We start from the raw sequence: 230,686 nt of genomic DNA, 5'->3' as shown, positions 1-230,686 counted from the left end.
TGACGCCGAGCATGCCTTCGGGCGCTCCGGAACCGCGATGTGTGACGGCGACCTTGTGACCATCGGCCAGCAGACGCTGGGCGACCGCGAGTCCGATACCGCGATTTCCGCCGGTCACCAGGACCGACCGGGATGTGATGTTGGACATGAGCACAACCTATCTGTTCGGGTTCGCATGGCGACGCCCGGGCACCACACCCTGTGAGATGCCACTACGCGGCGGAGCCGGGGCAGTCGTCGAGCTAGGGCAGGCGTTGACGATAGAGCAATCCGGTCACCACACCGGCGGCGACGAGCAGCATGCCGAGCAGCAGCCACGGTCTGGAGGCGTCGCCCCTGGTCGTCTCGTAGCCGATCTGCTCTTCCAAGGTGTCGTAGACCGCGGTGAGTTCCTCGAGACTGGACGCGGTGTAGAACTCGCCGCCGGACAGTTTCGCGATCTCCTGGAGCGAATCGTTGTCGACGGGCACCTTCACCCGCTGCGCGCCCTGACCGTCCTGGTCGGGAATCTCGACCGAACCCCATTCGGTGCCGAAGGAGATCGTCGAGACCGGGATGCCCTTCTGCTTGGCCAGGCGCGCCGCGGTGAAACCGTGTCTCGGATTCTCGGTGTCCTTGTCGTCGGGCACGGTCTGCTTACCGTCCGACATCAGCACCACCCGGGCCGGCGGCGGTGTCTCCGCGCCGCCGAGCACGCTGGCCAGGGTATCGATCGAATTGAGCGCGGTCAGAATGCCTTCACCGGTCGCGGTGCGTTCGGCGAGTTTGATGTTGTCGATGGCGGCCTTGACGGCCTCGCGGTTGGTCGTCGGCGACACCATCACCGACGCCGTGCCCGCGAAGGTGACGAATCCGAGGTTGATGCCGGGGGTCAGACCGTCGACGAATTCCTTACCGGCTTCCTGGGCGACCTGCAGCCTGCTCGGTGGCACGTCGGTGGCCTCCATGGACAGCGAGACGTCCATGACGAGCACGACGGTCGCGCGGTTGCGCGGCACCTTCTGCACCGCGGTCGGGCCCGCCGCCGCGATGGTCAGGAACACCAGGCCGACCAGCATCAGCGCCACCGGCACGTGCCGCATCGGACTCGGCCGCGACGGGGCGACCTTCTCCAGCATCTCCATATTGCTGAACCGCAGCATGTGCTTGTGCCTGCTGCGCTGCACCAGCACGTAACCGAGCGCGATGAGTCCGACGACGATGAGGAAGGCGAGCCAGATCAGCGCGGTGAAATGCGAAATACTCACTGGCGCGGGGCCTGTCCGCTCGGGGCGCCGAAACTGTGACGCCGGGTGGAGACGAACCGGACCACGTCGGTGATCCAGTCCCGATCGGTCTGCAGGGTCATCACCGGGGCGCCGCAGCTGCGCAGCGCCTGCTCGACCTGCTGCCGATGACGTTGCGCGGCGGCGGCGAAATCCGCGCGCAGCGTCGGCGTCACGCTGAATTCGCGGGTCCGACCGGTCTCCGGGTCGTGCAGCACCACGTCACCCATATCGGGCAGTGCCAGATCGCGGGGGTCGAGCACCTCCACGGCCAGCAGGTCGTGACGTGCCGAGATCGCGCGCAGCGAACGCTGCCAATCGATATCGCCGAGGAAATCGCTGATGATCACCGCGAGACCGCGTTTGCGCTGCGGGCGGCGCAGCGATTCGATCCCGGTGCGCAGGTCGCCGCGCACCCCGTCGCGGGCGTGCGGGGTGGTCGCGATACTGCGCAGCAGTGATTGCGCGTGCACCCGGCCGCTGCGGGCCGGAATACGGACGAGTTGTTCGCCGGTGGCGACCACGGCGCCGATCCGGTTGCCGCCGCCGCTGGTCAGATGGGTGATCGCGGCCGCCGCCGCGATGGCGAGATCACGTTTCTGGCAGTTGGCGGTGCCGAAATCCAGACTGGCCGACAGGTCGACGACCATCCAGGTCTCGAGTTCGCGGTCGGCGATCATCTGCCGCACGTGCGGGTGGGTGGTGCGGGCGGTGACCGACCAGTCCATCTGCCGCACATCGTCGCCGGGCTGGTAGGCGCGCGCCTCACCCGGCTCCGAACCGGGGCCGGGGATCAGGCCGAGGTGGTCGCCGTGCAGGACGCCGTCGAGACGTCGGCGCACGGTCAGTTCGAGCGTCTTCAGCGCCGCGGTGAGCCGGGGATCGGTCAGTTCACCCGAACGGAACGAGGGCGGTACGTGTGCGGACATCGGCGCTCGGGCAGCGGGATCCGGTGCGGCCGTCACTTGGGCTGGTTGTTGCCGGCGGCCGGTGCCATCTGGCCGACGTGCGGCTGGGGTGTCGCCTGCGGCGGGGTGGGCGGCTGCGGGATCTGCGATTGCGGGGCGGCAGGCCCTGCGGGCACCGCGGGCGCGGCCGGGGCGGAATTCGGGGCGACGGCCTGCGGGGCGACCTGCGGCAGGCCGACGGTCTGGAGCACCCGCTTGATGACGTCCTCCGGGGACACCTCGTCGGCCAGCGCGTCGTAGGACAGCACCAGACGATGGCGGAGTACGTCCGGAATCACCTCGACGACGTCCTGCGGCACCACGTAGTCGCGGCCGCGGATCAGGGCGACGGCGCGGGCCGCGGCGATGATGCCGAGGCTGGCGCGCGGCGAAGCGCCGTAGGAGATCCAGTTCGCGACGTCGGGCATGCCGAAGTCGAGCGGCTTGCGCGTCGCCGCGATCACCCGGACCACGTAGTCGACCAGCGCGTGGTGCACGAAGGTGTTGGCGGCGACCTTCTGCAAGCGGATCAGTTCGGTCGGTTCGAGGATCGCCTTGGCCTCCGGCGGGGTGACACCCATCCGGTAGATGATCTCGCGCTCTTCCTCCACCGACGGGTAGTCGACGACGACCTTGAACAGGAAGCGGTCGCGCTGCGCCTCGGGCAGCGGGTACACGCCCTCGCTCTCGATCGGGTTCTGCGTCGCCATGACGAGGAACGGATCGGGCATCGGGTAGGTCTTGCCGCCGATCGACACGTGCCGCTCGGCCATCACCTCGAGCAACGCCGACTGCACCTTGGCGGGCGCGCGGTTGATCTCGTCGGCGAGGACGAAGTTCGCCACCACCGGTCCGAGTTCGGTATCGAACTGCTCGCGGCCCTGGCGGTAGATACGGGTACCGATGAGGTCGGTCGGCACCAGGTCGGGGGTGAACTGGACACGCGAGAAAGAACCGCCCACCACCTTCGCGAACGTCTCGACCGCAAGGGTTTTGGCGATACCCGGCACACCCTCGAGCAGGACGTGACCGCGGGCGAGGACACCGACGAGCAGCCGCTCGACCAGGCGATCCTGGCCGACGATGACGCGCTTGACCTCGTAGATCGCTTTCTCGAGAATCTGGACGTCTCGCTCCAGCGTGGACGCGGGCTCCGGCGCATCCTTCGCCAGGTTCGCCCCGCTCACACCATCCGTCGAAGTCACCAACATCCCCGCTTTCGCCTTGGTCCTGTGCGTGCTGACCCAACTATTCCAGGTAATTGCCGCACATGCCGCAACCGGCTCCGCTAACAGCCGAATTCATGGTCTGTTCGCAGGGTACGCACGGAGTTCTCCCAGGCTGTCGCGCGCGGGATTCGGCGCGGATCCACGAGGCAAACGTCAGCCGGGAATACGTACCGCGAAAGGCATGATGCCGCCTTCGCGGACCGGGGAAACCTTCACCACATCGCCGGATTCCGGCGCCTCGACCATGGTGCCGTCGCCCAGATACAGCGCGACGTGCTGACTGCCGTTCGGACCCCAGAACAGCATGTCGCCGCGTTCCCGGTCGGAGATCGGCACCCGGGTGCCCGCGTTGTACTGGTAGCCGCTGTAGTGCGGAAGCGAGACGCCGATCCCGGCGAAGGCGTAGATCATCAGACCCGAGCAGTCGAAGCCGACCTTCTGGAAATCGCCGTGACTGTCGGCGACACCGCCGTCGCGGATGCCCAGCGTCGGTCCGTCCTCGTCACCGCCGCCCCAGGCGTAGACGACGCCGAGCTGCGACATCGCCCGGTCCACCACGCTCTCGACCGCCGCGGTTCCGCCCAGCGATGGTCGTGACGGGCGCGGGGTGGTGGCCTTGCGCGGCGGGGTCGAACTCTCCAGGTCGGTGTGCGGGCGTCTGCCGGTGCCGAGTTCGGCGGCGCGATCGCGAGCGGCGCGATCGGCGGCGGCCCGGGCGGCGGCGGCACTCGCCGCGGCCAGGATGGCGGTCTGCTCGGCCTGGCGCCGCTGGTCCCAGGCCAGGTATGCCTCGCGCTGGTTCTGCAGGCCGTCGACGTTCGTGCGCGCGGCGTCCAGCCTGCTCTGCGCTGCCGCGCGCTGCTGTAGTAGTCCCTCGCGTTGCGCGTTCTGTTCGGCCAGCCGCGCCGTGGCCGCGGCGACCGCGTTCTCGGCGTCGATCTTGCGCTGTTCGGCTTCGGCCTCGGCGGCGTCGGCGGCCGCTTTCGCCTCGCGCGCATCGGAATTCCTGTTGCCCTGCTCGATCTGGGCCCGGCGCAGCCCGTCCAGCACCTGCCGCTGGTCCTTGGCGACGAGGCCGAGGATCTGCGATCGGTCGATGGCGCTGCCCGGACTGTGCGCGGACAGATAGGTGACCATCGAGCCGGAGGTCGGCCTGGTGTAGGCCTGGGTGGCGAATTCGTCGAATTCCCGTCTGGCCCGCTCGACCCTGGTACCCGCCTGGTCGAGTTCGCGGCCGGAGACGTCGACGGCCTCGACGGCGGCGTCGACAACGTCACGGGCGGTCTGTAGGTCGACGAGCATCTTGTTGACCTGTTCGCGTGCGGCCGCCACCGCGTCGTCGAGTTGCCGCAATTGCTGTTCGACGACCGCGACCTGGTTGATCAGCCCGCCGACCTCGCCGACCCTCGCGTCGACCTGAGCGTCGGCGGCGGAGATCTCGCTGTCGCTCGGATTCGGCGGGGCGGGAGGGACTCCGACCGCCGGGCTCGCCGTGACGAGGACGGTCATCGCTACCAGCAAACCCAGGGCGATCGAAGACGAGCGTTGATTGCCGTTGCCGAAACTGCGCATCGCACCTCCAAGGACCCGAATCCGGCATAGCCACACGAGCCCCTGTCGCCACATCCAACCCAGTGGTCAGCTAGAAGCCCTTGTCAACACATGTTCCCCATCGGCGATCATTCGAACCGTACGACACATTCATCACCAAAAGAACTCCAGCAACAAAATCACAGGCGCGTAATTTACGGATTGCCCGGAATTAGCCGGATGCGCTAGAGGAATTCACGGGTCGAAACGAACCGACCGTTATGTAAAGAGGGAGCGGCAGATACCGCTTACCTGTCGGCGTCCCCGGGACGCCCGGCGGCGACGGCGGGGGTGAGTTCTTCCCGAGCGCGCCGAGCCTTCACCCAGTAGAGCCCGCCGGTGGCGAGCACGGTGATCGCGAGCAGCACGAGCGTGATCGCGGTCCACGACACCGATTCCGGCTCCTCGAGGCGTCCGACGAAGATGCGCGCGGCCTCGACCGAATTACCCTGTTTGCTCTTGGCCGCGTCCTCGGCCCATTCCAGCGTCACCCGGCTGATCGAGTCGCTGTAGGTGCCCACCCAGTCGTCACTGAGGACGACGACGGTGCCGTGCTGCTGTTTTCCGACCTCGGTGGCCAGGTCCCGTAGATTGGAGTCGTGGCCTGGATTGCCGGGAATCACCACGATGCTCAGCGGGATCCCATGGGATTGCGCGTCGGCGACGACTGTCTCGAGCCCGGACTGCCCTTTACCGACCGGCGTGGCGACGCGATTGTCCTCGACATCGGCCAGAATCGCCGTCAGGCCGCTTTCGGTGATCTCGGGCGGCAGTTTCGCGGCCATGGGGGTGAAAACCGAGGTATGCGAGGGGGCCATCTTCCATCCGGTCTGTCGAGCCACATCGGCGTGCGATGCGATGGGCGTTTAACACTGCGGGCTGAGCACCGCTCCCGTCCGACGCGGGCGGCGTGCGACCGCCCCGGGAGCGCGCCGCCGGACCGGGGTCCGACCACGCTGGCTCTCGAGCACAGTACGCGACAGAGCCGAGCGGGCGTCGACCATGCCGCACAGAGCGGCCCCCGCGTGTTTCATAGGACAAGCGTACTGTTAGAGTTACGGCGCGAGGAACCGACGCCCGACGGGCGCAGGAGCCCCTCCAAGGACGCCCTCGAACAACCAGTCATCGGCACAGCCCCGCCGGTGGCCGACTCTCACAGACGAGTGGAGCTGACGTGACGACAAGTATCGATACTTTCGGCGCCAAGGGCACCCTCGAGGTCGGAAGCAACTCCTACGAGATCTTCCGCCTCTCGGCCGTGCCAGGCACCGAAAAACTCCCCTACGCGCTCAAGATCCTCGCGGAGAACCTCCTTCGCACCGAGGACGGCGCGAACATCACCGCAGACCACATCCGCGCGATCGCGAACTGGGATCCGAACGCCCAGCCCGACACCGAGATCCAGTTCACCCCGGCCCGAGTCATCATGCAGGACTTCACCGGCGTGCCCTGTGTCGTCGACCTCGCCACCATGCGTGAGGCCGTCACCACCCTCGGCGGCGACCCGAACAAGGTCAACCCGCTCTCCCCCGCCGACATGGTCATCGACCACTCGGTCATCCTCGACGTCTTCGGCCGCGCGGACGCGCTCGAGCAGAACGTCGACCTCGAGTACCAGCGCAACGGCGAGCGCTACCAGTTCCTGCGCTGGGGCCAGGGCGCCTTCGACGACTTCAAGGTCGTCCCGCCCGGCGTCGGCATCGTGCACCAGGTCAACATCGAATACCTGGCCCCCACGGTCATGGTCCGCAACGGACAGGCCTACCCCGATACCTGTGTCGGCACCGACTCGCACACCACCATGGTCAACGGCCTCGGCGTGCTGGGCTGGGGCGTCGGCGGCATCGAGGCCGAGGCCGCGATGCTCGGCCAGCCGGTCTCCATGCTGATCCCGCGCGTGGTCGGCTTCAAGCTGACCGGTGAGATCAAGCCGGGCGTCACCGCCACCGACGTGGTGCTCACCGTCACCGACATGCTGCGCAAGCACGGCGTGGTCGGCAAATTCGTCGAGTTCTACGGCAAGGGCGTCGCCGAGGTTCCGCTCGCGAACCGCGCCACCCTCGGCAATATGAGCCCCGAATTCGGCTCCACCGCGGCGATCTTCCCGATCGACGGCGAGACCATCAACTACCTGCGCCTCACCGGCCGCAGCGACGAGCAGCTCGCGCTCGTCGAGGCGTACGCCAAGGAGCAGGGCCTGTGGCACGACGCCGACAAGGAGCCCGCGTACTCGGAGTACCTGGAGCTGGACCTGAGCACCGTGGTGCCGTCCATCGCTGGCCCGAAGCGTCCGCAGGACCGGATCCTGCTGTCGGACAGCAAGACCGCGTTCCGCAAGGACATCCACAACTACACGAACGACGCGGAATCCGGCCCCGCCGCCAGCACCCCGCACACGCACCTCGACGAAGCCATCGAGGAGTCCTTCCCGGCTTCCGATCCCGCGGTGCTGTCCTTCGCCGACGACGACGCGGTACTCCCGTCCGCGGCCAACGGCAATGTGGGCCGCCCGTCCAAGCCGATCAAGGTGTCGGATCCGGAGCGCGGTGACTTCGTCCTCGATCACGGCGCCGTCGTGGTCGCGGGCATCACCTCCTGCACCAACACCTCCAACCCGTCGGTCATGATCGGCGCGGCCCTGCTGGCTCGCAACGCGGTCGAGAAGGGCCTGTCCTCCAAGCCGTGGGTCAAGACCAATATGGCGCCGGGCTCGCAGGTCGTCTCGGACTACTACGAGAAGGCGGGCCTGTGGCCCTACCTGGAGAAGCTGGGCTTCTTCGTCGGCGGTTACGGCTGCACCACCTGCATCGGTAACACCGGCCCGCTGCCGGAGGAGATCTCCAAGGCGATCAACGACAACGACCTCTCGGTCACCGCGGTGCTCTCGGGCAACCGCAACTTCGAAGGCCGTATCTCCCCCGACGTCAAGATGAACTACCTGGCCTCGCCGCCGCTGGTCATCGCGTACGCGCTCGCGGGCAGCATGGACTTCGACTTCGAGGCCGACGCCCTCGGCAAGGACACCGACGGCAACGACGTGTTCCTGAAGGACATCTGGCCGTCGTCGCAGGAGATCGACGACACCATCAAGTCGGCGATCAGCCGGGACATGTTCACCAAGTCCTACGCCACCGTCTTCGACGGCGACCAGCGCTGGCAGAACCTGGAAACCCCCGAGGGCGACACCTTCGCGTGGGATCCGAACTCCACTTACGTGCGCAAGCCCCCGTACTTCGACGGCATGCAGATGGATCCGGCCCCGGTCACCGATATCAAGGGCGCCCGCGTGCTCGCGCTGCTCGGCGACTCGGTCACCACCGACCACATCAGCCCGGCCGGTCCGATCAAGCCGGGTACCCCGGCCGCGCAGTACCTGGATTCGCACGGCGTGGAGCGCAAGGACTACAACTCCCTCGGCTCGCGTCGCGGTAATCACGAGGTGATGATCCGCGGCACCTTCGCCAACATCCGCCTGCGCAACCAGCTCCTCGACGACGTCTCGGGCGGTTACACCCGCGACTTCACCCAGGAGGGCGGCCCGCAGTCGTTCATCTACGACGCCTCGCAGAACTACCAGGCCGCGGGTATCCCGCTGGTCGTGCTCGGCGGCAAGGAATACGGCTCGGGTTCCTCGCGCGACTGGGCGGCCAAGGGCACCAGCCTGCTCGGTGTCAAGGCCGTCATCACCGAATCCTTCGAGCGCATCCACCGCTCGAACCTCATCGGCATGGGCGTTGTCCCGCTGCAGTTCCCGGCCGGTGAGTCGGCCGCGTCGCTGAAGCTGGACGGCACCGAGACCTTCGACATCGAGGGGATCACCGCGCTGAACGAGGGTGTCACCCCGAAGACCCTGAAGGTCACGGCAACCAAGGAGAACGGTGACAAGATCACCTTCGACGCCGTGGTCCGCATCGACACCCCCGGCGAGGCCGACTACTACCGCAACGGCGGCATCCTGCAGTTCGTGCTGCGCAACATGATTCGCGGCTAGCTCGCGGCGCTCGACTGCACGGTCGTTGTACGGAGGGTCCGCGCACCGCGGTTTCGCGGTGCGCGGACTCTCGCACATTGCCTCGAGGAGTCCGCATGCCCAAGGTCAGTGAAGATCATCTCGCCGCCCGGCGAAGCCAGATTCTCGACGGGGCGCGGGCCTGCTTCGCCGAATTCGGTTACGAAGGCGCCACCGTGCGCCGCCTGGAAGAAGCGATCGGCCTCTCTCGCGGCGCGATCTTCCACCATTTCCGCGACAAGGACGCCCTGTTCCTCGCCCTCGCCCAGGAGGACGCCGAACGGATGGCCGACGTCGCGGCCAATCAGGGCATCGTGCAGGTCATGCGCGATATGCTCACCCATCCCGAGCAGTTCAATTGGCTCGGAACACGTTTGGAGATCGCGCGGCGGCTGCGCACCGATCCCGAATTCCGCGCGGGCTGGACCCAGCGCTCCGCCGAACTCACCACGGCGACCCTGGCCCGTCTGGAACGCCGCAAGGCCGCGGGCGCGCTGCGTGACGACGTGCCCACCGACGTCCTGCTCGGCTATCTCGACCTCGTGCTCGACGGTCTGATCGCCCGCATCGCGTCGGGACACACCAACGAAAACCTTTCCGCGGTATTGGATCTCGTGGAAGCCTCGGTGCGCCGCCGGGAGTGACCCCGCACCGAGGTCCGGCTAATTCTGCTGCGGGAGATCGAGACTGGAGCCCTGATTCAGCGTCGAGGATTCGGCCAGGGCGTCCACGATCTCCTGACGGATCACCGTGGTGGCCACTTCGGTGGTGCGTCCGGCGATGCCCGGCTCCTCACCCCACGCGGCATCGGCCACCTTCTTGCCGATCATCTTGCTGATGAGCGCGGAAGGACCGACTTGGCCGCCGCCGATCATGCTGTCGCCCGGAAGCTGGACTCCGGCGTTCTTCAGAATTTGTTTCACCGGGTCCGCGACAGCGCCCTTGATCGCGCCGTGCGCCGCGACAGAACCGACCTGGGTCCAGTCGTAGCCCTCGCGTACACCGAGTTTTATCTCCAGCGACTGAAACCCCACTTCGATCGCGGAGGAGACACCGAGCCCCTTGACGGCGCCGAGCACGATCGTCTTGGTGGTGATGTCCTGGATCAGTTGGCGCAGCGCCGTCGTCACCGCCACGCGCGTACTCACCTGGGCCGCCGCACCGACCGCGGTGCTGGTTCCCAGCGACGGCACCGCCGCGGCGGCGGCCGCCGCCAACTGCACCGCCAGATACACCAGCATCGCGATGATGAACAGTTTCACCGCCAGGACCAACGCGGCCATGACGCGCAGCACGAAGGCCAACTCGCGACAGAACTCGGACAGTTCGCCCAGCATCCCGCTGTCGCCGCCCGCTTTGCTCCAGAAGTTCTCGATGGCGTCGTGCGTGTCGCCCTGGGTGTTGGCCAGGACCACCTTCACCACGTCGCTGCCCAGATCGTTCACCTGATCCAGCAGATCGGCCATCTGATCCCAGGTATCGGCGGCGCCGCGCAGCCCGGTCTCGTCGGTCTCGGGCCACTTGTAGACGACCAGCGCGGCAACGGGTTCGAGTTCGTCGGGAATCTCGAGACCCATCACGCCGTCCGGTCGAGCTGGGAGGTGATCGTGGTGAGGACACTCTTGAAATCGGCGTCGAGAGCGCCGAACGTATTCGCCGTGACCTCGGTGCCCTTCTCGAGGAATTGGAACATCTGCACCGCCGTGGCGATAGTCGTCAGGGCGTCGTTCGCCTTGTCGACACCGCCGTGGCGATAGTCGTCAGGGCGTCGTTCGCCTTGTCGACATAGTTCGCCGCGAACCGTGCGCCGAATTCGTCCTCGCCCCAGGCATCTCCGATCGCGGACAGCCCCGCGACCAGGTCGGTCAGCCCGGTGGTCAGTTCATCGGCGAGTTCGCCGAATTTCGCCGCCTGCGCGCCGACCTGATCGGTATCGATGCGGAAATCGTCACCAGCCATTGCGGTTCGCCCCCAGTCCCTTCCAGTGCGGACCTTCGTCCTCGCCGTCCAGCGGCCCCGGATCCTGCCATTGCGGCGCGGGTGCGGCCGGTTCCGGCGGTGGCGGGAGGATGTCGTCGAGCGCCCCGACGAACGGCAATCGCTCGTAGACCTGCTCCGGCGGACCGAATTCCGCCGCCGCCTCGCGCACGGGGGCCAGCAGGGTGTCGATATCGGCCTTGGCCGACCGTGCGGCCGACTGGGCAGCCTGCAGGAAAGAGACCGCCAGGCGCTCCGGGGTGGATCGTTTGAGCACCGCGGCGTCGACCCACACGTCGACCGGGATTCCGGCGCCGTTGACGGTGACTCGGACCAGACTGTCGTCGGACCAGCCCTGCGACGATGCCGTCGCCAAGGTCGACTTCGCGGCGGCGATATCGCGTAACTGCTGTTCGTAGGTCGACAGCATGCCGTCGACCTGTCTCTGTAACCCGGCGGTGCGAGCCCGCAGCTCGTCCGATTCGAATCGCGAACCCATAGTTCGTACCTTTCAGCTCTGTCCTCATCAGGTCTGACGCGGCAGAGCCGGTCACGGTTCCCTCGAGGTCGATATCGGCGCGGCGGTCAGACCGGTGAACCGGGGTCGAGGCGGTCCAGCAGTACTCGCACGATGCGGTCCAGTTCGCGGCGGTCGGGCTCTTCGAGCACGGACAGCATCGCGGTCTCGTTCGCGACGTGATCGGTGACCACGGTGTCGACGAGTGCGCGTCCCGCGTCGGTGAGGACGACGCGGATCGCGCGTCGGTCGGCGGCGTCCGCCACGCGTCGCACCAGTCCGGCGGATTCGAGTCGGTCCAGCCGTCCGGTCATCCCCGCTCGCGACAGCATCAGGGTGTCGGCGAGAACCGAGGGGTTCAGCTCGAACGGATCACCCGAACGGCGCAGGGCGGCAAGCACATCGAATTCGCCGCGCTGCAGGCCGTGCGCGCTGAACACCGATTCGATCCGGCGTTGCGCGACCAGCATCAACCTGCCGAGTCGACCGACGATCGCCATCGCCTCCAGATCGAGATCGGGCCGCTCGCGACGCCACTGCGCGGTGATGGCGTCGACCTGGTCGGACCGCGTCGCACCCGAATCCTTGGCAACCATGGACAGCATTCTATTTGCCGGGATATAGTTCGTCAGCGAATCATTCGGTAACGAACTATATGCCGAAGAACTATCGACCGAGAACCACAGGAGCGACCATGAGCACCGCCGCCGAACACCGCGACATCGCCGTCCGGCACCCCCACGAGGCCGAGATGCTCGGCACCGAGCAGGCACGGATTCGATTACTCATCGACGCGGACGCGACCGAGGGCTCGGTCAGCACCGTCGAGATCACCCTCGCGATCGGCGCGGACGGCGCGGCTCCGCACTATCACACGCGCTCCGACGAACTGTTCTACGTCGCCGACGGCGAACTGCAACTGCTCGCGGGCGACCGGATCGTCACCGTCGCGGCGGGCGGTTCCGTCGTGGTGCCGAAACGGATGCCGCACGCGTTCGGCGCGACGCCGGACAGCGGGGCCCGCGTCCTGATCGCCCTCATGCCGGGCGTGGAACGTTTCGACTACTTCCGCCTGCTCGATCGCATCGGCAGGGGCGAGGCGACCCTGACAGATCTGGCGGCGGCCCAGGACGAATTCGACAATCACTTCGTCGACGCGCCCGACTGGTGGGCGCGACGCTCCGCCCAGCGTCGCTGAACCGGATGTGACATACCTATCCCGGCGCACGGGAACATTCCCGCGTCCGGCCGGAGTTGCCTGGGCCATGAGCTTCTCTACCCAGGTGATGGTGCGCGGATACGAACTCGACACCCAGGGGCACCTGAATCAGGCCGTGTACCTGCAATACGGTGAGCACGCGCGCTGGGGACTCCTGCGCGCCGCCGGGGTGGCACAGGAGAAGTTGATCGCCGACGGCATCGGCCCCGTCGTGCTGGAGACGACCATCAAGTACAAGCGCGAACTGCGCGGCGGCGACGAAGTCACCATCGACTGCGCTTTCGAGTGGTCCGGCGGCAAGACCTTCCGCATCCGGCAGGAGATCCGCAAACTCGACGACACCGTCGCGGCGGAGATCTCGGTGATCGGCGGCATACTCGATCTCACCGCGCGCAAACTCGTGGCCGATCCGGGAGCGCGACTGCGCGTCCTCGCGGAGCGACCCGAACTCCTCGGACTCTGACCGAACGGACCCCGATCGTTCGGACCGCGCGGCACCGCCACCGCCCGGCAACACGGGAAGACAAATCCCACAATGAAATAGCTGCGTGTTAGCGAAAGACCGGGTGAACACCCACCGAAAATCTTTCGGTGCAAGCCTATCCGGCCCCCGTTAATCTGTTTGCCACCGGGGTTTAAATCTTCCGAACCGGGTCGGTCACGGGGCCTCGCACGATATGATCCTGTTCACGCTCGAGGGTCATGGCTAATCGCGAGCAGATCGGAGTTCACATCATGACCGACGCAATCCACCTCCCAGGAGGCGCGCCGGCGACGGGTGACCGCGTTCCCGCTCTACAAGGCCTGCTGGTGGCCGAGTCGGAACGTGAGATCTCCGTCCGCGTCGCCGAGGGGACGTGGACCTTCCGTCGCGACGATGTGCTCCGCGTGCTCGATTCCGCGGGCGTGGACGATCGCGCCGCCGACGAGCGGCCGGTCCTGGTGGACATCCGGCCCGGCGCCACCGCCGATTTCACCCGCAGGCTCCGCATCGACCTGGTCGAGCGGCCGCTGACCCTCGCGGGGGAACCGTCCCCCGCACTGGGAGACGAACTGCTGCAACAACTCACGGATTCCTGGGCGGAGCGGATGCGGATCACCGACGGGTCCTCCGGCAGCGGCGCGACCCACACCTACTGCCAGACGAAATCGCTCGACAGCAGCGACGACGGCATCAACTGCGACAGCCTCGACTGAGCGGCCCCGCGCATGGTGGCAAGCCCGCGAGGTTCGGTGCTCATTGTCTCGGAATCCGACGATCTACACGGCACCGCGATGGCAGCGACGCTGCGAGAGCACCACGGGCTCAGCCCGATTCATCTCGACCTGCGTGATTTCCCGCGCGAGTACGGGAGCTTCCGGCTGGACCGGCTCGGCACGACGCGCTCGATGTCGCACCTCATCGGACTCGACGACGTCCGTTCGGTCTGGTGGCGCCGGCCGCATCCATCCGCGGTCCCCACCGGTATCAGGGCCTCCGACGACGCCTTCCGCCAAGCCGAATGCGACGGTTTCAGCCAGGGCATGCTGTGGTCCATTCCCGCCGCCTGGATCAACGATCCCGGCGCCGACCGCACAGCGAGCCGCAAGATCGTTCAACTGGAGACGGCACTGCGCGCCGGTTTCACCGTTCCCGAGACATTGATCACCAATGATCCGGACGAGGCCCGCAGCTTCGCCGAATCCCGTCCCGGCCCAGTGGTTTACAAACGCACCGGGACCGGGCGAGCCGAATTCGCGGAGACCAGGATCATCGATCGCGCGGACTTCGGGAAGCTCACGAGTATCCGCACCTCGCCGACCACCTTCCAGGATTACATCGACGCCACCTGCGACCTGCGCGTGGTGTGGGTCGACGGCGTGGAGTGGACGGTGCGGATCGATTCGCAGGCCGGTGTCGGGCGCATCGATTCCCGCCTCGACACCTCCGTCGAATTCGCGCGCGAGCAACTACCCGCCTCGGTGAGCAAATCTCTCGCCACACTGATGGGCGCGCTCGGGCTGAGTTTCGGCGTGATCGACCTACGGCTCGGCCGCGACGGCGAGTACTACTTCCTCGAGGTCAACCCGCAGGGCCAGTTCGCCTACCTGGAGATCAAGACCGGATTACCGCTGTTCCGCAGCCTGAGCAATCTGCTCGTGCACGGTGACGGCGCGGTTCCCGGCTACTGATCCGCTCCACCCCTCCCCGGGCACGATGATCCCGGACTCGGGTCAAGCCCTCATGACACGACGTTATCCCGTTGTGCCCGTGGCGGATACGCCGACGCGCGCATGACCGTCCGTCCGTACCACCGATCCGAGGTTCGGACCGGCGGTACGGCAGAAGGTCACATTCGATCGTCGGCTATTGGCTCTTTCGCCGATTGGCACCACCGCGGCTGCGGAGTTGCACATGCGACTCCACCAGCACGTTGTGGATGAATCCGTAGGAGCGCCCCGTAGCGCGTGCCAGCGAGCGGATGCTTGCACCCGCCTCGTATTGCTTCTTCAACTGGTTCTGTAGACGGTCACGTGACTTCCCCGTGACGCGGGTGCCCTTTCCCAATGGGGCCTTGTTCTGTGTGGGCCTGTCGCTCATGGCTTCCTCCGAGTCGCCGAGCAGCGCGTCACTCCAGGCTAAGCACTCGACGGGCCCTGATCAACGGGTGCTTGTGATGAGAATCACGCGAGCTGAATCAATTCCAGATATTCAGCCGACCAATGATCTTCCGTGCCGTCGGGCAGTAGAATGACCCGCTCCGGCGACAAAGCCTCCGCCGCGCCCGGATCGTGGGTCACCAGCACCACCGCGCCGCCGTAGGTGCGCAGCGCGTCGAGCACCTGTTCGCGCGAGATCGGATCGAGGTTGTTGGTCGGCTCGTCGAGCAGCAGCACATTGGCCGCCGACGAGACCAGGCCCGCCAGCGCAAGACGCGTCTTCTCACCGCCGGACAGGGTTCCCGCGGGCTGTTCCAGTTGCGGACCGGAGAACATGAACGCGCCGAGCAGACCGCGCAATTCCTGCTCACCCGCGTCCGGCGCCGCATGGCGGATGTTCTCCCACACCGTCGCGGTGTCGTCGAGGGTGTCGTGCTCCTGCGCGAAATAGCCGACCTTCAAGCCGTGTCCGGCTACCAGACCGCCCGCGGTCGGCGTCTCGACGCCCGCGAGCAGTCGCAGCAGGGTCGTCTTACCCGCGCCGTTGAGGCCGAGGATGACCACCCGGCTGCCCCGGTCGATGGCGAGGTTCACGCCGGTGAAGATCTCGAGCGAACCGTAGAGTTTGGTCAGGTTCTCCGCCATCAGCGGTGTCTTGCCGCACGGGGCCGGTTCCGGGAACTTGATCCTGGCGACCCGGTCGGCGACCCTGACATCGTCGAGTTCGGCCAGCAGTCGGTCGGCGCGTTTGGCCATGTTCTGTGCCGCAGTGGCTTTCGTGGCCTTCGCGCCGAGTTTGGCGGCCTGCGACTTGAGCGCGCTCGCCTTCTTCTCGGCGTTGGCGCGTTCCCTGACCCGGCGCTGCTCGTCGGTGGCACGGGCGTCGAGATATTTCTTCCAGCCCATGTTGTAGACGTCCGCCTCGCCGCGCACCGCGTCGAGGAACCACACCTTGTTCACGACCGCCTCGAGCAGTTCCACATCGTGGCTGATGACGATCACGCCGCCGTCGTGGCTCTGCAGGAATCCGCGCAGCCAGGTGATGGAGTCGGCATCGAGGTGGTTGGTCGGCTCGTCCAGAAGCAGGATGCGATCGGAGCGGCCGCCACTGCCGTCGGAGGCGGAGAAGAGGATGCGCGCCAATTCGATTCGCCGACGCTGACCACCGGACAGCGTGCGCAGCGCCTGGCCGAGCACCCGGTCCGGCAGACCGAGGCTGTGGCAGATCCTGGCCGCCTCGCTCTCGGCGACATAGCCGCCGAGTGAGGAGAAACGCTCTTCGAGCCTGCCGTACTTACGGATCGCCTTCTCGCGTTCCGCCTCGTCGGCGACCTCGGCCATCAGCGCCTGCTGCTTCTCCATGTCCCGGATGAGACTGTCGAGGCCCCGCGCCGACAGCACCCTGTCACGGGCGAGCACGTCCAGGTTGCCCTCGCGAGGGTCCTGCGGCAGGTATCCGATTTCGGTGGAGCGCAGAATCTTCCCCGCGTAGGGTTCGCCCTCGCCCGCGAGGATCCGCAGGGTCGTCGTCTTGCCCGCGCCGTTACGTCCGACGAGGCCGATCCGGTCGCCCGCCTGCACCCGCAACGCCGGACCAGGTGCCGACAACAGGGTGCGGACTCCGGCCCGGACCTCCAGGTCGGTCGCGGTGATCACAGACGGGCTCCTCACGAATAGACAATGGTGCGAATAGGCGCTGCTGGGCGGTTGCTGCTCGATTGTGCGACGCGATACCCACAAGAACCACCGATTTTACCCGCCATATAACCCACACCATGCACCGCGCGATGCTCATGTGACGGCAATAACTCTTCGCGGGAGGTTCCCACGGGCCGAATCGAGGCCGCGAATTCCAGGAGATTGCCGGTCCGCATCCTCGACCGGAGGCCGAGATCGCTGCGGTAACGTGCCCTCACATGAGCACCGATCTGTTGGGTAGAAGCGCACTGGTCAGCGGCGCGAGCCGGGGTATCGGCAAGGCGGTCGCCGCCGAACTGGCACGACGCGGCGCGAACGTGCTGATCACCGCGCGCAAACCGGAACCGCTCGAGGCCGCGGCCGCCGAATTGCGCGCGCTGGGCCACAAGGGCGAGATCGTGGCGCTCGCGGGCAACTCCGGCGATGCCGACAGCAGGGCCGCCGCGGTGGCACGGGTGGTCGCCGAATTCGGTTCGATCGACATCCTGATCAACAACACCGGCATCAACCCGGTGTACGGGTCGCTGATGGAGGCCGATCTGGACGCGGTGCGCAAGATCTTCGACGTGAACGTCGTGGCCGCCCTGGGCTACATCCAGGAGGCGTACAAGGCGTGGATGCGCGACAACGGCGGCGCGGTCGTCAACGTCGCCAGCGTCGCCGGTATCCGTTCCACCGGCGTGATCGCCGCCTACGGCGCCTCCAAGGCCGCGCTCATCCGGCTCACCGACGAACTCGCCTGGCAGCTCGGACCGAAGATCCGGGTCAACGCCGTCGCTCCCGGCGTCGTCAAGACCAAATTCGCGGACGCGCTGTACTCCGCCGACGAGGAGAAGGCCGCCTCGGTGTATCCGATGAAACGTCTCGGCTCACCGGAGGACGTCGCCCGCCTGATCGCCTTCCTCGCCTCCGACGAGGCCGCGTGGATCACCGGTGAGACGGTGCGCGTGGACGGTGGGCTGCTCTCGACGGGCGGTCTGTGAGGACGGTCCCGTAGGCGTCCGTGCTCCGATCGGGGCCGGGCCGCGCGGAGATGGCATGGTCGGGCAGGCGGCCGTGTGGCCGCGGCGGGGCGCGCGGGGGTCTCGACGTACGGCGGCACCGATGCGAACGGAGCACCCGATGTGGATGTCACGCAGCAAGCGGCGGCGGTGAGCGAGCGGGTCGTCGTCTGCGGACTCGGCCCCGCGGGCCGGGCCGTCGCCTCGCGCTGCCTGGCGCGCGGGCTCACGGTGACCGTCGTCGATCCGGTTCCGGCACGGCACTGGACGGCGACGTACGCGGCGTGGGCCGACGAACTCCCCGATTGGCTCGATCCCGCTGTCGTCGCCGCGAGCATCGAGCGTCCGGTCGTCTGGGGACGTCGACGTCACGACGTGGACCGGCGCTACGTCGTCTTCGATTCGGAGCGGCTGCGCGCATCGCTCGACATCGACGCGGCGACGGTACTGACGGACCGGGCGATCGAACTCGGCCGCGATTCGGTGGTCTGCGCGTCGGGAACCGTGCTCACCGCGGACCGGGTGATCGATGCCCGCGGCGTCGCCCGCTCCCCCGCGCTCGCCGAACAGACCGCCTACGGCGTATTCCTCGGTCCCGAGCGGACAGAAGGCATCGAGCCGGTCTTCATGGACTGGCGACGCGACAACGGCACGAAAGACGATGCGCCACCGTCATTCCTGTACGCGGTACCGCTCGGTGGCGGCACCATGCTGCTCGAGGAGACCTGCCTGGCGGGACGACCGGCACTGTCCACCGGTGAACTCAGGGATCGCCTGATTCATCGATTACGTTCGCGGGGAATCGAACTCGACGGCGACGAGACCGTCGAGCGCGTCCGTTTCCCGGTCCAGGGCGGACACCACGGCCGTCACCGATTCGGCGCGGCGGGCGGATTCACGCACCCGGCAACGGGTTACAGCGTCGCCGCGGCCCTGGCCGCCGCCGACGCGGTGGCCGCCGACTCCCCGGTCCACCCGCTGCGCACCCGCGCGGTCGCCGAACTGCGCGCCGCCGGACTGCGCGCACTGCTGGCCATGCCGCCGCACGAGGTGCCGGAATTCTTCGACGCCTTCTTCACGCTGCCGACCGCACGCCAGCGCGCCTACCTGTCCGGCCGTTCCGACCTGTCCGGAACGCTGGCCGCGATGGGATCGCTGTTCACCGCGGTCCCCCCGCGTCTGCGCCGCCCGCTCGTGCTCCCCGCACGCGTCGACGAAGGCCGCTAGAACCGGTCGCCGACGCCACGTGCCCGGCGCCACGGATGACGAGCCCGCACCCGAAATTCCGAATACTTCCGGACCGCGCCTGCGGAGCCGTTCGATGTACACCCACCGCGTATCGATCCCCGCGCACTCGGTCGACCCGGATCGCGATGGCGGAAGCGCTGTCGTTTCCACCCGCCGTGGTCGGCGATATCCGCGATTCTCGTCCGATTTCACGCACGACAGTTATATTTGACGCGCGTCAGATTACGAGTCGGTGGCGAGTGCGCCGACCCGACCAGCACGAAGGATCACCATGAGCGAGACCGGCAGTCCACCGTCCACCGCGATCATCGGCGCGGGCATCGCCGGGCTCACGGCGGGGAAGATGCTCGGGGACTACGGGATTCCCTACACCTGTTTCGAAGCGTCGGATCGGATCGGCGGCAACTGGGCGTTCCGCAATCCGAACGGGCACTCGAGCGCGTACCGGTCGCTGCATATCGACACCTCGAAATACCGGCTGTCGTTCCAGGACTTCCCGATTCCGCAGGAGTATCCGGACTTCCCACACCACTCGCAGATCAAGGCCTATCTGGACGAGTACGCGGCGGCCTTCGGATTGCTCGACCGGATCGAATTCGGCAACGCCGTCGTGCGCGCGCAACATCACGCCGAGGGCGGGTGGACGCTGCACACCGCCGACGGGACGGCCCGTGATTTCGATTTCCTCGTGGTCGCCAATGGGCATCACTGGGATCCGCGCTACCCGGATTTTCCCGGCGCCTTCACCGGCGAGACGATCCATTCGCACCACTACATCGATCCGCGCGAACCGCTCGACCTGCACGGTCGGCGCATTCTCGTCGTCGGGATCGGCAACAGCTCGGCCGACATCACCGTCGAACTGTCCTCGCGCGCCACCGAGAACACGGTGTACCTGTCCACCCGTTCCGGGTCGTGGATCGTGCCGAAGTACATGGCGGGCAGGCCGGTCGACAAATACGGCGCCGCGCTGCCTTTCATGCCGCGCCGGATGTTCCGCTGGATGGTGAACGGCTTCGCCGAATTCATCTCGGGTAATCCGGAGCAGTGGGGTCTGCCGAAGCCGACGCACCGGTTCATGGACGCGCACGGCACCCAGTCGATCGAACTGCCGTTGCGCCTGGGCTGCGGCGATGTGACCCCCAAACCCGATGTGGCGCGGCTCGACGGCCGAACGGTCCATTTCGTCGACGGCACCAGCGCCGATATCGACGTGATCGTCTACGCCACCGGCTACAACATCACCTTCCCGTTCTTCGATCCGGATCTGATCAGCGCGCCGGACAATCGCATCCGCCTGTACAAACGCATCCTCGTGCCGGGCATGGACGATCTCGCGTTCACGGGTTTCGCCCAGTCGGTGCCGACGCTGTTCCCTTTCGTGGAATGCCAGGCGCGCATGATCGCCGCCTACGCGGCGGGCCAATACCGCCCGCCGACACCCGAGGTGATGGAACAGGTCATCACCGAGGACGAGCAGATGTACACCGGACACGTCCTCGACCGGCCGCGACACACCCAGCAGGTCGACTTCTTCACCTACGAGCGGCAGATGCGGGTCAGCGAACTGCCCGAAGGCCGACGCCGGGCGCTCGCGGGCGGCGCGGCGATCACCCAGCGGGCGCGCGCGTGAATCACCCGCGCCCCACCACGACGACCAGCCCCGCCGGGACCACCGGCGATCAGCCCGACGGAGACGGCCCCATGCCCCGATCGCTCACCTTCGACTCCCACGGCGTGGATTGCGACGCCTGGCATTTCCCCGCCGCGCACGACCACTTGGCCACCGACGCCGGACGGCCCGCCGTCGTCATGGCGCACGGTTTCGCCGGAACCAAGGACTGCGGACTGGATTCCTTCGGCGCGCGTCTGGCCGAAGCCGGACTCGACGTCCTCGCGTTCGACTACCGGGGTTTCGGCGCGAGCGCGGGCGAACCGCGCCAGGTCATCTCGCTACGGGGACAGATCGAGGACTACCGCGCGGCGTTGCGGACCGCCGCGCTCCTCCCGGGTGTGGATCCGCGACGGCTGGTGCTCTGGGGTGTCTCGCTGTCGGGCGGCACCGTCCTCGAGGTCGCGGCGGGACGCACCGATATCGCCGCGATCATCGCGCTGACACCGTTGGTGTCGGGTCTGGCCGCCGATCGCCCCGCCGTGTCGGCGCCGCCGACCGCGGAACCGGCCGCGTCACTGCCCACCCGCGCCGCGACGACCGCGCGCCTGCTGCTGCGCGCCGCCGAGGACAGACGCGCCGCCGCCGCCCGCCGACCCCGGGTCATGCTGCCCGCGGTCGGGCGCCCGGACGAGCTCGCGCTGCTGAATCTGCCCGGCACGTACGACGATTACCTCTCGATCGCCGGACCCACCTGGCGTAACGAGGTGAGTGCGTCGATCGCCTTCGAGGCCATGGGGCACCGCCCGCGACGCTTCGCCCCGGCCCTGCGGTGCCCGGCCCTTTTCCAGATCGCCGATTTCGACCGCTGCGTCCCGGTCGGGGCCGCCGTCAAGACCGCGGTCAAGGCGCGGGCGCAGATCCGGCACTACCCGGGTGACCATTTCGACGTGTATCCGGGCAAACGCCTGCACGAGGCGGTGCGCGAGCATCAGGCCGCGTTCCTGACCCGAGTATTGCGGAGACCGTAACGAAATCGGCGACAAATCAATGAGATTCGGACGAGAGCCGGATATGTCGGCCGTATCGGACGGGGTGCGTGGCGACGGCTCGCCGGGACCACGGCACACTCGACACATGCGTCACCTCCCGCACGAATCCGCACCGACACGGTCGGAGAGCTGAGATGGCCGCGACCGACGACGCGGGTGGACTGCTCGACCGGCGTACCCCCAAACGCGGCGATCAACGCCGTCTCGCCCTGCTGCGGGCCTTGGACGAGAAGTTGAAGGTGCAGGTTCTCGACGACATCAACGTCGCCGATCTGACCGCGGCGGCAGGCGTCACCCGGTCGGCGTTCTATTTCTACTTCGAGGACAAAGCGGCCTGTGTGGCCGCGCTCGGCGCGGAGATGTACCGCGAAGTGCTCGACGCGACCCACCTGCTGGTCGACGGCGCCGGTTCACCGCGCGACCGTCTCGAAGACGCGCTGCGCGGAGTCTTCGCGGCGTGGGAGGGCCACCGCCGCCTGTTCCAGGCCATGGTGACCGCCCGCCAGCGCAATCAGTCGGTGGCCGAACTCTGGAACACCACCCGCGCCTCCTTCGTCGAACCGATCGCCGCCGTGATCGAGGCCGAACGCGCGAACGGCCACGCGCCGGACGGCCCGGACAGCGTCGCCCTCGCCACCATCCTGGTCGAACTGAACGAACGCGCGTTCGAACAATTCAGCGCCGACGGCCCACCCACGGTGGAACAACGGATCGAAGCCCTGGTCGCGATCTGGCTCAGATCCATCTACGGCACCATCGCGGTGTAGGTGGAATCTCCTTCATAAAGGTGGCTGCGCGATTCCACACCCGACCGTGACCGAACCGCGGGCGGCTCTGCTCGCGGATTCTCACGGGGTCGGCCATCATGGACTCCATGCGAGCTATTTGGAAAGGCTCGATTGCATTCGGGCTGGTCAACGTCCCCGTCAAGGTTTATACCGCCACCGAGGATCACGACATCCGTTTTCACCAGGTCCACGCCGCCGACGGCGGCCGGATCAAATACGACCGGGTCTGCACGATCTGCGGTAAATCCGTGCAGTACGCCGATATCGACAAGGCCTACGAATCTCCCGAAGGCGACAAAGTCGTGCTGACCGACGACGATTTCTCGAAATTGCCGGTGGCCGAGAAGCACGAGATTCCGGTACTGCAATTCGTGCCGTCGGATCAGATCGATCCGATCTTCTTCGACAAGAGTTATTACCTGGAGCCGGATTCGACCACGCCCAAGGCGTACGTGTTGCTGGCGACGACGCTCGACCGCATCGATCGCACCGCACTGGTGCATTTCACCCTCAGACAGAAGACCAGGCTCGCGGCGATGCGGGTGCGCGACGGCGTGCTGGTCCTCCAGACGCTGCTGTGGCCCGACGAGGTCCGCGCGGTCGAATTCGAATCCCTCGACGGCGTGTCCGAACCGCGCTCCCAGGAGATCGATATGGCCGAGACCCTGGTCGCGACCATGTCCGACGATTTCGATCCGACGCTGTTCAAGGACGAGTACCAGATCGAATTGAAGAAGGTGCTCGACGAGGCCATCGCCAGCGGCACCGGCAAGGTGGTCAGCCACGAGGAGGCCGCGCCCGCCGAGATGGACGCCGAAGTCGTCGATCTGGTCGCCGCCTTGCAGCGCAGTCTGGAGGCGAGCGGACGCCGCGGCGCCGGGGACAGCGGCGGATCGGGCACCCAGGCGAAGAAGACCGCGGCGAAGAAAGCCCCGGCCAAGAAAGCCGCGGCGAAGAAGGCGAGCAAGCCCGCGGCGAAGACCGCGAAGAAGACCGCGGCCCGAAAAGGGGCCTGACCCATCCTGATAGAGTCCCCGTCCAGTCGCATCACCACCGGACGGGCGCCCGTTCGGCGCTCCACGGGGGATACAGATGACACGCCTGACCAGCTCGATCACCGGGATAATCGCGGTGATCGCCCTCGCGCTATCGGTCACCGGTTGCGGCGACGACGTCCAGTCCGCCAGGGATTTCGTCACCGGTAAGTACACCAGGGCGACCACGCTGGATCAGGCCAACGACGGTCGCGCGTACACCTCCACGCTCGCCCCCGCCGCGGTGACCAGCGCGATCACCGGGGCCGCCCGTCCGCTCGACAACCGGAAATCGGGCGACCGCAACTACCTGCAATATCGCGACGACATCATCACCGTGTCCCCCAACGGTTCCGGAACCGTCGTCCTGGTCGATCAATACCGCAACGGCTACACCCGGCACCATTCGACGGTGTCGCAGTGGGGCTGGCCCAATACTCCGCCCAACGACCAATACCGGAGTCAGAGCGGGAAATAGGCACAGTGACCGCCGTCGTCGTACGCCCTCTGCCGGTGCGGGTCAGAGCGGCTCGCGTGGCGCTGCTCGCCACCGCGTTCATCTGCGCGGCCTGCGGTCTCGTCTACGAACTGTCGCTGGTCACCCTCGGCAGCTATCTGCTCGGTGACACCGCCGCGCAGGCCTCGATCACCCTGAGCGTCATGGTCTTCGCGATGGGGTTGGGCGCACTCGCCGCGAAACCGCTGCGCAAGTACGCGGCGGCGGCCTTCGTCGCGGTCGAATTGGCGTTGGCGCTGCTCGGCGGGCTTTCGGTGCTCGCGCTCTACGCCGCCTACGCCTGGCTCAACATCTACACCTCCGCGCTGATCTTCCTCGCGATGCTGCTCGGCATACTGATCGGCGCGGAGATTCCGTTGCTGATGGAACTGCTGCAACGGATCCGCAGGCAGGAACCAGGTAGCGCCGTCGCCGATCTGTTCGCCGCCGACTACGTCGGCGCACTGCTGGGCGGATTGGCTTTCCCGTTCCTGCTGCTGCCGCTGTTCGGGCAGATCCGGGGCAGCCTGATCGTCGGCGTCGTGAACGCGGTCGCCGGACTCACCGTGGTGTTCGTGCTGTTCCGAACGGAATTGCCGCGACGCTCGCGCTGGGTGTTCGGCGCGCTCACCGCGGTCGTCGCGGGCGTGCTCGTCGGCAGTTATCTCTACGCCGACCGCTTCGAGGCCACCGCGCAGCAGGCCCTGTTCGCGCATCCGATCGTGTGGCACGAACAGACCAGGTACCAGAGCATCGTTCTCACCGAATCGGTGTCGCCGTTCGGCACCCCGGATGTGCGGCTGTTCCTGAACGGGGATCTGCAATTCTCCTCGGTCGACGAGTACCGCTATCACGAGGCGCTGGTCCATCCGGCGCTGGCGGGTGCGCGGCGCGAGGTTCTCGTCCTCGGCGGAGGCGACGGCCTGGCGTTGCGCGAGATCCTGCGCTATCCGGACGTCGAGCGGATCACCCTGGTGGAACTGGATCCGGAGATGATCACCCTCGCCCGCACCGATCCGCGCCTGGTCGAGTTGAATCGCCGCGCGTTCGACGACCGGCGGGTACGCGTGATCAACGCCGACGCCTTCTCCTGGCTGCGCACCGATCCCGGCGCCTTCGACGCGGTGATCGTCGACCTCCCCGATCCGGATCAGACCTCGATCGCCAAACTCTACACCAAGGAGTTCTACGCGATGACCGCCGGCGTGCTCGCCCCCGGCGGCACGCTGGTCATCCAGTCCGGTTCGCCCTTCTTCGCGCCTCGGTCGTTCTGGTGTATCGAGACCACCGTCCGCGCCGCCGAACTGCGGACCCTGCCGTATCACGTCGACGTGCCGAGTTTCGGCGACTGGGGTTTCGTGCTCGCCACCCGCGACACCGAACCGAGGCTTCGGCTCGACCCGCCCGCCGGGTTGCGGTCCCTCGACACGCCGAGTCTGGCCGCCGCCGCGACCTTCGCCCCCGACCGCCGCGATCCCGGTTCACCGGTATCGACGCTGATGCATCCGGTCATCATCGACCTCGAACTGCACGAGTGGCGCTGAGGTCCGCGGCTCCGGATCCTGGCAAACTGGCGGCATGGACTCCGTCACGGCGATCGTCCCGATGGGCCTCGGCCATCTACGTCAGGTGCTCGATCTCGGGCACGAAGTGTTCGACGTCACCGCCAAGCCGTATACATCGTGGTCGCTGACGTCGGTGGCCGAACATCTCGACAGTCCGGACGGGGCGTGCTGGGTGGCGCTGGATTCGGATCGGGTGGTCGGCTTCGTCCTCGGTTCGATGGAATTCGAACTCCGCGACGACTGGGCCTACCTGGAGTGGATCGCCGTCGCCCCCGATATGCAGGGCCAAGGTATCGCCAAACGGCTGGTCGACATCTGCTCGGACGCGCTGTTCGCCCGGGGCGCCCTCCGCATCGTCACCGACGTGGAGGGCCGCAATACCGCCTCGGCCACCCTGATGAAACGCAGCGGATTCACCGCGGCGGCGTCGGTGACCCTGTTCGTCCGCCCCAATCCCGCCGAGCCCGAGACCGATCCGGAGGTGGGGTTGCCCCCGATCGCCCCCGGCACCAAACGCGCGCTGATACGACGCGGACGACTGGCGGGCGACAATCGAGCGAACCGCCCGCGCTGACCGGTCGGCCGCGACCGGCGCCGCACCCGGTCGTCTCAGGGCAGGATCGTCTCGTATTCGCCGCGCAACTCCTCGAGTTTCGGCCAGAACGTCGCCGGTGAGCGCTCCTCGAGACGATCGCGCAGGAAGTCCAGGTGCGTGTGCCAGCCGGAGGCCACATTCACCATCTCGTCCCGTGACGGCAACCTGCTGTGGGTGACCACCAGGCGCACCTTGTCGTCCACCGGGTCGAGTTCGAAGGTCACCACCGAATCCGCGAGGTCACCCCCGGTACTCCAGGTGTGGCGCAACAGGCGCGGCGGATCCCAGGCGAGCACCTCGCCGTGGCGTCGATCGGCGACCTCGGCCGGATCTCCCTCGCCGGTGAGTTCGTGGATCCGGAAGACATGGTCGACCCGGCCGCCGGTGTGCTGTTCGAGCAACCCGCCCGCCAGCCAGGTGGCGCGTTTGTCGACATCGGTCAGATATGCCCAGACCCGCTCGATGGGTCCGGGCAGGATCCGCTCGACGCGGATCGTGGCCGCGTCGACGACCTCACCGTATTCACTCACCGTGATCCTCCTGTAGCAGTGCGGTTTCCAGGGCGTCGAGACTCTCGTTCCAGAATCGTTCGTAGAAGCGCATCCATTCGACGCCGTCGCGCAGCGGGCCCGCGTCGAGTCGACAGATATGTGTCCGCCCCCGCACACTGCGCCGCACCAGCCCCGCCCGCTCCAGCACCTTGATGTGTTTGGACGCGGCCGCCAGCGAGATGTCGAACGGTGCGGCGAGCTCACCCACGCTGCATTGCCTGCGGGCCAGGCTGCGCAACATCGACCGGCGCGTGGAATCCGACAGCGCGTGGAACACCACGTCGAGACGATCCCGAGAACTCTCAACCATACGGTTGAATATCTCGCATTCCGGCGCTACTGTCAACCAATCGGTTGAATATCGCGGCCGATTCCCCGCATCGAACGGAGTGCGCCATGACCGACCAGAGTTTCACCACCACCATCGGCACCGACCGAACCCCCGAAGCCGTCACCGCCGCCGTCACCGACGTACGCGGCTGGTGGTCCAGATCCCTCGTGGGCGACTCCGCCCGACCCGGTGACGTGTTCACCTACGAAGTTCCCGGCGTGCACCGCAGCACCATCGAAGTCACCGAGGTGGTGCCGGGACAACGGGTGGTCTGGCGGGTGCTGGACAACCGGATCGCCTTCGTCGAGGACCAAACCGAATGGAACGGCACCGAGATCCGCTTCGACGTCACCGCGACCGAGGGCGGCGCCGAACTCCGATTCACCCACGTCGGCCTGGTCCCCCGATTCGAATGTTTCGAGGCCTGCCGCAGAGGCTGGACCTACTACATCGAACAGAGTCTCGGAGGGCTGATCACCACCGGAACCGGCCTGCCCGACGACGAACCACAAGCCGTCGCGCTGTCACGGACGCAAAGCGAGACGACCTCGCGGTAACCACCGACTCCCCCGGACGATGGACGGCCCGACGGCGCTCACCATCCGGACCCGTTAGCTACTCGCTGGTCACTTGCTGAGCGGTCGACAAATCGATGGTCGTTCCGGTTACGCTGTGCGGTCATGACGGGGATGTGGCGTACCGGGAAACACCTGGCTCTCGGCGGGATCGCGGCGGCATTGGTGATCGCTTGCGGCACATCGGAACTACCCGTGGCCGAACCCGAGGCCCGAACGGTGGCGACCACCGAATCGGTGTGCACCGCCTTCGAATCCAGCGACGAGGTGTTCACCAGTGAACAGCGTCCGGGCCGGATCACCATCCGTATCCCCCGGCTACCGGGCTGGACGTTGTCCTGGGTCAACGGCTCCTCCCCCGGATTCATGGTGAACCGTTTCGACCTGCCGACCGACAGCGGCGGCCTGGGCTCCGCGATGGTGACCATCGCGACGTACAACGCGCTGGCCGATATCGATTCCGCGCTCGCGCATCTCACCCTGGTGCGTGCGACGGCTCCGGGCTGGCGTCAATCGGGTTCGGAGAGCATCGAAGTGTGCGGCGTCCGGGGTCTGCGGGTCACCGGCACCGCGCCCAGCGCCGGTATCGATATCCACTACGAATATCTGGAACTCGCGTTCCGGGCCCCGACGGGAGTGCACCCGGTTCAGGTGAGCAGCCAGGTGAAGGTCGCGGATCTGCCGCGCTACCGCACCGACCTGACGACCATCCTCGGTGGCGTGCACATCGATCCGTGATCACGGCAGGACATTCCGGAACGAAGGGGTGCGGACCACGTCCGCACCCCTTTCTCGTTGCGTGCGATCAGTTCGCGTTCGCCGTGCACGCGGAGAGCGCGACCGTCGCGGGCCGGGCCTGCGCGCTGCCGAGATCGGGGAAGGGCGGAGCGGATTCGCCGAGTGCGCCGATCGCGAACTGCTCGGCCTCGGTGCGGGTGCCCGCCGCCGCCCAGCCGTACGCGCCGTCGGCTCCCCTGGCGATCGCGGCACAGCCGTCGACGAAGCGCTGCACCAATTCGCAGTCGTAGACCGCGCATTCGCGAATGGCCTCGGCGTCGGCGCGGACCCGGCTCGGCTGGTCGACCGCGGCGACCACCTTGCCGGTGCTCTTCGACACCGCCAGCGTCCCGTAGTACTTGCCCGCCGCGGCGGCGGGACCCGACCCCACCCCGACGATGGCGAGAGCGGCGGTCGACGAGACGGCGACCACCAGGGCCGACTTGCGCAACACGGACACGAAAAGAACTCCCCGTTAGAGAACGACAACGGGGCGATCTTGCTCGTGTCGAACCGGATTGTCCAGCAATTCTTTTCGGAGCCGACGGCTATCGTTCCCCGGCCTGGTCACGGCACGAAAAAGCCGCCCCGCGGTACGGGGCGGCTACGACGACGCCGGAATCAGACGGTGAAGCCGAGTGCGCGCAGCTGCTCCCTGCCGTCGTCGGTGATCTTGTCCGGACCCCACGGCGGCATCCAGACCCAGGTGATCTCCAGGTCCTCGACCAGACCGCTGCGGACCAGGGCGTTGCGGGTCTGATCCTCGATGACATCGGTGAGCGGACAGGCCGCCGAGGTCAGGGTCATATCGAGTTTCGCGATCTCGTTCTCGACCGCGATGCCGTAGACCAGTCCGAGATCGACCACGTTGATGCCGAGTTCCGGGTCGACGACGTCGCGCATCGCCTCCTCGATGTCCTCGAGGTGTTTGATCTCCTCCGCCGACAGCTCGACCTTCTCGGGCTGTTCGACCGTTTCGACCGCTTCTGTCGTATCAGTCGTCTCCGTTGCCGATGTCTCACTCATGACGTAGCCCCATTCGTGCCCATTGTCCGCTTGGCGTCCTCCGCCGAGGTTATCCGGACCACCGCGTCCTTGAACGCCATCCAGCCCAGCAGCGCGCATTTCACGCGAGCCGGGTACTTCGATACTCCGGCGAGCGCGATACCGTCGCCGAGCACATCCTCATCGCCCTCGATGGTGCCGCGGCTGGAGATCATCTCGCTGTAGGAGTCGACCACCTTCAGCGCCTGTTGCACCGGCAGCCCGATCACCTGATCCGCCAGGATCGAGGTCGCGGCCTGACTGATCGAGCAGCCCTGCCCGTCGTAGGAGACGTCGGCGACATCACCGTCGTCGCCGATGTGGACGCGCAGAGTCACCTCGTCACCGCAAGTCGGGTTCACGTGGTGCACTTCGGCGCCGAACGGTTCCCGCAGCCCGCGATGATGAGGATGTTTGTAGTGGTCCAGGATCACTTCCTGGTACATCTGCTCCATACGCATGTGTTATTCAACCCCGAAGAAGCTCTTGGCCTTCCGCACGGCCGCGACCAGTGCGTCGACCTCGTCGAGCGTGTTGTAGACGGCGAAGGAGGCCCGCGCCGTCGCCGCGACGCCGAAACGGCGGTGCAGCGGCCACGCGCAGTGGTGCCCGACCCGGATCGCCACGCCCTGATCGTCGAGGATCTGGCCGACGTCGTGCGCGTGGATGCCGTCGACGACGAACGCCACCGCGCCACCGCGCTCGACGTTCTCGGTCGGGCCGACGATCCGCACGCCGGGGATCGCGGCGAGACCGGCCAGCGCGGCGTCGACGAGCGCGTGTTCGTGCGCGGCCACGGCATCCATGCCGATGGCCTCGAGATACCGCACCGCCGCGCCCAATCCGATCACCTGCGAGGTCATCGGCACGCCCGCCTCGAAACGCTGCGGGGGCGGGGCGTAGGTGCTGTGATCCATGAAGACGGTTTCGATCATGGAGCCGCCGGTGATGAACGGCGGCGTCTGCTCGAGCAGCGCGCGACGTCCGAAGAGCACGCCGACACCGGAGGGTCCGAGCATCTTGTGCCCCGAGAAGGCGGCGAAATCGACGCCGAGTTCACGGAAGTCCACCGGCATGTGCGGCACCGACTGGCAGGCGTCGAGTACGACGAGCGCGCCGACCGCCTTCGCGCGGCGCACCAGTTCGGCCACCGGCGCGATCGCCCCGGTGACATTGGACTGGTGGGTGAACGCGACAACCTTGGTGGCGGGCGACAATTCGAGCGAGTCGAGATCGATCCGCCCGTCCTCGGTCACGGCATACCACTTCAGGGTGGCCCCGGTCTTGCGCGCAAGCTCCTGCCACGGAACGAGATTCGCGTGGTGTTCCAACTCGGTGATGACGATCTCGTCACCCGGTCCGACGTGGTACGGGAACCGCTCGTCGGCGAAGGAGTAGGTCACCAGGTTCAGCGATTCGGTCGCGTTCTTGGTGAAGACGATCTCGTCGGCTTCGACACCGACGAAACGGCCGATATCGGCGCGGGCGCCCTCGTAGGCGTCGGTCGCCTCCTCGGCCAGCTGATGCGCGCCGCGATGCACCGCCGAATTACTGGTGATCAGGAAATCGCGTTCGGCGTCGAGCACCTCGGTCGGTCGCTGCGACGTCGCGCCGGAATCCAGGTACACCAACGGCTTCCCGTCACGGACCGTACGGCTCAGGATCGGGAAATCGGCCCGGACCCGGGCCACGTCGACGGCGTTGCCCGTCACGGACGCTGCTGTCATATCAGGCTCCAGCTGTAGCTGTCTGGGTAGTGAAACGCACGTAGCCGTTGGCGTCGAGTTCCTCGGCGAGTTCGGGGCCGCCCTCGGCGACGATGCGGCCGCCGACGAAGACGTGCACGAACTGCGGCTGGATGTAGCGCAGGATGCGGGTGTAGTGGGTGATCAGCAGCACGCCGCCGTTCTCACGCTCCCGGTAGCGGTTGACGCCCTCGGAGACGATCCGCAGCGCGTCGACGTCGAGACCGGAATCGGTTTCGTCGAGGATGGCGATCTTCGGCTTGAGCAGGCCCAACTGCAGGATCTCGTGGCGCTTCTTCTCGCCGCCGGAGAAACCCTCGTTCACGCTGCGCTCGCCGAAGGCGGCGTCGATCTCGAGTTCGCCCATCGCCTCCTTCACCTCTTTGACCCAGGTGCGAAGTTTCGGGGCCTCGCCGCGGACCGCCGTGGCGGCGGTGCGCAGGAAGTTCGACATCGAGACACCCGGCACCTCGACCGGGTACTGCATCGCGAGGAACAGCCCCGCCCGCGCCCGCTCGTCGACCGGCATCTCGAGGACGCTCTCACCGTCGAGCGTGATCGAGCCCTTGGTCACCGTGTACTTGGGATGTCCGGCGATCGCGTAGGACAGCGTGGACTTACCCGAGCCGTTGGGGCCCATGATGGCGTGCGTCTCACCGGATTTCACGGTGAGGTCGACACCCTTCAGGATCTTGATGGGCTCGCCCGCCTCGTCCGGGTTGGCAACCTCGACGTGCAGGTCCTTGATCTCCAAGGTGGTCATCGAATTCGAATTCCTTCGTGGGAGTTGATGTGTGCGGATCAGACGCCGATGGCGGCGAGTTCGACCTCGATGGCCGTCTCCAGCCGCTGCCTGATCTCGGGGACCGCGATCTTCTGGATGATCTCGTGGAAGAAGCCGCGGACGACCAGTCGCCGCGCCACATCCTCGGGGATACCGCGGGCACGCAGGTAGAACAGCTGCTCGTCGTCGAAACGACCGGTGGCACTGGCGTGTCCGGCGCCCGCGATCTCGCCGGTCTCGATCTCCAGGTTCGGCACCGAATCGGCGCGCGCGCCGTCGGTGAGCACCAGATTGCGGTTCACCTCGAACGTGTCGGTACCCTCGGCGGCCGCGCGGATCAGCACATCGCCGACCCACACGGTGCGGGCATCGCCCTTGGGCGAATGCGGATCACCCTGCAACGCGCCCTTGTACAGCACATTCGATTTGCAGTTGGGCTGCGAGTGATCGATCAGCAGGCGCTGTTCGAAATGCTGCCCCGCGTCGGCGAAGTACAGGCCGAGCAGTTCGGCGTCGCCGCCGGGACCGTCGTAATTCACCCTGCCGGTCAGGCGCACCAGATCACCGCCGAGTGTGACGGCGATATGGCGCAGCGTGGCGTCGCGGCCGAGTTTCGCGTGATGCGCGGTCGCGTTGACGGCGTCGTCGGCCCAGTCCTGCACCGCGACGACGGTCAGCTTCGCACTGTCACCGAGCACGAATTCGACGTTCTCGGCGTAGGTTCCGCTACCGTGCTGATCGATGACCACCGTGGCGACCGCGAAATTGCCGAGTGCGATCTGCAGGTGACCGAAGGCGGTCTTGCCCTCGCCGGGACCGGTGACCGTGATGACGACCGGTTCGGCGACCTCGGTCTCGGCGGGCACCGACACCACGGTGGCTGTGTCGAAACCGGAATACGCCTGCGCGGCGACCCGGTCCGCGGGCACACCGGCCCGGCCCAGGCGAGCGTCGTCGCGTGCGACGGTTTCCACCGTCACACCCTCGACCGCGCCGATCTCGACGGTGGCCGCGCCGTCGCGGGTCGCGCTGCCGTCGTGCAGACCGCGCAACCTGCGCAGCGGGGTGAACCGCCATTCCTCGTCACGACCCGAAGGCACCTCGAAGGCGTCCACGTCGAACGAGGTGAAGACCTCGCCCTTGTTGGTCGCCGCGCCGGCACCCGGGTTCTGGATCGGCTTGATCGTCGGGTTCTCGCCCTCGACCGCTCCGATTACGCCAGTCGCCATCAGCCGACGGCTCCTTCCATCTGCAGCTCGATGAGCCGGTTCAGTTCCAACGCGTATTCCATCGGCAGTTCCTTGGCGATGGGCTCGACGAAGCCGCGCACCACCATCGCCATCGCCTCGTCCTCGCTCATACCGCGACTCATGAGGTAGAACAGCTGATCCGCCGACACCTTCGACACGGTCGCCTCGTGGCCCATGGTCACGTCGTCCTCGCGGATGTCGACGTAGGGGTAGGTGTCGGAGCGGCTGATGGTGTCGACCAGCAGCGCGTCGCATTTCACCGTCGACTTCGAGCCGTAGGCGCCCTTGTTGACCTGGACCAGGCCGCGGTAGGACGCGCGACCGCCGCCGCGCGCCACCGACTTCGACACGATGGTCGATGAGGTGTGCGGCGCCAGGTGCAGCATCTTCGCACCGGTGTCCTGGTGCTGGCCCTCGCCCGCGAACGCCACCGAGAGCACCTCGCCCTTGGCGTACTCGCCGGTCATCCAGACCGCCGGGTACTTCATGGTGACCTTGGAGCCGATATTGCCGTCGATCCATTCCATGGTCGCGCCCGCCTCGGCCTTGGCCCGCTTGGTGACCAGGTTGTAGACGTTGTTCGACCAGTTCTGGATGGTCGTGTAGCGGCAGCGGCCGCCCTTCTTCACGATGATCTCGACCACCGCGGAGTGCAGCGAATCCGACTTGTAGATCGGCGCTGTACAGCCCTCGACGTAGTGCACGTAGGCGCCCTCGTCGACGATGATCAGGGTCCGCTCGAACTGGCCCATGTTCTCGGTGTTGATCCGGAAGTAGGCCTGCAACGGGATGTCGACCTGCACGCCCGGCGGCACGTAGATGAACGAGCCACCCGACCACACGGCGGTGTTCAGCGCGGAGAACTTGTTGTCACCGGCCGGGATCACCGAACCGAAGTACTGCTCGAAGATCTCCGGGTGCTCGCGCAGACCGGTGTCGGTGTCCATGAAGATGACACCCTGCTTCTCCAAGTCCTCACGAATCGAGTGGTAGACCACCTCGGACTCGTACTGCGCGGCGACACCGGCGACCAGACGCTGCTTCTCCGCTTCCGGGATGCCGAGCCGGTCGTAGGTGTTCTTGATGTCCTCGGGCAGGTCTTCCCAGCTTTCGGCCTGCTTCTCGCTCGAGCGCACGAAGTACTTGATGTTGTCGAAGTCGATGCCGTCGAGGTTGGAACCCCAGTTCGGCATGGGCTTGCGATCGAAGATGCGCAGCGCCTTGAGTCGCTGTTCGAGCATCCACTCGGTCTCGTTCTTCTTGGCCGAGATGTCGCGGACGACAGCCTCGGACAGGCCTCGTTGCGCGCTGGCACCGGCCGCGTCCGAATCGCTCCAGCCGTAACCGTATTTGCCCAGGGAAGCGATGGTCTCTTCCTGAGTGAGCGGTTGCACCTGGTCGGTGGTCGTCGTCATTCGGCACTCCTTCCGGAGTCGTTCGTTCGTACCGCCGCGGGCTGTGCGACGGTGGATGGAGAAGTTTTCGGGGTGGGCATCACCATCAGCGGCACGTGCGTCGTGCACGCGCAGTCACCGTTGGCGATCGTGGCGAGCCGCTGCACATGGGTGCCCAGCAGTTCGCGGAACACCTCCAGCTCGGCCTCGCACAGTTGCGGGAATTCTTCCGCGACGTGGGCGACCGGGCAGTGGTGCTGGCAGATCTGCACGCCCGCACCCACCTTGCGGGTGGTGGCGGCGAAACCCGCTTCGGTGCACGCTTCGGCGATCTCCTCGGCCTTGGCCTCGGTTTTCTCCGGGGTGTGCTCACCGACCGCGTCGATCCCGGCCACGATAGTGCGTGCCCGTCTGCGCGCGAATTCGGTGATGGCCTGCTCGCCGCCGATCTCACCGAGTTGCCGGATCGCGGCACCGGCGAGATCGTCGTAGGCGTGACCGAGTTTGCCCCGGCCGGTCGCCGTCAGCTGGTACTGCTTGGCGGGACGGCCGCGCCCCTTCTGCTGCCACGGCGCGGAACGAGCCGCGCGTGCCTGACCGGAATCGATCAGGGCGTCGAGGTGACGGCGCACGCCCGCGGGGGCGAGACCGAGTCTCGTTCCGATCGCGGTCGCGGTGATCGGCCCCTCTTCGAGCAGCAACTGCACGATGGCGGCTCGTGTCGGTCCTTCCGCGCCCGCCGGGACGGAGGCAGCGGAGGACGCGGCACCGGCCGGACGACCGGCCCTTCCGTCGCTTTTCCGCAAGCCCACGCTTTTCACAACATCAGTGTGGCGGAATTCGTTCCCGAAATCTAATAAGGGTGCCCTGACTAGAAGTAGGGCTCTACCTGCGGAAAATCGGACATCCATGCGTGTGACCGTGCGAAACGTCGGCTGCGCGCGGTGTCCGACCGCCATCGTGAGTGACGCGCAGCACACCGCGTGAATCCACACATCGGGTCCACGCGACGTGCGGAATTCGATAATCACCCCGGCGGCGCACCCGGCTCGGCACCTCCACGAGCCGAGACGGCCACAACGTCGACGCGAGCAGGGTCGCGGTGACGACCTCCGACGGAGGCACCGGCCGACGTCGACCGGTTGCGAGCCCACCGGGATCGGCCCGCTCGGGCACCCCCGAACCCCGTCGCGAACAGGGGATCAGCGCCGTGCTTCCGACCACGGAACGCCCACCCCCGATCGGCTACGCTGACCCGGTGAAGTCAGGCCAACAGGGTGAAGACGGTGTCGATGACGATCGATCCGCCCCCTCGAGAACCCTGACCCGACTGCGCGCGACCAAGCCGTTCGCCTCCGCCGTCGCCCTCGGCAGGCGCGTCATCGGAATCGATGTCCCGCCCGATCACACCGTCAGCGAAGCGCTGCACGTCAACGAACCCGAAGCCGCCGGTCTCAACGAGACCGAGACCGGCCAGCTGCGCCGGGTCCGACTGCTCGGCGCGACCGGTTCGGTGATGATGGCGATCGGCGCGCTCGGACTCGGCGCGCAGCCGACATTGCAGAACCCCACCTACGGCAAGGCCATCCTCGGTCTGCCCGCGCGGGTCCACAGTTCCGGGCTCGCGGTGACCATGCTCGGCACCGTCATCGTCATGCTGGCCTGGCTGCTGCTCGGGCGGTTCGCGCTCGGCCTGCAATCGAATCGGGTCCGCAGGCTGAGCCGGTCGCAACTGGATCGCACGCTACTGCTGTGGATCATCCCGCTCTCGGTCGCGCCGCCGATGTTCAGCCAGGACGTGTATTCCTATCTGGCCCAGGGCGAGATCGCGGCGCGCGGACTCGATCCCTACGACGTCGGCCCGGTGACCGGACTGGGCCAGGACCATGTGCTCACCCGCAGCGTCCCGAATATCTGGCAGAACTCCCCCGCGCCGTACGGTCCGCTGTCGATCTGGTTCGGCAAGGGCATCGCGGAACTGACCGGCGAGAACATTCTGGCCGGTGTACTACTGCATCGCCTGCTCGCGCTGGTCGGCATCGCGTGCATCGTGTGGGCGTTGCCGCGTCTGGCGCAGCGCTGCCGCGTCTCCGGTGTCGCCGCGCTGTGGCTGGGCGCCGCGAATCCGCTGGTGATATTCCACCTGGTGTCCGGTGTGCACAACGAGGCGATGATGATCGGCCTGATGCTGGTCGGGCTGGAACTGTGCCTGGCCGCGCTCGGTCGCACCGGCCCGATACGCGGTCACACCCTGACCCTGTTACTGGCGGGCACGACGGTGATCGCGCTCTCGGCCACCGTCAAGATCCCCTCGATGCTCGCGCTCGCGTTCGTCTGGATGGCCTTGGCCAGACGGTGGGGCGGCAGTTGGCGCGCGATCTGCAGCGCGGCGCTGCTGCTCGGCGCCACGACCGCGACGGTGCTGCTCGCGGTGTGTTTCGGCAGCGGACTCGGCTTCGGCTGGATCGACACGCTCAACACGGCGAGCACGGTGCGCAGCTGGATGTCACTGCCGACGGCCCTGGGCGTCGCCACCGGATTCGGCGGCGTTCTGCTCGGTCTCGGCGATCACACCACGGCGCTGCTCAGCATCACCCGTCCGATCGCCGCCGCGGCCGCCGCGCTGATCGTGGTGCGTCTGCTGATCGCCACCTGGAGTGGTCGCCTGCATCCGGTGGGCGCGCTCGGCGTCGCGTTCGGCGCGGTCGTGCTGCTGTTCCCGGTGGTGCAGCCGTGGTACCTGCTGTGGGGCATCGTGCCGCTGGCCGCGTGGGCCAACCGGCCCGCCTTCCGCGTCCCGGCGACGGTGGCCTCGGCGACGGTGGCCGTACTGCTGATGCCGTCGGGCAGCGACATCACCCCGTTCGTCCTCATCTACGCCGCGGCGATCACCATCGTCACCTGCCTGCTGATGATTCTGGCCACCCGCAAATCGCTGCCGTGGCGGTTGAACAGATCCGGCGCGGAGAACGCGCTGCCCGCGGCGCGGTCGGGCGACTGACCGTGCGGGGGTGTCTTCCAGGTCACATCGGCCCGAGGCATACGGTGTGACACCGTGACCGTTGCCTCTGGACCCGCCGTCCGCGTCGATGGAGTCGTCAAGCGTTACGGCGAGACCACCGCGGTAGACGGCCTGTCCTTCGACGTCGAACGGGCCCAAGTGCTCGCGCTCCTCGGCCCCAACGGCGCGGGTAAGACGACCACCGTCGAGATGTGCGAGGGGTTCGTCACCCCCGACGCCGGATCGGTCCGGGTACTCGGCGCGGATCCGATCGCCGACTCCGAGCGGCTGCGTTCGCGGATCGGCGTCATGTTGCAGGGCGGCGGCGCCTACCCCGGCGCCCGCGCCGGGGAGATGCTCGAACTGGTCGCCGCCTACTCGGCCGACCCGCTCGATCCGGACTGGTTGCTGCGAACTCTCGGCCTCCAGGACAATCGGCGCACCCCCTACCGACGCCTGTCCGGCGGGCAGCAACAGCGCCTCGCCCTCGCGTGCGCGCTGGTCGGACGCCCGGAGATCGTCTTCCTCGACGAACCGACCGCCGGTCTGGACGCGCAGGCCCGCCTCATCGTCTGGGAACTCATCGACGCGCTGCGCCGCGACGGGGTGACCGTCGTACTGACCACGCATCTGATGGACGAGGCCGAACAGCTCGCCGATCAGCTCATCATCATCGACCACGGGCAGATCGTCGCCGCGGGCACGCCGGCCGAGGTCACCGCGCACGGAGCAGCCGGGCAACTGCGCTTCACCGCCCCGCCGAAGCTGAACCTCGAATTGCTGAAATCAGCGCTGCCGGAAGGGTTCTCGCCGCGCGAGACTACGCCGGGCTCCTACCTGATCGAAGGCGAGATCGACCCGCAGGTGCTGGCGACGACAACGGCGTGGTGCGCCAGGCTCAATGTCCTGGCCACCGATATCCGCATCGATCAGCGTCGGCTGGAGGACGTCTTCTTGGAACTCACCGGACGGGATCTGCGCGGATGACCAACGTCGACCCCGCGGCCAACCGCTTCGCGCCGGGCACCTTCTCTCCCGCGCCGCGCCCGGCCGCGCGCACCGCCATGCTGCTCGCGCAGACCCGACTCGAACTGATCCTGTTGCTGCGTAACGGCGAACAGCTGCTGCTGACGCTGTTCATCCCGATCACCCTGCTCGTCGGGTTGGCCCTGCTGCCCTTCGGCGGACTCGGCGACGACCGGGTCGACAAGATCGTGCCCGCGGTGATGATGGTGGCGGTGATGTCGACGGCGTTCACCGGGCAGGCCATCGCGGTCGGATTCGATCGCCGGTACGGTGCGCTGAAACGCTTGGGCGCCACGGCACTTCCGCGCTGGGGCATCATCGCGGGCAAGAGCGCCGCGGTGCTGATCGTGGTGGCGCTCCAAGCGATCGTGCTCGGCCTCATCGGCGTCGCGCTGGGCTGGCGACCCGAGGCGACGGGCCTGCTGCTCGGCGCCCTGGTCATCGCCCTGGGCACGTTCACCTTCGCCACCATGGGCCTGCTGCTCGGCGGCACCCTCAAGGCGGAGGTCGTGCTCGCGCTGGCGAATGTGCTCTGGTTCGTCATGCTCGGCATCGCCAGTATCGTCTTCGCCTCCGACGACTTGCCGACCGTGGTGAACGTACTGGCCCGCCTGATTCCCTCCGGCGCGCTCGCCGTCACGCTGGAGGAGGCGCTGCGCGGTTCCCTCGATTGGTTCGGGCTCGTCGTACTCGCGGTGTGGGGCGCGGTCTGCGCCTTCCTCGGCACGCGATTCTTCCGCTTCCACTGACTAACGACGCCTTGTAGTAGTCCGGGTGCGGTGGCCGGATCGGCTGCCGCTACCATCGTCGGGTGCTGTATCGCGCATTCGTCCGACTTGTCGATCGCCTCCCGCTGCCCTCACTGCGAGTGCAGCGGTTGACCGCGTTCGCGGTGATCCTCACCCAGGCCGGGATCGCCGTCACCGGGTCGATCGTCCGGGTCACCGCCTCCGGACTCGGCTGCCCGACATGGCCGCGATGCTTCCCCGGCAGCTTCACCCCGATCGGGGTGTCCGAAGTCGCGGTCGTGCACCAGGCGGTCGAATTCGGCAACCGCATGCTGACCTTCGTGGTCAGCCTCTTCGCCGGACTGATCGTGCTCGCCGTGATCCGAGCCCGACGCCGCCACGAAGTGCTGGTGTACGCCTGGCTGATGCCGGGCGGCACGGTATTGCAGGCCGTCATCGGCGGGATCACCGTCCGCACCGGACTGCTCTGGTGGACCGTCGCGGTGCACCTGCTGGTCTCCATGCTGATGGTGTGGCTGGCGACCGTGCTGTACGCCAAGGTCTCCGAACCCGACGACGGAATAGAAGCCGTGCGCGCCCCCGCGCCGCTGCGTTGGCTCACCGCCCTCAGCGCCGCCGCGCTGGCCGCCGTCCTGGTCGCGGGCACACTCGTCACCGCCGCCGGACCGCACGCGGGCGACAAGAGTATCGACCGCCCGGTCGCGCGACTCGAGGTCGAGATCGTCACGCTCGTCCACCTGCATTCACAATTGCTGGTCGGCTACCTGGCGCTGCTGATCGGCCTGGCGTTCGGCCTGTTCGCCGTCGGCATCACCCCCGCCGTCCGCGCCCGGCTGTTCACCCTGCTGGCACTGGTCTGCTCGCAGGCGCTCATCGGCGTCGTGCAGTACTTCACCGACGTCCCCGCCGTGCTCGTCGTCTTCCACGTCGCGGGCGCGGGCGCGTGCACCGCCGCCACCGCCGCACTCTGGGCATCGTTGCGCACGCGCGAGAAGGTGACCGCACCGCTGCCCACCGCAGCCGCCCGAGCCGTCTGAGCGTCAGGCGACTCACAGAACCGCTTCCGTCTGCGCGGGCCGATCATCGTTCCCGGGTCGGCGCGCTCGCCGTCGGCCCTCTGCCCCCCGATCAGTGCGCCGGAGCAGGGGATCCGCTATCGAACCCCGGCTCCGACCGATACCGGAATTACGCCCGCGGAGCCTCAGCGTTCGGCCCCCGGCTCCGATCGAAAAGTGGACTACGCTCCCGGAGCCTCCGGGAAGTCGCACAGTTCGACGACGATCCCGTCCGGCCCTGCGACGAGCAACGCCCTCTCGCCCCACTCCTGCCGGGTCATCGGCAGGAGGAACGGCGCACCCTCCGCCTGTAACCGTCGCTCCTCGACTTCGAGGTCCTCGACCTGGAAGGCGAGCATCACCCCCGCCATCCGCTGGTCCCGAAACCCCTCCGGCAGCACCTCCAACCCTCTGCGGTGCAGCGCGATCTTCATGCCCGAGTCGGGGCGCGACAACGACGCGAACCCGTCGGCGGCGAACAGTTCCTCGAACCCGAAGTACTTCGCGAAGAACGCCACCGCACCCGGCACATCATCGACATTCAGACAGGCGATGGACTCGACGACCTTCATATTCCTCCTCCGACACCGATTAACTCAGTACATTGTACAGAGTTAATCGGTGGGCTCGGTGGGCTCGGTGGGCTCGGTGGGCTCGGTGGGCTCGCGTGCCTCGCTCGGTCGGCTCGGTGGGCTCGAGGCCCCGGCCTCCGCGGACATTCATCGCCCCGAATGCGGGAATCCTGCGTGTTCGGTGGGAGATTGTCGGCGCAGGCCGCAGGCGAACCGGACACGCCCCGCCGAACTCCCACAGCGCGCAAGGTGAGCATTCACCACGACGCGCGCCCGCACTTCCCGCCCGCGACGCGTCTACGGAGCAGCCCCGGGGGGACGCCTACCTCACGGCGATACACGGGACGTAGCCGCCGGATACGCAGATCACCGCCCCCAGGAGGACGCCACCTCGTGGCGGTACACGGGACCTAGCTGCCGGATACACAGATCACCGCCCCCGCTGCGACAGCGGGGGCGGTGATCATCGAGGGCGGTGCGAGACCGACCGGGCAGTTACGCCGAACCCGAACCGGCTCCGACCTTCTGCCGGCCGCCGTCGAACTCGCCCACCGGGGCGTCGTCCGCGTCGTTCTCGGCCCGCATGGGGTCGAGGTCCGGGTCGATGTCGATGGTGCGGCGCAGCGGATTGTTCGGCAGGAGCGTCGCGGCGAGCAGTGCGACGATCGCCGCGCCCGCCGCGATCAGGAAGATCCGTCCGGTGGCGTCACCGTAGGCGGCGCGCACGATCGCGGCGATGGGCGCGGGCAGTGCGCCGATGTCGAGGTTGCCGCCGCCGGAGGAGCCCGCTTGGACGCCGATCCGGTCGAAGCCCTGTGCGGACAGTTCGCCCACCCGGGTGGCGAGTACCGAACCGAGCACCGAGACTCCGATCGCGCCGCCGAAGGTGCGGAAGAACGCGACGCTGCTGGAGGCGGCGCCGATATTGTGCACGCTCACCGTGTTCTGCACCGCGAGCACCAGATTCTGCATCATCATGCCGACGCCGAGTCCGACGAGGGCGATGTAGATTCCGACCTGCCACAGGCTCGTCGCGTGGTCGATCGTCGACAGCAGTCCGAGACCGATCACCAGCGAGGTGGCGCCGGCGACGACGAAACCCTTCCACTTGCCGAAGCGAGTGATCAGCTGTCCCGAGCCCACCGAGCCGGCGAGCATGCCCGCGACCATCGGGATCGTGAGAACACCGGCGATCGTCGGCGAGAATCCGCGCGCGGTCTGGAAGTACTGGCCGAGGAATGTGGTCGCGCCGAACATGCCCATACCCACGGCGATCGAGGCGATGATCGCCAGGCCGGTGGTGCGCTCGGTGACGATCGGCAGCGGAATGATGGGCGACTTCGCCCGCGATTCCACCCACACCATCGCCAGCAACAGCAGCAGTCCGCCGCCGACATAGAGCGCCGATTCACCCGAGATCCAGTCGTAGTAACCGGCCTTGCCCGCGAAGGACACCCAGATGAGTAGTACCGACACGCCACCGGTCAGCAGCGCGGCGCCGAGCCAGTCGATCGAGACACCGGTCTTGCGTTCGGTCGGCAGCCGTAGGGTCCGCTGCAACAGCACCAGCGCGATGACGGCCAGCGGCACGCAGACGAAGAAGCACCAGCGCCACCCGAGGGGGCTGTCGACGATGACGCCGCCGAGAATGGGTCCACCCGACATGGCGACGGCCATGACCGCGCCCATGTAGCCGGAGTACCTGCCGCGCTCACGCGGCGCGACGATCGAACCGATGATGGCGACGACGAGCGCGGTCAGACCACCCATGCCGACACCCTGCACGACGCGCGCGACGAGCAGCAGCGGCACACTGTGCGCGAAACCGGCGACGATCGAGCCGAGCACGAAGATGACGATGGCCGTCTGGACCAGCACCTTCTTGTTGAACAGGTCGGCGAACTTACCCCAGATCGGCGTGGAGGCCGCGTTGGCGAGCAGCGCCGTGGTGATGACCCAGGCGTAGGCGGTCTGCGAGCCCTTCAGGTCACCGATGATGGTCGGCAGGGCGGTCGCGACGATCGTGGTGCTGAGCAGCGCCGTGAAAAGCGCCGCGAGCAGTCCGGTCATCGCCTCGAGAATTTCGCGGTGCGTCATCGCGAAGGGATCACGCGGTGTCACCGCCTCGACTGAACTAGACATCTGCTTCCTGATTCTGTTTCGGACCGAGGCGACGCTGTCCCGGTGCGGTGTGATGTGCGGTGAGTGCGTTTCTCAGCTGCTGGACGGCCAGGTACGCCTGTTCGGCGTCACCTTCGCTCCAGTCGGCGAGCGCGGTCTGCAATCCCCTCGCGCGGGAGACCCGGACGCGGCACAGCAGTTCGCGCCCTTCGGGGGTGATCCGGACGAGCGTGGCGCGGCCGTCGCCGGGGTCGGCGTGACGACTGATGTAACCCGCCCCGACCAGTTCGGCGACATGCCTGCTCAACGCCGACGGACTGATACACAGATCCGTCGCCAGATCGACCTGACGGCATTCGCCCCTGGCTTCGAGCGAGCCGAGCACCCCGACCCCGCCGGGAAGCAACTGGCCCTCCTCCGGATGCAACAGGACGACACGCATCGCCCGGCCCATCAGGTAGAGCTCCTTGATCAGGCTTTGCGCCGTATCCGATGACACAGCCATGGCCACTCCCAGCACGAGAATACTTACTTGCGGAACACAACTATATTATCATTGCTTGCGCTAATCAATTACTTTTCGAGGGGTCGAGTGTCGACAATCACCCGGTCGCCACCGGGTGCGGGCCCGCACGGCCCCGCCGAGCCGCGGGTGACGGGCACTCCGGCCGGACGCCGCCGCGCCCTCATCCGTGACGGATGAAAGGTGGTCGAGGCCGGTCGCGGGCCGGGGAAATAGGTTTACTGTGAATGTGCGGGATTTCATTCGGGACGGGGACGCGGGCCGAAGGGATGACGGATGTCGGGCATTGTTTTGACGTTGGTCGGTGCGCTGTTGTGTTTCTACGGGGTCCGATCCGTGCATCTGGGGCTACTGGCGATCGGATTCGGTCTCGGCTGGTTGATCGCCGACCTCTTCGAACCCTCATTCACTGTCCTGTTGCTGTTCGGGTTGATCGGCGCGGTCGCCGCGTGGGTGATCACGGCACTTGTCTTCGGATTCGCGTCGTATCTGATCGGCGGGCTCACCGGCGCGATGGTCGGAGCGAAGCTGGCCACGGTCCTGCAACCCGGCGACAAGAACTGGGCGCTGAGCATGATCGTGATACTCGCGGTCGGCGTGACCGGCGCGTTCCTCGCCGAGAAATTCCGGGCCCGCGCCCTGCTGTGGCTGACCTCGATCGGCGGCGCGAGCATGATGCTCAGCGGCCTCGCCCGGGTCGACGATTCCCTGGCCTTCCTACACGACCCCGATCCGGGCTGGCAGCAGGTCACCTTCACCGCCGCCTGGATCGCGCTCTCGGCGGCGGGCTGGATCACCCAGCGCCATCTGTTCAGCGAGAAATTGGGAATCCAGCATCTCGCCGGTGGCGACGACCCGCACGAGCAGGGGCACAATATCGGCGGGAAATGGCCGAGCAGGTGAACGCACCGCCGAACGGTCAGTCACCGATCCGGCTGCCGACCGTGTGCACGAGTACTACCCGGGGGTTCCACGGCACGATCTCGTTCACCCGGTCCTGCAATTCGCCGATCGGCGGGAGGTCGGCGGGCGCGAGCACTTCGACGGTCGCCGTATCGCTGTGCACTGTCACCTGTCCGACCTCGGCGCCGGGCACTCCGTCCAGCCAGCTCGCCGTCGCACTCGCGATCCGATCGGCCCACAGCGACGACAGCGAATTCGCCACCATCGGCACGGCGACCAGCACCAGCGCCGCCGCGAGCACCGCGTAGGCGCGCCCGTGACGGACCTGTCCCGCCCCGGCTGCGCGCGCGTATCCGGTCGCGACGAGCACCACCGTCGCGGTGACGATCATGGCGACCATATTGGAGGCGAACAGCACGAACGCGCCCAACGCCATCCCCGGCGCGTGCGAACCCAGACAGACCCCGACCACACCCAGCGGCGGGACCAGGGAAATGGCGATGGCGACACCGGGCAGCACATCGCCGACGTCGCGCCGGATCAGCGCGATCACACCGACCGACCCCGTCGCCAGAGCCGCCGTGAGATCCATCAAGGTCGGCGAAGTACGCCCGGTCACTTGCGAATTGGCCAGCACATTCGTCGGATTCGGCAGCAATTGCGCGAACAGGTACCCGATCACGATGACCAACCCGACGCCCGCCGCGACCAGCAGCAGACTCCGCCCGATCAACGCCACCCGGCTCGTCGCGATACCGAGCGCCACACCGAGGATCGGCAGCGACAGCGGCGCGACGATCATCGCGCCGATCACCGTCGCCGTCGAATCGCCGATGACACCGGAGACCGCGATGACGCTGGACAGCGTCAGCATGATCCAGAACGCGGAGCGTTTGGCTCGGGTGTCCCCGACGTCCGGATCGAGCCGCTCGATCAGTTCTTCCGACGTCCGCCGTTGACTCCGCGGTAGCAGCACCTGCACGGCCGCTCCTTCTCGATCGATCGACACGTTCGAGCGCTCCGAGTATGCGCGGGGTCTCGAACATCGAACGTCACCCCGGAAGGGTGAAAGTTCGATGCCTGGATCCAACGCCATCCGCCCGCGCTCGCGGCCGACTGCCACAATGCGGCTATGGCCGCACCGATCCTGACCGTCGTCAGCGGACCTCCCGGCACCGGCAAGACCACACTCGCGCACACTCTGGCCCGCGGGATCGGCTGCCCCGCGATCATTCGCGACGAGTTGAAACAAGGCATGGTCGCCACCGCAGGCTCATCGGAGAGTTCCGGATACACCCACCTCGACATCCCGGTGCTGACCGCGTTCTTCGCCACCCTCACGGTCCTGGCCGAAGCACGTATCGGCGTCGTCGCCGAGGCCGCGTTCCAGGACCGCCTCTGGCGACCGAATCTCCAGCCACTCGCCGAGATCGCCGATATCCGGGTAATCCGTTGCACCGCACCGGTACTCGTCGCCCACGCGCGCATGACCGAGCGGATGGGGACCGATCCGCACCGGCGAGCGCACGACGATTCCGGCCGGATCGCGCGCATCGACGCGGGAGCCGACACCTTCGTCCCGATCGCGTTGGACGTGCCGACCCTGATCGTGGACACCACCGAGGGGTACCGGCCGGATTTCACCACCGTGCTCCGATTCGCGACCCGACCGGCCGGGGCCTCACCGTAGCCGCCTCGTTGATCCGCGGAACTCCGACGACGTCTCCGATATCGGCGCGACGGTCGGTCCGAACTTCCTCGCGCTCGGCCTGGAACAACGGGTCGGACGCTCCACGCGGAAGGGCCACGGGTCCCCACGCGGGCACTTCCCTCCGTGTCGGACCCCTGCTCTACTCTGGCCGGTGCCGCCGCGGCGGACGTCGATTCTCCATTGCGCCAACCCGATTCGAGCGAAGGAGCGTGACCGATGTACGAAGGCGGCTGCCTGTGTGGACGGATCCGATTCCGTGCCGACGCGGAGGCCGACTGGCCGCACCTGTGCTCGTGTCCGCACTGTCAGCGCCTCAGCGGCGGACCGGTGACGGCCTGGGTCGGCTTCCCCGCCGACAGTTTCACCTGGACCGGCGAGGCCGGTGAACCCCGCTGGTACAACACCTTCGCGACCACCCGACGCGGCTTCTGCCCCGACTGCGGATCCACGGTGGCCGCCATCGATGACGGCGGCGACGATATCGGCGTCACGATGATGGCACTCGACGATCACAGCGCGCTGACACCGGTGCACCAGTCCTTCAAGGACAACGCGGTGCCGTGGTTGCCGATCATCGACACCGTCTTCCACACCTGAGCGCCGACCGGATCGGCTCGCCCGCCGCGCAGACGCTCACCCACCGATCACGCGAAATGTTCCCGCGTCGTCTGCGGCGGGCCCAGCCGTAGCACGGGCAGAATCGGATCCCAGCGTCATGCGGAACCGTGGGACACCGGGGTATTTCTCGCCGAGAGGCACGCCTGTGAATCCGATGGCGGCATAGAAGCCCACGGAGGTGTCGTCGGTTTCGGCGACCACCGGCAGGTCGGGGTGGCGAGAGCCGATGTCCGCGACGAGCAGGCGACCGATTCCGGTTCGACGGTGAGTGCCTGCGGTCGCGAGGTGCAGGAGCACGAGGTGGTCGTGGCCTGTTTCGTACCCGGCGACACCGACGAGCTCGTCGCCGATGGTCGCCGCGACGAGTTCGGTCGATCCGTCGATCCGGTAGCGCCGAGTGGCCGCCGCGAGACGGGTGCGATCACCGCCGATCGCGGTGAAGAGCAGGTCGGCCACGCCGCGATCGTCGGGATCGGCGGGGGCGATGCGCACCGTCTGCATCGGAGTCACGATATCGGCGGAAGTCCTGGATCACGAATACGAGGCGTGGTGATAACGAATCGGTGACGTCCGGCGATGAACAGACCACACCGCGACGGACGGAGCGCGGTGTTGCGTGAGAAGAGAGGCCCGTCCGATGACGAATCGCCCCACCCGTTGTCCGGGCAGGCCCGATACCGCACCGTTGGCGTCGCTCGCGGTCATGCTCGGCGTGATCATGATGCTGGTCGCGGTGGCCGGATCGGATCGGATTCCCGGCTGGGCCGCCGATTACGGCACGGCGCTGATCGCGATGGCGGTGGTCGCCTATCTCGCGGTGGCTGGGCGCATCTTGCACTGGGGCGTCGGCGAGTTGCTCGATCCCGCCGACGACCGGATGTAGAACTCAGCTCTCGTTGCGCGCCTTGGGGAAGCGGGTCTGACGGGCGACCCAGCCCGCCATCCGCGCCCAGTGGCCTTTGCGCGGGGTGACGATCGAGGTCAGCGCACGATCCCACTCGTCGGCCTCGGTGAGCCCGTCGACGGCATCTACGAGTGCTTTGGCCGTCGCGAGATCGGCGACGACGCGATCGCCCATGACGCCGTCCTCGCCGACCAGCGTGACACGCACGCCGAGGCGCCCGACGGGTTGCAGAACGGCCGTGGCCGAACCGCCGTGCGCGGCGAGGAAACCCTTGACGGAATCCACCAGGGCACCCGACAACTTGGCTTCGACCGGGGCAGTTTCAACGCTCATTCCGCCGAGTTTACCGACCGGTAGGCCGTCTCATCGACCACGGGTGTAGAACGGAGTCCATGCGTGCCATCCAGGTTTGCGAACACGGTGGTCCCGAGGTCCTGACCTACACGGAGGTGCCGCTGCCTTCGATCGGACCCGGTCAACTGCTCGTCGAGACCGAGGCCATCGGTATCAATTTCATCGATACCTATATCCGTACCGGCGTCTATCCCCAGTCGGTGCCGTACATCCCCGGTGCGGAGGGGACGGGCGTGGTCGTCGAGGTCGGTGCGCAGGTGTCCGAATTCGCGGTCGGTGACCGGGTCGCCTGGGCCGCCGCGCCCGGTAGTTACGCCGAGCGGGTCGTGGTGGACGCGGCGGTGGCGATCGCGGTTCCCGACGGCGTGCCCGCCTCGGTCGCCGCGTCCGTGTTGCTCCAGGGCATGACCGCGCACTATCTGATCGAATCGGTGTACCGACCGGAATCCGGCGAGTCGATCCTGGTGCACGCGGGAGCGGGCGGGGTCGGCCTGATCCTGACCCAGCTGGCCACCGCGCGCGGGGTCCGGGTCATCACGACGGTGTCCTCCGACGAGAAGGAGACGCTCTCGCGCGCCGCGGGAGCCGCGGAAGTGCTGCGCTACACCGACGATCTCGCCGAGCGCGTGCGCGCGCTCACCGACGGAGTCGGCGTGGCCGCGGCCTACGACGGGGTGGGTCGGTCGACCTTCGAGGCGAGCCTGGCCTCGCTGCGCGTCCGGGGCACGCTGGCGCTGTTCGGCGCGGCCAGCGGACCGGTCCCGCCGTTCGACCTGCAACGACTCAATCCGGCGGGTTCGCTGTTCGTCACCAGGCCCACGCTGGCCCACTACACCCGTGACCGGGCCGAATTGCTCTGGCGCGCGGGCGATGTGCTCGCCGCCGTCGCCGACGGTTCGCTGCACGTCCGAGTGGGCGCGACGTATCCACTGGCCGAGGCACAGTGGGCGCATCGGGATCTGGAGGGACGCCGGACGACCGGCTCCATCGTCCTGCTGCCCTGACCGACACGTCACGTCGACCTCGATCGGCGACGCGTCGGCGGGCCGGGATCGCCGGGGCGATCCGATGGCGTGGGCGCGCACGCCGCCACCGCACATCGCCACCACCACTCGATGCCGGAACCCTCGGCGAACCGATTCGCCGCGTCTCAGTAATCGCGTCCGGTCAGTCCCCGGTAGACGAATCGGGTCAGCCCGTCGATCGCCTGTTCGTCGCTGAGTTCGACCGCGCCGTCCTCCACCGCCGCGAGCAGTCCCTGGGTCGCGATGAACATCACCGCCAGGCTGGCGTCGGGGGTGCTCGGTAAGCGAAATCCGTTGTCGACCAAACCTTTCAGGTGGTCGGCGATATCGGCTCGCTGTTCGACGCCGAACTGTTGGAGCAGACGCGCGAAATCCTCGTTCACGGCCGCGGCCTGACCGACGGCGCGCAGTACCGAGGCGTGCTCGCGGGCGAAATGCCAGTAACCGGCGATGTGGTAGCGCACGGCGCTCGGATCGCTGAAATCCGGATTGTGGTCCGGATGTTCGGCGCGCACGTCCCCCGCGTCGGCCAGATCCCGCAGCAGGGCCTGGAGCAGTTCTTCCTTGCTCGCGAAATGGTTGTAGAACGAGCCTGCCGCCCGTCCGGCGGCGGCGGTGATGTCGGTGATCTTCGTGTTGAGGTAGCCGCGTTCGGCGAACAGCCGTTGCGCCGCGTCCTTGAGCGCGCGCTCCGTTTCGGCCGACCGTTCCTGCCTGCTCGTCGCCACCGGGACCCACCTCCTCTTGACAGCAGAACCTACCAAGTCGAATACTGAATTCAGATTCACTGAAATCGAATTCACTCTTGGAGGAATTGTGACCGACCAGGTACTCATCGCGGGTGCGGGGCCGACCGGCCTGACCCTCGCCATCGATCTCGCCCGCCGCGGCATCCCGGTTCGCGTGGTCGACAAGGCGGACGAGTTCTTCGCGGGCTCCAGGGGCGACGGCATCCTCCCCCGCACCCTCGAGGTCTTCGACGACCTCGGCGTCCTGGACGCGGTGACGGACGCGGGCATTCCCGCTCCAGTCATGCGCGCCTACTTCGGCGGCGAATTCGTCGGCGAACGGCGGATGTTCGAGCCCGCCGAACCGACCCCAGCGATCCCCTACCCCAACCCGTGGTTCCTCGGGCAGTCACGGACCGAGGCGATCCTGCGCGCGCGTCTGGCCGAATTCGGCGCGCACGTCGAACTCGGCACCGCGCTGACAGACCTCACGCAGGACGACGACGGCGTCACCGCGACGTTGACCACCGCCGACGGCGTCGAGACGGTGCGCGCGGCCTATCTGGTCGGCGCGGACGGCGGACGCAGCACCGTGCGCAAAACCCTCGGCATCCCGTTCGAGGGGTCCACCGACGATTCGATACGAATGCTGCTCGGCGATGTGCGGGCGGATGTGCTCGACCACGACTACGGCCACTGGTTCGCCGCCTCGGCAGAACATCCGATGGAGGGTTTCGCGCTCTCGCCCCTGCCCGGCGGGCGGCATTTCCAATTCGGCGCGCCCCTCGACGCCGACGCCGAGCCCACGCTCGCGGTGCTCCAGGACATGGCCGACCGCTACACCGGAACGATGGACCTCGAATTCACCGATCTGACCTGGGTCACCGTGTGGCGGCCGAATATCCGCCTGGCCGCCAGGTTCGGCGACGGCCGGGTCTTCCTCGCGGGCGACGCGGCCCACGTCCATCCGCCGACCGGCGGTCAGGGCATGAACACCGGCATCCAGGACGCGTACAACCTCGGCTGGAAGCTGGCCGCGGCGCTGCTCGGCGACCCCGCGCCGCTGCGGACCTACGAACCTGAACGCCGCACGGTCGCCGCGCGGGTCCTCGGCCTGAGTACCGAATTGCTGGACAAACTGGTCGAAGGCAAGGCCGACGCCATGGAACGCGGCGAGGAGGCCCGCCAGTTGAGCGTGAGCTACCGCGACCCCGGCGCGACCGGCCGACTCGTCGCGGGCGATCGGGCACCGGACGCGCCGCTGAAGGATGTCGACGGGCAACCCGTCCGACTGTTCGACCTGTTCCGCGGGCCGCACGCCACGGTGCTGGTGTTCGGTGACGGGGGCGAACTGCCCGGGACGACCGACGCCGAGGTGTATCGGGTGATCCGGCCGGGGACGAGGGCGAGCGGGCGATACGTGGTCGACGTCGACGGGCACGCCTTCGACGCATACGCGGCGACCGACGGCGATATCGTCGAGATTCGTCCCGACGGGTACCTCGCCCGCCGCGACTGACGGCGGATCAGCCGAAGAAACTGCCGACCGTGTCCCAGCCGAGCACCGAATCCACCGCGAGGCCGCAGAACACGACCGCCAGGTAATTGTTCGACTGGAGGAACAGGCGCAGCGGTTTCACCGACTCGCCACGTCGCACGCCGGAGTACAGCTGGTGGGCCATGAGCAGGAACCACGCTCCGGCCACCAGCGCCACGGCGGCGTAGACGACCCCGGTCGCCGGGACCAGCGCGAGGGTGGTGAGCACGGTGAGCCAGGTGTAGATGACGATCTGCTTGGTGACGGCCTGCTCGGTGGCGACCACCGGCAACATCGGCACGCCCGCCGCGCGGTAGTCCTCCTTGTAGCGCATGGCGAGCGCCCAGGTGTGCGGTGGCGTCCAGAAGAAGATGACGCCGAACAGCGCGATCGCGGGCCAGCCGATACCGCCGGTGACGGCCGACCAGCCGACGAGCGCGGGCATGCAGCCCGCCGCGCCGCCCCAGACCACGTTCTGGGAGGTGCGGCGCTTGAGGCCCAGGGTGTAGACGAACACGTAGAACAGGATCGTCGCGACCACGAGCACGCCGCTCAGCAGGTTGGCCTGCCACCACAGCCAGCCGAACGAGGCGATCCCGAGCGTCACGCCGAAGATCGCGGCGTGCGAGGTGGGAACCGCTTCCCTGGCCAGCGGGCGCTTGGCGGTCCGCTTCATCACCTTGTCGATATCGGCGTCGGCTACGCAGTTGAGCGTGTTCGCGCTCGCCGCGCCCATCCAGCCGCCGAACAGGGTGACCAGGATGAGCCGGATATCGACGGTGCCTCGGTCGGCGAGCAGCATCGTCGGGATGGTCGCGACCAGCAGCAGCTCGATGACGCGTGGCTTGGTCAGCGCGATGTAGGCCAGCGGGCGACGCAGCACCCGGGAGACCACGCCGTCGCCCTTCTCGGCCTGCGCGGTAGCGGAGGCGGAGGTATCGTGCGCCGTCGCGGAGGAGCCGTGCGCACCGCTGCCACCCGGCTGTTGCCCAATCCGCACTATCTCTCCTCGCACGCTGTGCATCACATCCGGCAATGGAACGAGCAGCGCGCTCGGTCCTGATGTTCCGATGCACAGCACAGTGCGGCGCGGCTACTACTACAGAGGATGGTAGACCCTCGCCGACCGCACGCCTCTCCTCGCCCCTGGCAGCCGACGACGGTCCGGTACCGCACCGACCCCACAGACACGAGCGGAACAGGCACCGCTTTGCCGCGCCACGCGGTGAATCAGCGACACGGGCGCCGGTAGAGCCGGGTTCCCGCAATGCCGGTCAGAGGGCACATCTAGGCTGGTGTCGACACTCGGACACGCATCGCGCAGCCGCCGTGCGTCTCGCGGCAGAATTCGGGCCGCCAACAACACCGCCGTCGACGAAACCAATGTCAGGAGAACCTCGGTCGTGCCAGTGACAGATGACATCCGCGCCCTTACTCAGACGAATCACCCGGACGACTGGACGGATCTGGACACCAAGGCCGTCGACACCGTCCGCGTCCTCGCCGCCGACGCGGTGCAGAACGCCGGAAACGGTCACCCGGGCACCGCGATGAGCCTCGCGCCCTTGGCCTACACGCTCTACCAGCGCACGATGCGTCACGATCCGAGCGACCCGCACTGGGTCGGGCGGGACCGTTTCGTGCTGTCCTGCGGCCATTCCAGCGTGACCCAGTACATCCAGCTGTACCTGGCGGGCTTCGGTCTCGAACTCGACGATCTGAAGAACCTGCGCAAATGGGGTTCGCTCACTCCCGGCCACCCCGAGTACCGGCACACCGACGGCGTCGAGATCACCACCGGCCCGCTCGGACAGGGCCTGGCCTCCGCGGTGGGCATGGCGATGGCGGCCCGTCGGGAACGCGGCCTGTTCGATCCCGAGGCCGCGCCGGGGACCAGCCCGTTCGACCACTTCGTCTACGTGATCGCCTCCGACGGCGATATGGAAGAGGGCGTCACCTCCGAGGCGTCGTCGCTGGCGGGCACCCAGCAGCTCGGCAACCTCGTGCTGATCTACGACGACAACAAGATCTCCATCGAGGACGACACCACCATCGCCTTCACCGAGGATGTCGCCGAGCGCTACGCGGCCTACGGCTGGCACGTCGAGGTCGTGCAGGGTGGTGAGGACGTCGTCGCCATCGAGAACGCGCTCGCGGCCGCCGAGGCGGAGACCTCCAAGCCCTCGATCATCGTGCTGCGCACCATCATCGGCTACCCGGCCCCCACCAAGATGAACACCGGTGGCGCCCACGGGGCCGCACTGGGCGCCGACGAGGTGGCCGCCACCAAGAAGGTGCTCGGATTCGATCCCGAGAAGAATTTCGACGTCGATCCCGACGTCATCGCGCACACCCGCAAGGTCGTCGAACGCGGACAGCGGGCCCATCGCGACTGGCAGCGGGGTTTCGACGCGTGGGCGCAGGCCAACCCGGCCAACAAGGCGCTGTTCGACCGGCTCGCCAACCGTGATCTGCCCGAGGGCTGGGCCGCGAACCTGCCCACCTACGAGGCCGATCCCAAGGGCGTGGCGACCCGCAAGGCCTCCGGCAAGGTGCTCGCCGCGCTGGCCCCGGTGCTGCCGGAACTGTGGGGCGGTTCGGCCGACCTCGCCGAATCCAACAACACCACCATGCCGGACACGCCGAGCTTCGGGCCGGAATCCATTTCGACCGGCATGTGGAAGGCCGACCCGTACGGCCGCACCCTGCACTTCGGTGTGCGCGAGCACGCGATGGGCTCGATCCTCAACGGCATCGCGCTGCACGGTCCGACCCGCCCCTACGGCGGCACCTTCCTGGTCTTCTCCGATTACATGCGTCCGGCGGTCCGCCTCGCGGCGCTGATGCGGGTGCCCGCGATCTACGTGTGGACCCACGACTCGATCGGTCTCGGCGAGGACGGCCCGACCCACCAGCCGATCGAACATCTGGCCGCGCTGCGCGCCATCCCCGGCCTGAACGTCGTCCGCCCGGGTGACGCCAACGAGACCAGCTACGCCTGGCGCACCATCCTCGAGCGCGATTCCAGCGAGCGCACCTCGCATTTCGTGCCGTCGGACGCCCCGCACCAGGACGGACCGTCGGCGCTGGCGCTGACCCGTCAGGATCTGCCGATCTTCGAGGGCACCAGCTACGAAGGCGTCAAGCGCGGCGGTTACGTCCTCGCCGAGGCGTCGACCGGCACGCCGCAGGTGATCCTGATCGCTACCGGCTCCGAGCTCCAGCTCGCTGTGGCCGCCCGCACTACGCTGGAGGGACAGGGCATCGGAACCCGCGTGGTCTCGATGCCGTGTGTCGAGTGGTTCGACGCGCAGGACAAGGCTTACCGGGACGAGGTGCTGCCCCCGACGGTGCGCGCGCGAGTCACCGTCGAGGCCGGAATCGCCATGCCGTGGCACCGGTTCGCCGGTGACGCGGGCGAGATCGTGTCGATCGAGCATTTCGGCGCCTCCGCCGATTTCAAAACCCTGTTCCGCGAGTTCGGGATCACCGCGGAAGCCGTTGTCGCCGCCGCGCAGCGCACGCTCGAAAACGTGAAGGGATAAACCCCATGACACAGAACGAAAACGTCGCCGCTCTCTCGGCCGCAGGCGTCTCGGTATGGCTCGACGATCTGTCCAGGGACCGGATCCAGTCCGGTAACCTCGCCGAACTCATCGCCACCCGCGGTGTCGTCGGAGTCACCACCAACCCGACGATCTTCCAGGGCGCCCTGAGCCAGGGCCACGCCTACGACGCGCAGATCAAGGATCTCGCCGCCCTCGGCGCCGACGCCGACGCCGCGATCCGCACGATCACCACCGACGACGTGCGCGCCGCGTGCGACGTCTTCCTCCCGGTGTTCGAATCGACCAACGGGGTGGACGGGCGCGTCTCCATCGAGGTCGATCCGCGCCTGGCCTTCGACGCGGAGAAGACCACCGCGCAGGCGGTCGAGCTGTGGAAGATCGTCGACCGGCCGAATCTGTTCATCAAGATCCCCGCGACCGAGGCCGGCCTGCCCGCCATCAGCGCGGTGCTCGCCGAGGGCATCAGCGTGAACGTGACGCTGATCTTCTCGGTCGCGCGCTACCGCCTGGTCATGGGCTCCTACCTCGACGGCATCGCCAAGGCCAAGGTCGCCGGTCACGATCCGGCCCGGATCCACTCGGTCGCCTCGTTCTTCGTCTCCCGCGTGGATACCGAGATCGACAAGCGCCTCGAGGCCATCGGCACCCCCGAGGCCCTCGCGCTGCGCGGTAAGGCGGGCGTTGCCAACGCCCGGCTGGCCTACGCCGAGTACCAGGACGTCTTCGACGGCGGCGCGCACACCTCGACCTACGCCCATCTCGCGGCGTCGGGCGCGAACCGGCAGCGGCCGCTGTGGGCGTCGACCGGTGTCAAGAACCCGGACTACTCCGACACCCTCTACGTCACCGAACTGGTGGCGAAGAACACGGTGAACACCCTGCCGGAGAAGACCCTCGAGGCCGTCGCCGACCACGGCGAGGTCCGCGGCGACACCCTCAGCGGGACGGCCGCCGAATCGCAGGCGGTCTTCGACGCGCTGTCCGCCGTCGGGATCGACCTGGACGACGTCTTCACCGTGCTCGAGACCGAGGGCGTCGACAAGTTCGAGAAGTCGTGGGAAGAACTACTTTCCGCGACGACGGAAGAACTGGGCGCCGCGGCGTCCGATTCGGCGGGCGAAAGCGCCTGATCCATGGCCGGCACAGCAGAGGTCTGGAAGAACCCGCTGCGCGACGAACGGGACAAACGCGTCCCACGCATCGCGGGACCGTGCAGCATGGTGATCTTCGGTGTCACCGGGGATCTGTCCCGGAAGAAACTGATGCCGGCCATCTACGACCTGGCGAACCGGGGGCTGTTACCCCCCGGTTTCGCCCTGGTCGGCTTCGCCCGGCGTGACTACGCGGACGAGGATTTCGCGAAAGTCGTCCTCGACTCGGTGCGCGCGCACGCGCGCACGCCTTTCCGCCAGGAGGTCTGGGACCACCTGGCGGAGGGAATCCGTTTCGTACAGGGCACATTCGACGACGACGCCGCCTTCGGCCGTCTCGCCACCACGCTGGCGAATCTGGACGCCGAACGCGGCACCGGGGGCAATCACGCCTTCTACCTGTCGATTCCGCCGAATATGTTCCCGGTGGTGCTCGATCAGCTCTCCGAACACAAACTGGCCCAGCCCGATTTCGTCGACGCGCAGGGCCGCACCCCGTGGCGCCGTGTGGTCATCGAGAAACCCTTCGGGCACGACCTGGAGAGCGCGGTCGAACTGAACGCACTGGTCAACCGGGTCTTCCCGGAGGAGACGGTGTTCCGGATCGACCACTACCTGGGTAAGGAGACGGTCCAGAACATCCTGGCGCTGCGTTTCGCCAACCAGCTCTACGACCCGATCTGGAACGCCAATTACGTCGACCACGTCCAGATCACCATGGCCGAGGACATCGGACTGGGTGGGCGCGCGGGCTATTACGACGGTATCGGCGCCGCCCGCGACGTGATCCAGAACCATCTGCTCCAACTGCTCGCGCTCACCGCGATGGAGGAGCCGATCAGCTTCCAGCCCAGCCAGTTGCAGACCGAGAAGATCAAGGTGCTCTCGGCGACGAAACTGGTGGCGCCGCTGGAGGAGACCACCGCGCGCGGGCAGTACGCCGAAGGCTGGCAGGGTGGCGAACACGTGGTCGGACTGCTGGAGGAGGAGGGTTTCGACCCGCAGTCCAAGACCGAGACCTACGCCGCCATCACCCTCGAGGTCGACACGCGGCGCTGGGCCGGGGTGCCGTTCTATCTGCGCACCGGAAAACGGCTCGGCCGCAGGGTGACCGAGATCGCGGTCGTCTTCAAGCGCGCGCCGCATCTGCCGTTCGACCAGACCATGACCGAGGATCTCGGCCAGAACGCCCTGGTCATCCGGGTGCAGCCGGACGAGGGCATCACCACGCGCTTCGGGTCCAAGGTGCCCGGCTCCAGCATGGAGGTGCGTGATGTCAACATGGACTTCAGCTACGGCGAGGCGTTCACCGAATCCTCCCCCGAGGCCTACGAACGCCTGATCCTGGACGTACTGCTCGGGGAACCGTCGCTGTTCCCGGTGAACGCGGAGGTCGAATTGTCCTGGAGCATCCTGGATCCGGTGCTGGACCACTGGGCGGCCGACGGCACGCCGGAACCGTACGAGGCGGGCACCTGGGGTCCGCCCTCGGCGGACGAGATGCTCGAGCGCACCGGCCGGGAATGGCGGCGGCCATGATCGTCGACATGCCCGCCACCACGACCGGCGCGGTCACCAAACGCCTGATCCGGTTGCGCGAGAACAACGGCGTCATCACCATGGGCCGGGTGCTCACCCTGGTGGTGTGCACCCTGGACAGTTCCGAAGCCGAGGACGCGATCGACGCCGCCAACGACGCCAGTCGCGAACATCCCTGTCGCGTCGTGGTGCTGGCGCGCGGTGACCGTGACGCCGAGACCAGACTCGACGCCCAGATCCGCGTCGGCGGCGACGCGGGCGCGGCGGAGGTGATCGTGCTGCGCCTACAGGGCGAGCTGATCGCCCACGAGAGCAGCGTCGTGATCCCGTTCCTGCTGCCGGACACCCCCGTGGTGGCCTGGTGGCCGCGCGGCGCCCCGGAATTCCCGTCCAAGGATTCGGTCGGTCGCCTGGCGACCAGGCGGATCACCGACGCCACCTTCGCCGCCGATCCACAGGCGACGATCAGGAAACGGCGCGGTTCCTACGCGCCGGGCGATACCGATCTGGCCTGGAGCCGGATCACCTACTGGCGGGCCCTGCTCGCCGCGGCCATGGACGAGCCGCCCTTCGAGCCGATCGAATCGGTGACGGTGTCGGGCCTGCGCAACGAGCCCGCGCTCGACATACTCGCGGGCTGGCTCGCGATCCGGCTCGGCTGCCCGGTGCGCAGGCACTCGGGCGCGCTCGAGGTCAGGTTGCACCGCCCCTCGGTGTCCATAGCCATCGAACGCCCCCAGACCGGGCGCACCGCAACGCTGACCCGCACCGGGGATCCGGACCAGCGAATCGCGCTGGCGCGCCGGGAGACTCGCGACTGTCTGGCCGAAGAACTGCGTCGGCTCGATGCCGACGAGATCTACGCCGAGGCGCTCGCCGGAATCGAGAAGGTGACCTATGAGTGAGACGCCGGGGCAGGAATACGCCGACCAGGGCAAGCGGGTCACCAGGGAATTCCCCTCCGACATCGTCGAGGTGCATCCCGATACCGACGCGCTGGTCGCCGCAGCGGCGGCCAGATTCGTCGAGGTCGTGGTGGCGGCGCAGGCCGCGCGCGGATCGGCGTCGGTGGTGCTGACCGGCGGCGGCACCGGTATCGGCCTGCTGGAGCTGGTGCGCAAGGAGCCGGGCGCGATCGACTGGTCGGCGCTCGACATCTTCTGGGGTGACGAACGTTTCGTGCCCGCCGACGATCCGGAGCGCAACGATCTACAGGCGCGCCGGGCGTTGCTGGATCATGTCCCGGTCGATCCGGCGCGCGTGCACCCGGTCGCGACCTCGGACGGGGAATACCCCGACCCGATCGAGGCGGCGGCCGAGTACTCTACGGCGGTGCACGCACATCTGGCCGAACACGGCGCCTTCGACCTGCACCTGCTCGGCATGGGCGGCGAAGGACACGTGAACTCCCTGTTCCCGCATACCGACGCGGTCCGCGAGGAACACGAACTCGTTGTCGCGGTGACGAATTCACCGAAACCACCGCCGGTCCGAGTGACGCTCACGCTGCCGGCCGTGCGCCGTACGAGGCATGTCGTGCTCGTCGTGGGCGGCGCGGCCAAGGCGCAGGCCGTCGCGGACGCCATGGGCGGGGCTTTTCCGGTGGACATCCCCTCGGCGGGCGCCATCGGCACCGAATCGACGACATGGTTGCTGGACAACGAGGCCGCAGCGGCGCTGCGCTGACTCGACTTTCTGATAGGAGGGGTCGGGGTGCCGACCAGCAATTTCGTCGACGGTATCCATCGAGGGGACACCCGGTGAGCCGTTCCGAGAGTGAACTCGACCAGCGACTACGCGAGGGTATCGCGGCGCTGGTCGGTCCTGCTTCGCCGCCGTCGGATCGTGCGGTCGCGCCGGGGATTTCGGGCGAGGCGATGCTCGAACTGTTCCAGGCACAGGCCACGAGCAGGCAACTCGATCTGGCGGCCCGGCGGCTGAGCAGCGCGCGGCGCGGCTACTACAGCATCGGCTCGTCCGGGCACGAGGGCAACGCGGCGGTCTCGGCGGCGTTGCGCACGACCGACCCGGCACTGTTGCACTACCGGTCCGGCGCGTTCTTCGTCCATCGCGCGCGCCGGGTGCCCGAACTCGACCCGATTCTCGATGTGCTCCTCGGCGTCGTCGCGGCGGCCGCCGACCCGATCTCCGGTGGCAGGCACAAGGTCTACGGCAGCAAGGCCGCCAACATCATTCCGCAGACCTCGACGGTGGCGTCGCATCTGCCCCGCGCGGTCGGGCTCGCCTTCTCCCTCGAACGTGCCGCACGGCTGGGTGTTTCGAGCGAATGGCCCGCGGATTCGGTGGTGCTGTGCAGTTTCGGTGACGCGTCGGCCAACCACTCCACCGCCACCGGCGCGATCAACGCCGCCGTCCACACCGCGCACCAGGGTGTCGCGGTGCCGGTGCTGTTCCTGTGCGAGGACAACGGCATCGGGCTCAGCGTGCCGACACCGTCGGACTGGATCGAGTCCGCCTACGGGTCCCGCCCCGGCCTGCGCTACTTCGACGCCGACGGCTGCGATCCGGTGGACGCCATGACAACCGCAGCGGCGGCCGTGGAATGGGTGCGCAAGCACCGCAAACCGGCCTTCTTCCGCATGCGCACCGTCCGACTGCTCGGTCATGCCGGATCCGATGTCGAATCCGCCTACCGCAGCCCGGGCGATATCGCCGCCGATCTCGAACGAGATCCGGTCCTGGCCACCGCGCGGGTACTCGTGGGCACCGGAACCGCGACTCCGCAGGAGATTCTGGCCCGCTACGACCTCATCACGCACCTGGTGTCGGTGACGGCCCAAACGGTGTGGACCAAACCGAAATTGGCCTCCGCCGCCGCCGTGACCGCCCCGATCGCGGCGGCGAACCCGGACGAGGTGCGCGCCGATGTGCTCAGGACCACCGCGGCCACCGATACCGAGGCCACCGAAGCGGCAGCCACGGAGGCGGTAGCGAAAGAAGCGGTAGCGACAGAAGCGGTGGCGACCACACCCGCCGATTCGTCGGCCAACGGTTCCGCCGCCGAACCCGACCCGATGACGCTCGCGCAGGCGATCAATCACACCCTGGCCGAACTGCTCGACCGTGACCGCGACATTCTCGTCTTCGGAGAGGACGTCGCCCGCAAGGGCGGCGTCTACGGGGTCACCAAGGGGCTGCGGAAGCGGTTCAGCGCGCGCCGGGTTTTCGACACACTGCTCGACGAGCAGAGTGTGCTCGGCACCGCCCTCGGCGCCGGGCTCGCCGGATTCGTGCCGATTCCGGAAATCCAGTACCTGGCCTATGTCCACAATGCCCTCGACCAGTTGCGCGGCGAGGCCGCGACACTGTCGTATTTCTCGGACGGGCGCTACCGCAACCCCATGGTGGTCCGCATCGCCGGACTGGCCTACCAGAAGGGTTTCGGCGGCCACTTCCACAACGACAATTCGGTTGCGGCACTGCGTGATATACCGGGCCTGGTCGTCGCGGTGCCCTCGCGGGCCGACGACGCCGCGGCCATGCTGCGCACCTGCGTCTCGGCCGCGCGCGTGGACGGCCGGGTGTGTGTCTTCCTCGAACCGATCGCGCTCTACCACGCCCGCGATCTGCATCCCGGCGACAAGGGCTGGCTGGCCTCCGGCGCGCCCACCGACCATGTCGAGATCGGTCGCGCCCGAATCCACGGCGACGGAACCGATCTCACGATCGTGACCTTCGCCAACGGCGTCCCGATGAGTCTGCGGGTGGCCCATCGTTTCGCCGAGCGCGGAATCAAGGTGCGCGTACTCGACCTGCGCTGGCTCAACCCGCTGCCGGTGGAGGATCTGCTGCTGCACGCTCGCGCCACGGGCCGCGTCCTGGTCGCCGACGAGACCCGTCGCAGCGGCGGCGTCTCGGAATCGGTCGTCACCGCACTGCTCGACGCGGGCTTCGAGGGCCGGATCGGGCGGGTGACCAGCGAGGACAGTTTCGTGCCACTCGGCCCGGCCGCGGACAACGTCCTGCTGGACGAGGCCGCGATCGAATCCGCCGCCGATACGATCCTCGGCACCACGAACCGACGCGGCGTCACATTGATGCGCAGATTCCGGTCGCCGACACGATCCCGGTGAATCGACGGTCGGGCCCGCGGGAATTTCCCCGGCATGGAAATACAGTGGAGAAGTAACTTCTGACCGGCAGCGGAAGGACGAGGCTCATGACCACGAGTTCCACGCTCGGCGAGGTACGCCCCGAGCACGACCGGCCCGTCGACGGCGCACGGGTACTGCTGCACTATCAGCGCTCCTACCCGCGGCCCGTCATCGACGTCTGGTCCGCGTGTACCTCCCGCGAGCAGTTGGGGCGTTGGCTCGGCACCGTCGCGGGCGAGGGCGCGGATCTGACCGTCGAACCCGTCGACGGCCCGGTCTCCGGTCCACTCGACGTGCGTGTCGAGCGCTGCGAGGCGCCGCACGCACTCGTCGTCCGTATCGACGGCCGTGACCTGGAGTTGCGCCTCACCCAGGTCGGCGTGGTCACCACCGTCGAACTGATCCGTCGCGACCTTCGGCCCGACGAAGCCGAGGCCATCGGTCCGCGCTGGCAGTACCTGCTCGACCGCCTCGGCGCCCACCTCGAATCCAGGCCGCTGCCGCGGTGGGCGGGCTATCAGGACCTGGCCGGGGAGTACCGCTAGCGGGCTCGGGCGGCCAGATCGCGGAGATGGTCGACGATGAGCGCGTTGACCTCCTCGGTCCGTTCCAGCTGGATCAGATGACCGGCGTCGGCGATTTCGGTGACCGCGCGCAGATCGGGCACGTGGGCGCGCAGGGTGCCCAGCGGATCGTGGCCGCTGAACCCCTCCATATCGGTGTCCCTGTCGCCGTAGAGGAAGTACGCGGGGACGGTGACGTGGGCGTCGGCGTAATCGGCCGTGAGTTCCCAGTTGCGGTCCAGGGCCCGGTACCACGCGAGTCCGCCGGTGAATCCGGTGCTCTCGAAATCCTGGGCGAGCGTGTCGAGGTCTTCGCGGGAGAACCACCGCCACGGCAGCGGCGGGGCCTCGGGGAGCACGTCGAGGTATCCGGTGCCCTCGGCGGGATGACGCCAGGTGTCGAGGTAGTGGTAGTCGGCGCTGAGGGAGAAGTAGACGCGCGCCAGGAATTCCCTCGGGCTCGCGCCGAGTTCGACATCGGCGACACCGGGCTTCTGGAAGTAGTCCAGATGCAGGAAATGACGTGCGGCGGCCTTGGCCCACAATTGCGAGGGCGGACGGGGCGGACGGGGCGCGAAGGGATTGTTGAGGACGATGACCCCGCTGACGCGTTCCGGGGCGCGCAGCGCCAGCTCCCAAACCAGCGCGGCGCCGAAGTCCAGCCCGACGAACACCGCCCGTTCGGCGCCGATATCGTCGAGCAGCGCGAGCAGATCACCGATGACGGCGCGATTGGTGTGCGAATCGGGTTCCTCGCGCACCCGGGTGCGACCGTAGCCGCGCAGGTCCGGGGCGATGGCGCGGTAGCCTGCCGCCGCGACGGCCCCGAGCTGGCGATTCCAGATGTACCAGGTGTGGGGGAACCCGTGGCAGAAGATCACCGGAGGCCCCTCCCCCTGTTCTGCGACGTGCATCCGTCCGCCGTCGATGGTCACGAACCGATGCGCCGACTCCACTATCGCCTCCAAAACTTAGAACGTGTTCCTATTTCACGGTAATGTCCCGAAGTCGTGAACGGAATACCAGAGAAACTCGGCGGCAGCGTGGCCGTCGTCACGGGGGCGAGTCGCGGCATCGGGAAAGGCATCGCTCTCGAATTGGGAGCGGCGGGCGCCACCGTATTCGTGACCGGGCGATCGGTCACGCCGGGACACCTGCCGGGAACGGTGCACGGCACCGCCGCCGAAATCGACGAACTGGGCGGCGTCGGTATCCCGTTCGTCTGCGACCATCGCGACGACGACGCGGTCGCGCGATTGTTCGAGCGGATACGTGACGAATACGGCCACCTGGATGTCCTGGTGAACAATGTCTACAACGCGCCCGCCGCGGCCCGCTGGCTCGGCAAACCGTTCTGGGAGGTGCCGCCCGCCGCGTGGGACGAGACTTTCGACGTCGGTGTGCGATCCCATTACGCGGCAGCCGTATTCGCCGCTCCGCTGTTGATCGAATCGGGTGGCCTCATCGTCAATATCTCCTCGCCCGGCGCCGAGCGGTATATGCACAATGCCGTCTACGGGGTGGCCAAATCCGCGCTGGATCGACTCACCGCCGACCTGGCCCGGAATCTGACCGATACCGAGGTCACGGTGGTTTCGCTGTGGCCTGGCATCGTCGATACCGAGCTACTCCAACTGGTGCCCGCCGATGCCGAGGGACGCAGGATCGTCACCCTGCCCGGCGAGGGCGCTTTCGATCTGGACACCGCCGAGACACCGCGCTTTCCCGGCCGCGCGGTCGTCGCGCTCGCCACCGATCCGGACCGGCGCGCCCGTACCGGATCCGCTTGGCGCGTCGCCGATCTCGCGGAGCACTACGGATTCACCGATGTCGACGGGCGCATTCCCCGCAACGACTGATTTCGGCCCGCGCCGGCGGCGGGCCGCGAACGGCCTCCGGCGTCGATTCCAATTTCCGGCGAAACCCGTTGCACCACGCGATAATCCGATCGCGCGTCGATACGGACCACCGGTGGGGCAATTCCAAGTCGGTGCTAGTCTGGCTGCGGCCGATGACCGGATCGAATTCCGGATGCCATGACCGGCAATTCGGCTTCCCTGTTTCCGTCCGCATTTCCGCAAGGAGCGCTCGAATGCCGCAGGTCGCGTTGGTCTCCCGGGTCAAGGCCAAGGAAGGCAGGGCCGAGGAGTTGGTCGCCGCTTTCGGTCCGGTATTCGAACAGGTCGAACGCGAACCCGGCACGCTGCTCTACGTTCTGAATAGGTCCAAGGATGATCCGGAGCTGTTCTGGGTCTCCGAGATCTACGCCGACGACGACGCGTTCACCGCACACCGCGACAGCGCGGCGATGTCGGCGGCCACACCCGTACTCGGCGATCTCATCGCGGGCGCCGAACTCATCGTCGGCGAACCGGTCGCGGCCAAGGGTGTGCTCGCCCGGTAGGCGAGCACACCGCGCGTCACAGACTGAAGAAGATCGACCGCAGCACCAGCGCCACGATGAACACGATCGTGAACGCCAGGTCGATCGCCATCCCGCCCGCGCGTATCGGCGGCAGCACCTTGCGCACCGGCGCGATCACCGGTTCGGTCACCTTCTGGGTGACATCGCGGGCCCGCAGCACCCACGGCGACCTGGTGTTGCCGAGCAACACCACCCAGTCCAGAATCATCCGCGCGATCAGCACCACGATAAACAGCGTCAGGGCGTAGCCGAGCACTGCTCCGATGAGGCTCATGACCAACTCCTTATGTGTCGGCCGAACCGGCCGTCTCTCGGTATCAACGGGCCCGTCCGCGTCGAAGTGTCCGGGTGGCCGTGTTCTCAGCCGACTATCAGGATCGGACAAATCGGGCGAGCGCGAAGGATGGTGGGATGGTCGCGCCACCCACCCCGTCTCTGCCGAGATCGTAGTTCCCGCACCACGCCGTCGTCGGGCGGCGCGTCCATCCGGCCACCCTTCGCTAACTATCCCGCAAACTTCCGGCGAACCACAGTCGGCCTTCGTAGACTCGATCCTGTTCCGCGAGAATCGGAATGCACGGGCGGTCGGCGCACCTACGTCGACCACCGTCATGCTGGAATTGCACCGGGGCGGGGAGCTTTCCCCGAGCACCCTGATCCCCTGACCCCGGTGCTTTCAGCGTCCCCGTACCGCGACAACGGCCCCTCGTCGATGCGGGGCTCTCACCGACAAGGGGCCGTTCATATTCGTGGCGGCCGATCCGGAACTCTTCGATCGGAGTCGCGGAACGCCGGTGACCGAGCGGGGAATTACTTCGCGGGCTTGGGGGCGGGGGAATTGATGGTGGAGAACTTCACTTAGGGGGGTCAGCGGCGTAACCTGGTCTTATGCCGCTGAACCCCAACGACTTCCGCGATCTCGTTGCTGTCATCTATGCGCGAGTGTCACAGGACAAGAGCAAGAATCTTTCGGTTCCCGCACAGGTCCAGTGGGGCCGTGAGCAGTGTGAGCGGTTCGGGTGGCCGGTCGCCAAAGTGATCACCGATACCGATATCGGCGCGACTCGACACAGCTTGAAGGTGCGTCCGGGGTATCTGGAGTTGCCCGCTCATTTGGTGCCCGAGCCCGGTAAGCCCCGTCGCGTGCTGGTCACTCGTTCGAGCTCGCGCGCCAATCGTCAGCTCGGCGACTTCGCAGACTTGCGGGACTTGTGCGCCGAACACGAAACGTACTGGTACAGCGGCGGACAGCTCTACGATCTGGACAATCCGCAGGATCGGCGCATCCTTGCCAACGAAGCGGTTGAGAACGAGTACGGGCCGGAACAGAGTCGATTCGATTCGATGCAGCAGCTTTCGCGGAACTTCGCCGATGGGAAGCCACACGGCAAAGAGGCTTTCGGCTACCGCATCGCCTATGAGCGCGGCAAGGCCGTAGCCCGCGTGATCGATGAGGGCAACAGCAGTCTGATTCGCGAAATGACCAGACGTGCAATCAGTTTGGAGTCTACGTCCAGCATCGCTCGCTGGTTGACCAGTGCACGGATTCCAGTTCCGAGCGCCGATATGGCTTTGCCGTGCCGTAAGTGCTCGGTGACCCAGGGTCGGCGGGTTCTCGAGGCGGTGGACCGTCGTAGTTGCCCGTGCGACAAGGCTTGGATGACCGAGTGGGATCACATCGCTGTTCGGAATGTCTTGCTCAGTCCGACCATCGCGGGCTTGCGAGGGCACAAGGACCGTAAGACCGGTGTTGTCTCCACCACCCCCGCGCAGTGGGAGGCGATTATTTCTGTCGAGGAGCGTGAGAGTTTGCTCCGACTGTTCGCCTCCCCGGGCCGACGTGCCCACAATCGCGGCAGCGCCCCCCGGTGGTTGCTCTCCGGTATCCCGAGGTGTGGCAAATGCACGACCGGCCGAATCATCACCCATCGAAGCGGAGCGAACCGGCCTCGCACTTACGAGTGTGAGAACTATTGCGTCGCCCGTGATGCGGAGTTGGTAGACGCCCTGGTCGAGGAGACAGTGTTGCGCAAGCTCGAAGACCCGGAGTTGCTGGCAGCGCTCGAGCGCAGCGACGCCGAAACCCAAGCTCTGGCAGCCGAGGCCAAGCGGGCACGTGCTGTCTACGAGAAGTGGATTGCCGAAGCGATCCAGGCCGAATTGTCGCCGCTGGAGATCAAAGCCTACAAAGACGCCAAGCTGCCCGCTGTCAAGCAGGCCGAGGCCCGCGCACAGGCAGCAATGCCGATGCCTCATGTCGTGGCAGCCGCAGGCCCGGACGCTCGCGATGTCTGGCACGACGCAGACCGGACCCCGTTGCAGGCCAAACGGGACATCATTCGATCGCTGCTGTCGATCACCCTGTATCCCGCTGGGAAGAAGCGCGGATTCGGAGGCCGTCCCGGTGTGGAGACGATCGATATTCAGCCCCTGGTCGCTTGAGGCCCGCTCTTTGCTATTTTGAAGGCTCGTGCCGATCGCCCCTTGTTTCTGCGGCGGCGCGCCCCTGTCGGTGGTGGGACGAGGCGTAATCCCCGTTCCACCACCGACGCAGAACCGCCAACTGATCAGCGGTGAGCGGTCCCGATAGTCGTTGCTGGACCTCATCGAGGTAAGCAAGTTCCTCCGGACTCCATTTCCGATCACGGGGCCGCTGTCCCATCGCGACCACCCCCACCCCCATCGAGCGCCGCACCGGTCGCCGAACTCCCCGTTGCCGAACATGTATCCGCTAACGAACCGTCGTCCGCGTGGTTGTCTCCATCCGGGTGCTGTGCCGCATACAGCGCGTTGTCGTATTCCGCGCGCCAGGCGATGCGTTGCCCGATTGCCGAGAGCAGCATTTTCGTTCGTGAGGGCATCCGGGTGCCCGGTGCCACTGTCGCCCAGGTGTATTGCCGGGGATCTTGGGCGGGTTTGTCCAGGCCCACGGCCGCGAGGGTGCGTCGCACGAACTCCAGTCGATCGGCTTTGTGGTCACCGAGGGTCTTGCCCGTCCATTCTTCCGAGGTCAGTACCCGGTTTCCGGGTAGTGCGAGGGTTTCGCGTCGGTGTGCGCGGCCCTTGCAGATTCCGGGTACCGTTTTGGCGTTCGCGCCCTTGGGGACGATGCCGTAGAGCAGCCAGATAGCGCACCGCGGACCACACGGTGTCCGGCACAGCGCCGCGTGTAACCGGTCGTAGTGATCGAGTTGGCGAGAGGTACGCGCCTCGAGGACTTCGGTGACCGACTTGGTGAGGTACTTGCACAGATACCCGATCGCCTCACCCGCTGCTTTGGTACCGGCCGCGATCCCTTGCACGTCGATACGAGGCCCGAACGCCGCTTTGTGCGCCGGTTGGTCGGTCGGGCCGATCGCGTCGAGAGCGTCTTCCCACCCGGTCAGCGGGCGATGGGTGCGAGGGTCGGTGAAGGTCGCGGCGTGTTCGTCCCACACCGGTACCGCCGCCCCCGGATAGACCATCTCACCGACTCGCGGCCACCAGACTTGGTGGTAGGTGGCTTCGTTGACCGCGATGAGCAGCGCGCGGGGGATCGCGCCACGTAGGGCGATGTGCAGGTGGGGAGCGCCGCGTTTCTGTGGCTCGACCACCGCGAAGTATTGAACGTTCCAGCCGATCGCGCGTCGGAGGTTCTGTATCCAGCGGGAGAACAGGCGTGAGCAGGTGATCGCGTCCCACGCCGCGCGCTGATAGTCGTAGGCGCCGGGGTTGCGTGCGGAGCCGTCGCCGTAGACCTTGCCGTAGCTGGGCATGGTCAGCGTGACGAACATCGACGAGTAATGCCCGCCCAGCTCACTGCCGACAGTCCGGTCAGCGACCTCGAGACGCGGCAGGGTCTTGGGAACGTCTTGGCGTCGCCGGGTGGACCGTTTGCGCGGTGCCTTCGGTGTCGGGCCTTGCGTGATCTCGTCGGCCGCGCAGTCTTTCGGAGCCTTGCCTCGCATCCCCAGGGCCGCTAGCTCGCTGTCGATCCACACGAACTCCGCTTCGATCTCAGCGACCTCAGCCGTATTGCCGACCTCGCGCGCCTCATCGAGCATCGCCCCCAGATCCGCGCGGTATCCGATCAAACCTTCCTGGTCGTAGGTCGGACGAGCACGGGCTCTGACCGGTTCTGTGGTGGCGTGCCACCCTTCCCGGCACTGTGCCTTACGCAACGCCCGAGCCTTGCGCGCGCACGGCCCACACTTGGATTCCAGCGTGGCCCCACACGGCACCGGAACGAACGTCGTGCGCCCGGTCCGGGTATCGGTCTGCTCGAGCACCACCGGGCGCACACAGACCCCGCGCCGATCCGCCGCCACTATCGCCACTTCCAGCATCGACGGCCCGTGACCGGGGGTGATGACCTGTCCGTCTTCCCCGGTGACTTCCACCGGGTCATCCAACAAGCTCGATTGCATTGAATACTCCTGTCCCGCAGCCGAATACACGGGCACCGAACCGGCCGACCGTCGAAATGACAGAGCCGGTCCGGTGACCGCAGGAATCGAAAAGCAAAGTGCCGGAACAGGAGTCAGAGGTGGTGTGCCGCCGCCGGTACGACGGACACGGGAGCGTCAACACGCCGGGAGAAAATCAAGAATCGAGGGGTGCGCAGAGGCGCAATCAACCATCGAGAGGGGCGCTCAACATGCGCCGGGAGAGAAAAGATTCAGGGGACGCCAACCGCGTCGGGAGAGTTCTAGTGCTACAGACCAGAGTGCAGAATTACTGCGAATGATCAGGCGATCAAAGGTTTGCCGGAGCCATCAAGACCGTCCCCGCGAGGAGCAGGCGGGTAGGTATCCATGATCCATCCGATATCGTCATCGGTGACCCAGAAGGCCCGCACCCGCGTGATATCGGTGGACGCCTCATGTTCGACATACCCCAATCCCGGTGTGGTTTCAGGGATTTCGTCACACAGTGCGCCCCGGTCGCGGCCGGTGGTGCCGAACACCATGTTCGGTTGTGTGGATTCGGCCATGCGTAAACCGATCCGATAGCTGAATAGCTGCCGCTGTTCCAAGATGGCTTTGCTCGGGTCTTGGATGCATCCCGCCACCGGAACCGCCATCGCGCGGGACTGGGTGAGCACGATCCCCAGATACCGCAGAATCTCGTCTTTGATCTTGCGATCGGAGTAGTAGGCGGTCAAACTCGCCGCCTCATCCACGATCACCAACACCAACGGTTCGCGCACCGACGGAGTGATACGTCGCTCGGGCCGGTCCATATACAACTCGCCACGAGCCTGCACCATGTCGGCCGCATCCTTGAGGATGCCCAACGCCTGCGTGCCGTTGTCGTAGGCGAAACGAGCGAACCACCGGCGAGCGGCACCGAATTCAGCACCGCCCTTGGGGTCGATCACCCACAACACCACACGGCCCTCACGGATCGCCGGACCCAACGCCGCGATCAGTGACCAGATCACCGACCCCTTACCGGAGCCCATCATGCCCGCGACGAGGATCTGATTGCCGAGCAGGCGAATACGCCACGGCTCACCCATCTCGGTAACACCGATCGTGAGTGCGGTCAGGTCGCAGGACTTCGCGTCCACCCGGGGCAGCGGCACCGGATCTTGCAGAATGTCCTTGTGGATCACCTGCAAGCGCACGAACCCGGAATCGGTGTGACGCACCCGCACCCCGACCGCGCGGAAGGCGTGGCGTAGAGCGTCGGTCTGCGCGGCCCAGTCCGCGACCTTCTGACCGGCCACCATCCGAATCAACAGTTCGTCGGCCACATCCCCGATGACGACCTTGTACAGGAACGGCGTCAGAACCCCGGTGTCGAGGATCTTGGTCAGCCCGTGCGTGGCGGTGAGTTTGTTCCAGCCGACCTTGTACCGCGACCACGACAGGAACCGCGATCGCATCCGGCCCCACACCCAACGCCGCCACGACCCCGGCCACCAGGCCCACCAACTCACCCACCCCGCGAGAGTGAGCACCAACATCGCGACCCCCAACGGCCAGCCCTGCCACCACCACCCGGCACCGGACGCCACCAACGGCAACGACACCATCGGGAACAACCCCGCCCACAACACCAACAGGCCAGCGCCCTGCACCACGGCCACCAATAGCTTGACCAGCAGCAACCCCATCGTGTCGAAGAAGTCCGGGCCGCGTGCACTCGGATTCTCGTAATCGGCCGAACGTGCCATCATCGTTTCCTCTCGTGTGTTGTTGCGTGAAATGTCGTGCGAGTTGAGTTTCGTTGTGCCACTGCATATTTGCGGACCTTCCGTGTCTTGGTTCACGTGGTATCCGAGGGGGTGAGTCCCCGGATGAATCTCGAGCTTCACCCGGGAACTCAACCCGTCATGCGATTCAGAGCAGTCACAGATCAGGCAGGGTTCTTACCCGTCGCCGGACCCGAACCCGTCGACCTGCCACCAGGAGCGGGGGCATAACCCGAGGCCCGGATCAGGTAGCTCTGATACTTGAACTCACCGGACCCTTTCAGGCGCGGCTGCGCGGTCACACCCACCAGTTCGATCGGCCGCATGTGCGGACTGATCTCCTGGGTTGTCGGCACCGGTTCTTCCTCCGACAGGAGGTGAACCGCGTAGCTGGCCCGGTCGGCGTTCTCCACGGCCGGATCGGAGACCTTGATCTTCCACACCAGCAGCCCGGTCACCTCGTCGCGGACCTGACGCCCGGGACGATTGCGATCCTGGGAGAACTCCCGAAGCGGCTGCACCGGCCCCATCTGGTAGAGGCCCATGTAGAAGAACTCATCGAACTCGATCCGAAGCCGTAGGTTCCGGCGACGATCTGTCATGTTGTTGTCGTTTTCGGTAGCCATGATGGCTGTCACCTTTCATCAAGGGATTTTGTGTGATTTCTTGTTGTGAAGTAGCCCGCAAACATCGGGCACAGCGGGTGTGGCACCACGCGCCGACACCACAAAGGGGATCTATCAGCGCTTTTCGGGCGGATCACGTCCCCCGCACCACCGCGGCCGGCCGCAGAGTCGCCGCCATCGGCTACCGAGCGGTCTTCTCACACAAGTTGGTGTCAGAACGGGGTGAAAGTCCCCCAATTTGGGTGGATCGTCTACTCTGGACACAGCAGAACCTCGTTTCTGCTAGCGAGTGAAAACCCGGGGAAGGTGAGGCCGAGAAACTTCTGCCTTCGTCTGGGTTGCTTCGTTTCAGGCTGGCCCCCTCGGGCATTGGCGTGCCTGTAGGGGGTCGGCCGCGAACGACGATGCCGTCGTCAGCTCTTGTGCTGGCTAACTCTGCGTCGAAGTACTCATCCGATAACCAACTCCTTTCGTCCTATCCATCCTGGCAGGTCCATTCGGCTTCTGGGGCGATCCTGTATCGCAACGTCTTTGCGAACTCCGCGCGATCCGCACCGGTAGGTGCAATCAGCGAGCGGAGTCGCGGCACAAATCCGCGACACAGCTTTCCCATCAATCATCCCGACTCAGCCGCCGAGGTCAAGGGCACGAAAACGTCACGAATTCCCCGCGACGGCCGCGAATCGCGAACAAAATCAGCAGCCACCCACAGCGCTACCGCTACCACCGGTAACTCGCGCACCGGAGTTGATCAGCAAAGACCCGGAAAATTACCGCCAGCAACCGACATCTACTACACAGATTGTGAGATGCCAGATGTTCGCAAAAATCGACTGCTGTGACATTGATCACTACTTCGATGTGGCGGAAAATGGCCGAGGCAACTACATATAGTGGCTCACCGGCATATATCCACAAAATATGGATATTCGACGTGACCGCAATCACATTTTTTCATAGCCGGTCATGTCTTATTGATCCCAAAAATGGTCAAATAACGGGCGTGTCGAGTTGACAAGCCGAGAAATACACTTCTTGCACTCTCGCGGAGTCTTTCAACCCGAATCACTCACCTGTCGCCCCGCGCTATCTCGCGTACCCAGGAACCCGACCAGCGCCACAGCCCAGACAGGACGACGTGCCTTCGTCTCGCAAAGCAGAAGTGGACACCCAGCGCTTTCGACCGCGCACACCGCCCTGTCAAACCGACAGCGATCCCTCAGCGCTGTCAGTACTCAAGGCGCACGGCATCGGCAAGCTCTCGCATCTCGGCTGACAAGGTGCGCCGTTCACGCACCACACGACCAAGGATGTCCCGTGCATAACGCTGCTGCGTAAGCCATTCAGGCGCAATGGAATACACTTCGCGAAGTACTTGAAAAGCCTCACCGTATTGACGCAACTGTATATGTGCGTTGGACACATCCAGTCGATGACGCAACCGTCCCGCTGCTGTCGGTGACAACACTTCAGTAGGCAGACTTTCCGCGATCGCTATCGCCTCGGTTGGACGCTCAGCTATCACCGCGCACTCAGCGGTTATCTGTGCGACTGTCACCGGGCCGAACAAGCGATTCGGATTGGGATCGTAGAGCACTTCTCGACCTATCCGGGATGCCGCTGCCCGTGCGAGGCTCAGAGCGTCATCGGTTGCGCCAGGCGAATTGTCGCGTACTCCGACGTTGGCGACATAGAGCCACAAGCGGCCCCAGAGCGCAAGTTGTGACGCACTTGCGCGGGAGAAGCGGGGTTCGATGTCGTCGGCCCATCTCACCGCAAGCTCTCGCGCTATATCCAAGTTGCCTTGCCGCAAATGCGACCAGACCGCCACGTTCACCGCACCGACCGCTATTCCGCGCTCGGGCGCAACGTCGATAGCTTGATCGAGCGTCATTGCCGCCACGTCGAATTGCCGATTCTGCGTCAGCATCCATCCCGTCAGGCTGAGCAGGCGGGCACGGATCGCTCGCCCATCCTCATCGGTCAGTGATTCAGCGTCTCGCAGCAGAGCGGGAAGGATCGCCGCAATGTCGACATATCGGTGTGCGTCGATCATGGGCATGAGCGCCCGATACACCGAATTCACGCCGTCGTTGGTCGCCTGTTCCTCATCGGTCGCAGCTACTCCGCCCGGAATCGCCAGCGCGCGACGCACGGGTTCCCAGATATCGGACGTCACAGGGTCGGCGTGCTCGGCATCGGTTGCCCGTCCACCCTGGAGGCTCGAGGTACGAACGCGCAGCCCAATAGCCAACTTGCGCAGCGTCTCCAACCTCGTGTCGGACCGCTCGCCCTGTTCGATCTTACGAATCAGCGACACCGAAACGGACGAAGCGTCCGCGAGCTCTTTTTGTGTGAGGCCGCGCCGCTTGCGAACCGATCGCAGCCGTTCCCCTAAGTCCATACACACAAGCCTACGTCGCCGAACACAACGCATCAGCGCTTGGCAACCAGCCAAGACCACTGCGCAACCACTGCCGTCGCCCGCATACATCTCGCTATTGCTACTTCGCACAACCTTCGGTTCCGGAGTGCCATTGTCCGGCCGCCCATGAACCGTTGAGGCTGATTGCAGCCCCGCCGTCGGGTTGACGAGTCCCTCATCCTCGTCCTCGGCGGCGGGTGCCTACCACGTTGATTCGAGCAGGGAGGCGCAGGGAATGGGATGGCCCAGCGACGACGAAGACCAGCACACGCCGACCGCGCAGGACCACTACTACGCGCACCTGGTCTACCTACGTAGTCACCGCGACGAGCGCAACGCGGTCCGATTGGTACGGCTCGAGGAGCAAGGCCCACCACCACCCGAACCCGGCGACGGGGCGCGTGGCTGGCTGCGATGGCACGCCCACGCCCGCCATGCTCCCAACGCCGACGAGTTCACCGCGTTGCTGTCGCGACTGGAAGACGAAGGCTTGTTGACCAGTGCCGACGTCACCGCCTATGCGGGTAAGGTCACCGCGGATTCGGTGGCCGAACTCACCGCGCGTATCCACGCCATCGACGACATCAGCCACGCCCGCGAGCAGGCGGGCCGGTCATGAGCGCAGACACCCCGAGTACACGCTGTGAGTACTACCGGCGTATCTGTCACCTACCCGCGCGCGTCGAACCCACCACCGGCCGTATCAGCGTCCGAGCTGGTCTGGTGTGGGCGATCCAACTGCCCGCCGGACTCGCCCAAGTCGTGAAAATGGACCTCGACCGCCGCCAGCACGGAGGCGGACCGATCATCACCGCACCCCGCGAAGCACGATGGACCTTCCTGACCCGCTCCGACATCCCCGCCACCATCGCCGCCCGCGACATGCCGTTATGGCGCAACCAGGTCACGATCCTTCGCGACGGGCAAGACATCGTGTTGCCCTCACCCACGGATCGAGGCCATCTCTACCGGGCCTGGATCACTCCCGCGCACAGTACGTTCCGTCCCTCCGGGCTCGCGGTACTGGACTCGATACGGGTATGCCTGACCGCCCGTGAACACGCCGACACCACCACCCGCCTCTACGCCTGACCATCCCCGCAGACTCCCGCACCCCGACCGGTCGCTGACACCGTGCCGCTCACCAACCCGGTATCAGAGCGTGTGTGGGCAGAGGAGGGGAACCCCGGGGGATTGGCACACCCGCATTCCGGTGCCGATGCAGTGCCCGCGCAGGCACCGGAGACCACCCCCGGGGTTCCCCGATCCTCCACCGTGACACGAGGAGTGAAAACCTATGCCCATCAATGCAATAGGGTTGATCAACCTAGAGCACAGTCCCGCCGACCCCGCCGCTCACCTGGTCATCACCGCGTTGGCCCGCACACGCGGATTGTTCCTCGCTCACACCCTCACCATCGACGCCGACACCTACATGCCCACCGCGTTGATCGTGGCAACCGCCCACAAACACCACGCCGCCACCATCCTCGCCCCCACACTTGAACACTTCGGCCCCAGCCCCAAAGCCGTAGCCCTGACCTGCACACTCGTCATCCCCACCCTCACCATCCCCGCCGCAGGCAGCTGGAACCCCAACCACTGAGAAAGCCTCCGCGCCGGAATTCCCCGCCCGCAGCGACACTGCCCCTACGCTGTGCATCGCGTACACGACCGCACAGGACGGAGCACCACCATGACCGACGAACAACTCGACCTGGGATTCGAGGTCGAACAGACCGCGTGGGGCAAATGGGTCGACCCCGACCGCCACGCAGCACAAGTCCAAAAGTTCATGGAACACACAGGGCTGCAACAGCTTCCAGTGCAACCGTGGCCCGAGGACTCGCCGGAGGTGAAACGACTGGACCCTGTCATTGCCGAACTGTTCCCCGACATGGCGACCGCGATGGCACCCGAGAACGCCGACATCGCAGACGCGTTCATCTGCTTCATGGGCGAATGCTTCATCCGATATGCCGGAGCCGAATGGATCGAATTCGAATGGTTCGGCCGCGAACACTCCTTCTACGACCACGTGAACCCCGCCCTTCGCTACGACACCGACGACGAGGACGAGGAGACCGCGTGGGGCCTGATGGAAAGCATCGTCACCTACCACCCAGGAGACCATGAGGGCATGTTCTCCTACTTTGCCGCTGCCCTACGCGAGTACCAGGGCTATCACGAGGAAAAGCGCCACCAGGACGCTGCCCTGTGATGTAAGCCTCCAGAAATTCAGGGGGGGTCGTGCCGGACGGATACGACAGAGACCGAGACAGTTTCGACAACAACGAACGCGGCAGAATATTCGAGAACGGAGCCGACCGACTTTTCAAAGACAGAGAAAACGGCTATATCTCGGACTCGCGAATATATTCCGCACCTGCCGGTAAAATCATGTTCGACAAAGTCAAAACCCGCGATGGCAACACATTCACCATCGAGGAGAAATCGGGCAGGATCGACGGCAAGAAGGACGAGAAGCAGCTGAAGGTAATAAAAGCGCTACTCGAAACCGGAGCCATCCAACACCACACATTGCGCTCCGTCGAACGCGAATTCATATCAGGAAATGCCCGCGATATCATCGATGCCATGGTCCGAGAATTCCCGGACAGATTCACCCATCACGTGATCTCTCGGGCCGATGCTCGCGAAATCTGGGCGCGGGGTTTGCAATTGGAGCGGGGACAGCAACTCGAACTGCCCCAGGTTCGACAGCTCGCCCGCGAGCACAAGACCCAGCAGCAGGCCCGCACCAACGCCCACGAACATGGACCCGAAACCGGTCGCGACACCCGAGCCCACGTCAACGAACCACGCGCACCGGAACGTGAGCCAGAATCTGTTGTTACACAGTCTATTCCGAGTGTCGAGCGTGAACGTGTCGAACAACTGCGGACGCTGGCAATGGCCGCAGCGCTCGAACGCGGCAGAGACCTCGACACCGCCCGCCAGGCCGTTCGCGACGCCATCACCGCCCAGGCACTCGAAGTCGCCGCTTCCCGCGCGCAGGGCCGAGAACTCGACCCCGAACACTTACGCGATGCCCACACCGCGTTGAGCGCCGGACTCGACCAGATCCGCGAACGCGAATGCCAGAACACGCGAAACATGTTGACCGCCGCAGGAACCAGCCCCGAACAGATCGCAATTCTTGCCCCTGTCCTCGAGCAAAACCGCGAGGCCCGCCGCGAAGAAACCGTCCGTCAACTCGACAGCATCGGTAAAGAAGTCCAACGCCACGAATGGGTACAAGAACTCACCCCACACAACGCACGCGCCCAACAACGCGGCATCGAACATGTCCAACAGATAGAACAACAAGCCAAAGCCCGAACGCCCGAACACGAATTGCGGGTCCAAGCCGCCCAGCGGGAGGCTGAACGACTGTTCATAGACCCCGCCAAAGACGTTGAACTGGACCTGGAGAAATTCCGTGCTGTCCGGTACGGCCGGTCACTCGGTTACGACCCCGAGGCCAAAGCCCACACCTATCAACGTTCCGGTAGGCCACCCGTTCAAGTCGAACACGATGCCCGCGAACGGGAGTTGGCGGTACTCGCCAAGAACGTCGAACGGAACCTCAGCGTCGAGCAAATCAACATCGCGCGTCTCGCCGAGGCCGGACACTCAGCCCCCGTCGAGGAAGCCGCCCGATCCCGAGCACTCGAAGCGCCCATCCCGACCGCTGCACGAGAGCAGGAACACGGACGGGAACGCGGACTCTATCGAGGCCGATAGCCCCGATCTCGCGTCACATCGTGGATGCCGAGGGCACTTGCCGTGCCGGATTCGCCGAACCCTCACCACCTGCGGAGCCCGCGCCGGGGTGCCTGCCAGAAGCTCAGCTATGAGCTTGGCAATCTGATCATTCGCGGAAAGTTGGTGGGGCGCAGGCTTGAAAATCATGTGGAGAAGAGAGTGAGAAGAGTTAGGACCCCCGGAAAGAAGAAGAAAAAGAAAAAGAAGACGGTAACCCAACAGAATATTTTATTGCCGAATTTCTCTCTACAGGATCAAGGGCGCGGCAAAGCCGCGCCGCCCAGGTGCCCCGCCCTCCGCTCCGCTGCGGGCGGGCACCCAGGCGCAGAACCACAGGGGGTGATGGACTCCGAACCACCACACCAAACCATCGGCCCGCGCAATCCCCTAAATGTCGGGTCACTACGGCAGAACATCCACGATGGATACCCATAGCGGGATACCCTCAGCACCGTTCCGGCTCACCTCAGAACACACGGGAGCGGCAACGCCAGCCCAAGGCGTCCGCTACCGTCCCCAGCGGGGAAGCGTCATCGGATACGTACCCACGGCGCTTCCCCGCACATCGCCCACCGCTCAGGTACTGCCGCACCCCTCCGGGGCTTGCCACCCACACCGCCACCGACGCGACGAAGCCCCCGGAGTGATGCAGAGTCCCCGGAGGCTTCGTGGTGTTGCAGATCACATTATGTCTGAAATTCCCTGGTCAGAATATCAGACAGACCCATATACGCAGGTCAGGTCATTTACCCTTCAATGGGGTATTGATGGTGGTGAAGTACTGGGCCGCGGCGGCGATGGCAACCGGTGCGGTGACCAGGATCTGGCCGACCAGCGTGCCGAGGAAGCCGATCGTGGCGATACCGCCGACACAGCCGACGGCTGCCGCGGGGATGAACGGGCCGAACAGACCCGCGATGGTGGCCGAGGCCACACCGGCGCCGAGAACGCCGCCCAGGACACAGCCCACGGCAGCGCCGCCGAGGCCGCCGACAAGGGTGCCGATGGTGGCGCCCATGGCGATCGTGGTGGTCATACGGCTCCAGGCCGCGACCTCACGCTCGTATTCGGTCTTCCACGGCGCCTGATCCTCGTAGGGCAACGCGACGGGCTTGTAGGTGGCGTGGTCGAGATCGAGCTGCGGGGTGAGGGTCGCGGTATTGCCGGTGATCCGCGCCGCGATCGGGAAGACGAACTCGTCGACCCGGAACGCCAGTTCGGTTCCCGCGACAACGGTGCCGTCGGCGGCCTTGATGGTGAACACGCCGTTGTCGGCGGCCAAAGAACCCGCGTCGGTGGTGATCACGGTCGAGTTGTTCTCGGCGACGGCGGAGAAACCCACGCTGTCGGACTGCGGCGCGGCACCGGCGCTACCCGTGGCGGCACCGAGCGCGGCGATCAGTAATGCGGACGTGACGGTCAGCTTGACCTTCATCGATTGAATCCTCATCTCGGGAAATTCGGGCGAACCCGGCTGTGTCAGCGACAACACCCTCACCCACCGCCGCGGCCGTCGCGCCCACAGTCGAAACCCTCGATTCGCCCGATCGGCGTTGCCTATCGCACCCGCGTACGCCTGTGCGCCCGGCCGAAACTGTCCAGGTCACTACGCCATACCGAGCGAAGGAGGACCCCCGGTGGCCCGGCTGCAGATCGAAGCGGTGTCGAAGCGATTCGGCGCGACCGACGCGGTGCGCGAGGTGAGTCTGGACATCGCCGACGGCGAGTTCATGGTTCTGCTCGGGCCCAGCGGATGCGGTAAGTCCACGCTGCTGCGCATGATCGCCGGGCTCGAACTCCCGACCTCGGGCCGAATCCTGCTCGACGGGCGCGACATCACCGACGTCGCCCCGCAGCAACGGGATCTGGCGATGGTGTTCCAGAGTTACGCGCTGTACCCGCATCTGACGGTGGCGCGCAATATCGGCTTCCCGCTGAAGTCGCGGCGGGTGCCGCGCGCGCGGATCGCCGAACGGGTCGCCGAGGTCGCCGCGACGCTGGCGCTGACACCGCTGCTCGGACGCAAACCGGCAGAGCTGTCGGGCGGACAGCGACAGCGAGTCGCCCTGGCGCGTGCCATGGTTCGCGATCCGGGCGCGTTCCTGATGGACGAGCCGCTGTCCAATCTCGATGCCAGGCTGCGCAGCGCGACCAGGGCCGAATTGATCGCCCTGCACCGCAGGCTCGGCTCGACATTCCTCTACGTGACCCACGATCAGGTCGAGGCGATGACCATGGCCTCGCGGATCGCGCTGCTCAACGACGGACAGGTGGAACAGGTCGGGCCGCCGACCGAACTCTACGACCGCCCGCGTTCGACCTTCGTCGCCGGATTCCTCGGCGCCCCGCCGATGAACCTGCTGCCCGCGACGATCACCGAGCGCGCCGGAGGACTGCACGTCACGGCCGAGGGACTCGACGCCGCGCTCGCCATCACCGATACCTGCGGTGACACCAGCGTCACCGCGGGTTTCCGTCCCGAGCAGCTGCGCGTCACGACCGGTCCCGGCCAGCTACGCGGACAGGTGCGGATGGTCGAGAACCTCGGCAGCGAGGAGGTCGTGCACATCGCCGTCGGCGAGCACGAGATCCGCGCGCGCGTCCCGCGTCCCGCGCGGGTCTCGATCGGCGAGGCGATCGCGCTCGCCGTCGACCCGGACGATATCCATCTCTTCCATCCGGAATCCGGTCTCCGCCTGACCTGGCAGGCCACCGAGACCGACCCGGTCCACGATGTGCGCGACGAAGTTCCTGTCGCGTGACAAACCCCTCGCTCGAACAACTCTCAGGAGCACCGTCGTGAAACGTATTACGGCCATCGCCGCTCTGGCGTTGACCACCGCCCTCACGCTCAGCGCGTGCGGCGGATTGGGCAGCACCACCGAAGATTCCGCCGGGCCGACCGCCACGATCCCCGAACTCGGCGCCGACCAGAAGGTGTCGATCGTCTTCGAGTCCTACAACTACGGTCTGGCCGGCGCGTGGACGGATACGTTCGACGCGCTGCTCACCGAATTCCGCGCGAAGCACCCGAATATCACGGTGACCGCGCAGAAGCCGCAGGGCAACAGCCCGAATCCGGCCACCGACACCATCTCCAGCATCCAGAACCAGATGGTGGCCGGTACGCCGCCCGATGTCGCGCAGCTCGGTTTCAGCGATCTGGATTTCACCGTCAACCAGTTGCAGGCCAAATCCCTCGACGGGCTGGTCGGTAAGACCGAGGTGCAGCGCAATTTCGACGGCACGCACCCGTTCGCCCCGCGCGCCCGCACGCTGGCCGACTGGAACGGCGCGACCTACGGTGTGCCGTTCGTCTTCTCGACTCCGGTGCTGTATTTCAACGCCTCGCTGTTCACCGAGGCCGGACTCGATCCGGCCGACCCGCCGAGCACCTGGCAGCAGGTCGCGCAGGCGGCCTCCGCGATCGCCCAGAAGACCGGTAAGGGCGGGGTGTACATCGACTGCCTCACCAAGACCGCGAAGGACTGGTGCTTCCAGTCGATGGTCCGCTCCAACGGCGGCCGGGTGATCTCCGAGGATCGGCACACCCTCACCTACGCCGACGACGCCTCGGTCGAGGTCGTCGGCATGGCACAGGACCTGGTCCGCACCGGCGCGATGCCGACGCTGAACCAGAAGCAGGGCTACGAGGCGTTCGGTCGCGGCGAGATCGGCATGATCCTGGAGACGAGCGCCATTCAGGGCACCTTCGTCAAGGGCGCCGAGGGCAAATGGGATCTGCGGTCGGCGCCGATGCCGAGTTTCGGCGCCAAGACCACGGTGCCCACCAATTCCGGTGCTTCGCTCTACATTCTGTCCAACGATCCGGCCAAGCAGCGCGCCTCCTGGGAACTGATCCGGTTCCTCACCAGCGAACAGGCCTACGTGAAGATCTCGCAGGGTATCGGTTACCTGCCGCTGCGCACCGGTCTGCTGACCGACCCGAACGGTTTGCAGGAATGGTCGCGGCGCAACCCGCTGCTGGCCCCCAATGTCGCGCAGCTGGCGAATATGGAGCCGTGGATCTCCATGCCGGGAACCAATTACCTCCAGATCCGCGACGGCATGATGGATGCCGTCGAGGCGGTCGTCTTCCAGGGCAAGGATCCGAAGTCCACCCTGACCGCCGCACAGGATCAGGGCCGCAAACTCCTCCCGGCAGCATGAGTACGCGCAACGGCGGACCGGCCGGACATCTCGGGCACACCGACACGATCACCGTCGTCCAGTTGACCGATACCCATCTGCGAGCCGAGGGTGAACTGGTCCACGGCTCGATCGACACCCACGCCAACCTGCTCGCGGTGCTGGACCGGCTCGCCGTTGCGCGACGACCCGTCGACGCGATCGTGCTGTCGGGTGATCTCGCCGACAACGGCGCGCCGCAGGCCTATCGGAGGCTGCGCGCGGCGGTCGAGCCGGTGGCCGACGCGCTCGGCGCCAGGATCGTCTACGTCATGGGCAATCACGACGAGCGTTCGGCCTTCGGCGAGGAACTGCTCGGACGCACCGTTGATCCGGACCTACCGCTCGACAGTGTCGTCGACGTGGCGGGCCTGCGGATCATCGCCTTGGACAGCACGATTCCCGGGCATCACCACGGGCGGCTCTCCGAACAGCAATTGGCGTGGCTCGCCGAGGTATTGAGCACGCCCGCACCGCGCGGCACACTGCTCGCACTGCACCATCCGCCGGTGCCCTCGCCCATTCCCGGACCGGATTTCCTGCGCCTGGAACATCCGGATCTGCTGGCCTCGGCGCTCGCGGGTTCCGACGTCGGCATGATCGTCTGCGGGCACAATCACCTCACCGGGGCGGCGGCGCTCGCGGGGATCCCGGTGTGGGTCGCGCCCGCGCTGTCCTACCGGATCGACACCCTCGCGCCGCAGGGCAGGCATCGCGGCGTGGTCGGATTCGGTTTCACCCGGATCGACGTGCTGGGATCGGGGATGGTGGCCACCGCGGTGGAGGCCACCGCCGCGGCGACGGTCTACGACCGACCCGAACAGGAAGTCCTCGATCAGCTCGCCGCTCTGGCCGAGCGGCGGTGATCCGGTGTTCGTCGTCGAATCCTCGCTCGCACCCGCCACGCGGCCGGACCGCGACGACCTCGCGGTAGATCGCGTACCCGACGACGGCACCGGCACGGTCGACCCGGTCCAGGGCGCGGTTCGCGCGCCCGGGCCGGGCCGGTGGGCTTCGCTGCCGCGCCGGGTCGGACGCACCGCGGTCCCCTATCTGTATCTGGCGCCCGCGATAGCCCTGCTGGTGACTTTCACCTATCGCCCGCTGGTGCAGGCGTTCGAACTGTCCACCTACTCATGGAATCTGCTGCCCAGCTCGCCCATGAAACCGGTGGGCACCGGCAATTACGAACGGCTGCTCGACCTTCCGGCTTTCCGCGATTCGCTGTGGCGCACCGTCGTGCTGATCGTGGGCCTGATTCCGTTCACGGTGCTGTTGCCCGCGGCGCTCGCCCTGGCCGGACGCCGGGTGTCGCCCCGGGCGCGGACCGTCTACCAGGCATTCATCTTCACCCCGTTCCTCGTCGCACCCGTCGCGGCGGCCGCCGTCTGGCGCTGGCTGCTGCATCCGGGCGGCGGCGCGGTGGACCAGGTGCTGCGCTCGGATCGCAACTGGGTCTACGACACCGACACCGCCCAGGGGGTGATCATCGTGATCACCGGCTGGCAACTGCTGGGATTCGCGGTGCTCGTGGTCTGGGCGGGGCTGGCCGGGATCAGCCCCGACTACGACGAGGCGGCCCGCGTCGACGGCGCGTCGCCCGGTCAGATCCGGCGCTGGATCACCCTGCCGCTGCTCGCGCCGACCCTGATGTTCCTGATCCTCACCACCGTATTGCTCACGCCGACACTGACGTTCCCGCTCATCGATTCGATGACCCAGGGCGGCCCGTCCCAGTCCACCACCAATATCTACTACCTGCTCTGGGATTACGCCTTCCACAGTTTCGACGCCGGACTCAGCGCCGCCGCGGGCGTGCTGCTGTTCCTCGGTTTCGGCGCCGTCGCGGGGCTGCTCGTGTGGATCTCGGAAAGGCTTTCCTTCCATGATGATTGACCGATTGCGCGGACTCGGGAGCCACCTGCTGCTGGCGGGCACCGCGCTGCTGTGCGCCTTCCCGATCTACTGGCTGTTCGCGACCTCGCTGCGCAGACCGTCGGATGTGATGTCGCTGTCGCCGATCCCGTGGCCGCTGTCGGTGGACAACTACACCGACGCGGCGCGCAAGGTCGACGTGGCACAGCTGATCGCGAACACCTTCGCGGTGGCGTTGCTCTCGGCCTCGGCGCAGCTACTCATCGCGCTGCTCGCCTCCTACGCCTTCGCGATGTACACCTTCCCGCTGCAACGGGTGCTGTACCTGGGGTTCGTCGGGATCTGGCTGGTGCCGTTCCAGGTCACCATGCTGCCGAACTACGTGCTGCTCAACCGCCTCGGATTGATCGATACCCTGGTCGGCGTCGCCCTGCCGACGCTGTGCTCGGCGCTGGCGGTACTGCTGATGCGCCAGCACATGGCCGCCTTCCCCAAGGAACTCGTCGCCGCCGCGAAAATCGACGGGCGCTCGTCGTGGTCGATCCTGTGGACGGTGGTCGTGCCGAATCTGCGGCCCGCGCTCGCCGCGCTCGCGATCCTGCTTTTCATCAATTCGTGGAACGAGTACTTCTGGCCCGCGGTGGTGATGCGCCGCTCCAACGGCGTGCTGCAACTCGGCTTGCGCAGTTTCATGGGCACCGAGGGCGACGACTGGGGGCCGATGATGGCGCTGGCCGGACTGGCGTGCCTGCCGGTGCTGGTGCTCTACCTGCTGCTGCAACGCCATATCGTCAACGCGTTCGTGCGCTCGGGGTTGAAATGACTCACACCGCGACGGTGTCCTCGTCCACCGCGGGGACACTGTCGAGGAACAGGCCGACCGCCGGATTGGTCTCCTCGGCCCGCCAGACCGCGAACAGGTCGAGCGTCGGCACCGGGTCGAGCAGTTTCACCGCGACGGCGGCGGAATCCGGCCCGCCCATCTGCATCGACTGCGCCCTCGGTAGGGACGCGAAACCCACCAGCGGTCGCACCGAGACCATATGTCCGGTGGCGCCGGGATCGTCGGCGGTCTGCACCACGTCGAGGGCGATCCGATTGACGGCGGCGGCGCGGAAGATGGCGTCGTACATGGCCGGACACTGTTCCCTGGCGAACAGCACGCACCGCTGATCGGCGAGTTCGGCGAACCGGACACCCGAGCGGCCCGCCCAGTGGTGGGTGCGGCCGACCACCGCGACCAGCGGGATGCGGCGCAGTAATCGTCGGTAGCGGAATTCCGACGTGGTCGGTTGCCCGTAGATCAGCGCGATGTCGAGAGTGCCCTCCCGCAGCGCGGCGAGCTGCGGGCCGGTGCGTTTCTCCCACAGCGACACGGTGATATCGGGATTCTCGGAGGCCATCCTGGCCAGCGCCGTGGGCAGCACATGCCTGCTCGCGGGCAGGTTGTATCCGATGTCGAGGGTTCCGGTCCGGCCCGCGGCCGCGGCCTTGGCGACCTCGGCGGCCCGGTCGAGCTGGGCGACGATGAGTTTGGCCTGTCCCTCGAATTCCCGCCCGGCCGGGGTCAACCGCACTTCGTGGGAATTGCGGGATACCAATTGGACGTCGAGGGATCGCTCCAGTTTCTGCAACTGGGCGCTCAGACTCGGCTGGGTCAGATGCAGCCGCTGCGCGGCGCGACCGAAATGCAGTTCCTCCGCGAGAGCGAGGAACGAAACAAGATGCCGGAGCTCCATACCGACTCCTTCCCGGTACTGGCCACCGTATCGGGGGCGGGTAACCGGGAATGAATCACGCGGTAACGGGCGAGACCGGTTGGGTGGCCGACCGGTTGCCGGTCAGGCGAATTTGATCTCGAGTCCGATGCCGAGGATGGCGATGAGCCACACCAGGCCGGTGAAGATCGTGACACGGTCGAGGTTCTTCTCGACGACAGTGGATCCCGACAGGCTCGACTGCACGCCGCCACCGAAAAGGCTGGACAGGCCTCCACCCTTGGCGCGGTGCAGCAGCACCAACAGCACCAGCAGCAGGCTGGTGATGATCAGGAGGATATCCAGGAACATCCGCATGCCGGTCAGTCTATGGGGTGGGTTTGCCCAGCGCCTAATGGACCCGGCCGGGCGGTCTGTAGGGCTCGACGGCGACCAGGTGGGTGATCTGCTCCGCACCGACGGTGAACCGCACGACATCCTGTTCCCTGAGCTGATCCTGCGCGGTCAGCCGCACCTGGTGCTGATGCATGTGCTCGGCCCAGGACCGCACGACGAACGCCTCCACGTACCGGTCGAGCACGCCGACATCGCGGTAGAGCCGCCATTCCATGGCGCCGGTGCGCTGGCGGGAACGGCCGAGGAAGGCCATGGCCGCGAGGAATTCGTCGGCGCGCTCGGCGGGCACGTCGTAGGTGCGCAACACCATGACCGGCCCCTCCTCCGGATCCGGCTCGACCACCAGCTGCGGCTCGGGCCAGAACGCCGACGGCGTCAGATCCAGTTCCTCGGCGTTGTGCCGGATCGGTAACCACACGCTGCTCAGCGCGCTACCGGCGAGCAGCGCGACGGCGATCAGCAATGCCGACACGGTGCCGAGCGCTCCCGCGACCAGCCCCCACAGCAGTGATCCGATGGCTTGGCCGCCCATGAAAACCAGCAGGTAGACCGAGAGCCCGCGAGCGCGCACCCACGCGGGCAACAGCAGTTGCATCGTGGAATTCATCGTGGACATGGCGAGCAGCCAGGCCAGGCCCGCGCCGACGAGCAGCACCAGCACCAGCGGCACCGAATGCACCAGCGCGGCGCCCGCCGTCGCGACGCCGAACAGGACCGAGGCCGTGGTCAGGCGCTGGGTCGGGGTGAGCAGGGTGCGGATCCTGGACAGTCCGAGCGCGCCGAGTACCGCGCCCACACCGAGCGCGCCGAGCATCAGCCCGTAGCCGGACGCGGACAGACCGAGTTCGTCGCGGGCGACCACTGGCAGCAGCGCCCACAGCGCGCTGGCCGGGGCGATGAACAGGATCGAACGCAGCAGCACCCGCCGGATGGCCGGGGCGGCGCGGATGAACCGGGTGCCCGCCTGGAGCGCCGCCAACGGCCGTTCGCTGGGCAGTGCGCGATCGGTGCGAGGTCGCCGCCAGAACAGCAGTACCGCGACGATGCCGCCGAAGGACACCGCGTTCAGCGCGAAGACCAGTGTCGGTCCCGATATCGAGACCAGCACGCCCGCGATGGCAGGTCCGACCGCGCGGCCGATATTGATATTCATACTGCCGAGCGCGGCCACGGCGACGATCTGCTGACGCGGGACCAGTTCCGGTTGGATCGCCTGCCAGGCCGGGGCGGTGAGCGCCTGCCCGCAGCCGAGCAGGAACAGCAGGGTGAGCAGGATGGCGGGAGTGGTGTGCCCGGACGCGGTGGTGATCGCCAGTATCGCGGCCAGCACCGCCATCGCCGATTGCGCGCCGAGCAGCAGCCTGCGCCGGTCGACGAGATCGGCGATCACCCCGGAGGGGATGGAAAGCAGCATCACCGGGAGGGTGATCGCGGTCTGCACCAGGGAAACCAGCGTCGCGGCGTTCGGTTCGTCGACCAGGATCCACTGCGCGCCGACGGTCTGCATCCAGGTGCCGAGATTCGAGACCAACTGCGCGATCCACAACGCCCGGTAGATCGGCGTTCGCAGCGGCGCCCAGGTGGACAGTGGGCTCGGCGCGTCGGCTGTGGTCACTCGCCAGAGCATATCCCGCGCCGAAACGGGTCAGGGTCGCCAGACCGGCCGGTCTGCATCTGGCGCGCCCTCCGCGACGCGGCCGGTCGCGTGGCTACCATCGGCCCCATGTCCTTCGCTCGTCTCGCACCGCTGTTGCTGCTCACCGCACTCGCGGCGGTCGGCTGCTCGGACAACGACCCGGATTCGGCATCGTCGTCCTCGACACCGCCCTCGACAGCGACGACGTCGGCCGCGCCGACCACGAACACCTCGGCTTCCACGCCGATGGGACATACCTACGTCTCGACGACCGTGCAGGGCACGCCCATCCCCGGCGACGGCCCGCTGACCCTGACCTTCACCGACAACCGCGTCAGCGCCTACGCGGGCTGCAACACCGCGTCGGGATCGGTGACCTTCGACGGCGACGTCCTGCGCGTGGGCGACCTCGCCAGCACCCTGATCGGCTGCCCCGAACCGCAGGCCGGCGCCGACCAGTGGATGAACACCCTGCTGACCGCCGCCCCCACCTGGCGGCTCGAGGGCACCACCCTGACACTGCGGGACAAGGATCAGACCGTCACCCTGGTCGACAGGAAGGTCGCCAGCCCCGACAAACCGCTGAAGGGCACCGACTGGGTGGTGACCGAGATCATCACTCGAGATGCCCGCACCACGTCGCAAACCCTCGCCGAGACCAGGCCGACGCTGCTGATCGCCGAGGACGGCACCGTCTCCGGCACCACCGGCTGCAACAGGATGACGGGCACCGCCGACATCGACCCCTCGGGTTCACCGGTCACCTTCCGGCTCGCGACCACCAGGATGGCCTGTCCCCCGGAGGTCATGGAAGTCGAATCCGCCGTCCTGTCGGCACTGGACGGCACCGCGACCGCCGATATCGACGCCGACACCCTCACCCTGCGCAACAAGAACAACGACACCGGCTTGGTACTCCACGCGACGTAGCCTCGAAACCACGCTTCGCGCGTAGCCCGGAACCCCACGTTTCGCGACGAAGCCCGAAACCCCCACATCCGCAACGAAACCCGACCCGCACGTTCGCGGCGTAGCCCCGAAACCCCATTCAGGGCGTAGCCCGGAAGTCCCCGTTCACAACGAAACCCGAAATCCCCATTCACGGCGTGGACCCCGAAACCCGTTCACGGGCATAGCCCGCCAACCCACGTTCACAACGTGCCAGGCGATGACGGCCGATCGCCGGATCGCCGACTGCCGCCGTAGTCGATCCGACGCGAGACCGTACGCAGCGCCCGGGCATCAGAGCGCCGGAGGAGCATTTCGCTGCCTGAGCATTTCGCTGTCACCGCCGAAACCTGCCCCCCACGTTCGCGGCCCGTCTCGCGTCCGAGGGGTCGAGGCGAAGCGACGCAGTCGCCAGCTTCGCCCCCTCGGACGCGAGACACAGGGGGGCCGCGAACCCGCGGCCCCGGCCGCCAATTACAGGGGCCCGCCTGCGGCGATGGCCGACAGGGTGGCGAATTCGTCACCCTTCAGCGATGCGCCGCCGACAAGCGCGCCGTCGATATCGGTCTGACCGACCAATTCGCCGACGTTCTTGGCGTTGACCGAACCGCCGTAGAGCACTCTGACCTCGGCGGCGATTTCCGGCGAGGCCAGTTCGGCCAGTTCCTTACGGATGGCGCCGCAGACTTCCTGCGCGTCGGCGGGCGTGGCGACCTTGCCGGTGCCGATCGCCCAGACCGGTTCGTAGGCGATGACGACCTTCGAGATCTGTTCGGCCGTCAGACCTTTGAGCGAACCGCGCAACTGCTCGAGGTTGTACTCGACGTGGGTGCCCGCCTCGCGCACGTTCAGGCCCTCGCCGATGCACACGATCGGGGTGATCGCGTACTTCAGCGCCTGTTTGGTCTTGGCGAGCACGGTGGCGTCGTCCTCGAGGTGGTATTGCCGCCGCTCCGAGTGGCCGACCACCACGAAACTGCACCCCAGTTTGGCGAGCATGGCGCCGCTGATCTCGCCGGTGTAGGCGCCTTCGTCGTGGGTGGAGACATCCTGCGCACCGTAGGTGAGCAGGAGTTTGTCCCCTTCGACGAGGGTTTGCACGCTGCGCAGGTCGACGAACGGCGGAACGACCGTCACGTCGACCTTGGCGAAATACTTCTCCGGCAGCGCGAAGGCGATCTTCTGGACCAGGGCGATGGCCTCGAGGTGATTGAGGTTCATCTTCCAGTTGCCCGCGATGAGCGGTTTACGTGCCATTATTCGGCCTCTCCCGCTGTGTCTTCGAGAACACTGATGCCGGGCAGTTCCTTACCCTCGAGGTATTCGAGGGAGGCGCCACCGCCGGTGGAGATGTGCGAGAACCCGTCTTCGGGCAGGCCGAGGGTGCGCACGGCCGCGGCCGAGTCACCGCCGCCGACGACCGTGAACGCGCCCTTGCCGGTCGCGACGACGATCGCTTCGGCGACGCCCCGGGTGCCCGCGGCGAACTTCTCGAACTCGAACACGCCCATCGGGCCGTTCCAGAACACCGTCTTCGCCTCGGTCAGCAGCGCGGAGAACCGGCTCACCGACTCGGGGCCGATGTCCAGGCCCATCCAGCCGTCGGGAATCTTGTTGGCGTCGACCACCTTCGATTCCGCGTCGGCGGCGAATCCGTCGGCCACCACGATGTCGCGCGGCAGATGGATGACGTCGGCGTAGCGATCGAGCAGTCCCTTGCAGGTGTCGATCATCTCGTCCTGCTTGAGCGAGTTGCCCACCGAGAAACCTTGCGCGGCAAGGAAGGTGAAGCACATGCCGCCGCCGATCACCAGTGTGTCGACTTTGGGGGCGAGCGCCTCGATGACGGCCAGCTTGTCCGAGACCTTGGACCCGCCGAGCACCACCGCGGACGGTCGCTGCGCTTCGGCGGTGAGCTTGGCCAGCACCTCGATCTCGGCCGCGACCAGCGTGCCCGCGTAGTGCGGGAGCAGCTGCGCGACGTCGAATACCGACGCCTGTTTGCGGTGTACGACGCCGAAACCGTCGGAGACGAACGCGCCGTCCTCGCCGACCAGTTCGACCAGGGCCGCGGCCAGCTTCGCCCGCTCGGCGTCGTCCTTGCTGGTCTCGCGCGGGTCGAACCGCACGTTCTCCAGCAGCAGCACGTCACCGTCGGTGAGGCCCTCCGAGCGCGACAGCGCGTCGTACCCGACGACGTCGCCCGCCAGCTGGACGTTGCGCCCGAGCAGTTCGGCCAGCTTCACCGCGACCGGCGCCAGCGAGAACTTCGGATCCGGTTCGCCCTTCGGGCGGCCCAGATGCGCCGTGACGACCACCTTCGCGCCGGCCTCGACCAGCGTCTTCAATGTCGGCACCGACGCGGTGATGCGCCCGGGATCGGTGATCTGTCCGTTGTCGTCGAGAGGGACGTTCAGATCGGAGCGCACGAGTACGCCCCGACCCTCGACACCCTCCGCCAGGAGATCCTGGAGTGTCTTGACGCCCATATGTCAGAGCGACTTGCCGACGAGACCGATGAGGTCGGCGAGGCGGTTGGAGTAGCCCCACTCGTTGTCGTACCAGGAGACGACCTTGACCTGGTTGTCGATCACCTTGGTCAGCGGCGCGTCGTAGATCGACGAGTGCGGATCGGTGACGATGTCGCTGGACACGATCGGGTCCACGTTGTACTTCAGGATGCCCTTGAGCGGGCCCTCGGCGGCGGCCTTGTAGGCGGCGTTGATCTCGTCGACGGTGGCCGACTTGCGCAGCGTCGCGGTGAGGTCGGTGACCGAACCCGTGGGGACCGGCACGCGCAGGGCGTAGCCGTCGAGCTTGCCCTGCAGCTCCGGGAGCACCAGGCCGATGGCCTTGGCGGCTCCGGTGCCGGTGGGCACGATGTTCAGCGCGGCCGCGCGGGCGCGACGCAGGTCGCTGTGCGGGGCGTCCTGCAGGTTCTGGTCCTGGGTGTAGGCGTGGATCGTGGTCATCAGGCCACGTTCGATGCCGAACTCGTCGTTGAGGACCTTGGCCAGCGGGCCGAGGCAGTTCGTGGTGCACGAGGCGTTCGAGATGATGTTCTGGCTGCCGTCGTACTGGTGATCGTTGACGCCGAGGACCACGGTGAGGTCCTCGCCCTTGGCGGGGGCGGAGATGATGACCTTCTTGGCGCCCGCCGCCAGGTGGCCCTTGGCCTTGGTGGCGTCGGTGAAGATACCGGTCGACTCGACGACCACGTCGACGCCGAGGTCGCCCCACGGCAGCGCCGCCGGGCCCTCCTTGATGGCCAGCGCCTTGATGCGCTGGTCACCGACCACGATGGTGTCCTCGCCGTCCAAGGACACGTCCTGCGGCAGCCGGCCGAGGATCGAGTCGTACTTGAGCAGCGTGGCGAGAGTCGCGTTGTCGGTGAGGTCGTTGACCGCGACGATCTCGATGTCGGTGGTGCCGAGCGCCTTCTGCGCCTCCACCGCCCGGAAGAAGTTACGTCCGATACGACCGAAGCCGTTGATGCCTACCCGGACAGTCACGTTATCGCTCCTCAGCTTTCAAGCGGATTCATTCCGATGCCCCACTCACCCTAATGCCCTGCGCCGATCTCCCCGACATGCACCTGGCATTCATGAGCTCGCACGACGCGACCGCAACACCGACGAAACACGACCGGCCGGGCGCGCCGCGTGTTCTCACGGTGTGCCCGGCCGGTCGTGGCAATCGGTGTGCTGAACGCGGCGCCGCTACGCCTCGTCGAGTAGTTCGGCGGTGACCGCGGATTCGGTATCCGGAATGCCCAACTCCTTGGCACGCCGGTCCGCCATCGACAACAACCGCCTGATCCGGCCCGCGACCGCGTCCTTGGTCATCGGCGGATCGGCCAGCTGACCCAGTTCCTCCAGCGACGCCTGCCGGTGCTGTACGCGCAGTTTGCCCGCGGCGGCCAGATGGTCGGGCACGTCCTCGCCGAGAATTTCCAGCGCACGTTCCACCCTGGCGGCCGCGGCGACCGCGGCACGGGCCGAACGGCGCAGATTCGCGTCGTCGAAATTGGCCAACCGGTTCGCCGTCGCCCTGACCTCGCGCCGCATCCGGCGCTCCTCCCAGGTGAGCCGGGTGTCCTGCGCGCCCATTCTGGTCAACAGCGCGCCGATGGCCTCACCGTCGCGGACCACGACCCGGTCGGTGCCGCGCACCTCGCGGGCCTTGGCCGTGATGCCGAGCCGTCGCGCCGCGCCGACCAGCGCCAACGCCGCCTCCGGACCGGGGCAGCTGACCTCGAGCGCCGAGGAGCGCCCGGGTTCGGTGAGCGAGCCGTGCGCGAGAAACGCACCGCGCCAGGCTGCTTCGGCGTCGGCGATACTGCCGCCGACCACCTGCGCGGGCAATCCGCGCACCGGACGGCCGCGCACGTCGAGCAGGCCGGTCTGGCGCGCCAGCGCCTCGCCCTCCTTCGACACCCGCACCACGTACCGCGAGGTCTTGCGCAGGCCGCCCGCTCCGAGTACGTGTACGTCGGACCCGTACCCGTACAGCTCGAAGATCTCCCGGCGTAGCCGTCGCGCGATGGATCCCATATCCACCTCGGCCTCGACGATCACCCGCCCGCCGACGATATGCAGGCCGCCGGCGAACCTCAGCAACGCGGACAACTCCGCCTTGCGTGAACTCACCTGCGACACCGTGAGCCTGCTCAACTCGTCTTTCACTTCGGCTGTCATCGCCACGAGACGCGCTCCTTTCCACCCAACCCGGACCGCACATCCGCGCCCATGTGCCGTCCCTCGACTCGAAGCCCTGCCATTTGCGGCCGAGGTTGCCGGATCAGGTGATCCAGTGCGGCGGCGAGCTTTCCGGGGTCATGCCGGGCCGTCCCCGCTTCGGCGACATCGCTGAAGGTTACCCGGGCCCGCAACTGTTCGGCAGCCCTGGCCACATGTTCGCGTTCCCGACCCTCCGGAACGCTGTTCGCGTCGACCAGAACTTCGTCTACCACGAATTCCGGTGCGTGCTGGGACAATACGTGCAGGTGTCGCTCGGCGGAGAAGCCCGCGGTCTCGCCGGGCTCCGCCGCGAGATTCAACACGAGGACTTTTCGCGCTCGCGTGTAGACCAGCGCGTCGCGCAGCTCGGGGACGAGCACATGCGGAATCACGCTGGTGAACCACGAACCGGGGCCGAGCACAACCAGATCGGCGTGCTCGATCGCCGAGGTCGCCTCCGTGCTCGCGGGCGGGTCGGACGGGATCAGCCTGACTCGGCGCACCTTGCCCGGCGTCGTCGCCACCGCAACCTGTCCGCGAATGCAGCGGCTCACCCGAGGATCGGCCTCGAGTCCGGAGACGTCGGCCTCGATGTCGAGCGCGATCGGCGACATGGGCAGCACGCGGCCGGTGATGCGCAGCATCTTGGCGACCTCGTCGAGCGCCGCGACCGGATCGCCGAGCACCTCGGTGAGGCCGGCCACGATCAGGTTGCCGACCGAATGTCCCGCCAGCGCGCCGGTCCCGCCGAAGCGATGCTGGACGGTTTTCGTCCACACGCCGTCGGGGTCCTCGGCCAGCGCGGCGAGCGCCATCCTCAGGTCACCCGGCGGTAGCACGCCGAGTTCCGCGCGTAGCCTGCCGGAGGAACCGCCGTCGTCGGCGACCGTGACCACGGCGCAGATCTTGCGCGTCAACCGGCGCACCGCCGTCAACGTCGCGTACAGGCCGTGCCCACCGCCGAGTGCGACGACGGCGGGATTCGATTCCCACCCCGTCATTCGCGCCCCAGATCCCGATGCACGATCCGGACCACATCCGCGGAACCGTCCGATTCCCCGCCGATCGCCTCCCCCAGCGCCTCGGCTATCGCCACGCTGCGGTGTTTGCCTCCGGTGCAGCCCACTGCCACCGTCATGTATCGCTTCCCCTCTTGGCGGTAACCATTCGTCGTCAGATCGACCAGGTGGCGGCAGGTACTCAGATAGTCGGCCGCGCCGGGACGCGACAGCACGTACTCGCTGACCACGGTGTCCTGTCCCGAATGCTCCCGGAGTTCCGGAATCCAATGCGGATTGGGTAGAAAACGCACATCCAACACCATGTCGGCGTCCAACGGAACCCCGTATTTGAAACCGAAGGACTGCACGGTCAACTGGAGAGCGGCAGGCGCGCCGCCGCCGTATGCCTCCTCCATCTTCCTGTGCAGTTGGTGGATCGATAGTTCGGTGGTGTCGATCACCAGATCGGCGGCGGTCTTGACCGGGGACAGCCGGATCCGCTCGGCGGCGATACCCGCCGACAACGTACCGTCGGCGCTCTCGCTCTGCAGCGGATGACGCCGCCTGGCGAAACCGAAGCGCCGGATCAGCACATCGTCGGACGCCTCGAGGAACAGCACCCTCGTGCGCACGCCAAGGGCGCGCAACTGCTCGATCACCACCGTGAGATCGTCGGTGAAGAATCTGCTGCGCACGTCCATGACCAGCGCCAACCGGGTTATCGGTGGCTCGGCCGAGACACCGAGTTCGACCATGCGGCCGAATAATTCGGGTGGCAGATTATCGGTGACATACCAGCCCAGGTCCTCGAGCACCCGCGCGGCTGTACCACGGCCCGCACCGGACAACCCGGTAACGATGACGACCTCGACCTGCTCTTGGAACCGGTTACCCGCGACCTGCCGCGGGCTGCCCGCACTATTGTTCGATTCGACGCGTGTCATGTCCTACCGGATCTGTGTTTTGGGGGCCTCTCGATCATCCCGCACCGGGTTCCGGTATCGGGCGCAGACACACAACGTACGCGATACCGGGGCCGCGGGTGCACCGATGTGCCCGCTAGGTCTCCCGCAATGCCGCGAGGACGGCCTTCGCGGTTGCTACGCCGATGCCCGGTACCTCGGTAATCTGTTCCACCGTCGCCTCCTTCAGCTTGGCCACCGACCCGAAATGGGCGACGAGCGCGGTCCGGCGCGCCGCACCGAGCCCGCGCACCGAGTCCAGCGCCGAAGCGGTCATCCGGCGCGAACGTTTGCTGCGGTGGAAGGTGATGGCGAAACGGTGCGCCTCGTCGCGGACCCGTTGCAGCAGAAACAGCGCCTCGCTGTTGCGCGGCATGATGACCGGATCCGGCTCGCCCGGCACCCACACCTCCTCCAGTCGCTTCGCCAGACCGATGACCGCGACGTCGGTGATGCCGAGTTCGTCGAGCACCTCCGCGGCCGCGGCGACCTGGGGCGCGCCGCCGTCGACGACGTACAGGTTGGGCGGGTAGGCGAATTTGCGGGGACGACCGGTGGTGGGATCGATCCCGGGACGCGCGACGAGGTCGAGGCCCTCGTCCTCGACGCCTCCGGCGACGTTCGGATCGAGGTCACCGGAACCGGCGGCGTCGAGTTCGGTGCGCTCGGCCTCGTCGCGCTCGCGGCGCAGACGCGCGAACCGACGACGGGTCACCTCGGCGATACTGCCCACGTCGTCGGAGCGGCCGTCTCCCGCGGCCTCCTTGATGGTGTAGTGCCGGTATTCGGATTTGCGGGCCAGCCCGTCCTCGAAGACGACGAGCGAGGCCACGACATCGGTGCCCTGTACGTGGCTGATGTCGACGCATTCGATCCGCAGCGGCGCGCTGTCGAGTTCGAGGGCGTCCTGGATGTCCTGGAGCGCGGCCGACCGCGATGTCAGATCGCCCGCGCGTTTGAGTTTGTGCTGTGCCAGCGCTTCCTTCGCGTTGCGTTCCACGGTTTCGGCGAGTGCCTTCTTGTCCCCGCGCTGCGGCACCCGTAGACGCACCGCCGAACCGCGCAGGCTGCCGAGCCATTCCTGGAGCTGGTCGGCGTCGGCGGGCAGATCGGGGACGAGGACCTCGCGCGGCACCACCGCCGCGGGCTGTTCGTCGGGACTCTGGTCGACGTAGGAGGCCTGCTCGCCGTAGAACTGGGTGAGGAACTGTTCGACCAGCGCGGCCATCTCGCCGCCGCCCTCGGGCGCGTCGACGGCGTCGCCGGATTTGTCCACCACCCAGCCGCGCTGACCGCGCACCCGGCCGTCGCGCACGTGGAAGATCTGGACCGCCGCCTCCAATTCGTCGGTGGCGAAGGCGATCACGTCGGCGTCGGTTCCGGTGCCGAGTACCACCGCCTGCTTCTCCAGCGCGCGGCGCAGCGCCTGCACATCGTCGCGCAGCCGCGCGGCGGTCTCGAAATCCAGTTCCTCGGCGGCGTCGTGCATGCGGCGCTCGAGTTCGCGGACCATCCTGTCGGTGCGTCCGGCCAGGAAGTCGCAGAAATCCTCCACGATCCGGCGGTGCTGCTCGGCGCTGACCCGGCCGACGCAGGGCGCCGAGCATTTGTCGATATAGCCGAGCAGGCACGGACGCCCGATCTGGCTGTGCCGCTTGAAGACTCCGTTGGAGCAGGTGCGGGCCGGGAAGACGCGAAGCAGCAGATCGAGGGTCTCCCTGATGGCCCAGGCGTGCGCGTAGGGCCCGAAATAGCGCACACCCTTCTTCCTGGCGCCCCGATAGACGAACAGCCGCGGATACTCCTCGTTCAAGGTCACCGCGAGCACCGGATAGGACTTGTCGTCGCGGTACCTGACGTTGAATCGCGGATCGAATTCCTTGATCCAGTTGTATTCGAGTTGCAGCGCCTCCACCTCGGTGGAGACGACCGTCCATTCCACGGCCGCCGCGGTGGTGACCATCTGCCTGGTTCGCGGATGCAGCGACACCACGTCGGCGAAGTAGGAATTCAGCCTGCCGCGCAGGCTCTTGGCCTTACCGACGTAGATGACCCGACCGTGTGCGTCCCGGAATTTGTAGACACCGGGTTGCACCGGAATCGTGCCCGGCGCGGGACGGTACGTCGCTGGATCTGCCACCGGACAAGCCTATCGACGCGGTCCGACAGCCCCCGCGTCGGCGGCGGACCCACCCGCCCGATCCGGTCGGCGCGTCAGCCCTGTCCGTCGTCGGTGAACCACGCCACGGCCTGCGGACGCCGCAGCAGGTAGATCAGCATCGCCGAAGTACCCCACACGTAGAGCACGGTGAGCACGACGATCACCCCGAGGTCGGTGGCGCCGATTATGTGCAGGCCGAGCAGGATCTGCACCGCGGCGAGCACGAGCACGCTCTTGCGCAGCGACGCGTCGCCGGAGCGGAAGCCGAGTGCGAGCAGCCCGATCAGCAGACTCGGCGCGAAATGCAGTGCCGCGGTGACGGCGGCCTCACTGCCGAGCGTGAGCCCCAGCGCCGCCGGGTAGAGAATCCCGAATCCGGCCAGTCCGAGCGCCGCTTCGCGCGCTTCGCGCACGGGGCCCGGCATCGGTACCGCCGAATGGAATCGAGCGGAATCTGTGAAAGTAACCACGGGCAACTCCCAGTTCGAATACGCCCCCTCGGACGCACGAGACGGAACGCTAATTCACATCCCGCGTCCGGACATGATAGTCCGCTACAGTGTGATCCAGCTCACTTTTTGAGGAGATTGCGTGCGGGATCGACGCCGGACCTGCATGAATCCGCGCACCGATGTCGGGGCCCCCACCGCGCCGACGCGAGTGGACCGTCCGCCGATCAGCGGCCAGGAAGGGCGCATACCGTCAACATCCGGCATCGGCCACGACAAGGATTCCGGCCGAACTCGCGCCTCGCGCACGCCGCCAACGCTCGACCTCGTGCACGACCGACGACACTCGACATCGCATCCGGCGGACAACACTCGACATCGCGCTCGACTTCCCGGGACTGTGCCGCCCGGGTGATTCCGGCGGACGAACGGGTATCCATGTTCGGAACCGCCGAGCCTCCGAGCTCCGGAGACCACGAGCCGTCCCCGCCCACCCCGAGGATCTGTCACATCCGACGGCGGCGCGCAGAAGGATGAGAACTGATGTCGCACAGATCAATTCGCGTCACACCGCGACGTGCGGCCGCGTGCCGCGCCGGGTTCGCGACCGCGCCCCGGAATGCCGCCGAAAGCGACGCCCCCACCGGGAGCGGCGGTTACAGTCGGGGGATGACGCGAGCACGGCACGCCTGGACCGGGATGACGGCGGCCACGCTGCTCACCGTGGGACTGCTGAGTGGTTGTTCCTCCGAGGACGATTCGGCGGCCGAATGCGTCGCGACACCGAACGGCACCCCGGTGTCGGCGGCGCCGTCGGCGGGCGGGGCGAACACCTCGACGAACATCAGCACCAATCCCGAGATCGCCTCCGGGTACCGCTCCGGGATGAGCGCGGTGCGCACCGGCAGTTTCGCGGTCTCCACCGCCAACCCGATCTCGACCAAGGCCGCCTGCGAGGTACTGCGCAGCGGCGGCACCGCCGCGGACGCGCTCGTCGCCGCGCAGACGGTCCTCGGATTGGTCGAACCGCAGGCCTCGGGGATCGGCGGCGGCGCGTTCCTGCTCTACTACGACGCCGCGAGCCGCGATATCGTGGCCTACGACGGCCGCGAGACCGCGCCCGCCGCGGCCACCGAGAACTACCTGCGCTGGGTCAGCGACACGAACCGGACCGAACCCGCGCCGAACACCCGGGCCAGCGGACGCTCGATCGGCGTGCCCGGAGTGCTGCGCATGCTCGAACAGGCGCACGTGGAACACGGCAAACTCACCTGGCGCGAACTCTTCGATCCGGCGGTCGGGCTGGCCGACCGGGGTTTTCCCATCGGCGCCAGGCTCGCGGGCCAGATCGCCGAATCGGCGAAGGATCTCGCCGGTGACGACACCGCGAAAGCGTATTTCCTGAATCCCGACGGCAGCCCGAAAACCGTCGACACCATGCTGACCAATCCCGCGATGTCGAAAACCCTCGGCGCCATCGCCTCCGAGGGCGCGCAGGCCTTCTACACCGGCGCCATCGCCCAGGACATCGTCGCGGCCGTCGGTTCCGGCGCGGGCGGACGCACCCCGGGACAGATCACCGCGGCCGATCTCGCCGGATACCAGGCGAAGAAGCGCACCGCGCTGTGCACCGAATACCGGGGACGCGAGATCTGCGGGATGCCCGCCCCCTCCTCCGGCGGATCGACGGTCGCCGCGACGCTCGGCATCCTGGAGAATTTCGATCTCGCCGCGCTGCGCCCCGACGGTGTCGACGCGAACGGCGGTAGGCCGCGCGCCGAGGCGGTACATCTGATCTCGGAGGCGGAGCGACTGGCCTACGCGGACCGCAACAAATATGTCGCCGACACCGATTTCGTGCCACTGCCGGGCAATTCGGCCCAATCACTGGTGAACAAGGACTACCTGAGGCAGCGGTCGGGGCTGATCGGCCTCGGACGCAGTATGGGCACCGCGCAGCCGGGCGATCTCGGTCCGGTCCCCCTCGGCGTCGGCCCGCAACCGCCCGAGCACGGCACCAGCCATATCTCGGTGGTCGACAAATACGGCAACGCCGCGGCGATGACCACCACCGTCGAATCGGCCTTCGGCTCGTTCCACATGGTCGACGGTTTCGTCCTGAACAATCAGCTCACCGACTTCTCCGCCGATCCGCTCGGCCCCGACGGCATCCCGGTCGCCAACCGGCTACAGCCGAACAAACGGCCGCGCAGTTCGATGAGCCCCACCCTGGTCTTCGATCGCGCGCCCGACGGATCACGCGGTGACCTGACCTATGTCACCGGCTCCCCCGGTGGCTCGGTCATCATCCAGTTCGTGGTGAAAACACTGGTCGGCATGCTGGATTGGGGTCTGGATCCGCAGCAGGCCGTCTCGGCGGTATCGTTCGGCGCGGGCAACGGCCCGGCCACCGGGGTCGGCGGCGAACATCCCGCCATCGACGCCTCCGACAACGGCGATCACGACCCGCTGGTGCGGCGATTGCGGGAATTGGGCCATCAGGTGTCGGTCGCCCCACAATCCAGCGGTCTCAGCGCCCTGCACCGGAACGGCACCGGCTGGATCGGCGGCGCGGACCCCCGCCGCGAGGGTGCGGTGCTCGGCGACAGTCCGCGCTGACCCCGATCGGCGCACCGACCCATCGCCACCTACCTCGCGCGCGACATCGGGTAGAGGGTGGTGGCGGGGCCGAGAACCAGATCGGCCCCGCGCCGGAAGCCGAACCGTTCGTAGAACGCCACATTCTCGAATCTCGTGGAGACGAGGTAGGCCTCCGGTACGTCCCCGGTCAATCGCCGCGCGAGCAGGGCCGACGCGTGGCCACGGCCCTGGAGATCCGGGCGTGTGCCGATCGCCGCCAGATACAGGTGCGGCGTGCGCGGTCGGGTGGCATCGATGCGACGAACAGCGGGCAAAGCACGGGGCAGGCCACGGCCGAGTGCCCGCAGCAGGGTGAACGGCTTGGCGATCGGCGACTCGACGTGTTCCGGCTCCCACAGCGCGACACACGCCGGGTCGCCCGACTCGTCGTGGACGGTCTCGACCAAGCCCTCGCGCAGACGCGAGGCGATGCGCGATTCCCAGAAGTACGGCAACGCCTTTCGACGGCGCAGCGGATCGGGCCAGAACAATGTCATGAGTGGGTCGTCGGCGAAAGCGTCGGCGAGGATCTGCGCGCCCGGCATCATGGCCGCGAGAATACGTGCCCGGAGCCGGTCAGCGGTCGGGATGTTCTTCGGTGACGCCGTATTCGCGACCGAGTTCGCGCAGCCGGTCCATCGCCCGCGCCGCGCGCTCGCCGTCATTGGACCGGATCGCCAGCATCGGAACGTAGTCGTCGTTCACGAGTTCGAGGCGAGCCCAGGACTTCCGGTCGGGGAAGCTGACGCCGCGAATATGCTCCCACCCGAATTCGGTGTCGCCCAGCACGTTGCGCACCGAAACGCCGCGCTCGCCCGCCCGCACCCGAGGCCGGGTCAGCATCAGCACCCCCGCGGCCAGGAGTACGCCGATCGACACCATCGCGATCTGGTCGATGACCCGGAAGGTCACACCGGTCGAGCCCGAACGCAGCCAGATCCCGCCGATACCGAACACGACGATCAGCAGCACGGCCACGATCCGGGCGGTCAGCACCGCCCGGCGCGGGCGCACCTCCAGATCCCACACCCGCTCGGTCTTATCCGCCGGGGAATCGCTCTTCGACAGGTCGATGGCAGGCATCCCTCTACGCCGACTGTCTCAGGGCGCGCAGCGTGAGCGCGGCATCGAGCGCCGCGGCGCAGGCCTGCTCGCCCTTGTCCTCGGCCGAACCCGGCAGTCCGGCGCGGTCGAGCGCCTGCTCCTCGGTATTCGTGGTCAGCACGCCGTTGGCGACCGGGGTCGACTCGTCCAGCGAAACCCTCGTCAGACCTGCCGTCACCGCGTCACAGACATATTCGAAATGCGGTGTGCCACCACGGATCACCACGCCGAGCGCGACGACGGCGTCATGGGTGCGCGCCAACTCCTGGGCGACGACGGGAAGTTCCATCGCACCGGCGCAGCGCACCACGGTCACCTGCTCGACGCCCGCTTCCTTGGCCACCCGTTCGGCATTCGCCACCAGGGTGTCGCAGATGGTCGTGTGCCAGCGCGAGGCCACGATGCCGAGTTTGAGATCCTTGGCATCCGACAGCTCGAAGCTGGGTACGCCGGTGCCGCTCATCGTTGTCCGCCTTTTCGGTGCGTGGTTGGCATTGCTGTCGGCTTCCCTACTGCGCGGTCTCGCCCAGGTCGAGTTCGTCGAGCCCGATCAGGTCGTGGCCCATCCGATCGCGCTTGGTCCGCAGGTAGCGCAGATTCTCGGCGTTGGCGCGCAGCGGCATCGGCACCCGCTCGGTGATCCGCAGACCGTAGCCGTCGAGGCCGACCCGTTTGGCCGGATTGTTGGTGAGCAGCCGCATCGACCGGATACCGAGGTCGACCAGGATCTGAGCGCCGGTGCCGTAGTCACGCGCGTCGGCGGGCAGGCCCAGTTCGAGATTCGCGTCGACGGTGTCGTGACCGGAATCCTGGAGCTGGTAGGCCTGCAATTTGTGCATGAGGCCGATGCCGCGCCCCTCGTGCCCGCGCATGTACAGCACCACGCCGCGCCCCTCGGCCGCCACCAACTCCAGCGCGCCGTCCAACTGCGGTCCGCAGTCGCAGCGCAGCGAGCCGAAGACATCGCCGGTCAGGCATTCCGAATGCACGCGGACCAGGACGTCCTCGCCGTCGGTGATATCGCCGCGCACCAGCGCGACGTGCTCGACCTCGTCGTAGATGCTCTGGTAACCGACGGCCATGAATTCACCGTGCGCGGTCGGGATGCGCGCCTCGGCGACCCGGATGACCTGCTTCTCGTGCTTACGCCGCCACGCGATCATGCTGGCGATGGAGATCAGCGCGAGATCGTGCTCGTCGGCGAAGATCCGCAGTTCTTCGGTGCGGGCCATGTGGCCCTCGTCCTTCTGGCTGACGATCTCGCAGATCACACCGGCCGGGCGCAGACCCGCCATCCGGGACAGGTCGACCGCGGCTTCGGTGTGACCGGGCCTGCGCAGCACGCCGCCGTCCTTGGCGCGCAGCGGCACCACGTGACCGGGGCGGGTCAGGTCGTCGGCCTTGGCGTTCGGGTCGGCGAGCAGACGCATGGTGGTGGCACGGTCGGCGCCGGAGATACCCGTGGTGATGCCCTCCCTGGCATCGACCGAGACGGTGTAGGCGGTGCCGTGCTTGTCCTGGTTCTGCGCGTACATCGGCGGCAGTCCGAGACGGTCGCAGTCGTCGCCCATCAGGGGCACGCAGATGTAACCGGAGGTGTAGCGAATCATGAAGGCCACGAGTTCGGGGGTGGCCTTCTCCGCCGCGAAGATGAGGTCGCCCTCGTTCTCGCGGTCCTCGTCGTCGACGACAACGACGGCTTTACCGGCGGCGATATCGGCGACTGCGCGCTCGATGGTGTCGAACCTGGTCACGTCTGTTGCGCTCCATCTCGAAATAGGTGCCTCACTACAGTAAGGCCTTGACCGTGCGCGCGGGTCGGCGCGTCCGCCGGGGGTGGCATCGCCCACAGCGGAATCAGCCACGCTGCTGTAAGCGCTCCACGTACTTGGCGATGACGTCCACTTCGAGGTTGACCGTGGTGCCGACGCTCGCGGCGCCGAGATTGGTCATCGCCAGGGTGGTCGGGATGAGCGAGACCTCGAACCAGTCCAGTGTGCCGTCGGCCGCCGGATCGTCCGCGATGCCGAGGCCGGAGACCGTCAGCGAGATGCCGTCGACGGTGATCGAACCCTTCTCGACGACATAGCGGGCGACGGCGTCGGGCAACGAGATCCGCACCACTTCCCAGTTCTCCGAGGCCGTGCGGGCGAGCACCGTGCCCGTGCCGTCGACGTGTCCCTGCACCAGGTGCCCGCCGAGACGGCTGTTCAGCGCCGCCGCGCGCTCCAGGTTGACTCCCGATCCGGTGTCGAGACCGCCGATGCTGGATCGATCCAGTGTCTCCTGCATCACGTCGACGGTGAACGAGTCGCCGTCGACGACATCGACGACGGTCAGGCAGACGCCGTTGACCGCGATCGAATCACCGTGCCCGGCATCGGAGGTCACCAGTTTGCCCTTGATCGTGAGGCGGGCGGCGTCGGCCAACCGTTCGACCGCGACGATCTCGCCCAATTCCTCGACGATGCCTGTGAACATCGGGACACTCCTGTCGCGTGGTGTACGTACGAACTGCGAAACAGCCGGAACCCGTGCCGCTATTCCCGGGGCGCGCGGCGATCGTGGTCCCTGACCAGCCTAACGACGCCGAGTCGTAGGCGGCGGGCGCGGGTCGCCTGCGACCGCCCGACCACCGGGGGGATAAAACCGACCGAATGCGTGCCGAATTCCCCGGTAACGACCGGACAACTCTCCCGGAACAGGGCGAAGTGTCGCCGTTCATCCGACGGCGATAATCATTGAGACACATTTTGGAAACCGAGCGGATGAATTTCACACACCCGCGCTAGCATCGATTACCGGGTGGTACCCATCCCGAACACGCTTACACTTTCAACTTGCGCGCCGACCGCGACGGACGCAATATTGTTATGTAGCCCATTCCTACCGTTCAACTTCTGATCCGAGCAGTTCAGCGTGGAGCTCTTCGCCCCGTGGTGCCGCCACTACCGGGGAGTACGACACCGACGAACACCAACACTCGAGGGAAGTATGAAACCCGTGGGTCCGAACGAGTTCTGCACAGCCGGGGGTGTCGCGTGACCATTTCTCTCGATCCGACGCTGGAAGTGCGTTGCGTGCAGTATCGACGCGAATTCCATATGCCCGCGTCGATCGATCCGACGTCGCGGCGAATCCTGCTTCATATAGGAACCCATTACGGCGCGATAACAATGCCGAGCGACCTCGGCGAACAGGTGCGCGCGCACTTGAGCCGGGCGGGCATTCTCGCGCCCGTCGTCGACCATCCCCGGGCCAAGCGCTGGACCTTCATCACCGGCCCGGCCGCGCCGGAGGGACTCGGGGCGGCGGTCTCCGCCGAACTGTTCCGGCTGTACGCGACCGTGGCCTGCACCGGGTGCCAGGTCGTGCTGCCCTCGCCGGAGGACGAGCGCACCGGCTACCGCACCTGGATCGAGCCGCCGCCCGACAGCGCGGCCGCCCTGCCACCGCTCGAGGCGGTGATCGAGGCGACTCGCGCCCTCGGCACGCGCAAAACCCCGGCGCGCTAACGGAATTCGAGCGGCGCTCGAACGCGGTGCGCGGCGAAGCTCAGGCGCGGTGCGCCACCGAACTCAGGCGCGGTGCGCCACGGCCTTGCGTCGCAGCGCCTCGACCGTGGCCGCGGGATCGGCCGTGTTGTAGACCGCGGATCCGGCGACGAAACAGTCGATTCCCGCCTCCGCGGCCTGCTCGATGGTGTCGGCGTTGATACCGCCGTCGATCTCCACGATCAACCGCAGCTCACCCGCGTCGACCAGGTTGCGCACGATCCGCGCCTTGTCCAGCACGTGCGTGATGAACGACTGCCCGCCGAATCCCGGCTCCACACTCATCACCAGCAAGGTGTCGAACTCCCGCAGGATCTCCAGGTACGGCTCGATGGGTGTGTTCGGTTTCACCGAGAGCCCCGCCTTCGCGCCCGCCGCCCGGATATCGCGGGCCACCGCGATCGGATCGTCGGTGGCCTCGGCGTGGAACGTGACGTTGTGCGCGCCCGCCTCGGCGTACGGCGGCGCCCACCGGCCCGGATCCTCGATCATCAGGTGGCAGTCCAGCGGGATGTCGGTGGCCTTCAGCAGGCTGTGCACCACGGGCAGACCGAGGGTCAGGTTGGGCACGAAATGCGCGTCCATGACGTCGACGTGCAGCCAGTCCGCGCCCGACACGGCGCGGGCCTCGTCCGCGAGATGCGCGAAGTCGGCGGAGAGTATGGACGGGGCGATCATCGGCTCGGCCGGGCGAGAGAAGGTCACATCGCGGGAGTGTACCGAGGCCGGTAGAACCCCGGATCCGCAGGCGCGGACCCGGACGCGCACCCGGACATCGGTGGGCGCGCGCAGCACAAACGGTGATTGCCCGCGCCGCGAGTGGGTAGCCTTCTCAGGGTGATCAACATTTCGGCGGAACAGGGGATCTACAGCACCCCGGTGGAGATTCGGGTGGCCGCATCGGTCACACAGCTGCCCATCGTGCGCGGGCTCGCCGAAACCCTCGTCCTACTCAGCGATTTCACGCTGGACGAGGTAGCCGACATCAGACTCGCGGTAGACGAGGTGTGTTCGACCTTGATCGCGGTCGCGTTGCCGGAGACGAGCCTGCTGTGCCGGTTCACCATCGGTGAGACCGAGCTGCTCGTGCACGTCAGCGGAATTGCGGCAAACGAGGGGCTACCCGACCAGCGCAGCTTCGGGTGGCACGTCCTGCGCACCCTGACCGATTCGGTCGAAGCTACCCAGAACCCCTACGACTCGACGGCTTCCGGATATCCGACGACGGTCGAGTTCCGTCGGGTCCGGGGGAAGGCGTAGTGGCGGAGCAGGACACCGAGCAGGAGCACGACATCGAGCTCGAGCACGACGCCGATTCGGTGACCACCGACAAGCGCGTCGAGAACAACGATGGCGAGGATGCCGAGAACTCGGGGCACTCCGAAGGCGCCGAGGATGCCGACAGCGCGGAGGATCCCGACGAGGCCGAAGATGCCGAGACCGTCCAGGAGGTCGGGTCGGTCTCGGGGGGATACGACGACCTCGCCTCCATCTTCGAACGCCTCGCCGCGGCCGTACCCGGCACCGCGAAGCACGCCGCGATCCGCGGAGAGCTGATCAGCCGCTGCATCCCGCTCGCGGATCACATCGCGCGCAAGTTCAGCGGGCGCGGCGAACCGTTCGACGATCTCACCCAGGTGGCGCGCGTCGGTCTGGTGCACGCGGTCGACCGCTTCGATGTCAGCCGCGGCTCCAATTTCCTGTCGTTCGCGGTGCCGACCATCATGGGCGAGGTCAGGCGGTATTTCCGCGACAACACCTGGGCCATGCGGGTTCCGCGGCGGGTCAAGGAGACGCACCTGCGGATCGGCGCGGCGATCGACTCGCTGTCGCAGACGCTCGGGCGCTCGCCGACGGCCAAGGAGATCGCGGCCGAACTCGACGTCGACCCGGACGAGGTGACCCAGGCCGTCATCGCGGGTAACGCCTATCAGCCCAGTTCGATCGACGCGGCCTCACTCGGGCGCGATACCGATGCCTCCCTGCTCGACACCCTGGGCGAAGAGGAATCGCAGTTCGACCGCGTCGAGGAATACGTGGCGATCCGGCCGCTGCTGGCCGGACTGCCCGAACGCGAGCGTCGCATCCTGACCATGCGGTTCTTCGAATCCATGACCCAGACCCAGATCGCCCAGCAGATGGGCATCTCGCAGATGCACGTCTCGCGAATCCTCGCGAAAACCCTCGCCCGCCTGCGGGAACTGTCCCAGCGCGAGTGAACGCGCAACGCCCGAGGTGCTATCGGGTGCTGTCGCGTCGCCTACGCGATTTCGCCGGGGCGGCCAGCCACCAGGCGGCGTCGAGCATCTCCCGGAGTTGCTCGGGCGCGATCCGGTCGAGATCGATCAGGATGTAGGGATGCCCGTCGTAGTGCGGGGTCGTGTAGAACGCCGGGTCGCCCGAGGCGAGCAGCGCCGCCTTCTCCTCGAGCTCACACCGCAGCGCCAGTCCGCCCTCCGCCTCCGCGCGTAATCGGGCGAATCCCTTCGCACCCACCTTCAGCGCCGGAATACGCCACCACGTCGACTCGGTGACCTCCGGAAGGTCGGTCGCCATCGAGACGACCTGCTGCCAACTCAGAGCCATGAACCCAGCCTCCCGTGTCGACGGCAGCCCGGCTTGGACGAATGGAACGCGGCGGTTCGGTCAGTTCGCCGGCCCGGAGGGTTTGCGCAGGGCCGCGACGAACATCGCGTCGGTGCCGTGCCGGTGCGGCCAGAGCTGGACGCCCGGACCTTCCCCGATATCGGTGACGCCGGGGAGGAGTTCCCTCGTGTCGAGTTGCACCGCGTCGGTGCGGCGGGCGAAATCGGCGACGATCGAGACCGTCTCGGGCAGATGCGGTGAACAGGTGGAATAGACGACCACCCCGCCGGGGCGCAGCAGTTCCCACGCCGCGGCCAGGAGTTCACGCTGGAGGACGACCAGATCGCGGACATCGGCCGGGGTCCGACGCCAGCGCGCTTCGGGGCGACGACGCAGCGCGCCCAGGCCGGTGCACGGTGCGTCGACCAGAATGCGGTCGTAGCCGGGGGTCAGTCCGCTGTCGCGGCCGTCGACCACGTGGACGTCGACCGGCAGATCCTTGGTCGTCTTGCGGACCAGTTCGGCCCGATGTTCGGCCGGTTCCACGGCGTCGACGCGGAACCCGTCGATATCGGCCAGCGCGCCCAGCAGCGCGGCCTTGCCGCCGGGTCCCGCACACAGGTCGAGCCAGCGACCGCTGTCCCGGCCTTCGAGCGGGGCGCGGGTCAGCGCGAGCGCGACCAGCTGGCTACCTTCGTCCTGCACCGCCGCGAGACCCTCGCGCACCGGATCCAATTTGCCCGGGTCGCCGCCGTCGAGATACACCGCGTACGGCGACCACCGGCCCTCCTCCCCACCGGTGACCAGGGCCAGTTCCTCGGCGCTGATCTCACCGGGGCGGGCGACCAGGTGTACCGAGGGACGTGCGTCGTCGGCCGCGAGCAGATCGCGCAATTCCCCGGCGCGCGCGCCGAGCGCGTCGGCGAAAGCCTGCGCGATCCACAGCGGATGCGCGAATTCGAAGGCCATGTGCCCGACCGGATCGGCCGGCGCGAGCGCCCGCACCCACTCCTCGGCGGTCTTCTCCCCCGCCCTGCGCAGCACGGCGTTCACGAATCCCGCCTTGCCCGTGCCGAATTCGGCGCGAGCCAGATCCACCGACGTGTCCACCGCCGCGTGCGCGCCGATCCGGGTGCGCAGCAGCTGGTAGACGCCGAGTCGCAGCACATCCAGCAGCGGTCCGTCGATCTCCTCGACCGGGCGGCCCGCGCCCGCGGCGATCACCGCGTCGAGCAGACCGCGTGAACGGCTCGCCCCGTACGCGAGTTCGGTCGCCAACGCCGCGTCGCGTCCGGAGATCTTGCGTTCCCGCAGCAGCGCGGGGAGTACGAGGTTCGCGTAGGCGTCGCGTTCCCGCACCGCGCGCAGTACATCGCGGGCGACGAGTCGAACGGGGTCACCCACCGGGCCGCGCTGCTTCTGAACATGCTGCCGCCCCGCGTCTTTCGACGCTCCCGCGCGGACCTGCGGCTTCTTGCCGCCGCCTTCCGAAGCCGGTTTGCCGCCGCGTCCACCTTTCGACGCACCGGGTCGCCCTACGTTCGCGGAGCCCCGCGAATCCCGCTTGCCGCCCGCCGCGGCGGCATCGCCGCCCCGGGCAGGGTTCGCACCACCCGATGCCCGTTCCCGTCCGCCGCGCGCGCCGTCGTCGTCGCTACGCCCGCCACCGGAGGAACGACCACCGGCCTCCTGCTGCCGGACAGCATTCGGACGCCCGGGTGCGGGGCGTCGGCCCTCATCACGCGACGCACCGCCCCGAGACGCCTCGGGATCACGCCGCCGGTCGCGGAACCCACCCGAACGGCCGGATTCCTCGCGCGGACCGCTTCGACGAGCGTCCGAGGAGTTCACCCTGCCCTCGCGATCCGACGCTCCCCCGCTCTCGCCCCGCGACTGTTCGTCCCCCGAATCACGCTGTGCGTTCATATTCCACCGCTCCGGTCGGGTTCGTGGCGCGTCGCCGCGCGGGTAGTCGTCTCGTCGTGGTGCGGCTGCGCCGAGGCGCGAACGCGGGGCGGAATTCTTCCCCCGACGTTCCGAATCATGCTGTGCGATCTCGCTTTTCGTGGATTGCGTGCGAGCGAGCCAACCGCCGTCGACGGCGCCTTTTCCCGGCGTGCGGGCGGCGGTCCGTTCTTGCCCGGCGCGGGGACCTCGCCCGGGTTCCCCGTCCGGTCGGCGTGGCGCTTCGGGAGCGCGGCGGGGGCGCCGGTCGGGTCGATCGGAGCCGTGAGGTCGCTCCTCGGCCTTCACTCGACCACCGCGCCGGGCGCAAGCCGGGCACCGCGTGCCCAGTCCAGCGCGGCCATCATGCGCTTGCCCTGCGGTTGCACCTGGTCGAGCCGGACCGCCGTGGTGGCCGTGCCGACGAAGACCCCCGATTTGCGCACGTCGATGGCGCGTTCCGGCAGGGCCTCCTCGACCATTTCCACCGGACCGACCTTCAGGCGCAGACCGTCGATCTCGGTCCACGCGCCCGGCGCGGGCGTCACGGCCCGGATGCGCCTGCTGATGGCGAGCGCGGGCTGATCCCAGCGGATGTGACCGTCCTCGGCGACGACCTTCGGCGCGTAGGAAACACCGTCGGCGGATTGCGGAATCGCTTGCAGCGTATTGTCTTCCACGCCGTCGATGGTGGTCTCCAGCAGGCGCGCGCCGGTTTCGGCGAGCCGGGCGAGCAGGGTGCCCGCGGTGTCGGTGACCGCGATCTTCTCCGTCACGACACCGAAGACCGGGCCGGTGTCGAGTCCCGCCTCGATCTGGAAGGTGGAGGCGCCGGTGATCTCGTCACCCGCGTCGATGGCGGCCTGTACCGGGGCCGCGCCGCGCCAGGCGGGCAGCAGCGAGAAGTGCAGATTGATCCAGCCGAAGCGCGGGATGTCGAGCACCTGTTGCGGCAGCAACGCACCGTAGGCGACCACCGGACAGCAGTCCGGCGCCAGCGCGAGGAGTTGTTCGACGAACTCGGGCTCGGAGGGACGACGCGGGGTCAGCACCGGGATCCCGTGTTCGTCGGCGAGTTGTCCGACGGGCGACCTGGTGACCTTCCTGCCGCGGCCCGCGACCGCGTCGGGCCTGGTCACCACGGCGATCACCTCGTGGCGTTTCGATTCGACGAAGCGCCGCAGCGACGGCACCGCGGGCTCGGGCGTCCCCGCGAAGACGATGCGCATCAGCGACCCCGCCCGAACGGTCCGGCGTTGCCCGCGCCGAGCGCGCGTGAACTGCGCACGGTGACGCCCGCGTTGAACCAGTCGGATTCCCGAATGGTGCGCATCGCCTCCTTGCGGTCGGCGGGATCGAGGCGGTCGATGAACAGCACGCCGTCGAGATGGTCGGTCTCGTGCTGGACGCAGCGGGCGAGCAGTCCCTCGGCGGTGAACTCGACCGGCGCCCCCGTCAGATCGAATCCGCGAGCGTGGACCCGCAGCGCGCGCCGGGTGTCGTAGCGCAGGCCGGGAATGGACAGACACCCCTCCGCGCCGACCTGTTCCTCGTCGCCGACCACCGTGTAGCCGGGGTTGACCAGGTGCCCCGACGCGTCCTTGGTGTCGTAGACGAACACCCGCAGTCCCACCCCGATCTGCGGCGCCGCCATCCCGACACCGCCGTCGTCGTGCATGGTGTCGGTCAGGTCGGTGACCAGCTGACGCAGCTCACGATCGAATTCGGTGACCTCCGCCGCACGGGCGCGCAGGATCGGATCGCCGAACAGGCGAACGGGCTGAATGGTCACAAGTAGCTCCCGGAAGCGTTTCGTCAGGGTCGTCGTCAGGTGATGGCGGCACAGCGGTCGCTCTATTCTAGAGAGCCGCGCGAACGGCCCTTCGCCCCCGACCGCGCCACTTCCGGATGACCCGGAGATTCGGTGTGGTCGAAACGATCCGAAACGCGGTCGCCGCGCCCGGGAGTGGCGCTCGGCGTGCCGTGGGAAAGTTCGGCCGAGGTCCCCACGAAGAGATCGAAAAGCTGGTAGAAAACTCGTGTGGCCGGGCGGGGTGTTGTCACCTCCGTCCGGCTACCCCGAAAAGACCTGGTCGGCGGCGCGGGGCGGGGTGCGGCTACTGTCCGGGGACGCGCTGTCCGGGAGCCCGCGTCGGGTGATCCGCTCGAGGCGATCAGGCGCGATCGGTCTCGTCCAGTTCCAGACCGCTGAAGTAGTGGCGCAGGTAGAAGCCCATCAGCACACCTCCGGTCACCACCGTGACCTTCTCGGCGGTCGTGCGGGGAAGGCGCCGCAGCAGTGCTCCGGAGATCGCCAGATTCATGGCGCCCCACACCATGTTCTGTCCCGGTGTCGACAGTCCGACTCCCGGCGGGCTGGAGAAGGGAGTGGGGAATCGTTGTCCGGTGAGACCTTTGGCCGAGTGCAGCGCGGCGTTGACGAGCAGCGCACCGCCTGCGAACTGGGTGAACCGCCAGGTTCTCGAGCGGGATTTCATAGCGTGTATCTCCTGGATCTCGCGGGAATTTCGAGGGTATCGGACATACCGGACGGCGCTGTACGTCGGGGACGGCCCCATCCCCGCGCGAGCCCGAACATCATGGGGGACTTGAATCCTGAGAATTCGCTGATCGCGGGAACTCCCCGGAACCCATCGCTCGTTGAGCCGGGATGTTCGCGTGGTGGGGTGGTCTGGTCTCGCGCATCCGTTTCGTGGTCGTCGGACTGGTGGCCGCGGCGATGCTCGGCCTGGCCGGATACGGGATCGGACTCGACGACCACCTGACATCGGGCGGAATGTTCGACCCCTCCTCGGAGTCGTCGGAAGCCGGGCGGCTGGCCGATACCGCGTTCGGACGCAATCACGACGCCGACGTACTCGTTCTCTACACCGCACCCGACGGCCGGACCGTCGACGATCCGGAGTTCTCGCGCACGGTCGTCGAGAGTCTCGACGACCTGCCGCGGCGCTATCCCGAGCAGATCGCCGGGATCAACGCCGCCTACTGGCGCACCGAGACGGGCCGGATCAGCGGAGCCTCGGCCGCCACCGCGGACCGCAGGCACGCCTTCGCCGCGATCGCGCTCCGCGGTGACGACGACACCGCGATGGTGCGCAACTACCGCGCGGTCCAGGATGCCTTCGACATCCCCGGTGTGGATGTGCGGGTCGGCGGCTTACAACCGGTGGCGGGCGCGCTCAACGACACCATCGCCGCCGATCTGCGTCGCATGGAGGTCCTGGCGTTCCCCGCGGTCGGCGTCCTGCTGTTCTTCATCTTCGGCGGCATCGTGGCCGCGGCCTTGCCGTTGATCGTCGGCGGGCTCACGGTTTTCGGCGCGTTCGGCATCGTGCGATTCCTCACCGAGTTCACCGAGGTCAACTCCTTCGTGTCCCCGGTGGTGTCGATGATCGGGCTGGGCCTGGCGATCGATTACGGACTGTTCATCGTCAGCCGCTTCCGCGAGGAATCGGCCGAGGGCTACGACACCCCCACCGCGGTCCGGCGCACGGTGATGACGGCGGGCCGGACGGTGGTGTTCTCCGCGACGATGATCATCGCCAGCCTCGGCGGCATGCTGCTCTTCCCGCAGGGATTCCTGAAATCCATCGCCTACGGTGCGATCGCGACGGTGTCGCTGGCGGCGCTGACCGCGATCACGATTCTGCCCGCGATACTCGCGGTGCTCGGCCCGCGCGTGGACATGTGGGGTATCGCACGCTTCCGCGGGACCGAGGCGGCGAAGGAGATCGAGAACGGCTTCTGGGGGCGCAGCACCCGCTGGGTGATGCGCCATCCGGTCAAGATCGCCGTCCCGCTGGTACTGGTGCTCGTGCTGCTGATCCTGCCCATCGGCAATCTGGTCTTCGGCGGATTCAGCGAGAAATACCTGCCGCCGGACAATTCGACACGGCTGGCCCAACAGGAGTTCGACAGCCTCTTCCCGCTGCGGAAATCCGACCCGATCGAGTTGGTCTTCGTCTCCGACGACACCTCGGCCATCGGGACACTGTGGAAACAGGCGAGCGCCGCGCCCGGTCTCGCCGAACCGTTCAGCGTGCCGTCCCGCTCCACCACGGAGCCCGAGATCTTCCGTGCGACAGCCGTGCTCACCGATTCCTACGAAGCCGGGCCGACCATCGAATATCTGCGTGGCCTCGACCGTCCGGATTCCACCCGCATGCTCGTCGGCGGTGTTCCCGCCATGCAGAAGGACAGCATCGACGCGCTGCTCACCCGGATGCCGTGGATGATCGCCGCGGTCGTGCTGGTCACGACACTGCTGATGTTCCTGACGTTCGGGTCGCTGGTCCTGCCGATCAAGGCCGCCCTGATGAGCGCGCTCGGCCTGGGTTCCACGCTGGGCATCCTGACCTGGATCTTCATCGACGGCCACGGCGCCGGACTGCTGAATTTCACGCCGCAGCCGATCCAGTCGACCATGCTCGTGGTGATCATGGCCGTCATCTACGGGCTGTCGACCGACTACGAGGTATTCCTGTTGTCCCGCATGGTCGAAGCGCGCGCGAAGGGCGCGTCGACCACCGAGGCGGTGCGTATCGGCACCGCGCACACCGGGCGCATCATCACCGCGGCGGCGCTGATCCTGCTCGTGGTCGTCGGCGCGTTCGCCTTCTCCGATCTGGTGATGATGCAGTACATCGCCTACGGCATGATCGCGGCACTGTTCATCGACGCGACCGTGCTGCGCATGCTCCTGGTCCCGGCCACCATGAAAATGCTCGGCGACGACTGCTGGTGGGCCCCGGAGTGGATGAAACGCGTGCAACGCCGAATCGGGCTCGGGGAACCGGTCCTCGACGACGAACACCCTCGTAACGCGCACACGGTCGATCTGGTCGAGACCACACCCGTCACCGACCCGATCACCCTGCGGTTACCGGTGGTACGCGATCCGAGCGCGGCGCAGCGGCCATCGAGGACCGATATCGCGGCGGCGACCCACCGCTGACGCCGTCGAGCCCGGCGCGGGCTCAGCCCCGCAAGCGACGCGCGGCCGCCGCGCCGGAGCGGAAACAGGCTTCCAGCTGCGCGCCGAGCAGGTAGTCACCCGCCAGTTCCAGGCCGGGGACGGCGGCGACCTGGGTCGCGACCTGGGCGAGGAATTCACCGTGGTCGGGGACGTAGGCGCAGTGCGCGGCCTCCCAGCTGCGTGTTCGCATCCGAACACGCTGCGGCGGCGTGGTTTTCAGGTGATCGGTGACCTGTTTCTCGGCGGCGTCGACCCAGGCGCCGAGGACTCCCGAACTCGGGACCGGGCGCGCCTGCGCACCGCTGAACGTGTAGCGGACGATGTGGCGGTCATCGATTCCGTAGACCCCGGCCGCGCTGCACGGGCCGGTGTCGAAGGCGATCGAGCGCACGGCGCTGGTGAACATCTCGCCGTCGTATTCGACGACGGCCACGGTGGAGGGATGGTAGGCGACCTCGCCGAGGAGTTTGCCCAACGCGGGCAGACCGTCGGCGACGATCGCGGCCGTCGCGAACGCGGGGGTCGCCAGCACCACGCCGTCGTAGTCCTGGCGGGTGGCAGCGCCCGCACCGCTCGACAGGGTCAGTCCGCGCACGTGACCGTCGTCGAGCACGATGCCATCGACCCTGGTGTCGAGTCGCACAGTGATCCGGCTCGCGAAATCGTCGACGATCGGCTGGAAACCGCGCACCAATTGGTCGTAGCGGTCCATCACCATGCCGAGGTGCACACCGAAGGTGCCCGGATGGACTTCGTCCGGTTCGGCGGCGTTGAGCCGTAAACTCATGGGCCGCAGGGCATGACGGCCGAGTCCCGGGGTGAAGTAGGTGTCGAGCGTGGCGTTGTCGAGCGCCGCGCCGACGCGGGTGAAATACGGCGAGCCGAGGTAGCGGTTGCGGGCGGACAGCCGGACCCGCGCGCCGTAGCGCAGCATCGTCACCACATCGGCGGGGGTGCCGATGCGCAGCAGGTGACGGACGAGTCCGATCACGCCGGGATTGTCGAGTGTGGTCAGTTCGCCGTCGATGACCTGCGAACTGTTGATGCCGAACGGTTCGTATTCGGCGCCGCCCATGGCCGCGACGAAGGCCCTGACCTGGGTGTAGCGGCGGCCGATATTCTTGCCACCCACCATGATCGGGCGCTCGCCCAGCATGTCGAAGCCCATGCGGCCGCCGAGTGCGCCGTCGGCTTCGATGAGATCGACCCGGTGGCCCGCCTCGTAGAGCCGATGGGCCGCGGCGAGTCCGGACATACCACCGCCGACCACGGCGAATCTGCGAGATATCTGCGTACGCCTCATGGGATTCCTGTTCCTATCGGTGGGTGATCGACGGGTACGACGACAACTCGACGGTGCCGTGGGCGATCTGCTTGCCGTACTGGCGCAGTCCGATCGACACCAGCGGGAAACCGGGCGCCGATCCGGGCGCGATGTCGGTGACGCAGTCGATATCGGCGTCGAGTTCGATGAATTCGGTGAATTCGGCTCGTAATTCGGTGACGGCGGCGATCGGCGCGTCGAGTTGGTTCGTCTCGGTCGCGGCCAGTAGCGCCGCCTGCCGGAAGGCCTCGATCAGCAGCGGGCCCGGCACATGGTCGTAGGGGTGGTCGAAGAAACTGGGGTGACGCTGGTCGACGACGAGCAGCAGGCGCTCCCCCGCGCGGCCGAGGACGATATTGCGCGGATCCCTGCGGCCCAGCAACTTCGGGTCGAGTGGGTCGACCCGGGTGACCGTGCCCGGGTCGCGGCTGTCCTGTTGCAATGCGCGTAGCTCGTCGTAGGCGTCGCGGGGGAAGGCGATGCCGCCGCCGTGCACGGTCATCGCCGTCGCACCGTCGACGGTGGCGGTGGCATCGAACGAGATATCGCGGAAGTATCCGGAATCGGCGGGGTTGCGGTCGGAGCGGATGCGCACCACGGCCTCGAGCGGGGCCCGTTCGTCGTCGTGGAAGAGGCTGAGATCCTCCACGCACAGACCCATGCGTTGCAGGCTCGCCGGTGCGTCGACCGGAACACCCAGGTACCGCTGTCCGATGACCAGCAGCGACTGCCTGACGGCCTCGAGCACGGCCAGCGGATCGTGGTAGGTGACCAGGCGGTCGAACCACAGCGAGTGCGCGCGCGGAAGTTGCACGGCCGCGAGGAATTCGTCGCCGACGGCGGCGGTGTCGGTGACGAAGACCTCGGCGACGGCATTGCGATGCGCGAGCGAACGCGGCACCGCCTGATCGAAGCCGAGAGCCCGGCGCACGCCGGTGCGCCCGTTGGTCAGCTGGTTGTCCATGGATTCACCTCGGGCTTCGTGTCACGGTGCGCCCACGACGACCGGTTCGGCGGGCCAGAGCCGGTCGGCCAGCAGGTCGGCGAGCGCTCGGGGGGTCGGATGCAGGAAGAGGTCCTCGAGGGTGATCGACGTCCCGGCGGCGGCGTTGATCCTGGCCCGCAGTTCCAGGGCCGACAGCGAGGTGAGGCCGATCTCCAGAATGGTCGCGTCGAGGGCGATATCGTCTTCGGCCAGATCGACCAGGATCTCGCGGATCTGCGAGATCACCAGTCGCACGGTGTATTCCCCGCGTTCCGCCTCGGCCACCTCGATCGCGGGTTCGGCGGCACCGACCCGCTCGGCGGTGTCGATCCGACCGAGGACCTCGGCGCCCACGGCGAGCCGCGCGCCTTCCGCGCCGATCAGTTCGGTGAGCACGGCACGATCGGTCTGCGCCCAGTACACCTCGCGTTGGAAGGCGTAGGTGGGCAGGTCGACGGTGCGCGCACCGCTGCCCGCGTAGGTGCCGACCCAGTCCAGCGCGACCCCGCGCACCCACGCCGCGGCGGCGGCCCTGGTGACCGAGGTCGCCTCGTCGAGGCCGGGTCGCAGCGCGGGGACGGCGACGGTCTCGGGATCGGTCACCGTCTCGTAGACCATGGCCGAGAGAACCTCGGCCGGACCCACTTCCAGGAATACCGAGACGCCCGTGTCCGCGACGTGACGCAGGCAGTCGTGGAAGCGCACGGGTTCGCGCAGCTGGCGTACCCAGTAATCGCGCGTGGACATGTCGGCGGGTCCGGCCAGCGCCCCGGTGACCGTGGACACGATCGGCAGGACCGGCGCGGCGAACCGGATATCCGCGACGGCGCGGGCGAATTCGTCGAGTATCGCCTCCACCTGCGGCGAATGGAACGCGCGATCGGTGTCCAGGCGTTTCACCCGGCGTCCCCGGCTTCGCCAATACCGTTCGGCGGCCTCGATCGCCTCGGGCGTGCCGGAGACCACCGTGGCATTGGGGCCGTTGCTCGCCGCGATCGCGACGTCGAGCCCGGATTCGGCCAGACCCGAGACGACATCGTCGTAGGAGGCCCGCACCGCCGTCATCGCCCCGCGCGGCAGACCGAGCATGAGACGCCCCCGGGCCGCGACCATCGTGACGGCGTCCGGCAGGGACAGCACCCCCGCCAGATGCGCGGCCGCCAACTCCCCGATCGAATGTCCCACCAGGTAATCCGGTGTCATCCCCCAGGATTCGAGCAACCGGAACAGCGCGACCTCGATCGCGAACAGCGCGGGCTGGGCGTGATCGGTGCGGCCGAGCAGATCCGCGGCCGCCGCGTCGAAGATCACCTCGCGCAGGGGGCGCTCGAGACGCGGAGCGAACAACTCGCACACCTCGTCGAAGGCGGCGCGGAAGACCGGATAGGTCCGGTAGAGCCGCTGTCCCATCCCGGTGTGCTGGCTGCCCTGGCCGGACAACAGCATGGCGATCTTCCCCGAGCCGCGACGGCGGTCACGAATCAGCGCCGCGGAGCGGGTGCCCGCCGCGAGCGCGTCCACGCCGCGTCGCAGTTCGTCGGCGTCGCCCGCGACGATCACCGCGCGATGATCGAATCGTGCGCGGGTGCGCACCAGGGAGTACCCGATGTCGACGGGATCGGCGGGCGATACGCGCGCCAGCCGTGCGGCCTGTTCCCGCAGCGCGGCTTCGGATTTCGCCGAGAGCACCCACGCCGTCGGGGCTCCACCTCGGATCGCGGACAGCGGATCGGTGATGCCGGCGGCAGCGGCAGCGGTCGTTTCAGTAGCCTGCTCGACGACTACGTGGGCATTGGTGCCGCTGATCCCGAAGGACGACACCGCCGCGCGGCGCGGCCGGTCCACCTCGGGCCACGGCGTCGGCTCGGTGACCAGCCGGACTCCGGTGTCGTCCCAATCCGCGTGCGGTGTCGGGGTATCCACGTGCAGGGTCGCCGGGACGACGCCGTGCCGCAGGGCTTCGATGACCTTGATGAGCCCGGCCACCCCCGCCGCGGACTGGGTGTGTCCCATAGTGGATTTGATCGAACCGAGCAGCAGCGGGGCACTGTCGCCGCGATCGCGACCGTAGGTGGCGAGCAGGGCTTGGGCCTCGACCGGATCGCCGAGTACCGTTCCGGTGCCGTGTCCTTCCACGACATCCACCTCGGCGGTGGTGAGCCCCGAGGCCGCGAGCGCGGACCGGATGACCCGGCGCTGCGCGATCCCGCTCGGCGCGGTCAGTCCGTTGGACGCGCCGTCGGCGTTGATCGCCGAACCCCTGATGACCGCGAGGATCGGATGTCCGTTGGCGCGCGCGTCCGAAAGTCGTTCCAGTAGTATCAGTCCCGCGCCCTCACCCCAGGCCGTGCCGTCCGCGCCGGCGGCATAGGACTTGCAGCGTCCGTCCGGCGCCAATGCCCGCTGCCGCGAGAACAGCGCGAACGGCGCGGGCGTGGCGATCACGGCCGCGCCACCGGCCAGCGCGGTCGCGCATTCGCCCAGGCGCAGCGATTGCACCGCCTGGTGCACGGCGACCAGCGACGACGAACACGCGGTGTCCACCGTGAGCGCGGGACCTTCGAGACCGAGCAGATACGCGATCCGCCCCGCCGCCATCGCGGCGGAGTTCCCGGTGAAGAAATAGGTCTCCGCGCCGTCCCACTGCTGGGCCGAACCGAATCCGTACCCCTGTTCGCTGAGCCCGACGAATACGCCGGTCGGTCCGTCGCGCAGGGTCGACGGATCGATCCTGGCGCGTTCGATCGCCTCCCAGGCCACTTCGAGCAGCAGTCGGTGCTGCGGATCCATGGCACGCGCCTCGAGCGGACCGATCCCGAAGAACCCCGCGTCGAACGCGCCCGCCCGGTCCAGGAAACCCCCGGACCTGGTGTAGGACTTCGCGAATTTGTCCGGGTCGGGATCGTAGAGCCCGTCGATATCCCAGCCGCGATCGTCCGGCATATCGCCGATCAGGTCGCGGCCATCGAGCAGCGCCTCCCACAGGAGCTCCGGTGAGTCGATGCCGCCGGGGAACCGGCAGGCCGACCCCACGACCGCGATCGGCTCGCGGGCCCGGTACTCGATCTCGTCGAGACGCTGTCGTGTCTCCTTGATGGTGTGTGCCGCGCGTTTGAGATAGTCGCGCAGTTCGGCTTCGTTCGCCACGGTCGCCCTTCGCCCTTCAGCCGAGACTCGCGGGGCGAACCTGATCGATGAGTTCGAACAGTTCGTCGTCGTCGGCGTCGTCGATATCGTCGACGGTTTCGCCGGTGGCCCCGCCCAGTCGGCGCGCCAGCTCGCCGAGGCGGGCCACGATCACGCCGAGTTGTTCGCCGTCGAGTTCGGCGCAGCCCTGCGCCAGGGTTTCCAGCTGGACGACGAGATGTCGCACCGGATCGCGTTCCGGTGCGATCTCCTCGCGCAGGTAGCGCGCCAGTTTGGCGGCGTTGGGGTAGTCGAAGACGACGGTGGTCGACAGTTTCACCCCGGTCGCCGCTTTGAGCCGGTTACGGAATTCGACCGCGCCCAGCGAATCGAACCCGAGTTCGGTGAACGCCGTGTCCGGCGGCACCGCCTCGCGCGATTCGTGGCCGAGCACCGCCGCCGCGTGCGATCGGATGACGCCGAGGATCACGCGTTCCTGTTCCACCGTCCCCAGCCCGGTCAGACCGGCGACCAGGGCGGCCGCCTCCGCGACACTCGCGTCGGCGGCGCGGCGCTGGGCGCGCAGCAGTCCGCGCAGGACCGGCGGCATCTCGGACGCCTCGCCCAGCGATCGGAGCGCGTCCAGATCGAGTCGCGCGGGCACCAGCGCCGTATGGCCGGTGCCGCGTGCGGTGTCGAACAGGGCGACGCCCTCGTCGTCGGCCAGCGGGATCAGGCCGTCGCGGCGCATCCGCATCCGGTCGCGGTCGGACAGGTGGCCGGTGATGCCGGTCGCGCGTTCCCATAGACCCCACGCCAGCGCGGTCGCGGGCAGCGACGCGGCCACGCGATGCTGCGCGAGGGCGTCGAGGAAGGCGTTGGCGGCGGCGTAGTTCGCCTGACCGGGGGAACCGAGTTGTCCGGCAACCGAGGAGTACAGCACGAACATCGACAGCGGCAGATCGCGGGTCGCCCGGTGCAGATGCCAGGCCGAATCGGCCTTGGCCCGCAGCACCCGGGCGAGCCGTTCGCCGTTCTGGTCCGACAGCAGCGCGTCGTCGACGATGCCCGCGGCGTGCACGATTCCGGTCAGCGGATGACGATGGTCCACCCCGGCGAGCAACGCGTCGACCGCCGACCTGTCACCGAGATCGCAGGCCACGATGGATGTGTCGGCCCCCAGGGCGGTGAGTTCGGCTTCCAGTTCGGCCGCGCCGTCGGCTGCGTGGCCGCGTCGGCCCGCCAGCAGCAGATGACGGACGCCGTGCGCGGTGACCAAGTGCTTGGCGATCAGCGCGCCGAGTCCGCCGGTGCCACCGGTCACCAGCACGGTGCCCGCCGGGTCCGGGCCAGGTGCGACGGTGAGCACGTATTTGCCGACATGGCGCGCCTGGCTGAGCTGGCGGAACGCGGCCGGGGCCCGGCGCACGTCCCACGAGGTCACCGGAAGCGGGCGCAACGCACCGGTGTCGAAGAGCCGGACCAGTTCGGCCAGGATCTCGCGCAGACGTTGCGGACCGGCCTCCATCAGCAGGAAGTTGCGGTAGCGCACACCGGGGTGATCGGCCGCCACCGTCTGCGGGTCGCGCAGATCGGTGAGCCCCATCTCGATGAAGCGACCACCGCGCGGCAGCAGTCCCAGCGACGCGTCCACTTTGTCGCCCGCGAGCGAGTCGAGCACGATGTCGACGCCGCGGCCGTCGGTCGCGGCCATGAATTCGTCCGCGAAGTCGACGGTGCGGGTGTCACCGATCCGATCGTCGGTGAAGCCCATGTCGCGCAGCACTTTCCATTTGCCGGTGCTCGCGGTGACGTAGAGGTCGAGGCCGAGGTGCCGGGCGAGTTGCACCGCGGCCATGCCGACACCGCCGGTCGCGGCGTGCACGAGCAGGGTTTCCCCCGGTCGCGCGGCGGCGAGATCGACGAGTGCGTAGTAGGCGGTGGCGAAGACGATCGGCGTGGCCGCCGCCTGTTCGAAGGACCACCCCTCGGGAACGCAGATCAGGGTGCGATGGTCGGAGACCACCGTCGCGCCGACGCCGGTGAAGATGCCCATCACCTTGTCCCCCGGCGCGAGGGCGGTGACGTCGGGGGCGACCTCGACGACGATTCCGGAGCCCTCGCCGCCGACGGGCGTATCGGGAATCGGATACATGCCGAGCACGATGAGCACGTCGCGGAAGTTGATCCCCGTCGCCCGCACCGCGATTCGTACCTGTCCCGACTCCAGCGCCGCGGTGTCGGGCACTTCGGACAGGATCATGTTGTCGCCGTCCAGGGTGCCCCTGCCCCGGGTCACCAGTTGCCAGGACGGTGCTTCGACGAGCGCGGCCGAGCCGACGGTATCGGCTCCGGCGCGTGTCAGTCGGGGGGCGAACAGTTCGCCGTGCCGCAGCGCGAGCTGGCCCTCGTCGAAGGATTCGGCGGCGAGGGCGACGGCCGAGCGGAAGTCGGCGCGGTCGTCGACGTCGAGAACCAGGACGCGACCGGGATTCTCGGTCTGCGCGCTGCGCAGCAGTCCCCAGGCCGCCGCGCCCGCCAGGTCGGGGACGTCCTCGGCGCCGTGCACGGCCACCGCGCCGCAGGTGACCGCGATCAGCGCCGGGTGGTCGTCATCGTCGGCGGCGAGCAGGTCCTGGAGTCGGGACAGCAGGGTCGCGAGCCGGGCGTGTACGTCGTCGGGCAGGTCGTCGCCGGACGGTCCGGTGGCGTCGGAGAACAGAGGTATGACCCGGAAGTCGTTGTCCGAGTGCGTGTATCGCAGATCCGAGTCGTCCCCAGACCAGATTCCGTCCGTACCGGTGCGGTGCGGCACCGGTACCCAGGTGGTCTCGAACAGCGCGTCGTCGGCGACCGGGGCGGCGGCGCCGAGCGCCGAGCGGGGGATCTCCCGCATGACGAGCGCGTCGATCGTCGCGACGATCCCGCCCGTGGTGTCGGCCAGTTCCAGCTCGACGCGGTCCGGCCCGCGCGGCGCGATGCGCACGCGCAGTGCGGCGGCGCCGACGGCGCGCACCCGGACGCCTTCCCAGGCGAACGGCAGGCGGATTCCACCGCTGCCCGAGACACCGATCGTCCCGGCCAGGATCATCGCGTGCAGCGCGGCGTCGAGCAGGGCCGGATGGATGCCGAAATGTTCGGCGTCGCCGCGAATCCGCTCGGGGAGCGCGACTTCCGCGAACACCACCTCCCCCAGACGCCACACTCGGCCCAGGCCCTGGAATTCTGGGCCGTAGCTGTATCCGGCCGTCGCCATCCCTTCGTAGGGGTTGTTCACGGGCAGTGCCACCGCGTCGGTGGGCGGCCACGCGCCGAGGTCACCGCTGACGCGCTGTTCGGCGGACGCGGGAACCAGACTGCCGCTCGCGTGGCACAGCCAGCGACCTTCGGCCACATTCGTTCCCGCGCCCTGCGGCCGGGAGTACACCGCGACGGTCCGCGCGCCCTGCGCGCCCGTCGCGCCGACGACGACCTGCACCTCGACCGCCGCGCTCTCCGGCACCACCAGCGGCGCTTCGAGCACGAGTTCGCCGATATCCGGCGTGTGCACGAGTTCGCCCGCGTGGCAGGCCAGTTCGATGAAGGCGGTGCCGGGCAGCAGCACCTGTCCGCCGATCCGGTGCCCGGCCAGCCAGGGGTGGGTCCGCAGCGAGAGCCGTCCCGTCAGCAGCAGGCCACCGTCGTCGGCGCGACTGATCGCCGCGCCGAGCAGCGGGTGGTCGGTCGTGCCGAGTCCGGCCTGGCGCATATCGCCGCCGGAAGCGCTCTCCAGCCAGAACCTGCCCCGCTGGAACGCGTAGGTCGGCAGGTCGACTCGCCGCGCGCTGGTCTCGGCGAAGGCGGCGGTCCAGCGGACGGCCGCGCCGCCGGTGTAGGCGGTGGCGAGTCCGTGGACGAAGGCGACCTCGCCCGCCGGCCCCGGTCGTTGCAACGGGGCGACGGTGACGGCGTCGGCCCGGTCCTCGGGAACGCCTCCCAGCACCAGCCCGGACAGTGTCGTGCCCGGCCCCGCCTCGACGAAACAGGTGACCTCGCCGGTGTCGTGGGCCCAGCGCACCGCGTCCAGGTATCGCACCGGTTCACGCAGGTGCCGCACCCAGTAGTCGGGAGAACTCAGTTCGGCCGTCTCGGCCACCCGCCCGGTGAGCGCGGAGACCACCGGGAGTACCGCGGTCCCGTACGTCAGATTCGCGCACACCTCGGCGAATTCGTCCAGGATCGGATCCATCAGCGGGGAATGGAACGCGTGGCTGACCCGCAGCCTGCGCACCGTGACGCCGTCGGCCTCGAGTTTGCCCGCCACGGCGGTGATCGCGGCGTCCCGGCCGGACAACACGGTGGCACGCGGCCCGTTGACCGCCGCGACACCGAGTACGTCACCGAATTCGTCGAGCAGTCCGGCGAGGGTGTCGACGCCCGCGGCGACCGAGATCATCGCGCCGCCTGCGGGCAGCGACTGCATCAGCCTGCCGCGCGCCGCCACCAGGGTGACCGCGTCGGCGAGCGACCACACCCCGGCGACGTGGGCCGCTACGATCTCACCGATGGAATGTCCCATCAGGAAATCCGCGCGCAGACCCCATGATTCGGCCAGCCGGTATATCGCGAGCTCGGTCGCGAACAGGGCGGGCTGAGTGTATTCGGTGCGATCGAGCAGATCGGCCGATTCCGTGTCCTCGCCGCCGAGGACCAGCTCACGCAGCGACCTGTCCAGATGCGGGTCGAAAGCGGTGCAGATCTCGTCGAAGGCGTTGCGGTAGACCGGATACCGCGCGTAGAGATCGCGTCCCATGCCGACCCGTTGCGCGCCCTGGCCGGGGAACATCACCGCTACCGAGGCCGGTCCGGCCGCCGCGCCGCGCACCACCGAAGCCGTGGCGACACCGTCGGCGAGCGCCCGTAGTCCCGCCCGCAACTCGGCCCGGTCCCCGCCGATGACGACGGCGCAATGCTCGAATCGGGCCCGAGAACCGGCCAGCGTGTAACCGACGTCGGCCGTCGCGAAGTCCGCCGCCGCAGAGCGGACTGTCGCGGGGTCGGCCGTCGCGAGGTCGGTTGTCGCCGAGTCGGCGGCCGCGAAGTCCGCCACCGCCGAGTCGGCCGCGGCGACGAAGTCGGCCAACCGTGCCGCCTGCGCGGCCAGTGCCGCCTCGGATTTCGCGCTCACCACCCACGGTGTCACCACCGGATCGACGGGGGCGGCGGGCGCGGCGACTGATTCGGCGGGCGCCTCCTCCACGATCACGTGCGCGTTGGTTCCGCTGATCCCGAACGACGAGATCGCCGCCCGCCGCGACCGGTCCGACCGCCGCCACGGTGTCGCTTCGGTGACCAGGCGCACGGCGCCGGAGTCCCAGTCCACATGCGGTGACGGTTCGTCGACGTGCAAGGTCGGCGGGACCAGTTCGTGACGCATCGCCATCACCATCTTGATCAGGCCGCCGACGCCCGCGGCGGCCTGGGTGTGGCCCATATTCGATTTGATCGACCCGAGCAGCAGCGGCTCGCGATCGCCGCGCTGCTGACCGTATGTCGCGAGCAGCGCCTGGGCTTCGATCGGATCGCCGAGAGTCGTTCCGGTGCCGTGCGCTTCGACCACGTCCACGTCGCGCGCCTCCAGACCCGCGTCCGCGAGCGCGGTCCGGATCACCCGCTGCTGCGACAATCCGTTCGGCGCGGTGAGCCCGTTCGACGCGCCGTCGGAATTCACCGCGGTACCCCGGACGAGGCCGAGCACTGGATGTCCGAGCCGTCGCGCTTCCGAAAGACGCTCCAGCAGCAGCATTCCCACACCCTCGCCCCAGGCGGTGCCGTCGGCGGCCGCGGCGAAGGATTTGCAGCGGCCGTCGCCCGCGAGCGCGCGCTGGGCGGAGAACGCGATGAACGCCGACGGGGTCGCCATCACCGTGACCCCGCCCGCGAGCGCGAGCGAACACTCCCCCGCGCGCAGCGACCGCGCCGCCTGGTGCACCGCGACCAGTGACGACGAACACGCGGTGTCGATGGTGACGGCGGGCCCCTCCAGCCCGAGGGTGTAGGCGATGCGGCCGGAGGCGATACTCGCCGCCTGGCCCGTCATCAGGAACGGGAGGACGCCGTGGCGGTCCTTGCCCATGGTGTGCGCGGGCGGGGTCTGGGCATCGGTCATCATGCCGACGAAGACACCGGTGGCGCTGCCGCGCACGGTCGTCGGATCGATACCGGCCCGTTCGAACGCCTCCCAGCCGGTCTCGAGCACCAGCCGCTGCTGCGGGTCCATGGCGAGGGCCTCGCGCGGCCCGATCCCGAAGAACGCCGGATCGAATTCTGTTGCGCCGTTCAGGAATCCACCGGACCGGACGTAGGTCTTACCCTCGATGCCCGGTTCGGCGTCGAAAAGACCGTCGCTGTCCCAGCCGCGATCACGCGGCCAGTCCGAGACCAGGTCGACACCGTCGGCCACCGCGCGCCACAGCTGTTCCGGCGATTCGATGCCGCCCGGATAGCGACATGCCATCCCGACGATCGCGATCGGCTCGTGCGCCCTCGATTCCAGATCCGCCAACCGCCCCCGGGTGGTCTGCAATTCCTTGATCGCTTTTTTCATATAGGCGCGAAGCTCGTTCTCATTCGCCATGGGCAAACATCTCCTGCATCAGCGGTAACGGCATGCGTCATTACCGTGGAACCAGACACGACGGCGGCAGAATTCGAATCGCCGGCCCCATCGCGTCGCACCGGCCGGACGGCGACGGCATGACACCGCCGATGCGACATACAGCGTGTGCTGCCGTGTCGCTGTGCGTCAGGCTAGGACAGGTCGTGACGAATCGCATTCGCAATCAGGGTATTTGGGAGACACAACAATGGCGGGTGCGACGCCACTGGGGCTTGCCCAGCAACCATTGCTCGGGTTTCGCAGGCTGCCATAGTGTCTGCCCCCATGACGTGGACCCCCGGCCTGATACCGGACCAACAGGGCCGAACTTTCGTCGTCACCGGGGCATACGGTGGTCTCGGCCGAGTCGTCACCGCGACGCTCGCCGACCGCGGGGCGACGGTGGTGATGGCATGCCGTGACGTCGAGCGGGCGCGCGAATTCGCGCGCGACATCGACGGCGATATCGTCGTCGAGCGACTCGAACTGGCCGACCTCGCCTCGGTCCGCGAATTCGCCGACCGGCGTGGCGAAGTCGATGTTCTGATCAACAATGCCGGTCTGATGAACATCCCGTTCGCCAGGACGGCGGACGGTTTCGAAATGCAGTTCGGCGTCAACCACCTGGGCCATTTCGCGTTGACCGGACTACTGCTGGACCGCATCACCGATCGCGTCGTGTCGGTTTCCAGCATTTCCCACAAGTGGATCCGCGCATTACATCTGGACGATTTACAGTTCGAACGCCGCCGCTATTCCCGATCGGGCGCATACGCGCAATCCAAACTCGCGACGCTGATGTTCGCCCGCGAATTACAGGACCGACTGGAACGCGCGGGTTCGGCCACCAGGTCCTATGCGGTCCATCCGGGAGTCGCCCCCACCGGGCTCGTCGCCAGGACCGGAACGCCACTGGATCTGGTGGCCGAACCCTTCATCGGGCTCGTCGGTCAGTCCAGGGCGGCCGCGGCGCGATCGATGCTGTTCGCGGCCACCGCACCGGAAGCCGACCCGGGAACCTACTGGGGCCCGACCAGGCTGATGCACACCCGAGGCCCGGTCGCCGCGACCCCGTCGAGTTCGCTCTCGCGCGATCCCGCACTGCGGCAACGGTTGTGGGAGGAATCCGAGCGGGCCACCGGCCTCCGCTTCCCGATAGCACCTACTGCCACAGGGACCGCCCATGAAGCTCACTAGGACCCGAATCCTGATCTGCGCGCTGATGATCGGCGCGGCGGCGGGCCTTACCAGCCAGAGCCAGGCCATGGCCCAGCCCGTCTATCCGGACCCGGACCCCGACCCCTTCTTCGCCACACCCGCGGGCATCGCCGACGCCGCGCCCGGTGACGTCATCGATACGCGTTCCGAGCCGCCGCTGCCGTATTTCCCGACCGCGACGGTCACCCTGATCAAATTCCGCTCGACGAACTCCCAGGGCCGACCGATCGCGGCGACCACGACGGTGCTGACCCCCGCCGATCACCGGCCGGGGGCTCCCCTGCTGTCGTATCAGCACATCATCAACGGTCTCGGCACCCGATGCTCGGTCTATCACGGGCTCTACGACTACGACCCGAATCTGCTCTACCGCGCCGTCCCGCTGCTCAACACCATGCTGCTGCGCGGGTGGAGTATCGCGCTGCCCGATCACCTCGGTCCCACCGCCGCCTACGGCGCGGCCCGGCTGGGCGGACAGATCACCCTGGACGGAATCCGCGCCGCGCAGCGCGTTCCCCGACTCGACCTCGCCGAGAGCCCGGCCGCGATGCTCGGCTATTCCGGCGGCGGTATGGCGACCGCGTGGGCCGCCGCGCTCGCACCGCGATACGCCCCCGAACTGCGTCTGGTCGGCGCGGCGGCGGGCGGCGTTCCGATGAATATCAATCTCATGGCCCGCGGGCTGGGCCTCGCGCCGCACCCGATGTTCGGTCTGGCGATGGGCGCGGCGCTCGGGTTGGAGCGCGAATACCCCGACCGGCTCCCGATCAGCGATCAGCTCAACGAGCAGGGCAAGCAGATCCGAGCGTCGATGGCCAACGCCTGCACCTACGAGCTCATCGCGCTCGGCGCCATGCAGAGCGCGGGCGCGCTCGCCGCGACCACGTCGCTGATCGACGACGAGCGGGTATGGCAGGTCAGTGGCGAGAACAGCCTCGAACTGTTCGACGGCACGCCGACCGTGCCGGTTTTCGAATGGCACACCCCGACCGACCCGTTGATCCCGGTCGAATCCGTCGACCGCACCAATCGCCGCTACTGCCAGGCCGGGGTCAGGCTCTGGTCCGAGCTGTATCCGAGCCCCGATCACCTCGCCACCGCCGTACTCGGCTTTCCGTCCGCGGTGAGCTGGCTCGACGCCCGCTTCCGCGGCGAATCCGCGCCGAGCAACTGCTGACCGGCTCCGACTTCCAAGGATCGACCTCATGACCGGTACCTGGTTCAGGGCATTGATCGCCGCCGTCTGTTTCGTCGGCCTCGCCGTGTCCACCCATTCGACGGCGTCGAGCGAACCCCTCTATCCGACGCCGAATCCCGACCCGTTCTTCCACGCCCCCGACGATCTCGCCGCGCTCCAGCCGGGCGACGTGGTGCGCACCCGCAAGGTCGACACCGGCCCGTTCCAGGGCGTCGACTACTGGAACGTGGCGTTCCGGTCCACCAACTCGGCGGGCGATCCCATCATGGGCGTGACGACCGTGTTGATCCCCGAGGGCGCGGTGAACCCGCCGCTGGTCTCCTACCAGGCGTTGATCAACTCCCTCGGCACCAAATGCAATCCGTCGTACTCGCTGTTCAACGAGGAGACCCTGGACGCGCTCGGCGCGGTACTTCCGCTCGGGCGCGGCTGGGCCATCGCACTGCCCGACTACCTGGGGCCGACGGTCGCCTACGGCGCGGCACGGCTGAGCGGAATGGTCACCCTCGACAGCGTGCGGGCGCTCACGCGGGCGACCGGCCTCGGACTCGGGGATTCGCCCGTCGCGCTGGCCGGGTACTCCGGCGGCGCGATGGCGAGCGCGTGGGCCGCCGCGCTACAGCCGACCTACGCTCCCGAACTGCGACTGGTCGGTGTGGCGGCGGGCGGTATCCCGGTGGATGTCGAGGAGATGGCGCTCGGGATCGGTTTCGGACCGCACCCCGGCTTCGGGCTCGCCTTCGCCGCGGCGATGGGACTGGAGCGGGAGTATCCGACGCGCTTGCCCGTCTCGGCCCAGCTCAACGAGACCGGATTGTGGTTCCGGGAGTTCACCCACGACGAATGCAGGCGTTTCATCCTGGCCAACGGAGCCCTGCGCAATGCCGAGCAGATGGCGGCGACCAAGAGCCTGATGGACAGCCCGGAGGCTCGGGCGGTGTTGCGCGAGAACAGCGTCCGCCGTTTCCCCGATGTGCCGACCGCGCCCCTGTATTACTGGCACGGCATCTACGACGAACTGACACCGTTCCGATCCGCCGCCGAGGTCGCCGACAGATACTGCGCGGCGGGGGCGCACCTGACCTTCGTCACCTACGACATCTCCGAGCACATGACCACGGCGGTGGCGGGATTCCCCGGAGCGTGGAATTTCATCGAAGCGCGGTTCCGCGGAGAACCGGCGCCGAGCAACTGCTGACCCACCCGCGCGCAACGGCCCCGTGATTCCGGAGGGAAGCACGGGGCCGTTCACGTCGGTCGCGGTCAGGAATTGCCCGCGATGACCACCTCGGGAATGCCGGTACCGAGCGGCACCGGACGGCACACCGGCGCGGGGGCGTGCGCCGGGTCGAGGATGTCGAGCAGCAATTCCCCCACGAACGGGTCGTAGACCATATGGAAATGCCCGGTCAGATCCTCGGGGCACAGATCCTGGAGTATGAGGTTCTCCGCCCCGGCGCCCCGCAGGGCGATATTCTCGAACGGCTGGATCATCTCGTCGACGCGGCTGCCGACCGTCACGTATCTCGGTCCGGGAACCGTGTCGCCGCCCGCGTTGAGTTCGAGCATGAACGCCGATCCCTGCGCCTGCTGGATCACCGCCTGCGAGGTCACCCGCGCGAACAGTTCCAACGCCCCCGGGATCATCTGCGCGACCGGAGCCAGCCCGTACATCACCCCGCCGTAACTCGGTGACGCCAGTCCGACCCACTGCCGCACCAGGGACGCACCGCCGAGTTTGTTCGTGTAGTACCGAGTCACGTTGGCGCCCTGGGAGAATCCGACCAGGTCGACCTGGTCGGCGCCGGTCCGCGCCAGCACGAGTTCGACGAAATCCCCGACCTGGGCGGCACTGAGCCGCATATCCTCGGTGCCGTAGGTGTTCGCGCCCGGCGCCGCGCCGTAATTCAGGGCGAAAACGCAGATTCCGGCGTCGACGAGTCGCGTGCCGATGGCCGACCAATCGGAGTAGGCGGTGGAATCGGTACCGTGCGCGAGGATCACCGGTCGCGAGGACGGGTCAGCGGGCACGCAGTCGAAGTTGTTCGCGCCGGCGGGAACGACGTCCCAATGGAATTTCTGATAGACGGCCGCGGCCAGGTGATCGGGCTGCGCGGGGGCGCTCTCGGTCGGTATCTCCGGGGGCACGTGATGGTTCGAACTCGGATCCGCGTGCACCCGCGCCGCGCCGGAGCCGAACAAGACGGCTCCGGCCATGACGCAGATCAGCATCGACCTGCCCCACTGTGATAATCCCCAACCCAACACACCCTTCGGCTGTTCCATCTCACAATGATGAACCGAAAAGGCGCGAAAGGCACACGCGCAGGACAGGTCCGGAGGGTTACTTCTCGGTAGCGTCGTCGTCGGCGAGAATGCGGTAGAGCGCGCGACGTGCCTCGGTCAGCACCTCGGCCGCCTTCTCCGCCTGTTCGGGCGTACCCGCCGCTGCGACCTGTCCGACCGCGCCCATCAGCTGTCCGACGAGTCCGCGCAGGTCGATGGCCTGGGCGCCCACATCGGTCTTGACATCGGCCCACGGGTCGCCCAGATCCTCACGGTTCTCGGTGACGTACGCGGTGCCGGTCTCGGTCAGTTTCGCGGTCTTACGACCCGCGACCTTCTCGATGAGAACGAGACCTTCGTCCTCCAACTGGGCCAGTGCGGGGTAGATCGATCCCGGACTCGGACGCCAGACATCGTCGCTGCGCTCACGGATCTGCTGGATCAGCTCGTATCCGTGCATCGGGCGCTCGGTCAGCAGCAGCAATACGGCGGCGCGGACGTCACCGCGCCTGCCCCTGCCACCGCGACCACGTCCACGTCCGAACTGCGCGCCCGGCCCGAAACCGGGGCCGAACCCCGGGCCGAAGCCGGGACCGAAGCCCTGCCGCGGGCCGCGGCGACGACCGTGGAAATCCGGGCCGAATTCGATATCGGCGCGGTGGTGACCATGACGGCGTCCACGCCGTCCGAAATCTTGATTGTCGAGGGTGTTCATGTCGGCCTCCTCAGGCTCTCGTGTTCTTTTCACACTATCGACGATATATCGACAATGCATCGAACGCAAGGAACGAGGCGAACATTCCCGGTGACGACGGCCACTCGGCGATCAGCCGCCCGACGCGGCGAACATCGCCTCCACTCGCGCCGCCATCGCACGGCCCGCGGCGTGCAGCGGTTCCACCGACCGGAGGGTGCGGCACAGGATGAAGGCGCCCTCCAACGCGGCCAGCACGGCGAAGATCAGGTCTCGGGCGTCGACGTCGGCGAGGCCGCGACGCACGAAATAGTCCGCGCCCGACTCGACCCAGGAGCCGATGACCTCGGCGGTGACCTCGCGCAGTCCGGGCTCACTGTCGGCGGTCTCGCCCGCGACGGTCCCCACCGGGCACATATTCATCCAGCCCGAGCCCCGGATCTGCTCGGCGGCCGCGGCGAAGGCGGCGGGGATCGCCTCGCGCAGGTCGTCGTACGGATCCATCAGCAGGGGCAGGAGCTGGATGTACGCGGCCCCGGACGTGCGTAGCGCCGACGCCGCCAGCTGCGGTTTTCCCTCGGGGAAGTGGTGATACAGCGATCCCATCGGGGCGTGGGCGGCGACGGTGACCTGCTTGACCGTCGTCGCCGAGTACCCCTGCCGTCGCATCAGTTCCGCCGTCGCCGTCACGAGGCGATCCCGGGTGGTCGTTGACATCTGCTCGGTCACACTCCCAGACTAGAGTAAGCACTCTAGAGCAAATGCTCTACCCGCCACCCGGGCATTCCGCCCGCGGGCACGGCGCGCGGAGCATCGCCCGACAGCGGTCCCACGAATGGAGTCAACATGCCGACAGTCCAGCTCACAGCGGGTCCACTCCACTACGCCGAACGCGGAGAAGGCCCACCGGTCGTCCTCCTGCACGGACTGCTCATCAATCACACGCAATGGGACGGCGTCATCGACCTGCTGCCCGACGGCTTCCGCTATCTGATGCCGGATCTGCCGTTGGGCGCGCATCCCGAACCGATGCTTCCCGGCGCGGATCTGAGTATGCGCGGATTGAACGTGCTCATCGCGGAATTCCTCACCGCCCTCGACCTGCGGAACGCGACCCTGGTGCACAGCGATTGGGGCGGCGGCCTGTTCCTGACCGCCTACGGACTCGACGAACGCGTCGGACGTCTGATCGTGCTGCCCTGCGAGGCGTTCGACAACTTCCCGCCCGGCCTGCCGGGTAAGACCGCCACCGTCGCCAGCTATCTGCCCGGCGGAGTGTCGCTGGCCCTGTGGCAATTACGTATCCGGTGGTTGCGTGACACCCCGGTGCTCTTCGGCTGGATGACGCGCCGAAGCCTGCCCGACGACCTGGTGCGCAGCTGGACCGAACCCGGGCTACGTGACAAGCGCATCCGCCGGGATGTGCTCTCCTACACCAGATCCGGATTCCCCAAGGCCGAGCTCGTCGCCCATACCGAAGCACTGCGGCATTTCTCGGGCGACGCGCTGATCCTGTGGTCGTCCGCGGGCAAGGTGATGCCCCGCGAACACGGCCGACGGCTGGCCGACCTGATCCCGAAGGCGAGACTCGTCGAAATCGATGACGCCTACGTCCTCTCGATGCTGGACCGTCCGGAAGCCGTCGCCGAGGCGATGTCCGCGTTTCTCACCGGCAGACCGGTCGGCACGACGAACCGGGCGCCGTAGCACCGGCGTGCCCGGAACCGCTCAGCCGATGTCGACCGGGTCGATCTGCACGCGCAGCGGGGCGTCGGTGCGGTGTGTGCTGCGGATGGCCTGCGCGGTGATCAGCGCTTTGGACAGCGCCGCACCCTCGCGACGGTCCACACGCAGGATCATGCGTTCGACCTCGACGGGGGAATCACCCGCGAACGGCTTCCGGGCGAAGGGCGGCAGCGGCACCGGGCCGAGCACTTCCACGCGATCGGGTAGTGCCGCGGTGGAGAGCAATTCGGCGATCGCCTCGGTGGAGCCGTCGATCGCGACCAACCGGACCGCGGGCGGAAATCCGACCTCGGCGCGACTGTCGACCTCGGCGCGCGCGTGGCCGACGGGATCCCAGCGGACCAGGGCCTGCACGGTCGGGATGGACGGTTCGGCCATCACGATCACCTGCCCGTGCGCGCGTACGAGGGCCGCCGCCGACATCCAACGGCGCAGCGCGTCCTCGCCCGCGCGCAGATCGGCCCGGCCCAGCAGCGCCCAACTGTCCAGCAGGAGCGCGACACCGTAGCCGCCGCGCACCGTCGGCTCGGCACCGACCGTGGCGACCACCACCTGCGGCCCCGGTTCCACCGTGTCGAGCAGCGCGCCGCCGCTCGACCCACGGATGGGCACATCGGGGAAAGCGCGCCCGAGTTCCTCCGCGGTGCGTTGCGCCCCGATCACCACCGCGCGCAGCGCGCGTGACGCGCACACCGGACAGCGGAATCCGGCCTCCACGATCCCGCACCACCGGCAACTCGGACTGTGCGCCGCGTTCGGATCATTCCGGCCGCCACGAGTTTCCGGCAACGTGAGCGGTCCGTTGCAATGCCTGCAACGCGCGGGGGTCCGGCATTTCGTGCAGGCGAGCGCGGGAACATAGCCGCGACGCGGCACCTGGACCAGTACCGGCGCGCCCTCCTTCAACGCCGACCGCGCCGCCGCGAAGGCGACGCCGGGAATGCGCACGGCGCGGGCCATCGGATCGCGTTCGAGCGCCAGATCCGAATCACCCGGCGCGCTGATCCGCGGGGTGTGCTTGCGCAGCACCGACCGGTCCGCGACCAGATCGTGCGCCCAACCGGAGTCCACCACCGCCTGCACCTCGGCGGTCCTGGCGAATCCGGCGGCGACGAAGGCGGCGCCGGATTCGTGCGCGCGCAGCATCGCGACCTCACGCGCGTGCGGATAGGGCGCGCGCGGTTCGGCGTAGGTGTCGTCACCGTCGTCCCACACCGCGATCAATCCCAGGTCGGCGGCGGGGGCGAACACCGCCGCGCGCGTGCCGACGACCACCCGCGCACTCCCCCGCAACACCGCGAGCCAGCGCCGGTACCGCGCCGCCGGACCCAACCCTGCCGCCAGGCCGACCGCCGAATCCCCTAGCAGCAGAGCACATTCCGCCAGCACCCGGTCCAGGTCCCTTTGATCGGGCACCAGCAGGATCGCACTGCGCCCCGCACCGACGACCGTGGCCGCCAATTCCGCCAGCCGTCGAGCCCAGTCCTCGCCGGGGAGCGCCTGCCACGCCGCGCGCACACCCTTGCCCTGTCCGAGCGCCGCGAGAAACGCCCGTCCGTGGATGTAGCGGTCCCACGGCTGCGGATCGAACAGTTTCGGATCGGATGTCTCGATTCGCGCGGCCTCGGCGTCGTCCGGATTCACCGTCCCGGCATCCGGGATCTCTGTTCCCGCATGCGCGGCCTCATCGGCACTCGCCGATTCCACATCCCGGATCCGCACATCCGCGGACGCGGCGTCGGCCGGACTCGCCACCGACCGCTGAAGAGCTACCTGGGCATCGTCATCCAGGACAGCGGTGTCCGATGTGCCGTCGACGGTCTCTTCGGTGGCATCCGGGATGTTCTCCGCGTCCGAACCGTCGAGCGATACTTCGCGATCCCCGGGGTCCGCTTGCTGCTCGTTGAACTCGGTGTCCTCCACCGTCAAGCTCGGATCGGGAGCGCCCTTCTTCGCGCTTCCACCGTTCTCGGTCCGCGCGTGCCTGGGGGGAACGGCCAGACGTAGAACGTCGGCGCGGGTGCCCGCGTAGCGATGGGCGACGGCGGTGGCGAGGTCGAGGATTTCGGGGGTGAGCACGCGTTCCGCGGAGACGACACGCTCGAGTTTCACCATTTTCCCGGTGTGCTCGGTGTGCGCGAGCCGACGCAGCAGGTACCCGTCGACGAGTCGGCCCGCGAAACGGATACGGACGCGCACGCCGGGCTGGGCGATGTCGTCGAACTCGGGCGGGACCAGGTAGTCGAAGTCCCGGTCGAGGTGAGCAGGCGACAACAGCGGGAGTACCCGTGCGATGGGTAGTCCCGCTGTTGTCGATGTGGTGGTCGGCGTGCTTCCCTCGGACCCGGGGTCCGAGGGAGGGCCGAGGGCTTTCGCCACGGCCCTCTTCACGCCGGGGCGACCCGTACCCGCCGGTTTCAGAGGCCGACGGCCGCGCGCAGTTTGTCCGCGCGGTCGGTGCTCTCCCAGGGCAGATCGACGTCGGTGCGGCCGAAGTGGCCGTACGCGGCGGTCTGCGCGTAGATCGGGCGCAGCAGATCCAGATCGCGGATGATCGCACCCGGACGCAGGTCGAACACCTCGGTGATCGCGGTGGAGATACGCGTCGGATCGACCTTCTCGGTGCCGAAGGTCTCGACGAACAGACCGACCGGCGCCGCCTTGCCGATGGCGTAGGCCACTTGGACCTCGACCTTGTCGGCCAGTCCGGCCGCGACGACATTCTTGGCGACCCAGCGCATGGCGTAGGCGGCCGAGCGGTCGACCTTCGACGGATCCTTGCCGGAGAACGCGCCGCCGCCGTGACGGGCCATGCCGCCGTAGGTGTCGACGATGATCTTGCGGCCGGTCAGACCCGCGTCGCCCATCGGGCCGCCGAGCACGAATTTACCGGTCGGGTTGACCAGCAGCCGTACGTCGGAGGTGTCGAGGGTCGGCACGTTCAGATCGGCCAGCACCGCGTCGACGACCTTCTCGCGGATATCGGGGGCGAGCATATTGTCGAGATCGATATCGGCGGCGTGCTGGGTGGAGAGCACGACGGTGTCGAGCCGGACCGGGCGGTCGCCGTCGTATTCGATGGTGACCTGGGTTTTGCCGTCCGGGCGCAGGTAGGGCAGCACACCGGTCTTGCGTACCTCGGTGAGTTTGCGCGAGAGCCGGTGGGCCAGTGCGATCGGCAGCGGCATCAGCTCGGGGGTGTCCACGGTCGCGAAACCGAACATCAACCCCTGGTCACCGGCGCCCTGACGCGCGATCGCGTCGTCCTCGCCACCGACGCGGGCCTCGTGCGAGGTGTCGACGCCCTGGGCGATATCGGGCGACTGGGCGCCGATCGCGATATTGACGCCGCAGGAGTTCCCGTCGAAACCCTTTGCGGACGAGTCGTATCCGATTTCGAGGACCTTGTCGCGGACGATTTTCGGAATATCGGCGTAGGCCGAGGTGGTGACCTCACCGGCGACGTGGACCTGGCCGGTGGTCACGAGCGTCTCCACCGCCACCCGGCTGCGCGGATCTTGCGCGAGTAAGGCGTCGAGGATGGAATCGCTGATGGCGTCACAGATCTTGTCCGGATGACCCTCGGTCACGGACTCACTGGTGAATAGGCGGCTGCCAGACGTGGGCACAGTTGTTCCCTCTTCCTCGACGGATTTCTCGTATCGGGCCACGACAGTAGTGCGACCGCGCCACAGCGCAACCCTTGAACTCAGACTATTCCAAATCTTCGGCGCACAGTGTGGACCTACCGCGTCCGACCCAGACGGTTCACGCCCCGGATTCCGACCGGATGCCCCGTGGGCGGATCCTCGGCGTCGCAACGATATCGATCGTCGCGACTCAGGCGTGCAGCAGGACCGTCAGCGCGTCGAGGACCCGACTGGCGAGCAAGGCCTTCGATCCGTGATCGAGGGCCTGTTCGGTGCCGTCGGCCCCGAGTAGCCAGCCGTCGTTGGTGTCGACCTCGAACGCCTTGCCCTCGCCGACCGCGTTGACGACCAGCAGGTCACAGCCCTTGCGCGCGAGTTTGGCGCGCGCGTGGGTGAGTACATCGCCCTGCTCGTCGCCGGTTTCGGCGGCGAATCCGACGATCGAGGTGCCCGGCAGCTGGCCGTCGCGTCGCGACTGCACCAGACCGGCGAGGATGTCGTCGGTCTTGGTCAACGCGATGACGTCCGGTTCGCCCGCGCCCTTCTTGATCTTGGCGGCGGCGACATTGGTCGGCCGGAAATCGGCGACCGCGGCGGCCATGATCACCGCGTCCGAGCCGACCGCGTGCTTGTCGACGGCGGTTTTCAGCTGTTCGGCGGTGGTGACGTGCACCAGGTCGACGGCGGCGGGTGCGGCCATCTCGATCGTGTTGCCCGCGATGAGGGTGACCTGAGCGCCGCGCTGAGCGGCCACCCTGGCCAGCGCGTAGCCCTGTTTACCGGAGCTGCGATTGCCGAGGAAGCGCACCGGATCCAGCGGTTCCCTGGTGCCGCCCGCGGTGATGACCACCCGGCGGCCGACCAGATCGCGCGGAATCGCGTCGGGGCGTTCCTGGAGCAGCATGGCGAGCCCGAAGATCTCCTCGGGCTCGGGCAGCCTGCCCGGACCGGTATCGGTTCCGGTGAGCCGTCCCGACGCCGGTTCCATGACGATCGCGCCGTGCTCGCGCAGCGTCGCGACATTGGCCACCGTCGCCGGATGCTCCCACATCTCGGTATGCATCGCGGGCGCGATCAATACCGGACATCGGGCCGTCAGCAAGGTGGCGGTCAATAGGTCGTCGGCGCGGCCGTGGGCGGCGCGCGCCATCAGATCGGCGGTGGCGGGGGCGATGACGACGAGGTCCGCCTCCTGGCCCAGGCGCACGTGCGGCACCTCGGGCACATCGGTGAACACGTCGGTGTGCACCGGGTTCCCCGACAGTGCCTCGAAGGTGGCCTTGCCGACGAATTGCAACGCCGACTCGGTGGGGATCACCCGCACCTCGTGCCCGGTCTCGGTGAAACGACGGACGAGCGCGCACGCCTTGTATGCGGCGATTCCTCCGCCGACACCGACGACGATCCGTGTGGTCACTGGCCCTCCGGGTGGCTGTTCCCCGCCCACGCGGGGAGAACGACGATCTTATTCGCCTTCGGAATGCTCGAGCAGATCGGAGTGGATCTCACGCATGGCCACCGACAGCGGCTTCTCCTGCAGACCCGGCTCGACCAGCGGGCCGACGTATTCGAGGATGCCGTCACCGAGCTGGTTGTAGTAATCGTTGATCTGACGTGCACGCTTGGCCGCGTAGATCACCAGCGCGTACTTGGACGACGTGCGCTCGAGCAGCTCATCGATCGGGGGGTTGGTCAGGCCGATCGGAGTGTCGTACACGTGCACGGTCTTTTCGCTCACTGAGGAGGCTCCTGCGGTTCGTCGGTGAAAATCGATGGGTGCTGGATCAGCGGGTACTGAGATCAGCGGGTACTCGAGTCTCGGGATCGCCGCGCGACGGTCGTCGGCCCGGTTTCGTGCCGACGACGACGAAGAGCGCGCAGCCTATCTCGAAATAGTGCTGACGAACAACGATACCAACTGCTCACAGGCGCTGGTCACCTCGTCGTTCACGATCACGATGTCGAACTCGTCACAGGCCGCCAATTCGATCCTCGCGGTCTCCAGCCGACGGGCGATCACCTCGGGGGATTCGGTCCCGCGCGAGGTGAGCCGGGAGACCAGTTCGTCCCAGCTCGGCGGGGCCAGGAAGACGAGTATGGCTTCGGGCAGCGCCCGACGTACCGAACGGGCACCTTCGAGGTCCACTTCGACGAGCACGTTCTTGCCCGCCGCCAGCGCCTCGCGTACCGGACCCGCAGGGGTGCCCGACCTCTGCAGTCCGCCGTGGATCTCCGCCCATTCGAGCAGTTCGCCCGCCTCGATCATGGCGTCGAACTCGGCTCGGGAGACGAACCGGTAGTCCAGTCCGTCGACTTCCCCGGGCCGCGGGGCCCGGGTTGTCGCGGACACACTGAAGACCAGTTCGGGCAGGAATTCCCGCACGCACCGCACGACCGTGGATTTGCCCACGGCCGAGGGGCCGACCAGTACAACCAGTCGACCCTTCCGCGTGTGTTCGACCACCCTCGTAATCAGGCGTCGAAGTCGAACCGGGCCAACAGCGCCTTGCGCTGCCGATCGCCGAGCCCGCGCAAACGGCGGGTGGGAGCGATCTCCAGTTCGGTCATGATCTCGGCTGCCTTGACCTTGCCGACCTTGGGCAGGGCCTCCAGCAGCGCCGAAACCTTCATCTTGCCGAGAATCTCATCGGTCTCGGCATCCTTGAGCACGCTCTTCAGGTCGGTGCCACCACGCTTCAAACGCTCCTTGAGCTCCGCCCGAGCGCGGCGAGCGGCCGCCGCCTTCTCCAAAGCAGCGGCGCGCTGCTCGTCAGTCAGCTGGGGAAGGGCCACGGTTCCTCCGTCTCATCGTTCATTGCATAAACTCCTGCCGGTAACCCGACAGTCTCAGCGACCGTACCCACGACGTCCTGCAATTGCGAACCCGCCCCCCAGGTCAGCGCATGATTCCGACTGTCACCTCGGCGCGAGCGGCCGAATCCGCACAATGCCTCGCTCGCTGCCGTGATCGTACCGCCATTCCCCTGAAACACCCCGCGACCTGGGGATATACCGGAAATATGAGGGATAGCGGAGCGGTAGCGGTAGCGCCGCGCGGACCCCCAGCAACCACACACCCGCCCGACCAGGAACTTTCTGGAAATTGTCGGCGTGTCGGCGCAACTTCCCGCGTGTCGGATCGAACACATGTCCCCATACGTGGCCTGGATCACTCCCCGCACGCCGGATCCGAGACGACGAAGGCCCCGGATTCCGTCGAATCCGGGGCCTTCCATTCCTGTTTTCCGTACACCGAGGGATCCCCGGCGGCCCGACGGGCGGCACCGCCGACCGCACGCGGTCCGCGAGCGCGCCCAACCGGCCCGGAGTGCCACCTGGCTGCCCGCCAGAGGGCCTCGGCGTCGCGGTGGGGAGCTCAGGAACGCAGGAACGCGAACTCGTCCTGAATCGCGTTCAACCTGGCACGCAGTGCCGATACCGAGGGGCCCTCACGCAGGACCTCGCGCGAGACCGCGGGCAGCACCGAACGCAACATCGCCTCGGGCACCAGCGCGCGCACACTGTCGGGGCCGCCGCCCTGCGCGCCGACACCCGGCATCAGGATCGGGCCGTTGAGGGCCGACACATCGGGAGCCTCGGTCAGCGTCGCCCCGACGACGACGCCCACCGACCCGAATTCCGCGCCCGCGTTGCACAGCGCCGCCTCGTCGACGATGGACTGGGCGATGGTCCGCCCGTCCGCCGCGACCACCCGCTGCACCTGACCGCCCTCCGGATTGGAGGTCGCGGCCAGCACGAACACCCCGCGGTTGTTGGCCTCGGCCAGCGTGAGCGCGGGCGAGAGCGATCCGAATCCGAGATAGGGCGACACCGTCACCGCGTCGGCGCCGAGGGATCCGTCACCGAGCCAGGCCCTGGCGTAGGCGTCCATGGTCGAGCCGATATCGCCGCGTTTGGCGTCGGCCAGCACCAGCGTGCCCGAGGCGCGCAGCACCTCGATCGTCCGCTCCAGTACCGCGATACCGCCGGAACCGTAGGGCTCGAAGAAGGCGACCTGCGGCTTGACCAGCGCGACGGTCCCGTCGAAGGCCTCGACGCAGATCTCCGCGAATTTCTCCACGCCGTCGGCGTCGTCGGTCAGTCCCCACGCGTCCAGCAACTGGGGATGCGGATCGATGCCGACACAGACCGGGCCGAAATGCGCCGTGGCGCGCAGTAATCGGTCACCGAACGTCTTCATCGAACCGCCTCCTTCATAGGGTCGGAATCAGCCACGCAGCACCGAATGCAGCTCCTGGAGGGAGCGCACCCCGATTCCGCCGTTGATACTCGCCTCGATGCCCTGCACCGCCGCCGCGGCGCCCTGCACGGTGGTGATGCAGGGGATGTCGACGCCGACGGCGGCCGTGCGGATCTCGTAACCGTCGACGCGCGGCCCCGAATTGCCGTACGGGGTGTTGAACACCATGTCGATCTCACCGTCGCGGATCTGATCGACGATGCTGGGCAGCCTGTCCCCGGCGTTCTCTGCGGTATCCGGTTCGGAATGCTTGCGGACCTGCTCGCACGGAATACCGTTGCGGCGCAACATCTCCGCGGTGCCCTCGGTGGCGAGGATGCGGAACCCGAGGTCGTGCAGGCGTTTCACCGGGAAGACCATGGCGCGCTTGTCGCGGTTGGCGATCGAGACGAACACGGTGCCCTCGGTGGGCAGTGAGCCGTAGGCCGCGGCCTGGCTCTTGGCGAAGGCGGTACCGAAATCGGCGTCGATGCCCATGACCTCGCCGGTGGATTTCATCTCCGGGGAGAGCAGCGAATCGACCCCGCTGCCGTCGGCGCGGCGGAACCGGTGGAACGGCAGCACCGCTTCCTTGACCGCGACCGGCGCGTCCAGCGGGACGTGGCCGCCGTCGCCCTCGGCGGGCAGCATGCCTTCCTTGCGCAGTTCGGCGATGGTCGCGCCCATGGTGATCCGGGCCGCCGCCTTGGCCAGCGGCACCGCCGTGGCCTTGGAGACGAACGGGACCGTGCGGCTCGCGCGCGGGTTGGCCTCGAGCACGTAGAGCACGTCGTCCTTGAGCGCGTACTGCACGTTCAGCAGGCCCTTGACGCCGATCCCCTTGGCCAGCGCCACCGTGGACCGGCGCACCGCCTCGATATCGCTGCGCCCCAACGTGATCGGGGGCAGGGCGCAGGCCGAGTCGCCGGAGTGGATACCGGCCTCCTCGATATGCTCCATGACGCCGCCGAGGTAGACCTCCTCGCCGTCGCACAGGGCGTCGACGTCGATCTCGATGGCGTCTTCGAGGAACCGGTCGACCAGCACCGGGCGATCGGGGCTCAGTTCGGTCGCGCGGGAGATGTAGCCCTCGAGCGAATTCTCGTCGTAGACGATCTCCATGCCGCGCCCGCCGAGCACATAGGACGGCCGCACCAGCACCGGGTAGCCGATGCCCGCCGCGATCTTCTTGGCCTGCGCGACGGTGGTCGCGGTGCCGTACTTGGGCGCGGGCAATCCGGCGGCGACCAGCACCTCACCGAATTCACCGCGATCCTCGGCCAAGTCGATGGCGGCGGCGCTGGTGCCGACGACGGGAACGCCCGCGTCGGTCAACCGCTGCGCGAGGCCGAGCGGAGTCTGTCCGCCGAGCTGCACGATGACGCCCGCGACGGTGCCGGATTCGGATTCCGCGTGGAAGACCTCGAGGACGTCCTCGAAGGTCAGCGGCTCGAAGTAGAGGCGGTCGGCGGTGTCGTAGTCGGTGGAGACGGTCTCGGGATTGCAGTTGACCATGACCGTCTCGTAGCCGGCCGCCGACAGCGTCTGCGCCGCGTGCACACACGAGTAGTCGAATTCGATGCCCTGGCCGATGCGGTTCGGTCCCGAGCCGAGAATGATCACCTTGTCGCGCTCACGCTGCGGCGCGACCTCGGATTCGGCCCCGGGATCGAGTTCGTAGGCCGAGTAGTGGTACGGGGTCTTGGCCTCGAATTCGGCGGCGCAGGTGTCGACGGTCTTGAAGACCGGCCGGATACCGAGCCGGTGGCGCAGTACGCGCACGCCGGTCTCGCCCGCCAGTTCGGGGCGCAGCGCGGCGAGCTGACGGTCCGACAGTCCGTAATGCTTCGCGCGACGCAGCAGCGGTTCGTCCAGTACCGGTGCGTCGAGGATCTCGCCGCGCAGTTCGACCAGTCCGGCGACCTCCGCGACGAACCAGGGGTCGATCCCGGACGCCTGCGCGACCACCTCGATACTCGCGCCGAGGCGCAAAGCCCGCTCTACCTGGTAGATCCGTCCTTCGGTCGGCGTGCGCAGATCCTCGAGGATCGCCTCGACGGCGGCCTGGACATTGTTGTCGACCGGAGCCCACTGCCCGTCGTCCTGGGTCCAGAACCCGGTCGCCTTGGTCTCGAGCGAACGCAGCACCTTGCCGAGCGCCTCGGAGAAGTTGCGGCCGATCGACATCGCCTCGCCGACCGATTTCATGGTGGTGGTCAGAGTCGGGTCGGCGCCGGGGAATTTCTCGAACGCGAACCGCGGCGCCTTGACCACGACGTAGTCCAGCGTCGGTTCGAAACAGGCCGGGGTCTCCCCGGTGATGTCGTTGACGATCTCGTCGAGCGTGTAGCCGATCGCCAGTTTGGCGGCGATCTTGGCGATCGGGAAACCCGTCGCCTTGGAGGCCAGCGCCGAGGACCGCGACACGCGCGGATTCATCTCGATGACGATCAGTCGACCGTCGGCCGGATCGACGGCGAACTGGATATTGCAGCCGCCGGTGTCGACGCCGACCTCGCGCAGGATCGCGATGCCCAGGTCGCGCATCTTCTGGTATTCGCGGTCGGTGAGCGTCATCGCGGGCGCGACGGTGACCGAGTCACCGGTGTGCACGCCCATCGGGTCGACGTTCTCGATCGAGCAGACGATCACGACATTGTCGCGGCTGTCCCGCATCAACTCGAGTTCGAATTCCTTCCACCCGAGGATGGATTCCTCGATGAGGACGTTCGCGGTGGGTGAGGCGGCCAGGCCGCCGCCCGCGATGCGGTCGAGATCCTGGTCGTTGTATGCCATGCCCGAGCCGAGGCCGCCCATGGTGAACGACGGCCGGACCACCACGGGGAAGCCCAGTTCGGCCACCGTGTCGCGGACCTCGTCCATGGTGAAACAGACCCGTGAGCGAGCGCTCTCGCCGCCGACCTTCGCGACGATGTCCTTGAACTTCTGCCGATCCTCACCGCGCTGGATGGCCTCGAAATCCGCGCCGATCAGCTCGACGTTGTACTTCTCGAGCACCCCGTTCTCGTGCAGTGCGACGGCGGTGTTGAGCGCGGTCTGCCCGCCGAGGGTCGCCAGGATCGCGTCGGGGCGTTCCTTGGCGATGACCTTCTCGACGAATTCGGGGGTGATCGGCTCCACGTAGGTGGCGTCGGCGAATTCCGGGTCGGTCATGATCGTCGCCGGGTTGGAGTTGACCAGCGATACCCGCAGTCCCTCCGACCGCAGCACCCGGCACGCCTGGGTGCCGGAGTAGTCGAATTCGCACGCCTGGCCGATGACGATGGGGCCGGAGCCGATGACCAGGATGTGTTCGAGATCCTCGCGGCGAGGCATCAGGAGGCTCCTTCCATGAGACCGGCGAAACGGTCGAAGAGATAGGCGGCGTCGTGGGGTCCGGCGGCGGCCTCCGGGTGGTACTGCACGGAGAACGCGCGACCGTCCACCAGTCGCACACCCTCGACGGTGCCGTCGTTGGCGCAGATGTGGCTGACCTCGGCCTTGCCGAACGGGGTGTCGAAACGTTCGCCCTGTTCACCTTCCAGCGCGAAGCCGTGGTTCTGCGCGGTGATCGAGATGCGTCCGGTCTCGTGCTCGACGACCGGGATGTTGATGCCGCGGTGGCCGAATTTCATCTTGTAGGTGCTGCGCCCGAGCGCGCGGCCCAGGATCTGATTGCCGAAGCAGATGCCGAACAGCGGCAGCCCCTTCTCCAGCACGCCGCGGGTCAGCGCGACCGCGCCGTCCTGGGTGGCCGGGTCGCCCGGGCCGTTGGACAGGAAGACGCCGTTCGGATCGAGTTCGAGTATCTGGTCGATCGAGGTTGTCGACGGCACCACGTGCACCCGCATCCCGCGTTCGGCGAACATGCGCGGGGTGTTGGTCTTGATGCCGAGATCGACCGCGACGACGGTGAAGCGATGATCACCCGCGGGCTCGATGGTGTAGACCGAATCCGTGCTCACCTCGCGGGCGAGATCGGCGCCGAGCATGGACTGCTGGCCGTTGACTCTGGCCAGCAATTCCTCGGTGCCCGCGAGGGCGTCGCCGGAGAAGATGCCCGCCTTCATCGAACCTCGGGTGCGCAGATGCCGCACGAGGGCGCGGGTGTCGACACCCGCGATGCCGACCACGTCCTGACGCTGGAGCGCCTCGGGCAGGGTTCCGGTCGCGCGCCAGTTGGAGGCGCGGCGGGCCGGATCGCGGACCACGTAACCGGCGACCCAGATCTTGCCGGATTCGTCGTCCTCGTCGTTCCAGCCGGTGTTGCCGATCTGCGGGGCGGCGGCCACGACGATCTGACGGTGGTAGCTCGGGTCGGTCAGGGTTTCCTGATACCCGGTCATCGCCGTGCAGAACACCGCCTCGCCGAGCGTCTCGCCCACCGCGCCGTAGGCGGTGCCGCGGAACACCCGGCCGTCCTCGAGCACGAGCGCGGCTTCGTCGTGCCCGCCGGTCGCCCGGCCACCGCCCCCCGCCGAATCGTTACCCGATACCGCACTCATCCTTGCTCATCTCCCGTCATCGTCCTGGCCCACGCCGGGTACACCGTCTTGTCGTCACCTCGGAAACCGGTATCTATCTCGGTTCCGGTCGGCAGCTTCCAGCGAATTACCAGCACACCATCTTGCGTCATCACTTTGCCCGCGTGCCCGCGTTCGGTCCGCACGGCGGTGATGGACTCCTCGGGAATCCAGATCACCGCCGCCCCGTCGCGTTGCAGCAGGATCCCTCGTTCGAACCTGGTCAGTTCCGCTGTTGCGCGGAACCCCAGGTCACCCACCGCTATCCGGTCCTGCCAGCTGGGCGCGATGGTGCTGCCCAGGTAGAGACCGGTCGTCGGCTCCAATACCTGCGCCCCGAGTTCGGCGGGCACGGTCGGCAGTTCGCCGATCCGTTCGGCCTGACTCGCGGCGCGGCGCTGCCACCCTCGGTACATCAGCGAGACGCCGATGACGAAGAACGCCAGCGTCCCGATCACCCACAGTGTTCTTTCCATTACGGAGCTCCCACCGCTTTGCCCTCGCGGGCGGTTATCCGACCCCGCAGCAATGTCGTGGTGACCTTGGCGGGGAACGTCATATCCTCGAACGGCGTGTTGTTCGAGATGCTGGCGAGTTCGGTGGCGCGCACCGTCCAACTCGCCTCGGGATCGACCAGCGTGAGGTTGGCCGGTTCGCCCACCTCGATCGGCCTGCCGTGTTCGTCGAGTCCGACGATGGCCGCGGGCCGCTCGCTCATCACCCTGGCCACACCGCGCCAGTCGAGCAGACCCGGTTCGACCATGGTCGACACGATGATCGACAGCGCCGTCTCCAGACCGAGCATGCCGGGTCGCGCGGCCGCGAACTCGCAGCATTTGTCCTGCTCGGCGTGCGGGGCATGATCGGTCGCGACACAGTCGAGCACCCCGTCGGCCAGCGCCTGCCGCAGCGCGGCGGCGTCGGAGGCCTCGCGCAGCGGCGGATTCACCTTGTTGACCGCGTCGTAGGTCTCCAGGCGCGAGTCGTCGAGCAGCAGGTGGTGCGGGGTGACCTCGGCGGTGATCGAAATCCCCTGGGCCTTGGCCCATTTGATCAGCTCGACGGTTCCCGCGGTGGACGCGTGGCAGATGTGCACGCGGGCGCCCGCGTCACGGGCGAGCAGCGCGTCACGGGCGACGATGGATTCCTCGGCGGCGCGCGGCCATCCGGCCAGGCCCAGGCGCGCCGCGGTCGGACCCTCGTGCGCCACCGCGCCTTCGGTCAGCCGTGGCTCCTCGGCGTGCTGGGCGATCAGCACGCCGAGCGAGTTCGCGTATTCCAGCGCCCGGCGCATGATCAGCGGGTCGTAGACGCAGTGGCCGTCGTCGGAGAACATGCGCACCGCGCCGACTCCGGCGGCCATGGTGCCCATTTCCGCGAGCTGCTTTCCGGCGAGACCGACGGTGACCGCGCCCACCGGATAGACGTCGACCAGGCCGACTTCCCTGCCGCGCCGCCACACGTGATCGGTGACGACCACCGAATCCGCGACCGGATTGGTGTTGGCCATCGCGAACACCGCGGTGTATCCGCCGAGAGCGGCCGCGGCGGAACCGGATTCGATGGTCTCGGTGTCCTCGCGTCCGGGTTCGCGCAGGTGGGTGTGCAGGTCGACGAAGCCGGGCAGCAGGATCTGTCCCGTCGCGTCGACGATCTCGGCGGCCTCGCTCGCGGCGATCCGCGGCGCGATCTCGACGATGACACCGTCGCGCACCAGCACGTCGACCGGTTCGCCCTCACCGTAGCGCCGTGCGGCCTTGATCAACAGTTCGCTCATGCCGCGCCGCCTTCCGCCCGGATCTCGTGGCCGATGCAAATCTCCGCGCTCATACCGCGACCGCCTCCTGGGTGCCGACCAGCAGCCGGAACAGCACCGCCATCCGCATGTGCACGCCGTTGGTCACCTGTTGCAGGATCGCGGCCTTCGGCGAATCCGCCACGGCCGAGGCGATTTCCATGCCGCGCAGCATCGGGCCGGGGTGCAGCACGACCGCGTGCTCGTCGAGCAGTCCGAGTCTGCGCTCGGACAGTCCGTAGGTCACCGCGTACTCGCGCGCCGACGGGAAGAAACCGCCGTTCATCCGCTCGGCCTGGACCCGCAGCATGAGCACCGCGTCCGCGCCGGCCAATTCGGCGTCGAGCGCGTGCGAGATCCGCGCGGGCCAGGCCTCGACACCGACCGGGAGCAGCGTGCGCGGCGCGACGAGCACCACTTCGGCGCCGAGCGTGGCGAGCAGGAAGACGTTCGAGCGCGCGACCCGGCTGTGCAGGATGTCGCCGACGATGACGACCCGCTTGCCCTCGATATCGCCGAGGCGCTGACGCAGGGTGAGCGCGTCGAGCAGGGCCTGGGTCGGATGTTCGTGCGTGCCGTCACCGGCGTTGATGACGGCGGGCGAGGTTCCGCGCCCGGCCGCGGCCCAGCTGTCCATCCAGCGCGCGATCTGATGCGCCGCGCCGGAGGCGGGATGTCGGACGATGAGCGCGTCGGCGCCCGCGGCGTGCAGGGTCAGCGCGGTGTCGCGCAGCGATTCGCCCTTGGACACCGACGAACTGCTCGCGCTGACATTGATGACATCGGCGCTCATCCACTTGCCCGCGACCTCGAAGGAGACGCGGGTGCGGGTCGAGTTCTCGTAGAAGACCGTCATCACGGTGCGTCCGCGCAGCGTCGGAAGTTTGTGCACTTCGCGCCCGAGCAGCGCCTGCTCGAATCGTTCCGCCTCGTCCAGCATTTCGGTGGCCGCGTCGCGATCCAGATCGGCGACGGTCAGCAGATGCCTCACTGTGCCTCCTCTTGGCGCAGATAGACGCCGTCGCGGCCGTCGTGTTCGGTGAGCAGTACCGCGATGTCCTCCGACCGCGAGGTCGGCACGTTCTTCCCGACGAAATCGGCGCGGATCGGCAGTTCGCGATGTCCCCGGTCGATCAGCACCGCGAGTTGGACCGCGCGCGGCCTGCCGAGATCCCGGAGTCCGTCCAGCGCGGAGCGCACGGTGCGCCCGGAGAACAGTACGTCGTCGACCAGGACGACGAGCGCGTCCTCGATACCGCCGTCGGGAACGGAGGTGCGTTCCAGCGGACGGTGTGGACGGCTGCGCAGATCGTCGCGGTAGAGGGTGATGTCGAGTGATCCCAGCGCGGGCCTGACCCCGGAGAACTCCTCGATCTTCTCGGTCAGCCGCGCGGCCAGGGTGGTGCCTCGGGTCGGAATACCGATCAACACCACGCGCGCCGCGCCGGTCTCCCCCGAGTCGAGCGCGGTCTTCTCGATGATCTGGTGCGCGATCCGCGCGATGGTCCGGCTCACATCGGAGGCCGACAACAGCTCGCGCCCCGCCTGTACCCACTCGGGTGCGTGCCGCTGCGATACCTCGGCACCGCCGGACTTGGCGACCCGATCTCCGGGCACAGCCATGCCGACCTCCTTCCCCGCCTCACCGGACGGTCCGTTAAAGGATGTCTTACGGCTAGCAGCCTAACAGCGCCCGACAGCGCCCTCCCACCAGCGGTATCCCCCTGTGAGCCCCGCCACGCACGGCCTGTGAGCTCGACCACGCCGGCACCCCGAGCACTACGGCAGGCGCACCGCTCGTACGAGACCGGCCGCCGACCCGCCCGCCATTTCCGGTCGGCCGAACGACTCGACGAGATCGTCCCAGGGATGAAAGCGGGTGCGCCAACCGTGTTCGGCCAGCCAACGTTCGCCGTCCGGTCCCAGTCCACGCCGATCGGCGGAAGCCGTCGCTCCCACCAACCGTCCGAGTTCGGCGTATCGCTCGCGCTGCGGCGCCACATCGAACCGCCCGAGGGCGAAACTGCTCGCGGGGGCGGATATTTCGGTCATCCACTCGGCAAGGCGCAGCGCGTCGGCGTGCGGGAGGTAGTCGAGCACCCCCTCGTCGACCCAATGCGCGGGCAGATCGGCGCGGTAGCCCGAAGCGACCAACGCCGACACCCAGTCCGCGCGGAGATCGGCGGCGACGACCTGCCGCGCACAGGTCGCGGTCGCGCCCGCCGCCGCGAGAATCGGTTCCTTGAAGGCGAACAGCTCGGGCAGGTCGATCTCGAACAACCGCACCCGCGCCGGCAGCGCCATCCGGTAGGCGCGGGTGTCCAATCCGGCGCCGAACAGCACCAACTGCGAACATCCGTTGTCCACCGCCCGGACGATCTCGTCATCGATGACCCGCACGGTCAGCGATCGGCCGTCGAAGAATTTCGCGGCGAGCGCCTCGACCCGCGCCCACCGCGCCCGTCCGTCCTCGGTGCCCTCGAAGCCGAGCCGGGCGGCGGCGACGAAATCTCGCGCCAGCGGATCGTCGTAGAGGCGGTCGGCGCGTTCGGATTCCGTCGCGCGGATGACCGCGACGCCGACGGCCGTCATCGCCACCCCCGCCATCGGCACCTGCTCTTCGGCCACGAATCCTCCTCGATTTAACTTGTCGACCGACTAGGTATTTTCGCCCTTCGCCGAAGCTAGGCTTCTGCTTGCCGGTCGTCAAGCAGAACGGAGGGATCCATGGACGGACGTCGCAGCGACACGCGTGAGCGGATTCGGACCGTCGCCATGGAACTGTTCACCGAACGCGGCTACGACAAGACCTCGCTGCGCGAGATCGCCGAACGCCTCGGGGTCACCAAAGCCGCGCTGTACTACCACTTCCGAACCAAGGAAGATATCGTCGCCAGCCTGTCGGAAGACCTGCGCCGCGGCGTCGACGACATCGTCGAATGGGCCGCGACCGCACCCGAGGGTCGCGAACGGGCCCGCGAAATCCTGATCCGCTACAGCGATCTGCTACACGGTCTCGGACGGGACATGGTGCGGTTCTGGCACGAGAATCAGCCCGCTTTCCGAGAGCTCGGATTCGGTACGAGTCTGCGCTACCAGTTTCGCACCCTCGCCGATTCGATGACCGCTCCCGATCGCGACCCGATGGCGGTCTTCCACGCGCGCCAGGCGCTGCTCGCCATCAGTTGGAGCCTGGCGATGATGGGCGATCTGGAGCTGACCGAGGAGCAATCGCACGCCGCCGCCACCCGGATCGCACTCGACATCATCGACGGGTAGCTCCCGCGCACCGCGGGGACCGGTACGTCCGCGACACCACGGTCCGAATTCCGCTAGCACATACGTTCGATCGGGCGTACATTCGACGCCATGTCGACGCCACTACAGGGTTCACTGCTCGACGGATTCGGTGAGATCGAACTCGGTCCGCTGGAGGGAATTCGCCGCACGTCGCTCGGCGCGGGCGCGTGGGTCGATGTGCTGCCGGGCTGGATGACCGGGGCGGACGAACTCTTCGAACGGCTCGCGGCCGAGGTGCCGTGGCAGTCGGAGCGCAGGCCGATGTACGACCGGGTCGTGGACGTGCCGCGACTGACGCGCTTCTACGACGAGAGCGACGCGCTGCCCGATCCGGCGTTGGAGCGGGCGCGCACGGCGCTGAGCGCGCACTATCGCGACGAACTCGGCGAACCGTTCCGCACGGCCGGCCTGTGCTACTACCGCGACGGGCACGACAGCGTGGCCTGGCACGGCGACACCGTCGGCCGGGGCGCGACCGACGACACCATGGTCGCGATCCTGTCGGTGGGCGCCGCGCGGGCACTGCTGTTGCGTCCACGCGGGGGCGGCGCGAGTATCCGGTACCACGTGGGCCACGGAGATCTGCTGGTGATGGGCGGATCGTGTCAGCGGACCTGGGAACACGCGGTCCCGAAATCGCGCAGGCCGACCGGGCCCAGAATCAGCATCCAGTTCCGTCCGCGCGGCGTGCGCTGAACCTGGGTCGGCGGGCTTCCCGAAAGCCGAGCAGGTGCGCTCGACGGTCAACTGTCCACAGCCCGAATCGGTGCGGGATTCCGGCGACGACGGACGGTGACGGCGTGCGCGTGGATGGCCTGTTCGAGATCGGCGGGCGCGACGACCGGCCCACCGCCCGCCGCGGGCGAGCGCCGCCGGTGACGCGGTGCCGAGTTCACTCGTGAATCCCGCAACCGGGCGGTGACCTCCGCCCGCGCCTGCCGGGCGACACTCACCTCCCTGCGGTACTGCCGGAAGATCTGGACCTCCCCGTCGACTTTCGGGTAGTCCAGGTACAGGTAGTCCATACCGTCGCGGGCGTATTCACCGAGCCGCTCGAGATCGATCGCCCACTCCCGCAGCTGATCCGGCCCGCCGTAGATCGCGAGGGTGCCGCCGACCCGGTCGATCCGGGTCCAGCCGACCGGTTTCGCCACGTAATGCGATGCGGCCGTGCCGGATCCACCCGAATCCCACGCACGTCGCCGCGCGAGTGCGGGTTTCAGGCCGAAAGTCTGCCAGCCGACCGTGCCCTGCGAGCGGTCGCGCAACGGCAACCGGGCGCGCAACGCGGCGGCGGCGGCCGCGGTGAACACGGTGAGATCCGACGGCACCAGAACGATCGGATCGGACGGGGCCGCGTCGAACGGGTTCGGGTCCAGATGCGCCGGATCGATGACGACCAGGGTGCCGGGCCGACGCTGGTAGGACAGACCCCACAGCAACCGCGCGGACACCCGCGCGCCGCGCCAGTCCGACAGCACGTGCCAGGTGTCGTGGTAACGATTGGTGGCGAAGCGGAAATCGTCACCGGGACGCAGTGTGAGCACCGTGAACACACGGCCGTCGAGCACCATCGTGCGACGGTGCAATTTCAGTATGTCGCTATCGGCCGAACCGTGACGCGGCCGTTTCTGTTGCGCGGCCACGATAATCCTCCGTTTCGGCTCGCTGTGAAAGACAGGAGACCACGGACGAACTCGGTTCGGCAACGCATTTTCCGTCGCCGACCGGCGGTGGCCGGGGTGTCCCGCCGCACAGCGCGCGAGCGCGCACCCGGATAGATTGGCTGTATGAGCAATCCAGGGGCGGGGGTCTTGGCCGTGATGCCGCTGCATACGATCAGCGAGGTCTACGGCGAAGCGGGGCTGCGAGAACGACTTCTGCTCGAAATCGCGGAACTTCCGGATGCCGATCGGGTCGTCGACGCCCTGGAATTGGCCGCCGACCTGCATCGCGACGATCGCTACGGCCGCGAGCCGTATCTGAGTCATCTACTGCGGGTGGCGATTCGGATCATCAGCCACTATGAGGTCCGCGATCCCGATCTGGTCGTGGCGGGCCTGCTGCACGACTCGGTCGAGGACCACCCGCGGGAATTGGCGGGGGAACAACCGGGCGAACCGAAGGCCGCCGCGCTGGCGGTGCTCGCCGAACGTTTCGGCACCCGTGTCGCCGATATCGTCGCGGCCGTGACGAATCCGACCCCGGACCCGGATCGGGACAAGCACGAACAATATCGCGAACATATCGCCGCGGAACTCGATCGGGCACCGTGGGCGCGGATCGTGAAATTCTCCGATTTCACCGATAACGGCGTCGGAATTCTCTACGCGACCGGTCCGGCGATGGAACGGCTGGCCACCAAGTACCAACCGCTGCCCGATATATACCGTGACCTGGTCAACCGGCCGGACACACCGCTGGCCGATCACGTCAAACAGCTCATCCTCGATCAGTTGGATCGCGCGGACGAACGATTCGAGGCGATCCTCGACAGCGACTGAACCCCGCCTCATGGCCGTCGCAGGACCGCCTCGACCAGCGCGAGGACACCCGCGCGCAGGCGGTCCGCCTCGCCCGCGCGCACCATGCGCGCGGCCGGTTCTCCGCCGAGTGGGGCGAGCAGTAGCGCTCCGACGACCTCGGCGTCCACGTCCGGCCTGGCCTCGGCCAACAGCGCGGTGATGTGCGCGGCCCAGAACGCGTGGAACTCCTCGCTTCGCGGATGGGGCGACTCCGACCGGTAGGCGACCATGAGTTCGAGATTGTCGACGACGAGTTCGGTCATCGCGCCGAAATAGGCGAGCAGCCGGTCACCGGGTTCGGCTCCTGGACCGAGCGGCGGCGGACCGTCCTGCACCGCGTTCATCAGCGCGAGCGCGGGTTCGGCGACGAGTTCGTGCAGCAGACCCGCCCGGCTGCCGAACCGGTGGAAGATGGTCCCCTTCCCGACCCCGGCGGCGGCGGCCACCCGATCCATGGTGATCGCCTCACCCCCGTATTCGGCCAGCAACGCCCTGGTCGCATCGAGTATCGCGCGCCGATTTCGTGCGGCGTCGGCACGTTCCCTCGGACGGTCCTCGGCCATCTCACCCACTTCCTGCATTGACAAGTTGACCAACGGTCCATATCGTTTCGCTTCGAACTGGACCGGCAGTCAAATTATGGAGTTCTCGATGCGAGCAATCGTAATGACAGGTACGGGCGGCCCCGAGGTACTGGTGCCGCGCGAGATGCCGACACCGCGTCCCGGCGTGGGTGAACTGACGATCAGAACGGAGGCGATTCCGGTGCTGTACCCCGAGATCGCACTGCGTTCGGGGGCATTCCCGCTTGCCGCCGAACCGCCGCTGATCTTCGGATTCCAGGCCGTGGGAATCGTCGCCGAAACCGGGCCCGAGGTCGACGCCGCCCTCGTCGGCAGGCGCGTCGCCGTCGCCACCGCCGGTTTCGGCTCGTACGCCGAATATGTCCGCGCGCCCGCGGTGTCCGCGACCCCCGTACCCGAGGAACTCTCGGCGGCCGAGGCGGCGGCGGTGCTGATGAGCGGCTCGGTGGCGGTGACCCTGCTGGACGCGGCCGCGTGCACCGGCACCGAGACGGTGCTGGTCGAGGCGGCCGCGACCGGCGTCGGCGCGGCGCTGACCGAACTGGCCGCCCGACGCGGAATCCGGGTGCTGGCCACCGTGGGCGGACCGGCCAAGGCCGAACGAGCCCGCGCCCTCGGTGCGGCGGAGGTCTTCGATCACCGCGACCCGGAGTGGACCGCGCGGCTGCGCGACCACCTCGGCGACACGACCATCGACGTCGTGTTCGACTCCATCGGCGGCGCCACCGCCGCGGCGCTGCTCGACGTCCTCACCCCGTTGTCCGGGCGCATGCTCGGCTACGGATTCCTCTCCGGCGCACCGGCCCAGGTCACGGCCGCCGACCTGATCGCCCGCGGACTCACTTTCGTCGGCTGCGCCGGACCGCGGTGGCTGGCGGTCGTCGATGCCAATCGCGGACGGGCGCTGGCACTCGCGGCGAACGGGGAACTCGATCCCCTCGTCGAATCCGTGTTGCCGCTGGAGCGCGCCGACGAAGCGCACCGACTGGTCGAAGGCCGGGCACCGCTCGGCAAAATCGTGCTGCGACCCGTGACCAGCTGAGCGCCGACCGCCCCGCACCGGCCGGTGGACCGCCGGATTGCGATCATGCAGTAGTGCCCGAACCGGTCGGCTCCGCCGCTGCGAACCCGTCGTCGAGTCCGTCGACGTCCGAACAGCCGTCACGGTGGGCGAGATTCGGCGTGCTGGACCGGGTGCGGGTCGCACTCTTGCTGATCGGGCTGTTGTGCGTCGCCACCGGACTACTACCGCGTGAGCAAGCCGCCGACAATATGCGGCGCATCGGACCACTGCTGCTGTTCCTCGGCAGCGTCATCGTGCTGGCCGAACTGACCAGGCAGGCCAAGGTATTCGCTGTGATCGCGCATCGGCTCGCGATCCTCGGGCGCGGTAACTATCCGGCGCTGTTCGGACTGTGCGTGCTGTTCGCCTCGGCGACGACCACCCTGCTCAACCTCGACACCACCGCCGTGCTGCTCACCCCGGTCGTGCTGGCGCTCGCGGCGCCCGCGCGTATCGCGCCGCTGCCGTTGGCGATGACGACGCTGTGGCTGGCGAATACCGCCAGCCTGCTGCTGCCGGTCTCCAATCTCACGAATCTGCTTGCCGCCGACCGCGTCGCACTCGACGCCACCGAATTCGCGGCGACCATGTGGGCGCCGCAACTGGTGTCGACGGCGGTGACCATGCTCTGCCTCTGGATCTTCTACTGGCGACGCGGTCGCCGCGACGCGGACCGGTACCTACCCCCCGAACCCGTACGCCCCGAGAATTCCGGACAACGCGCGCTGATGTACACCACCGCGTCGGCCTGCGTGCTGTTCATCGTGTCCATCCCGCTACTCGGGGACCACATCGAGATCGCGGCCACCCTCGCCGCGGTGATCGCCGTCGGGGCCTTCGCGATCATCGATCGCCGCGCGCTGAGATGGTCGCTGATCCCCTGGCGGTTGCTGGTCTTCGTCGTCGGCCTTTTCCTCGTCGTACCGACGCTGAGCCGGTTCGGACTCTCGGATGTGATGCACGCGCTCATAGGTTCCGATTCCGGTGCGGAAGGCGCGTATCGCGCGGCGGGAGCGGGTGCCGCACTGTCCAATATCGCCAACAACCTGCCCGCCTACACGGCTGGTGAGGCGGTGGTGCCGGTGGAGAACCGCGATCAGCTGTTGGCCCTGCTGATCGGCACCAACGTCGGTCCGATCATCACGCCGTGGGCATCGCTTGCCACCCTGCTGTGCCTGGAATTCTGTCGAACCCACGGTGTCCGCGTCCCGATGACGCGCTTCGTCGTCACCGGGGCGATCCTGGCGATTCTCGCGACGACGAGCGCCGTCGCCGCACTGCTGGCCCTCGGATGATCTGGGCACCGTCGGCGCCGATCGAGAACCGTACGGCGCTGTCGCCCGAACGGATCAGCGACGCAGGATGAAGAAGTACGGTTCGGTCATGCCGCGCATATCCATCACGCCGAACAGAGTGTCGGCGTCGACCCGGCGGAAGTGGTCGATGATGGGCAGGTGGTCGTAGACCATCGCCGCGCTGAGGACGCCGCGGTATTCGACGGCGCGCAGGCGAGCCGTGTAGCGCTGGGTTCGTAGGGCGATTCCGGTGTAACGCAACGATTTCCGGACGGCGCGCACACCGGGAAGCGGTACCTTCCCGGTGAGCGAGAGCGGTACCCGGCGCGGGTCGACCGCGAAGATCTTGCCCTCGGTGTCGGAGAACAGCAGCGGATGGACGGAATTCGCGTCGTCGAACTGTTTGCCGTACCAGCCGGACGCGCCGAGTACGCCGTCGAACGGGTGACCGGTCCGGATCTCCGAACCCTGCCAGCGCCCGGTCACGATCTCGTCGACCGCCGCCACCGGCAGCCGATCGAACAGTGCCCACGCCTGTTCGGGTGTGCACCCGTCGGCCTGCAACCGCGCCAGTTCCTCGGTCGCCGACCGGACAGTATTCGATGTCATCCCAGCTCTCCTCACACAGCACTGTTGCGAGAACAACTGTAGCTATCTCTCACTCCCGGTGTGCCACCAGGTCGGGGCAGCCACCGTGTGCTGCGCCACACCGCTTGACCTCGAGTGCGCTCGAGGAACGAGGATCGAATCGGTGCTCGCGGTGCGAGCGCACACCCGCTCCGGGAACATCACGCCGATGATCCCGGTCGGCTCCCGCCGGGTCCCGTACACCCACCGGCGGGAGCTTGGGGCACCCCCGGAAACGCGACAGCCGCAACCTCGTCGGAGGTGCGGCTGTCGCATGTTTCGGGGGTGCGGGGATTCACGCCGAAACGGCGATCTCCCATTCGTAGACGGTCAGTTCCGAGGAACCGCTCGTGTGCACCGGATCGGTGAAGGCGATCTCGCGCGCGGCATCGAGGCTCTCGGCCAGGATCACGTACGCGCCGCCGCTGCCGTCGGTGAACTTACCGCTCTCCTGCAGCTGACCGCGTTCGAGCAACGCGTCGAGGAATCGTCGGTGCGGTTCGATCGTCGCGGCGTCGAAATTCGGCGTCCGCATCGCCATGACCAGGTATTTTCTGGTCATACGTCGGTGCCGGGCCGCGGCGCCCGCGTCGCGGCGGCCGCCGCGCGCACCTGGGGAGCGACCAGCACGACCTGGCCGAGCACACCGTTGACGAAGGACGGCGAGTCGTCGGTGGACAACTCCTTGGCCAGTTCCACCGCCTCGTCGACCGCGACCACCGGCGGAACATCGTTGGCGTGGAACAACTCCCACACCGCGATACGCAGGATCGCGCGATCGACGGCGGGCAGCCGCGACAGCGCCCAGTCCTGCAGGTAGGACTCGATGGTGCCGTCCACCCGATCCAGATCGTCGGCGACGCCTTCGACCAGGGTGTGGGTGTAGGCGTGCACGGGCGCGACCGACTGGTCGTGGGTCGCCAGGTCGACCCGCTCGGAAAGCAGGTCGGCCACGTCGACATCCCTGGCCTCTGCCTCGAAGAGCAGGTCCACCGCGCGACGCCTGGCCTTATGCCGGGCGCCGAGCTTCTTGAAGTTGGACTTCTTGTCTACCGGCTGTTCCGCCACAGTCACCATTATCCCCGCGCGCCGAACCGGCGATCAGGCATTGACCCGGCCGAGGTAGCTGCCGTCGCGCGAATCGATGCGCAGCTTGTCACCGGTGTTGATGAACAGCGGGACCTGCACCTCGGCGCCGGTCTCCAGGGTCGCCGGCTTGGTGCCGCCGGTGGAGCGGTCGCCCTGCAGGCCGATATCGGTGTGCTGCACGATCAGCTCGATGGAGACCGGGAGCTCCACGAACAGCGGCGCGCCCTCGTGCACGGCGACCTGGACCGCCATGTTCTCCAGCAGGAAGCGGGCGCCCGCGCCGATGGTGGCCTCGGCGATCGACAGCTGGTCGAAGGTCTCGCCGTCCATGAAGATGTAGTCGGTGCCGTCGTGGTACAGGTAGGTCATATCGCGGCGGTCGACGGTGGCCGTCTCCACCTTGACACCCGCGTTGAAGGTCTTGTCGACGACCTTGCCGGACACGACGTTCTTCAGCTTGGTCCGCACGAAGGCGGGCCCTTTACCCGGCTTGACGTGCTGGAACTCGGTGATCTGCTGAAGCTGACCATCGATTTTCAGCACTAGGCCGTTCTTGAAGTCGCTGGTGTCCGCCACTGTCCTCGGATCTCCTAGTTCGTAAACTTCGTTGTCGTAAACACTGTTGTCTCGCGCGACCGTCGTCAGACGACGGTCAGGTCTTTGCTGGTGTGGGTGAGCAACTCCGGGCCCCCTTCGCGCACCACGAGCGTGTCCTCGATCCGGACCCCGCCGCGGCCGGGAAAGTACACACCAGGTTCGACGGTCACCGCCACGCCAGACAGAAGTGTAGCGGTTCCGGTTTTCGCGATTCCCGGCGCTTCGTGGATCCGCAATCCGACGCCGTGCCCGAGACCGTGCACGAACAGCGCCCCGTGACCCGCGGCTTCGATCACCGCGCGGGCCGCGGCGTCGACGTCGGCGGCCTTCACGCCCGGGTGCAGCGCCTTGCGCCCGGCCCGCTGCGACTCCTCGACCAGGGCATAGATCTCACGCTGCCAGTCCGACGGCTCGCCGAGTACCAGGGTGCGGGTCATATCGGAGTGGTAGCCGCCGATCACGGCGCCGAAATCGAGTTTCACGAAATCGCCCGGCGCGAGCACCGCCTCGGTGGGCCGGTGGTGCGGAACGGCGGAATTGACGCCCGCGGCCACGATGGTCTCGAAGGAGATCGCCTCCGCGCCGTGTTCGAACATCGCCCATTCGAGGTCGCGCGCCACCTGCCGCTCGGTGCGGCCGGGACGCAGACCGCCGCGTTCGAGCAGGGTCGCAAGACCCGCGTCACCGGCCGCGCAGGCCGCGCGCAACTGCTCGACCTCGTAGTCGTCCTTGACCGTGCGCAACTGTTCGACCAGTCCGGGAGCCGCGACGAATTCCAGGCCGGTGCCCTGCTCGACGAAACCTCGATGCTCGTCGACGGTGACGACGTGGCTCTCGTAGCCGATCCGGCCCATCTGCCATTCCCCCGCCAGCGCGACGATCCGGCGCGCGGTGGCCCGCGCGATCTCGGCGCGCAGATCGGGCACCTGTTCGGCGATCTGGCTGTGATACCGGCCGTCGGTGCCGATGACGGTGCGATCCTCGGCATTGCGCATATCCCAGGAATGCACGAGCAGCGTGGCGTTGGACCCGGTGAATCCGGTCAGGTACCTGATGTTCACCAGATCGGTGACCAGCAGGGCGTCGACTTCGTTCTCCACCAACAGACTGCGCAGCGCACTCCGGCGCGCGGCGTAGTCGGGCCAACGGCCGGCGCGATCAGCAGACATGGGTCCAAGCTACCGCGACGCGGGCCCGCTCGGCCCCCCACGGCCCGGACGGCCGCCGAATCCGTGGTCACCGCGCCACCGCCCCGGCGCCCGGATTCCGCACGATGTCCACATGGGAGCCGAATTCCCTTGGAGCGGAACATCGCATATCCACATATGGCGAAACCATCCACATTCCGCGAATCACGCCGCACGGCGGTCATATCTCGGACGAGGCTGGTCGGCATGGAACCCACGGCGCTCGCGACACTCACCGCATGGTGCGCGGTTCTCGGCTGGTTCGATCTGCGTCACCGCAGGCTGCCGAATTCGCTGACCACCACCGGTGCCGCCGCGATTCTCGGATATGCCCTGGGCACAACACGATTCACCGTCGCGGTCACCGGCGGGCTGCTACTCGCCGCGCTGTACCTGGCGATTCATCTCCTCGCGCCCGCCGCGCTGGGGGCCGGTGACGTCAAGCTCGCGGTCGGGCTGGGAGCGGCGAGCGCGTTGGGCGGTGCGCAGGCGTGGGTGTGGGCGGCCCTCGGGGCGCCCACGCTGACGGCGGCGGCCGGGGTGGCCGTCCTGGCGGCGCGGCGCGCGGATCACGGCGTGCCGCACGGACCGTCGATGGGCCTGGCGACCCTGGTCGCGCTGATCGCGACGGCATCGTGAGATCCGGCGGGTCGCGGGGTTGCGCGCGCACCCCGCGACGACGATGAAACAACAGAGCGCGCCACCGTCGACGTGCCCTCGATCACGAAAGACCGGATGCACCCACGCGGGGTCCGACATGGAAGGATATAGAGCGTGCTGCGCTGGATAACTGCTGGAGAATCTCACGGTCCCGCCCTCGTCACCATCCTGGAGGGGATGGTCGCCGGTGTCGAGGTGACGTCGGACGATATCTCCGCGCAACTGGCCCGCCGTCGGCTCGGGTACGGGCGTGGCGCCCGGATGAAATTCGAGGCCGACAAGGTCACCATGGTCGGCGGTGTCCGGCACGGACGCACCATGGGCGGCCCCGTCGCCATCGAGATCGCCAACTCCGAATGGCCGAAATGGACCACCGTCATGTCCGCCGATCCGGTCGATCCGGCGATCCTGGCCGACCTGGCACGTAACGCACCGCTGACCAGGCCGCGCCCCGGCCACGCCGATTACTCCGGCATGCTCAAGTACAACTTCGACGACGCCCGCAATGTGCTCGAGCGGGCCAGCGCCCGCGAGACCGCGGCCAGGGTCGCGGCCGGTACCGTCGCCCGCAACTTCCTGCGCCAGGCGTTCGGGGTCGAGGTCGTCTCGCACGTCGTCTCGATCGGCACCGCCGCCAACACCACCGGCATCACCCCGACCGGCGCCGATCTCGCCACCGTCGACGAGAGCCCTGTGCGCGCCTTCGACAAGGACGCCGAGGCGGCGATGATCGCCGAGATCGAGGCGGCGAAGAAGGACGGCGACACCCTCGGCGGTGTCGTCGAGGTGATCGTGGAAGGCCTTCCGGTCGGTCTCGGCTCGTTCATCAGCGGCGCCGACCGCCTGGACTCCCGCCTGGCCGCCGCCCTCATGGGCATCCAGGCCATCAAGGGCGTAGAGGTCGGCGACGGTTTCGAGACGGCCCGCCGCCGCGGTAGCCAGGCCCACGACGAGATGCGACCCGGCCCCGACGGTGTGCTTCGATCCACCAACCGGGCGGGCGGCCTCGAAGGCGGCATGACCAACGGCGAGGCGCTGCGCGTCCGCGCCGCCATGAAGCCGATCTCCACGGTTCCGCGCGCGCTCTCGACCGTGGACATGACCACGGGCGAGGAAGCCGTCGCCATCCACCAGCGCTCCGATGTGTGCGCGGTACCCGCCGCGGGCGTGGTGGCCGAGACGATGGTCGCGCTCGTCGTCGCGCAGGTGGCGCTGGAGAAATTCGGCGGCGACTCGCTCACCGAGACCGTCGACAACATCCACAGCTACATCAAGCGGGTGAGCACCCGGCCCCACATTCCCTCGGACAGTCGGTCGCAATGATCGTGCAGACCGACCCACGCACCCCCCGCGTGGTGCTGGTCGGACCGCCCGGCGCCGGAAAATCGACGATCGGCCGCAAACTCGCCAGGGAACTCGGGGTCGAGCTCTACGACACCGACGCGGGCATCGAGCGCGAGACCGGACGGACCATCCCCGACATCTTCGCCGTCGACGGCGAACCCGAATTCCGCAGGATCGAGGAACGCGTCGTTCGCCGCGCCGTTCTCGGCGAACGCGGAGTGGTCTCCCTCGGCGGCGGCGCGGTGCTGTCGGAGAGCACCAGGGCGCTGCTGCGCGACCGTACCGTGGTCTACCTCGAGATCAGCATCGCCGAAGGATTGCGCCGCACCGGGGCGAGCAACCAGCGACCCCTGCTCAACGGTGCCGACCCCGGCGCGAAATACCGCAAGCTGATGCGTGAACGCCGCCCCCTCTACCGCGAGGTGGCGACCGTCCGCGTGCGCACCGACGGACGCAGTCCGGGCCGGGTCGTCCGAATGATCCTGGACAAACTCGGCATGGACTCGGTCGCGCCGAGTACCGATCCCGAGCCGGATACCACCGTCGAAGCCGTGCCCGCTCCCGCAGGCAGGCGGTCGCGCACCCGCCGACGAGCCCGGGCCCGGGCATCGGCCAAGCACAAAACCACCGAAACCACCGAGCCGACGCCCGATCGCACCGACGATCCCGCCCCGAGGCAGCGCTCACGCCGCGCCCGGGGTCGTCGCACCCCGAACAACGGCACGAGCGGCCAATCCGCCACGGCGAACAGCCGCGCGAACAACCACCGCGTCGCGACGGAGGCGGGCGTCGACAGGCATTCCGGTCCGTCGCCCGACGCGATCACCGACGCCGGGGCCTCGGGGACGAGGCGTCGGCCGCGTCGAGCGCAACGCGCGGCGGGCGCTCCGAGCCCGGTAGCGGGCACGGACGGTACCGAGATTCCCGACTCGGGCACGGCACCGGCGGTGCGCCGGGTCACCTCCCGCCGCACCGACGGTGCCGTGCCCGATACCGGCACGCTCACCGAATCGCAGGGCCGGGACCGCACGGCCGATGCCAACCGGGGCACCGGGGAGCGTCAGCCCGGGCGTTCACGTCGCAGGCGTGCCCCGCGCGGTCGCGGCCGAGCCGAGAAACAGTCGGCGGGCACAGAATCGGAACGGCGCACATGAGCACCGCGGGTCGACGCGCGATCAGGCGTGCACGCCCGTGGTCGGCAGTACGAGCGGGCCGGATCCACGACCGCGCGGCACGACATTTCGTAACGAGAGAATCGGAGCATTCGTGACAGAGCCGAGGCGTATCCAGGTCGAGACCGCCGACCCGTATCCGGTCATCATCGGGCGCGGACTGCTCGGTGAACTCGTCGAATCGGTGGCGGGGGTGACCACGGGGGTCCGCACGGTCGCGATCTTCCATCAGCCGCCGCTCGCCGAGACCGCCGAAGTGGTGCGCAAGGCGTTGGCCGACACCGGGATCGACGCACACCGGGTGGAGATCCCGGACGCGGAGGCCGGTAAGGAACTGGCCGTCGCGGGTTTCTGCTGGGAGGTTCTCGGCCGGATCGGTCTGACCCGCAACGATGTCGTGGTCAGCCTCGGCGGCGGCGCGGCGACCGATCTCTCCGGTTTCGTCGCCGCCACCTGGATGCGCGGCGTGCGGATCGTGCACGTGCCGACCACCCTGCTGGCGATGGTCGACGCCGCGGTCGGGGGCAAGACCGGTATCAACACCGAGGCCGGTAAGAACCTGGTCGGCAGTTTCCACGAACCGGCCGCCGTACTCGTCGATCTGGCGACGCTGGAGACGGTGCCGCGTAACGAGATCGTCGCCGGCATGGCCGAGATCATCAAGGCCGGTTTCATCGCGGACCCGGTCATCCTGGATCTGGTCGAACGCGATCCCGAGGCCGCGCTGGATCCGACCGGCGAGGTGCTGCCCGAACTGATCCGCAGGGCGATCCAGGTCAAGGCCGATGTGGTCGCCGCCGATCTCAAGGAAGCGAGCCTGCGCGAGATCCTCAACTACGGGCACACGCTCGCACACGCCATCGAACGGCGCGAGCGCTACCGCTGGCGGCACGGTGCGGCGGTGTCGGTCGGGCTGGTCTTCGCCGCCGAACTGGGCAGGCTTGCCGGTCGTCTCGACGACGCCACCGCCGATCGGCACCGTGCGGTGCTGACCGCCGTCGGGCTGCCCGTCTCCTACGACGCCGACGCGCTGCCCCAGTTGCTCGACGCGATGCAGACCGACAAGAAGACCCGCTCGGGCGTCCTGCGTTTCGTCGTCCTCGACGGCCTCGCCAAGCCCGGCCGTCTGGAAGGCCCCGACCCGACCCTGCTGGCGGCGGCCTATTCGGCCATCGCCCGCGAGGAGAGCCCCAGCGGCGGCGCGGTCCTGCTCTAGCGCTCACATGCGACGAGGGCGCACTCCACGGGGAGTGCGCCCTCGTCGTCTCCGCGTCAGTGCGCGGACGCCACCGGGTGCCGCTCGGATTCGACACTCACCGATTTCTCCGCCGCGCGTCCGGCGACCATGCGACCGATCCCGACGCCGATCAGCGCGGGGATGAAGATCAGCAGGATGATGAAGGACGCACCCGCTGTCACTTCGAAGAGCAGTCCGTTGTCGCTGAGGTCCATCTTCGGGAAGAAGTCCACGATCCAGGAGACCAGACCGCTGCCGACACCGCCCGCGACCGCCGCCTTCAACCATCGGATGGTCAGGTCGGAGCCGCGTTCGGGGTCCGGGTTGTCCAGGCGATCGGCGCGGCCGTCGAGCACACCCCATGCCACGATGACGGCGAGCAGTACGACCAGGCACAAGATCCGCATCGAACTCCCGTGCGTCGGCCAGTACACCATCCCGAACCCGAGCCCGATACGCAGGCCGACGACCAGCACACCGAGCGCGAAAGCCCGCAGAACCCAAGCAGTCATATCGACTACCTTAACGCCCAGCTCGCCGCAACAGAACTAGAACAGGTATCAGAAATGTGGCCGGGAGGGGATCACTCCTCCATCGCCGAGGCCATCTCGGCGCGCGGCGCGGGGCACCCGGTGAACTGCTCGACCTGGCCGTAGGCCTGATGCAGCAGCATCCGCAACCCACTGACCACCGTATGACCGGCTCGGGCCACGGCCACCGCGAGCGGTGTCGGCCACGGGTCATAGATCGCGTCGAGTACCACGGGAGCGTGCGCCACCGACGCCGCGATGACCGCGGCCGCCTCCGACGGAATGGTGCTGACCACCGCACCGGCCTCGGCGCACACCGATTCGACGGACTGCGCGTCGAATCCGGCCACCGCGACCGCCATGCCGAGGCGTTCGGCCAATTCCACCGCACCGCGCGCACGTCCGGCGTCGCGGGCGAAGACCGTCACCGATTTCGCGCCGAGCGCCGACAGTCCGAGCAGCGCCGGACGCGCGGTACCGCCCGCGCCGAGTACGGCCGCGCTCTCCAGCGCGGTGACACCGCCCTCGCGCAGCGCGCCGACCACGCCGTCCACGTCGGTGCAGTCGGCACGCCAGCCGCCCGCCGTGTGGACCAGGGTGTTGGCGGAGCCGACCAGTTCGGCGCGCTCGGTGCGCTCGTTCGCGTACGCGAGGGCCGCTTCCTTACCCGGCATGGTGACCGACAGCCCGACCCATTCCGGACCGAGACCGTCGACGAGACCGGGCAACTGCTCGGCCGAACATTCGATCCGCTCGTAGGTCCACGGCAGCCCGAGCGCGTGGTAGGCCGCCAGATGCAGCTGCGGAGAGCGCGAATGCGCGATGGGCTTGCCGAGCACCGCGGCCTTGCGGGCCGCGGCGCCATCGACCGCGGCCCCGTTCGCCACGGTGCCGTTCACCGCCGCACCGCGTTCATCGGCCACTGTCGAGGATTCCGCTGTCCTCGGCCTTCTCGATATTGCGTAGGTGTTCGGAATAGCTCTGAGTGAACAATGTGGTGCCCTTCATGTCGATGGTCACGAAGTACAGCCACGGTCCCGGCTCGGGATTCTCCATGGCGCGCAGAGCGTTCAACGACGGCGCGGCGATCGGGGTGGCGGGCAGCCCGGCCATCGCGTAGGTGTTCCACGGCGTGCGGGTGGCACGGTCGCTGTCGGTGGTGGCGACCTCGGTCTGATCCAACGCGTAGTTGACGGTGGAATCGAATTCCAGCTGCTGACCCACCTCCAGCCGGTTCATGATGACCCGCGCCACCTTGGGCATATCCTGCGGCAACGCCTCGCGTTCGACGAGCGACGCCGCGATCAGCGTCTCGTAGGGTGACAGTTTCGTCGTCGCCCCGGATTGGAGCAGGCCGGTCGACTCGTAACTCGTGGCGCTCGCGCTGACCAGCTGTTTCAGGATCTGCTGCGGCGAGGCGCTCGGATCGAAGTCCCATGTGCCCGCCGCGATCAGGCCCTCGAGCTGCCTGGCGCGATCCGGGACCGCCTTCACCCTGGCCTGCGCCCAACTCGGCACGCCGAGCGCGCCCAGATCGGCGTCGGCTCCCGCGGCGGCGAGCTGCTCGTAGGTGACACATTTCTTCGCGGTGGCGGCGCCGATACAGCTGGCGGCGGCGATCTTGGTGTAGATCCCCTCCTTGCGCGCCCCGGTGTTCACATCGTGCTGGTCGTGCAGCAGCCTGCCCTCCGACACGACGACATTGCCGACCCGCGAATTCTTGCCGAGCAACGCCGTCACGGCGTCCAGGGCCGGCACCTGACTGGGGATGGCGTAGAAACCCGGCTGCACCGCGTTCATCCCCGAATTGCGCACCGCCGCTTCGTAGAACGCGCCGCTGCTCTTGACGACGTCCTTGTCGACCATCGACGAGGCGATCTCCTTGGCGGTATCGCCCGGATGGACCTGGACCACCACCAGCGGCCCGCCCGGTCCGGCGTAATCCTCCGGAATCGCCACCGACCTGGCGAATTTCATACTCGCGAAGCCGACCGCGCCGATGAGCACCACGATGAAGAATCCCGCGACCAGCCACAGGGTCCTGCGGCGTTTCTTCCGTTCCTCGGCCTTGCGCGCCGCCGCCCGCGAGCGCTTCCCCCGCTGGGAGCGTTTCGCCGGGGGACGTCGTCCCGAACGACCGCGTTCCGGGGGTTCCTGCCTGCCGACCCGGGGGCCGCGCGCTCTCGGCGGCGGCGGCGGTTCGGGCTCCTCGTCCTCGAGGTCCTCGTATGAAGGCTCGTCGTACCGCGGTTCGTCATACCGAGGCTCGTCGTCGGTGTACCGAGGGATGACGTTGGTGTCGTCCTCGTAGTCATCCCAATCGTCGGGCTCGTCCTGGGAAGTGCCGTGCCCACCCCAGGCTCGGTCGTCTCGCTGATAACGCCGCTCAGCCTCGCGCTGTTTATAGCGTTCCTCAGCCCGTGCCCACCGATCCGTCATGCATCGTCTCCGAACGACGCGTCACCCATCGACGCCTCTTCGACCGACTTCAACACCGCACTCCGTTCGTCCAACCATCCTTGCAGGATCGACACGGCCGCTGCCTGATCGATCACCTGCCGCTGGCCACGCGCGCGAACTCCACTGTCCCGCAATGCACGTGCAGCTGACACGGTAGTCAAACGTTCGTCGGAAAGCCTGATCGGCACGGGATCAATTTCCATCCGCAAACGTTCCGCGAACGCGATCGCGAGGTCGGCCGCGGTTCCCTTCTCCCCGCGCAGGGTCCTCGGCAGGCCGACGACGACCTCCACCGCCTCGTATTCCCGCACAATGTGGGCAATTCTCTCGATATCCGCGGCGGGACCACCGGCCCGGGATTTTTTCGCCCGCGCCACGGTCTCGACCGGCGTAGCCAGGATACCGTCGGGATCACTCGAGGCGACCCCGATTCGGACGCTGCCGACATCGATCGCGATCCGTCTGCCCCGGCCCGGATCGGACGCCGAATCGGGCCGGTCCGCGGCGCGCGACCGACCCGACGGCTCGGAACTCTCCGAATCGCCCATCAACCGGCCAGTTCGGCCACCCGGGCGCGGACCGCGGCCAGGCCGGCCGCGATCCCGGAGGGATCCGAGCCCGCGCCCTGTGCCATCTCCGGCTTGCCGCCGCCGCGGCCCGCGATACTCGGTCCGAAACTCGCCACCAGATCGCCCGCCTTGAAGCCAAGACCCTGCGCGCCCTTGTTCACCGTCACCACGAACGGCACCTTGCCGTCGGTATTGCCGAGCAGCACGACGACCGCCGGTTCGCTACCGAATCGACCGCGGATATCGGTGGCCAGTGTCCGCAGATCTCCCGCCTGCACCCCTTCGGGAGCCGCGACGGCGACCAGCAACACCCCGCCGACACGCTCGGCCTGGTCGACGAAGGCACCGGCCGAGGACAACACGGCGGCCATCTTGGTCCGCTCGAGCTCCTTCTCCGCCACCTTCAGTCGTTCCACCAGCTGCTCGACGCGCGCGGGCACCTCGTCGGAGGGCACCTTGAGCGAGGACGCGACACCGGCGAGCAGCGCGCGTTCCTTGGCCAGGTACTTGTAGGAATCCAGGCCGACGAACGCCTCGACGCGACGGATCCCCGACCCGACCGAGGATTCGCCCAGCACCGTGATGGGCCCGATCTGCGAGGAATGCCGCACGTGGGTGCCGCCGCACAATTCCATCGAGAACGGTCCGCCGATCTCGACCACGCGGACCTCGTCGCCGTAGTTCTCGCCGAACAGCGCGAGCGCGCCCATCTGCTTGGCCTTGGGCAGATCGGTGACGAAGGTGTTGACCGGGAAATTCGAGCTGACGGCGTCGTTGGACACCGCTTCGATATCGGCCTTCTGCTGTTCGGAGAGCTGGCCCTGCCAGTTGAAGTCGAAGCGCAGGTAGCCGGGTTTGTTCAGCGAACCGGCCTGCACGGCGTTGGGGCCGAGCACTTGACGCAGCGCCGCGTGCACCATGTGGGTGCCCGAATGACCCTGGGTCGCGCCGCTGCGCCACGCCGGATCGGCCTGGGCGAGCACGACATCACCCTCGGTGATCTGCCCCTGCTCCACCGTCGACTTGTGCACCCACACCTTCTTGGCGATCTTCTGCACGTCGTTGACGCGCAGTTTGATCCCGGCGGCGGTGATGGTGCCGCGATCGGCGATCTGGCCGCCGGATTCGGCGTAGAGCGGGCTGCGATCGAGGATCACCTCGACGTCCTGTCCGACCGTCGCGACCGGAACACGCACCCCGTCGGCGATGAGCGCGAGCACATGCGCCTCGGAGGTGAGTTCGTCGAATCCGGTGAACTCGGTGGGGCCGCGGTCGACGAGATCCTTGTAGACGGTCAGGTCCGCGTGCGCGTGCTTGCGGGACCTGGCGTCCTCCTTGGCGCGCGTGCGCTGCTCGGCCATCAGCGAGCGGAAACCGGCCTCGTCCACGGCGAGTCCGGCCTCGGCGGCCATCTCCAGGGTGAGGTCGATCGGGAACCCGTAGGTGTCGTGCAGGGTGAAGGCTTCCGAACCGGGGATCGTCTTGCCACCCTTGGCCTTCACCGCGGACGCGGTGTTGTCGAACAGGGTGGAGCCGGTGTTCAGCGTCTTGAGGAACGCCGTCTCCTCGCCCACCGCGACGGTCTCGATGCGCCGGAAATCGGTGGCCAACTCCGGATACGACGGCGCCATCAGATCGCTGACGACCTTCATGAATTCGGCCATCACCGGCTTCTCCGCGCCGAGCAGCCGGGCCGAGCGCACGATGCGGCGCAGCAGGCGGCGCAGCACGTAGCCGCGGCCGTCGTTGCCCGGGTTGACGCCGTCCGCGATCAACATCGCGGCGGTGCGCGCGTGGTCGGCGATGACGCGGAAGCGCACGTCGTCCTCGTGCTGGACACCGTAGGAGCGTCCGGTCAGCTCCTCGGCCTTGTCGATGATCGGGCGGCAGAGATCGGTCTCGTAGACGTTCTCCACGCCCTGGAGCAGGAAGGCGACACGCTCGACGCCCATGCCGGTATCGATGTTCTGCTTCGGCAGCGGGCCGAGGATCTCGAAATCGTCCTTGCCGATCCCCTGACCGCGCTCGTTCTGCATGAACACGAGGTTCCAGATCTCGAGGTAGCGATCCTCGTCGGCCTCGGGGCCGCCATCGACACCGAATTCCGGGCCGCGGTCGAAGTAGATCTCCGAACACGGACCGCACGGACCCGGGATGCCCATCGACCAGTAGTTGTCGGCCATTCCGCGGCGCTGGATGCGCTCGGAGGGCACACCCATCTCCAGCCACATGCGTTCGGCCTCGTCGTCGTCGAGGTAGACGGTGACCCAGAGACGTTCGGCGTCGAAGCCGTAACCGCCGTCCTCGACGCTACCGGTCAGCAGCGACCAGGCCAGTGCAATGGCCTCGCGCTTGAAGTAGTCGCCGAAGGAGAAGTTGCCCGCCATCTGGAAGAAGGTGTTGTGGCGGGTGGTGATGCCGACGTTCTCGATGTCGAGGGTGCGCACGCATTTCTGCACGCTGGTCGCGGTCGCGTACGGCGGGGTTTGCTGACCGAGGAAATACGGCACGAACTGCACCATGCCCGCGTTGACGAACAGCAGGTTGGGGTCGGCCAGGATCAAGGACGCGCTGGGCACCTCGGTGTGGCCGGCACGGACGAAATGGTCCAGGAATCGCCGTCGGATCTCGTGGGTCTGCACAGATATCCAGCCTACCGGTGCCGCGCACGTGGTTTTTCATCGCCCGCCGCTCGCACCGGCCGCCCCGGGGCGCGATACGGGCGCCGCCACGGCTACCGGCCGCGAACGATGCGGCGCAACTTCTGCACGCGCGGGCCGATCTCACGCTCGTACCCGTGGTCGGTCGGGGTGTAGTAATCCGCGCCGACCAATTCGTCGGGCGGATACTGCTGGGCCAGCACGCCGTCCGGATCGTCGTGCGGATATTTGTAGCCCTGCGCGTTGCCGAGCGCGGCGGCCCCGGAGTAGTGACCGTCACGCAGGTGGGCAGGCACCGAGCCCGCCCTGCCCGCCGCGATATCGGCCATGGCCGCGCCCAGCGCGGCGGGCACCGCCCCCGATTTCGGGGCGGTGGCGAGATGGATCGTGGCGTGGGTCAGCGTGAGCTGCGCCTCCGGCATCCCGATCAGCTGCACGACCTGGGCCGCCGCGACGGCGGTTTGCAAGGCGGTGGGATCGGCCATGCCGATGTCCTCGCTAGCCGAGATCACCAGGCGACGGGCGACGAAACGCGGATCCTCGCCCGCGCCGAGCATCCGCGCGAGGTAGTGCAGCGCCGCGTCGACGTCCGAACCGCGAATCGATTTGATGAACGCGCTCACCACGTCGTAGTGCTGGTCGCCCGCGCGGTCGTAGCGCACGGCGGCCTTGTCGACGCTCGCCTCGACCAGGGCCACGTCGACGGTCCCGTCGAGTGAGGATTCCGCGGAGGCTTCCAACGCGGTCAGGGCACGGCGCGCGTCACCTCCCGCGATCCGGACCAGATGATCGAGAGCGGGTTCGGTGACGGTGTAGGAGTCGCCGAAACCACGCGGATCGGTGATCGCGCGGCGCAGCACCGACCGGATATCGGCGTCGGTCAGCGAATGCAATTGCAGGACGAGCGAACGCGACAGCAGCGGCGACACCACCGAGAACGACGGATTCTCGGTGGTCGCGCCGACCAGCAGCACGATCCGGTTCTCCACCGCCGCCAAGAGCGCGTCCTGTTGGGTCTTCGAGAACCGGTGCACCTCGTCGATGAACAGCACGGTGGACTCGCCCGCCGTGAGCCGACGGCGGGCCAGATCGATGACCGCGCGTACTTCCTTGACCCCGGCCGACAACGCCGACAGTGCCTCGAATCGTCGACCGGTGGCCTGTGAGATCAACGAGGCGAGGGTGGTCTTCCCGGTGCCGGGCGGACCGTAGAGCAGCACCGATGCCGCACCGGAACCTTCGATGAGCCGTCGCAGCGGCGAGCCGGGACCGAGCAGATGCTGTTGGCCGACCACCTCGTCGAGCGACGCCGGACGCATACGCACCGCCAGCGGCGCCGCGGTGCCCGGCCCTCGGAAATCCACGCCCGCCCCGCCCGGCATATCCGACTCGGGGCCCGCGTGCCCGGGCACGTCGAAGAGCCCGTCGCTCATGCGCGCGCCTCGCCCGGGCGCGCATCCGACGCTCGGCGGCACCCGAATCGCTCGCTCATGCATTCGACCGTACCGCCCGGGTACGACACCGGATCGCGTCGCCCGCGACGACGCGACCCAGTGTCCCCGACCGGTCCGAACAGGTGGCCGAGACGGGTCATCGACTTGCCTCCCGCTCGCCGATCGACTGTGATCGGTACCCGTGGCCGTAAACGATGCCGTTTCAGACCCGTCTCCCCTCGGATCCCTCGCCCGACGCACCGTGCTGAAAGGCGGGGCGGCGGCAGCGACGGCGCTGTTCGCGACCGGTACCGCGCGGGCCGCCGTCCCCGTCTTCGCCCACGGGGTCGCGTCGGGCGACCCGCTGCCGACCGGCGTGATCATCTGGACCCGCGTCACCGTCTCCCCCGACGCGACCCCGGGTTCCGGGGCGGGCGCACCGGCGACGGTCGGCTGGGAAGTCGCCCGAGACGCCGCCTTCGCCGAGCCGGTGGCATCCGGAAGTGTCACGGCGACTTCGGATTCCGATCACACCGTGAAAGTCGACGTCACCGGTCTCGCACCCGGCGGCGTCTACCACTACCGTTTCACCGCGCTCGGTGAGTCCTCCCCCGTCGGCCGCACCCGCACCGCCCCCGCCGTCGCCGATTCCCCGGAACGCCTGCGCTTCGGCGTGGTGTCGTGCTCGAACTGGGAGGCGGGCTTTTTCGGCGCGTACCGCCACCTGGCCGCACGCGACGATCTCGACGCGATCGTGCACCTCGGCGACTACATCTACGAATACGGCCGTGGTGAGTACGGCGGCCGCACCGGAGCCGTCCGACCGCACGAGCCGACCGTGGAGATCGTCACCCTCGCCGACTACCGCATCAGGCACGCCCAGTACAAGACCGATCCGGACCTCGCCCTTCTGCACTCGCGACTGCCGTTCATCTGCACCTGGGACGACCACGAATCCGCCGACAATTCGTGGTCGGGCGGCTCGAGCACACACGACCCGGCGGTGAGCGGCGACTGGCGCGACCGCCGGGCCGCGTCGGCGCGCGCCTATCTCGAATGGATGCCGTTGCGCGCCAACGGGTCCGGCGAACAGGCCAAGATCTACCGCCGCCTGCGGTTCGGCACGCTCGCCGAACTGTCGATGCTGGATCTGCGCAGTTACCGAGATCGCGAGGCCGAGGCGGTCACCGGCTGGCGCGATATCGACGATCCGGCACGCACCATCACCGGCAAAGCGCAGATGGAGTGGCTCACAGCCGGTGTGGCCTCGGCCCCGGTGCAGTGGAAACTGATCGGCAATTCGGTGATGATCGCGCCGCTGGTCTTCCCGCCGCTCGAACCCGCCACCACCGAAGCCTTCACCCGGGTCATGGGATTACCGCAGGCGGGCATCCCCGCCAATGCCGACCAGTGGGACGGATACACCGCCGATCGCCGAACCCTGTTCCGCACTTTGCACGACCAGCGGATCGGTGACGTGGTGTTCCTGACCGGCGATATCCATTCCTCCTGGGCCGCCGATCTGCCGATCGACGCCGCGAACTATCCGGGCGGGCCCACCGTCGGCGCGGAATTCGTGGTCCCCTCGGTCACTTCGTCCAGTATCGGCGAATTGATCGGCGCGCCACCGCGCACCGCCGCCGTGCCCATCGAGGCGGCGGTGACCGGCGCGAACCACCACCTGCGCTATGTCGAACTGGAATCGCACGGCTACGGCGTCCTCGATGTCACCACCGAACGCGCCCAGATGGACTGGTTCTATCTGGCCGATGTGGAAAATCCCGATTCCGCTGTGCGGCACGGCGCTTCGTTCGCCGTGCCGTCGGGCGGGCGGGTCACGCCGCGCTCGGCTCCGGTCCACTGACGAGCGGCGGACGGGAATAAGTCCGGGGCGCCGCTGTTGGTCCGGGTATGACGAGTGCCGACTTACTGATCGATGCCTTCGGCCGGATCCGGGAGAACGTGCACGGAGCCGTCGAAGGTCTCACACAGCACGAACTGGACGCCGCGATCGAGCCGGGCACCAATTCCATCGCCTGGCTGATCTGGCATCTGACCAGGGTTCAGGACGATCACGTCGCCGAGGTGGCCGACCTGGAGCAGGTGTGGACGACGGCGGGCTGGGCCGAGCGCTTCGGCCTCCCGTTCCCCGAGGCCGACACCGGGTACGGGCACGGCCCGACCGAGATCGCCAGGGTCACGGCAACCGCAGAGCTACTTCTCGGCTACTTCGACGCGGCGCACGAGCAATCCGTGAAATACGTCGCCGGATTGACCGATGCCGATCTCCCGCGCGTGGTCGATATCCGGTGGGATCCGCCGGTCACCCTCGGTGTGCGGCTGATCAGCGTCATCGACGACGATATCCAGCATTCCGGGCAGGCCGCGTTCCTCCGCGGCGTACTCCTGCGCCGCCGCTGATCGCGACCCCGCCGACGGGCCCCTACTCTGCCCAGCGCTCTTCGAGCCGGGCCGACACATCCTCCGCGAAATCGCCGACGATATCGTCGCCGGTGCAGCGGGCATCCTCGGCGAGGGCGGCCCAGCGGTTGATCAGCGCGTCCGAACGCGGCACCGACAGGCCGTGCTCGCGGGCCGCGGCGATCCGCGCGTGATCGGCGGGCAGGAACCAGTAGGTGCTGAGCCATACCCAGATCAGCCGGGCCTCGAGGATGCGCTCGGCGAGGACGTCGTCATCGGCGAGCGCGGGCCACACCCCGACGATCTCGGAGCGCCAGGCCTCGATCATCTGCCCGCCGCGTTCACGTGACAGCTCGAAATCGCACAGGCAACCGGGGAAGGACACCAGCGCGTACGCGATATCAAGCGTGGCGTCGCGGAATCCGCCCCATTCGTAGTCGAGGAACCGCGCGCCCTCCTCGTTGAGGATCACATTGTCGGGGCACAGATCCGACGGGCTGAAGGCGCGGAACCGGCCCGCGGAGAACAGTCGGTTACCGCGCACGATGCGCTCGGCGATCTCACCGGGCACGTCGACGCCGATTTCGCGCTGGAGCAGTCCCGGCACTTCGGCGATGGCGGATTCGGCCTGCTGGGCGATGCCGTCCACCCGGTGCACGACCTCGACCCGGCGCAGCAGCGCGACGAAATCGGCCTCACGTCCCACCGTCGCCGCGTGCATGCGGCCCATGGCCTGCGCGAAGGCCATCAGCGCGTTGCGGGTCGCCGGTTCGGCTCCGGTGCGCAGGGCCTGGGTCAGCAGCGAGTTCTCGCCGAGGTCGCTCAGGATGAGCAGCCGGTCCGGCAGGCTGTGCGCGATCAGGTAGGCACCGGGCCGTTGGTCGCGGCCGAGGGCGGTGGTGAACTGGTAGGAAGCGGTTTCCCGGAGGAACGCCGAATCGACGCTGGCCACGCCGGGCGCCAGCCCGCCGGTCCTGCGATCGCGTGCGGCACCGCGGACCTGCTTGATGATCAGGGTCCGAGGCAACGAATAGGCATTCTCCGACACACGCACGCGTAGGACTGTCGTCCTACCACTTCCGCTGAGTTCCATCGGATCGCTCAGCTTGACCGCAGCACCCATTCGCTTTGTGAGCAACTGTTGTGCTGCGGACACGACTTCGGCGGCGCGTTCGGCCAATAGTGCGGTCATCGACTCCCAAGCTACTCGCATCAGGTCACTTCTAGCGACCTGTTACACAACCTTTCCGCGTCGCTCGGCGTGTCCGGCCTCCAGCTCGCGGAACCCACGGCGCTTGCTTGACACTATTGCGGCGGTCGGGTTTTCTCATCGTCAACTGCTGTGCGCCACATGGCAAACCAGGTGCCTCGAAAGGTCTGACACTGTGACCGACACTCCGTCTCACGCACCGCGCGATCCGGCACGCGAAGCACCCCCGCAGGGCGGCGGCGGCCAGTACGCGGCCGGATCGGGGCAGCACGAAGCCGCACAGCCGCGTCCCGCGGAGCCGGGCACACCCCACGCCCGTCACGAAATGGCAGGTGGCGCAGGATACCCGCAGTTCGACGGGCCGGGTGCGGCCCAATACGGCAACGAGCCGGTCGAACCGCCGCCCCCGATCGCCTACTCGCCGCAGCCGACCTACGGGCCGCAGGGAACGGGTCCGGGGGCTCTCCCCCCGGACGATTCCGGGGTGGATTCCAGCCACCAGCACACCTATGGCTACCAAACCGTGGGCCAGCCGATCGACCTCGATGTCGGGAACGCGATCAGCTACGGACTGGAAAAGTTCCGAGCGAATCCCGCGCCATGGCTCGGAATTACAGCCATGGGCATTGTCATCTATTTGGTTTTCTTGTTGCTCGTCCGGATTTTCGACCCGAACTCCTTCCTTCCGGTCGTGTTGCTGTTCCTCGCGGTGATGGCGGCGGTCTGGCTGCTGCAAGCCGCCATGGTGCGCGGCGCGCTGTACGAAACCGATGGCAACAAACCGGCTTTCGGGTCGTACTTCCGCTTCGTGAACGCGGGCAATGTCCTGCTGACCGCGATGCTGGCGTTCATCGGCACCTGGATCGGCTTGGCGTTCTGCGTGATTCCGGGACTGATCGTCGGATTTCTGTGCATGTTCGCCTTGCACTTCGTCATCGATCAGGATCAGGGACCGTTCAGCGCGATCAAATCCAGTGCCGTGCTGGTGGTGAGCAACCTCGGGCAGACTTTGCTGCTCGCCCTCGCGGTCGCGGTGATCACCCTCGTCGGCGCGCTGCTGTGCGGCCTCGGCCTGCTGGTCGCCGGGCCGGTGTCGGTCATCGCGGTCACCTTCGCCTATCGCGGCCTCACCGGCGGAGTCCTCGCACCCTGATCATTTCTCGACCCAGTTCACCTTCTCGACCTTCGAGGTCATCCCGAGCCATTGCTTGCACCGTTCCACCGGCCCCACGTCGTTTCCGGCGCGGGGGCGCAATTCGAGCACGATCACCCCTGCTACGACGATGCCCGACAGATTCACCGCGAGCTGTCCGACCGACATCATGGCGATATTCCATTTGCCCACGGTGGCCGCCACCACCGCGAATCCTGCCGCGGGCACCGTGGTCACCGAGATGAAGACGCCGATCAGCGCGGCCGATTTGGACGTGACGAGCGACAGCATGCCCGCCGCTCCCGCCAGTAGGGCCACGATGAGCGAGAACGGTCCGACCTCGTAGATGAAGTCGACATTGTTCGAATGCTCCACCCCGGTCAGGGTGATCCAGCCGAATTGTTCCCATACCGCGGTGGCGGCGAGGGTGACCACCATCGCGACCGGGAACGCGACCAGCAGGGCCACCGCCGACCGGCGGACCAGCGCCCAGTCCCGCCGCACCAGGCCGACCGAAAAGGCCGCGAGCGGACCGAATTCCGGACCGACCACCATCGCTCCGACAATGGTCACCGGAGAATCGGTCGCCACACCGACGGCGGCGAGCAGGCAGGCGATCGTCAGGAACGCCACGAAAGTGGAATTGAGAGAGGATTCCTCGTGGGTCTGGGCGAGCAGTTCCTCCCAGACCACCGCGTCGGTCGGATCGCCCGGAGCCTCGTCCACCGCGCGGTCGCCGGCATCGGAGAGCACGGTCTCGACCGGTACGAGGGTGAGACCGCCGGTGTGCTCGATACCCAATTCCTTGAGCCGTTCGATCACCTCGTTGGCGGCCTCGCGAGCGATATCGGCCTGGATCAGATCGCCCTCGGGCTCGATCGCCACCCCACGCGCACACGTGATGTGGGTGACGCCGGGCTCGTCGGCCAGCACCCGCAGCACCGGATCGGTCGTCTCGGGAGGACTGATCATGCGCAGATGGAGCACGGGTATCCCCTCGCCGTCAGCGTCCTCCACGCGGAGGACGTCGAAATCGAGACGAAGCTACCGCACTCGTGAGGGGACCGCTCAACGAACCGACACATGGTGAACGGTCACGTATCCCACAGCGCCCCGCCGAACGCAATGCGCACGGCGGGATCTCGAATACGCGACGGTCACAGCGATCCCGGGCACCGAGGCCGCCGCGCCCGCGGCCGTTCGTTTACTGCGGTGCGGCCACCTCGGCCTGCGGCTTCGCGGACTGCTGGCCCTTCTTCTGCTCCGGTTTCGCGTCCAGACCCGCTTCCCTGCGCTGCTGCGCGGTGATCGGGGCGGGCGCGTCGGTCAGCGGGTCCACGCCGTTACCGGTCTTCGGGAACGCGATGACCTCGCGGATGGAGTCGAGACCACCGAGCAGTGCGACGATCCGGTCCCAGCCGAAGGCGATACCGCCGTGCGGCGGCGCGCCGAAGGCGAAGGCGTCCAACAGGAAGCCGAATTTCTCCTGCGCCTCGTCGTGGCTGATCCCCATGACCTCGAAGACGCGCTCCTGGATGTCGCGGCGATGGATACGAATGGAACCGCCGCCGATCTCGTTGCCGTTGCAGACGATGTCGTAGGCGTAGGCCAGCGCGGACCCGGGATCGGTGTCGAAGGTGTCGAGCGATTCCGGCTTGGGCGAGGTGAACGCGTGATGCACGGCCGTCCACGCCGAATGACCGAGCGCGACATCGCCGCTCGCGGTCGCCTCGGCGGCGGGTTCGAACATCGGCGCGTCCACGATCCACACGAACGACCAGGCGCTCTCGTCGATCAGGCCGACCTTGCGGGCGATCTCGCCGCGCGCCGCGCCCAGCAGGGCCCGGCTGGACTTGACCTCGCCCGCGGCGAAGAAGACGCAGTCGCCCGGCTCCGCGCCGACCTGCTTGGCCAGGCCGTCGCGTTCGGCGTCGGTGATGTTCTTGGCGACCGGACCGCCCAGGGTGCCGTCCTCGTTGATCAGAACGTAGGCGAGGCCCCTCGCTCCGCGCTGTTTGGCCCAGTCCTGCCAGGCGTCGAGCTGACGGCGCGGCTGGCTCGCGCCACCCGGCATGACGACGGCGCCGACATACGGCGACTGGAACACCCGGAACGGCGTCTCGCGGAAGTACTCGGTGAGTTCGGTGATCTCGACGCCGAAACGCAGATCGGGTTTGTCGGAACCGAAGCGGCGCATCGCTTCCGCGTAGGTCATGTGCGCGATCGGGGTCGGGATGTCGTGGCCGATCAGCTTCCACAGCGCGACCAGGATGTCCTCGGCCAGCAGGATCACGTCCTCCTGGCGCACGAAACTCATCTCGATGTCGAGCTGGGTGAACTCCGGCTGACGGTCGGCGCGGAAATCCTCGTCGCGGTAGCAGCGCGCGATCTGGAAATAGCGTTCGATACCGCCGACCATCAGCAGCTGCTTGAACAGCTGCGGGCTCTGCGGCAGCGCGTAGAAACTGCCGGGCTGCAACCGCGCGGGAACCAGGAAATCGCGGGCGCCCTCGGGGGTGGACCTGGTCAGCGTCGGCGTCTCGACCTCGACGAAGGCGTGCTCGGCGAGCACATCGCGGGCCGCGGCGTTCGCCTTGGATCGCAGCCGGATCGCCTGGGCGGGGCCCTCGCGTCGCAGATCGAGGTAGCGGTGCTTGAGCCGGGCTTCCTCGCCGGGCTGTTCGTCCAGCTGGAACGGCAGCGGCGCGCTCTCGTTCAACACCTCGAGCGAGGTGACGTTGACCTCGATGCCGCCGGTCGGCAGGTCGGGGTTCTCGTTGCCGTCGGGGCGCTGCTCCACGATCCCGGTGACCAGCACGCAGAATTCGGCGCGCAGTTTGTGCGCCTGTTCGGCGGGCTCGCCCTCACGGAATACCGCCTGCGCCACGCCGGACGCGTCACGCAGATCGATGAAGATCACGCCACCGTGGTCACGACGCCGGGCCACCCAGCCGGTGAGGGTGACGGTCTGGCCGGCGTGTTCGCTTCGCAGCGAACCGGCCAAGTGGGTGCGCAGCACGGGATTCCTTTCGACGATTCCGGCACCGGTTGGGCCACCCGGTGCGGTTGCCATCGTAGCGACGACGCAGGCAGGCTCCCTAATCACGCTCGGCTCGTGACACCCCGAAACCGCGCGAATCGCCCATCGGCGCGACACGTCCGCACTCGGTAACGGAATGCCGTTCATCCGTGACAAGGTGTGGATACCAGGTCGCACCGGGTATGTCGGGTGCGACCTTGCGCCACATCCCGCCGTGGATCGTCGTCCGACGACCCGTGGCGGCGCGCGTCCGATCGAACACAGGAAGCGACGACGATGACCTTCAACGAGGGCATGCAAATCGATCCGGATGCCGTCCGCTCCGGCGGTGGTCCCGGCAGGGGCGGCAAGATCGCCCTCGGCGGCGGCGCGGGCGGAATCATCGTGCTGGTGCTGGCACTGCTGTTCGGCGGCGATCCCGGTTCGCTGCTGGGCGACCTCACCGGCGCGCAGGATCCTCAGTCCGAATCCGCGACGGCGGGCACGCCCGAGCACTGCAAGACCGGCGCCGACGCCAACAAGTACGTCGACTGCCGGGTGGCGCTGACCGCGGTCAGCCTCAATGTCATCTGGGGTGAGCAGTTGCCCGCGCAGACGGGCGACAAATATGTCAAACCCCAGGTCGTGCTGTTCTCGGGTGCGACGGCGACCGGCTGCGGCAATGCCACCAGCGAGGTCGGCCCGTTCTACTGCCCGGCCGATCAGACCGCCTACTTCGACGTCACCTTCTTCAACGAGCTGACCGATCGTTTCGGCGCGAGCAACGGGCCGCTCGCCCAGGAATACGTGGTCGCCCACGAGATCGGCCATCACATCCAGAATCTGCTCGGGGATATCGGCCGCGCGCAACGCGATCCGCGCGGTCCCGAATCCGGTGCGGTGCGTACCGAATTGCAGGCCGACTGCTACGCGGGGATCTGGGCGCACTACGCCGACAAGACCCCCGCGCCGGGCGGTTCGCAGCCGTTTCTGAAGCCACTGTCGGACAACGATGTTCGCGACGCGTTATCCGCCGCCTCGGCGGTGGGTGACGATAGGATCCAACGCGCGGCGCAGGGTCGGGTCAACCCGGAGGCATGGACACACGGTTCCTCGGAACAGCGGCAGAAGTGGTTCCTCACCGGATACCGGACGGGCCGGGTCGACGCGTGCGATACGTATTCGGCTCGCGACCTGGACAATCCCGACGCGCTGCGCTGACCGACGTCGCCTCCGACCGTCGGCGAATTCGACACAGTGAACGAGGTGGGTTATCTGATGCGCAGAACAATGTCAGCGCTGGTGGTTCTCGTACTGGCCCTCGTGGGCGGTGCGGGCACCGCCGCCGCCGACCCGGAATCCGGGTCGGCGGATGCCGACTCGATCGCCCTGCTGACCCTCACGACCATCCCCGGCGGATGGCAGGACCGAACCGATCTACGCCCGATTCTCGAGATCTTCGCCGACGGCCGCGCGATCAAGAAGCCCGACGCCGCTTCGGCCGATCGCAAGCCGGAGACCCCACCGCAACAGCTCGAGGGCAAGATCCGCCCCGAGGTGGTGCGCTCGGCGCTCACCGAGATCAAGCAACTCGCGACCCTCGACCTCGGCACCCCGTCGATCACCGACCACGGCACCCAGATCATCGATCTGATGCCGCAACCGCCCGAACAGACCGTGCACCTGATCGTCTACGCACCGGACCTGTCGGAAGGACTCACCACCGATCAGCAGAGCGCCAGAAAACGCTTCGCCGACCTCTACCGCACACTGCTGGACGCCTTCGTCAAGAACTGACCTCCGAAGGACTTCCGTTCGGCACGAGTGCCCCTTCCCGACTCGGGAAGGGGCACTCGTGCCGAATACGGTTGTGCGAGAACGAACTAGAACTGGTCCTGTTCGTAGTCCGAAAGCAGCTCGTCCGAATGCGGCGCGCCGATGACGTCCGGGGTCGATTCCCCGAGCGGTCCGGTCAGGTCGTCGTTGCCGATGATGCTCTGATACGGCGCCACATTGCGCGAGTGCTGATCGTCGTCGCCGCCCTTGGCGCCGGCGGCTCCGGCCGCGGGGCTGCCCATGAACGAACTTCCGGTACCCGCCGTCGACGTGGAAGCGCCGCTGGCGGCCCCGAGCGACGTTCCCGAAAGCCCCGGCACCGAACGCAACGGGGACACCGTCGATCCGAGCGAGCCCGTGCCCGGACGAGCCGAGGACGAGGAGCCGGAACCCGATCCGGAACCGCCGCCGCCGCGCCCCGAACCGCCGGAACCTCCCGGCCGCGCGGTGCCGAGCGCGCCGAGCGCACTCGGACTTCCCGAACTGCCCTGGCTGCCGCCCGCAGATTGCGCCGCGGTCGGGGACTGGCTGCCCAGCGAGGAGAGTCCGGAGGAATCGCCGAGTCCGGCCGCTTTGGTCGCGGTGTCCTGTGCCTCGCTCATCAGCGGCTCGCCGATGTTCTGGATAGCTGCCTGGGCCACGTCCTGCGGGGCGGGAAGCCCGCTCTGCCCGAGCATCTGGGCGACGACGCCGTTAAGTTCGGCGGTTTTGCCCGCGAGCTGACCGCGCGTGGCATTGACCACCCCCACGGCATTGCCGAGATGTTCGGTCGCCGAGGCGATGAGCGCGGCCTGCCCGGGCGGGGTGAAGATGACCGGCGCCATGGCGACGGCCTGGGTCACGAACGAGCTGGCCACGGCGACGAGTTCGGTATTGCCGCGTTGCACGTCGGAGGCCGCGAACTCGGTGAGTTTCGCGATATCCGTCCCGTTCGTACTCGTCTCCTGGCCCTGGACGCTCGCCTGCTGACTCGCCGCCGACGCGCTGCGGGCGGCCTGCCCTTCCCATACCTGCTCGACCGTGGCCATACTGCCCTTGCCCAGCGCCACAGCCTTGTCGACGACCGCGGAGGCCTGGCTCAGGATCTGGGTGGGATCGAGTGCGCCCATGACGCCGGTGCCGAAGCTGCTGAGCAGATCGAGGATCGGCTTCACCAACTGGTCGACGCCGGGCAGGGCGGGAACGGAGAGTCCGTTCATCAGCGCGGCGACCGGATCGGCGGGCATGGCGGGCAACGAGGACAGCGCCGTCGGCACCGAAGCGGCGGCCTGGGTCGCCTGGGCAGCGCCCGAGCTCAGCGCGCTGCCCACCACACCGTTCGCCTGATCGAGCACGCCCTGGGCCGCCGACTGCACCTGTGTCGTCGCATGACTTATCGCGGTGTTCGCCTCACCGAGCAGGCCGGAGACATCGGCGGGCGCCGCGCCGAGAACGCCCTGGGCGTCGGGCGCCGCGCCACCGTTGAGCCCACCCGGTCCGGCGGGCATGCCGATACCGCCGGACTGCGCGTCGTCGCTGATCTTCTTGGACAGGAAGAATTCCGGCGCCTCGATCGGCTCCATATCCTCGGGCAACTGCGGCATCGCCAGATCCTGGATCGCCTGCGGAGTGCTCTGCGCCGCCGCGGCGGCGATCTGAACGGCGTCGTCGGCGGCGTGCTGGGTCGAGGCCGAGGCCTGGTCCTGCGGCATGATCAGACCGGTGTCGGCGGTATCGATGGGCTTCATCGCGCGACCTCAGATCTGTTCCGCGGCGGCGCCGAGATCGGCCGCGTGTTCGGTGTCCTGGCCGTCGAAGCGCAGCGCGGCGCTGAAGGCCTTGGACGAGAGCCCCTGGTATTTCGCCGAGAGTTCGTTGATATCCCTGGCCTGCAATACCTGGGCCGCCGCGAAGCTGAGCAGATAATCCGCGCCGATCAGTCCGAATACCGGCGTCATCGCCGAGACCTGCGCCACCGTGTCGAAACTCGCCGCACCCGCGAGTTCCGAAGCGATACCCGCGTTCTCCGTGGCGAACAGCCGCAGCCCGTCGGTATCCGCCGAGAATTCTGCCATCGAGCAACCCCCCAAATCGTCGTGAACGTTCGTGTCGTGCGCTTGCCGTCGCCGGCGTCTTCTACACCCTGTCCGCGCCGACCCTACGCACTCCCAGCGCACGAACCGGCACGGTTGGGCCTTAATATAGCCGACCCCCATGCGGGCAGCCAGACGGTCCGCACCCGTCTCCCATGCCGATACGAACCCGCGAGTTCCTGCCCGCCGCACGGCGATAGGGCAAAAACTGGAACCTGTTGCAAATTAGAACAAGTTCTATATTCTCGTTCCATGAAGGTCGCAGTGACCGGCGCAGCCGGCTACCTCGGTACGAACCTGCTCCGCTTGTTGATCGATCGAGGCGACGAGGTCGTCGCCATCGACCGGGCGGTGCCGCAGCGGTCGACCGAACCGAACGTCACCTGGGTCAGCGGCGATGTCCTCGACCCCGCGTCGATGCGGGCGGCGCTGAGCGGCGCGGAGGTCGTGTACCACCTGGTCGCGGTGATCACCCTCGCCGATCGCAACGACCTGGCGTGGAAGGTCAACACCGAGGGTGTTCGCGTGGTCGCCGAAGCCGCGCTGGAGGTCGGCGCGCGGCGCATGGTGCACGCCAGTTCGATCCACGCCTTCGATCAATACACCTGCGGCGGTCGCATCGATGAGACCTCGGCCCGATCCGTCGCGCCGGCGCTTCCCGTCTACGACCGATCGAAATGGGCGGGTGAGGTGGCGTTGCGCGCGGTCGTCGACAAGGGACTCGACGCGGTGCTGTGCAACCCGACCGGGGTTTTCGGACCGGCGGATCTGGGCACGCCGCTGTCGCGGATCAATCGCACTCTGCGCGACGCCGCCCAGGGCCGCATCCCCGCGATGATCGGCGGCGGATTCGACCTCGTCGACGTCCGCGATGTCGCCGCGGGCCTGATCCTGGCGGCGGACAACGGCCGGACCGGCGAGAACTACCTGCTCGGCGGTTCGATGATCTCGATGCTCGACCTGTGCAGGCTCGTGGCGCGCCACGGCGGGAAGAAGGGACCGAAGTTCACCATCTCGCCGAAGCTGGTCGGCGGACTGATCCCGGTCCTCGCCCCGATCGGAAAGCTGCTGCGCACCGACGTCATCTCGCGCGCGGCCCTGGGCGCTCTGGTCTCCGCACCGGTGGTCGACCACGCCAAGGCCGAACGCGAACTGGGCTACCAGCCGCGCCCGACCGACGAGACGGTGCGTGACCTGGTGGAATTCTTCGCCGACCCGGAACTCTTCACCCGCCGCGCACCCGCCGGGTCGCTTGACAGATAATAGAACACATGTTCGACTGACGGGGTGCGGTGGCAGAACCAATCCCTGGACGCCGACGACGGCGCACTGCCCGGCCTCGGCCGGGCGGGTTTCGTCCGCACCGTGCGCACCCCCGAATTCGACGGGATGACCTTCCACGAGGTGCTCTGCAAGAGCGCGCTGAACAAGATGCCGCCGGATTCGTCGCTGCCGTTCCGCTGGACGATCAATCCGATGCGCGGGTGTTCGCATGCCTGCCGCTACTGCTTCGCGCGTCCGACCCACGAATATCTGGACCTGGACGCCGGACGTGATTTCGACGCCCAGATCGTGGTGAAGACGAATATCGCCGCCGTGCTGCGCAAAGAACTCGGCCGACGTTCCTGGCAACGCGAGGCGGTGGCGCTCGGCACCAATACCGACCCGTACCAGCGCGCGGAGGGCCGCTACCGCCTGATGCCCGGGATCATCCGCGCGCTCACCGACTCCGGCACACCGTTCTCGATTCTCACCAAGGGCACCCTGCTGCGGCGCGACCTACCCCTGCTCACCCTCGCCGCGCGTGAGGTTCCGGTGCGCGTAGCGGTGTCCATCGCGATCCTCGACACCGACCTGCACCACGGGCTGGAATCGGGCACACCGTCGCCGCGCGCCCGGCTCGACATGGTCGGCGCGCTGAGCGAGGCCGGATTCGACGTCAACGTGATGGTGGCCCCGGTCATCCCCTATCTCACCGACAGCCGGTCCCATCTCGACGAACTCTTCGGCGCCATCGCGGCGGCGGGTGCGAGTTCGGCGGTCGCCTTCCCGATGCATCTGCGCGGGGCGACGCGGGGCTGGTTCCTCGGCTGGCTGGCCCAGGCGCATCCGGCGATGTTGCGCCGATACCGTCAGCTCTACGGGCGCGGCGCCTACGTCACCCCGGAATACGCGGCGTGGCTGCGCGAACGCGTCGATCCGCTGCTACGCCGTCACGGACTCGCCGGGTCCTCCGCCCGGATTCCCGACGCCGTTCCGGCGCCCGAACCCGACGCCGATCCGCAACTGTCGTTGTTCGCCTGACGACGCGCCGCGCCGATTTCGGCCGAGACCGCGCTTCACCCGCGCCGAGGGCGTCTCGCGGAGTACTTTGGCCACTAGCACCCCTCTCACGCGACGAGGAAGTGGACAAGGCATATGGTCTCGCACCAAAGTGCAATCGGCACAGCGAAATTGGAAAAGGTCGTGATCCGATTCGCCGGTGACTCCGGCGACGGAATGCAGCTGACCGGCGACAGGTTCACGCACGAGGCCGCCGCGTTCGGCAACGACCTGGCCACCCAGCCCAACTTCCCCGCCGAGATCCGCGCGCCACAGGGCACACTGCCCGGCGTCTCGTCGTTCCAGATCCAGATCGCCGACTACGACATCCTCACCGCGGGCGATCAGCCCGACGTGCTGGTGGCGATGAACCCGGCCGCGCTGAAGACGAATCTGGAAGACGTGCCGCGCGGCGGCACGGTGATCGTGAACGTCGACGAATTCACCAAACGCAATCTGAGCAAGGCCGGTTACGCGGGCGATCCACTCGAGGACGGCACCCTCGGCGATTTCACCGTGCACCGCGTCGCCATGACCTCGATGACCCTGACCGCCACCGAACCCGCCGGTGTCGGCAAGAAGGACGCGCAGCGCGCCAAGAACATGTTCGCGCTCGGACTGCTGTCCTGGATGTACGGGCGTCCGATCGGCGGCACCGAGAAATTCATGCGGGAGAAGTTCGCGACGAAACCCGATATCGCCGAGGCCAATATCCTCGCCTTCCGCGCGGGCTGGAACTACGGCGAGACGACGGAGAGTTTCGCCACCACCTACGAGATCGAGCCCGCCGCGCTCGCGCCCGGCACCTATCGGCAGATCACCGGCAATACCGCGCTCGCCTACGGACTGGTGACGGCGGGACAGCTGGCGGGGCTGCCGGTGTTCCTCGGCACCTACCCGATCACCCCCGCCTCCGACATCCTGCACGAGCTGAGCAAGCACAAGAATTTCGGCGTCACGACCTTCCAGGCCGAGGACGAGATCGCGGGAATCGGTGCGGCACTCGGCGCTTCGCTCGGCGGCGCGCTCGGGGTGACGAGCACCTCGGGGCCGGGTCTGGCGTTGAAGAGCGAGACCATCGGGTTGGCCGTCATGACCGAACTGCCGCTGGTGATCATCGATGTCCAGCGCGGCGGCCCGTCCACCGGTCTGCCGACCAAGACCGAGCAATCGGATCTGTTGCAGGCCCTCTACGGCCGCAACGGCGAATCCCCCGTCGCGGTCCTCGCGCCGCGCTCGCCCGCCGACTGTTTCGCCACGGCGGTGCGGGCCGCGCGTATCGCGCTCACCTACCGGACGCCGGTACTACTACTCTCCGACGGCGCGATCGCCAATGGTTCCGAACCGTGGTCGATTCCCGATGTCGCGACCATGGAACCCATCGATCCCGGCTTCGAACCCGATGCCGAGGACGGCGCGGGATTCCAGCCCTACGCCCGCGACCCGGACACCCTGGCCCGGCCCATCGCCGTGCCGGGCACCGCGGGCCTCGCCCATCGCATCGGCGGTCTGGAGAAGGCCGACGGCAGTGGCAACATCTCCTACGAGCCGGACAACCACGAACTCATGGTCCGGCTCCGGCAGGCCAAGATCGACGGTATCGAGGTACCCGCGCTCGAGGTCGACGATCCGGACGGCGACGCCGAACTCCTGATGCTGGGCTGGGGCAGTTCCTACGGTCCCATCGGCGAGGCGTGCCGCCGGGCCCGTCGTCGCGGCGTCTCCGTCGCCCAGGCCCACCTGCGTCACCTCAACCCGCTCCCGCCCGATCTCGGCGACGTATTGCGCCGCTACCGCACCGTGGTCGTCCCCGAGATGAACGGCGGACAGCTCGCGATGCTGCTGCGCGCGAGATATCTCGTCGACGTGCGACCGTGGACGAAGATCGCGGGCACCGCGTTCTCGGCGCAGGAACTCGTCGGCGTCATCGACGCCGCCATCGACGGCTCGCTCGCGGAGTTGGAACACGGCAAGGCGTTCGCCGCCCGCGCCAGGGCCACCTACCGCGCGCCGACGGCCGACCGATCACCGTCCGCACGCTCCGGTACCGGGGGTAACTGAGATGACCATCATCGAGACTTCGCTCATCGGAACCGATCTGGGGCTCACCGGCCTGTCCGGGGTGCCCGCGGCGACCGGCCCGCAGAAGGTCAAGGACTTCACCTCCGACCAGGAGGTGCGCTGGTGCCCGGGCTGCGGCGACTACGTCATCCTGGCGACCGTGCGTGGATTCCTCGCCGACCTGGGACTGCGCCGCGAGAATCTCATGTTCGTCTCCGGGATCGGCTGCTCGAGTCGCTTCCCGTACTACCTGGAGGCGTACGGTCTGCATTCCATCCACGGCCGCGCGCCCGCCATCGCCACCGGATTGGCCGTCACCCGCCCCGACCTGTCGGTCTGGGTCGTCACCGGTGACGGCGACGCCCTCTCGATCGGCGGCAACCACCTGATCCACGCGCTGCGGCGCAATGTGAACATGACCATCCTGCTGTTCAACAACAGGATCTACGGCCTGACCAAGGGGCAGTACTCGCCCACCTCCGAACCGGGCAAGGTCACCAAATCCACCCCGATGGGGTCGGTGGACCGGCCGTTCAACACCCTGTCCGTGGCACTGGGCGCCGAAGCGACCTTCGCCGCCCGCGCCCTGGACTCCGATCGGGCCGGGCTCACCGAGGTGCTGCGGGCCGCCGCCGAACACCGGGGCACCTCCTTCGTGGAGATCCTGCAGGACTGCCCGATCTTCAACGACGGGGCCTTCGACACGCTGCGCCGCGACACCGCCGCCGACCATCTCGTCCCGCTGCGCCACGCCGAGCCCATCCGCTTCGGCGCCGATCGCGAATTCGCCGTGGTGCGAGACGGTTTCGGCCTCGCGGTCGAGCGAGCCGACCGGGTGGCCGAATCCGATATCGTCGTGCACGACGCCTACGCCGACAGTCCCGAATACGCCTACGCGCTCTCGCGCCTGTCGGATCAGGATCTCGACCACGTCGTCACCGGCATCTTCCGCAGCGTCAGCCGCCCCACCTACGACGACGGCGTCCGCGCACAGACCGACACCGCCCGCGAGCGCACGCCCGTCGACTCCGGTTCCCTACAGAACCTGCTCAACGGTTCGGAGACCTGGACCGTCGGCGGCTGAGGAGCGTCCGACCGCGGCCCGCGACGTCGGATCGCTGTCGGGGGCGGCCACTGAACGCCAGCGGCCACCGATCGGGTCGGCGGCCGCGTATCTCGGCCTCCTCCCGGGACGCGGCCGGTTGCCTCCGGAAAGCGGCCATTGTCAGACGCGTTTGGCGAATCCGAGGTCGATGACCGCGCCGCGTTCCTGTTCGAGTTCGGCGACGCTGAGGTCGATGCGGGTGCGCGAGAAATCGTCGAGTTCGAGATCGCCGACGATCGAGTACGCCCCGTCGGCGCAGGTGACGGGGAAGGAACTGATGAGACCCTCGGGAATGCCGTAGGAACCGTCGGACGGGACGGCCATGGACGTCCAGTCACCCTCGCCGGTGCCGAGCGACCAGTCGTGAATGTGGTCGATCGCGGCACTGGCCGCGCTGGCGGCCGACGACGCGCCGCGCGCCTGGATGATGGCGGTGCCGCGCTGCTGGACGGTGGGGATGAAACCGGTACGCACCCAGTCCGGCTCGTCGATCACCTCGAGCGCGCGGCGACCGCCGATGGTGGCGTGGGTGATATCGGGATACTGGGTCGCCGAATGGTTGCCCCAGATCGCGACGCGCGCGATATCGGCGGCGGGTGCGCCGGATTTCTTGGCCAGCTGGGCGATGGCGCGATTGTGGTCGAGGCGCGTCATCGCCGTGAACCGTTCGGCGGGCACATCGGGGGCATTGCTCATGGCGATGAAGGCGTTGGTGTTGGCCGGATTGCCGACCACGAGCACCTTCACGTCGTCGGCGGCGCTGGCGTTGATCGCCTGGCCCTGCTCGGTGAAGATCGGCCCGTTCGCGGCCAGCAGGTCGCCGCGCTCCATCCCCGCCGTGCGCGGGCGCGCCCCGACCAGCAGCGCGACATTCGCACCGTCGAAGCCGACCCACGGGTCGTCGCTGATATCGATGGATTCGAGCAGCGGGAAAGCACCGTCCTCGAGTTCCATCGCGACACCTTCGAGCGAGGCGACAGCGGCCGGGATCTCCAGCAACCGCAGCCGCACCGGGGTCTCGGAGCCGAGCATCGCCCCGGAGGCGATCCGGAACAGCAGACCGTAGGCGATCTGGCCTGCCCCTCCGGTGACGGCAACGGTCACGGGCGCGTTCCGGGCGGTGCTCACGACGTCGGCTCCTTACGTCAGACGGTCAACTCGTCACCAACCCTATCGAGTCTCACCGAGCCCGATGGCCGGGCGTGAGCTAACAGACAGTTGTCGCCGACCGCCCTTCGGCGAGCTCCGGAGACGGTTCAGGGGTGTCACCGCCGACCGCCGCGCCGGGTGCGAGTCGCGACCAAGCAGGTACCGCGGCGGGAGAAAACCGGCGTCTCCGATCAGCCGAGTTCGGCGACCTCGGAGTCGGTGAGGACGACCGGGGAGACCGTGTCGTTGGCTCTGGCCAGTCGAACGGCCTTGTAGAGGGGCCGGTCGCCGAGTGCGGCGTCGCGGGCCTCGGCGCGCAACTGGTGGACGAGAACGTCCGAGACGGCGACCGCGGCGGCCAATCTGCTCGTGGCGAGGGCGTCGGCGAGCGTGCGCAGACCCAGCAGGTGCAGTTCGCGGCCGCTGCCGCTATCGGTGTACATGGCCAGCGGGATGATCTGGGTTTCGGGTCCAGCGGTCACGCGCAGCACGATCCGACTGAGCCGGGACGGGTACACGAGCAGTTCGGCCCCGGTCGTCTCGGACAGTTCGACACGACGCTCGCCGAACACCCGCTGCACGTGAATCGTGGTGCCCGCCATCCAGATCCGCCTGCGCCGGATCGCGAGGGCGTAGGCGATGGTCGGCACACCGACGATGGCGCCGATGGCGACCGCCGTCGGCCAACTCAGCGCCGTGGCGGCCAGCAGCGCCGCGCCGACCCCTACCCCCGTCGCCGCCAGCACCAGTTTGCGCAACATCGGCGCGTACACCTCGGGTGCGACCAGATCGAGGCCGATCGCCGAAACGGCCTCCGCGCCCTCGGGATTCGACTCCACCGACCCTGCCTCTCCGCGACTTCGCGCACCATCGGCGCGCCGGACACGTTACCGCGTGTACCGGCGTCGCGGGGCCGCTTGTGGTATGCGGGACCGGCCCCGATCCGGCGGTCTACCGGGCGAGGGCCTCGGCGAGTATTCCCGCCACCTCGTCCAACGACACCTGACGCTGATCACCGGCGCCGAGATCCTTCAGACCGATGGTGTTCTCCGCCAAGTCGCGGTCGCCCAGTACCAGCGCGAACTTCGCGCCCGAGCGGTCGGCGGCCTTCATCGCGCCCTTGATGCCGCGACCGCCGTAGGCCAGGTCAACGCGGATGCCCGACGCGCGCAACCGGGCCGCGAGCACGAACAGAGCCTGTTTCGCCGCGTCGCCGAGCGGCACCCCGAACACCTCGCAGCTCGCCGGATCGCCCGCGGGCCTGCCCTCGGCGCGCAGCGCGAGAACGGTCCGGTCGACGCCGAGCCCGAAGCCGATTCCGGACAGCGGCTGTCCGCCCAGTTCGGCCATCAACCCGTCGTAGCGGCCGCCGCCACCGATCCCGGATTGCGCGCCCAACCCGTCGTGCACGAATTCGAAGGTCGTCTTCGTGTAGTAGTCGAGTCCGCGCACCATGCGCGGATTCACCACGTACAGCACGCCGAGCGCGTCGAGATATCCGAGCACCTGCTCGAAATGCGTCTTCGCCGACTCCGATAGGTGGTCGATCATCAACGGCGCGGCGGCGGTCAGCGCCTTGACCTCGGGCCGTTTGTCGTCGAGCACCCGCAGCGGATTGATCGAGGCCCGACGCTTGGTCTCCTCGTCCAACGGCAACCCGTACAGGAATTCCTGCAACAGCTCCCGGTACTGCGGTCGGCAGGTCTCGTCACCGAGCGAGGTGATCTCCAGCCGGAAATCCTTCAGGCCGAGCGTGCGGTATCCGGCGTCGGCGATGGCGATGACCTCGGCGTCGAGCGCCGGATCGTCCACGCCGATGGCCTCGACACCGACCTGCTGCAACTGCCGGTACCGCCCGGCCTGCGGATTCTCGTAACGGAAGAACGGCCCCGCGTAGACCACCTTCACCGGCAGCTGGGCGGATTTGTCCAGTCCGTGCTGGATGACAGCGCGCATCACGCCCGCCGTGCCCTCGGGACGCAGCGTGAAACTCTGACCGTTGCGGTCGGCGAAGGTCCACATCTCCTTGCTGACCACGTCGGTCGACTCGCCGACGCCACGCGCGAACAGCGCCGTCTCCTCGAAGATCGGCAGCTCGATATGCCCGTACCCGGCCAGGGTGGCGGCACGGATCAGTTCCTCGCGTACCGCGACGAACTCCGAGGAGCCGGGCGGGACGTAATCCGGAACCCCCTTCGGGGCGGAGAAGCGGCTGGTCTTGGTCACGATGGTCCAGTTTCCACCACCGCTGCCCGACAAGTCCAACCGGTTGTCCCTCGGGCCGCGCTCACGCAGGTGCGGAGCCCGCGTGCGGCCCCGCGGCCGCCACGCTCACGAGAGGTCTAGAGGAACTCTAAGGAAGAGATGGCACACTGATCCCCCGAAAGGACCGGAAAACGGGAGGAACGTGTCAGTGCCGAGCAACGAACAGCGACGAGCAGCGGCCAAGCGGAAGCTGGAGCGCCAGCTCGCCACCCGCGCCGATCGGGCCCGCAAACGCAAGCAACTCACGATCGCCGGATCCGTGCTCGGCGTCGTCGTCGTGGTCGCGGCGGTGACCGGGGTGTACTTCCTGACCAAGGGCGACGACAACGACAGCAACACCGCCGCCGAGCCCAAGGACGCGTCGCTGACCGCCGCTCCGCCCGCCGCCAAGGCCAAGCCCGCACTGGTCAACTGCAGCTACCGCGACGGCCGCGCCCCCGCCGACAAACCCGTGCACAAACCCGAGCGCACCGAGGTGCCGACCACGGGTAACGACGCGAAGGTCAGCCTCAGCGTGGAGACCAGCGCGGGCCCGATCGGGCTCACGCTGAACAACGCCGAGTCCCCCTGCACGGTCAACAGCTTCATGAATCTGGTGGACCAGAAGTACTTCGACGGCACCAGCTGCCACCGGATGACCGCGAGCGAGGGCCTGAAGGTGCTCCAGTGCGGCGACCCGGTCGGCACCGGAATGGGCGGCCCCGGTTACGAATTCGACAACGAGTACCCGACCGATCAGTACGCCGCAGGCGACCCGAACCTCCAGATGCCGGTCGACTACGAACGCGGTGTGCTCGCCATGGCCAACGCCAACGGTTCGACCGGGTCCGACGGCGTGGACGGCAAGGCCACCAACGGAAGCCAGTTCTTCATCGTCTACGGCAATTCGCAACTCCCGCCGCAGTACACGATCTTCGGCACCGTCGACAAGGGCGACATGGGCACCCTGGACAAGATCGCCGAAGCGGGCCAGGACAATTCGAACGGTCCGGGCGACGGCAAGCCCACCACCCCCGTAACGATCCAGTCCGTTCAGATGGATTGAGCGAGGTTGTCCGGCGACTTACCCCTGCGTGTCGGAATTGTGCGATATATGCTGTAACCGACGCGTCCGAACGGTTGTGCCAGGGCTTTCTCGGGTAATCTCGAAAGAAGGAGTGCGCGTAGCGTAGCCAACCCTAACGGGCCGATCCCCGGGTAGGGCGTGCTACGCGACCGGGCTCCGGATGTCCGCGTTTACAGACGACACGCTGCCCCTCGGATCACCGCTCGTTCGGCCGTGACAAGGGGCAGTGTTCGTCACCGAGTAGTTCGTCACCGAGTACCACCACAATCCATAGTGATCACCGCAGCATCGGGGAGCAGCCATGTCCGGAGAATTGGACGACATCGCCAAGGAAACAGGCGCGATGATGAGGACCATGTTGCAGCTTGCGACCCTCGTCGCACTGCGGACTCGTGAGCGTGGGCAGAAAGAAGCCGAGGCGCGGGTCAAGGTCACCGAAGCCCGCATCAAAGAGGCCAGGGAACTCCAGGTTCGTGAGGCGCGTGATGCCAAGGCGAAGGATCCGCGCAATCTCGAGCTCGCGCGGATGATGGAAATGCCGGTGACGAGTCAGAGTCTCGGTATCTCGCTGGAGAAGGATCGATCTTCGAGCATGTCGGTCGCGACCGGTTCGGTTGCCACCGCGTCATCGGTAGCCGCACCGCAGATGCGCTACGACTCCGAGGAACGCCGCAGCGCTATCGCGGCACATCTCGCCAGGATCGGCGTCGAACCCGAACTGGCGGCGGTGCGCATGCTCGTCGAGGCCGGGCATGCGCATCCTGTCGAGGAAGCAGCCCGCGCCCGCTCCAAAGAAGCACCAACACCGACGGCAGCCCGCGAACAGGAATTGGGCCGCGGGCTCGAACGTAGCCGCTGAGTACGGCCGATCCGGCCGGACTATCGGTCCGGCACGGGATCGGGCTCGGCAAATAGCCCCCGTTGTTCCGTCGTTACCGGAAGCGGACTCACTTTACTCTGATGCCCGCCCCGCACCGTGCAGTACTTGAACGGGCCCCTCGGGTCCAAGAGCTGCTTCATCTGCGGATCCGCATGCTCGAGGAACCACTCGCTCAGCCTGTCCGATCGGTCATTGCGTGCGAACTCGTGCGCGGTCCATAGTGATTCGATTCTGACCACAGCTTCTCTGTGCTGCCACCATTGCGGGCACCATGCGGTATCGCTGAGGTCGGTAACCTGTCGCTGATAGACCTGACTGAGGTATCCGTCGACGAAATCGACAAGAGTGGGATGCCACCAGTCATTGTGACGCTCGGGTGTGAGCTCGGCGAGTAGAGCGTCCGGCGGAGTCTCGGTCGGCAGCGGCCCGAGTACGCCTCGGTGGCCGTTGCGCACGCTGCAGTATTTGAACGGCCCGCGCGGGTCGAACAGTTGCTTCATGTGCCGGTCGGCATGCTGGACCAGCCAGTAGCTCAACCCACCACGCTCGTCACGATGCCACCGCTCCCATGCCCGCCACACCGCGGTGAGGCGGGCGGCCGCCTCACCGTGGCGCCACCATTGATCGCACCAGACCGTATCGCTCGTATCGGTGACCTGTCGCTGATAAATCCCGACGAGATATTCTTCGACGAACGAGTTCACAGTGGCGAACTTCGGTTTCTCGTCATTCACAGCGGCCGTGCCTCCTTTGGCTGCCCATCATCCTGTGGCGTTGATTTCACCAGCGACGGGGAGTCATTTTGTCGCAGTGTGGACTTGTCCAGCGCCGGGGATCCGATGAGGTCGATAATCTCGGCCTTGTGTGTCGGATCGTGCCGCTTGATGGATTGTTCGACTTCTGCGGAGTACTCGCTCTCCCACCACGCCACGGTGCGCACAAGTACCGGTGGCGCGCCAGAAGAGAACACGATGACCCGCCCGCGCGGCAGTGTCGCGAGCCCGTTCACCGAGAATGTCTTGGACGAACCGAGCGACCGGGAATAGCTCTTACCACTGGCGGATTCCGAAACCGACTGCGAGATAGCGTCGTATTCGCCGAGCGCTTCGGAACGATCGCGCAGGAAGTTGGTGTCATCGACACCACTCCCGAGGACCTTGATATTCGCCGCGGACCAGAGCGCGGACATACCGTCCTCACCCCAGCATCGGACGCCCTGTGCCCACGATTGGAGCACGGTCATGACGACGATGCCCCGTGACCCGAAGTGGCTGTACTGCTTCGGAAGATCTTTCCAGCGCACGACGTTGGCTGCCTCATCGAGGACCGCGAGCAGAGGTATGTCGAGCCGCCCACCCCGTGACCTCGACGCCTTCTGCATCGCGACATCGATCACCGCTTCGGTCAGCGCGCTCACCAGCGGCGCGGCCGATCCCCGGCCCTCCAGCGACAAGCTGTAGAGAGTGCCGTTCTTCTCGATGAATTCCAGTTCGTCGAACAGTTCTCGTTCCTTGTTACGCCCGGCAGTGACCCACTCGTGAACATTGGTCAACTTGAGGCAACGGATCATCTTCTTCGCCGTGCCGAAAACACCACTACGTGTCCGCTCGTCGGCCTGATACTGGGCGGTCAAACCATCCGCGGTGAATTCGTGACCGGCTTCGCGCAACAGCTGGATGGGAGTTTCGTCGCGAGGGTGGGTTACCCAGTACCACACCCGTGTGATTGGTTCCTGGGCAACCGCTGCGGCCAGGAACAAACCGGCAAGTAGATCCTCGGCCTCCGGATCGAAGAACGCGTCGGTTTTGGCGTCCGAACCGTCGTCACTATCGGCGAAATGCCCGGCGAGGCGCGCCGCTCGCATCTCGCAACCGGCGCGACCCGGCGCGACCCATTTCAGCGGATTCCAGTACCAGGTCGGCTCCTCACCCGCGACGCCCTGCGGATCGAAGACATAAGTTGGACTACCCTTTTCCTTTCGGACATCACGGGTCGCGTCGACAACATCACGCTTATTCGAGGTAGCCAGCACCGGACCAATTGCGGTAAGAATGGCCGGAATAACGCGGGAGGTCGACTTGCCTTGGCGCGGACCCCAGATATCGATGTGCAGATCCTCGTAGGATCCGTACAGCATGGTGCCGTCGGCGACCCCGATACCGATGGGCACGCCCGGGATATCATCGCTACCGAGCCGAATCCCCAGCTGAGCCGCCTTCTCCCGCACTCCCGCTTCGGTCAGCGACGCGATCGCACCGCCGTTGCCCATCACATCGGCTTTCTCATCGACCGGGAGCCGACCCTTGGACGCTCGGGCCTTGGACTGCTTGCGCGTCAACAGGTAGATCACCAGCACCGCGATGACGAGCAGCACGATCACGGTGGCGGCGACCGGCCATTTCAGTTGTCCCCGCGCCATTTTCGCGATGATCTCGATCGGGTTGACCGGGACGTCCTGGCGTGGCGACGACAGCGCGTTGCCCAGGTGCAGGGCGAGTAGCAGTGTCGCGAACACCGCGGCAGCGGCGTAGACGGCGTACAGGCCGAGATCGGGTCCGACCGCGGCCGGATCTTTCACCGGCTTCTTCTTTGCCATCTGTGCCTCCTCGAATTGCCTTGCGGTGGTGAATGATGCGGTGTCAGCGGAAGGCGTCGAGCCGCCAGCCCTCGGCCGTGCGGACGACGGTCGCGATGACCGTGCTCGGCGGCAATTCCTCCTTGCGCCCGTCCGGGTAGACGACGGTCTGCTCTATCCCGATCTTGTACTGCTCGGTGTTCGGGTCCGCGCCGGCGGGCGGACGCTCCCCCGACGCGAAGGTGAACGCCTGGACCGTGGCTTTCGCCTTCGCCCAATCCGACCACTGCAACGATTGCCGCGGCGTCTCGGTCGCCGCGGCGGGGGTGTCGAGCACCCGGATCAGGCTGGGACCGAGCCATTTGCGGGCTCTGGCCAGCGACGAGCCCTGGGGCTCGGCGGCGGGCTGCCAGGTGTAGATCTCCTTCAGTGCCGCGACCGCGACACCGTCGGGGGTCACCGGATCGGGTGCGGGCGCAGCCTCGAGCAACCGGGTCGTGGACGTGACCCGATCCGACGCGCCGGAATCCGGCCCGTCGCTGTCGCTTCCGCATGCCGCGCTCAGCGTCGCTACGCTCACCACCAGCATCACCACCAGTTTCGCGCGTGCTCTTCCGTGTATCTTCCAGGCTAACCGTCGCGAGCCGCGACGTCGCGGTCCGAACGCCGGGTATCGCAGCGCGTGTTCGCTTTTCCGCTCGACATTCACAGCACCCTCCTCGCCCGCGCGTCACCCGGTATCGCCGTTTCGCCGACCCCGCCGCCGCCTCGGCCCGGTGCGGCGGGGGCGGACTGGATCATCCTGCCCTCCCCGGCATAGATTCCGACCTGCGCCGGGCCGCGTGGACCGAAGGAGCTGAACACCAGATCTCCCGGTTTCGCCCGGCTCAACGGCACTTCGGAACCGGCTTCCCACTGCTGTTCGGCGGTGCGCGGGAGTGTGATCGCGCCGGAGGAGGCCGCGAAGACCGCCGCGGAGGTGAGGCCGGGTCCGTCGAGTCCGCCGCCGCTCGGGCCCTGCGGTCCGCCGCCGCCCCACACGTACGGGGTGCCGAGCCAGTCGTGCGCGGCCTCGACGATCTGGGTGCCGGGGTCGTCTTCGCCCGGAGTGAAGCGGCCGGTGGAGCCGGGCGCGCGGTACTGCGGTTCCATGGTCAGGATATTGCGCACGTACGGTTGGGTTTCGGAGTAGTGCGCGCCGACCTGGTTGGGCATTCCCCCCGAGGCGAGTACCGCGCCCTCGCCCGCGTTGTAGGCGGCCAGCGACAGCGCGGTGAGATCGCCCTGCACCCGTCCCTCCGCCTGCCACCGCTCGATCTTGTGCGCGATCGCGCACATGTAGCGGCCCTGACCGATGATCGCGTCACCGTCGTCCCACACGCTGGCCACGCCGTTGCCGTCGGCGTCGATGACATAGGGCTTACCGTCGTCGGGATTGATACTCGCGGCGGTGCCCGGCAGGAACTGCGCGAGGCCCTGCGCGCCCGCGGGCGAGGTCGCGCCGCGACGGAAACCCGATTCCTGGCGGCCCTGGGCGGCGAGCAGCGACGAGGTGATCTGCGGGCAGATCGAACCGGCTCGGCGGTACCAGATCTCGAGTTCCTCCGGAACCTTGCCCGCGGCGAGCGCGCCACCGGCGCTGCCGAAACCGAGGCTGCATCGCGGATCGGTGGAATACCACTGCGCGCCGCCGAGATCGGGGGTCGGCGCGCCGTCGAGCCACGGCACCGGATCGATCTGCCTGCCGCCGGTGAAACGGCCACCGGGAACGATCTCGAAATGCAGGTGGGGACCGCTGGATTCGCCCGCGGATCCGACCAGTCCGATCTGCTGCCCCGCGCGCACGGTCTCGCCGACGCGCACCAGCACGCCCGCGTCCCACATATGTCCGTAGACGGCCGAATAGCCGCGGCCGTTGGTGTCGATCGAGTCGACCACGATCCAGTTGCCGAAACCGGACGCGGGCCCGGCCGCCACCACCCGACCGTCGGAGACCGAGAAGATCGGCGTGCCGTCCACGGCCGCCATATCGATGCCCTTGTGGTCGCCTCCGCGTGAACCGAACACATCCGAGACGGTGAACGTTCCGGTCGCCAGCGGCAGCACGCGCCGGATCGAGCCGACGCCCGCCGCCAGCGACGGTGTCGCGGTGACGGCGGGGTTGGCCGAGGTCGCCGTAGCCGAACCGGACGGGGCGGCAGCGGCGGTCGACGCGCGGGGATCGCCCTGCGGGTAACCGCCGAGCGGCGGTAGCGCCGACTGCGATCCGAGTACCGAGATACCTTCGCAGGGGTCGTCGACCGAGGGCATGATAACCACGAGCACTACCGCCATCAGCGCCACCACGACGCCCATCACCCCCCAGAGCATGCCTTTGGCGCTCACGTGCGACGGCGGGATTCGTTCAGGGTGTCGGCCAGGGTTCGGTTCATCTCGGCGGCGGCGGCCAATTGCTGTTGCAGCAGAGCGACTTTGCGGCGTAGCGCGCCGACGTCCATGCGTTCCGGACCGGGCCCTTCGGCGGCACGGACCCAATTGCGCACCGAATTGGCGTGCACGCCGATCTGATCGGCGACCATCCGGCACGCCTCGGATTCGCTACTGAGCGTGCCGGTCAGCGCGAGGACCTGTTCCACGGCGGCCTTGCGGACCTCCGGCGATACCCGGCGATAGGACCGATGCGGCATCATCGGACGCTCCCCGCACCGCCCGGCTCCGGCCGCGAGGACACGCGGCACCGCGCGGACACCGCGTATCCCGGCCGGAACCTCATGCGGCGCTCCCACTCGGCGAATCCGAACCGCGCGTGGTGGATTCGGTGAACTCGCTGAAGCGCTGATTGGTGTCGTGGATCCCGCTCTCCTTCTCCGACACCGTGAATTCCATATGGAACGGGATGCCGGGCCTGCGGTCCTCACCGATCTTCAGCAGGAATTTGCCGGTGCCCGGCGGCGAGGGCCGCAGCTGACCCGGTTTGAGTGCCTCACCGGTCAACGCCTGCGGGGCCGACCAGCCGGTCACCATCTCCTCCTCGGCCGAGGTGAACGGCACGATGCTGTCGAGTCGTTTGACCTCTTCGGCGGGCAACGCGCCGAAGATCTTGGCGCGCGCGCGTTCGAGGAAGCCCAGCGCCTTGGCGATGGCGCCCTCGGAACCGAGGGACTGTAGATCCTTGATCGTGTGACTGATCATGATGAGTGCGGTCGCGATACTGCGTTGCAAACGGGTCAGTTCGTCGACCCGGTCGACCATGAAATCGCCGAGACCGAGTACCTGCCACAACTCGTCCATCACGACCTGGAAGTACCGTTGCGGGCCCAGGTCGGCGTCGGCGAGCACGTGCGCGGCCTCGACCGAGGCGAAACCGTCGGCCCAGCACGCGAGCATGACCGCGGCTTTGAGCTTCTTGTCGCCGGTCGGGATATGGGAGACGTCGATGCAGACCGCGACGGCGCTCGTATCGATCGGCACCGAGGTCTGCCCGTTGAAGATCGCGCCGAACGGGCCCTGGGTCAGCGCGCGCAGCGAACGGCGCAGACCCTTGATGGCGTTCTGGTATTCGCTCGGATCGTCGGCGCCCGCGTCGAGCATGAGTTCCTCGCCGCCCGCGACGATCACCTCGAGCAGGTTCTCCATGATCGGCGGCTGATCCGGGGTGTAACCGCTGCCGGGCTGGTAGAGAATGCGCAGACCGGTGGCGATCAGGGTCTCCTCGTAGTCGCGCACCCGCGCGCCACGCACGAGTTCGACCAGGCCCGCGATCAATGTCACCTGGCGGGCCCGCAGGTCCTGTAGCACTTGCAGTTGCAGCGCCGGGAAATCGTCGAGGCGCGGCACCACCGAACCGAGTACGCCCGCCGCGAGCGGATTGAGTTTGCCGTGGCCGTAGCCGAGGTCGATGACCTGGCCGCCGACGAGTTCGACCATCTTGCGATAGTCCGGTTTCACGTCGGCCAGAATGAGCGGGGTGATGCCCTGGGCGATTCCGCCCAGCACGATCCGGCGCACCAGCGAGGATTTGCCGAAACCGTTGAGCCCGAGCACGAAAAGGCTCGGCGCGGTGATGAAACTGCCGCGCAGGAACCAGTTCATCGGATCGAAGCACACCGGCGCGCCGGTGTGCAGATGCGAGCCGAGCGGTGTTCCGATCAGCGGCGCGCCCGCGCCCACCGACCACGGCCACAACCCCGCGACCTGGGCGGTGGTCGCCCGGTACTCGACCGGGCGGCCGACGACGTTCATCCGGCCGCCGCCGGGGCCCGCGTAGCCACGATCGGTGAGTTGCGCTGTGCTGCGGTCGAAACCGTCCTCGTAGACCTGTTCGGCGCGCGCGGCGAAGTTGCGGCGGCGGATGTCGTCGGTGCGCACGCGGAAGGTCGCCCATGCCGCGCGCAGACCGGAACCCTCGCGGCTGATCTGTTCGAGTTTGGACCTGGTGACATCGTCGAGCAGCTTGGGGCCCGAGGTCTTGCGCTTGTCCGACTTGGCCTTCGCGCGACGCGCGGCCTTGTCCATGGGCGGGGTTCCCATGGCGCGGTCGGCGGTGTAATCGACCTTGTCCTGACGTGCCCCACGACCGGATCGGCCGCTGTTACGTTGCGCGGCACCACGATCGGGACGTTGCTGCCCGACCCGGTCCGGGCGGGCAGGCGATCGGTCCTGACGCTGCGGCGTGCCGCGATCGGGACGCGCCGCACCCTGACGCGGACGTTCCGACCAGCCGTCGTACTCCGAGCGCGGCGCCGACGCGCGCCGGTTCTCGGCTCTGACCCGTTCGGCCCGTTCACGTTCGGCGTGCGCCCGATCGGCACGGACAGCGTCGGCCCGCCCGGCCCCGGGGCGCGCCCGTCGCTCGGCCGCGTCACGCGACGCCCTCCGCTCCCGATCGGACATCTCCCCGACGTCGGACCGATCGTCGCCGCTCACGCTCCGCGCCGGTCGCCCGGCCCGGTCGGGCAGGTCCTCCACACCGGAGCGACCGCCGCGCCGGACCGGGATGCCGTCGCGGTCGTGCACCGGTGGCTCGTTCTCACGTGCCATGAATCACTCACCCCGCCAATGCCTTCGGAATTGTCGCGTGTTCCGGCAGGATGACTCCGCACCCGAGCGAGGCCGCGAAGGCCGCGGACTGGTAGCGGTAGCACCGCCGGATCTTCAGTCGCGCCTGTGTGGACAGGTCGCGAGTGATGGCTTCGATACGCGGCAGATCGCCGCGCAGGGGCTCGGTGATGGTCACCAGGGCTCCGAAGCGGGTCACACCGTGACCCCGGGCTTGTTCCTCACGTGCCTGCTGGGTGGCGCCCACCCGCAGGGTCGCGGCGGCCGAGACCACACCGCGTTCGCTCTGCTGGGCCACCAGCGCGTTCTTGAAATCGTCGTCGACGATCTCGGCGGCGTCGGCGGCCGAATGCGGCCGATACACGATGGCGATGCGCTTGCGCGGCACTTCGGGATTCGGCGCGAGCAACCGTTGCAGCACCCGCTCGTCCACCGCGCCCTCGGGAGCGGCGTCCATCTCCCAGGTGACCGAGCGCCCGCCGTCGTGGATCAGGTGATCCCATTTCTCGTCGTGCGACACCGGCCCGGCGTCGGCCCAATCCAGGCCGTGGCCATCGGGTTCGGAGGAGGCGACCTCGAGGTCGGCCTGGGAGGCCGGATCGTAGCTGCGCCGGATGAACGAGATCACCTCGTCGGCCGACATCGGCTGCGCGCGCACACCGGCTTCGGCGAGCGCCGCGCAGATGCCGGGCAGCCTGCGGCCGATCTCCACGGCTTCCTCGGCCGGATTCTTGCGGCGCTCGGCGGTGGTCGCCTTGAAGGTGATCGCGACCCGCGGCAGCAACTGCACCCGTTCCTGCGGCAGTTCGGTCGCCAATTCGTACATCACCTGCTGGGCGAGGTCGGGCGCCTCCGGCCTGGTGATGGTGGAAACCTCGGTCAGCAAGCGGTTTCCGGTCTCCGGCACCGTATCGATGACGGGCACCACCGCGATGATGTCACTGGTCTGACCGACCGAGGCGAGAAAGGTGCCCCACGCGGAGACCCAGCGGTCGATGACCGGCTGGTCGACGGCCTCGTGGCCCTGCGGCCAGGCCCGGAGCACGACGGTGTACTGGGCGAACTGCGGCAGGTGGATCATGCCGAAGCTGTAGCCGCCCGCGTCGATTCCCTCGTACAGCTTCGACGGGGCGAGCAGACCCGGCAGGCGGGTGACGCCGCCCGGGACCCGTGAGAACCGGCCACCCCGATACACGTGCTCACCGTTGTTGCGTGAACGCATCCAGTTGAACATCATCAATCCCGTCTCGTATCCGGAGCGGCCCCCGGTCCGCCACACCAGTGGAACCATGATCACCACGCCGGTGCCGCCGACGATCAGACCCCACTGGAATCCACCGACCATCGCGGTGATCAGCGCCGTGATCACGACCACGAAGCCGATGACTGTCTCCTCCCAGCGCAAGCCGAAAAGACCTGCGCTGCGGGGCTTCTGCCAGAGGCCGTAGGAACGGCGCTCGTAGGTGTCGGTCATCGTCATCGCGGAATGGTGCTCCTCCCGAGGTCGGGCGAGCGATTCGCCCAGCGGTCACCGGCGAGATCGCCCATGCTTTCGTCGGCCCGGTTCAATCCGGTGCTCGCGGCGCGGGCGGCGCCGATGCGTCCCGCGGCCCTCGACGCACCGGAGGGTACTCCGGCCTGGGCCTGCCCACCGGAGGCGCGCGGTGGCAGCGCACCGCCGCTTCCGCCGCCGCCACCGCGCGGAGGCGGTACCGGACGGCCGCCGCGGCGCGGTCCCGCGCCACCCGGACGCGGCCCGCCGCCGCCCGTGACGTAGCCGGGCGCGCCCGCGCCCGCGGTGGACTTCACGGCCACGGCCTTGGTGCCCATCGCGCCGAGCGCCGCCGCGCCGATCAGGGTGCCGCCCGCCGCGGTCAGACCGGAACCACCGGAGCCGACGATCGCGACGGCGGGGGTGACCAGGCGCATCAGCGCGGGGAGCACGAACGCGACGCTGCACAGCAGCACGATGGCGACCAGCATGCGCTGTGCCTCTTCGGCTTCGGGCAGCGCCGTGGTCGAGGTCAGACCGTCGACATGCCCCGCGGTCATGAACGCGATCATGTAGACGATCGCCGCGACCGGCTTGTACAGCATGAACGCGATGATCCAGCCGATCAGCTTCTGATAGGACTGCTTGCCGGTGTTCATACCCGATGCGGCGGCCGCCAGCGGGAGCACACCCGCCGCGACGAGCAGCAGACCCTGGCGCACGATGGCGAGCACGATCTGCGCGAGCGCGCCGAGCAGGCCGACGATCGCGATGATGAGGACCAGGCCCGGCGAGAACGCCTGCAACTTACTGGTCTTCACCATCAGCTCGGCCAGATCCTTGGCATTGCCGTTGGTGGCGTCGGTGATGACCCACTCGGAGAAGCGATCCGAGGCCTGGGTACCCGCGACGATGATCGCCCCGAGCATCCACGAACTGAACACCACCCGGGCGAACATGCGGAACGATTCGGCCGCCTCGCTCACCGCGGCCCCGCGTCTGGCCTCGGCCAGACGCGCGCCGGTCAGGATGACCGAGGCTATGAGCAGCAATATCTGTATCTGATAGGTGTAGTCGTTGATCTTGGTGAACAGCGAGCCGTTGTCGCTGGCCGCCTCGTTGGGCACCTTCATCCAGAACGTCAACGCCAGGATGATGGCCTCACCGAGACCCTTCATCAACGAGTCGACGACCTTGCCGAAGGTCGAGTCCCACGCCTTGTCCTTGACGGCGGTCGCGGCGTCGCCGGGATGGGACGCGGCATTGCCCGCCTTGCAGGCGGCCGAGGCCGCGTCGCCGAGGGAGATCCCAGGCAACCCGACATCGTCGAGCGTGTCGTGGATTTCGTTGCACGTGTCGTCGAAACCGTAGGTCTGGCCGTAGGCCACCGTCGGTGTCGCGATCATCACGGTGAAGATCACCGCGAAGATCGTGAGAATTCGCCTCACCATTGTGTCCACCCCTCGATATCTCGCAGGGACTCGATATGGACTTGCTCTTCGCCTGTCACCGGGCGGACCTTCCCCTCGCTGTCCCGCCGCACGACCGTCGGGCACATGCCCACCCGTACCGGTCGGCCGTCGACTGTTACTCGGGCCTTTCTCGCGAACTCGACGGTCGCGGCCTGCTGACACCGGCTCACCATGCGGTCCACCCTTCGATCGACTCGATCAACTCGGTCGGGGCTCCGCTGGACGCGGACGGCTTCAGTCGCCAGTCCCCCGCGTCCCAGACCATCACCAAACGCAGTGCGGCCCACAGTTGTTTACCGTCGATCACCTGTCCGCGCGAGGCGAATCGGACGATGGCGAGATCGTCGGCGTAGTTCTCCACCTTGAAGGCGTCGGGAGCGACGAAATAGCGAGTGATGCGCTCCGGCTGCTGTTTCGGGAGACGGTCCTCGTCGAGCGCCTTGTCGTAGGCCGCGATCTGCGCCGCGGAGACCCGGACCTGGCGCAGGTACAGTTCGCGATCGGCGGGGCGGGCGTTGATCCGGTAGGTGATCTGCGCCGCCGCCAGCGCCGCGCCCTGCGGGGTGTGCGAATAGCCAACGGCCAGGCCGTCTTCCAGCCGGGTCGGGCCGTCGGAGGTGGAGAACGGCACCGACGCGCCGTAGACCTTCTGCCAGCCGCGCGGGGCGTTGGTGCCCTCGGGCGCGGCGGTCAGCCAGTCCGAGTCGGTGGGTTTGCGCTGGCGCGCCGGATCCTGCGAAAGCGGTTGTCCGGCAGGGTTGTTGGGCACATCGATGCGCCTGCCGAAGATATCGACCTCCGGTTCGGCGAAACCCTCACCGCCGGTGGTGGCGGCGACACCGCCGCCGTCGCCGCCGTCCGCATCGTCGCTTCCGATCCACATGACGACGCCGACCACCAGGATCAGTGCCAGCAGGGCCGCGGACGCGATGGCACCGAAGGAGACGCCCGAGCGGGCGTAGGGCTCCTTCTGACTCACTGCGGTGCCTCCAATGTCACGATGTCGTCGGGTAATTCGTCGATGGACTCGACCGGCCTCGCGGTCGAGTCCGGGTCGGGCAGACGTAACTTCCAGTCCTGCCGGAACCATTCGACGGTGGTGTGGTTCACCGCCTTCGAACCGTCGGAATATTCGGTGTAGATATCCACCGCGGTCACCTGATCGGTGTATTCGGTGATCTTGTAGCCGAGCAGCCTCGGCGCGTACTCCGGCGCCGCGGATCCGGTGATCGACAGCTGTAGCCGGTTCACCGACCACTCGTCGCGGGCGGCGCCTGGCACGACCTCCCCGGCCACCACCTTCGCCCATTGGCTGTCGGTGGCCACCGACAGCCGGACCGTGTGGGTGATGGCGGCCACCGCGGCCCCGGGCGGGCTGTGGTCGAAGTCGACGGCGGCACCGTCGGTGATCGACCGCGGCCCCTGTGCGGTGTGCGGCAACGCGACGCCCTGGAAGTCCTGCCACCGCACATCGGTCGGCGCCGCGGCCGGATTCGGCGCCGCGACGCCGTCGCCGTCGGCCTCGCAGCCGCCGCAGCCCGCGACCGCGAACAGCGCGACGCCGAAGACGCCCACCGCGCGCGAGCGCATCACCGTGGAATTCATGTCGGATCCGTCCCCGTCAGATGCCGGCTCACGTCGGCAGGAACGCCAACGCGATTCCGGAGGCGGTACTCGCCACCGAAGCGCCGATCAAACTCATCACGACACCATGGGTGGCGTCGTTGATCGCCATATCGCTGCGGAAGGCCATCCACAACCGGCCGGCGGACAGGATCATCCACGCCAGGCAGACCAACAGCACGAACCACAGCAGCCAATTCAGCAACTGCATCAGCGGTTCGAGTACATCGGAGGGCATCTGCTTGTAGGCGAGCAGCTCGCTCGCCGAGAGTCGCACGTCGGACATGGTCGACATCAGGTACCGATGACGGCGTTCATGATGGTGCCCGCGCTCGTCGCGACGACACCGCCGATCATGGCTCCGGCGACCATCTTCGGCGATTCGAGACCGCCGCCGGTCCACCGCTCCCACGCGAATTTGCCGCCCGCGTAGACGATGCCGCAGATTCCGGACAGCAGGACGAACCAGGTCAGGTATCGCACGAGCTGCAGGATCTTCTCCGAGCCCGGAGGCGCCTCCGGCGTCGGATTCCCGACCTGCGCGAGGACGGCGCCGTAGGTGTCCTGCGCGGCGAACAGCAACATGCTCATCGGCTACCTTCCCGGGAAGTGTGAATCAACGCCCTGTACATCGACACGGTGCACGCCATCACGGCTCCTCCTCATCGAAAGACGAACTGGCATCGAGCTTTTCACGGACGACGGCAACAATATCGGTGCCGAGCTCGCGAACCTCGAGCGGGACCTCCTCGAGCGGGTCGATCTTGCGCTTCTTCTCCGGCATCGGATCGCCGGGCGACCATGTCGGCAGTTGCTCGGGCTCGACCAGCGTCCATTCCTCGTACCACGGCACCTGCCACATCGGCCCGGCCAGTGATCCGACCACCTCGCGATACCGCCGGATCTCCGGCGGGATCCGGCCGGGCCTGGCCGCGACGGTGACCAGTCCGATGACCTCCGACGGCCCGCCGAAACCGAAATGATGCTGCCGCAGCAAATCGTGGGCACGCGTCAGCCCGGCGATCGTCTCCCTGGCCACCAGCACGACAAAGGGGGATTCACGCTCGAAGACGCCGGGCCAGCGGCGGCTCGAATCCGCCGCGGGCGCAAGCACATGCGCGAGCGTAGTAGCTCCCGCACCGCCGTGCACACCGAGCAACCAAACCAGTGGCGCCCGACCGACACCGGGTACCGGACGCTCCCATACCGGTGCGCGTCTCGACTCGGGAGGCGCTACCACCCCCGCCGGTTGAGGGTCGTGTTTGCGACGAAGTTTCATAGCTGCGGTCATGATGCCACCCCGGCCAGTAGGCGTGCGTATGCCCGGCGCGTCTCCTCGGCGAGTGCGGCGTGCTCGACCAGTTCGCCGCGGGCCAGATGCGGATCGTAGGGAATCTCCCTGATCTCGCGCACCCACCCGGAGAGATGTTCTCGCAAATGATCGGCAACACGCGAGTCGAACCCCGGATGCTGATGCGAGACAACGATGGTGGTGTCTCCGACGATGCCGGTTCCCGGCCCCTCACTCGAATCGCCGAACTGGTCGTCGAGCCATTCCAAGGTCACCCGCAGCCGGTTGGCCGCGTCGCTGCGCGCCGGAATGGCAAGGACGAGAGCCACATCGGCGTCGTCGAGCAGCGGACGCAGCTGACGTCCGGCAATCGGGTTCCCACCGTCGTACACCCCGGTGAAACCGGCCTCGTCGACCGCACGCGCCACGGTGAGGTAGGTCGCTCTGCGGCGCAGCGGCGCGGCGTCGCGCCACAGCAGTCCGATCCCCGACGTCGCCAGCGACAGGCACTCCTTCAGCGGGGCAGGCTGGTCGTCGCCGCGCCCGTACAGCCACGACTGCAGGCTGATCGGATGCAGGTGTTCGTCCGCGCCGCGCAGTGCCAGATCGCTGCCCGCCGCGGTCGCGTCCACCGCGACGGTCGGGGTACCCGCCGAAGCGAGTTCACCGGCGATGCCGAGCGCCGTGGTCGTGGTTCCCGCGCCGCCGCAACCGCCCACCACCAGGATCGGGCGCTGCGCGGGTTCACCGTCGATGCCGTCGTCATCACGTTTGCCGCGCCGTAGCCGTACTACCGGAGCCTTGGAACGTGCCTGTCGACCCGACGGTCCGCCCTCCTCGGGCGCCTCGTCGAGCCAGCGGCTCCAGTCCTCTCCCATCGTGCTCAGCTCTCCTTCATCCGGCCGCGATACCCGTGATGAGGGTGCGACCGCCGATCACCGCGGTGGTGACCATCTGCTTGTTGTACGTGGCGGGCACACCACCGGGCCGGTATTCGGTGACCTCCACCGAATACCTGTTCTCGGTGACCGTGACGACCCGCACGCAATGCGTGGTGCCCTCGGGAACGGTGTCGATCCCGCGCTGGATCACCTCCGGGGACGAGATCGACGCCTCGGGCGCGACGACGGCGCGCACCTGTTCGCCCGAACGCGCGACGTAGTAGGCGTATTGGAAGGCGAGCACCACATCCGGCCCGGAATCGGTGCTGCCCGCCTCCGCGCTGCGCAGCACGCTCACACCGTGTTCGGTGGGGCAGTCGGCCGGACCACCGGAACGCGCGCTGCCCGCGGTGAACTGCATCGACGCGGGCGCGGTACCCGCGGCGCCGCGCTGCCCCGACATCTGCACCAGCCACAGCGCGCCGACGCCCGCCGCGATCAGCATCAGCACGGCGACGATCAGGACCAGAATCACCCGCGCGCGCCGGGTGGCCGGATGCTGTTTGGCCGCGACGCGCAACGCCGGAGCCGAGCGGTTTCGCGGCGACGGCGGTTCCTCGCTCGGCTCGTCGTCGACATCGTCGTCGTCGGGCCAGGGGAAGCGCACGGCGACACCGGAGCGTGGGTCGTAGTCGTCGTCGGGCCCCGGCGCGTGGTCGTCGGCCACCCAGTCCGACCAGCCACCGATGAACTCACTGCGCCGCGCGGGCAGATCCGTTGGGACCTCGGCCTTGGCGCGTGCCTCCTCCGGATCCTCTTCGCGGATGTAGTCCGGGAAGCGCGCGGCGCGTTCGTCCTCGTTCGTCGGCTCCGCGATCGCGTCGTCCCCGGCCACCGGAGCGGAGGTCGCCGCGTCCGGTTCGAGCGCGCCGTACCAGCGCGAAAGATCTTTGTACGAGTTCAACATTCCCCCATTCCCGCAGCGCAGGGCACGTAGCGTCGCATCGTCGGACCTCTCGGCGATCAGTTCGTGGAGAACGGGTAGGCGGTGTTGGTGGTTCCGGGTCGCTCGGTGGGCGGAATCGAGGTCGCGCCGCCGGATGAGGCGCCATCGGCTCCTGTCCCGAACGGAAATTGTCCCGTACCGGAGGAATTCGGCGTAGTCGACGCGCCGGAACTGTTGCCGAAGAATCCGGGTCCCGGCTTGCTACCCTGAGCGGCGGCACCCTGCCCGAACCGCTCGGCGAGATCGCGCGCCAGCGCGGCCAGCCAGTCCGCGACGTAGCGGGTGGGCGCGTCACCGTTGGCCGCCACCGCCGCGGTGCCGTAGGCGCCGTGGGTACGCACGGTGTCCCAGTACCGCACCCAGGTGGTGAGATCGAGCAGTTCCCTGTTGTCGGTGATGTTCTGCACGACGGCGTCGTAGGACTGCGCGACCAGGCGCGACACCGTCGTCGGCGGAACCAGTTGGGGTATCGCGCCCGCGAGCCGGGTGCCGAGGCGCAGCAGTCCCGCGACCGGATCCGACAAACCGGCGGTGGCCAATTCCGAGATCGCGGCGGGGCTCAGCACCGTGCGCACGACGCTCGCCACCGCGTTCAGTCCGATCATTCCGACCCTCAGCAGTGCCTGGACCGCGCCCGCGAGATCGATCGGCGCGCGCGGATCGGAGGCGTCGGCGATGCGCTGGGAGATCGACTTCTTCGGCGCGATGGACAGATTCGTCAGCGAGGTGCCCTGGACGTCCTCGGTGGCGACCTCGGTGACCGTCTTGATGGAGGTGTAGGCGAGTGCCTGCGAGATCGACATCAGCGAGGCGATCGGGTCGCCGCCGCTGAGTGTGGCCTGTCCGGCGACATTGGCGACTGCACGCAACACCGGCGCGCCGCTCGGCGCGTCGCACGCCAAATCGCCTGCGGCACAGAAACTCGCGACCCGTCCGGTGAGTGCGGCGAAATCGGTCGCCCGGTCCCGCTCCGGGCCGATGCCGCCGCCGTCGGCGGGCGTCAGCGGCAGCGCGGCCACCTCGGCGACCCGCGCACCGCTGGTACCGGGCGCCGGTTCGGGGGTCTGTCGGCCCGGAGCGCCGGGGAACAGCGGGGCGCCGGGGTTGCGGGTCGGATCGGCGAACAGCGCGACCGCGGCGACCTTCTCGGCCGGGATCACCCCTGACCCCTTGCCGATCTCCTGCGCGAACATCGAGACGACATGAGCGCCCTGCGAATATCCGACGAGCGCGAATCTGGTGTCGGCGCATCGGCTCGCGACCTGCGCGGCCATCGTCCGCAACCGGACGAGTCCGGTGGCCACCGATTCCGTATACGGGGTGGCGCGTTTGGCGTCGATACCCCCGAACGCGGATTCGTAGGGGACGTAGGCGCGGTCGACGAGTCCCGGTTCGGCCGCCGCGGCCATCATGGGGCTGAACACCGTCGAGAGCATGCCGGTGTCGGTGGTCGGCGCGGCGTCGGGAGAGGATTCTCCGGTGCCCTGGACACCGAGGGCGAACAGTGCGGGGCAGGTGCGGATCGACAGATCCGTCAGCGGCCCAACGGGATTCGACGGGTCGGCGGCCGCGGAACCGGCGGGTACGAACGCCGAGGCGACGGCGAGTGCGAGCAGCATCCCCGATGTCCTTGCCGTATACCCAGTCATAGCGAACCACAATCAATCTCGTGTTGCCGCAGCCAACTTCAACGCCATGAAACCCCTAAGACGGTAACAGATTCCGGCTATGACTGGCGAAGCAGCGAAAAGTTTTCGCGAATCGCCGTGCCGCACTTATCGCGCGACGGCGTGGCATCGGTGTAGTGTCGGCAAGTTTACGACCGGTCGATACCTGTCGCGAGCGGACGCCCGCGGCGGATCCGACACGGATCGCGCGAAATCGGCCGCCCCGGATACGGAGCGGCCGATATGCGGTTCCGACGGAGGAAACCGATCAGGATGCCGAGGTGACGCGGTAGACGTCGTAGACGCCCTCCACGTTGCGCACCACATTGAGCAGGTGACCCAGATGTTTCGGATCGCCCATCTCGAAGGTGAACTTGCTGATCGCGACCCGATCGCCGTGCGTGGTGACCGCCGCGGACAGGATGTTGACCTTCTCGTCCGCGAGCACCTTGGTGACATCGGACAGCAGCCGGGTACGGTCCAGCGCCTCGATCTGGATGGCGACCAGGAAGACCGAGGACGGCGACGGCGCCCATTCCACCTCGATGATCCGTTCGGCCTGCGATTGCAGCGAGCCCGCGTTGGTGCAGTCGGTGCGGTGCACGCTGACCGCGCCGCCCCGCGTCACGAAGCCCATGATCTCGTCGCCCGGCACCGGCGTGCAGCATTTCGCCAGTTTGGCCACGGTTCCGGTGGCGCCGGGGATGAGTACGCCCGCGTCGCCGGTGGTGCGCTGGCGTGACGGGGTACTCGACGGCGTCGAGCGTTCGGCGAGTTCGTTCTCCACGTCACCGATGCCGCCGAGTTGGGCCATCAGCCGCTGCACGACGTGGTGCGCGGAGACCTGGTGCTCGCCGACCGCGGTGTAGAGAGTGGAGATGTCGGTGTAGTGCAGTTCGTGGGCGACCGCGGTCATCGCGTCCACGCTCATCAGCCGTTGCAGAGGCAGACCGACGCGGCGGACCTCTTTGGAGATCTGCTCCTTACCGCTCTCCAGGGCCTCTTCGCGACGCTCCTTGGCGAACCACTGCCGGATCTTGGCCTTGGCGCGCGGGGAGACGACGAAGTTCTGCCAATCCCGGCTCGGGCCCGCGTTCTGCGCCTTCGAGGTGAAGACCTCGACCACTTCACCGTTCTCCAGCTGACGTTCCAGCGCGACGAGCCGCCCGTTGACCCTGGCGCCGATGCATTTGTGCCCGACCTCGGTGTGCACGGCGTAGGCGAAATCGACCGGGGTCGACTTCTGCGGCAACGTGATGACATCGCCCTTGGGGGTGAAGACGAAGATCTCCGGCGATCTCAGGTCGAAGCGCAGCGATTCCAGGAATTCCGCCGGGTCGGCGGCCTCACGCTGCCAGTCGAGGAGCTGGCGCATCCACGCCATATCGTCGACCTCGGTGCTGTCGGTGGTGTGCTTGCCCTTGGTCTCCTTGTACCGCCAGTGCGCGGCGATGCCGAATTCGGCGGTGCGGTGCATGTCCTGGGTGCGGATCTGCACCTCGAGCGGTTTACCGTCCGGGCCGACCACGGTGGTGTGCAACGACTGGTAGACGCCGTAGCGCGGCTGGGCGATGTAATCCTTGAACCGGCCCGCCATCGGCTGCCACAGCGAATGCACGACACCGACCGCGGCGTAGCAGTCGCGGACCTCGTCGCACAGGATGCGGATGCCGACCAGGTCGTGGATGTCATCGAAATCCTTACCCTTGACGATCATCTTCTGATAGATCGACCAGTAGTGCTTCGGCCTGCCCTCGACGATCGCGTCGATCCGTGACGCCGCAAGAGTATTCACGATCTCGGCGCGCACCTTGGCCAGATAGGTGTCGCGCGAGGGCGCGCGGTCGGCGACCAGGCGCACGATCTCGTCGTACTTCTTCGGGTGCAGGATCGCGAACGCGAGATCCTCCAGCTCCCATTTGACGGTCGCCATACCCAGGCGGTGTGCCAGCGGGGCGATGACCTCCAGCGTCTCCTTGGCCTTCTTGGCCTGCTTCTCCGGCGGCAGGAACCGCATGGTGCGCATGTTGTGCAGGCGATCGGCGACCTTGATCACCAGCACGCGGGGATCGCGCGCCATCGCGATGATCATCTTGCGGATGGTCTCGGCCTCGGCGGCCGCGCCGAGGTTGACCTTGTCGAGTTTGGTGACGCCGTCGACCAGATGCGCCACCTCCTGACCGAAATCGGTGGTCAGCTGTTCGAGGGAGTATCCGGTGTCCTCGACGGTGTCGTGCAGCAGCGCCGCGACCAGCGTCGTGGTGTCCATGCCCAGTTCGGCGAGGATATTGGCCACCGCGAGCGGGTGGGTGATGTACGGGTCGCCGGACTTGCGGAACTGGTGCGCGTGGCGCTCGTCGGCCACGTCGAACGCGTTCTGCAACAGCGTCAGATTAGCCTTCGGGTACAGCTCGCGATGCACCGTCGCCAGCGGTTCGAGTACCGGTTTGACCGCGGCGATGCCGCGCTGACCGGTCATCCGGCGGGCGAGTCTGGCGCGGACCCGGCGCGAGGCCGAGGTGGGGACGGCCGCCGACGCGCCCTGTGGGCGGGCCGGGGCGTTCGGCGTCGGACGGGGCGCGGAAGCGGTCTCGGACGTCGCCGGGGTCCCCTCCTGCGACGGGGCCGATGCCGCCGATTGCTCGACATTCGCCTCGTCCAGATGTTGCGTCATGCCACCACCTCTCCACGCCGCGGTCGGATCACCCTATCGGACCGCCGCAACCGCCCAGACCACAACTTTAGTCCCGCACGCCGACATCCGTGGGCGTGCGGTTGCGGGAGCGTGGAACTAGCGACCCGCGAGCGGTCGCTCGGAGGGTGCGGTGCGCATGGATCGCCCGTCGGAGGCGGGGTCGGGCGGGGCCCCGAGCAGGTCCAATACCGTCGGCGTCAGGTCCGCCAGACAGAAACGGTCGGTGGTGACCCCCGCGGGGAAATCGGGTCCGCGCGCGATGACGAAAGTCGCAGTCTCCTCGGCCGACATGCCCCCGTGACCACCTTCCGCGGTGTGGCCGTGGTCGGTGGTGACCAGGATCGTCCAGGACTCGCCCGGTTCGGCCGCCGCGCGGGCGTCGACGGCGGCGACGATACGGCCGACGAGTCGGTCCACCCGCTCGATGGCGGCGCGATAGTTCCTGGACCGGGCGCCTCCGGCGTAATGCCCCGCGTGATCGACCTGGTCGAGGTGGGTGAAGCAGAAATCGGGACCGAATCGGGTGATCGCGGTGACGACGCCGTCGGCGGTGGCGGCATCGATCTTCGATTCGTCCGGATCGTCGGGGACCGGGGCGGTGGTGACGACGACATCGGCGCGTGGCTCGCCGCTTCCCGCCATCACCGCGATCATTTCCCAGGTCGCGATGCAGTGCGTTTTCAGCGCGGGTTTCGCGCGCTGGAGTCGGGTGAAGACGGTGGGGTATCGGGCGAAGGGCGTCGCGTCGAAGATATTGCCGGTGATGCCGTGTTTGCGATCCCACACCCCGGTCAGCACGGTGGCCCACGACGGGCCGGAGACGCTGATGTGCGGGGCGAGGGAACTACGGCTCAGCAGACCTTGCGCACTGAGCCGCAACAGATTCGGGGCCTCGGCCCGCTCGATCCTGTCGTAGCGCACACCGTCGATACCGATCAGCACCACTTTGTTCGTCGTACCGCGCGCCGCGGCGGCGCCGGTGGCCGTGCCGAGCAACGCGCACGCGGTCAAGGCGGTGGTCGAAAGCAGCTGCCTCCGGTTCATACCCCCGAACGATCCGGCCTCGGGCACCGCCCCGATAGTCCGTCGGCGCGCTGTTCATCGACGTTTCATCGCCCGCGCGACGCCGGGTCGTCTCCCTGAACGCCACCTGAACGTTCGATAGCCTCGAGCTATACATACTGTTCGACAGCAGGCGTATAGCGTGTGAACGGCGGGTACCCGGCCGGTGCCCGGCACTGCGGTAGCTTCGGCGCATGATCGTCCGCTCGCTCCTGCTGTTCGCCCTGGCCGCCGTCGCCGAGATCGGCGGCGCGTGGCTGGTGTGGCAGGGGTGGCGCGAGGATCGCGGCGCGCTGTGGATCGCCGCGGGCGTGATCGCGCTCGGCGCATACGGTTTCGTGGCGACGTTCCAGCCCGACCCGAACTTCGGCCGCATCCTCGCGGCCTACGGCGGCGTCTTCGTGGCGGGCTCGCTGGCCTGGGGCATGGTGGTCGACAAATTCCAGCCGGATCGCTGGGACTACCTGGGCGCGGCGATCTGTCTGGCGGGCGTCGGGGTGATCATGTACGCCCCGCGCTGAAGCGGAGCCTCATTCGGCCGATTCGAACGCCCAGACGGCGGCGGGACGGCCGGTGGCCTTGGTGCGACGGCGTTCGGTGGTGCGTTCCAGGCCGGGGATGGCCGCGAGTGTGCGGTTCAGATTGGCCGGATCGGGGCGCGCGCCCAGCAGGGCGGTACTGATGTCGACGGCGCGCGTGGCCGGGAATTCCGCACCTGCGAGCGCCTTGGTGAACGGCAGATCCTTCCAGAGCAGACGTGACAGATGTCCGCGCGCCGCCTCCACGATCCGATTGTGATCGAAGGCCAGCGGCGGGACGTCGTCGAAGGACACCCACCGCGCCGGACCTTCGTGGATGCCGACCACCGCCCACATGGCGATGGACAGGGTCGGCCCGCGCGGGTCGCGGTTGGGTTCGTCGAAGGTCACCAACTGCCCGACCGCGCCGATCGCCGCCTCGGGGACGCCCAATTTCGTGTTGACCGCGCGCCGGGCCGCGAGCACGAGCCGTTCACCGCGCCCGAGCAGCACACCGGGCAGCGCCAACTCACCGGTGAACGGTTCGTGTTCGCGCGCGGCGACACCGACCGTCACACCGGGGTCGTCGGGCCAGAAGCGCAGTGTCACCACGTCGACCGAAACCACCGATTGCTCCACGGCGCACTATCCTGCCGCATCCGCGCATCGTGCGACGCCGGCTCCCCCGGCCGGACGCGGTCGGGTCAGGTCTTCTTGTCCTCGGGATGCGGAAGTCCGCGATCGTCCAACAGGATTCGCATCGCCTCTTTCATCCACGCGAGATCGTTTCGCATCCGGAGTTCGGATTCGGCCGGGCTCCGCAGCCGGGTCGCGAGGTCGTTCTTGTGAACATGTCTCGATATCACCGCGCACATTCTTTCTTCGGGCTGATTGATTGTCGCGGCTGCGCGCAGGGTGTCGAACACGTGCCCGACAGCGGGAGTGCAGCCGAGCCGCCAACTCGTGGAAATCGCCGTGTCGATTTTACCTCCGTCGCCACGCGAAAGTTCCGTGAACAGCGAATACGCGAAACCATTCACTATCTGTCCACCGCAATCACCGCCGGGAAATTCCGGCCCGAATTCAGCGGACGGAAACAGCAGATGTCGCGATACGGGCGGCGCGGTCCGCCCCGTCGGATGTCAGCACGACGGGCACCCCCGTCTGTTCGTGGAACCAGCCGACCCGGTCGGCGGGTAATTCGGTGAGCACCGGTTCCGCCGCGTAGAGCAGCTCGGTCAGTCGCCGCTGCCGGTCCAGGTCGCGGCCCGCGCTCGGCGGAAGGTCGGTGAGTACGCCGTCGACGGTGCGGTATGCCGTCGCTGCGCGCACCGTCGCCGGGGCGTCGAGATGGGTGACGGCCAATCCGTCGACAGCACCGCAGGCGGCCACGGCGTAGCGCAACAGCAGCGCGTCGGCGTGGCCGCGCCGGAACGATCCCTGATACGGGCCGTGGGTGTTGTGCGGTTCGGGAACGCGCAACTCGGGATCTTCGGTCGGGAACGGACCTGCGCCGTGCCTGGTGACGTAGGTCCTGGTGACACCGAGGGTGAACGCCGTGGCGTCGATCTCGGCCAGGAGTGTGCGCGCGTTGGCGGGTTCCACCGTCGACCAGGTCGTGTGCGGATGGAAACCGCGCCATTCGTCGAGTAGTACGCCCTGGGCGCCCTCGAAGATCAGCCTGCCTCGGGACGCGAGGACGGCGAGCTCGCCGGGGCCGACGATGCGCACGGCCGCGGCGAATTCCCGGTACATGTCGACCAGATCCGCGATCGGCTCGTACCGGTGCGCGCCGGGCGCGATGAGCGGGCCGTAGTGCGCGGCCAGCAGCCGCAATTTCTCGGCCAGCACCGAGGGGCGGAGGCAGTCCTCGACCCTGGGTGCGTCGAATTCCATGGCATAACGGGCAGTTTCGCCGATTCCGCGTCCGCAGGAACCGTGGCGCGAAGAACCCCTCGCGTCCTCGCGCGCACGGTTCGCCGCGATATGAATGGGCGTGGTGAGCAGGGCGCGACCGTCGATCCGCATCAGTCGCAACGGATCGACCACACCGAGCGCCGCCAGCTGCCGCGCCTCGCCCGCCAACGCGATGGGCTCGACCAGCATGTGCCGCGACAGCAGGGTCGGCACGTCGGAGAAGGTGCCGGATCCGAACTGCGCGAAGGTGTGGTGCCTGCCCTCGGCGATCACATTGTGCGCCGCCTGCGCGCCGCCGTTGAATCGCACGACCGCCGACACCGGTGCGCCGCCCTCGCGCGAACACAGCCAGTCGACGGTCGCACCCTTACCCGCGTCGCCGAATCCGAGATCGACGACGATGACGTGCCCGTCGCGCACCCCGCTCAACTCGACCCACCGGGCAGTGCCTTCATCCCCGCCCCGTCCCCACCCTGCGCCTTTGTCCCCACTCTTTCCCCACCCTGTGCCCTTGTCCCCACTCTTTCCCCACCCTGTGCCCTTGTCCCCACCCTTTCCCCACCCAATGCCTTGCCGACAGCACTCGCTTCGCGCACCGACCCGATATCGCGCAGATCGGTCAGCCCGGTGTCCAGGTCGACCCGGTTCTCCTCCAATCCGATGGTGAGCGCGATGAGTTCGCAGACCGCCGCCGGATCGTCCAATTTCACGAAATTCTGGCCGAGCAGCGTCCGCCAGTGCGCGGCGATCTCCGGGTCGTCGTAGTAGTTCGACTGTTTCGGCAGGATGTAATAGACATGCCAGCGTTCGGCGAGTTCCCGGTAGACCGATTCCACCGAGACATCGGTACGCACATGGTCACCGATCACCGCACGAATATGCCGGGACGCCAGCTTGGATTTGTTCAGCTCGTCACCGATGAGGAAAAGGTAGCCCCGTTTGCGGCGCTTCTCCCACGCGTCGGTGACGATATGAGTGGCCATGAAATAGGCCGCCAATTCGTAGCTCTCGGATTTCTGCCCGCCCCCGCCGCCTTCCAACAGGATATCGCGCAGTTGTTCGTCCATCCGATTGTCGGATTCGAACTGCCCTATCTGCAACGGCACCCGGTCGGTATCGGCGTCACCGATCGCGCCGAAAAGCAGTTGCGGGTCCTCGGCGTATCCCTTGGACCGCAGCAGGCCGTGCAGTTTGCCGAGTTTGTCCTGCATGATGATCGGCACCTGCCCCATCGATCCGGTGACGTCGAACAGCACCGCGATGGGAAGCGAATTGCCGTGGTCGGCCGAATCCCGACACTCGCGGGTTCCCGCGCCGAACGGATCGAGGTCCGGATGCGCCTTCCAGCTCGAGTAGGGCTGGTCCCGCATCTGCGCGGTGTAGCCGAAGTCGTCGATCCCCCGTCCGGCGCGGTAGGTCTTGGCCGCCCGGTAGGCGGTGTCGTCCCAATGTCCGTATCCCATAGCGGGACTCCTCTCGTGAAGTAGTTTTAGTTTAATCGACTAAAACAGATCGGTCAACGACGCCCCTGCGCGCGGCACGCCGACGTGGCGGCGATATCGGCTCTAGACTGCCGACGTGGACCCGTTGACCCGCATCAGGGCGATCTGCCTCGAACTCCCGGAGAGCAGTGAGCGCGCCAGTCACGGCTCCCCCACGTTCTTCGTGCGCGGCAGAACGGCGTTCACCATGTACCTCGAGGACGCGCACCGCGAACCCGGCGCGACGATCTGGTGCCCCGCGCCGGAGGGCGTCCAAGGCGAATTGGTCGACGCCGAACCGCAGCGCTTCTTCGTCCCGCCCTACGTCGGGCACCGCGGCTGGATCGGTGTCCGGCTCGACGTCGACCCGGACTGGGACGAAGTCCGGGGCATCGTCCGCGACGGCTATCGCCGGGTTGCCCCGAAAAAGCTGTCGGCGCTGATGGACTGAGTCACCGGGTCGGACACCGCCGAACCCCGACACCATCGATACCCTCGAAAATCCCCTGTACCAGCGCTTTTCATATGTACTGGCGCCGGATTACCACATCACGGAAGCGGTAGTGAACAATTCAGCGGTGCGAGAACTGTGGGACCGGACCTACCTGGCGTTGCTGCCATGGACCGACATTCCCCGACGCGAACTCGATACCCAGTGCAGGCAGGCCGTGACCGCGGCGTTGGCCGCGCTCTGGGGTGAGTGCGACGCGGAGCTGCTCGACGGCGCCGCGACCGATGAGCAGGTCCACGCGATCGTCGCGGCGCAGACCGTCTACGGACTCGGCTGGCGCGACGCGGTACTCGGCGATATCGCCACGCGGGCCCGCGCGGCGGGTCTCGGCGATGGTCCCGGACGCCTCTGGGCCCCGCCCGAACGCTGGAACCTGGGGCGCGGCCGCGCCTTTCGCGCGACCCTGCGCGACAACCTGACCTTCTTCGCCAGGCACCCCCGGTCCCAGGAACTGCGCCTGGTGCGTACCGTCCGCGCGGCCGTCACCGCCGCCGACGCCGATCCGCGTACCGCGCTCACCCTGCTGTACCGGGCGGCCTGGACCGAACACGCCACCGAACGGCTCGGCTGGAGCGACGCCGAATGGTGGCAGTACCTCGGCATCGATGAGCTGACCACCTGGGCGGTGATCGCCCTGCGCATCCCGATGGACGAACCCGACCGCGCGGGCTGGGCGGTCGAGGAGGTCGCCGAGGCCGTCAGCCCGGCGGACTGGACGTGGACCGGCAGCGGTCTGCCCGACGATTTCCTCGAAGCCGCGTTCGACACCCTCGCCCTGCCGGTCCGCGAATTCTGAGCGCCGCGCCTACTCGACCAGACCGTCGGGGGTCAGTTCGAGATGCCGGGTCACCTCGATCGCCTCGAGGAAGCGCTCGTCGTGGCTGACCACGATGAGCGCGCCTTCGAACCCCGCCAGCGCCTGGGTCAGGTGATCCAGGCTCGGCAGATCGAGATTGTTGGTCGGCTCGTCCAGTAACAGCAGCCTCGGCGCGGGATCGGCCAGTAGCATCATCGCCAAGGCCGCCCGTAGACGCTCGCCGCCCGACAACGCGGACGCCGCGACATCGGCGGCCGTGCCGCGGAACAGGAAGCGGGCCAGCTGGGCGCGAATCCGCTCGGCGGATGCGTGCGGCGACATCGCCGCCACATTCTCGAAAACCGACAGTCGCTCGTCGAAGATATCGAGGCGCTGGGCGAGTATCCGCCACGGAACCTTGGGCGGTTCCTCGGCGATGCGGCGCAGCAATGTGGTCTTGCCGACGCCGTTGCGCCCGGTCAGCGCGATCCGTTCCGGCCCGCTGACCCGCAACGACACCACCGGCCCGTTACTCAGGCGAACCCCGTCGAGTTCGATGACGTCCTGCCCCGGATACAGCCGGGTTCCCGGGAGTTCGACCCGGATCTCCCTGTCCTCGCGCAGCAGTTCTTCGGCCTGCTGGAGTTGGTCCTTGGCGGTATCCAGTTTCTCGATGTGGTTGTTACGCAATTTGCCCGCTGACACCTCGGCGGACCGCTTCCGCGCACCCGCCAGGATCTTGGGCATATTGTCGGCCATTTTCTTGCCGTAGCGCTGCCTGCGATCCAGTTTGACGCGGGTATCGACGAGTTCTCTCGCCTGTTTGCGTACATCGCTCCTGGCGTCACGGACGGCGGCGCGCGCGGCCACCTGTTCGGCCTCGACGATCTGTTCGTAGACAGTGAAGTTGCCGCCGAATGTGCGCAGTTCCCCCTGCCGCAGCTCCGCGATCGTATCCATCCGATCCAGGAGTGCGCGATCGTGGCTGACCGTCAGCACGGTGCCGGAGAATTGCGTGACCACCTCGTAGAGCCGCAGTCTGGCGAACCGATCCAGATTGTTGGTCGGCTCGTCGAGCAGCAACACGTCGGGTTCGGCCAGTAGTTCGGCGACCAGGCCCAGCAAAACGGTCTCCCCGCCGGACAATGTCTCGAGGGTGCGATCCAGCTGTTCGGCGGAATCGGCGAGATAGTGCAATCCGAGACGGCCGAGCAGCGCGACAGCACGCTCCTCCACATCCCACGCGCTGCCGACGATCTCGAAATCCCCTTCGTCGCCCGATCCGGCTTCGATTCGATGTAATGACCTGCGGATATCGGCGATCCCGAGCACATCGTCGACCCGCAGACCGGAGGCGAGTCCGAGATCTTGGCGCAGGTAGCCGACCGCGCCGGGGGTGGTGATCGAGCCGCGCAGCGGGTGCAGTTCGCCCGCGATCAGACGCAACAGTGTCGATTTACCCGCGCCGTTGCCGCCGACCAGGCCGATATGTCCCGGGCCGAGCGCCGCGCCGATCCCCTCGAAGACAGGGGTGCCGTCGGGCCAGGAAAAGGTGAGATCGGAAAAAGACAGAGTGCTCATGCATACCCCAGAGGTTGCGACGGTATCGCGGCGCGCGGTGTGCGGGCCGCCCGAAGGCGCTACCTCATGAGAGCAACGGCGGACTCCGATCGGCGGGGGCAGGACTCGTCCAGGGTAAACACAAACCCGGGGCGCGCGCCAGTGATATTCCGATCACACGGGATGACCGGCCCGGACACGGGACGTCCCCGGCGAACCGTGTTCACCGGGGACGGAATATCGGTCGTTGCGACCTAGACCCGGACGATCGACGTCAGCGGATAGACGCCTTGGCGATCCCGGCCGCCGAGCGCGCTGAGTTCGAGAACCACGGCCGCGGAGGCGATTTCGGCTCCCGCCTGTTCGAAGAGCGAGGCCGCCGCAGCGAGGGTGCCGCCGGTGGCGAGAACATCATCGAGCAGCAGGACGCGTCGTCCGGCCAACTCGACCCCGTCGCCGGGAATCTCCAGGCTCGCGGTGCCGTATTCGAGGGTGTATTCCCGCGACAGGACCGGGGGCGGGAGTTTGCCCGCCTTGCGCACCGCGAGGACGCCGGTGCCGAGGACGGCCGCGACGCCCGCGCCGAGCAGGAAGCCGCGCGCGTCCACGCCCGCGACCAGATCGGCGTCGGGAGCGCACGCCGCGAGGCAATCGATGACGGCCCGGAAACCCTGCGGATCGGCGAAGACCGGGGTGAGATCCGCGAAACGAATGCCGGGAGTGGGGAAATCGTCACGCCACCTGGTGAGGCGTTCGACTTGCGCAGCCGCCTGAACGGTTCGCTCTTCGACCGAGTAGTCGGATTCGATCGCAGCGTGCTTGCTCATCGGCACCTCTCCATGATCACTCACCCATTCGCACCTGTCACCGCTTCAACACCCAGCGGTCCATGTTCCAGCCGGAACCCCCCTGGGAGGGTCCGGCCACACCGTTCTGCAGACCGTCCGCGAAGCCGATGGTGCGCGGAGTGGCGAACAGGGGGATGCTCGGCATCTCCGACCACAGCAGATTCTCGCTCTCGGTCAGCAGATTCAACTGGACGGTCGAGTTGTCATCGGCCGCAAGCTGATCGGTGATCGCATCGTAGCGGCCGTTCCCGAATCGCCCGAAATTGAGTCCGCTATCGGTGCGCAACGCGCTGGTCGCCGTCATTCCCGACAGGGAACCGGCCGGACCCGGCATCACCGCGGTACTTCCGAGGACGGCGTCGACCGATCCCTCGGTGAGGCGCGAGGGCGTGAAATCGGCGGAACCGGCGTCGGTCACCGTGACACCGGCCGGTTTACACGCCTCGGCGATCATCGCCACGGTGCGCGCCCGTCGATCGTCCGGTCCGAGATAGCCGATGCGGACGGTCGGCGCGGGCACACGAGCGGAAGCGAAACCGCTGGTCGCACCCGGGATATCGGTGGTCTTGTACCGGTCGGCCGCGCCGGTGGCCGGTCCGTAGAACAGCGAATCCTGCTGCACCGTGCGTGAATTGAGCGGTCCGGAACCGAGTCCCGACGTGGGCGCCTGGTCCACCTTGCCGAGTTCGTCGAACAACGCCTGACGCGGTACGCACAGCGCGAAGGCCCGCCGTGCCGCCACCGAGCCGAAGACGCCCGAATTGGACAGCAGCAACTGTTCGGCGCCGCGGCCGGGGACCGTCTTCGCCGAGAATCCGCCCGTGCCCAGATCCCGCACCGAATCCGCGCCGATATCGAGTACGCCGACCGATTTGCCATCGACCTTGGACTTCAGATCGGCGCCTTTACCGAACACCACGATCCGGCCGGTCTCGGCCTTGTTGCCCCACCAGCGCTCGTTGGCGACCAACACCACACCGTCTTCGGCACTGAAGGATTCGATTCGGTAGGGCCCCGACGAGGGGAACTTCGACAGATCCGCGTCGGCGCCGAGGGTCCAGCCGGTGTTCCAGAATTCGGCCAGCCGCGTGACGGCGCCGGAATCACCGGTCTGCAACGCGGAAACCACATTCGCCACATTCGCCGCCCGCGCCGCGACGTGCGCGGGCACCAGCTCGCCCGCGGCGAACAGGGTGCGCCACGGTACGAAGTACTGATTCGGACGGAAGACCACGGTGGCGTCCTTCGATCCGGGCTGGCATTCCACCCGCTCGATCTCGGAGTACCCCGCCGTGTTCGCCGCGTCGAACATCGGAGCGCCCGCCTGCGCGAAGCGGCCGCTGCGAGCCGCCCAGGCCAGGACGAGATCGTCACACGAGGTCGGCACGCCGTCGGAGTACACGCCGTCCGGGTTGAGCCGGTACTGGATGGTCTGCGACTCCCCCGGCACCTCCTTCGCGGTCCCCGCGTCGGTGTCGGCCACCTGCTGACCGTCCGGGCCCGTATAGAAGAACCCGGTCAGCACCCGCCCGAACACGGCGGACGCGCCGCCGATCACCCCGGCGGTACTGCCGCCGTTGTAGCTGGTGATCGGCACATCGATGGCATAGCCGATGGAGGACACCTGGTTCTCACCGGAGCAGCCGACCACCGAACCGACGGCCAAGACTCCCGCGCCAACCACTCCGAGCAGACGCAACACTGCGCCGGGACGAGGTCGCATAGAAACGAAACTCCCTACCGTGTGGTTGTCAGTGCCTTCGTTTGTTCCGTTTTCCGCTGGGACGCGCACCGGGGCGCGGCGAGTAATCGTCGGACTGCCGACGGATCTCCTCCGGAGTCTTCCTGCCGCCGGTCGCGGCGACCGCGCGACGCTCCGCTTCCAGGCGCGCGCGCTCGGAGGCCGCGCCCGAACGCCGGGCGAGCACCTTCCTGGTGTGCGCCGCCACCGGACCGAACCGTTCCTTGATCGAGACGAGCACCGGCACGGCGAAGAAGATCGACGAGTAGGCGCCGACGATCATGCCGACCAGCTGGACGAGCGCCAGATCCTTCAGGGTGCCGACGCCGAGCAGCCACACCGCGATGACCAGCATGCCGATGATCGGCAGAATACCGATGATCGTGGTGTTGATCGAGCGCATCAGCGTCTGATTCGCGGCCAGGTTCGCCTGTTCGCCGTAGGTGCGTTTGGTCAGGTGCAGGACGCCCCTGGTGTTCTCCTCGACCTTGTCGAACACCACGACGTTGTCGTAGAGCACGTAGCCCAGAATCGTCAGCAGGCCGATCACCGCCGCCGGGGTCACCTCGAATCCGACGAGCGAGTAGACGCCGGCGGTGACTATCAGGTTGAAGAACAGCGAGGTGATCGCCGCGATCGACATATCGCGTTCGAATCGGATCGCGATGTAGATCATCGTCAGCGCGACGAACACCAGCAGCGCGATCAGCGCCTGACGGGTGATCTGACTGCCCCAGGTCTCGCTGATCTCCGCGATGCTGATCGCGTTGCGGCTCACCGTCCCGGAGGAATCCTTGGGCTGGAACGTCTTGAACAGCGCGTTCTGCAACTGTTCGGACTCCGCGAGATCCAGCGTGTCCGAACGGATCTGGATCGTCGCGGCGGCACCTGAACCGACCTTCTGCACGGAGACCGGGTCGTGGCCGAAGGTCGCGGAATAGACGTCCTCGGCCTTCTGCGTGGTGACGTTCTCGGCGGCGGGCAACTGAATCCGCGAGCCGCCCTCGAAATCGATGCCGAGGGTGAACCCGCGAACCGCGATGCTCAGCAACGAGATCACGACGAACGCCGCGCTCAGCGCGTAGTAGAAACGCCGTCTTCCGACGATCTCGAAACCGCCGGTGCCGGTGTAGAGGCGCTCGAAGATGCTGTGCTCGGGCGCGCGATCGCGCTGCGGCTCGTCGTCGAACCGGTCCAGGGTGGGGGTGCTCATCGGGAAGTCTCCTTCACCGGAACGCCGCCCGCGCCGCGTTCCCTGGCTATCTGTTGCATCGCGCCGAGTCCGTTCACCGAGGGCTTGGACCACCACGGCGAACGCGAGGCAAGCATCATCAGCGGTGCGGTGACCAGGTAGAGCACGATCACGTCGAGCACGGTGGTGATACCGAGGGTGAACGCGAAACCCTTCACCTGACCCGCGGCGAGAATGTATAGCACCACCGAGGCGATGAGGCTCACGGTCTTACCGGACAGGTTGGTGCGCTGGGCCCGCGCCCAGCCGCGCGGCACCGCCGAACGGAAGCTGCGGCCTTCGCGCATCTCGTCCTTGATGCGTTCGAAGAACACGACGAAGGAGTCGGCGGTCAGACCGATACCGATGATCAGACCCGCGATACCGGCGAGGTCCAGGGTGAATCCGATCCATCGCCCGAGTAGCACGATGATGCCGTACACCGCGAAACCCGCCGCGATCAGCGAGAACCCGGCGAGGAAGCCGAGCATGCGGTAGTAGGCCAGGCAGTACAGCAGCACCACCGCCAGGCCGATCGCGCCCGCGAGCAGACCCGCGCGCAGCGAGGACAGACCCAGTGTCGCCGAGACCGTCTCCGCTTCCGAGGTCTGGAACGACAGGGGCAGCGAGCCGTACTTCAGCGTGTTGGCGAGTTCCTTGGAACTGGCCGCGGTGAAACTGCCGGAGATGGTGGTGCGACCACCCTGCTGCGGGCCCTGCTGCACGACGGGGGCCGAGACGACCCGCGAGTCCAGGACGAAGGCGACCCGCTTGTTGACCATCTCGCCGGTCAGCGCCGCCCAGGCATCGCTGCCGCCGGATTTGAATTCCAGGTTGACCTCGTGCCGGGCCTGCTGGGAGTTCAGGCCCGCACTCGCGTCCTTGATCTCCTGGCCGTCGATGCGGCTGGGACCGAGCAGGTAGACCTCGGGATTCTCCACACCCGGGATCGAGCAGGTGACCAGCGGCAACGTCGGGTCGTCGTTACCCGCCAGCGGATCGGGCTTGGCGCAGTCGATCGCGAGCATGGCGGCCTGCTGCACGGTGGGATCGGTGCTCTGCCTGGTCGCCTTGGCGTCGGCGATCTCCTTCTGCGCCTGTTCCTGGGTGGTCAGGTTGCCGTTGCCGGGAGGCGCGGGCGGCGAGGTGGGCGCCTGCGCGGGGAACACACGCGGCTGCGGGGCCGGGACGTCGGCGCCGGGAACCTCGGCGGCCGGGGGCTCGGCGGCGGGCGGCGCGGGCACATCACCCGCCGGGGGCGCGGGCACATCGCCCGCGGGCGGCGCGGGCGCCTCGGTCGCCGGGGGCGCGGCGGGATCGGTGGGCAGCGTGGCCGGAAGCTGCGGCGTGCCGGTACCCGCCGTTCCGGTCGCGATCTTCCCGTTCACCGTCTGCTTGGCGTCGAGGACGGGGCGGATGTACAGCTTGGCGGTGGTCGCGAGCGACCTGGCCTGCTGACTGTCGTCGCCCGGCACCGTGATCACCAGGTTGTCGCCGTCGATCAGGACTTCCGAACCGGACACGCCGAGGCCGTTGACGCGGCTCTCGATGATGTCCTGGGCCTTGCGCAGGCTGTCCTGGCTCGGCTTGCTGCCGTCGGGCGTGCGGGCCGTCAACGTCACCCGGGTTCCACCCTGCAGGTCGATACCGAGTTTGGGTGTCGGGGAGTTGTCACCGGTGAAGAACACCAGCGCATAGATCACGGCCAGCAACGCGGCGTAGACGCCGAGCAACCGGAGCGGATGCGCCGATCCCTGAGAAGGTGGCACAGTACGTATCTCCTAGGCGGGAAGTCGAGGGTGGAACAAGCGGGCGCGCGTCGAACTCGCGATCGGACACACGCCGGAACATCGAGCGACGGCGGCGGACGCGCCCCGCGCGGCCTGCGGGCACGGCACCCGCACGGCGACGTACCGGCGCGAACGCACCGGGACGGGCGATCTAGTCCTTGGTCAGCCGGGTCTCGGTCTGCGTGGTGGACTCCTCGACGGCCGAGGTCTCGTCGCCGTCGTCGGTAGCGGACTCGTCTGTACCGGACTTCTCGGCGTCCGCCGCGTCGCCGGTCTCGTCGGTCGTCTCCGCGGTGCGCACATCGCGGACGGCCGCGCGCAGCCAGGTGGTGACGACGTCTTCGGCGATCTCCAGATCGATGGTCTCGTCATCCAGGTCGACGACGGTTCCGTACAGACCCGACGTCGTGGTGACCGAATCGCCGATCTTGAGGCTTTCCTGCATCGATGAGACCTTCTCGGCCTCCCGCTTCTGACGGCGGACGCCGAGGAACATCGGCACGAGCAGGGCTACCAGCAGCAGCGGAAACAGGAGTTCCATCGTCGAAGTCAGTCCCTAGTGATCGGTGGGGATGGTCAGGTACCCACACAGTCTGCCAGTTCGTGTCACCGACGCCACACCCGCACACCCTCGACATCCCGCTGGTCGAGTGCACGCGGCTCGGCGGGCGCCCCGGCGCGCCGATTCCGCCGGGGCGTCGGACGATCTCAGGCGGAGCGCGCGGGCGTCTCGGCGCCTGATCCGAAGGTGTAATCCGCGATCGGGAACCCGACCGCGCGACGATGGGTGCTGACGGTGCTGTTGGGGCGCAGCAGCGCCGCCTCGCCGTGCGGGTTGAAGTAGTAACTGCGGGCGGTGGAGCAATCGCCCGCGTAGAAGACCGAGGATCCGAGGCGTTCGGTGACCTCGGCGAGGAATCTGGCGTTGGCCGCCTCGGAGACCTCGAAGGTCTTCGCGCCGCGACGGCGCATCTCGCCGAACAACCGGCCCATATGCTTCATCTGGGCCTCGATGGTGGTGAAGTAGGACAGGCCGCTGTAGGAATACGGACTGTTCAGGCTGAGGAAGTTCGGGAACTCGGGCACGGTGATGCCCTCGTAGGCCTGGAAGCGGTTGTCGCGCCACCACTTTCCCAGGTCGCGTCCGTCACGGCCGATGATCTCGATGGCGGGGAAGTTCACGTCCCACAGGTCGAAGCCGGTGGCAAGGATCAGGGTGTCGATCTCGGTCTTGCGCCCGTCGGCGGTGACGATCCCGTCCGCCTCGATGTGGTCGATGGACTCGGTCTCGAGCCGCACATCCCGCCGGTTGAACACGGCGAAGTAGGAATTCGAGAACGTCGGCCGCTTGCAGCCGAAGTCGTAGTGCGGCGTGAGTTTCCTGCGAATCTCCTTGTCGCGCACCTGCACCCGCAGATGCGCCTTCGCCAGCAGGCCCGCAGCCCGGTTCAGCGGTCTGGCCCGGTCGAAATGCAGCACCCCCAGCACCATCACCGCCTCGAGCAGGGAGGTGTTCACCATCCGCGCCGCCTTCTGCGCGGCGGGCACCCTGGCGAACAACTTCTGCACCGCGGCCGGGATGGGCACATCGACCTTGGGGACCACCCAGATCGGCGTGCGCTGGAAGACCGTCAGCTCGGCGACCTTCGCCGCGGCCTCGGGAACCAACTGGACCGCCGTCGCACCGGTGCCGATGACGGCCGCCTTGCGCCCGGTGAGATCGAAATCGTCCTCCCACGCCGTGGTGTGGATGATCTTGCCCGCGAACGACTCGATACCGGGGAACGGCGGGGTGTAGGGCTGGGACAGGAACCCGGTAGCGGTGAGCAGATACCGGCCCGTGACGGTCTCCCCGCCTGCCAGCGTGACCACCCAGTGCTCCTGATCGACGTCCCAGCGGGCGCCGTCGACGACGACGCCGAAGCGCATCCGCCTGCGCAGGCCGTATTTGTCCGCGACGTGCGCGGCGTATTTCTTGAGTTCCGCGCCCGGCGCGAACAGGCGCGACCAGTACGGGTTGGGCTCGAAGGAATACGAATAGGTGACCGAGGCGATGTCGACGGCCAGACCCGGGTAGTGATTGACGTGCCAGGTACCGCCGAGATCGTTCTCGCGTTCCAGGATCACGTAATCGCTCAGGCC

Annotated in this window: 209 protein-coding genes and 1 pseudogene (2 of these 210 running past the window's edge); 80 read left to right on the top strand and 130 right to left on the bottom strand. The window is 67.7% G+C overall.

Features of this window, described 5'->3' with window-relative positions; genetic code table 11:
• From fabG1 to DAT37_RS23550, 6 genes are all read right to left on the bottom strand, one after another.
• Positions 1-148: the 5' portion of a 3-oxoacyl-ACP reductase FabG1 gene (fabG1, locus tag DAT37_RS23575; RefSeq protein WP_109526989.1), read on the bottom strand. 575 nt of this gene lie to the left of the window's left edge; only the first 148 of its 723 coding nucleotides appear in the window; its start codon is at positions 146-148; the stop codon falls past the left edge of the window.
• Between the two features lie 94 nt (positions 149-242).
• Positions 243-1,247 carry a VWA domain-containing protein gene (locus tag DAT37_RS23570; protein ID WP_109526988.1) on the bottom strand — a complete coding sequence of 335 codons (1,005 nt, stop codon included), beginning with the start codon at positions 1,245-1,247 and terminating at the stop codon, positions 243-245.
• The gene (locus DAT37_RS23565) at positions 1,244-2,194 is read right to left on the bottom strand and encodes a DUF58 domain-containing protein (RefSeq protein WP_109526987.1); all 951 of its coding nucleotides are present in this window, start codon (positions 2,192-2,194) and stop codon (positions 1,244-1,246) included. Before DAT37_RS23565 ends, DAT37_RS23570 begins: the two co-directional genes overlap by 4 nt.
• A gap of 32 nt (positions 2,195-2,226) precedes the next feature.
• Positions 2,227-3,423 carry an AAA family ATPase gene (locus tag DAT37_RS23560; protein WP_109526986.1) on the bottom strand — a complete coding sequence of 399 codons (1,197 nt, stop codon included), beginning with the start codon at positions 3,421-3,423 and terminating at the stop codon, positions 2,227-2,229.
• A gap of 171 nt (positions 3,424-3,594) precedes the next feature.
• Complete coding sequence (locus tag DAT37_RS23555) at positions 3,595-5,013, bottom strand: NlpC/P60 family protein (RefSeq protein ID WP_109526985.1); 1,419 nt, start codon at positions 5,011-5,013, stop codon at positions 3,595-3,597.
• A gap of 266 nt (positions 5,014-5,279) precedes the next feature.
• Positions 5,280-5,849: an Rv1476 family membrane protein gene (locus DAT37_RS23550; protein WP_109526984.1), complete on the bottom strand. Its 570-nt coding sequence runs from the start codon at positions 5,847-5,849 to the stop codon at positions 5,280-5,282.
• Positions 5,850-6,205: 356 nt separating this feature from the next.
• Between DAT37_RS23550 and DAT37_RS23545 the strand changes: the two genes are divergently transcribed.
• The gene (locus DAT37_RS23545) at positions 6,206-9,022 is read left to right on the top strand and encodes an aconitate hydratase (RefSeq protein WP_109526983.1); all 2,817 of its coding nucleotides are present in this window, start codon (positions 6,206-6,208) and stop codon (positions 9,020-9,022) included.
• Between the two features lie 95 nt (positions 9,023-9,117).
• Complete coding sequence (locus DAT37_RS23540) at positions 9,118-9,684, top strand: TetR/AcrR family transcriptional regulator (RefSeq protein ID WP_109526982.1); 567 nt, start codon at positions 9,118-9,120, stop codon at positions 9,682-9,684.
• 18 nt (positions 9,685-9,702) lie between these two features.
• Here the strand turns inward: DAT37_RS23540 and DAT37_RS23535 are convergent, their stop codons facing one another.
• From DAT37_RS23535 to DAT37_RS23520, 5 genes are all read right to left on the bottom strand, one after another.
• A complete protein-coding gene (locus tag DAT37_RS23535; protein ID WP_109526981.1) occupies positions 9,703-10,617 on the bottom strand; it encodes a WXG100-like domain-containing protein in 915 nt (304 codons plus the stop codon).
• A complete protein-coding gene (locus DAT37_RS46095; protein ID WP_269814797.1) occupies positions 10,617-10,739 on the bottom strand; it encodes a hypothetical protein in 123 nt (40 codons plus the stop codon). Before DAT37_RS46095 ends, DAT37_RS23535 begins: the two co-directional genes overlap by 1 nt.
• A gap of 17 nt (positions 10,740-10,756) precedes the next feature.
• Entirely contained in the window at positions 10,757-10,999 is a 243-nt protein-coding gene (locus DAT37_RS23530; RefSeq protein ID WP_109526980.1) for a hypothetical protein, read from the bottom strand.
• Positions 10,989-11,516, bottom strand: coding sequence for a YbaB/EbfC family nucleoid-associated protein (locus tag DAT37_RS23525; protein WP_109526979.1), 528 nt, complete (start codon positions 11,514-11,516; stop codon positions 10,989-10,991). Before DAT37_RS23525 ends, DAT37_RS23530 begins: the two co-directional genes overlap by 11 nt.
• Before the next feature lie 86 nt (positions 11,517-11,602).
• Positions 11,603-12,130: a MarR family winged helix-turn-helix transcriptional regulator gene (locus DAT37_RS23520; RefSeq protein WP_109527360.1), complete on the bottom strand. Its 528-nt coding sequence runs from the start codon at positions 12,128-12,130 to the stop codon at positions 11,603-11,605.
• A 155-nt stretch (positions 12,131-12,285) separates the two neighbouring features.
• Between DAT37_RS23520 and DAT37_RS23515 the strand changes: the two genes are divergently transcribed.
• From DAT37_RS23515 to DAT37_RS23500, 4 genes are all read left to right on the top strand, one after another.
• Positions 12,286-12,732 carry a cupin domain-containing protein gene (locus DAT37_RS23515; protein ID WP_198654418.1) on the top strand — a complete coding sequence of 149 codons (447 nt, stop codon included), beginning with the start codon at positions 12,286-12,288 and terminating at the stop codon, positions 12,730-12,732.
• 67 nt (positions 12,733-12,799) lie between these two features.
• Positions 12,800-13,216, top strand: coding sequence for an acyl-CoA thioesterase (locus tag DAT37_RS23510; protein WP_109526977.1), 417 nt, complete (start codon positions 12,800-12,802; stop codon positions 13,214-13,216).
• A gap of 272 nt (positions 13,217-13,488) precedes the next feature.
• Entirely contained in the window at positions 13,489-13,950 is a 462-nt protein-coding gene (locus DAT37_RS23505) for a hypothetical protein (RefSeq protein ID WP_109526976.1), read from the top strand.
• 36 nt (positions 13,951-13,986) lie between these two features.
• Complete coding sequence (locus DAT37_RS23500) at positions 13,987-14,925, top strand: hypothetical protein (protein WP_232839943.1); 939 nt, start codon at positions 13,987-13,989, stop codon at positions 14,923-14,925.
• A 175-nt stretch (positions 14,926-15,100) separates the two neighbouring features.
• Here DAT37_RS23500 and DAT37_RS45650 read toward each other — a convergent pair whose 3' ends face one another.
• A complete protein-coding gene (locus DAT37_RS45650) occupies positions 15,101-15,334 on the bottom strand; it encodes a helix-turn-helix domain-containing protein (protein ID WP_109526974.1) in 234 nt (77 codons plus the stop codon).
• 83 nt (positions 15,335-15,417) lie between these two features.
• Positions 15,418-17,049, bottom strand: coding sequence for an ABC-F family ATP-binding cassette domain-containing protein (locus DAT37_RS23490; RefSeq protein WP_109526973.1), 1,632 nt, complete (start codon positions 17,047-17,049; stop codon positions 15,418-15,420).
• Positions 17,050-17,309: 260 nt separating this feature from the next.
• Here DAT37_RS23490 and DAT37_RS23485 point away from each other — a divergent pair, with 260 nt between their 5' ends.
• The 9 genes from DAT37_RS23485 (at position 17,310) to DAT37_RS23440 (ending at position 26,461) form a co-directional block, all read left to right on the top strand.
• Positions 17,310-18,074 (top strand): SDR family oxidoreductase, encoded by a 765-nt coding sequence (locus DAT37_RS23485; protein WP_109526972.1) that lies wholly within the window; start codon positions 17,310-17,312, stop codon positions 18,072-18,074.
• Positions 18,075-18,215: 141 nt separating this feature from the next.
• Positions 18,216-19,319, top strand: a complete 1,104-nt coding sequence (locus DAT37_RS23480; RefSeq protein WP_232839942.1) for a lycopene cyclase family protein — start codon at positions 18,216-18,218, stop codon at positions 19,317-19,319.
• 292 nt (positions 19,320-19,611) lie between these two features.
• Entirely contained in the window at positions 19,612-20,973 is a 1,362-nt protein-coding gene (locus tag DAT37_RS23470) for a flavin-containing monooxygenase (RefSeq protein WP_109526970.1), read from the top strand.
• A gap of 71 nt (positions 20,974-21,044) precedes the next feature.
• Positions 21,045-21,983 (top strand): alpha/beta hydrolase, encoded by a 939-nt coding sequence (locus DAT37_RS23465; RefSeq protein ID WP_109527358.1) that lies wholly within the window; start codon positions 21,045-21,047, stop codon positions 21,981-21,983.
• 155 nt (positions 21,984-22,138) lie between these two features.
• Entirely contained in the window at positions 22,139-22,771 is a 633-nt protein-coding gene (locus DAT37_RS23460; RefSeq protein ID WP_109526969.1) for a TetR/AcrR family transcriptional regulator, read from the top strand.
• 107 nt (positions 22,772-22,878) lie between these two features.
• The gene (gene ku, locus DAT37_RS23455; protein WP_109527357.1) at positions 22,879-23,808 is read left to right on the top strand and encodes a non-homologous end joining protein Ku; all 930 of its coding nucleotides are present in this window, start codon (positions 22,879-22,881) and stop codon (positions 23,806-23,808) included.
• A 76-nt stretch (positions 23,809-23,884) separates the two neighbouring features.
• A complete protein-coding gene (locus DAT37_RS23450; protein ID WP_109526968.1) occupies positions 23,885-24,304 on the top strand; it encodes a DUF4247 domain-containing protein in 420 nt (139 codons plus the stop codon).
• A gap of 5 nt (positions 24,305-24,309) precedes the next feature.
• Positions 24,310-25,866, top strand: a complete 1,557-nt coding sequence (locus DAT37_RS23445; protein ID WP_232839941.1) for a polyamine aminopropyltransferase — start codon at positions 24,310-24,312, stop codon at positions 25,864-25,866.
• Positions 25,867-25,900: 34 nt separating this feature from the next.
• On the top strand, positions 25,901-26,461 hold the full coding sequence (locus DAT37_RS23440; RefSeq protein WP_109526967.1) for a GNAT family N-acetyltransferase: 561 nt from the start codon (positions 25,901-25,903) through the stop codon (positions 26,459-26,461).
• Between the two features lie 35 nt (positions 26,462-26,496).
• Here DAT37_RS23440 and DAT37_RS23435 read toward each other — a convergent pair whose 3' ends face one another.
• Positions 26,497-27,012 carry an SRPBCC family protein gene (locus DAT37_RS23435; protein ID WP_109526966.1) on the bottom strand — a complete coding sequence of 172 codons (516 nt, stop codon included), beginning with the start codon at positions 27,010-27,012 and terminating at the stop codon, positions 26,497-26,499.
• Complete coding sequence (locus tag DAT37_RS23430; protein WP_109526965.1) at positions 27,005-27,343, bottom strand: ArsR/SmtB family transcription factor; 339 nt, start codon at positions 27,341-27,343, stop codon at positions 27,005-27,007. The genes DAT37_RS23435 and DAT37_RS23430 overlap by 8 nt, the downstream gene beginning before the upstream one ends.
• 86 nt (positions 27,344-27,429) lie before the next feature.
• Between DAT37_RS23430 and DAT37_RS23425 the strand changes: the two genes are divergently transcribed.
• Together DAT37_RS23425 and DAT37_RS23420 are read left to right on the top strand one after the other, a co-directional pair.
• Positions 27,430-27,921, top strand: coding sequence for an SRPBCC family protein (locus DAT37_RS23425; protein ID WP_109526964.1), 492 nt, complete (start codon positions 27,430-27,432; stop codon positions 27,919-27,921).
• A gap of 123 nt (positions 27,922-28,044) precedes the next feature.
• Complete coding sequence (locus DAT37_RS23420; RefSeq protein WP_109526963.1) at positions 28,045-28,677, top strand: hypothetical protein; 633 nt, start codon at positions 28,045-28,047, stop codon at positions 28,675-28,677.
• A 67-nt stretch (positions 28,678-28,744) separates the two neighbouring features.
• On the opposite strand, the gene DAT37_RS23415 is transcribed toward DAT37_RS23420, so the two are convergent.
• The 8 genes from DAT37_RS23415 to DAT37_RS23380 all read right to left on the bottom strand — a co-directional run bounded on the left by DAT37_RS23415 (position 28,745) and on the right by DAT37_RS23380 (position 35,844).
• Positions 28,745-29,176 carry a DUF4189 domain-containing protein gene (locus tag DAT37_RS23415; RefSeq protein WP_109526962.1) on the bottom strand — a complete coding sequence of 144 codons (432 nt, stop codon included), beginning with the start codon at positions 29,174-29,176 and terminating at the stop codon, positions 28,745-28,747.
• Between the two features lie 161 nt (positions 29,177-29,337).
• The gene (locus DAT37_RS23410; RefSeq protein ID WP_109526961.1) at positions 29,338-29,742 is read right to left on the bottom strand and encodes a metal-sulfur cluster assembly factor; all 405 of its coding nucleotides are present in this window, start codon (positions 29,740-29,742) and stop codon (positions 29,338-29,340) included.
• Positions 29,739-30,221, bottom strand: a complete 483-nt coding sequence (gene sufU, locus DAT37_RS23405) for a Fe-S cluster assembly sulfur transfer protein SufU (RefSeq protein ID WP_109526960.1) — start codon at positions 30,219-30,221, stop codon at positions 29,739-29,741. The genes DAT37_RS23410 and sufU overlap by 4 nt, the downstream gene beginning before the upstream one ends.
• A 3-nt stretch (positions 30,222-30,224) precedes the next feature.
• Positions 30,225-31,487 (bottom strand): cysteine desulfurase, encoded by a 1,263-nt coding sequence (locus DAT37_RS23400; RefSeq protein ID WP_109526959.1) that lies wholly within the window; start codon positions 31,485-31,487, stop codon positions 30,225-30,227.
• 1 nt (position 31,488) lies between these two features.
• The gene (sufC, locus tag DAT37_RS23395) at positions 31,489-32,268 is read right to left on the bottom strand and encodes a Fe-S cluster assembly ATPase SufC (protein WP_109526958.1); all 780 of its coding nucleotides are present in this window, start codon (positions 32,266-32,268) and stop codon (positions 31,489-31,491) included.
• Positions 32,269-32,306: 38 nt separating this feature from the next.
• Positions 32,307-33,518 (bottom strand): Fe-S cluster assembly protein SufD, encoded by a 1,212-nt coding sequence (gene sufD / locus DAT37_RS23390; RefSeq protein WP_109526957.1) that lies wholly within the window; start codon positions 33,516-33,518, stop codon positions 32,307-32,309.
• Positions 33,518-34,954, bottom strand: a complete 1,437-nt coding sequence (sufB, locus tag DAT37_RS23385) for a Fe-S cluster assembly protein SufB (RefSeq protein WP_109526956.1) — start codon at positions 34,952-34,954, stop codon at positions 33,518-33,520. The genes sufD and sufB overlap by 1 nt, the downstream gene beginning before the upstream one ends.
• Complete coding sequence (locus tag DAT37_RS23380; protein WP_109527355.1) at positions 34,951-35,844, bottom strand: helix-turn-helix transcriptional regulator; 894 nt, start codon at positions 35,842-35,844, stop codon at positions 34,951-34,953. Before DAT37_RS23380 ends, sufB begins: the two co-directional genes overlap by 4 nt.
• 347 nt (positions 35,845-36,191) lie before the next feature.
• Here DAT37_RS23380 and mptB point away from each other — a divergent pair, with 347 nt between their 5' ends.
• The 4 genes from mptB (at position 36,192) to DAT37_RS23360 (ending at position 40,746) form a co-directional block, all read left to right on the top strand.
• Entirely contained in the window at positions 36,192-37,934 is a 1,743-nt protein-coding gene (mptB, locus tag DAT37_RS23375; RefSeq protein WP_408637428.1) for a polyprenol phosphomannose-dependent alpha 1,6 mannosyltransferase MptB, read from the top strand.
• Between the two features lie 54 nt (positions 37,935-37,988).
• Positions 37,989-38,921: an ABC transporter ATP-binding protein gene (locus DAT37_RS23370; protein WP_109526955.1), complete on the top strand. Its 933-nt coding sequence runs from the start codon at positions 37,989-37,991 to the stop codon at positions 38,919-38,921.
• Positions 38,918-39,709: an ABC transporter permease gene (locus tag DAT37_RS23365; RefSeq protein ID WP_109526954.1), complete on the top strand. Its 792-nt coding sequence runs from the start codon at positions 38,918-38,920 to the stop codon at positions 39,707-39,709. Before DAT37_RS23370 ends, DAT37_RS23365 begins: the two co-directional genes overlap by 4 nt.
• A 62-nt stretch (positions 39,710-39,771) precedes the next feature.
• On the top strand, positions 39,772-40,746 hold the full coding sequence (locus tag DAT37_RS23360; RefSeq protein WP_109526953.1) for a COX15/CtaA family protein: 975 nt from the start codon (positions 39,772-39,774) through the stop codon (positions 40,744-40,746).
• Between the two features lie 200 nt (positions 40,747-40,946).
• Here DAT37_RS23360 and DAT37_RS23355 read toward each other — a convergent pair whose 3' ends face one another.
• The 3 genes from DAT37_RS23355 to DAT37_RS23340 form a co-directional block, all read right to left on the bottom strand.
• On the bottom strand, positions 40,947-41,336 hold the full coding sequence (locus DAT37_RS23355) for a VOC family protein (RefSeq protein ID WP_109526952.1): 390 nt from the start codon (positions 41,334-41,336) through the stop codon (positions 40,947-40,949).
• Between the two features lie 495 nt (positions 41,337-41,831).
• On the bottom strand, positions 41,832-43,478 hold the full coding sequence (locus DAT37_RS23345) for an MDR family MFS transporter (protein ID WP_232839940.1): 1,647 nt from the start codon (positions 43,476-43,478) through the stop codon (positions 41,832-41,834).
• Positions 43,471-43,962 (bottom strand): MarR family winged helix-turn-helix transcriptional regulator, encoded by a 492-nt coding sequence (locus tag DAT37_RS23340; protein ID WP_109526950.1) that lies wholly within the window; start codon positions 43,960-43,962, stop codon positions 43,471-43,473. The genes DAT37_RS23345 and DAT37_RS23340 overlap by 8 nt, the downstream gene beginning before the upstream one ends.
• Before the next feature lie 294 nt (positions 43,963-44,256).
• Between DAT37_RS23340 and DAT37_RS23335 the strand changes: the two genes are divergently transcribed.
• Positions 44,257-44,883 (top strand): ABC-2 transporter permease, encoded by a 627-nt coding sequence (locus DAT37_RS23335; protein ID WP_109526949.1) that lies wholly within the window; start codon positions 44,257-44,259, stop codon positions 44,881-44,883.
• A gap of 16 nt (positions 44,884-44,899) precedes the next feature.
• Here DAT37_RS23335 and DAT37_RS23330 read toward each other — a convergent pair whose 3' ends face one another.
• Complete coding sequence (locus tag DAT37_RS23330; protein ID WP_232839939.1) at positions 44,900-45,865, bottom strand: TIGR00341 family protein; 966 nt, start codon at positions 45,863-45,865, stop codon at positions 44,900-44,902.
• A 150-nt stretch (positions 45,866-46,015) separates the two neighbouring features.
• On the opposite strand from DAT37_RS23330, the gene DAT37_RS23325 reads away from it, so the two are divergent.
• Together DAT37_RS23325 and DAT37_RS23320 are read left to right on the top strand one after the other, a co-directional pair.
• Positions 46,016-46,573, top strand: a complete 558-nt coding sequence (locus DAT37_RS23325; RefSeq protein ID WP_109526947.1) for an AAA family ATPase — start codon at positions 46,016-46,018, stop codon at positions 46,571-46,573.
• Between the two features lie 237 nt (positions 46,574-46,810).
• The gene (locus DAT37_RS23320) at positions 46,811-47,191 is read left to right on the top strand and encodes a GFA family protein (protein ID WP_109526946.1); all 381 of its coding nucleotides are present in this window, start codon (positions 46,811-46,813) and stop codon (positions 47,189-47,191) included.
• A gap of 36 nt (positions 47,192-47,227) precedes the next feature.
• On the opposite strand, the gene DAT37_RS23315 is transcribed toward DAT37_RS23320, so the two are convergent.
• Positions 47,228-47,713 (bottom strand): GNAT family N-acetyltransferase, encoded by a 486-nt coding sequence (locus DAT37_RS23315; protein WP_109526945.1) that lies wholly within the window; start codon positions 47,711-47,713, stop codon positions 47,228-47,230.
• 136 nt (positions 47,714-47,849) lie between these two features.
• On the opposite strand from DAT37_RS23315, the gene DAT37_RS23310 reads away from it, so the two are divergent.
• Positions 47,850-48,095, top strand: a complete 246-nt coding sequence (locus tag DAT37_RS23310; RefSeq protein WP_157978630.1) for a hypothetical protein — start codon at positions 47,850-47,852, stop codon at positions 48,093-48,095.
• Positions 48,096-48,098: 3 nt separating this feature from the next.
• Here the strand turns inward: DAT37_RS23310 and DAT37_RS23305 are convergent, their stop codons facing one another.
• Entirely contained in the window at positions 48,099-48,449 is a 351-nt protein-coding gene (locus DAT37_RS23305; protein WP_109526943.1) for a hypothetical protein, read from the bottom strand.
• Between the two features lie 59 nt (positions 48,450-48,508).
• Between DAT37_RS23305 and DAT37_RS23300 the strand changes: the two genes are divergently transcribed.
• Entirely contained in the window at positions 48,509-49,474 is a 966-nt protein-coding gene (locus tag DAT37_RS23300; protein ID WP_109526942.1) for a quinone oxidoreductase family protein, read from the top strand.
• A gap of 146 nt (positions 49,475-49,620) precedes the next feature.
• Here the strand turns inward: DAT37_RS23300 and DAT37_RS23295 are convergent, their stop codons facing one another.
• A complete protein-coding gene (locus DAT37_RS23295) occupies positions 49,621-50,223 on the bottom strand; it encodes a TetR/AcrR family transcriptional regulator (protein ID WP_232839938.1) in 603 nt (200 codons plus the stop codon).
• A gap of 88 nt (positions 50,224-50,311) precedes the next feature.
• Here DAT37_RS23295 and DAT37_RS23290 point away from each other — a divergent pair, with 88 nt between their 5' ends.
• On the top strand, positions 50,312-51,742 hold the full coding sequence (locus DAT37_RS23290) for an FAD-dependent monooxygenase (protein WP_109526941.1): 1,431 nt from the start codon (positions 50,312-50,314) through the stop codon (positions 51,740-51,742).
• 7 nt (positions 51,743-51,749) lie between these two features.
• On the opposite strand, the gene DAT37_RS23285 is transcribed toward DAT37_RS23290, so the two are convergent.
• Entirely contained in the window at positions 51,750-52,760 is a 1,011-nt protein-coding gene (locus tag DAT37_RS23285) for a heme o synthase (protein ID WP_109526940.1), read from the bottom strand.
• Between the two features lie 403 nt (positions 52,761-53,163).
• Here DAT37_RS23285 and tkt point away from each other — a divergent pair, with 403 nt between their 5' ends.
• From tkt to DAT37_RS23250, 7 genes are all read left to right on the top strand, one after another.
• Positions 53,164-55,305: a transketolase gene (gene tkt / locus DAT37_RS23280; protein ID WP_109527351.1), complete on the top strand. Its 2,142-nt coding sequence runs from the start codon at positions 53,164-53,166 to the stop codon at positions 55,303-55,305.
• A 5-nt stretch (positions 55,306-55,310) separates the two neighbouring features.
• Positions 55,311-56,459, top strand: coding sequence for a transaldolase (gene tal / locus DAT37_RS23275; protein WP_109526939.1), 1,149 nt, complete (start codon positions 55,311-55,313; stop codon positions 56,457-56,459).
• A 3-nt stretch (positions 56,460-56,462) separates the two neighbouring features.
• Entirely contained in the window at positions 56,463-58,019 is a 1,557-nt protein-coding gene (gene zwf / locus DAT37_RS23270) for a glucose-6-phosphate dehydrogenase (RefSeq protein WP_109526938.1), read from the top strand.
• Positions 58,016-58,924, top strand: coding sequence for a glucose-6-phosphate dehydrogenase assembly protein OpcA (gene opcA, locus DAT37_RS23265; protein WP_109527350.1), 909 nt, complete (start codon positions 58,016-58,018; stop codon positions 58,922-58,924). Before zwf ends, opcA begins: the two co-directional genes overlap by 4 nt.
• The gene (gene pgl / locus DAT37_RS23260) at positions 58,917-59,705 is read left to right on the top strand and encodes a 6-phosphogluconolactonase (protein ID WP_109526937.1); all 789 of its coding nucleotides are present in this window, start codon (positions 58,917-58,919) and stop codon (positions 59,703-59,705) included. The genes opcA and pgl overlap by 8 nt, the downstream gene beginning before the upstream one ends.
• Before the next feature lie 191 nt (positions 59,706-59,896).
• The gene (locus tag DAT37_RS23255) at positions 59,897-62,113 is read left to right on the top strand and encodes a thiamine pyrophosphate-dependent enzyme (RefSeq protein ID WP_232839983.1); all 2,217 of its coding nucleotides are present in this window, start codon (positions 59,897-59,899) and stop codon (positions 62,111-62,113) included.
• 86 nt (positions 62,114-62,199) lie between these two features.
• Positions 62,200-62,679 (top strand): SRPBCC family protein, encoded by a 480-nt coding sequence (locus DAT37_RS23250; protein WP_109526935.1) that lies wholly within the window; start codon positions 62,200-62,202, stop codon positions 62,677-62,679.
• Here the strand turns inward: DAT37_RS23250 and DAT37_RS23245 are convergent.
• Positions 62,676-63,632, bottom strand: coding sequence for an alpha/beta fold hydrolase (locus DAT37_RS23245; protein WP_232839937.1), 957 nt, complete (start codon positions 63,630-63,632; stop codon positions 62,676-62,678). The two genes, DAT37_RS23250 and DAT37_RS23245, sit on opposite strands and share 4 nt — an antisense overlap.
• A gap of 75 nt (positions 63,633-63,707) precedes the next feature.
• Between DAT37_RS23245 and DAT37_RS23240 the strand changes: the two genes are divergently transcribed.
• Positions 63,708-64,556, top strand: a complete 849-nt coding sequence (locus tag DAT37_RS23240; RefSeq protein WP_109526934.1) for an SDR family NAD(P)-dependent oxidoreductase — start codon at positions 63,708-63,710, stop codon at positions 64,554-64,556.
• Between the two features lie 233 nt (positions 64,557-64,789).
• Complete coding sequence (locus tag DAT37_RS23235) at positions 64,790-65,101, top strand: putative quinol monooxygenase (protein ID WP_157978629.1); 312 nt, start codon at positions 64,790-64,792, stop codon at positions 65,099-65,101.
• 16 nt (positions 65,102-65,117) lie between these two features.
• Here DAT37_RS23235 and DAT37_RS23230 read toward each other — a convergent pair whose 3' ends face one another.
• Positions 65,118-65,396 (bottom strand): YggT family protein, encoded by a 279-nt coding sequence (locus tag DAT37_RS23230; RefSeq protein ID WP_109526932.1) that lies wholly within the window; start codon positions 65,394-65,396, stop codon positions 65,118-65,120.
• 614 nt (positions 65,397-66,010) lie between these two features.
• Here DAT37_RS23230 and DAT37_RS23225 point away from each other — a divergent pair.
• Positions 66,011-67,564, top strand: coding sequence for a recombinase family protein (locus tag DAT37_RS23225; protein WP_109526931.1), 1,554 nt, complete (start codon positions 66,011-66,013; stop codon positions 67,562-67,564).
• Positions 67,565-67,764: 200 nt separating this feature from the next.
• On the opposite strand, the gene DAT37_RS23220 is transcribed toward DAT37_RS23225, so the two are convergent.
• The 4 genes from DAT37_RS23220 to DAT37_RS23205 form a co-directional block, all read right to left on the bottom strand.
• On the bottom strand, positions 67,765-69,528 hold the full coding sequence (locus tag DAT37_RS23220; RefSeq protein WP_198654392.1) for a replication initiator: 1,764 nt from the start codon (positions 69,526-69,528) through the stop codon (positions 67,765-67,767).
• 320 nt (positions 69,529-69,848) lie between these two features.
• A complete protein-coding gene (locus tag DAT37_RS23215) occupies positions 69,849-71,282 on the bottom strand; it encodes a cell division protein FtsK (RefSeq protein ID WP_109526930.1) in 1,434 nt (477 codons plus the stop codon).
• A 182-nt stretch (positions 71,283-71,464) separates the two neighbouring features.
• Entirely contained in the window at positions 71,465-71,926 is a 462-nt protein-coding gene (locus tag DAT37_RS23210; protein WP_198654391.1) for a hypothetical protein, read from the bottom strand.
• A gap of 1,228 nt (positions 71,927-73,154) precedes the next feature.
• Positions 73,155-74,330, bottom strand: coding sequence for a helix-turn-helix domain-containing protein (locus tag DAT37_RS23205; protein ID WP_109526928.1), 1,176 nt, complete (start codon positions 74,328-74,330; stop codon positions 73,155-73,157).
• Positions 74,331-74,586: 256 nt separating this feature from the next.
• Between DAT37_RS23205 and DAT37_RS23200 the strand changes: the two genes are divergently transcribed.
• From DAT37_RS23200 to DAT37_RS44215, 5 genes are all read left to right on the top strand, one after another.
• Positions 74,587-74,970: a hypothetical protein gene (locus DAT37_RS23200; RefSeq protein ID WP_109526927.1), complete on the top strand. Its 384-nt coding sequence runs from the start codon at positions 74,587-74,589 to the stop codon at positions 74,968-74,970.
• The gene (locus DAT37_RS23195; protein ID WP_109526926.1) at positions 74,967-75,443 is read left to right on the top strand and encodes a DNA-directed RNA polymerase subunit beta; all 477 of its coding nucleotides are present in this window, start codon (positions 74,967-74,969) and stop codon (positions 75,441-75,443) included. Before DAT37_RS23200 ends, DAT37_RS23195 begins: the two co-directional genes overlap by 4 nt.
• 205 nt (positions 75,444-75,648) lie before the next feature.
• Positions 75,649-75,957, top strand: a complete 309-nt coding sequence (locus tag DAT37_RS23190; protein WP_109526925.1) for a hypothetical protein — start codon at positions 75,649-75,651, stop codon at positions 75,955-75,957.
• A 90-nt stretch (positions 75,958-76,047) separates the two neighbouring features.
• The gene (locus DAT37_RS23185; RefSeq protein ID WP_109526924.1) at positions 76,048-76,572 is read left to right on the top strand and encodes a hypothetical protein; all 525 of its coding nucleotides are present in this window, start codon (positions 76,048-76,050) and stop codon (positions 76,570-76,572) included.
• Positions 76,573-76,601: 29 nt separating this feature from the next.
• Positions 76,602-78,098: a hypothetical protein gene (locus DAT37_RS44215; protein WP_157978628.1), complete on the top strand. Its 1,497-nt coding sequence runs from the start codon at positions 76,602-76,604 to the stop codon at positions 78,096-78,098.
• 763 nt (positions 78,099-78,861) lie between these two features.
• Here the strand turns inward: DAT37_RS44215 and DAT37_RS23165 are convergent.
• Positions 78,862-79,554: a hypothetical protein gene (locus tag DAT37_RS23165; protein ID WP_109527348.1), complete on the bottom strand. Its 693-nt coding sequence runs from the start codon at positions 79,552-79,554 to the stop codon at positions 78,862-78,864.
• A 202-nt stretch (positions 79,555-79,756) separates the two neighbouring features.
• On the opposite strand from DAT37_RS23165, the gene DAT37_RS23160 reads away from it, so the two are divergent.
• From DAT37_RS23160 to DAT37_RS23140, 5 genes are read left to right on the top strand one after another with little or no spacing between them, the layout of a single operon-like run.
• Positions 79,757-80,881, top strand: coding sequence for an ABC transporter ATP-binding protein (locus DAT37_RS23160; RefSeq protein WP_109526920.1), 1,125 nt, complete (start codon positions 79,757-79,759; stop codon positions 80,879-80,881).
• A gap of 46 nt (positions 80,882-80,927) precedes the next feature.
• Positions 80,928-82,289, top strand: a complete 1,362-nt coding sequence (locus DAT37_RS23155) for an ABC transporter substrate-binding protein (protein WP_408637436.1) — start codon at positions 80,928-80,930, stop codon at positions 82,287-82,289.
• Positions 82,286-83,173, top strand: a complete 888-nt coding sequence (locus DAT37_RS23150; RefSeq protein ID WP_109526918.1) for a metallophosphoesterase — start codon at positions 82,286-82,288, stop codon at positions 83,171-83,173. The genes DAT37_RS23155 and DAT37_RS23150 overlap by 4 nt, the downstream gene beginning before the upstream one ends.
• A 4-nt stretch (positions 83,174-83,177) precedes the next feature.
• Positions 83,178-84,203 carry a carbohydrate ABC transporter permease gene (locus DAT37_RS23145; protein ID WP_109526917.1) on the top strand — a complete coding sequence of 342 codons (1,026 nt, stop codon included), beginning with the start codon at positions 83,178-83,180 and terminating at the stop codon, positions 84,201-84,203.
• Positions 84,193-85,005 (top strand): carbohydrate ABC transporter permease, encoded by an 813-nt coding sequence (locus tag DAT37_RS23140; RefSeq protein ID WP_109526916.1) that lies wholly within the window; start codon positions 84,193-84,195, stop codon positions 85,003-85,005. The genes DAT37_RS23145 and DAT37_RS23140 overlap by 11 nt, the downstream gene beginning before the upstream one ends.
• A gap of 1 nt (position 85,006) precedes the next feature.
• Here DAT37_RS23140 and DAT37_RS23135 read toward each other — a convergent pair whose 3' ends face one another.
• From DAT37_RS23135 to DAT37_RS23125, 3 genes are all read right to left on the bottom strand, one after another.
• Positions 85,007-85,921 (bottom strand): LysR family transcriptional regulator, encoded by a 915-nt coding sequence (locus DAT37_RS23135; protein ID WP_109526915.1) that lies wholly within the window; start codon positions 85,919-85,921, stop codon positions 85,007-85,009.
• Between the two features lie 102 nt (positions 85,922-86,023).
• The gene (secG, locus tag DAT37_RS23130; RefSeq protein ID WP_109526914.1) at positions 86,024-86,257 is read right to left on the bottom strand and encodes a preprotein translocase subunit SecG; all 234 of its coding nucleotides are present in this window, start codon (positions 86,255-86,257) and stop codon (positions 86,024-86,026) included.
• Positions 86,258-86,291: 34 nt separating this feature from the next.
• Entirely contained in the window at positions 86,292-87,923 is a 1,632-nt protein-coding gene (locus DAT37_RS23125) for an MFS transporter (RefSeq protein ID WP_109526913.1), read from the bottom strand.
• A gap of 96 nt (positions 87,924-88,019) precedes the next feature.
• On the opposite strand from DAT37_RS23125, the gene DAT37_RS23120 reads away from it, so the two are divergent.
• Positions 88,020-88,862, top strand: coding sequence for an META domain-containing protein (locus DAT37_RS23120; RefSeq protein ID WP_109526912.1), 843 nt, complete (start codon positions 88,020-88,022; stop codon positions 88,860-88,862).
• 492 nt (positions 88,863-89,354) lie between these two features.
• On the opposite strand, the gene tpiA is transcribed toward DAT37_RS23120, so the two are convergent.
• The 8 genes from tpiA to DAT37_RS23080 all read right to left on the bottom strand — a co-directional run bounded on the left by tpiA (position 89,355) and on the right by DAT37_RS23080 (position 98,213).
• On the bottom strand, positions 89,355-90,137 hold the full coding sequence (gene tpiA / locus DAT37_RS23115; protein WP_109526911.1) for a triose-phosphate isomerase: 783 nt from the start codon (positions 90,135-90,137) through the stop codon (positions 89,355-89,357).
• On the bottom strand, positions 90,137-91,369 hold the full coding sequence (locus DAT37_RS23110) for a phosphoglycerate kinase (RefSeq protein WP_109526910.1): 1,233 nt from the start codon (positions 91,367-91,369) through the stop codon (positions 90,137-90,139). The genes tpiA and DAT37_RS23110 overlap by 1 nt, the downstream gene beginning before the upstream one ends.
• A 3-nt stretch (positions 91,370-91,372) precedes the next feature.
• On the bottom strand, positions 91,373-92,392 hold the full coding sequence (gene gap / locus DAT37_RS23105; RefSeq protein WP_109526909.1) for a type I glyceraldehyde-3-phosphate dehydrogenase: 1,020 nt from the start codon (positions 92,390-92,392) through the stop codon (positions 91,373-91,375).
• Between the two features lie 207 nt (positions 92,393-92,599).
• A complete protein-coding gene (gene whiA / locus DAT37_RS23100) occupies positions 92,600-93,577 on the bottom strand; it encodes a DNA-binding protein WhiA (protein ID WP_198654415.1) in 978 nt (325 codons plus the stop codon).
• The gene (locus tag DAT37_RS23095) at positions 93,574-94,620 is read right to left on the bottom strand and encodes a gluconeogenesis factor YvcK family protein (protein ID WP_109526907.1); all 1,047 of its coding nucleotides are present in this window, start codon (positions 94,618-94,620) and stop codon (positions 93,574-93,576) included. Before DAT37_RS23095 ends, whiA begins: the two co-directional genes overlap by 4 nt.
• Complete coding sequence (rapZ, locus tag DAT37_RS23090) at positions 94,617-95,564, bottom strand: RNase adapter RapZ (RefSeq protein WP_109526906.1); 948 nt, start codon at positions 95,562-95,564, stop codon at positions 94,617-94,619. The genes DAT37_RS23095 and rapZ overlap by 4 nt, the downstream gene beginning before the upstream one ends.
• Positions 95,565-95,679: 115 nt before the next feature.
• A complete protein-coding gene (gene uvrC, locus DAT37_RS23085) occupies positions 95,680-97,722 on the bottom strand; it encodes an excinuclease ABC subunit UvrC (RefSeq protein ID WP_109526905.1) in 2,043 nt (680 codons plus the stop codon).
• Between the two features lie 74 nt (positions 97,723-97,796).
• Entirely contained in the window at positions 97,797-98,213 is a 417-nt protein-coding gene (locus DAT37_RS23080) for a hypothetical protein (protein ID WP_157978627.1), read from the bottom strand.
• A 648-nt stretch (positions 98,214-98,861) separates the two neighbouring features.
• On the opposite strand from DAT37_RS23080, the gene DAT37_RS23075 reads away from it, so the two are divergent.
• Positions 98,862-100,811, top strand: a complete 1,950-nt coding sequence (locus DAT37_RS23075; protein WP_198654390.1) for a gamma-glutamyltransferase family protein — start codon at positions 98,862-98,864, stop codon at positions 100,809-100,811.
• Positions 100,812-100,840: 29 nt separating this feature from the next.
• On the opposite strand, the gene DAT37_RS23070 is transcribed toward DAT37_RS23075, so the two are convergent.
• From DAT37_RS23070 to DAT37_RS23050, 5 genes are all read right to left on the bottom strand, one after another.
• On the bottom strand, positions 100,841-101,380 hold the full coding sequence (locus DAT37_RS23070) for a GNAT family N-acetyltransferase (RefSeq protein WP_157978626.1): 540 nt from the start codon (positions 101,378-101,380) through the stop codon (positions 100,841-100,843).
• Between the two features lie 28 nt (positions 101,381-101,408).
• On the bottom strand, positions 101,409-101,915 hold the full coding sequence (locus DAT37_RS23065) for a PH domain-containing protein (protein ID WP_109526901.1): 507 nt from the start codon (positions 101,913-101,915) through the stop codon (positions 101,409-101,411).
• Between the two features lie 4 nt (positions 101,916-101,919).
• A complete protein-coding gene (ribH, locus tag DAT37_RS23060; protein WP_109526900.1) occupies positions 101,920-102,399 on the bottom strand; it encodes a 6,7-dimethyl-8-ribityllumazine synthase in 480 nt (159 codons plus the stop codon).
• A gap of 46 nt (positions 102,400-102,445) precedes the next feature.
• Positions 102,446-103,690: a bifunctional 3,4-dihydroxy-2-butanone-4-phosphate synthase/GTP cyclohydrolase II gene (locus DAT37_RS23055; protein WP_109526899.1), complete on the bottom strand. Its 1,245-nt coding sequence runs from the start codon at positions 103,688-103,690 to the stop codon at positions 102,446-102,448.
• Positions 103,691-103,793: 103 nt separating this feature from the next.
• A complete protein-coding gene (locus DAT37_RS23050) occupies positions 103,794-104,417 on the bottom strand; it encodes a riboflavin synthase (RefSeq protein ID WP_109526898.1) in 624 nt (207 codons plus the stop codon).
• Positions 104,418-104,977: 560 nt separating this feature from the next.
• Between DAT37_RS23050 and DAT37_RS23045 the strand changes: the two genes are divergently transcribed.
• Positions 104,978-105,451 carry a hypothetical protein gene (locus DAT37_RS23045; RefSeq protein WP_109526897.1) on the top strand — a complete coding sequence of 158 codons (474 nt, stop codon included), beginning with the start codon at positions 104,978-104,980 and terminating at the stop codon, positions 105,449-105,451.
• Positions 105,452-105,514: 63 nt separating this feature from the next.
• On the opposite strand, the gene rpe is transcribed toward DAT37_RS23045, so the two are convergent.
• The gene (gene rpe / locus DAT37_RS23040; RefSeq protein WP_109527347.1) at positions 105,515-106,168 is read right to left on the bottom strand and encodes a ribulose-phosphate 3-epimerase; all 654 of its coding nucleotides are present in this window, start codon (positions 106,166-106,168) and stop codon (positions 105,515-105,517) included.
• A gap of 159 nt (positions 106,169-106,327) precedes the next feature.
• Here rpe and DAT37_RS23035 point away from each other — a divergent pair, with 159 nt between their 5' ends.
• On the top strand, positions 106,328-106,750 hold the full coding sequence (locus DAT37_RS23035; protein WP_109527346.1) for an ATP-binding protein: 423 nt from the start codon (positions 106,328-106,330) through the stop codon (positions 106,748-106,750).
• Between the two features lie 230 nt (positions 106,751-106,980).
• Positions 106,981-107,709 (top strand): RNA polymerase sigma factor SigF, encoded by a 729-nt coding sequence (locus DAT37_RS23030; RefSeq protein ID WP_198654414.1) that lies wholly within the window; start codon positions 106,981-106,983, stop codon positions 107,707-107,709.
• A 19-nt stretch (positions 107,710-107,728) separates the two neighbouring features.
• Here the strand turns inward: DAT37_RS23030 and DAT37_RS23025 are convergent, their stop codons facing one another.
• From DAT37_RS23025 to DAT37_RS23005, 5 genes are all read right to left on the bottom strand, one after another.
• Positions 107,729-108,076 (bottom strand): MmcQ/YjbR family DNA-binding protein, encoded by a 348-nt coding sequence (locus DAT37_RS23025; protein ID WP_109526896.1) that lies wholly within the window; start codon positions 108,074-108,076, stop codon positions 107,729-107,731.
• A 60-nt stretch (positions 108,077-108,136) separates the two neighbouring features.
• On the bottom strand, positions 108,137-109,480 hold the full coding sequence (locus DAT37_RS23020) for an RsmB/NOP family class I SAM-dependent RNA methyltransferase (RefSeq protein ID WP_109526895.1): 1,344 nt from the start codon (positions 109,478-109,480) through the stop codon (positions 108,137-108,139).
• A gap of 845 nt (positions 109,481-110,325) precedes the next feature.
• Positions 110,326-111,249: a methionyl-tRNA formyltransferase gene (gene fmt / locus DAT37_RS23015; protein ID WP_109526894.1), complete on the bottom strand. Its 924-nt coding sequence runs from the start codon at positions 111,247-111,249 to the stop codon at positions 110,326-110,328.
• Positions 111,249-111,812, bottom strand: a complete 564-nt coding sequence (def, locus tag DAT37_RS23010) for a peptide deformylase (RefSeq protein ID WP_109526893.1) — start codon at positions 111,810-111,812, stop codon at positions 111,249-111,251. Before def ends, fmt begins: the two co-directional genes overlap by 1 nt.
• A 382-nt stretch (positions 111,813-112,194) precedes the next feature.
• Positions 112,195-112,518, bottom strand: a complete 324-nt coding sequence (locus DAT37_RS23005) for a hypothetical protein (RefSeq protein WP_109526892.1) — start codon at positions 112,516-112,518, stop codon at positions 112,195-112,197.
• A gap of 173 nt (positions 112,519-112,691) precedes the next feature.
• Between DAT37_RS23005 and DAT37_RS23000 the strand changes: the two genes are divergently transcribed.
• The gene (locus DAT37_RS23000; RefSeq protein ID WP_109526891.1) at positions 112,692-114,995 is read left to right on the top strand and encodes an MMPL family transporter; all 2,304 of its coding nucleotides are present in this window, start codon (positions 112,692-112,694) and stop codon (positions 114,993-114,995) included.
• Between the two features lie 22 nt (positions 114,996-115,017).
• On the opposite strand, the gene DAT37_RS22995 is transcribed toward DAT37_RS23000, so the two are convergent.
• From DAT37_RS22995 to DAT37_RS22980, 4 genes are read right to left on the bottom strand one after another with little or no spacing between them, the layout of a single operon-like run.
• Complete coding sequence (locus tag DAT37_RS22995; protein ID WP_109526890.1) at positions 115,018-116,319, bottom strand: FAD-dependent oxidoreductase; 1,302 nt, start codon at positions 116,317-116,319, stop codon at positions 115,018-115,020.
• Between the two features lie 13 nt (positions 116,320-116,332).
• Positions 116,333-117,304, bottom strand: coding sequence for a ScbA/BarX family gamma-butyrolactone biosynthesis protein (locus tag DAT37_RS22990; protein WP_109526889.1), 972 nt, complete (start codon positions 117,302-117,304; stop codon positions 116,333-116,335).
• A 21-nt stretch (positions 117,305-117,325) separates the two neighbouring features.
• Entirely contained in the window at positions 117,326-120,472 is a 3,147-nt protein-coding gene (locus DAT37_RS22985; RefSeq protein WP_109526888.1) for a type I polyketide synthase, read from the bottom strand.
• Between the two features lie 16 nt (positions 120,473-120,488).
• Positions 120,489-127,067, bottom strand: a complete 6,579-nt coding sequence (locus tag DAT37_RS22980; protein WP_109526887.1) for a type I polyketide synthase — start codon at positions 127,065-127,067, stop codon at positions 120,489-120,491.
• 306 nt (positions 127,068-127,373) lie between these two features.
• Here DAT37_RS22980 and DAT37_RS22975 point away from each other — a divergent pair, with 306 nt between their 5' ends.
• From DAT37_RS22975 to DAT37_RS22965, 3 genes are read left to right on the top strand one after another with little or no spacing between them, the layout of a single operon-like run.
• On the top strand, positions 127,374-128,285 hold the full coding sequence (locus DAT37_RS22975; protein ID WP_109526886.1) for an oxidoreductase: 912 nt from the start codon (positions 127,374-127,376) through the stop codon (positions 128,283-128,285).
• The gene (locus tag DAT37_RS22970; RefSeq protein ID WP_109526885.1) at positions 128,272-129,483 is read left to right on the top strand and encodes a lipase family protein; all 1,212 of its coding nucleotides are present in this window, start codon (positions 128,272-128,274) and stop codon (positions 129,481-129,483) included. The genes DAT37_RS22975 and DAT37_RS22970 overlap by 14 nt, the downstream gene beginning before the upstream one ends.
• 28 nt (positions 129,484-129,511) lie before the next feature.
• A complete protein-coding gene (locus DAT37_RS22965; protein ID WP_109526884.1) occupies positions 129,512-130,702 on the top strand; it encodes a lipase family protein in 1,191 nt (396 codons plus the stop codon).
• A 65-nt stretch (positions 130,703-130,767) separates the two neighbouring features.
• Here DAT37_RS22965 and DAT37_RS22960 read toward each other — a convergent pair whose 3' ends face one another.
• From DAT37_RS22960 to DAT37_RS22950, 3 genes are all read right to left on the bottom strand, one after another.
• The gene (locus tag DAT37_RS22960) at positions 130,768-131,736 is read right to left on the bottom strand and encodes an esterase/lipase family protein (RefSeq protein ID WP_109527344.1); all 969 of its coding nucleotides are present in this window, start codon (positions 131,734-131,736) and stop codon (positions 130,768-130,770) included.
• A 112-nt stretch (positions 131,737-131,848) separates the two neighbouring features.
• Entirely contained in the window at positions 131,849-132,505 is a 657-nt protein-coding gene (locus DAT37_RS22955) for a PadR family transcriptional regulator (RefSeq protein WP_109526883.1), read from the bottom strand.
• 111 nt (positions 132,506-132,616) lie between these two features.
• Positions 132,617-133,213 (bottom strand): TetR/AcrR family transcriptional regulator, encoded by a 597-nt coding sequence (locus tag DAT37_RS22950; protein ID WP_232839935.1) that lies wholly within the window; start codon positions 133,211-133,213, stop codon positions 132,617-132,619.
• A gap of 117 nt (positions 133,214-133,330) precedes the next feature.
• Here DAT37_RS22950 and DAT37_RS22945 point away from each other — a divergent pair, with 117 nt between their 5' ends.
• Positions 133,331-134,191, top strand: a complete 861-nt coding sequence (locus DAT37_RS22945) for an alpha/beta fold hydrolase (protein WP_109526881.1) — start codon at positions 133,331-133,333, stop codon at positions 134,189-134,191.
• Positions 134,192-134,212: 21 nt separating this feature from the next.
• Here DAT37_RS22945 and DAT37_RS22940 read toward each other — a convergent pair whose 3' ends face one another.
• The 14 genes from DAT37_RS22940 to DAT37_RS22875 form a co-directional block, all read right to left on the bottom strand.
• Entirely contained in the window at positions 134,213-136,504 is a 2,292-nt protein-coding gene (locus DAT37_RS22940; RefSeq protein ID WP_456320123.1) for a primosomal protein N', read from the bottom strand.
• 143 nt (positions 136,505-136,647) lie between these two features.
• Positions 136,648-137,859, bottom strand: a complete 1,212-nt coding sequence (gene metK, locus DAT37_RS22935) for a methionine adenosyltransferase (RefSeq protein WP_109526880.1) — start codon at positions 137,857-137,859, stop codon at positions 136,648-136,650.
• Positions 137,860-138,070: 211 nt separating this feature from the next.
• On the bottom strand, positions 138,071-139,327 hold the full coding sequence (coaBC, locus tag DAT37_RS22930; RefSeq protein WP_405177109.1) for a bifunctional phosphopantothenoylcysteine decarboxylase/phosphopantothenate--cysteine ligase CoaBC: 1,257 nt from the start codon (positions 139,325-139,327) through the stop codon (positions 138,071-138,073).
• An 18-nt stretch (positions 139,328-139,345) separates the two neighbouring features.
• Positions 139,346-139,618 (bottom strand): DNA-directed RNA polymerase subunit omega, encoded by a 273-nt coding sequence (gene rpoZ, locus DAT37_RS22925; RefSeq protein WP_109526878.1) that lies wholly within the window; start codon positions 139,616-139,618, stop codon positions 139,346-139,348.
• Positions 139,619-139,762: 144 nt separating this feature from the next.
• Positions 139,763-140,344, bottom strand: coding sequence for a guanylate kinase (gmk, locus tag DAT37_RS22920; RefSeq protein WP_109526877.1), 582 nt, complete (start codon positions 140,342-140,344; stop codon positions 139,763-139,765).
• Positions 140,345-140,352: 8 nt separating this feature from the next.
• A complete protein-coding gene (gene mihF, locus DAT37_RS22915; RefSeq protein WP_040708330.1) occupies positions 140,353-140,673 on the bottom strand; it encodes an integration host factor, actinobacterial type in 321 nt (106 codons plus the stop codon).
• Between the two features lie 583 nt (positions 140,674-141,256).
• On the bottom strand, positions 141,257-142,081 hold the full coding sequence (gene pyrF / locus DAT37_RS22910; protein WP_109526876.1) for an orotidine-5'-phosphate decarboxylase: 825 nt from the start codon (positions 142,079-142,081) through the stop codon (positions 141,257-141,259).
• 27 nt (positions 142,082-142,108) lie between these two features.
• Positions 142,109-145,456: a carbamoyl-phosphate synthase large subunit gene (carB, locus tag DAT37_RS22905; RefSeq protein ID WP_109526875.1), complete on the bottom strand. Its 3,348-nt coding sequence runs from the start codon at positions 145,454-145,456 to the stop codon at positions 142,109-142,111.
• The gene (carA, locus tag DAT37_RS22900; protein ID WP_109526874.1) at positions 145,456-146,625 is read right to left on the bottom strand and encodes a glutamine-hydrolyzing carbamoyl-phosphate synthase small subunit; all 1,170 of its coding nucleotides are present in this window, start codon (positions 146,623-146,625) and stop codon (positions 145,456-145,458) included. Before carA ends, carB begins: the two co-directional genes overlap by 1 nt.
• Positions 146,622-147,119 (bottom strand): PH-like domain-containing protein, encoded by a 498-nt coding sequence (locus DAT37_RS22895; protein WP_109526873.1) that lies wholly within the window; start codon positions 147,117-147,119, stop codon positions 146,622-146,624. The genes carA and DAT37_RS22895 overlap by 4 nt, the downstream gene beginning before the upstream one ends.
• Positions 147,119-148,420, bottom strand: a complete 1,302-nt coding sequence (locus tag DAT37_RS22890) for a dihydroorotase (RefSeq protein WP_109526872.1) — start codon at positions 148,418-148,420, stop codon at positions 147,119-147,121. The genes DAT37_RS22895 and DAT37_RS22890 overlap by 1 nt, the downstream gene beginning before the upstream one ends.
• Before the next feature lie 49 nt (positions 148,421-148,469).
• Positions 148,470-149,429, bottom strand: coding sequence for an aspartate carbamoyltransferase catalytic subunit (locus tag DAT37_RS22885; protein WP_109526871.1), 960 nt, complete (start codon positions 149,427-149,429; stop codon positions 148,470-148,472).
• Positions 149,426-150,061 carry a bifunctional pyr operon transcriptional regulator/uracil phosphoribosyltransferase PyrR gene (gene pyrR / locus DAT37_RS22880; protein WP_109526870.1) on the bottom strand — a complete coding sequence of 212 codons (636 nt, stop codon included), beginning with the start codon at positions 150,059-150,061 and terminating at the stop codon, positions 149,426-149,428. Before pyrR ends, DAT37_RS22885 begins: the two co-directional genes overlap by 4 nt.
• Positions 150,062-150,217: 156 nt before the next feature.
• Positions 150,218-151,066 (bottom strand): SAM-dependent methyltransferase, encoded by an 849-nt coding sequence (locus DAT37_RS22875; protein ID WP_232839934.1) that lies wholly within the window; start codon positions 151,064-151,066, stop codon positions 150,218-150,220.
• A 99-nt stretch (positions 151,067-151,165) separates the two neighbouring features.
• Between DAT37_RS22875 and DAT37_RS22870 the strand changes: the two genes are divergently transcribed.
• Entirely contained in the window at positions 151,166-151,717 is a 552-nt protein-coding gene (locus DAT37_RS22870) for a TetR/AcrR family transcriptional regulator (protein ID WP_109526869.1), read from the top strand.
• A gap of 90 nt (positions 151,718-151,807) precedes the next feature.
• On the top strand, positions 151,808-152,434 hold the full coding sequence (locus DAT37_RS22865; RefSeq protein WP_109526868.1) for an alpha-ketoglutarate-dependent dioxygenase AlkB: 627 nt from the start codon (positions 151,808-151,810) through the stop codon (positions 152,432-152,434).
• 47 nt (positions 152,435-152,481) lie between these two features.
• On the opposite strand, the gene DAT37_RS22860 is transcribed toward DAT37_RS22865, so the two are convergent.
• The gene (locus tag DAT37_RS22860; RefSeq protein WP_109526867.1) at positions 152,482-153,384 is read right to left on the bottom strand and encodes a hypothetical protein; all 903 of its coding nucleotides are present in this window, start codon (positions 153,382-153,384) and stop codon (positions 152,482-152,484) included.
• A 144-nt stretch (positions 153,385-153,528) separates the two neighbouring features.
• Here DAT37_RS22860 and DAT37_RS22855 point away from each other — a divergent pair, with 144 nt between their 5' ends.
• Complete coding sequence (locus tag DAT37_RS22855) at positions 153,529-154,242, top strand: HD domain-containing protein (RefSeq protein WP_109526866.1); 714 nt, start codon at positions 153,529-153,531, stop codon at positions 154,240-154,242.
• Positions 154,243-154,250: 8 nt separating this feature from the next.
• Here the strand turns inward: DAT37_RS22855 and DAT37_RS22850 are convergent, their stop codons facing one another.
• The gene (locus tag DAT37_RS22850; protein WP_408637427.1) at positions 154,251-154,859 is read right to left on the bottom strand and encodes a TetR/AcrR family transcriptional regulator; all 609 of its coding nucleotides are present in this window, start codon (positions 154,857-154,859) and stop codon (positions 154,251-154,253) included.
• Positions 154,860-154,914: 55 nt separating this feature from the next.
• On the opposite strand from DAT37_RS22850, the gene DAT37_RS22845 reads away from it, so the two are divergent.
• Together DAT37_RS22845 and DAT37_RS22840 are read left to right on the top strand one after the other, a co-directional pair.
• Entirely contained in the window at positions 154,915-155,889 is a 975-nt protein-coding gene (locus tag DAT37_RS22845; protein ID WP_109527340.1) for a quinone oxidoreductase family protein, read from the top strand.
• 53 nt (positions 155,890-155,942) lie between these two features.
• Positions 155,943-157,205, top strand: coding sequence for an SLC13 family permease (locus DAT37_RS22840; protein ID WP_109526865.1), 1,263 nt, complete (start codon positions 155,943-155,945; stop codon positions 157,203-157,205).
• A gap of 54 nt (positions 157,206-157,259) precedes the next feature.
• On the opposite strand, the gene DAT37_RS22835 is transcribed toward DAT37_RS22840, so the two are convergent.
• The 5 genes from DAT37_RS22835 to DAT37_RS22815 all read right to left on the bottom strand — a co-directional run bounded on the left by DAT37_RS22835 (position 157,260) and on the right by DAT37_RS22815 (position 160,687).
• Positions 157,260-157,814, bottom strand: a complete 555-nt coding sequence (locus tag DAT37_RS22835; protein ID WP_109526864.1) for a DUF4334 domain-containing protein — start codon at positions 157,812-157,814, stop codon at positions 157,260-157,262.
• 313 nt (positions 157,815-158,127) lie between these two features.
• The gene (locus tag DAT37_RS22830) at positions 158,128-158,394 is read right to left on the bottom strand and encodes a YciI family protein (RefSeq protein WP_109526863.1); all 267 of its coding nucleotides are present in this window, start codon (positions 158,392-158,394) and stop codon (positions 158,128-158,130) included.
• The gene (gene nusB, locus DAT37_RS22825) at positions 158,391-158,900 is read right to left on the bottom strand and encodes a transcription antitermination factor NusB (protein ID WP_109527339.1); all 510 of its coding nucleotides are present in this window, start codon (positions 158,898-158,900) and stop codon (positions 158,391-158,393) included. The genes DAT37_RS22830 and nusB overlap by 4 nt, the downstream gene beginning before the upstream one ends.
• A gap of 33 nt (positions 158,901-158,933) precedes the next feature.
• Entirely contained in the window at positions 158,934-159,497 is a 564-nt protein-coding gene (gene efp / locus DAT37_RS22820; protein WP_109526862.1) for an elongation factor P, read from the bottom strand.
• Between the two features lie 65 nt (positions 159,498-159,562).
• Complete coding sequence (locus DAT37_RS22815; protein ID WP_109526861.1) at positions 159,563-160,687, bottom strand: M24 family metallopeptidase; 1,125 nt, start codon at positions 160,685-160,687, stop codon at positions 159,563-159,565.
• Positions 160,688-160,912: 225 nt separating this feature from the next.
• Between DAT37_RS22815 and DAT37_RS22810 the strand changes: the two genes are divergently transcribed.
• The 4 genes and pseudogenes from DAT37_RS22810 to aroB all read left to right on the top strand — a co-directional run bounded on the left by DAT37_RS22810 (position 160,913) and on the right by aroB (position 165,097).
• Complete coding sequence (locus tag DAT37_RS22810) at positions 160,913-161,344, top strand: prepilin peptidase (protein ID WP_109526860.1); 432 nt, start codon at positions 160,913-160,915, stop codon at positions 161,342-161,344.
• 135 nt (positions 161,345-161,479) lie between these two features.
• Entirely contained in the window at positions 161,480-162,688 is a 1,209-nt protein-coding gene (aroC, locus tag DAT37_RS22805; protein ID WP_109526859.1) for a chorismate synthase, read from the top strand.
• Positions 162,685-163,203 (top strand): annotated as a pseudogene (locus DAT37_RS45640) (shikimate kinase); the annotation flags it as partial. The gene aroC and the pseudogene DAT37_RS45640, both read left to right, overlap by 4 nt.
• A gap of 772 nt (positions 163,204-163,975) precedes the next feature.
• Entirely contained in the window at positions 163,976-165,097 is a 1,122-nt protein-coding gene (aroB, locus tag DAT37_RS22795) for a 3-dehydroquinate synthase (RefSeq protein WP_109526857.1), read from the top strand.
• Positions 165,098-165,153: 56 nt separating this feature from the next.
• On the opposite strand, the gene DAT37_RS22790 is transcribed toward aroB, so the two are convergent.
• From DAT37_RS22790 to DAT37_RS22765, 6 genes are all read right to left on the bottom strand, one after another.
• Positions 165,154-165,630 carry a B-4DMT family transporter gene (locus DAT37_RS22790; protein WP_109526856.1) on the bottom strand — a complete coding sequence of 159 codons (477 nt, stop codon included), beginning with the start codon at positions 165,628-165,630 and terminating at the stop codon, positions 165,154-165,156.
• Between the two features lie 71 nt (positions 165,631-165,701).
• The gene (locus DAT37_RS22785) at positions 165,702-166,535 is read right to left on the bottom strand and encodes a shikimate dehydrogenase (RefSeq protein ID WP_109527338.1); all 834 of its coding nucleotides are present in this window, start codon (positions 166,533-166,535) and stop codon (positions 165,702-165,704) included.
• Positions 166,536-166,560: 25 nt separating this feature from the next.
• Positions 166,561-168,087 (bottom strand): endolytic transglycosylase MltG, encoded by a 1,527-nt coding sequence (locus DAT37_RS22780; RefSeq protein ID WP_109526855.1) that lies wholly within the window; start codon positions 168,085-168,087, stop codon positions 166,561-166,563.
• Complete coding sequence (gene ruvX, locus DAT37_RS22775; RefSeq protein WP_109526854.1) at positions 168,084-168,656, bottom strand: Holliday junction resolvase RuvX; 573 nt, start codon at positions 168,654-168,656, stop codon at positions 168,084-168,086. The genes DAT37_RS22780 and ruvX overlap by 4 nt, the downstream gene beginning before the upstream one ends.
• Positions 168,656-171,319, bottom strand: a complete 2,664-nt coding sequence (gene alaS, locus DAT37_RS22770) for an alanine--tRNA ligase (RefSeq protein ID WP_109526853.1) — start codon at positions 171,317-171,319, stop codon at positions 168,656-168,658. Before alaS ends, ruvX begins: the two co-directional genes overlap by 1 nt.
• 92 nt (positions 171,320-171,411) lie before the next feature.
• Positions 171,412-172,770: a replication-associated recombination protein A gene (locus DAT37_RS22765; RefSeq protein WP_109526852.1), complete on the bottom strand. Its 1,359-nt coding sequence runs from the start codon at positions 172,768-172,770 to the stop codon at positions 171,412-171,414.
• 202 nt (positions 172,771-172,972) lie between these two features.
• Between DAT37_RS22765 and DAT37_RS22760 the strand changes: the two genes are divergently transcribed.
• Both DAT37_RS22760 and DAT37_RS22755 read left to right on the top strand, forming a co-directional pair.
• Positions 172,973-174,634, top strand: a complete 1,662-nt coding sequence (locus DAT37_RS22760) for an alkaline phosphatase D family protein (RefSeq protein ID WP_109526851.1) — start codon at positions 172,973-172,975, stop codon at positions 174,632-174,634.
• Positions 174,635-174,681: 47 nt separating this feature from the next.
• Positions 174,682-175,191 (top strand): mycothiol transferase, encoded by a 510-nt coding sequence (locus DAT37_RS22755; protein ID WP_109526850.1) that lies wholly within the window; start codon positions 174,682-174,684, stop codon positions 175,189-175,191.
• Between the two features lie 22 nt (positions 175,192-175,213).
• Here the strand turns inward: DAT37_RS22755 and DAT37_RS22750 are convergent, their stop codons facing one another.
• Positions 175,214-176,383: a phosphotransferase family protein gene (locus DAT37_RS22750; protein ID WP_109526849.1), complete on the bottom strand. Its 1,170-nt coding sequence runs from the start codon at positions 176,381-176,383 to the stop codon at positions 175,214-175,216.
• Between the two features lie 193 nt (positions 176,384-176,576).
• On the opposite strand from DAT37_RS22750, the gene DAT37_RS22745 reads away from it, so the two are divergent.
• Positions 176,577-177,554 (top strand): ICP22 family protein, encoded by a 978-nt coding sequence (locus tag DAT37_RS22745; RefSeq protein ID WP_109526848.1) that lies wholly within the window; start codon positions 176,577-176,579, stop codon positions 177,552-177,554.
• Here DAT37_RS22745 and DAT37_RS22740 read toward each other — a convergent pair whose 3' ends face one another.
• Both DAT37_RS22740 and aspS read right to left on the bottom strand, forming a co-directional pair.
• Positions 177,555-178,541, bottom strand: coding sequence for a DUF389 domain-containing protein (locus tag DAT37_RS22740; RefSeq protein WP_109527337.1), 987 nt, complete (start codon positions 178,539-178,541; stop codon positions 177,555-177,557).
• Positions 178,542-178,758: 217 nt separating this feature from the next.
• Complete coding sequence (aspS, locus tag DAT37_RS22735; protein WP_109526847.1) at positions 178,759-180,573, bottom strand: aspartate--tRNA ligase; 1,815 nt, start codon at positions 180,571-180,573, stop codon at positions 178,759-178,761.
• A gap of 297 nt (positions 180,574-180,870) precedes the next feature.
• On the opposite strand from aspS, the gene ypfJ reads away from it, so the two are divergent.
• Together ypfJ and DAT37_RS22720 are read left to right on the top strand one after the other, a co-directional pair.
• Entirely contained in the window at positions 180,871-181,794 is a 924-nt protein-coding gene (gene ypfJ / locus DAT37_RS22725) for a KPN_02809 family neutral zinc metallopeptidase (RefSeq protein ID WP_109526845.1), read from the top strand.
• Between the two features lie 57 nt (positions 181,795-181,851).
• On the top strand, positions 181,852-182,370 hold the full coding sequence (locus DAT37_RS22720) for a hypothetical protein (RefSeq protein WP_109527336.1): 519 nt from the start codon (positions 181,852-181,854) through the stop codon (positions 182,368-182,370).
• 86 nt (positions 182,371-182,456) lie between these two features.
• On the opposite strand, the gene DAT37_RS22715 is transcribed toward DAT37_RS22720, so the two are convergent.
• The gene (locus tag DAT37_RS22715) at positions 182,457-184,136 is read right to left on the bottom strand and encodes a hypothetical protein (RefSeq protein WP_109526844.1); all 1,680 of its coding nucleotides are present in this window, start codon (positions 184,134-184,136) and stop codon (positions 182,457-182,459) included.
• Positions 184,137-184,145: 9 nt separating this feature from the next.
• Entirely contained in the window at positions 184,146-184,463 is a 318-nt protein-coding gene (locus DAT37_RS22710; protein WP_109526843.1) for a type VII secretion target, read from the bottom strand.
• 270 nt (positions 184,464-184,733) lie between these two features.
• On the opposite strand from DAT37_RS22710, the gene DAT37_RS22705 reads away from it, so the two are divergent.
• The 4 genes from DAT37_RS22705 (at position 184,734) to DAT37_RS22690 (ending at position 189,948) form a co-directional block, all read left to right on the top strand.
• Positions 184,734-185,744: an NAD-dependent epimerase/dehydratase family protein gene (locus DAT37_RS22705; protein WP_109526842.1), complete on the top strand. Its 1,011-nt coding sequence runs from the start codon at positions 184,734-184,736 to the stop codon at positions 185,742-185,744.
• Positions 185,745-185,768: 24 nt separating this feature from the next.
• On the top strand, positions 185,769-186,785 hold the full coding sequence (locus tag DAT37_RS22700) for an Rv2578c family radical SAM protein (RefSeq protein WP_109526841.1): 1,017 nt from the start codon (positions 185,769-185,771) through the stop codon (positions 186,783-186,785).
• 114 nt (positions 186,786-186,899) lie between these two features.
• The gene (locus tag DAT37_RS22695) at positions 186,900-188,864 is read left to right on the top strand and encodes a 2-oxoacid:acceptor oxidoreductase subunit alpha (RefSeq protein ID WP_109526840.1); all 1,965 of its coding nucleotides are present in this window, start codon (positions 186,900-186,902) and stop codon (positions 188,862-188,864) included.
• 1 nt (position 188,865) lies between these two features.
• Positions 188,866-189,948 carry a 2-oxoacid:ferredoxin oxidoreductase subunit beta gene (locus DAT37_RS22690; RefSeq protein WP_109526839.1) on the top strand — a complete coding sequence of 361 codons (1,083 nt, stop codon included), beginning with the start codon at positions 188,866-188,868 and terminating at the stop codon, positions 189,946-189,948.
• 141 nt (positions 189,949-190,089) lie between these two features.
• Here the strand turns inward: DAT37_RS22690 and DAT37_RS22685 are convergent, their stop codons facing one another.
• The 3 genes from DAT37_RS22685 to hisS all read right to left on the bottom strand — a co-directional run bounded on the left by DAT37_RS22685 (position 190,090) and on the right by hisS (position 193,344).
• On the bottom strand, positions 190,090-191,097 hold the full coding sequence (locus DAT37_RS22685; RefSeq protein ID WP_109526838.1) for a malate dehydrogenase: 1,008 nt from the start codon (positions 191,095-191,097) through the stop codon (positions 190,090-190,092).
• A gap of 212 nt (positions 191,098-191,309) precedes the next feature.
• Entirely contained in the window at positions 191,310-191,957 is a 648-nt protein-coding gene (locus DAT37_RS22680) for a hypothetical protein (protein ID WP_109526837.1), read from the bottom strand.
• A 112-nt stretch (positions 191,958-192,069) separates the two neighbouring features.
• Positions 192,070-193,344, bottom strand: coding sequence for a histidine--tRNA ligase (hisS, locus tag DAT37_RS22675; RefSeq protein ID WP_109527335.1), 1,275 nt, complete (start codon positions 193,342-193,344; stop codon positions 192,070-192,072).
• Positions 193,345-193,531: 187 nt separating this feature from the next.
• Between hisS and DAT37_RS22670 the strand changes: the two genes are divergently transcribed.
• Positions 193,532-194,428, top strand: coding sequence for a peptidylprolyl isomerase (locus DAT37_RS22670; protein ID WP_109526836.1), 897 nt, complete (start codon positions 193,532-193,534; stop codon positions 194,426-194,428).
• Positions 194,429-194,762: 334 nt separating this feature from the next.
• A complete protein-coding gene (locus DAT37_RS22665) occupies positions 194,763-195,308 on the top strand; it encodes a hypothetical protein (protein WP_232839933.1) in 546 nt (181 codons plus the stop codon).
• Between the two features lie 20 nt (positions 195,309-195,328).
• Here the strand turns inward: DAT37_RS22665 and DAT37_RS45635 are convergent, their stop codons facing one another.
• The 18 genes from DAT37_RS45635 to DAT37_RS22570 form a co-directional block, all read right to left on the bottom strand.
• The gene (locus DAT37_RS45635; protein ID WP_232839932.1) at positions 195,329-196,063 is read right to left on the bottom strand and encodes a DUF4913 domain-containing protein; all 735 of its coding nucleotides are present in this window, start codon (positions 196,061-196,063) and stop codon (positions 195,329-195,331) included.
• Positions 196,060-197,925 (bottom strand): type IV secretory system conjugative DNA transfer family protein, encoded by a 1,866-nt coding sequence (locus tag DAT37_RS22655; protein WP_109526834.1) that lies wholly within the window; start codon positions 197,923-197,925, stop codon positions 196,060-196,062. Before DAT37_RS22655 ends, DAT37_RS45635 begins: the two co-directional genes overlap by 4 nt.
• Before the next feature lie 43 nt (positions 197,926-197,968).
• Positions 197,969-198,493, bottom strand: coding sequence for a hypothetical protein (locus tag DAT37_RS22650; RefSeq protein WP_232839930.1), 525 nt, complete (start codon positions 198,491-198,493; stop codon positions 197,969-197,971).
• 116 nt (positions 198,494-198,609) lie between these two features.
• Entirely contained in the window at positions 198,610-200,289 is a 1,680-nt protein-coding gene (locus tag DAT37_RS22645) for a peptidoglycan DD-metalloendopeptidase family protein (protein WP_109526833.1), read from the bottom strand.
• Positions 200,286-200,594 (bottom strand): transposase, encoded by a 309-nt coding sequence (locus DAT37_RS22640; protein WP_109527332.1) that lies wholly within the window; start codon positions 200,592-200,594, stop codon positions 200,286-200,288. Before DAT37_RS22640 ends, DAT37_RS22645 begins: the two co-directional genes overlap by 4 nt.
• Before the next feature lie 79 nt (positions 200,595-200,673).
• Positions 200,674-202,944 carry a hypothetical protein gene (locus tag DAT37_RS22635; protein WP_109526832.1) on the bottom strand — a complete coding sequence of 757 codons (2,271 nt, stop codon included), beginning with the start codon at positions 202,942-202,944 and terminating at the stop codon, positions 200,674-200,676.
• A 7-nt stretch (positions 202,945-202,951) separates the two neighbouring features.
• Complete coding sequence (locus tag DAT37_RS22630; protein WP_109526831.1) at positions 202,952-204,442, bottom strand: SCO6880 family protein; 1,491 nt, start codon at positions 204,440-204,442, stop codon at positions 202,952-202,954.
• A complete protein-coding gene (locus tag DAT37_RS22625; protein ID WP_109526830.1) occupies positions 204,439-205,905 on the bottom strand; it encodes a hypothetical protein in 1,467 nt (488 codons plus the stop codon). The genes DAT37_RS22630 and DAT37_RS22625 overlap by 4 nt, the downstream gene beginning before the upstream one ends.
• A 187-nt stretch (positions 205,906-206,092) precedes the next feature.
• Positions 206,093-206,905, bottom strand: a complete 813-nt coding sequence (locus DAT37_RS22615) for a hypothetical protein (RefSeq protein ID WP_109526828.1) — start codon at positions 206,903-206,905, stop codon at positions 206,093-206,095.
• Complete coding sequence (locus DAT37_RS22610) at positions 206,902-207,531, bottom strand: hypothetical protein (RefSeq protein WP_232839929.1); 630 nt, start codon at positions 207,529-207,531, stop codon at positions 206,902-206,904. The genes DAT37_RS22615 and DAT37_RS22610 overlap by 4 nt, the downstream gene beginning before the upstream one ends.
• Positions 207,532-207,559: 28 nt before the next feature.
• Positions 207,560-207,844: a hypothetical protein gene (locus DAT37_RS22605; RefSeq protein WP_109526827.1), complete on the bottom strand. Its 285-nt coding sequence runs from the start codon at positions 207,842-207,844 to the stop codon at positions 207,560-207,562.
• On the bottom strand, positions 207,844-208,140 hold the full coding sequence (locus tag DAT37_RS22600) for a hypothetical protein (protein WP_109526826.1): 297 nt from the start codon (positions 208,138-208,140) through the stop codon (positions 207,844-207,846). Before DAT37_RS22600 ends, DAT37_RS22605 begins: the two co-directional genes overlap by 1 nt.
• A gap of 58 nt (positions 208,141-208,198) precedes the next feature.
• Positions 208,199-208,699, bottom strand: a complete 501-nt coding sequence (locus tag DAT37_RS22595; RefSeq protein ID WP_232839978.1) for a hypothetical protein — start codon at positions 208,697-208,699, stop codon at positions 208,199-208,201.
• Between the two features lie 137 nt (positions 208,700-208,836).
• Positions 208,837-209,718 (bottom strand): MinD/ParA family ATP-binding protein, encoded by an 882-nt coding sequence (locus DAT37_RS22590; RefSeq protein ID WP_109526824.1) that lies wholly within the window; start codon positions 209,716-209,718, stop codon positions 208,837-208,839.
• Between the two features lie 16 nt (positions 209,719-209,734).
• On the bottom strand, positions 209,735-210,688 hold the full coding sequence (locus DAT37_RS22585) for a hypothetical protein (RefSeq protein ID WP_109526823.1): 954 nt from the start codon (positions 210,686-210,688) through the stop codon (positions 209,735-209,737).
• Between the two features lie 56 nt (positions 210,689-210,744).
• Complete coding sequence (locus tag DAT37_RS22580) at positions 210,745-212,346, bottom strand: cutinase family protein (RefSeq protein ID WP_109526822.1); 1,602 nt, start codon at positions 212,344-212,346, stop codon at positions 210,745-210,747.
• A 316-nt stretch (positions 212,347-212,662) separates the two neighbouring features.
• Positions 212,663-215,068 (bottom strand): RelA/SpoT family protein, encoded by a 2,406-nt coding sequence (locus tag DAT37_RS22575; RefSeq protein ID WP_109526821.1) that lies wholly within the window; start codon positions 215,066-215,068, stop codon positions 212,663-212,665.
• A gap of 117 nt (positions 215,069-215,185) precedes the next feature.
• Entirely contained in the window at positions 215,186-216,133 is a 948-nt protein-coding gene (locus DAT37_RS22570; protein ID WP_109527330.1) for an alkaline phosphatase family protein, read from the bottom strand.
• Positions 216,134-216,345: 212 nt separating this feature from the next.
• On the opposite strand from DAT37_RS22570, the gene DAT37_RS22565 reads away from it, so the two are divergent.
• On the top strand, positions 216,346-216,672 hold the full coding sequence (locus DAT37_RS22565) for a YnfA family protein (protein WP_109526820.1): 327 nt from the start codon (positions 216,346-216,348) through the stop codon (positions 216,670-216,672).
• Positions 216,673-216,681: 9 nt separating this feature from the next.
• Here DAT37_RS22565 and DAT37_RS22560 read toward each other — a convergent pair whose 3' ends face one another.
• The 3 genes from DAT37_RS22560 to DAT37_RS22545 all read right to left on the bottom strand — a co-directional run bounded on the left by DAT37_RS22560 (position 216,682) and on the right by DAT37_RS22545 (position 220,049).
• Positions 216,682-217,308, bottom strand: coding sequence for an NUDIX hydrolase (locus tag DAT37_RS22560; protein ID WP_109526819.1), 627 nt, complete (start codon positions 217,306-217,308; stop codon positions 216,682-216,684).
• 444 nt (positions 217,309-217,752) lie between these two features.
• Positions 217,753-219,015 (bottom strand): adenylosuccinate synthetase, encoded by a 1,263-nt coding sequence (locus DAT37_RS22550; protein ID WP_332873344.1) that lies wholly within the window; start codon positions 219,013-219,015, stop codon positions 217,753-217,755.
• Positions 219,012-220,049: a hypothetical protein gene (locus DAT37_RS22545; protein WP_232839928.1), complete on the bottom strand. Its 1,038-nt coding sequence runs from the start codon at positions 220,047-220,049 to the stop codon at positions 219,012-219,014. The genes DAT37_RS22550 and DAT37_RS22545 overlap by 4 nt, the downstream gene beginning before the upstream one ends.
• Before the next feature lie 115 nt (positions 220,050-220,164).
• Between DAT37_RS22545 and DAT37_RS22540 the strand changes: the two genes are divergently transcribed.
• The gene (locus DAT37_RS22540) at positions 220,165-220,518 is read left to right on the top strand and encodes an MmcQ/YjbR family DNA-binding protein (RefSeq protein ID WP_109526816.1); all 354 of its coding nucleotides are present in this window, start codon (positions 220,165-220,167) and stop codon (positions 220,516-220,518) included.
• 112 nt (positions 220,519-220,630) lie between these two features.
• A complete protein-coding gene (locus DAT37_RS22535; protein ID WP_109526815.1) occupies positions 220,631-221,374 on the top strand; it encodes a hypothetical protein in 744 nt (247 codons plus the stop codon).
• Positions 221,375-221,383: 9 nt separating this feature from the next.
• Here the strand turns inward: DAT37_RS22535 and DAT37_RS22530 are convergent, their stop codons facing one another.
• From DAT37_RS22530 to DAT37_RS22500, 7 genes are all read right to left on the bottom strand, one after another.
• Positions 221,384-222,955, bottom strand: coding sequence for an ABC-F family ATP-binding cassette domain-containing protein (locus DAT37_RS22530; RefSeq protein ID WP_109526814.1), 1,572 nt, complete (start codon positions 222,953-222,955; stop codon positions 221,384-221,386).
• Between the two features lie 233 nt (positions 222,956-223,188).
• Entirely contained in the window at positions 223,189-223,761 is a 573-nt protein-coding gene (locus DAT37_RS22525; protein ID WP_109526813.1) for an adenine phosphoribosyltransferase, read from the bottom strand.
• A 37-nt stretch (positions 223,762-223,798) separates the two neighbouring features.
• Positions 223,799-225,505: an ABC transporter substrate-binding protein gene (locus DAT37_RS22520; protein WP_109526812.1), complete on the bottom strand. Its 1,707-nt coding sequence runs from the start codon at positions 225,503-225,505 to the stop codon at positions 223,799-223,801.
• A gap of 28 nt (positions 225,506-225,533) precedes the next feature.
• On the bottom strand, positions 225,534-226,736 hold the full coding sequence (secF, locus tag DAT37_RS22515) for a protein translocase subunit SecF (RefSeq protein ID WP_109526811.1): 1,203 nt from the start codon (positions 226,734-226,736) through the stop codon (positions 225,534-225,536).
• Entirely contained in the window at positions 226,733-228,523 is a 1,791-nt protein-coding gene (gene secD / locus DAT37_RS22510) for a protein translocase subunit SecD (protein WP_109526810.1), read from the bottom strand. Before secD ends, secF begins: the two co-directional genes overlap by 4 nt.
• Before the next feature lie 172 nt (positions 228,524-228,695).
• Entirely contained in the window at positions 228,696-229,085 is a 390-nt protein-coding gene (gene yajC / locus DAT37_RS22505; RefSeq protein WP_109526809.1) for a preprotein translocase subunit YajC, read from the bottom strand.
• A gap of 167 nt (positions 229,086-229,252) precedes the next feature.
• A protein-coding gene (locus tag DAT37_RS22500; RefSeq protein WP_109526808.1) for a flavin-containing monooxygenase crosses the window boundary here: on the bottom strand, positions 229,253-230,686 show its 3' portion. It continues 78 nt past the right edge of the window; 1,434 of the gene's 1,512 nt are visible here — the last part of the coding sequence; its start codon lies off the right edge, out of view; it ends in the stop codon at positions 229,253-229,255.

Source organism: Nocardia aurea, from assembly GCF_003123685.1.
GTDB classification, from domain to species: domain Bacteria; phylum Actinomycetota; class Actinomycetes; order Mycobacteriales; family Mycobacteriaceae; genus Nocardia; species Nocardia aurea.
The sequence above is the reverse complement of the archived record's forward strand: the minus strand, read 5'-3'. Positions and strand labels throughout refer to the sequence as shown.

Coding starts and splice junctions, on each gene's coding strand:
- DAT37_RS23340 (WP_109526950.1), bottom strand. CDS start 43,962: ATGGCTGTGTCATCGGATACGGCGCAAAGCCTGATCAAGGAGCTCTAC.
- DAT37_RS23255 (WP_232839983.1), top strand. CDS start 59,897: ATGCTCGAACTGTTCCAGGCACAGGCCACGAGCAGGCAACTCGATCTG.
- DAT37_RS22980 (WP_109526887.1), bottom strand. CDS start 127,067: ATGGCGAATGAGAACGAGCTTCGCGCCTATATGAAAAAAGCGATCAAG.
- DAT37_RS22520 (WP_109526812.1), bottom strand. CDS start 225,505: ATGCGACCTCGTCCCGGCGCAGTGTTGCGTCTGCTCGGAGTGGTTGGC.
- DAT37_RS23050 (WP_109526898.1), bottom strand. CDS start 104,417: ATGTTCACAGGCATCGTCGAGGAATTGGGCGAGATCGTCGCGGTCGAA.
- DAT37_RS22835 (WP_109526864.1), bottom strand. CDS start 157,814: ATGACATCGAATACTGTCCGGTCGGCGACCGAGGAACTGGCGCGGTTG.
- sufU (WP_109526960.1), bottom strand. CDS start 30,221: ATGCGTATGGAGCAGATGTACCAGGAAGTGATCCTGGACCACTACAAA.
- DAT37_RS23215 (WP_109526930.1), bottom strand. CDS start 71,282: ATGGCACGTTCGGCCGATTACGAGAATCCGAGTGCACGCGGCCCGGAC.
- DAT37_RS23150 (WP_109526918.1), top strand. CDS start 82,286: ATGAGTACGCGCAACGGCGGACCGGCCGGACATCTCGGGCACACCGAC.
- DAT37_RS23565 (WP_109526987.1), bottom strand. CDS start 2,194: ATGTCCGCACACGTACCGCCCTCGTTCCGTTCGGGTGAACTGACCGAT.
- DAT37_RS23535 (WP_109526981.1), bottom strand. CDS start 10,617: ATGGGTCTCGAGATTCCCGACGAACTCGAACCCGTTGCCGCGCTGGTC.
- DAT37_RS23315 (WP_109526945.1), bottom strand. CDS start 47,713: ATGCAGACGGTGCGCATCGCCCCCGCCGATCCCGACGATCGCGGCGTG.
- DAT37_RS22790 (WP_109526856.1), bottom strand. CDS start 165,630: ATGACTGCTTGGGTTCTGCGGGCTTTCGCGCTCGGTGTGCTGGTCGTC.
- DAT37_RS23465 (WP_109527358.1), top strand. CDS start 21,045: ATGCCCCGATCGCTCACCTTCGACTCCCACGGCGTGGATTGCGACGCC.
- DAT37_RS22600 (WP_109526826.1), bottom strand. CDS start 208,140: ATGAGCATGTTGCTGTTCGCCGCGCAGGACACCTACGGCGCCGTCCTC.
- DAT37_RS23075 (WP_198654390.1), top strand. CDS start 98,862: ATGACGCGAGCACGGCACGCCTGGACCGGGATGACGGCGGCCACGCTG.
- DAT37_RS22990 (WP_109526889.1), bottom strand. CDS start 117,304: ATGGACAACCAGCTGACCAACGGGCGCACCGGCGTGCGCCGGGCTCTC.
- DAT37_RS22845 (WP_109527340.1), top strand. CDS start 154,915: ATGCGAGCAATCGTAATGACAGGTACGGGCGGCCCCGAGGTACTGGTG.
- DAT37_RS22865 (WP_109526868.1), top strand. CDS start 151,808: ATGTCGACGCCACTACAGGGTTCACTGCTCGACGGATTCGGTGAGATC.
- DAT37_RS22605 (WP_109526827.1), bottom strand. CDS start 207,844: ATGTCGACCATGTCCGACGTGCGACTCTCGGCGAGCGAGCTGCTCGCC.
- secF (WP_109526811.1), bottom strand. CDS start 226,736: ATGAGCACCCCCACCCTGGACCGGTTCGACGACGAGCCGCAGCGCGAT.
- DAT37_RS22995 (WP_109526890.1), bottom strand. CDS start 116,319: ATGAGGCGTACGCAGATATCTCGCAGATTCGCCGTGGTCGGCGGTGGT.
- DAT37_RS23095 (WP_109526907.1), bottom strand. CDS start 94,620: ATGACGGGGTGGGAATCGAATCCCGCCGTCGTCGCACTCGGCGGTGGG.
- DAT37_RS22640 (WP_109527332.1), bottom strand. CDS start 200,594: ATGATGCCGCATCGGTCCTATCGCCGGGTATCGCCGGAGGTCCGCAAG.
- DAT37_RS22580 (WP_109526822.1), bottom strand. CDS start 212,346: ATGCTGCTCGCACTCGCCGTCGCCTCGGCGTTCGTACCCGCCGGTTCC.
- sufD (WP_109526957.1), bottom strand. CDS start 33,518: ATGGCGACTGGCGTAATCGGAGCGGTCGAGGGCGAGAACCCGACGATC.
- DAT37_RS22705 (WP_109526842.1), top strand. CDS start 184,734: ATGAAGGTCGCAGTGACCGGCGCAGCCGGCTACCTCGGTACGAACCTG.
- DAT37_RS22890 (WP_109526872.1), bottom strand. CDS start 148,420: ATGAGCGAACTGTTGATCAAGGCCGCACGGCGCTACGGTGAGGGCGAA.
- DAT37_RS23300 (WP_109526942.1), top strand. CDS start 48,509: ATGCGTGCCATCCAGGTTTGCGAACACGGTGGTCCCGAGGTCCTGACC.
- DAT37_RS23335 (WP_109526949.1), top strand. CDS start 44,257: ATGTCGGGCATTGTTTTGACGTTGGTCGGTGCGCTGTTGTGTTTCTAC.
- carA (WP_109526874.1), bottom strand. CDS start 146,625: ATGAGTGCGGTATCGGGTAACGATTCGGCGGGGGGCGGTGGCCGGGCG.
- DAT37_RS22690 (WP_109526839.1), top strand. CDS start 188,866: ATGACCATCATCGAGACTTCGCTCATCGGAACCGATCTGGGGCTCACC.
- rapZ (WP_109526906.1), bottom strand. CDS start 95,564: ATGACACGCGTCGAATCGAACAATAGTGCGGGCAGCCCGCGGCAGGTC.
- DAT37_RS22695 (WP_109526840.1), top strand. CDS start 186,900: ATGGTCTCGCACCAAAGTGCAATCGGCACAGCGAAATTGGAAAAGGTC.
- DAT37_RS22815 (WP_109526861.1), bottom strand. CDS start 160,687: ATGTCTGCTGATCGCGCCGGCCGTTGGCCCGACTACGCCGCGCGCCGG.
- DAT37_RS22720 (WP_109527336.1), top strand. CDS start 181,852: ATGCGCAGAACAATGTCAGCGCTGGTGGTTCTCGTACTGGCCCTCGTG.
- DAT37_RS23540 (WP_109526982.1), top strand. CDS start 9,118: ATGCCCAAGGTCAGTGAAGATCATCTCGCCGCCCGGCGAAGCCAGATT.
- DAT37_RS23485 (WP_109526972.1), top strand. CDS start 17,310: ATGAGCACCGATCTGTTGGGTAGAAGCGCACTGGTCAGCGGCGCGAGC.
- DAT37_RS22870 (WP_109526869.1), top strand. CDS start 151,166: ATGGACGGACGTCGCAGCGACACGCGTGAGCGGATTCGGACCGTCGCC.
- DAT37_RS22655 (WP_109526834.1), bottom strand. CDS start 197,925: ATGGCAAAGAAGAAGCCGGTGAAAGATCCGGCCGCGGTCGGACCCGAT.
- whiA (WP_198654415.1), bottom strand. CDS start 93,577: ATGACAGCCGAAGTGAAAGACGAGTTGAGCAGGCTCACGGTGTCGCAG.
- DAT37_RS22710 (WP_109526843.1), bottom strand. CDS start 184,463: ATGGCAGAATTCTCGGCGGATACCGACGGGCTGCGGCTGTTCGCCACG.
- DAT37_RS23520 (WP_109527360.1), bottom strand. CDS start 12,130: ATGGTTGCCAAGGATTCGGGTGCGACGCGGTCCGACCAGGTCGACGCC.
- DAT37_RS22755 (WP_109526850.1), top strand. CDS start 174,682: ATGACGAGTGCCGACTTACTGATCGATGCCTTCGGCCGGATCCGGGAG.
- pyrR (WP_109526870.1), bottom strand. CDS start 150,061: ATGGCTGTGCCCGGAGATCGGGTCGCCAAGTCCGGCGGTGCCGAGGTA.
- DAT37_RS22855 (WP_109526866.1), top strand. CDS start 153,529: ATGAGCAATCCAGGGGCGGGGGTCTTGGCCGTGATGCCGCTGCATACG.
- DAT37_RS22545 (WP_232839928.1), bottom strand. CDS start 220,049: ATGGGATACGGACATTGGGACGACACCGCCTACCGGGCGGCCAAGACC.
- DAT37_RS22965 (WP_109526884.1), top strand. CDS start 129,512: ATGACCGGTACCTGGTTCAGGGCATTGATCGCCGCCGTCTGTTTCGTC.
- DAT37_RS23425 (WP_109526964.1), top strand. CDS start 27,430: ATGACCGACCAGAGTTTCACCACCACCATCGGCACCGACCGAACCCCC.
- DAT37_RS23120 (WP_109526912.1), top strand. CDS start 88,020: ATGTCCTTCGCTCGTCTCGCACCGCTGTTGCTGCTCACCGCACTCGCG.
- DAT37_RS22570 (WP_109527330.1), bottom strand. CDS start 216,133: ATGAACCGGAGGCAGCTGCTTTCGACCACCGCCTTGACCGCGTGCGCG.
- DAT37_RS22635 (WP_109526832.1), bottom strand. CDS start 202,944: ATGGCACGTGAGAACGAGCCACCGGTGCACGACCGCGACGGCATCCCG.
- DAT37_RS23460 (WP_109526969.1), top strand. CDS start 22,139: ATGGCCGCGACCGACGACGCGGGTGGACTGCTCGACCGGCGTACCCCC.
- sufB (WP_109526956.1), bottom strand. CDS start 34,954: ATGACGACGACCACCGACCAGGTGCAACCGCTCACTCAGGAAGAGACC.
- ruvX (WP_109526854.1), bottom strand. CDS start 168,656: ATGGGCGATTCGGAGAGTTCCGAGCCGTCGGGTCGGTCGCGCGCCGCG.
- DAT37_RS23200 (WP_109526927.1), top strand. CDS start 74,587: ATGGGATGGCCCAGCGACGACGAAGACCAGCACACGCCGACCGCGCAG.
- DAT37_RS22525 (WP_109526813.1), bottom strand. CDS start 223,761: ATGAGCAAGCACGCTGCGATCGAATCCGACTACTCGGTCGAAGAGCGA.
- tpiA (WP_109526911.1), bottom strand. CDS start 90,137: ATGGCACGTAAACCGCTCATCGCGGGCAACTGGAAGATGAACCTCAAT.
- DAT37_RS22960 (WP_109527344.1), bottom strand. CDS start 131,736: ATGCTGATCTGCGTCATGGCCGGAGCCGTCTTGTTCGGCTCCGGCGCG.
- DAT37_RS23420 (WP_109526963.1), top strand. CDS start 28,045: ATGACGGGGATGTGGCGTACCGGGAAACACCTGGCTCTCGGCGGGATC.
- DAT37_RS22955 (WP_109526883.1), bottom strand. CDS start 132,505: ATGAACACCCTCGACAATCAAGATTTCGGACGGCGTGGACGCCGTCAT.
- DAT37_RS23380 (WP_109527355.1), bottom strand. CDS start 35,844: ATGGATGTCCGATTTTCCGCAGGTAGAGCCCTACTTCTAGTCAGGGCA.
- ypfJ (WP_109526845.1), top strand. CDS start 180,871: ATGACCTTCAACGAGGGCATGCAAATCGATCCGGATGCCGTCCGCTCC.
- DAT37_RS23025 (WP_109526896.1), bottom strand. CDS start 108,076: ATGGCTCTGAGTTGGCAGCAGGTCGTCTCGATGGCGACCGACCTTCCG.
- DAT37_RS23065 (WP_109526901.1), bottom strand. CDS start 101,915: ATGCCTGCCATCGACCTGTCGAAGAGCGATTCCCCGGCGGATAAGACC.
- DAT37_RS22715 (WP_109526844.1), bottom strand. CDS start 184,136: ATGAAGCCCATCGATACCGCCGACACCGGTCTGATCATGCCGCAGGAC.
- DAT37_RS23230 (WP_109526932.1), bottom strand. CDS start 65,396: ATGAGCCTCATCGGAGCAGTGCTCGGCTACGCCCTGACGCTGTTTATC.
- rpe (WP_109527347.1), bottom strand. CDS start 106,168: ATGATCGCCCCGTCCATACTCTCCGCCGACTTCGCGCATCTCGCGGAC.
- DAT37_RS22750 (WP_109526849.1), bottom strand. CDS start 176,383: ATGACCGCACTATTGGCCGAACGCGCCGCCGAAGTCGTGTCCGCAGCA.
- DAT37_RS45650 (WP_109526974.1), bottom strand. CDS start 15,334: ATGAGCGACAGGCCCACACAGAACAAGGCCCCATTGGGAAAGGGCACC.
- DAT37_RS22530 (WP_109526814.1), bottom strand. CDS start 222,955: ATGAGCACTCTGTCTTTTTCCGATCTCACCTTTTCCTGGCCCGACGGC.
- DAT37_RS22895 (WP_109526873.1), bottom strand. CDS start 147,119: ATGGAAAGAACACTGTGGGTGATCGGGACGCTGGCGTTCTTCGTCATC.
- DAT37_RS23410 (WP_109526961.1), bottom strand. CDS start 29,742: ATGAGTGAGACATCGGCAACGGAGACGACTGATACGACAGAAGCGGTC.
- DAT37_RS23310 (WP_157978630.1), top strand. CDS start 47,850: ATGACGAATCGCCCCACCCGTTGTCCGGGCAGGCCCGATACCGCACCG.
- DAT37_RS23305 (WP_109526943.1), bottom strand. CDS start 48,449: ATGAGCGTTGAAACTGCCCCGGTCGAAGCCAAGTTGTCGGGTGCCCTG.
- DAT37_RS23560 (WP_109526986.1), bottom strand. CDS start 3,423: ATGTTGGTGACTTCGACGGATGGTGTGAGCGGGGCGAACCTGGCGAAG.
- DAT37_RS23110 (WP_109526910.1), bottom strand. CDS start 91,369: ATGGGCGTCAAGACACTCCAGGATCTCCTGGCGGAGGGTGTCGAGGGT.
- DAT37_RS23400 (WP_109526959.1), bottom strand. CDS start 31,487: ATGACAGCAGCGTCCGTGACGGGCAACGCCGTCGACGTGGCCCGGGTC.
- DAT37_RS23430 (WP_109526965.1), bottom strand. CDS start 27,343: ATGGTTGAGAGTTCTCGGGATCGTCTCGACGTGGTGTTCCACGCGCTG.
- pyrF (WP_109526876.1), bottom strand. CDS start 142,081: ATGAAGACGTTCGGTGACCGATTACTGCGCGCCACGGCGCATTTCGGC.
- DAT37_RS23365 (WP_109526954.1), top strand. CDS start 38,918: ATGACCAACGTCGACCCCGCGGCCAACCGCTTCGCGCCGGGCACCTTC.
- DAT37_RS22970 (WP_109526885.1), top strand. CDS start 128,272: ATGAAGCTCACTAGGACCCGAATCCTGATCTGCGCGCTGATGATCGGC.
- DAT37_RS22625 (WP_109526830.1), bottom strand. CDS start 205,905: ATGGTGAGGCGAATTCTCACGATCTTCGCGGTGATCTTCACCGTGATG.
- DAT37_RS22585 (WP_109526823.1), bottom strand. CDS start 210,688: ATGTTGAACTCGTACAAAGATCTTTCGCGCTGGTACGGCGCGCTCGAA.
- DAT37_RS22830 (WP_109526863.1), bottom strand. CDS start 158,394: ATGACCAGAAAATACCTGGTCATGGCGATGCGGACGCCGAATTTCGAC.
- DAT37_RS23510 (WP_109526977.1), top strand. CDS start 12,800: ATGAGCTTCTCTACCCAGGTGATGGTGCGCGGATACGAACTCGACACC.
- carB (WP_109526875.1), bottom strand. CDS start 145,456: ATGCCTCGCCGCGAGGATCTCGAACACATCCTGGTCATCGGCTCCGGC.
- DAT37_RS23205 (WP_109526928.1), bottom strand. CDS start 74,330: ATGGACTTAGGGGAACGGCTGCGATCGGTTCGCAAGCGGCGCGGCCTC.
- DAT37_RS23325 (WP_109526947.1), top strand. CDS start 46,016: ATGGCCGCACCGATCCTGACCGTCGTCAGCGGACCTCCCGGCACCGGC.
- DAT37_RS23140 (WP_109526916.1), top strand. CDS start 84,193: ATGATGATTGACCGATTGCGCGGACTCGGGAGCCACCTGCTGCTGGCG.
- secG (WP_109526914.1), bottom strand. CDS start 86,257: ATGCGGATGTTCCTGGATATCCTCCTGATCATCACCAGCCTGCTGCTG.
- zwf (WP_109526938.1), top strand. CDS start 56,463: ATGGCCGGCACAGCAGAGGTCTGGAAGAACCCGCTGCGCGACGAACGG.
- DAT37_RS22610 (WP_232839929.1), bottom strand. CDS start 207,531: ATGAATTCCACGGTGATGCGCTCGCGCGCGGTGGGCGTCTTCGGCGTC.
- DAT37_RS22780 (WP_109526855.1), bottom strand. CDS start 168,087: ATGACGGATCGGTGGGCACGGGCTGAGGAACGCTATAAACAGCGCGAG.
- DAT37_RS23005 (WP_109526892.1), bottom strand. CDS start 112,518: ATGAAATCCCGCTCGAGAACCTGGCGGTTCACCCAGTTCGCAGGCGGT.
- DAT37_RS23320 (WP_109526946.1), top strand. CDS start 46,811: ATGTACGAAGGCGGCTGCCTGTGTGGACGGATCCGATTCCGTGCCGAC.
- DAT37_RS23345 (WP_232839940.1), bottom strand. CDS start 43,478: ATGTCTAGTTCAGTCGAGGCGGTGACACCGCGTGATCCCTTCGCGATG.
- DAT37_RS23070 (WP_157978626.1), bottom strand. CDS start 101,380: ATGATGCCGGGCGCGCAGATCCTCGCCGACGCTTTCGCCGACGACCCA.
- DAT37_RS23165 (WP_109527348.1), bottom strand. CDS start 79,554: ATGAAGGTCAAGCTGACCGTCACGTCCGCATTACTGATCGCCGCGCTC.
- DAT37_RS23125 (WP_109526913.1), bottom strand. CDS start 87,923: ATGCTCTGGCGAGTGACCACAGCCGACGCGCCGAGCCCACTGTCCACC.
- pgl (WP_109526937.1), top strand. CDS start 58,917: ATGAGTGAGACGCCGGGGCAGGAATACGCCGACCAGGGCAAGCGGGTC.
- DAT37_RS23440 (WP_109526967.1), top strand. CDS start 25,901: ATGGACTCCGTCACGGCGATCGTCCCGATGGGCCTCGGCCATCTACGT.
- sufC (WP_109526958.1), bottom strand. CDS start 32,268: ATGACCACCTTGGAGATCAAGGACCTGCACGTCGAGGTTGCCAACCCG.
- DAT37_RS22630 (WP_109526831.1), bottom strand. CDS start 204,442: ATGACGATGACCGACACCTACGAGCGCCGTTCCTACGGCCTCTGGCAG.
- tal (WP_109526939.1), top strand. CDS start 55,311: ATGACACAGAACGAAAACGTCGCCGCTCTCTCGGCCGCAGGCGTCTCG.
- DAT37_RS23450 (WP_109526968.1), top strand. CDS start 23,885: ATGACACGCCTGACCAGCTCGATCACCGGGATAATCGCGGTGATCGCC.
- DAT37_RS22975 (WP_109526886.1), top strand. CDS start 127,374: ATGACGTGGACCCCCGGCCTGATACCGGACCAACAGGGCCGAACTTTC.
- fmt (WP_109526894.1), bottom strand. CDS start 111,249: ATGCGCATCGTCTTCGCGGGGACGCCCGAGCCCGCGGTGCCGTCGCTG.
- DAT37_RS23000 (WP_109526891.1), top strand. CDS start 112,692: ATGTTCGCGTGGTGGGGTGGTCTGGTCTCGCGCATCCGTTTCGTGGTC.
- DAT37_RS22765 (WP_109526852.1), bottom strand. CDS start 172,770: ATGAGCGACGGGCTCTTCGACGTGCCCGGGCACGCGGGCCCCGAGTCG.
- DAT37_RS23470 (WP_109526970.1), top strand. CDS start 19,612: ATGAGCGAGACCGGCAGTCCACCGTCCACCGCGATCATCGGCGCGGGC.
- DAT37_RS23355 (WP_109526952.1), bottom strand. CDS start 41,336: ATGAAGGTCGTCGAGTCCATCGCCTGTCTGAATGTCGATGATGTGCCG.
- DAT37_RS22590 (WP_109526824.1), bottom strand. CDS start 209,718: ATGGGAGAGGACTGGAGCCGCTGGCTCGACGAGGCGCCCGAGGAGGGC.
- DAT37_RS23555 (WP_109526985.1), bottom strand. CDS start 5,013: ATGCGCAGTTTCGGCAACGGCAATCAACGCTCGTCTTCGATCGCCCTG.
- DAT37_RS22565 (WP_109526820.1), top strand. CDS start 216,346: ATGATCGTCCGCTCGCTCCTGCTGTTCGCCCTGGCCGCCGTCGCCGAG.
- DAT37_RS23185 (WP_109526924.1), top strand. CDS start 76,048: ATGACCGACGAACAACTCGACCTGGGATTCGAGGTCGAACAGACCGCG.
- ku (WP_109527357.1), top strand. CDS start 22,879: ATGCGAGCTATTTGGAAAGGCTCGATTGCATTCGGGCTGGTCAACGTC.
- DAT37_RS22650 (WP_232839930.1), bottom strand. CDS start 198,493: ATGCTGGTGGTGAGCGTAGCGACGCTGAGCGCGGCATGCGGAAGCGAC.
- yajC (WP_109526809.1), bottom strand. CDS start 229,085: ATGGAACTCCTGTTTCCGCTGCTGCTGGTAGCCCTGCTCGTGCCGATG.
- DAT37_RS23220 (WP_198654392.1), bottom strand. CDS start 69,528: ATGCAATCGAGCTTGTTGGATGACCCGGTGGAAGTCACCGGGGAAGAC.
- DAT37_RS23225 (WP_109526931.1), top strand. CDS start 66,011: ATGCCGCTGAACCCCAACGACTTCCGCGATCTCGTTGCTGTCATCTAT.
- opcA (WP_109527350.1), top strand. CDS start 58,016: ATGATCGTCGACATGCCCGCCACCACGACCGGCGCGGTCACCAAACGC.
- DAT37_RS22810 (WP_109526860.1), top strand. CDS start 160,913: ATGGAACCCACGGCGCTCGCGACACTCACCGCATGGTGCGCGGTTCTC.
- DAT37_RS23515 (WP_198654418.1), top strand. CDS start 12,286: ATGCTCGGCACCGAGCAGGCACGGATTCGATTACTCATCGACGCGGAC.
- DAT37_RS22575 (WP_109526821.1), bottom strand. CDS start 215,068: ATGACGCAACATCTGGACGAGGCGAATGTCGAGCAATCGGCGGCATCG.
- DAT37_RS23250 (WP_109526935.1), top strand. CDS start 62,200: ATGACCACGAGTTCCACGCTCGGCGAGGTACGCCCCGAGCACGACCGG.
- DAT37_RS22945 (WP_109526881.1), top strand. CDS start 133,331: ATGCCGACAGTCCAGCTCACAGCGGGTCCACTCCACTACGCCGAACGC.
- DAT37_RS23505 (WP_109526976.1), top strand. CDS start 13,489: ATGACCGACGCAATCCACCTCCCAGGAGGCGCGCCGGCGACGGGTGAC.
- DAT37_RS23210 (WP_198654391.1), bottom strand. CDS start 71,926: ATGGCTACCGAAAACGACAACAACATGACAGATCGTCGCCGGAACCTA.
- DAT37_RS23530 (WP_109526980.1), bottom strand. CDS start 10,999: ATGGCTGGTGACGATTTCCGCATCGATACCGATCAGGTCGGCGCGCAG.
- DAT37_RS23195 (WP_109526926.1), top strand. CDS start 74,967: ATGAGCGCAGACACCCCGAGTACACGCTGTGAGTACTACCGGCGTATC.
- ribH (WP_109526900.1), bottom strand. CDS start 102,399: ATGAGCGGCACCGGCGTACCCAGCTTCGAGCTGTCGGATGCCAAGGAT.
- DAT37_RS23550 (WP_109526984.1), bottom strand. CDS start 5,849: ATGGCCCCCTCGCATACCTCGGTTTTCACCCCCATGGCCGCGAAACTG.
- DAT37_RS23135 (WP_109526915.1), bottom strand. CDS start 85,921: ATGGAGCTCCGGCATCTTGTTTCGTTCCTCGCTCTCGCGGAGGAACTG.
- DAT37_RS23190 (WP_109526925.1), top strand. CDS start 75,649: ATGCCCATCAATGCAATAGGGTTGATCAACCTAGAGCACAGTCCCGCC.
- DAT37_RS23525 (WP_109526979.1), bottom strand. CDS start 11,516: ATGGGTTCGCGATTCGAATCGGACGAGCTGCGGGCTCGCACCGCCGGG.
- DAT37_RS23235 (WP_157978629.1), top strand. CDS start 64,790: ATGCCGCAGGTCGCGTTGGTCTCCCGGGTCAAGGCCAAGGAAGGCAGG.